Source organism: Bythopirellula superficialaquae (assembly GCF_059632245.1).
Window position 1 is genome coordinate 3,343,592 of record NZ_CP197426.1, and the last position, 230,686, is coordinate 3,574,277.

Consider the following 230,686-nt stretch of genomic DNA (forward strand, 5'->3'; position numbering starts at 1 on the left):
TCGCCAACCTGGCAAAGCTGATGAATTCGTAGAATTAGAACACGCAATGCCATGCCGGAACTGCGCGGAGCTTGTTTCCGGCCTACGCCTAAACTCAGAACTCCCCCTACCCCGTCAGCTCCGCCGCTTCGGCGATGAGCTCGGGCAGGCGCGGCAAGGAGCGCAAGTCCTCGGCGACTCGCGGATGGGCGAACACACGCACCCGTTTGACGTAATCGTCGAACTGCTCGCGGGCGAGTGTGCGGACAACCGGCGAAATATCCCCCAGTCGGCGGTAGCAATTTTCCTTGGGAAAATGGACGTCGATTTGGAACTCAACCTCAAGCTTCACAGGAGGTGCATCGAAGAGAATCTCATGACTGGCCACAATGCGCGATAACGCCGTGCTGGCGAGCCCCGCAAAGTTTTCCGCACACCGCACCAGCCACGGATAAGGTTTGCGGGCGAGCTTTTGATACAGCTGGGGTTCCTGAAACAAACTGTACTGCGTGACCCGTTTGTACAAACGGCGTGTTGGTCCGAACAACCCATCAAGCAAATCGCGGGCGGGGCCATCGCCCGCCGCTGCCATGAGCGCGTCGATCATCGGCCGTTCGGTCAGCCGAAACAGCGGGTCGATGTCGAGCGATTGGTGCAACATCGAAAAGGCCCGTTGCAGCATGGCAGTCGCGGCCCGTACGGCGTGATGCCAGTAGACTTCGCTGAACATCACATAGCGGGCAAAGACCATCATCTCGGCGGCGGTTTTGCCTTTGTCGGTGATCGCCAAGCCGTCGCCCATTTCGTTGAGGCACAAACTTTGAATCAACCGCGGCTGATCGAAATTCCGACCATAAGGCACCCCCGCGTGGAGGCTGTCGCGCACGAGGTAATCGAGCTTGTCAACATCGATCGGCCCGGAGAGCAAACTCCGCAGGATGCGGTTGCAGCGGTCCTTGGGTTTGCCGGAAAGTACTTCTACAATCTCCCGAGGCTGAATGTCCCATTCATCGCGGAGCGCATCGGCGATTTCGCCTTCCAGCAGGAAGCTGTTGGCGAAGAGCTCGTGACTCGGCACGCGCGGCAGCGACATGTTTTCAATCGGATGGCAGAACGGCCAGTGTCCCAGATCGTGCAACAGGGCTGCCACGAGAAATCGCTCGGCATCCCGTGGTGTCACGACCGCAGCAAATCGCTGATCCTCGGCCAAGCGGTCGAGGAACAACAGCGCCATCCGATACACGCCCAGCGAATGCTCGAACCGCGTGTGATTCGCCGCGGGATAAACCAGGCCGACGAGGCCCAATTGGCTGATCTGGCTCAAGCGGCGGAACTCGGGCGTGTCGATCAACTGCTTCACGCGATGCGTGAGCGGCACGTCCAACTCCGGCGGAATTCTGACCAATCCCTGCCCATTCCGCAGTGCGGCGATCTCAGGAATCTCGCGGAGGTTGCTCACGGGTTCAGTTCATCCCCGGCAGGAAAGGGAGCCCCATGACAAACCGCAGGCCCACCGTGATCAGAAAGTAGAGAGCAAAGTGAAAGAACGCCGTGATGGGATCGAGGTCAAACGACACAAACGCCGCGAACGTGCCAATCCCCGCCACGATGGCGATCAGAATGCCGATCTGGATCATTTCCAGGCCCGCTTTGAACGCATCGTCGCCGAAGACATTCCAACCCACGTAAACATATACGCCCCACATCAAGGCATAAACCAACCCACATGCGAGCGAGCGAACCACCACATCGGTCCCGGCATAAACGCCGAGTTCGTCATCGCGAAGAAAAGAATAGGCGGCATAGGCCAACGGCGGGCCAAGCAACACCGCTCCCATGGCCAGGAACCAAGAGGGCACACCTTCGGTCGCAAATTGCCGACCGACGAGCCACGACACGATGATCGCCAACAACGCGCCGCCGGCAACGATCAGAAAAATGTTCGTGTTGAACTTGGTTTCTTTGCGTTTGATCGGCTTGAGGACGTTACGCCCCTTGGCGTCCTTGGCTCCCGCTTCCATTTCGGGAGTGTGGATAACGACCTCATCGGTCTTCGCTGGAATCTGAATCGGCCCCTTGCACTTGGGACAAGCGCCCGACTTGCCGGCATGTTGATCGCCAACCGAAAACTTAGTGAGACAGCCGGGGCAAGTAACTTGAATGGGCATGAGTTTGAGCTTTTTCGTACGCCTAAAGATTCTTACTGTGTTCCGATTTCGCGTTCAGAGTGAGTATGTGCGTAAGTGAGTAGGTTTTAGGTTCAAGACATACTCACTGACTCACCTACTCACCTCCCCTAATCACTGTCTTTGAGATCATCTTCGTTGACGGTCTTGAATCCCTTGGCCGCCAAGGTCTCGAGCGCGAACTCGTTATTGTCGACCATCAAAGCCACCGCGGGGCGATCGTTCGGCCGCGCGAGCAGCGGATAGACCTGCGAGATGTTGATCTCGGCCTGCAAGAGCGCCGTGCAGACCTGCAACAACGGCTGGGGGCTGTCGGGAAGTTCCACGCCGATGAGATCGGATTCCACAATCGCCAAGCCGGCGCGTTCCAGCACCTCGCGGCCTTGCTCGGGGTCGCTCAACAGGAACCGCACGACCGCGCATTCGGCCGAATCGGAGATCGTCAGCGCCACGATACGGACGTTGCTTCCTTCAAATCGCCGCACGACTTCCAACAGCTGGCCGACGCGGTTTTCCAGGAAGACCGTAAATTGGCGGATCGAAGGATAGTCGCGGCCCCGCATGGTCGAGAAACCGATCCCCGAATTTTCGCCTGTACTCATCGAATGGCCTCCAGAAAAAACGCTATCAGAGTGCGTAAATCAAGGCGTAGTATAGGATTCTCACCGACCAAATGCAACGATCTGCTTAAGATGGGTCCCGCTCGTTGGTTGAGTTCGCTACGATACAAAATCCCGCCCCGTTGACCGTCTCCAACCCCCTCCGCCATGAAGCAACACTCAATCGAAATTGAAGTCCGTTACTACGAAACCGACGGACAAGGCATCGTTCACCATGCCAACTACTTCCAATACTTCGAGCTCGCCCGCGTGCAGATGCTCAAAGCAGCGGGGCACCACTACGCCGACTTGGAGCGCGACGGCTACCTGCTGGTCGTGCATAAGATCGGTTGCCGGTTCTTGCTGCCCGCCAAATTCGGCGACACGCTCCGGATCGTCACCACCGTCGAACGCGCCACCGCGGCTCGCATCGACCACAGCTACAAAGTCTATCGCGACGACATGCTGCTCGCCGAAGCGGAAAGCACGCTGGCCTGCATCAATCGCGCGGGCCAAATCCAACGCATGCCCAGCATGCTCTACGAAGATCCTTTAGCGGAAGAGGTCCCTCAATGAGCGGCAAACTCATCCTGATGCTGGTCGGCGATTTCGTCGAAGACTACGAAGCGATGGTCCCGCTGCAAATCCTCGAAATGATGGGCCACACGGTCGACGTCGCTTGCCCCGACAAGAAAGCCGGCGACAAAGTGGCCACGGCCATTCACGACTTTGAAGGTCACGGCACGTACAGCGAAAAACGGGGCCACAACTTTCCGATCACCATCGACTGGGACCATGTGGAGGCGAGCAAGTACGATGCGCTCGTGATCCCCGGCGGGCGTTCGCCTGAGTACTTGCAGCTCGACAAGCGGGTGCAGTCCGTCGTCCAGCACTTCTTCTCGGCCAACAAGCCAGTCGCCGCTACCTGCCACGGCCCGATGATCCTCAACACGGCCGGCGTGCTGAAAGGCCGCAAGCTACAAGCTTATCCCAGCCTGCAGCCCGACGTCGAACGCGGCGGAGCTCAGTGGGATCCACCAAGCGAAAAATTCGACAGCGTATGCGTCGATGGCAACCTCGTCACTTCCCCCGCTTGGCCTGCCAACGGCGCGTGGATGCGGGAGTTTCTGAAAGTCTTAGGCACGACCCAGCTTCCGTGAGCTGTGGGCGCCGTGCGCAGCGATAATCGACTAGCATCGCTTGACAGTATTCTTAGGCGACGAATGCAACTATACGTAGGCTAACGCCAACGGTTAAATTTTTCGCTAAGCCAAACAAAAAGACCTGACACGGGCATCCCTATCCCGTGTCAGGTCCTGGGTCGTTAACTCGCGTCCTACGAGACGAGCCCCGCGGTTCGCTTGAGCGCAACCGGGGAAAAGTTTCTCGCAGGACTACGCGACGAGTCGCATAGCGCCTTGGAATTCTGAGACACCCATCAAGAATTCTTCAAAGATACGCACGTCCAGCGCTGAAGCGGTTTCGGCTTCGGGATGGAATTGAGTTCCCATCGCGAACCAATCGCTCATCGTGCTCTCGATCGCTTCGACGATGCCATCGGGGCAGCAGGCCGAAACTTTGAAGCCGGGGGCGACTTCATCAACCGCCATGTGGTGCATACTGTTGACGCGGAGTTCGCCGTCGCCGTAGACGCGTTCCATGATCGTGCCGGGCACGAGTTCCAACGTGTGGCGATGGGCGGGGTCCAAGGGGTCTTTGTGTGGCAAGGCCGCGGGACGATCCTCGGGGATGTGCAACATGAGATTGCCACCCTGCGAGACGTTGAGCAACTGCATGCCCGCACCGATGCCGAAGACGGGCAGACGACGGTCAGCCACCTTGCGCATCATACATCGGTCAAAGGCTTCGCGACGGGGATCTTGCAACCGGACCGTGGGATGAAGCATCCAGCCATCGCGGCGTGGGTCGAGGTCGGCACCGCCGACAAACAACACGCCATCGAGATGATCGAGAATTTGCTCAACATCGGCTTCTGTTTGATAGGGGGGAAGAATAATGGGCAGGCCCCCCGCCTTGATAATGGCATCGAAATAGCCGGCAGCCAGACAGGAATAAGCCGGCGTGTCTCCTTTGGCCGAACGATAGTCTGCGTTAACACCAATCACGGGCTTGGTCATCGCTTTGCACTCCTTTTCCGGCGCATAATGCGCCTTACGGTCCTGGACTCCGCAAGAGAGCGTTTGTGGCGCAAAGCGAATAGTTAAACCGGCGGCCCCTGATGCTGCTCGGATCAATTTATAGAACGTCACCGCAAGAACTGGTCGTTGACAGGTGGCCCATTCAAACGCGAAACAAAAGTCCGCGGCTGTACCTTCCTTGGCACCTGTAGAATCCATAATATCTCGAAGCCTGACCGACCCATGACTGCTCTTAAAGCTTGCGGCTCTCGGGAGCTATTGCTAACAACCCCACTCGAGTCGTGTCGCCATGCGGAATTCCCTCCGCTTCATCAAGTTCGGGCTGACGTCCCTATCGCTTCGCCTCAGAAACACTCCTTGTGGCTGTGGCCGTTGTCACACGGCATAGGCATGAGGATGCAAGTCGTGGGGGTGAATTTAACCGAGTGTCTGATAAAGGCAAGGACTTAGCCTATGTTGGGCCCAAATTTTTCTGCTAGCACAAGATGGTGTGTTCTTGGCCGACAACCACTATGGGCAGGAAATGCCGGGAAATGTCACGATTGGAGCAACGACCCGGCAATTTCGTAGCCAATCAGAAAAATTGCCGCATCGACCAATAAATGGCTCAGCCAAGGCCCCAACAAGCTTCCCGAGCGGTCGTAGAGCCAAGCCCAGACAGCGCCGCCAATGGCCACGCAAAACGAAAACAGCCACGTCACTGGCGAGAAAAATCCGAAGTACGTGCCGATGACTAGCACGTGATGCGCCATGAAACCGAGCGATGAAACCACATTCGCCGGCCACAGCTGGGTGAGCTCGCGCATTTGTCCAAACACAAACCACCGCCAGTAGTATTCCTCCAAAAAGGAATGCACGAGGCTGTAAAACACTCCCACGGCAATGAACACCGTGGCTGATTCCAAGTCCATGCCGTCGATCTTCTCGCGCATTTCCGTCGCAGCGGCGGCAAAGAATTCCGTCGATTTCAGCCCGAAATGATACAGCGCGTACATAGCCGCGCTCACGGTAAGACCAAACAGAAGTCCTACACCGACGCCCTTAGTCGAGACTGGCCAAAGCTGGGGCCAACGGCGTTGGACAAGCACGACGAACCCAATGGGAAACAAGAATTGGAACGTCTTGGCAACGCCGTATGTCACTTGCTGAACGGTCGGCGAAAACTCCGCGGCCAAAACGAAATACGCCAGTGTCACCACGGTTGGTAACACCAGGGCGAAGATCACGGCGATCCAGTCGCGGGTTCGATGGTTGTGATCCATTCTGGTTCCAAATTCTGAGTAATTGAACGGCATCGGGACGATGCCGGCTAACGACTTTATTTCATTCGCTGATGCACGTGCGATCTTGGCGGCGGTTGCCTCGCGCCAACTTGACCTGTATTGTGAAAGTTTCACCTTGCGTGTCCATCGCAACCTTGCGGCGTCATTGATGAATTACCAACGAGTTTGCCTCGAAGCCCTGGGCTACACCCTGCCCCGCGAAGTCGTCACCACCGACGAGCTCGAGCATCGGCTCGCGCCCGTTTACGAACGGCTACGACTGCCGCACGGGCGATTGGAACTGATGACCGGCATCCGCGAACGGCGTTTTTTTCAAGCTGGCACGTTGCCCGGTCAAGTGAGCCTCACAAGCTGCGAACAAGCGATTCAAGCCGCCGAGATAGAACGGCATCACATCGGAGCCCTTGTCCACGGCTCGGTCTGCCGTGATTATCTCGAACCCGCCACGGCTTGTTCGGTCCATCATGCTTTGGACCTGACCCCCGATTGTTTGATTTATGATGTGTCGAATGCCTGTTTGGGAATTCTCTCGGGCATGATTCAAGTGGCCAACATGATCGAGCTGGGCCAAATCCGTGCTGGGTTGGTCGTTGGTACTGAATCGGGCAGGCAACTTGTCGAGAACACCATCGAACGGCTCAATGCGGATGAATCACTCAATCGCCAGAACATCAAGAATCTAATCGCCTCGCTGACCATTGGCTCGGCCAGTGTGGCGGTGCTATTGTGCGATGAAGAACTAAGCCGCACAAAGAATAAGTTCACAACGGCCACCGCGCTCGCCAACACCGAGCATCACGATCTTTGTCAAAGTGCCAGGATGGAAACATTCATGCACACCGACAGCGAACAACTCATGAAGGAAGGCGTCGCCACGGGAGCGGAGACTTTCGCCCGCTTCCTTTCGCAGTCTGGCTGGCAACGTGATGTGATTAACAAAACGATCTGCCATCAGGTTGGCGTGGCCCATCGCAAGTTGCTCTTCGAAGCTTTGGGGTTAGACACGAAGCTCGATTTCTCGACGTTTGAAACACTTGGCAACACCGGTGCCGCAGCCTTGCCCGTGACCCTTGCGCTCGCCGCCGAAGCGAAACACATTGAACGGGGCGACAAAGTGGCGCTCCTGGGAATTGGCTCGGGTATCAATTGCCAGATGCTGGGCGTGGAATGGCAAGAAACATGTATTCGCGGCGGGATCGAAGCCGCAGTGACCGAAGACGCCCGACTAATTTAAGGCGATTACCAAGACCAAACCCAACAAGGCCACAACCCCTACACCCACCACTACATACACCCAACCGGGAGTGCCGTAGCTGGGGCCTGAATAACCGGGCGGACGCAGCGGATCAAACTCACCGGGCTTGGCGCGCGGTTGGATCTTAGCGGTTTCTTTTTGCGCTTCGAGTTCAAACGCTTCTTCAACTAACGATTTCTGACGTTTGAGCGGCTGCGGATCGCTTAACGTCGCCTTGAGCGTATCTTCGGGCTTCGTTTCCGTCTTAAGAAAGGTTTCAACCGGCTTGGCGGGTTTATCTTCGTCCAACGGAGCCAGGCCGATTTCTTCCTCGTCCTCGACCGCTGTAACTGCCACCTGCGCGACGAGCTTGTTGCCTGATTTCCCCGCCTGTGATTTGCCGCCTGAGTCCCCGGAACGATTCATCGACTGAGCAAAACGGCGGAACACGTCGCTCCCGACGCCACCCGATCCGCTGAGCAAATTCTTGCCGCTGTCGCCAACTTCACGCCCACGATCGGCCAACCATTCCGCCAAGCATTCAGAGACTTCATCGGCCGTCTGGTAGCGCTCGTGGGCCTTCTTGGCCATCATTGTTTCGCAGATATGCACCAAGATCGGCGGTGCATCGGGGCGGTCCTTCAAAATGCTGGGGGCCCGCTCGACCTGATGTTTCAGCAAACGCTCGGAAATCGAACCATCTGGGAACGGTGGGTGACCCGTCAGCAAGAAATAGAACGTGCATCCCAAGCTGTAAATATCCGAGCGGGCATCGGCCTTGTGGCTGTTGAGCGCCTGCTCGGGAGCCAAATAATCGGCCGTGCCTAGCACATTCTCGTTGTTATCGAGTGTGAGGGATTCATCGTCTTCGACGATTCGCGCAAGGCCCATGTCCAAGAGCTTCACGACTTTATTCTTGTCGACCAAACAGTTGGCGGGTTTGATGTCGCGGTGAATCAGGCCCATCGCATGCGCGTGCGATAATCCCCGCGCCACTTGGGCGATGTAATCCGCCGCGACGAGATAATCGAGCGGGCCTTGCTCTTTCACCAACTGATGAAGATCTTGGCCTTCGACATACTCCATGACCAGATAGTGCTGGCCTTCGAACTCGTCGATATCGTAGGTGTGGATAATGTTTGGGTCGTCGAGCTTGGCCGCAGCGCGGGCTTCGATGCGAAACCGATCCAGGTACGTCGCATCGGCAACGCGATTCTTGGGCAGCACTTTAATCGCCCGCCGGGCCCGCATCAGGATATGCTCGGCGAGATAAACGCTGCTCATGCCTCCTTTGCCAAGCATTCGCAACAACTTGTACTTGCCGAGGATAAAACCACGGTGCTTGCCGGAGAGCAATTTGTCGGACTGCCACTCTGTCAGCAGGTCAGCTTCAACGAGCGCTTGCGCTAGGGCTTCTTGTGTCTCGGGGAGCGCCCCGCCGTTGGCGGCGCGCAGCTTCGCCAGGAAACGTTCCAACTGCTCTTCTTCAATCAGTTGGCTACGTTTGACGAGATCGACAAAACTTTGAGCCGGTTGTTTCGACATGGCGTCAGGTGGGATGGCAGGGAAGCAATACGCTATAACGTAAATTATTGGCAGGAATCAAGTTGCAGATTACAGCCACAGGCGTATGCATACCCAGACCTTTCGAACAAAGGCCGCCAAGAAAAGTTCTCTGTTACCCGCTGGAGTCTCCGCGGACCGACAATCCGTTTCGTCCCAAACCAGTAACTGCCCGATTCCTGGTGACTCCGCCTCACTTCCCAGAATATCATGCTTTTCGTGAATCTGCCATCATCCTAGCCCCTCCAACCACTGAAATTGGTGGGGATTACGCAGTATTTTTTACATCCCAGCAAATGTTCAACTTGCGGACAGTTCTGTTAAGTTTGCTGGTGCAGTTTATCAGGGTCCTTGCTTAAGAAGCCTTCAATCAAGCGATGATCGAAGTAATTCACATCCATCCCTGCATCGACCACAATCCGCTGCGTATTGATGCCACTAGACTTTGGGCTAAGTAGAAAAGCTACGGCAGCGGCGACCTCGCCAGTCTGCACCGCCCTCCCCCGCAGGGTGGCTCGCTCGGCATACAAATAAGAATCGACATAACCGGGAATACCCGCTGAAGCCGACGTTTTCAACAGTCCAGGTGCGACCGCGTTAAACCGCACCTCCGAAAAGTTGCTAAACGACTTGGCCAGAAACGCCAAGCTGGAATCAAGTGCCGCCTTCACGGGAGCCATGAAACCGTAGTTTTCGCTGGCCATCCGCGTGGTGGAAATCGAGATCGTCACCACCGATGCATCGCGGCTGAGCAAGTGCTTGAGCGCGTTGGATATCGCTACGAGTGAGAAGCAACTCACGTCGAGCGCTCGCAGGAATTGATCTTTGCTCGTTTCATGAAATGGCTTGGGACCTTCTGAGTAATCGCCGAAGGCAATCGAGTGGACGACCCCATCCAACCGGTCATAATTCGCGGTTAATTCCGTTGCGAGCCGATCGATCTGCTCCTGATGCTGCACGTCGCAAACGAATATCGGCAGTTCCGGGAGCAATTTACCGACCGAAGCCTTCCGATCTTCAGAACGAACGACCAGCACAACTTCAGCATCTGCCGTAAGCAATTCGTGCACAACATGGAACGCCACGCTCTTGCGATTGGCCACGCCAAACACAACAACGCGCTTGCCAGAAAGTTGCAGAAAATCACAGGCCATTTTTAATCCCCCTCCCAGTACTCTGGGAGGGGCTAGGGGAGGGTCTTAATTATCTTTATCACAGCCCTGAATTCATCACTCAGGCTTTGCAAGCGTACAAGCGAAATCGAACCTAACCGCGACCTTGCCGCCGACGGTAATCTTCGCATTCATGAAAAACGCGTTCGCCAGTTTCTCGACGAGTTGCGTTTCGATCAACACTGTATCGCCAGGAAGCACCATCTTTTTGAACTGTACGTTGTTGGCCCGCGTGGCCACGGGCACAGCATCGCCGTTTTGATCGATCTTGCCCGAAAGCAACACGGCCCCCGCCTGCATGGCCGCTTCGCAGAGCAACACGCCGGGGGTGATCGGATACTTCGGATAATGCCCCGCGTACCAGAATTCATCGCCGGTGAACGTCTTGCGACAGACGATGCGGTTCTCTTCCTGCTCGACAATCTCGTCGATCAAAAGAAAAGGTTCCCGATGGGGAATCGCGGCTTTAATGGTTTCAAGGCTCATAAATTCATTCCATAGGCCACGGAAGAACGTGGATTGGGCGGATCGTCGCGGATTTTTTTACAGGAGGAATTAGAGATAGCAGAGAATGGACTTGGAAATAATTGCTTGTATTCCCAACATTCATGCCATCATGCTTTCAAACAACTCTGCTGCCTCTGCTCTCTCCTGTAAAATCTTATCCGCATAAATCCGCGTTCGTCCGTGTTCTATTCCTCTCTATTCCGTAGCTGCCGCGGCAGGACGCGAACCTTTGCTTGTGAGCAAATTGTCGACGTCGCTCGCCACCATGCGGCCGTAGTTCATCGCTCCCAACCAGCCGGACATGATAATGCCCACGCTGCCCGCGTGATACAGCCCTTCGATTTGCTTGGGCACGTCGAAGCTCACCTTGAGTCCTTCGAACTTCGTGCCAAAACTCGCGCCTGCTACGTGCTGGGTGTAGTGCTTAAAAGTCCGTGGTGTAGCGGCTTCAGCGTGATCGATCCGCTCGCGGATGTTGGGCACATACTTATCGAGCGCATCGAGCGTTGTTTCAACCAGGTCACCTTTGCTCGCCTCATATTCCACATCCGACAAGTCGGCCCAATCCTCGTAGCGGGCGTTGGTGCTTGAGACGATCAGACAGCGTGGTCGACTCTGAGGACGAGTCCGTGGATAATAAAACGAATATGTGCGGCTTGTAATATCACGGCTCAAAAGCAAATCGGTGCGAAATACGGGGGCCGTCGAACTAAACAACAAGTCGCCGGTCGATTCCTCAATCGTATCGTCGGGCTTAAGGGCCATGTAAACCTGCGTGCTCGAATTGTTGAGCCGCACCGCGCGGGCTTCTTCGACAAATTGATGCTCGAAATTCTCTTCACCCACCAAGCCAAAAATCGTGTGCTTCAAGTTCGCATTGGAAATCACCGCGTTGGCCTTGATCATCCGGCCGCCGACTTCCACACCCCGAGCCTTACCCCCGTCGCAGACGATCCGCTCGACGTCGCAGCGAATCCGAATATCGACGCCATTTTTCTCGAGCTCTTTTTCCATCAGCTCGATCAGGCGGTCGGTTCCTCCTTGGAACGTAAACACGCCCTTCGACATGAAATTGGAAAACACGATGCCGTAACTGATCGCCGGATCTTCGAGCGTGCTGCCGTTGGCGTAGGTGATCGGTTCCATCAACAGCCGAATCACATCCTCGCGGCCTGGAAAGAAGCGATCAAACAATTCACGTGTCGTGAGATGCTGATCGTCCTGAAAATCCATCTTCCGCGCGGCATCGAAAAAGCCGTGAACCACTTCCGGGGTCAACTGGAAGTGCTCGATCAGGAGCTTCGTGAAATCTTCGCGGTTGAACGTCGTGGTGAGCGAGAACATGGGATTGTCGAAGCGAATCCTGTCCAACTGCACGATGCTGTCGGCAATTTCGTTCGACCAATACCGCCGGCAACTCTTGACCATGCCATAGGGAAAGCCGTGCAGCGAAATATCGAAGATATGCCCACCCGGCCGCTTGAACCAAGTGGCCATGCCACCAAGCTTATAGTGCTGTTCCAGCAGCAACACGCGATAGCCGTTGGCACCAAGCATGTTCGCCGCGGTCAGGCCGGCTAGTCCGCTGCCAATGACAATGACGTCATATTCGTCGCGTGCGTCTTTGAGAAAATCCTTGGGCATGTCGCTCTATTCAATCGAATTCGGTGATCGGTAAGACCGTCAATGATAGACAAATTCGCTGTATTTGGTAAGCGGCGGAGGGAGCTTACTGGCATCGAAATTGCGTAGTTAGAAAGGAAATCATAACCTCAATCCGGACGGAATCTCATGCAATATCACGCTCTGGCAGTCGACTACGACGGCACCCTCGCCACTGATGGCCAAGTCGACGACGCGACCGTAGATGCACTCCGCAAAGTGAAAAAATCGGGGCGCCGCTTGGTACTGGTGACTGGCCGCGTTTTGCCGACGCTGCTGGAAGTCTTTCCCCACACGGGCTTGTTCGATTTGATCGTGGCCGAAAATGGCGCGGTGATCCTTGATCCGGCCACCGAAGAAACAGTCTTGCTGGCCTCACCCCCGCCGCCGGAGTTCATGAACACCCTGAGCCATCGTGGCGTGCCCCCTTTGGAAATCGGTCACGTGATCGTCGCGACTTGGACACCCCACGAAACAGTCGTGTTTGAAACGATTCGCGATCTGACGTTGGAACTGCAAATCATTTTCAACAAAGGGGCTGTGATGGTCCTCCCCACCAACATCAACAAAGCCGTGGGACTCGCGGCGGCGCTGGAAAAACTCGGCATCTCGCCCCACAACACGGTCGGCGTCGGCGATGCGGAAAACGATCAAGCGTTTCTCGACCTCTGCGGCGTTTCGGCAGCAGTGAACAATGCGCTCGATAGCGTGAAGGAACGCGCTGATTGGATTCTCACGCAAGATCGCGGCGCGGGTGTTACGCATGTCGTCGAACAACTCTTGGAAAACGATCTCCAGCAATTTCATCTCCGCAGCGATCAAGGGGCCTTGCTCGGCCGAGACTTGGACGGCCAAGAGATTCGTGTTCCGCTGTGCGATACTCGCGTGCTCGTGACGGGCGATCCCGCGGCGGGAAAATCTCGCTTCGCACTGAGCGTGCTCGAACAATTGATGGCCGAAGGCTATCAGACCTGCATCATCGATCCCGAGGGAGATTATCAGGGTCTCGACAGCGCCATCGTACTTGGCACTCGCGAACAAGCTCCCACCGTGGAAGAAGTGATCGAAGTGCTCAGCCAACCTAAACAGAACTGCGTGGTCAGTCTGTTCGGCACGAAAACCGACAATCAGCCAAAGCTGTTCAATCAACTCTTGCGGTCATTGCTCGAGTATCGCCGCAAAACGGGCCGGCCCCATTGGATCCTTGTCGACGAAGCCCACTATCCGCTCCCCAAAACGTGGCAACATGGCGAGGACATCAATCTCGAACAAATCGGCGGCATCATGTTCATCACGGCGTTTCTGGATCGATTGCATCCCGACATTCTCGCAACTGCCAACCTTTTTCTCGCTTTGAGCGAAACGCCGGCACGTTTGATTCAAAATTATAGCTCGTTGATCGGTGTAACTCCTGGTGCCCTTGCGCCACCGCAAGATGGCGAGCCTCACCAGGCAGCCATTTGGTGGCGGGAAAAGGGACCGCCCACTTGGCTTAAGCGGATCGAGCCAAAAGGCGAACACTTGCGGCATCAACGCACGTATCTCGATGGCGAGATGGATGCCGACATGCGATTTTACTTCCGCGGCCCTGACGACAAACTCAATTTGGGCGTGCATAACCTGCGGATGTTCATGCAAGTTGCCGAGGGCTTAGACGACGACACGTGGCTGCATCATCTCAAGCAAGGAGACTACGCGAATTGGTTCCGCGAAGTGATTCACGACGATGAGCTCGCCGCGTTTGCGTGTCGGGTGCAGAAAGATCCGAATCTTTCCGCCAAAGCAAGCCGCCAAGAGTTGGCGAAATATATCACACAGAAATATGAGACCGGCGTGTAAGACTAACCGGCTTTGCGACGCAACACCACGGTATCTTCCACCGACCAGGCGTCGGTTGGCTCCAGCACCGTGTGGGGCATTGCCAACGATCCTTGGCGGCTGTGCTTGCCCTGATCCCATTGATGAGCTTCGACTTGCTGCATAATGTTTTCCGCCACGGCCAGGGCATCTCGCCCGTGAGTTCCCGTCACTTGGGGCTCGCTGCTCGTGCGAATCGCCTTGGTAAAATCGAGCTGTTCTTGCTCCATCGCGTTGCAATCGGTCACCGGTACTTCGCTTTTGGCGAGTAACGCCGTAAACAAATGCTCGCGGAGCCCGTTTTTCTGTTCGCCGCTCAACGCCTCAACGTCGAATTCGCGCGAAAGCACCTCAGCACAAGGCTCCACGAGCCGCGCCTGGCGTGCTCCAAAATCGATGGTCGCGCAGCAATCATCCGTAAAGACCTGCATCGAACGGACGGCTTCGTAGCTCACCCGCGAAGCAGTCAAATTTGCGATACAGCCAGAGGCAAAATGCAACCGGGCATCCACGATATCGGCTTCTTTGCTTAGCACCGAAATACCAACAGCTTCGATTCGTGTGATTGGCGATTGCGCCAGATTCATCACAACGTCGATATCGTGAATCATCAGGTCCAACACGACGCTGATATCAGTCGATCGGAACGTATACGTGCTTAGCCGACGGCCGGTAATGTATTTGGGATCGTGCAGGCGATTGCTCACCGCGGTAAATGCCGGATTGAAGCGTTCGATGTGGCCTACTTGCAGCACCAATTGTTGTCGCTCGGCAAGATTCACGAGCTCTTCGGCTTGGGCAACTGTCGTTGTGATCGGCTTTTCGACCAGCACGTGGAGGCCGCCGAGTAGCAGCTCGCGGACCACGTCGAAGTGCAGCGTTGTGGGGGTGGCGACAATCGCGGCATCGGCCAGGCCGATCAATTCACGATAATCCGCTAAGGGCTGAGAGTTTGTTTCCGCGGCGACTTGTTCCCGCGCGCTGGCGACGGGATCGACCACGGCCACCAAACGTGCCTCAGGCAAGTTTGCGGCCACGCGGGAATGAAACCGGCCCAAGTGACCGGCACCTACAACAGCCAATTTCAGGCGACTCACGCGGCTTTCCTCACTTCACGACCTCGACCATGTTTTCCGACTTGTTGGCCTTCGATGAAGTTGAGGAGATGAGCGACTTCTGGCGTTTCTTGGCCGTTGGAACGCAGGATTTCACGAGCGTGAGTGAGACCAACCTTCGAGCGATACAGCAGCCGATGAGCGGCTGCCAGCCCGTCGATGGCCTCGGAAGAAAAGTTACGTCGCTTCAGCGCGACGATATTGATACACCGCGGATGAGCCGCGATTCCTTCGGCGAGCATGAACGGCGGCACGTCGTGCAGCGCCCGGCTCAATCCCGCCAGAAAACTATAACTGCCAATCGTCACAAAGTGGTGAACGGCACACCCCCCCGAGATCGAGGCGTAATCGTGAACGTGGACGTGTCCCGCCAACAGCGAGCCATTAGCAATAATAATGTGGTCGCCGAGTTTGCAATCGTGGGCGATGTGAACATTACCCATCAAGAAGTTGTGATCGCCAATGCGGGTGATGCCATCTTCTTTTTCCGTGCCGCGATTGACCGAAACACCTTCACGCAAAACATTGTTGTCGCCGATTTCGACGTAGGTTTTAGCCCCTTGAAAGCTCACATCTTGGGGCTCAGCCCCGAGAACGACGTTGGGGTAAACTGTGTTGTTGCGGCCGAGCGTGACGTTGCCCATGATCGTGACATGGTTTAACAGACGCGTGCCGTATCCGATTTTTGCCCCGGGACCGACCATGCAGAAGGGACCAATTTCGACTTCTTCGTCGATTTCGGCTCGCGGGTCGATCCAGGCGTTTGCTGCTATGCTGGTTGCCATTACTCGAATCTCGTTACTCGGCCTGCCAAAGTCACCTGTAAAATCCGCCCGCTACGCACTCGCTTTGAGGGTTACGCCCGCAAAGCGTCTGAGCAATTCCTGAGCGAATGCCGCATTCAAGCGATGTCCGCTCCGATAAGCCACAATGTGGCCTTCAATTTCACAACCCGTCAGGGCCAGATCGCCGATCACGTCGAGCGCCTTGTGCCGGGCACATTCGTTGTCGAATCGTAATCGATTGCTGACTGGCCCCTTATCACCGAAAATCAACAAATCGTGCGAACGCACCCGTTTGCCCAGGCCCGCTCGCAACATTTCGTCGGCTTCGCGCTGCAAGACAAACGTCCGGCAAGGTGCAATCTCATCGCGAAACAATTCAGGAGTGACCTCCAAGCTTGCGATTTGATAACCAATCACCGGATCGTTGGGATAGTCCACCGTATATTCAAGCGTGTAGGAGTTGGTCGCACTCGGAAAGGCTTCGATCCGCATGTCGCCGCTCGTTAGCGCGACGTGCTCGGTGATCTCTAAGCGATTCACTTCCCGCTCTTGTTCGACCGCTCCCACGGATTCGACGGCAGCCACGAAAGCCATCGCCGAACCATCGCAGCCCGGCATTTCGGGTTGATCGACCGCGATTTCGCAGTTGTCGATCTGCAAACCCGCCAATGCGGCGAGGATATGCTCAACCATTTCCACATGAACTTGACCGACTTTCAAACAGGTTCGCCGAGGAACTTCGTAGCGATGCTCACACCGAACCGGAATTCGAGCATTGAGCCCGAGATCTTCACGGACGAATGTGATTCCTGCTCCCGCGGGAGCAGGACGAAATTCGACACGCACGTCTTTACCCGTGTGATAGCCGAAGCCCAGGACGGCTACCGGTCGGCGAATAGTGCGTTGTTGGCGGAGGAAAGTCATTGTCAGTCAGCAAGTCAAAAGAAAGATGGATCAATCCGTCGATTAGCGGCGTTGCGGAGCACCTGCGGCGGCACCAGCACCAGTGGCGGCATTGGCCGTACCCAGATTGCCGGCAGGAGCAGCATTGCCCGGGGCACCACCACGATTCAACAAGGCCAACACATCAGGTGTGATGTCGACGTTGTTTTGGAACACAACCGGCTTGTTGATCGCACGCAAAATGTCTTCGCGATTGTTCGGATCGATCGAGTCGCCGTTGAAACGCAACACCATGCCGATGCTGTGCTGCTGGGCGTAGTATTGAACCGCGTTGCTCACTTCCATGAACGTGCTGTAATAGACTTGAGCTTCCTTCTCCAAGAAGTCGCGGCGAATCTTGCCAGCCTTCAATTGGAACTCAGCCTTCAAGCGAGCGATTTCTTCGTCGACTTGCTTGAACTCGGGTGAGCCAGGATTGTACTGTTCACGAGCTTGCTCTTTACCGGCGACCGTATCACGATCGGCCTTGAGTTGAGCATCAGCCGATTCCATCGCGCCTTTCATGCCTTCCATCTGCTGATTGAACTTGGCGTAGTTCTTGAAGATGTAGGTGACGTCGACAACCGCGTAGCCATAGCGAGCGGCATTTGCACTCGGGCCCGACTGAGGCTGTTGTTGTTGGGCGCTGGCCACGGAACAGAATAAAGCAACACACAGGGAAACACACGCGAACAGATGGGCTCTCACGTCAGCACTCCTTGCTGGAAAAGGTCATCCTTGACCGACCGATTGTTTTGGCCGCCCGGGGCACTCATTGCCCGGCAAGCGGGGTGGGCGGTGGGTAATACTTACTCAATGCCGCGGGTTCCCCCTGGCAGCGAGCGGGGCGTATTGTGCCGAGAAGCCCTAAACACGTAAAGGGCATTTCTGGGAGTACAACAATCTTCATTTCTACCGAGAATTGTCGGCAATTTTGCATTACGCTAGCACCTCAATCGAGTCGAGTCATCGGAGCTCGGTGGCAAGAATTGAAATTATTGGGGAATTACTTGAGGCTTTTCGGTATGCACCTTACGGCGGTCGTTACTTCAACGCATCTTCGCGCAGGATCCTGAGGTAGAGATCTCCGTAGTCGATATACCGATCTCCTTTTGTGAAATGTTTTTTTGATTTGGAAACGTCAATAGACGTTGGCTGCACCGTGCCTGCGGTCGCTTCGATTTGGGTGTCCTCGTACCATTGGTTGAAGCTCGTGACCATCATCAACCGGCCGCAGGAACTGTCGAGATTGGGAAGCGCAACTTTGCGGATCATCGCGCGGAATAAGCTTCCCTCTTCCTGTTGCGGCTCGTCGATCAAGTAGCGTGCGGTCCCGGCGTGGCCATCGCGGGTGGCACGGTCGTTGTAGCCGGGAGCAATCGTGGGGATAAACGCCGTACCCACGGAGTTGGCCTTACGGCGTGCGTTACCGTAGTTGTCGGCCAAGGTTGTGATGGCTGCCTGGCTAGCCTTTTCTAAAGCGGTGGACTGGCCGTAAACATCGTAGGCCGTTACCGCATCAAAGTTCTTGGCCCATTCAGCACGATAGCGCGGCCCAAAGACATCGTCGCCCACGAGATAGACCTCGGGAAAGCGGGCACGCAACTCAGCAAGTTCTTCGTGGCCCTGGTCGCGAAAATACACGCGAGAGAGATAAATAAACACGACCGGTCGGTCGTTGATTTGCAGATAATGGGGATGATCGAAATAGTGTTGCTCGAGATACGCAAAATCCTCGAGAAGCTTGTCGTAATGTGGCTTATTGAGTTCGCCCAGCCGTCCGGTGCTTTCATAAAGCACGGCGTAACGCAATTGGTCAGCATCGGGATGCTTGAGAATGGCTTCGCGAAAAGTCTGGTCAGTCGGCGTGCTTGGTCCCCACCAACTCACAGCCCAAAAGGATAAACCTGCTTGCCGACTTTGTTTAACATGCTCGGCAATAACGTTGGCACTATCCGACCGATAAAGACCGATGCGGGGCGTCTGGGAAGGCGCAAGCTGCTGACGGAGCGCATTTCGCCAGTCATCGGCAGTGGGATTACCATTTACGCCATACCAAGGATAGTAGTAGGCGCCGATGAGAGGGGCGTGTGATGGATAATCGTTCGACTTCGCAATATTAACTTCGGCAGGTTTATCCTGAGCAGAAACTGCCGCTGAATAAAAGAGTGCGAGACAATACGTCAGAAGCTCTAGGCGAACGCATCTCTTAATCACATTCCCACCCGGTACAAATGTGTGCCTGTGCGCAAGAGCAGTGAGCCATCGACAGGCACGGGAGACGCCATCAATTGACCATCGAGTTTGTTCTCGGCCAGTTTTTCAAACTCGTCGCCGGTGGCGAATACGGTCGTCATGCCCGCGTGGTTGCCAATGTATATCCGGCCCGGGGAAAAAAGGAGGGACGATGAATAGCGGCCTGGCATCCGACCACGCCAGACGACTTCGCCCGTCTCGGCTTCAAAACAGGTGGCGACCCCGCGATCGCTAATCATGTACACGCGCTTGTCGACAACCAAGGGCGAGGGCATCGTGGGAACTTGCTTTGCGACTTCCCAGGCTATGTGAGTGGCGGTGACATCCCCCACGCCGTCGGGTTTAACCGCGATCAGCCGATCGCTCATAAAGCCGGTGCAATAGTAAAGCCGCTCGCCGTCGAACACCGGCCGCGGGACCAGCGAAAAACCATGGCCGTGATTCAGCCGCCAAATCTCCTCACCGGTCCGCGGTTTGTAAGCCACACACCACTCGGCACCCGGGATCACGACTTGTTCCGCGCCGTCGACTTCAATCACAAGCGGAGTCGAATAGGATTTGCGAAATTCACCATTGGTCTGCTGAATCGGTGGCCGGTCGGTTCGCCAGACGGTTTCACCCGTGTCTTTATTGAGCGCGACGATATACTGTACGTCGGCACCATCGCAGGGAACGATCAGCAAGTCTTCCCACAACTCGGGCGAACTCCCTGGCCCAACACGATGGTCGAGAGCAAAACGCTTTTGCCACAGAATTGCGCCGCTCTTAATGTCGAGACAAACCGTACCATAGTCACCAAAGTGACAATAAAGCCTGTCGTTCGCCAAAATCGGGGTCGGCGAGGCATAGCTGTTGAGCGAATGAATGGGCGCGGGTTCAAGGACTTCGAGCAGCTTGATCTTGCGTAGCAGGCTCCCCGATTCGAGGTCGATTTCCACGGCCCAAAGTGTGACCGTGCGGGCGGCGATCATTTGATCGGCAAGCTGTGTTCCAGCCACTTTAGCTGCCTGCTCTTCTTTGCTCAATTCAACGACGGTCGCGGTGGTGAGCCATATCTTACCGTCATCCACCACGGGGGACGACCATCCGTTGCCAGGGATATCTGTTTTCCAATGAACGTTTTCGGTTTCGCTCCAAGAGAGCGGAAGATTTTTTTCCGCAGAAACGCCCTGACCATTGGGGCCACGGAATTCCGGCCAACTGGATTCAGCCAAGCCAAAAGAGGCCTGTAAAATAAAGAAGACGCCGATCAAAAGACGCAACATGGCAGCCCTAATCATTAGGTTGGTGAAGAGTGGTTGATTATACTCCACTCAACTCACTTTCAGGGGCTCGGAAGTCAGAATTCCGAAATCACGTTGCGATTTGGCTATGAGAGCTCATGCTTTGAACATCTTTGCCTAACATTGTGATCGACAATCACGCCAATAATCAGTCCAACGAAGATAAACATAAGTAATTGGGAGACTGAATCACCGCCAGTATCTATAGAAACGCTGACAAATCCGGCGAGAAGGGGCACATATACAAAAGGCCCAAATAGCATCCGCCACCCAATCAAGGCTAGAAGAGTGATCGCCGTATAGACATACATACCGCGAAGATGTCTTGCGCAATGGATTTCTACAGTACATTCAGGATAAGCTTCTAAGCATAGCAAAAAACAGATAATTCCAAGCACAGCCAAGAAAAGCCAACTAAGAGATCCAAGTAAAACCCTGCGCGCGCTCTTCGGTGATTCACTGGTTGTACTAATGCTCTTCATACTTATCTGCTCAACAAAGCTTCTTGAACTCATCCTTGAGCGAACTGTACAAGCTCTGATAAATCGGGAAGCCACGGTCGTAGACTTTGCGTGCCGCGGCATTGGGCTTGGATTCATCGGCCGTTTTGATTGTCGCGGCGCAGGCCTCGGTAATGTCCTTAAATTCGCCTGCTCCCACGGCGGCCAGTAACGCTACGCCGTAAGCCGCTCCTTCATCGGCGACCATCGAAAAGACCGGCTTGCCAAAGACGTCGGCCTGCATCTGCCGCCAGAAAGGATTCTTTGCGCCGCCGCCGGAAGCGCGGATTTGTTTTACGGGAACGCCCAGATCGCTCATGATCGCGTAACTTTCTCGCAAAGAATAAGTGACCCCTTCCATAATCGCGCGGGTCATGTGCCCACGGGAATGGCTGAGCGTTAGCCCCACGAATGCGCCGCGGGCATTGGGATCTAAATGCGGGGTGCGCTCGCCAGTAAGATAAGGGAGAAATTGCAATCCTTCGGACCCGGCGGGAACCGCGGCCGCTTCTTTCGTCAGTTGTTCGTAGATCACCTTGCCATCGCCCGCGCACACTTTGTCATGGAACCATTGCAGCGATCCCCCGGCACACAGCGTCACGCCCATCATGTGCCACTTGCCGCGCACGGCATGGCAGAATGTGTGCAGGCGTCCTTCGGGGTCAAACTGAGGTTCGTCGCTGTAGACAAAGACAACTCCCGACGTACCAAGCGACGTGTTGAGCAAACCGCTTTTGACGATGCCATTGCCAATCGCGCCAGCGGCACAATCCCCTGCCCCGCCGACAACGACACAATCGGTGGTGAGGCCCAAAAGCTTCGCGGTGTCTGCTGTGAGCTTGCCCGTGACTTCTTCAGATTCGTAGCACGTGCCGAGCAGGCTTTCATCGAGTTCCAACTTGCTCAAAAGTTGTTTCGACCATTTACGCTTCACGACGTCGAGCAGCAACATGCCGCTGGCGTCGCTGACTTCCGTGGCGTACTCACCAGTGAGACGGCGGCGGATTTCGTCCTTAGGGAGCAAGACCTTGGCCAACTTGGCAAAGTTTTTGGGCTCGTGGTTGCGGAGCCAAAGAATTTTGGGAGCCGTGAAGCCCGTGAGCGCGGGATTGGCCACCAATTTGATCAGTTGCTTGCGTCCACCGGCTCGCTTCTCAATTTCGGCGCATTCGGCTTCGGTACGCTGATCGTTCCACAAAAGTGCCCTGCGAATCACCTTACCTTGCTTGTCGAGGAATACGCTTCCGTGCATTTGCCCAGAAAGGCCAATGGCTTTGACGTCGGCGGCTTTCAGTTTGGCTTTTTTGACGACAGCCCGCACGACTTTGATCGTGGCCTGCCACCAATCCTCGGGGTCCTGCTCGCTCCACAAGGGTTGGGGATGGTGCAAGGGGTAGCCCGCCGAGGCTTCCGCTAAAATCTTGCCTTCAGGATTGATCGCGAGAGCCTTTGTGCCCGAAGTGCCGACGTCGATACCTATGCAAATGCTCATGCCGATTCCTGTAATTGAAAATTAGTCGCCAGTGGAAGCTGGTCGTGACGTGAAAAGGGTATACCGCGGGCTGCCGTCAGCGGCTAAAAAAGAAGAACCTATTCCCTATGCTCTCCTTTTAGGCACCACAGTACACACGATGCGGCTATTGTTTCTAGTCCTGATCTGCGCATTTTCATGGGGTTGTCGCGATGCCGAGAAACCTCAAACTCCCAATGCAAAAACCACCAAGCCGCACGCTGCGGTGAAATTGACTGTCCTCGTGGTCGATGACGCGGAATTGGCTAAGGGAATCGACCTGCTTGCCGGAGAATGGAGCGAACGGAGCGGGGGCGAACTGGCGGTCATTGAGATGTCGTCTGCCGACTTGGCGAAATCAGAAAAACTGCCCGCCGACATTGTCATTTATCCATCGCGATACGTGGGAGAGCTCGTCATGCGCGAGTGGCTGCGGCCGGTTCGCGAGACGGTGCTCGACGATCCAAAATTGGGTTGGGGGGACTTTCTCACACTGATTCGCGACCAGACCGTGCGTTACGGGGGCGAAGTATTTGCGCTCTCACTGGGGGACATGCCATTGGTGCTGGCATGGCAAGGAGAAATCCCAGAGAAGCCCCCGAAGACTTGGCAGGAATTTGGTCCTCATCGAACGGGCAAAAATTTCGTTGCCGGACCGTTTCCGTTAGTCGGCGAATTCTTGGCGCGCGGGCTCGCCGCGACGCCACACGTCGATCGGGCATCGCTGCTGTTTGATCCGCAAACACTCGAAGCGAAATTGGCAACGCCCCCACTCATTCGAGCGCTCGAAGAAATGTCTGGCAAGACCGACAAAGAATCCCTTCAGGCCGAAATTGTTTTGCCCAAAGCAAACAGCCAATCACAACTTTCTCCGCTGTTGTTGTCTAACGAAGAGTATGGCGAAAGCCTCCACCAATGGGAAGCTTCGGAGGAAACAATGCCGCCGGTGGTGTGTGGCTTTGCTGGCCGTCTGGTCAGCGTGACAACAAGTTCACGGAACGCTGCCTCGGCATTCAAATTATTGCCTTGGTTGGTCAGCGGCTCCACTGGTACGCAGCTCAGCCAGCGTAGTCCCGCGACGCTGTGGTATCGTGCTTCGCAAGTGTCGCAAGGTGCGAAATGGTTTGCCGAAGCTGGTGAAGACAACCGCGTGAGTTGGCTGACAGCGGAAATGTCGCGAGGCGATGCTTACTTGCTCCCGCGCATTCCTGGGATTGACCAGTACTTGGCAGAAATGGAAACAGCATTCGAAAAAGCCATCTCTGGCGAACAAACGGCAGAAGAAGTACTCACTGTGGTGGAGGAACGCTGGAACACGCGCACCAAGCAGCTTGGCCAAGAGTCACAACGGATCGCCTTCAACCGGCATTTGGGGCTGGCGGAATAGGCTTTTTCTCGCTGAAGAGCGGCTCGTAGTTACCACTCCGCCGGGTTGTCAATTGGCGGGGCTCGGGATACCTTTAAGAGTTCTCAATTTTCCTTGCCATCCCCAGTAAAAATAGGTGCTTCCAGCAACTCCACATGATCCGTAGCGTTTTGGATGACCAGCGAATCGTGATTACCGGCGTGGGGCTTACGGCCCCCAACGGTGACAACCTCACGGACTACCGTGCCGCGTTGTTGGCGGGCAAGAGCGGTGTCGACCGCTATAACATTCGCTACGTGGGAGATACGCTGGCCGGGGAATGCCACTTCGACGAGCTGAAGTATCAAAAACGTAAAGAACTTCGCCGCGGCACACGGGCCGGCAGCGTTTCGATCTACTGTGCTAATGAGGCGGTCGCCGATTCGGGAATCGAATGGGAACAGCTCAATCGCGAGCGTGTGGGTGTCTACATCGGCGTGACCGAGCATGGCAATGTCGAGACTGAAAACGAAATCAACGAGATCAAAGCCTTCAACTACGACACGAAGGTTTGGTCGCACCATCACAATCCTCGTACCGTGGCGAACAACCCCGCTGGCGAAATTACGCTGAACATGGGTATCACGGGGCCGCATTACACGATCGGTGCGGCGTGCGCGGCGGGAAACGCCGGGTTGATTCAAGGCGCGCAGATGCTGCTCCTGGATGAATGCGATTTCGCGATTGCCGGTGGCGTGTCGGAAAGCATTCGCACATTCGGCATCTTCGCGGGCTTTGCCAGTCAGGGTGCTCTCGCAGCGCATGACGACCCCACCAAGGCGAGCCGGCCTTTCGACCGCGACCGCAATGGGATTGTGGTTTCCGAAGGGGGCTGTTTGTTCACTTTGGAGCGCTACAGCGATGCCGTCAAACGGGGCGCCAAAATTTATGGCGAGTTGGTTGGGCATGCGATGACCAGCGATGCCAGCGACTTTGTGTTGCCGAATCCCGAGCAACAGTCGCGGTGCATGAACCAAGCGTTGAAACGCGCGGGGCTCAACGCCGAGGATATCGACATCGTCAGCACACACGCCACGGCCACAGCCAGCGGCGACATCCAAGAGTGCACGGCCTTACGCATGGTGTTTGGCAATTCAAAACGGACTTATATCAACAATACTAAGAGCTTCATCGGCCACGCGATGGGCGCGGCGGGTTCGCTGGAATTGGCAGGCAATTTGCCATCGTTTGACGATAGCATTTGCCATCACACGATCAATGTGGACAATCTTGATCCGGAGTGTGCGCTGCCGGGCTTGGTGCTCGGCGAGCCGCGGGCCAAGAAAGAAGTGAACTACATCCTCAACAATTCATTTGGCATGCTGGGGATCAACTCGGCAGTAATTATCAAGAAGGTTTAATGTCGACAGGTTATGCGTGAGCAGCTCACGATTTCCTCGACTCAAAGGTAAATCGAAATATGACAAACTCAGAAATCAGAGAAGAAGTTTTGGATATCCTCGAATCAATCGCTCCCGACGAAGATTTATCGAAACTTGATGACGATAAGAACTTCCGCGAGCAGCTGGAACTCGACAGCATGGACTTCCTCGACATCGTTATGGAATTGCGCAAGCGCCATCGCGTGCAAATCCCAGAAGATGATTACATGAACCTGGCGAGCATGAATTCCACGGTGACTTATCTCACGCCATTGATGAAGGATATCCAGAAAGTCTAACGCCCGGTCTTTCTCGCAAGAGAGGGATGATTCTCCGCGACAGCCAATCATGTACGACACGATTATCATTGGCGCGGGGATGTCAGGGCTCGCGGCGGGAATTCGCCTTGCCTATTACGATCAGCGCGTCTGCATTCTCGAACGTCACACGACGATTGGCGGGTTGAATTCGTTTTATCGCTTACGCGGCCGGGACTACGACGTGGGCCTGCACGCCCTCACGAATATCACGCCCAAGGGGACCAAAAAAGGCCCCCTTGCGCGGCTACTACGGCAGCTCAAAATGTCGTGGGACGAACTGCAAATAGCGCCGCAGTTGGGCTCGGATATCGTCTTCCCCGGCGTGCGTTTGTGTTTTGATAACGATATCGATCTTTTGCGGTCGGAAGTTGCTAACGAGTTCCCCGCCGAGCGTGATAACTTCGACCGCCTGATCGCGGCGATTGTCGAATACGACGATCTCAACGAATCGCATCAAGCAATCTCTGCGCGGGCCAAGGTCGCGGAGTTTATCGGCGACCCGCTGCTGTTGGAAATGTTGTTTTGCCCTTTGATGTTCTATGGCTCGGCACGGGAGCATGACATGGATTGGGGACAATTCTCGATCATGTTTCGCAGCATCTTCCTCGAAGGCCTTGGCCGACCTCAAGCCGGCGTGCGGCTTATCCTGAAGCAACTTGTTCGCAAATTTCGCGCACTTGGTGGTGAGCTGAAACTGCGCACCGGCGTCAAAGAGATTGTCGTCGAAAACGGTCAGGTTCGCGGAGTGCTTCTTGAAAATGGTGAGTTCCTGGAAGGTCGGCGAGTGCTCTCCTCGGCGGGTTGGCACGAGACGATGCGGCTGTGCGATGATGGTGAACCCGTGACGACCCGCAGTTCAGGGCGGCTTACCTTTTGTGAAACCATCGCGACGCTCGACGTTGAACCAAGCGAACTAGGCCATGTGTCGACGATCACCTTTTTCAACGACAGCGATCAATTCCACTGGACCGTCCCTGATGAACCATGCGACGTGCGAAGCGGCGTAATTTGTAGCCCCAACAATTTTGCCTACGAAGAATCGGACGGCGGCAAGGCCGTACCGGGGACGATGCGGATCACGGCGCTCGCGAATTTCGATTTCTGGCAGGGGCTTGATGAGAAGAATTACCGCCTCGAAAAGCTGCGATGGTACGACCGCATCACAGATTCGGCGGTGAGGTTCGTTCCCGACTATCGTAGCCGTGTGCTCGATACCGATATGTTCACACCGAACACGATCGTGCGATTCACGGGTCATGATGGTGGTGCGATTTATGGTGCACCTGACAAACAACTCGATGGCCGCACACATTTGCCGAATCTCTTCGTCTGTGGAACGGATCAAGGCTTCGTCGGCATTGTGGGGAGCATCCTGAGTGGCATTTCGATGGCCAATCAGCACTGCTTGAAAGATTAATGGCGGGCTTAAACGGCATCGGGACGATGCCGGCTAACGCTGCAACACTGGCAGCAACTGATTCGGTGCCCCCAGCGCCAACAGCATCATTGCCGTCGTGTGGGTGTTTCCGAATTTGTAGTCGTTGCTGTGACGTTCCGCTTCCCATGATCCTTCGGGACGCTGATTTTTGAGAACAACGTCGACAATCCGCGGGAAAAAGTTCTCCCAGTAATGGCCACCCAATTGATAGGTAGCCTGTGTGCAGAAAAAGACGCCGTAGTGATAGCGGTCGTCAAGAAAACCGGTTTGGCCGAATGGTTCGACGACGTTGTATTTCTCGAAGCCGTTTTCAAGGATCCAATCTCCCGCGGTGCGGGCTTCTTCGGATTCGTGCATGCCGGCCAGCGCCAAGGAAACCACGCCGGCGCCTGACATCCCGCGGGTGCGGTGATCGTAGTGCGACGGCATCAGCACGAATGTGCCATAGTCGGGATGGTAACAATTTTTGATGAAGACCACGGCATCGTCGATCGACTGCTGTGGCACATCAAAACCGGCATTCTTGGCCGAGCGCAAGAACAGCATTTGCCAAACGGTGTTCGACAGATTGGAATCAACCGCTTCGCCGTCGCGATCCAATAGATCAAGATACCGCCAGCCCCCTTGATCGACTGGGCGCGCCTTCTGCCAATTCTGCATGGTCAGCGTGGCATCGATCCCCTTCTCAAGCACTTCCTTGATTTCATCAGCGGTGGTGCCCCCGGTGAGTGAATAGGCTTCCCCCAACGCCACGCCTGCGATGCCATGGTTATAGGTGACGGTCTCTCCCACGGTGCGCGAGACATTGCGAGTAATCTCGTCGCCGGTAGGAGCAATCAGCGCGATCAAGCCGTTGGGCTTCTGGCGTTCGGCGATGTAAGTGACGGCTTTTTCGACGACTTTGCCATACGGCTCGGAATCGGGCGTGTGACCGTGTGCGAGAAAGGCAAGCACGCACAGCCCAGTAACTCCAGGCTGGCCATTGGGCAATGTGGGGAAGGAACCATCAGGCTGCTGCTGACTGGCGAGCCAGTTTAAACCCTTCTCGACGGAATCATCGACCTCGGCCCAGCGCTCCTCGCTGATGACATCCATCGAGGGGCCTTCTTCGGCCCGTAGCTCAATGAAGGACGACAAGCTCGCCATCACAATGAGAATTGGAAAAATAGAGTGCCCGATTCGTTCCATGCGAGATTCTCCGTGAGCGGTTGCCGCTTTGGAGAATATAGTCGTTCCGTGGGCAAGATTCACGCGAAAAACGGAAAAATGCGTGTCCAGCTCTGTTCAAGCCTTGGAAAGCACCAGCAAGCTGATAGTTGTTCAAGCAAGATTCTTCGTTCGGTGAGCCTCCCTCAGAATGACTTGTGGGCTAAGCAAGGTCGCGGTCTTCGAAAAAGATCAGCGCTAGGAGCATTGCCGCGGCGCAATAGAGCAAACTGTACAGCCCCGTCATCAGGAGATATTCCATAGGTACGGAGGATGAGCCCGCAATGGCCCCTTCGATCTCGTAATAGTCGAGCACGGGGAGCACGTTGGAGATCAACCGCCCTATGAATTTGACATAAACGATGTCACCCACGGAGGATTTCACGATCAACGGAGCCAAATGACCCAACACATAGATCGAGCCGCAGATAATCAAGTTGGGCAGCATAGGAAGCCGGGTCGAGATCGCCACGCTGATGGCCGCCATCACGACCGCCTCAAAAAACGCGAGAATCAAGCCGGGCACGATCCGCACGACTTCGATAAAACAATCCTGCCAAATAGGAGCTTCCTTCGCCGATTCACGGGCGTCGTACACGACTTTGTACGAAACCGTGAGCAAGAAGACCGCACCCAAGATCAGGAACATCAACAGGATCGGCCAGACGATACCCAGGAACTTGCCAAAGATAAAGGAACGGCGTCCCACGGGCTTGGAAAGCACGGTCAGTGCGGTACGGCCTTCAATTTCGTCGGCGACCGACACGCTCGCGGTCCAAAGGGCGAAGATAATTGCCAAGACTTTGATTGTGGTCATGCCCGAGGTTTTGAGCATCTTTACGTCTTCGCCGAACGTGTTGTAAGGCACATAGACGTAGAGCAGCAACGCGGCGATGCCGATGCCGATCAGCAGGATAAACAGCGGCTGCGAGATGGCTTCCTTGGACGTGGCGGCGGCAATGATCGATGCTTTCGGCGCCAACAGGTTGATCAGCAGATAACCCAAGTACAATCCAATGACGCCCAGCGCGGCCGTCTTCAAATAATGCACTTCAGGCATTTCAACGTCGCTCTCGAAGATAAGGGTCACCTTGCTGTCGAGATCGCTGTCGTTGGTGAGGTAGAGCTCCTCAACATTTTCTTCAAAACCACGGGGTAGATTCTCACCCGGTGACCATTTGTAAAGCTGATCGCCTTGAACTTCGATCAAAGGCGCGATGTATTTTTTGCCCTTCTCGACGTTCACGGCGACGTCTTGCTCGCTTTCGATGAAGTAGCTTTGCAGTTCATCGGGGCGGAATGAAACGGCCAGCACCTCGTCTTGCGCGCCTGCGGGGACGGTGATCGTTTTCTCGACACGGCCCACGGAGCTGATGCGGCCGAGCGAATCAAACACCTCCGAGGGATTCATCGTCGGTGTCGCCAAGAGCGCCAAGATGCCCAAAGTGGTGAGCGTATAGGTGACCGGCAGGAGAATGCTTTCCTTGACCGTGCCCAAGACCGACAAAGCGGCTCGGCGATTGATCAAGTACAGCAGCCCCCACAAGATTACGAGAACCACTAGCCCGGCGGTTGTGCCAAGCGAAAGCAGCCAAATGGGTTTGAGCCAAACAGAAAGATTCGACATGAAAACTGGAACCGCGGAGGATTAGTGTCGGATATCAAAAGACGAAAATTCGCCGGTGGCGGCGCGGCGGTCGACAGCAGTGCTACGGATATGATTTGCCATGCGTTCGGCCACTTCCTGCAAAAATGCTGTCAATTCCTGAGGTTCCCCCTCCGCGACCAGCTCAACCCGCCCGTCGGGCAGGTTGCGAACGAACCCGGTCACCTCAAATTTCCCGGCGATACGGGAAGTGGTGTACCGAAAACCGACCCCTTGCACGTGCCCAGAATAGAAAACCTGGCAACGCTGGCAAGCGGGGCTGGCCATCTCGCTCTCTTTCATGCTGATGACGGCTAAGGGAACCAAACCAAGCTTTCATGATAACCACAAAATGCCCTGGCTTCCAGGCGGCCAAGGTCGCGACCCGTTGTGGCAATTTGCGTGATTGGCTTTGACCTACCGTGCTAGTTTTCGTAGTTTTCCCCCGCCATGATCCTCAAAACTGTACAAATCGGACTGTTAACTCTGTTAGCGCTGCTAAGCCAAGCTGCGACTGCGGACGATGCCGATCCCATTGTACCGGAAGATGGTCTGCTGGTGCTGGCCAACGGCAGCATCATGGAAGGCACAATCGCGAGGGACGGCGACTACTATCGCGTGCTCTTAAATAAGGGAACGCTTCGCGTCCGTGCCGATCAAGTCGATTTCTTTTGCCAAACGATGGCCGAGGCCTATCAGCGACGTCAAGCACGACGACTGGGACAAATGCCTTCGGCCGATGCGCACGTCGAGATGGCTCAATGGTGCCTGCAACACGATTTGATTGAATTTGCGTTTGCGGAACTTGCCGCGGCACGTGAACTTGATCCTCAGCACACCTTGCTCCCGATGATCGAGCGCAGGCTGGCACAAGCCAAAGAAATGGCGACTGCCAAAGCATTGACTCCGGCGCCAGTACCCATCGTCGATGAACAGGTTCATGAAGCCAATTCCGAGATGAGCTTCGGCGAGATTCCTCTCTGGGCACGAAGTGAATTCATTAAACGCGTGCAACCAATGATGGCCCACTCGTGTGCGAAGTCGGGTTGTCATTTGCCGAATTCACCGCAGCAAATGAAAATCGATCGCAGCGCACTCGATGGCGTTGGTAATCCTGAACTGATTCACCGCAATCTCTCGGTCATCATCGCGGAAGTGAATCTCGAAGAGCCCGAAAAAAGTCGGCTCTTAACGATGGGAGCAGCCGCCCATGGAAACACCAAGGAAGGGCAATCACGGCCGCTCACGCCGCATCAGCTAGAAATCCTACGGGCATGGGTGACCCAGTTGTCCGTGGGTGAAGCGCCCATCAAGGAAGAACGCGAAGCTCAATCTCGTAGCAATCAGATTGTTGTGGGAGTGAATAGTTCCGCGCAACAGGCGTATATGAAAGACGAACAAGCTGCCGCGGCATCAACGGATCCGTTTGATCCGTCGGAATTTAATCGCCAAAACACTCCCGAAGCGAAACCAGCCGAATCTACTTCTGAGCCTCAAGCTGTTGAGGCCCCGCCGACTGAGACGCTTCCGGTTGAAACTCCGCCGGCTGATCCTGCTTCGCACTAGGCAGCTGCGAAGTTCCTCCGGAAAGAATCGATCCCGCGCGGCCCGGCGAATTCGAATAAGGGCCATCGGGCACGACTGGCGCACAGTCGGTGTAACTCTGGCACATACGGCAACCGCTCGCGGCGAGCAAAACCAACAGCGCCCAAGCATATTTTCCACGATCCATGGCAACGAATCCCCCCGGCTGAGCCATGAGCAAACGACGCGCGAACGCACGTCGAGAAAAGTGTACCTCTTGTGCATCGGCCACCAGCCGCGTTTCAGGTGAGAGAAAACAGCATGCTAGCATTGCGACATGCCAAGTGCCGCGTAAATTCGAGGATCGGCCAGCGTGTCGGCGATGAATTTCGCCCCGGAAAATTGATGCGTATGCGAATGTCCATGAGGAACGGCCACCGTGTAGGCTTCCGCGGCAACGGCGGCGCGGCAACCGATTTGGCTGTCTTCGAGCACCATCATTTCTTGCGGTGCCACGCCATGCTTCTCGGCGGCAAGCAAATAGATATCAGGAGCTGGCTTGCCGTGTTCGATTTCGTTCCCCGCGACGGTGAAAGCAAACCGGTCCACGAGATTGGATTGAGTGAGCACACTGTCGAGAAATTCACGACCGCTGCTCGTGGCGATCGCCTTGGGGATGTTGGCTTGCTCCAACGCTGCAAGTAAGTCGAGCAATCCGGTCATAGGGGACAAGCGAGTTCCCAACAAGCCATGCATGACCTCCATCGATTCGGTGGCGAGTGCGTCCACGGTATCGGTGAGGTTGTTCCAGTCGATCATGATTTGCAACGCTTTGTGCGACTGACGACCCATCATTTCGTTGAGAAGCTCGGGCGTAAACGCACAACCCCGGCGAGCGAGCACGACGCTCCCGACTTCCTGATAAAGTTCTTCGGTGTTGAACATCAGGCCATCGAGATCAAACACGACGGCACGTAACGGGGAAACTGGAATTGGATAGTCTTTCATATTTTGCCACAGAGCACACAGAATTCGCGGAGGGAAGAGTAATTAACTACCACAGAAACAAACTCTGTGATCTCCGTGTCCTCTGTGGCTAATCTCTTTCACTTTGCGCTTCTAGGTTTCTGGCGAAGGTCGTAAATTTTGTACCAAGGATTCTCATAAGCCACTGGCAACGGCAACGGTGGGTATTCGGTCGTTAGAATATAGTCAATCTTGTTCTGCGCAGCGATTTCACGCAGCCGGTCACCCCCCAATTCTTGGAGTGACCCGTAGGGGCCAATCACGCCAAATTCATCGACGGCACCGAAGTAGACTTCCTGATAACGCCGCCACCACTCGACCATCGACGTGGCATCTTGCGGCACATCTTTCCAACTGAAATAAACAGGCCGTTCAGCAAACCAACGAAATGTTGATGCGTAGCGTGGAATCAGGAAAAGAGCGTCAGGGACTGTATGCTCTTTGGCCCACGCACAGGCATCTCGCCAAGCCAGTGCCTCGCGTGTTTCATGGCTTTCAACCGATGTGACATCGGCCCAACGCACGGTTGTCGTGAGCATCATCAAGCCAGCCGATCCCAACACGGCCAAAATGGCAACGCTTCGTGCTGTGCGGTATGTGTCGTTAGCAACGGAAGATAGGATGGCTCCTAAGCTAAGCGCCAAGGCCAGCGGCACGGCGATGTCGGACAAGCGAAACCAATAGTATTTGAGCAGACTCGCCGAAAGGGCGGGCGAATTGATCGTGGCGAATTCCCACAGGAGCCCCAGCAGGCAGATCGCGACGCTTGCCCAGGCAAAGAGCTGAATGCGGCGAAGCGGCAAGCCTTGGGGCTGATCGGTTTGCGAGGAAAATCGCGTAATGAACGCGAACAGCGCTAACAGTATTCCGAAGCGAACGAACCGCTTGATCATTTGTTCTAGCGGCAGCCGATGGAGTGCCAAATGATGGGGCAGTCGTTCAAACACGTAGATTTGATTCGCTTCGTCGCTGATTTCCGGTGCGACTTCCGCGGTGAGTAATAATCCGGGAACAATGCCCGGCAAGGCCAGCACACCCCCCAAAGTGAGCGACGGCAACATCGCGACAAACTTCGGACGATTCTCTTTCGACTCAAAGAACCAAACCGCCGCGACGCAGATCACCGACCAACCTCCGACCAACACATGAAACGCCGAGGCCAAGCCGAGTAGCGGCCAAACTCGCTGCCAACGTCCAGCGGCCAGTTCCGCGAGTCCGCAAAAGACAAACACATAGGCAAAGCATTTGCCTTCAACGCCACCGATCACCCATTCGCCGGCGAGATTGCCTTGCTCGATGAAGGTCACAAACAGAAGTGCAGTGATCACTGACAGCCAACGAGCTGGCACAAGCCGGCTGCTTAAACGCTGCCACGACCAGGCCAACGCCAGCCAACAAACAATCCGGCCGATCCAGGCCACCACCGGCAGCGAAAACCAACGGGTCAGCCAGCCGAGCGTCCAGTAGAACGTGAGATGAGCTTCGACCGATTCGAGAAACAAATCGCCAGCACACCAAGTGGGATTCCAATAGTGCTTCGCCTTGGTGAGATAATGCGTCTCGTTCACGCTCGGCACAGGAACGCCCGCCGCGACGAAGAAAACCAGAAAGATAAGTCCGATTTCCAGCCAACGCTGCCACGCGGTTTGTGTGAGGTCCGTCGAATTCTGCGCGATGGCGTTCATGTTATCAGCGTAAACGGTGCTGGGCACAAATTGCAACTGTGCGGTGCCGCGAAATGTTGAATTGTCAAGGAACACGCCTCTCAGCGAGTGAACACCATTATCGCAATTCCAAGCAGGTGTTCAACGTCGATTCTTGGCCGGGGTGAAGGTATTACACCACGGAGACACGGAGTTCTCGGAGAGGAATTTTTCCGGGTGGCATGCCCTCGTACTCGTGGGCATGTCTCGACGGTGAACAAACATGCCCACTAAGTGCCTCAGAGGGCATGCCACCCTCGGCAGTGAGCTTGGCGAGGTTTGCTAGGTTTGCTTGGTTTGCAGCCCCCCTGAGCCCGCAAACCTGAGTTTTCGCGCGAGCGCTGGGGTCCCAACTTTGGTGACGAAACTCCTGGGTTTTGTCACTTGGCGATGTTCCAAGTGCTTAAAGTTTAAGCCCTTGCGAAATTCGCACGTTCCAAAATGGGTCGAGTTTTGGTCAAAACGTGCGGCGAGCAAGTTCTAAAACCCACTCAGCTGTTTCAATTGTCAAAGAACACTCGCCTTTGCGGCGAGCGTGTATTTTAACTAATTGGAGTGGCCAAATCTTGGAAATTTTTGGTCGCGCAGGATTTCGAGGGTAGCACTGATACTTCGTCCTGAGAACGTGTTGAATACCGGCAGGCTTTGCAGGACAAGTATCAGTGTCGCTTGCGACAAGAAGTGTTTCATGTCGAACACCTCGTGTGCTGCGCACACCGACACGAATCCAGTCGAGTCTTTACGTCGTCGGTCCGATTTGCGGATGTCGTGTCGGTGCTACCCCGCTGCCACCCCGCACTCAATCCACACGCAATACGATTTTTCCCCTCACGCCGCCGCGCTCGATGCGTCGGTGTGCCTCGGCGGCCTCTTGGAGAGGTATTTCCGCGCTGATGACAGGACGGAGCTGACCTCGCTCGACCAGTGTTGCAATGGTTGCTAAACGTGCCGCGTCGGGCGATGTAAAGACAAAATGGAGAGCTGCATTCTTGTTATAGGCGTTGAGCAGGTTGTGGGGTTGATCGTGGTCGACGATGCTGACTAATCGCCCGCCGAACGCAAGACAGTCAATACTCCTCTGGAACGTATCGCCTCCGACCGTGTCGATCACCACGTCCACCCCGCGGCCAGCTGTTAACGACAGCGTTTCAGCCACAAAGTCCGTCGTCTTATAGTCGATCGTATGACTTGCTCCCAACTCTCGGACCAAGGATTCATTCGCACCCTGGCACGTGGTCAAAACCCTCGCACCGCTGATTGCCGCCATCTGGATAGCGAGTGATCCGACCCCTCCCGCTCCCGCATGGATCAGGACCGAGTCACCTGGCGAAATTCGTCCCCGTTCAAATAAGCACTGCCAGGCCGTCCCCGCGGCGAGCGGCAACGCTGCGGCCTCGGCATGCGTCAGCGTGCTTGGCTTTCTCACTACGACCGCGGCCGGAACAACATGCTGCTCCGCGTAAGTGCCGGCACCGGCCAGCAGCGGGGCCATGTAGAACACCTCGTCTCCCACACCAACATTGTCGACACCCTCACCCACGGCCTCGACCACCCCCGACGCTTCGTTGCCTAAGATCAACGGAAGTTCAACGCTGCCGGCGTAGTCGCCACGGCGGGTCTGGATATCCAGCGGATTCACACCCGAGGCATGAACGCGGACCAACACATGCATCGGTGGCAGGGTCTGCGGGGAGTCGACCGTCTGATATTGCAATTGATCCGCGCCACCGAACGCTTCCAGGACGACTGCTTTCATGGATGTTCCTTTCGACTCAGGCTTACCCTTGGGGCAATTATCTCGCCTATAGCGGCAGGCACAAGTCGAAGCTTTTTTCGGCGCACGGGGCGAAAAAGGGGGGCAGAAGAAAGGAAACCACGAATCAAACGAATGGCACGAATAAGTCGGGTAGCACCGACACGAATCCGGTCGAGTCTTCTCGTCTTCAATATGATAAGCGGATGTCGTGACGGTGGTAGCCAGTAAAGTTGACCGAGTCGCCTTCGTAGACCCGTTTTCCCAAAACAAGATCGCCATTGGACATCCTCAGTGGAAGCGTCCATAATGAAGACTCTTGACCTTGGCTCACTGGTCGTCGGAATGCGAATTCGCCATGAAATACCTAGCTGCCGCGATTATTCTGTCGGGCTTATGCTTGGTTTCGCTTCCAGCCTGCGCCATCCAGCCGGGCGACATTCTGATGCTCACAGACCTCGGCGTTGGCGTCAAACCAAAAGCTATCAACAACAACGGACTTATTGTAGGTCAAGATGCAACGGGTCTTGCCTTTCTTTGGCAAAACGGCACGATGACAAACCTCGGCACGCTTGGCGGCTCGCAGAGCTACGCAAACGATATTAACGACAACGGCATTGTCGTCGGTTGGAGTCTTGATGACAACGGCCTGCAAAAAGCCTTTCGCTATGACAATACACTGGGTGTTTTGCAAAACATTGATCCTTTGACGAATTTTTCGAGTTCGGCCGAAGCGATTAATAGCCTTGGCGACGCAGTGGGTTGGAAGAATAATGGTAGTGCGAGTCGCTCTAGTATTTGGACCCCTGCTGATCCTAACGGTCAGTTGGTGTTTGGCGGCGGCAGTCATCAAGCCCTTGGTATCAATGACCAAGGCCAGATCGCCGGCGTGGCCTTCAACGGCACCGGAAATCCTGATGAAGGATTTTATTGGGACCCTTCTGATCCGATGGATGGGATTTCGGGTGGGTTGGGGTCGGATTATTTTCCCTATGCAGGGGTAAATAATTTTGGAATGACGGCGGGAGAACGAAGTTCAGGCTTGGGCGCTTATTTGAATCTAGCGAATTCTTCTGAAATATCAATTGGCTTACTTGAAGAAAGTGATTTGGTTTCTTCAATTTTGGGTCTCAACGATGTGGGTGATTTGGTCGGATACTCTGGTAGTAGCGGTATCGCCTATGACTTAGCGACGGGCACCTTGATGGACATGAATAGTTTTCTAAAAACTGGTTTTGCAGCCGACGCGATCCTTCGCATCACCGATATCAACAATCACGGACAGTTTGTTGGCGTGGCACAGTTTAATGGTATGGAACATGGCATCCAGGGTTTTGCAGTCGCCCCCAGACCCGGTGATTTTGATACCGATGGGGATGTCGATGGCCGTGATTTATTACTCCTACAGCGCAATCCAAGCGGCGGCGATCTTGGCGATTGGCAAGCCAACTACGGCACGGCCTGGCCTCCCCTGGATGTGATCACGGCTGTTCCCGAACCGACCAGCCTATGGCTTATTGGCCTAGGAGCTTTCGGTCTGCTTGGTCGTCGGCTCTAACGTTGGTTTGCAAATACTAGGCGAGTGAGCAACCGCCCGTCGTCGCTCTGTAGGCCAGTGGTTGTCCCGCACTTGGTCGAACTTGCCCCAAAGCTGGCGTGCGATCAAAAGGGGACAAATTTGGGGGCCTAGTAGGAATTGTGGCCGTGAGTTGGTGGATAGTGGGAAGACTGTCCGCCGCGCTTAATACGCGTTTTCTTGCTTGAATACGACGAATACCGTTTGGAACAGAATCTTGAGATCCATCCACAGCGTCCACTCGCGGATGTAGCGGTGGTCGAATTCGATGCGGCGTTCCATTTTTTCGAGCGTCTCGGTTTCGCCGCGCCAGCCGTTCACTTGGGCCAGGCCCGTGATGCCGGGTTTCACTTTGTGACGGAGCATGTAGCCGTCGATCAGCGTGCGGTACTGTTCATTGTGTGCAGAGGCATGGGGCCGCGGGCCGACGAGTGACATGCTGCCACCCACGACATTGAACAATTGTGGCAGTTCGTCGAGCGATGTCTTGCGCAAGAATTTGCCGATCGGCGTGATGCGGTCATCGTCTTTGGTGGCCTGGCGGATGTCGCTGCCGTTGTCACAGGTTCGCATCGAACGAAACTTCCAAACGAGGATTTCTTCGCCCGAAAGGCCGTACCGTTTCTGGCGGAAGAAAACTGGGCCGGGGGATGTGAATTTCACGAGCGCCGCGATCACAAGAAGCGGCACAGCAAGTACCGCCAGCAGCGAGAGCGAGACCACCAGATCGAAGCCCCGCTTGAGGACGCCGTCGATGCCCGAGATGGGGGTTTCAAACACGCTCACCACGGGCAGGCCGTTGATTTGGTTCCAGCGTGCGTGCAGCATTTGGAACACAAAGAAGTCGGGCACGATGTACACCGAGGCGGTCGTATCGCTCAGTTTGCTGAGGTAGTCGCGAATTCGTTTTTCGGCGCGCATCGGGAATGTGATGAACACCATGTCGACTTCGCCACGGCGGGCTAAGTCGGCGAGTTGATTGAGCGTACCGGCGCTGGGTAAATCATGGCCCAAAGCTTCCTTGGTACGGCTGGTAGGACGATCATCGAAAAAGCCCGCCAGCTCCAAGCCCAGCTCCGGCGAAGCTTGGATATTCTGTGCAAGTTGCACCGCCAATTGATTTACGCCGCAGATCGCAAAACGCTTGGTATTGAAGCCGCGTTTTCGCATATTCTTCAGGAACATCAAAAACACCACACGGCAACTGCCCATCGCCATCGGCGTCAGAAAGAGCCAGATGATTTTCGATTCGTAACTGATGTGGGCGTTGAACTGGGTGAGCAAGCCGATCCCCAACACCAGCGGGGCCGTGTAAATCCAGTTGAGCACCATGCACCACAATTCGAGATACAAGCGCGAACCACGCCAGTTGCGGTAGAGCCCACTCATCTCGGAAGCGATCAAGTGCATCAGGAGCGTCGTCGCGCTGATGACGGCCAGGTCTGAGCTGTCTGTACCGAAGGTGTATCGCAGTGCCAAAAGTGCACTGGTAAAAATCGCCACCGAGTCGATGAGTCGATAGGCGATACCCAACATCGAGCGTTGTGTGCGTACCTGATAATCTGTCGAAGTGCCCACGGCCATGCTTCCGGGTCAAGGGGTGAAAAGGATGCGTGGCGGGAAATGAGGCACCACGGCTTGTGCAAGTTTACGTCCCCAAATTGAGGTAGGCGGCGTGATTTCGCGTAAGCGCAATTCATGTTGCGAAAAAGCAACAATCCCCAAAAACGCAGGGAACTAGCGAAGCCATCCGTGCGTCAGAATTTTTTGACATTTTGCGCGTGACACGGACTCGGGTGGACCTTGTGTGCCATCTGACGTAGAACACACATTTCGCGCCCGACGTAGTTTCCCTGACGGCAGCAGGAACTGTTCTTTGAGGCACATTCCCACGATGATTTTGCACGACTTACTTTACCGATCCAGGCTTTTCCGAATTTTGGCTTTTGCCAGTTTGTTGCTCGCTATGACGACGCCTTTGTTTGCTGCGGATTCCAGTGAGAACCACAAATTGGCGAGTAAGCTGTTTGAGGAAGGCAACTTTCAAGAAGCGGTGGAAGCCTACGCCGCCGTGCTGGAAAATAACACGGCCGACACCGCCCATCTGGTGGCTAGTGTCGAGCGCTCGCTTGAGTGCTATCAGCGCTTGAACCGCGTGCAGGAAACCGACGTCTTCTTGGAATCGACGGCCAAGACTCATGCGGACAACTGGCAGGTGCTCGCCGCCGTGGCGCAGGGGACGATGAACCAGGTTCATCACGGCACTCTGATCGGCGGCCAATTCGAGCGCGGCGTTCATCGCGGCGATACGGGCAAGGTCGTCAACGCTCAAGAGCGTGACCGCGTCCGCGCGTTGCAACTCTTTCGGCAAGCCTATCGATTGCTGGAAGCACGTCCTGAGGAACAAGGATCCTCGAAAGCCTTTTACTTCATGCAGAATTTTGCCTTGGCCGTGCTGCGGGGCAACGACATCAGCCAGTCTTGGCGATTGCAGGAGCTGACCGATCTCGAATTTCTGCCCGACTACGAAGAGGATTGGAATCCACGGTTTGCCCCGCCGATTGGCGCTCCGGTCGATGAAGCGGGTCAGCCTGTATTTTATAGTCAGGCCACCTCGTGGGAAGCGGCCAAGAACGATGGCGAGCGGTGGCGATGGTTATTGGCCCAAACTGTTGAGTGGCAACCGAAGCGTAAAGCTTATGAATTGGCCACGCGGGCCGATTTTTTGCTTTCGCAATTCGGCGTGCAAACTCTGGCTGACTATGGCTGGTGGTTTGGGCGGCAAGAAATCAGTGGCGATTCGAAAGACACCGGCACGTTTGCGCTGCACACACTGACCGATGAGGAAACAATCGCACGGCTCGCAACCGGCATTCAGCGGTTCAGCCTGCCCGACGAACAGAACTACATCAAGCTCTACGAACAAGCCGCCACAGCCGCGGCCGAGCAGGAAGGAAGTGCCTATCTCACCCGTTGGGAACAAGTGACAAGCTCGCTAGCCAGTATTTTTGAGAACCGCCGACAGTATCCCCGCGCGGCCGAGTTTTGGGCTCAACTTTCGCAGCGCGGCCTGAATCAACAAGGGGCCCGCGAGCGTTACTTGCAGATCACCGCTCCCTGGGGTCGTTTTGAACCCGTTTCGTCGCAGCCTGCCGGCACTGGGGCGACGTTTGATTTTCGTTATCGCAACGGCAAACGGGTCAGCTTCGTCGCACAGAAGATTGAAGTCAAAAAGTTGCTCGACGATGTGAAGGCTTATCTCAAGTCGAATCCCAATCATCTCGATTGGGAACAATTGCAGATCGAGAATTTCGGCTATCGGCTCGTCACAAAGGATCAGAAGAAGTATGTCGGCGCGGAAGTCGCGCGGTGGAGCTTGGACCTGCAGCCTGCGGAGAAGCACATCGACCGTCGGATTTCAGTGACGACGCCGCTGCAAGAGCCGGGGGCTTATCTCGTGACCTCGACGATGGCGGGAGGCAACAGCACAAGCATTGTGTTGTGGATCAACGACACGGCGATCGTAAAAAAACCGCTTGCTGGGGAAACGCTTTATTACGTGGCCGATGCGGTTTCCGGCCAACCGGTCGCCAAATGCAATGTTGAGTTTTTTGGCTACTGGCAACAGCATCTCGACGCGAACCGCTTCAAAATCGAAACCGCTAATTTCGCCGCGAACACCGACGCCAACGGCCTTGCGAAGATCAAAGCCGACGAGGCCAACCGACGGTATCAGTGGTTGGCCGTCGCCACGAATCCCGCGGGCCGATTCGCTTATCTGGGGTTTCGCAACATTTGGGGGGGTGACTATTACGACCAGGAATATCAGCAAGTCAAAGTCTTTACGATCACCGATCGACCTGTTTACCGACCGCAACAGGAAGTTCATTTCAAATTCTGGGTCGCCAATGCGCAGTATGACATGCCGGATGAATCGCGGTTCGCGGCCAAATCCTTTCAGGTCGAAATTCGCGATCCTAAGAACGAGAAAGTTTACAGTTCGCAGTTGATCTCCGATTTGTACGGCGGGCTGTCGGGAGATTGGGAGGTCCCCGCGGGTGCGACGCTGGGGCAGTACCAGATTAACGTGGTGAATCACGGCGGCGGGACATTCCGAGTCGAGGAATATAAGAAGCCCGAATTTGAAGTGTCGGTCGACGCGCCGAAAGAGCCTGTGCAGTTGGGCGAGACGTTCACAGCCAAGATCTCGGCCAAGTACTATTTCGGCTCGCCCGTGGTGAACGCCAAAGTTCATTACAAGGTGCTCCGCACGAACCACACCGATGATTGGTTCCCACCGTCGCCGTGGGATTGGTTGTACGGTGCCGGTTACGGTTGGTTCTCAGAAGACTACAGTTGGTATCCCGGCTGGGCACGCTGGGGATGTGTGGCCCCCTCGCCGTGGGCGTTCTGGCGAAATCCCGCGCCACCGGAAGTCGTTGCCGATCAGCAAGTCGATATCGGTCCCGATGGCACCGTGAATGTCGAAATCGACACGGCACTGGCCAAGCAGTTGCATCCCAATCAGGATCATAGTTACGAAATCCAAGCCGAGGTTGTCGACGAATCACGACGGACCATTGTTGGTACGGGCAAAGTGCTCGTTGCCCGCGAGCCGTTTAAGGTCATGATTTGGACCGACCGTGGGCATTATCTTACGGACGACACGATCACCGTGGGCGCTGCGGCACGCACGCTCAACGGCAAGCCGGTCGCTGGGAAGGGCAAGCTGCGTCTATTAAAAATTACTTACAAAGACGCCAAGCCCGTTGAAGCCGAAGTCGGGCGATGGGATTTGGAACTCGGCGAAACGGGGCGTGCGGAACTTCCGATCAAGGCGTCCGAAGAAGGGCAGTATCGCTTGGCGTTTGAGTTGACCGACGCTCAAGGTCGAACCGTCGAGGGGGGGCAAGTCTTTACGATAGCGGGTGCGAATTTCGATGGTTCGCAGTTCCGATTCAATGATATCGAGATCGTGCCGGATCGTCGCACTTATGAGCCTAGCCAAAAGGCTGTGTTGCGAATCAACACAAACAGCGTTGGTTCGGCGGTGCTACTATTCTTACGCCCGGCTAACGGAATCTATTTGCCACCGCAGATGGTGCAGCTCGTGGGCAAGAGCACACTCGTTGAAGTCGACATCGTGGCCAAGGACACACCCAATATCTACGTGGAAGCGGTCACGGTTCACGGCGGTCGGATGCACACGGTCGTGCGTGAATTGTTTGTGCCACCCGTTTCGCGCGTGCTAAATCTGGAAGTGCTGCCTTCGGCCAAAGATTACTTGCCCGGTGAGACGGCGAAGGTTTCGCTGAAACTCACCGACAGCAAAGGGAAGCCGTTTGTTGGTTCGCTTGCGCTGGCCGTTTATGACAAGGCGCTCGATTACATCGCCGGCGGCTCGAATGTTGGGGACATCCGCGAATTTTTCTGGAAGTGGCGGCGACATCATCAGCCACAAGGAGAAACCAACCTGCAAGGGATGAGCTATGAAGTCAGTCCGCCGAATAAGCCAACGATGCAAAACTTGGGGATTTTTGGTGAAACCGTGGTCGATGAATTGGCCACGAGCGACGGCCGCGAATGGTTTCAATCGCAGCGTGGTCAACAACGGATGATGCTCGGAGTGGAAATGGCGGCACCGATGGCCGCAGCTGCGCCGGAAGGCGCGATGGCCAAGGGAGGCATGGCGGTAGCGGACTCGAGCGCGACGACGTCGGATGCAGTTCTGGTGGTTCCGACGATTCGTGAAAACTTTGCCGACACGGCGTTCTGGAAAGCGGCCTTGGAAACTAATGCCGAAGGGATCGCGGAAGTCGAGTTCCCGATGCCGGATAATCTCACCACTTGGCGGATTCGCTCGTGGGGCATGGGGGCTGGCACGCGCGTGGGTGAAGGCTCGGCGGAAGTCGTTACCCGCAAGAATCTGATCGTGCGGTTGCAAGCCCCACGTTTCTTTGTCGAGCGTGATGAAGTCGTGCTTTCGGCCAACGTCCATAATTATCTGTCAACGGAAAAAGAAGTGCGCGTTCGGCTCGAACTGGAAGGCGACACGCTGGAAGGCCCCGCCGAGATGGAACAAACCGTGACCATCGCGGCGAACGGCGAGCAACGGGTCGATTGGCGCGTGAAGGCCGTGCGCGAAGGGCAAGCCACAATACGGATGTCGGCCCTCACCGACGAAGAATCCGACGCCATGCAAATGAGCTTCCCCGTGTTGGTCCACGGCATGCTCAAAACGGAATCGTACACGGGCGTGATTCGTCCCTCGGAATCGAAGCGCGATTTTACGATCACGATTCCCAGCGAACGACGAGCGGAGCAAACGCGGCTGGAAATTCGCTACACGCCCACTTTGGCGGGTGCGATGGTCGACGCCCTGCCCTACCTGATCGACTATCCCTACGGTTGCACCGAGCAAACGCTCAATCGTTTTTTGCCGGCCGTGATGACACAGCAAGTGCTGCGAGATATGGGTCTCGATCTGAAATCGATCCAAGAGAAACGGACCAATCTCAATTCCCAGGAAATCGGCGACGATGCGGAGCGAGCCAAAGGATGGAAACGATTTGACGATAACCCTGTGTTTAGTGATACGGAGTTGGCTGCGGTTGTCACGGCGGGTGTGAATCGGCTCACCGAGATGCAACTCGCAGACGGGGGTTGGGGATGGTTCAGTGGGTTGGGAGAACAAAGTACCGCCCACACCACGGCCACGGTCGTGCGTGGTTTGATTCTTGCCGAGAAAAACGGCGTGGCGTTGGTGCCGGGCGTATTGGACCGTGGGTTGGCATGGCTGGAGAATTATCAGGCCGAGCAAGTCCGCATGATCGAGAACTACGCCAACGAGCAAGCCAAACCCGCGGCGGAACGGACCGGCATTCGCACCAAGCCCAAGGCCGACAATCTCGACGCCCTGGTGTTCATGGTGCTCAGCGAGCAACCGGTCACGCCCCCGAATCCCGATACGGTCAACGTTGACACCATGGATAAGATGCGCGAATTCCTGTATCGCGATCGCACGGACTTGGCGGTTTACAGCTTGGCGACTTTCGGCGTAGGACTGCACGCGCAAGGTGAGTCTGAAAAGCTCGCGATGGTGATGCGCAATCTGAGCCAATACGTCGAACAAGATGAAGAGAATCAAACGGCCTGGTTGAATCTACCGCGTGGGTTTTGGTGGTTCTGGTATGGGAGCGAGTACGAAGCTCAGGCGTATTATCTCAAATTGCTTTCGGTGACCGATCCCAAGAGTGAAGTCGCTCCACGGATGGTGAAGTATCTGCTCAACAATCGCAAACATGCAACCTATTGGAACAGCACGCGCGACACAGCCTTAGTGATTGAAGCGTTTGCTGACTTCCTCAAAGCGAGCGGCGAGAACAAGCCGGATGTCACGATCGAAGTTTGGATCGACGGCCAGCAAAGGCAGCAGGTTTCCGTAATGCCGGAGAATTTGTTCACATTTGAGAACAAGCTCGTCATCACAGGAGAAGAACTGGCTGCGGGAGAACATACCGTCGAGATTCGCAAGCAAGGAGATTCGCCGGTTTACTTCAACGGCTACCTGACCAATTTTACGCTGGAAGACAACATCGCCGCGGCAGGTTTGGAACTCAAAGTGAACCGGCAATTCTCTAAGCTCACCCCGGTTGAAGCCTCGAAAACCGTCGCGGGGGGACAAGGACAAGTTGTCGAACAACGCGTCGAGCAATTCGACCGCGAGCCGCTGGCCAATTTGGCGGAAGTGAAAAGCGGCGATCTTGTGGAAGTGGAGCTCATCGTCGAGAGCAAGAACGATTATGAGTACATCTTGCTCGAAGACATTAAAGCCGCGGGTTTCGAGCCGGTCGAGGTGCGGAGTGGTTACAACGGCAACGAGCTGGGGGCTTACATGGAGCTTCGCGACGAGCGAGTGTGCCTGTTTATCACGCGGCTTGCTCGGGGACGGCATAGCCTCACTTACCGGCTCCGCGCGGAGATTCCGGGTCGTTTCAGTGCCTTGCCCACCAAGGCCTCGGCAATGTACGCGCCGGAATTACGGGGCAATTCTGATGAAATCAAACTGCAGATTGCTGATTGAGAAATTAAATCTGGGCGGAATTTAACCACAAAGCCACGAAGGGCACAAAGAAGAAACGAAAGAATGCCAAAGTAAATGAGTTCCTCGGATTGGCATTTGCACTTTTTAAACCACAAATCAGACGAATAACACGAATGAAGGCAGGAAACAAAACAGTTCTTTTACGCTATTAAGTTCATAATCGCTTATTAGCGAAAATGAGCGGTTAACTTTTTTGTGTGTTTCGTGTCCTTCGTGGTTACAAATCTGCAAAAACTTGTACTAAGCTTCACTCGGCAAAGGGGCTGCTTTCTTTGCCAATAGCTTTTGCGAGACGCATTGCCTCGCGAGCTTGTACGCGAAAATCGAATTCGTGGTGAGGTAGCGTTTTCCCAATCGGCGTGGTTCGCTGCACGCGCGGAACAGCCATTCGAGGCCGTTGCGCTGCATCCAAGCGGGGGCCATCTTCTTGGTTTTGGCATGAAAATCAAACGCCGCCCCCACGCATAATTGCACGCCGCGAATGCTTTCGCGATGCTCGTAGGCAAAGTGCTCTTGCTTGGGACTTCCCAATCCAATGAACACAAACTTAGCGCCGCTCGCATTGATGCGTTCGACGACCGCGCCATCTTCGGCAGGAGTCAGCGGACGAAACGGCGGTGATTCGGCTCCGGCAATCACGATCCCGGGAAAGCGGAGTTCGAGTTCGGCGATCAATTTGTCGAGGACTACCTGATTGGCACCGCCGTATAAATAGATGGGGGTGCCTTCGACTGCTGCCCGTTCGCAGACGCGGCGCATCGTTTCGGGGCCGTAAACGCGTTCCTGCATGGCCGTGTCGTAAAGCATATTCAACGCCCAACGCACGGGCTGACCGTCGGGTGCAACAATGTTGAAGGAATTCACCCGCTGCTGAAGCTCCTTGTCGGTGCTCGCGCACACGACCGCGTGCGCGGCGTGAAAGGATGCAATGGCGGGGATATCGTGGTGCGCGGCTTCAAACAGCCGGTCAACCGCTTCTTGATAGTTGGTAGCGCTGACGGCGACCCCCATCAAGTCATAACGATTGGGCCAACGTATCGATGTTGCTTCGGTCATGGATGGTGTCCTGATGGCATTGAGAAATTGAATCGGGTTGCCGAGCTAGTGCAGCTTGGGGCTGCACGACGCTCGCGTAGATGTTCATGAGCTGCTCGTAGTTAGCGGCAGCGGTGTATTTGTGTTCGAATTCGGCACGGGCTTGCTCGCGCATGGCAGCGGTGTTGGGAGCATCAGCCACAATGCGTTTGACCTGCATGGCAAAGTCATTGGCATTACGCGGTTCGAAATGCAGGCCGGTACGCTCGTGGTCGATCATTTCCGCCATGGCCCCCAGCCGCGAGACGACCGCCGGGGTGCCCGCGGCCAAGGATTCGATCAGTGTCTTGGGGCAGCACTCGTACCATTCGGAAGGCACCACCAGACACGCTGCCGCTTGCAGATGGCGAAGAACCTCGGGTCCTGATTGTCGTCCGAGCCACTCAATGCCGTTGTTTTTGGCAGCGTGCTCTTGCACCAACGGCGCGAGGGGGCCATCGCCTAAGATTTTCAGTGGCAAAGTTTCGCTTAAGCGATCCCACGCTTGGAGCAACGTGGCGATTCCTTTTTCCGGTGCGAGGCGGCCCACAAACAGGGCGTAGCGTCCGGCACCATCACCCACTCCGGGATCGGGCGAGATGAAATTTGGCTTCACCGTGATCTTGTTCGCTGGTAGCCCACCCTCGACAAACTTTCTAGCAGAAAAATGGCTGAGCGCGACAAAGCGATCCACCGTGTTTCGCCAACTGCCTAGTAGGCGATGCGCTGTGGTCATGGCAGCAACCACACCCGTGGCAAGGCGGCTGGAACGGTAACAGCCGTGTATGACACCGGGTAACGCTACTGATTTACCGAGACAATCTTCGCACGGCTTGCCATCGCGATAAAACGTGCTCGCCGGGCAAAGCAGACGATAGTTGTGCAGCGACTGAACCACGGGGATCGACTCGTGCTTCGCCGCGTAATAAGCCGCGGGAGAAATGAGTGGGAACGTATTGGTGAAATGCACAACGTCGGGACGCTCGTTGCGGAGCAACTTGGTGATCGAGCGATAGCTGTCGCGGTTCCAAAACGTTTTGGTCGCCAGGGCGAGGCGACTCATTTGCTCGACGTCGTCATTGTGAACGGTGTAGCGTACGACATCATGGCCATGCGATTCCAATAGCGCGGCCTCATCGGCAAAAACTTGGTCTTCGCCGCCGGGCTGTTGATAATGGTTGTGACAAAGAAGAATTCTCATGACTGTGATGCTCCTCGCAGCATGCCGCGCAGACGGTGCTTCATACGAGGTGCCCAGTCGTACCAGCCGTTGAGCTTACCGGCGAGCGTAAAGCTGGTGTCCCAATCGAACACGCTGATTCGCCCCCAGCCGAAGGGATCGCGACAAACATCGACAAGCGAAGATTCGGTCGTCAGGGCGCACGTTGCGCCGGAGTCTCGCGCGGCGGCAAGCAGTTCCTCACTTGCATAACCGGCCGCGGGATTCCCGAACGGCAGCGAGAACATAGGATACTCGACGCCAAATCGCAGCTTCAAGATTTCGGCAGAGATTTGCATCTCGTCGGCAAATTCGGCAACATGCTGACGAAAATCGGCGTGCGTATGGGTATGCGTTCCTAAATCGATAAGGCCCGAGTCCAACATTTCCGCGCATTGGTCCGTGCGAATCGGGCGGTAGTGATCCCCAGGAACTTGTGAAGCAAATTCTTGGCCCCAGGTATCAAAGGGAAACGGAGCATCACCATCCAAATACGCGGTGCTCAAAAACAATGAGGCAGGGATGGAAAGTTCCTGCAAAATCGGCCAAGCATGCGTGTAAACCGATTCAAAACAATCATCAAACGTGACGACGACCGACTTCTCGGGAACCGTCTCACCGCTATTGTGACTTGCCAGCATTTTGGAAAGCGAGACAAATTGAAATCCACGTGCCCGTAAGCCCGTGAGTTGCTCGCGGAAGTGCGCGGGGGTCGTGTTGAACGGCGGTGCCGGCACGCCGGGTGTCAGTGGCGCGATGCGGTGATACATCAGAATGCCAAACGTGCCGGTAGCACGTTGGCCGCAACATCGCGATAACGTACCGGCAGCCTGGCTGAGAACACGCATGGAGAGTTCGTTAGCACGTACCTTCAAAGTCGGCCGCCAGGATTCGACCGGCACTATAGGAAGAGCCACCAATGATTTGTTTTGAGCAATCATGGGCGTCTCTTGGATTTTAGTTTGTCCAGTGCATAGTCGACTGCCAGGCGGATGCGCTCGGCGACTTGATCAATCGCCATACGAGCAACGGCCTGCCGCGCCCGTTGACCCATTTGTGGCAGTTCGTGGCGTGCTTCGTAGGCCAGCACAAGCTTCTCGTGCAAATCGTCGATTTCAATCGGGTCGCAAACCCAGCCGTTCACGCCTTCCTCGACAAGCTCGGATTCGCCGCCATAAATCGAGCCAATCACGGGCAACCCCGCGGCCATCGCTTCCTCAAACGCCAGCGAGAAGCAATCTCTCAGCGTCGGAAAGACAAACACATCGGCGGCAGCGCAAACCTTCGCGAGGTCATTTCGCGGGACGAAGCCCAGCACGCGCACATTGGTCAACCCGGATTCGGCGACCTCAGATTCGAGAAACTTCCGATCGTTGCCTTCACCGGCAAAGACCAGTGTGGCATCAACATTCGATTTCCGACTAAAGTCATTCCAGGCCCGAAAGAGATTGTCGGTTCCCTTGAACTTCACGATCTGACCAACGTAGAGGTAGCAGACACCAGAAATATTGTGCTGCTGACGGAACGTTTCTCTCTCGAAATCACTCACCGGTTGATCGAACGACTCAAGATCCAGAGCTTGGCCAACCTCAAAAATGCTTTCCGCTGGAACCGTAAGACTCTCCAGATATTGGCGAGATTGCACGCCATTGCAGATATAAGCATCGGGAAAAGATCGCAGCAGTTTGCGAACCAGTCGTTGTGGCCGCCCGATAAAAGATTCGGTATGGCTGGTTCCCTCGTTGTAGACAATCAACTTGTGGCCGGTGAGTTTTGCGGTGAGAGACGCGAGCAGCGTGCGCACGCCGAATTCGTTGCTCAGCACCACGTCGGGCCGAAACTTAAACATGTCGGGAACGATACCGACGGGCAGATGCACTTCCTTGTCGACGACGCATTTTTGATCTTCGCCAAAATTTTGCCGCCGCATGTATTTGAGCGAATAACTCTGCTTCGTGTTGAAGCCGTCGGTTGCTGTTACGTCCCACAGCCGATCGAACTCGCGATCGATGCACGTGAAGACTTGAAATTCCCAACCCGGCGTGGTCGCCAATTCACGATACAACGGCACGCGGTAAGGCGTGTTTTCGTTGGTGAGCAATGCCACGCGCAGCGAACGACGCTTTGACGTTCTCACGGATGCAACGGCTGGTGGTAGTTCCAATTGAGCGGTCATAGGGTGACAAGCCTTTTGTCAGAGCGAGCAATTTCGCTCTGATGCCAGTAGAGCGCGAGCAACCACAAAACGGTGTGCGTGCGCGGCATCGGGCCGAAAAGTAGCGATTCGGTAAGGCCGGCGACGACGAGGATCACCAGCACGAGCGCGGGGAAAAGTTCGCGATAACGGATCACATTGTCGAACAAACCCAAAAACATCGCGGCGAGAAGCAAAGTTCCCACGATGCCCGTGGTGAGCATCACATTTAGAAACGTATTGTGGGCGTGATGCAGTTCGCCCATTTGATAGCTATTGCCGTTGTACTCGTAGAGGGCTTGCCGTGAGCAGCCGTAGCCATAACCCCAGAGCGGAGACTCACCAATTTGCTTAAGCACAAAGGGCCAGAATTCCGTTCGCCCGGTTACGTTGTAGATTTCTTCCTGCGTGCCGGAACGAGAGGCGAGTGTGAGAACATCTTTCCCGCGAACCGAAACCAGCCCGCAGGCAAAGACAAAAACCAACACGGTTCCACTCACAGCCCCCGCCAACGCCAGTTTCAATACTCGTTCGCGTGGTGCCTTCATTAAAATTGCGAGACCGATGATGCCGAACGCCGCAAGAAACGACGTGCGACTCTGGGCCGACGCGATCGTGACAAGACCGATCAGAATTGGCAGCAGTGATTGTTGCCAACGCATGAAACGGCAATCCACAAGCGCGAGCGTAGCCGCGATCAGCCAAACACCCTGAAAACCCAGCTGTTGGGCATCACCTCCCACACGGTATTCGATTTCGCCCCCAGCTTCATAAGCGGAGCGTCCGATGGAGGGGACCAAATAATAAAGCGACCACGCCATCACGATGAACGCCAGGGAAGAGACAAAAATCGTGATGAGGATTTGCTGCTTCTCGAGTTGGGCCAGCAATGCCGGAACAAACAGCGCCACGCACAGCAGTACGATGCAAGCCGTCGCGGCATAGGATGGCGAAATCGCGATGGGAACCGTGGCCAGCGCCCAGCCACAAAACAAGAATACCCAGGCACCAGGAAAATTTAGCAGAAAGGAATAGCTGGATCGCCAATAAACTAACCCATAGAGCCCACAGGCAAAACAAATTGCCAGCCGCATCAAAAGTTGCCAATCGAGACCAAAGGTTTCGTCGGCATCGGGGCGGAAATCATAACTGGGGATAACGAGCAATACGAACAACAGCAAGCAGCTCAGCCAAGCCGGTGCTTTTGCGGGAAGAACCTTTTCGTGCAGCGGTTGGGTCAATCGCAAGGCGGCGGAGCTCATGAATTGGCCCCTTCTGCCGGTGTTGCATTAGGCAACGAATTGGACCGCACGTTCAAAATGATGGCGGCGAATAAAAGCAATGTGCTCACTGTGTAGCCAGCCAGCGCGCCTAAGGGAATGCTCAGTTCGGCCCAGCGATCAAACGCCAAATAGACAAAAACGCACATCACTACGGCCCCCACGAGCCGCGTGTAAACTCCCAAAATGGCTTTGTTGCGACCTTGCAAAAAGGCTTCCGCCACGCGGCCGCAGCCAGCCACGGCATAAGCAGGCAGCAGCACCAAGGCGAGTGGTACAGCTCCGCGAAAATCTGGTCCAAAAACCAACACCATCAACGGTTCCAGCACGAGCGCAAACGCCACGACAGCAATCAGCTGTACCCCCGCAATCAAAGCTGCGGATTTCGCCACGTGGCCTGCCGTAGGTCGTCGTTCACGGCGTGCTCCCGCATTGAAAGCAAATAGCGACAAAGCAATCGGCACCACGAGCAGCAGATTGGCCGCGGGTACGGCAGCAGCGTAATACCCTTGAATTGTGAAACTGGTGAGCCACATGAACAGAAAAATGTCGAGCCGGTCACAAAGGTCCGAAACTAAGACATTGAGCGCATAAGGTCGGCCGCGATGCAAAATTCGCTGCACCGTAGGGCCATTGCGTGTGGCCGAAGGTTCTTCAGCAACCGATCGTGAAAGCCGTTGATAGAGCAACCCCATCAAAGGCGATGCGGCAAACAAAATCGAGGCTACAAACGCCGTATGAGCGCCGCAGGCCCAGGCGATTCCAAGCAATAGCGGAAAGGCAATGCCAGCAGCAAGGCGGCTCATGTTGTAGCGACGGAAATCTCCCCGGCCATGATCGACCGACAGCCATAACAGTCGAATATGCTCAAACGGCAGAAACAACGAACACAACAAACAGAGCGGGGCAAGATATCTTTTGTCGGGCGGTAGGGCCGTGAAGGCAAGCACGGCGACAACCAACATCGTTCCTAAGCCCGTGAGCATTCCCAAACGGCGGGTCGAGTAAATCAAGCCCACTGCATCTTTGTGCTTGCGGGCCGCCCAACGCGCGACGGCGTATTGGGTGCCCAACATACCGACGTAAATCAAAGTCTGCGTGTAAAACACGGCCGTCGCGTATTGGCCCCGTCCATCTGGGCCGAGCATGCACGCGAGGAATACGCCCTGCAGCGTCATGAAGCCAAACAGCACGAACGAAGTCACGACCGTGCCGAAAATGTCGCGCGTGATATACTTCCGGAAAGCAGCAACAAGCGATTTGCGCCCACGACCGATCATGCCGACGCCGTCGGTCATGTCAGCCTCGCCAGCGAGGGCGGCATATTGCGGCGGGTTAGATGACATGTCTTTTTACGAACGGCGAAAGTTTACCGAGCACCCTTGCAGAATAAGACGGAAGGAATCGTCAGTAACAGAAGTTTCACATCCTGAAGCAAACTTCGTTTTTTGATGTATTGAATATCCATCCGAACCCACTCGGCGAATGTCACACTGGAACGTCCAGAGACTTGCCAGATACAAGTAATTCCAGGCGTGACGTCGAGTCGATGACGATGCCACGACTCGCATTCCTCCGATTCCTCAATGGGAAGCGGGCGAGGCCCTACGAGCGACATATTTCCCTGCACCACATTGAACAGTTGGGGAAGCTCATCCATGCTGGTCGTCCGCAACAGTTGTCCAAATCGTGTCACGCGGGGATCGTGGGTGAGCTTGAACGCGGGACCGTCTTGCTCACTGAACTGGCGGAGCATCGCCTTCTCGGCATCAGCCCCAACTCGCATCGTGCGAAACTTATATATTGGAAAAGGCTTGCCTCCGAGCCCGGCGCGTTTTTGGACGAACAAAACAGGTCCGGGCGAAGACAATTTCACCAGCAGCGCCACAATCAACAGCATGGGTGTCAAAATCACAATCATGCAGAGCCCAACGGCCAAGTCGATTGCTCGTTTCCATCGCGGCGTCTTCGCGGCAAACAGCGTTTGCATCGGATGCACGGCAACCGCTGAGCCGACAGTTTCTTGCTCGTCCTCGAAAACAGGATTGCCATCGAGATCGAAATCCGCGGGGTAAACATACACTTCGTAGCTGATCGTGCCGCCAGCCCCGCGATATTTCTCGCACACGTCACGTGCCACGACATGCGCGCCGGCTTCGGGCGTATCGGGAAGAATCACGCCAATGCGGCCATCCTCGAGATACCCTTTGTCGTCGGTGATGCGCAATCGCTCGTGCAAGATGCTGGCCAGTACGTGTATACCCTGACCGTCGCAATCGTGCTTGCCGATCGTGATCGCCAGCAGGCAGAACGGAGTATCACTGCGGTTCGCTTGAAAGCGGGCACGCTCCAAAAAGTAGAGCAGCCGATTCACGGAAAGCAGGTTGTCGTGATGAATTGTTCGGCCCGGAGTCGCTCCGAACCCGCTCCTGAATCGTTCTAGGAGCATCGATAGTAGTGTCATGTTCAATCAATGTTGCAAATTCAATCGTGGGGAGTATCAAGTACCGAGCCGCCGGCAGAATTCTATTGGTGGTAGATGGCTCCCAAGATCCGGGCGCCACCGTGTTCAAGTCGCCGCGTCACTCGTCGCGCTACGCGACCATCGACTTGACCGGCCGATACCACCAAAAAGATTCCGCTGAGTGCTTCGGCATACGCAAAGCACTCACTCAACTCATCAGCCTGGGGTAAATTGAAAACAATCAAATCAAATTCACTGCTCAGCTCATCGAGCAAACTGGTAACGTCGTCGACGTCGTAGTCCGAGCCGAGTTGTTTACCGCGATCGCCAGCAGCAAGAACGCTCAAACGCTCCACCGCGGTCGGCAGCAAAGCATCGCCCAACAGCGCCGCACCGCTCAAGATGTCGGTGAGGCCGGTTGGAGCAGTCAGTTTTAATTTTTGAGCAATCGCTGGTGACTTCGTGTTCGCGTCGACCAATAACACCCGGCGATTGCCGTTGCGCGCCGCGACGATGGCCAAGTTGATGGCGACGACGCTTGTCTCTTCGCTTGCGGAACAACTGGTGATACCGACGGAAAAAGAACGTGTTTCGCGAACAGCCTGTTGCGTTTGCACGCAGCGCAGCAGCGCCGAATAGTAGTTCGCCAAATCGCTGGCTGCCGATCCGGCGACCGTGGCGGGGCGATCTTGAGCTCGCTCACTACTCATTTGGTTTGCGGTAATGCTGGAAATCATCGCCATGAAAGTTGCGCCTAGTTCATGAGGATGGTGTGACGGGAATTGGCGGGCAAGGTGACCACCACGGGAATGCCCAGTTGATCTTCCACCTCAAGCGGAGTGCGCAGGACGCGATTATTGAGTTCTGCGAGAATCGCGACGCCAAGGGCACCCACGCAGGAGAGCAAGAAGCCCGCCAAGAGCACGATGGCCTTCTTGGGACTGACTGGCTTTTCGACCAACGTGGCCGGCTGGGAAATATTGAGGTTGGAAATGTGCTCTTCATCGAGCGACTGCTGAATCCGTGCTTGTTCGAGCTTTTCGGCATAAATGCGGTAGTTGGCTTCCGCGAGCGCGGCTTCACGCCCCAAATCATTCAATTCCAACTCATGGCCGTTAAGCGCTTTCAACTCTTCTTGTGCAAGCGTGGCTTCATGGTCGAGATTCGTAAGCCGCGCTTGCCAGGAATCCGCCGCTGCTTTTTCGACCATCAGCTCAACTTGCAGCTTCTGCACCGAAGGATTCACCGCGGTCGTGGAATAGGTGCGAGAATCTTGTTGATCGTCCATGATGTCTTTGGCCTCACGGACTTTCTGACGCGCGGCAATGACCAGCGGATGTTCTTCGGTGTACTTCGAGAGTAGTTCCTTTTCCTGAATCTCGAGGGCGTAAAGTTGCTGCCGCATGTTGTCCCCCGCCGTGTTGGGCATGCCGTCGACTTCTTGCGACGTGATCCGCGAGGGTAACGCGGCAATTAACTTTTCCAAACTGGCAACACGAGCAGAACTTGCGCTCAACGAGGTATGCGCAGAAAGCTGCTCGGTCGAAATCTTTTTGACTTTATCTTCAACGAGCTGCCGTTTGCCTTCCAACGAAGCGAGCCCCATTTCATTTTTAGCCTCGGCCAACTTTTTCTGAAACTTATTCACTTCGTCAGAAAAAAGTTTGGCTTGATCGACGAAAAATCCGTAGGAGCCTGCCGTCGCATGGATACGTTGATGTTCGCTGAGATATTCATCAACGACCGCCGCCACGATCTGCTGAGCTTGTCGTGGGGACCGCGCTTTGTAAGCGATCGAGATGATGTTCGATTTCTGTTTGGCATAAATGGCCAGATTGTCCCCCAGAGCTTGAACAGCCTTCTCCCGCTCGCTGATCGGGCCGGTGGGCTCAAGCCACCCGGAAACTGTTCCCACGACGCTCGATAAGGCTTCTTTGATTGCGTTGGGGTTGGCAGGTTCGCCACCCTCCGAGGGTGGCAGCAGAATGGCTTCTGGACCCAAGCGGTCGACGACTCGCTCCATGAGCGCGCGGCTCTTGAGCACTTCCAAAATGGAATTCAGTTCGCTTTCGCGGGATTCATTGAGTGCAATGACTTGGCCCGTGGTCACCGTGGGATCGAGCGTGACGCTTTCCCGACCAACTCGCACAAATAGAAGCGATTCGGATTCGTAAGACCGCGGCAAGAAAATTAGCACGGCCACCGATAACGCCATCAGGCTGCAAAAAGTCAGGAGTGACTTCTTGGGATGACGTCTGAGAATGCGCGGTATATCGCCCAAGCCCAAAGTGGGGGCTTCTCGCACAAGGGTCATGCGTAGCTCCGAGGATGTGTATCGAGAATCTGGCCGCAATCGCGATCCAACGCGGAGTGTTTATTCAACTAGGCGAATCAATGCCCAGTTGTGGTTTGCTGGTTGTCCAACAGCCAAGCGTGATTGGTGCGGACTTCAGCCGAGGCGGGTTAATGGTGACCTTAATGTTCGGTGGGAAAATCTCCAGTCTTTGACCACTGGAATCCGATCTCTCTGAACACAAAGTCTTGTTAAACACCAATTTGCGCAATCCTTACAATATTTACCATCGCTACAAGAGTCAATGGTTGAGACTTGCAAAACAGCAGGATTCTACAGTCGAAACTAGCAGTCGAGCATGCCTCACACCCTCGGCAAGGCTGTGCCTAAGTCAGTCCGCTGAAACCAATTACTGCTTATTAAAACCAGGTTTCGAATATTCGGCGGTAAACACATAGCTGCCTGATTCAATTTCTATCGTCGCCACATGATCGGCCATTCCCAACAGCTTAGCCCCTTCAACGTCAGTCAAAGGCTTGTCCCCTTCTCGGATGGTCTTTGCATCGTCGGTGGGTAGAGTAATCGTGGCAGTCGTATTGGCGGGGATTTCGATCTTCAATAGGAACTCATCGCCCCGGCAGTCCCAGCGACAAAAGATCGGGCCACGAACCGAGTCATAGCTCGCTTCGGCAAACGTGAGATCACCCACCGGGTGCGGCGTGATCAACATATGTTTGAATCCAGGAGCCGCCGGGTCGGGATTGATCCCCACGAGCGTGCGAACATACCAATTCACACAATCGCCAAGAAAAATATGATTGTGCGATCCTCCGTCGGTCCACATTTCCCAGAGAGTCGTGGCCCCCTGCTTGATCCACCAGCCCCAGCTTGGTTGGGTTTCTTGAGTAGCCACACGGTAGGCCAATTCGACTTGCCCGTTCTTGGTAAGTGCATGCAGCAGATACTTGGAACCTAACACGCCCGTGTCGAGATGATCATCGGTCTTATGCAAACTCTCCACGAGGGCGTCCGTCACCGCGGCCACTTTACCTGGTTCCACCATATCGTGAAACAGCGCGCAACTTTGCGATGTCTGGCTGCCGTTGGAGTAGTGGTGCGTTTCAGGATTGTAAAGCTCACGGTTAAAACCCGCCTTAATGAAATCTGCTCTTTCGGCGTAATGCTGAGCTTCATCGTCGCGCCCTAACAATCGCGCGGTCACGGCCACGATATTCGCGTCGTGAAAATGATAAGCCGTGGAGGTGACGATCTCGGGGGTCGTGGTTTTGTAGGGAACATAATCGCCGAGCCCTATCGCATTGGTGCCGGTCTTGGCTTCCCGATTGAGATAATCGACGTAACGACGATGCTGATCGTACAACCGTTTTCGGGCGCGCGAGTCGCCATAGTACAAATGCAAATAGTCAGGGATGATCAGAAACGCGCTATCCCACGCCGGACCATTCCCCCATTGATAGCCCCAACCACCCGTGGGCACGATGCCGGGGAGCTTGCCATCGCCCTGCTGCTCGTCGGCCATGTCGTCGAGCCATTTTTCGTAGACGGTCGCCGCATCGTAATTCCAGAGCGCCGTTTCACACGCCAAATGCGCATCAGCCATCCAGCCGTTCTTTTCGCGGTGGGGGCAGTCGGTGGGAATGCCATGTAAGTTGCTCAAGTACGACCAACGGGCATTCTCCCAAATTTGATTCAGCAGAGGATTGGAACATTCGAAGTGCCCGACTTCGGGAACCGCGGAATGAATGAAGTGGATTTTGAGATTATCCGCGGTGAGCGGTTCGTTCGCGCCTGTGACTTCCACATACTGAAAACCGTGATAAACAAATCGCGATTGCCATGATTCTTCGCCCTCGCCTTTGAGAACATACGTGTCGGTTTGAAACTGCTGATCCTTTCCTTTATTCCAAACATGCACGGCGATCTCGTCTTGATTCACCGTGCCATCAGCGTTGAGTCGCTCGCCATACTTCATCGTGACCTTGCTGCCTGCAGGGCCGGAAATTTTGATCTCGGCGCAGCCTGCTAGGTTTTGTCCTGCATCGAAAACGTAAACCCCGGGTTTCGGTTCAGTAACTGACACGGGTTTGAGCGTCTTGTCGACCATGATTGGATGGAACGCTTGCGCCACCAACTTGCCGCCGGGCGACTTCACAACTTGGGCAGCGTCCCAGCTGCTATCGTCAAAACCCGCCCGATCCCAGCCCTGCTGCTCAAGACGCGCATCGTAGGTTTCGCCGCCGTAAATGCTGTTGTAAGTGATGGGCCCCGCGGTTGTTTTCCAATTTTCGTCGGAAACGATCCGCTCGGTGGTGCCGTCTTCAAACTCGATCACCATTTCCAACAGCATCCGTGGCGAGGCCCGCCACGGGGCCGTATCGAAATTCCAAGCCGCCAGCGTTTGCACGTTCAGCCAACCGTTGCCCAGCATCACTCCCAGCGCGTTTTCGCCCTCGCGAAGATCCGCGGTTACGTCGTAAGTCGAATAAAGCACCCGTTTGTCATAGCGCGTGTACCCAGGATCCAAACGGCGGTTGCCAATCCGCTCGCCGTTGATCGAAAGCTCATAATAACCCAAGCCGGTCACGTAGACTCGGGCTTGCTTGATCGGCTTGGAGAGCGTGAATTCCTGTCTGAGCAGCGGCAAAGGTTGTGGTTCGATCGATTCGTTGCGCGCGATCCACTTGCCATGCCAGTCGTCGGGATTGAGCAATGCCATTTCCCACGTTGCCGGTTCACTCCAAGCCGATTGTTGACCAGGGGCATCCCAAATCCTCACCTTCCACCAAACTTTTTGATCCGTAACCAACGGCTGGCCGGCATATTCAATCGCCACGGATTCGCTGGAATCAACCTTGCCCGATTCCCATAAGTCACCAATATCGTTGGCGAGTTTGTCGGGAGAACTCGCAACCAAAATTTGATATGCGGACTGACTTTGATTGCGTTTGTCGGCATCCACTTGCCAACTCAACCGCGGCTGTGTTTCGTCAAGTCCTAAGGGATCCGTCAGATATTCGCATCGCAAGTTTTCCACACGGCAAGCCGTTGATTCCGCGCGTGACTCGCTATTCAGAATTAACGCCGTGATGGTCGTGAATAAAACACAGACTGTAGTTTTCCGCCAGTGAAACATGCGTGCCTCATTCAGCAGGTAAGACTTGATGGCAATCCGAGAAGTGAGCGAGCCCTAGTATCGTAAGCAGTCACCGTCGCACAGAGCTAGACCTACGGCTGATAACAACAAACTCGAGGCCAAAATAATTCTCAATGACTTGTGAACCTTTGGCCGTTATTTCTCAATGACTGGCTCACGTAACCTGGGAATAATGAAAAGTTGATAATCAGCATTAGCACAGTTGAAAACATTGCTAGAACCGTTGACCCTTGCCCCGGTAGCGATTTTCTGCACACTGCTGTTGAGTGGCCGACGGTTCGCGCGGCATGTTTGAATCGATCTCTCCTCAGGTACTCGCTCATCATGAATCAACGATATTTCTTTGTCTTGATACTGGCATTGCTTGTGATGACTGGACGCCTATCGGCAGCTGAGCCCGCCACGACTCGTTGGACGCCTGAACAAGCCAACGCGTGGTATGCGGATCTGCCGTGGCTGGTGGGAAGCAATTTCCTGACGAGTTCGGCCATCAATCAACTTGAAATGTGGCAGGCCGACACGTTCGATCCTGAAACCATCGATCGCGAGTTGGGTTGGGCCGCGGCGATCGGTTGCAACACCATGCGGGTGTTTCTGCACGATCTTTGCTGGCGTGAAGATCGCGATGGCTTCTTCGAACGAATCGACGAATACCTGGAGATCGCCGATAAGCATAAGATTCGCACGATGTTTGTCATCTTTGATGGAGTTTGGGATCCCTCTCCTCAAGTTGGCAAGCAGCGCGAGCCGCGCGCTGGCGTGCATAACAGCGGTTGGGTGCAATCGCCTGGCCGAGCAATCCTCGAAAATCCCGTCGCAGTGGCAAAACTACAGCCCTACGTGGCTGACCTGCTCAAAACTTATGGCAAGGATCGCCGCGTGTTGGTTTGGGATTTGTTCAACGAACCAGATAACCCCAATACCAATAGCAATGGTCCCCAGGAATTAGCCAACAAAGATGAACTCGCTGAGAAGCTGGTGAATCTCTCGTTTGAATGGGCACGCGCCGTGGAACCCGAGCAGCCGCTGACCGTGGGTGTTTGGCGCGGACCAGCGTGGGATCATACCGACGAGCTCAATCTCGTACACAAAGCGGCCTTGGCACAAAGCGACGTCATATCGTTTCATGATTATGGCGATCCAAAATCCATGAATGCTCGCATTGCCCAGCTGAAGCCTTTGGGCCGGCCGTTGTTTTGCACCGAATACATGGCCCGCGGCAACGGCAGCACGTTTGAGGCGATCCTGCCGATTCTCAAGGAACAAAAAGTCGCGGCATACTGCTGGGGCTTGGTCGACGGCAGGAGCCAAACCAAGTACCCCTGGGAAACTTGGCAAACTCCGATCGACGGCGAACCCTCGCCTTGGCATCACGATATCTTCCGCGTTGACGGCACGCCGTATCAGCAGCAGGAAGTCGATTTGATTAAATCGCTGACCAAGTGATTTAGCATCAACTCACGCGGAGCATGCCACCCAACGGCACGCGCGAGGCGCGTTCCGCGGGAATCCAGGCGGCGATCACGATTGTCACCAGTCCCGCCAAAAATGCGCCGACAGTCAAATACGGATGGAATTGGAATTCGATCACGTGCCCGGTGACGCCGTAGGTGGCCAAATTGATCAGATAAGCGATCCCCAGCCCCGCTATCACGGCGGGGAGCATCGCCATCAAGGCAATGATCAGCGCTTGGGCAAAGATCACCTTGCGAATCTGACCCCGTGAAGCGGCGATCACTCTGAGGAGTCCAAACTCGAATGTTTGCTCGAGGACGCTGATCATGAGGGTATTCACAACGCCGAACGTGGCGACCAACAATCCCAGTGCCACCATGCCCCATAAGCCGGCATCGATGCCCGACATCATGCCATCGATTTGTCCTTGGAGTTCGGAGAAGGACTGCAAAATCAGTCCATGATCTTGAGTCACGTTCAGCAAGTTCGCACGCACCTTGTCGATCTGGGCGTGGTCGACTTTGACGACGAAAACATCCACGCCACCGATCTCGAGTTCTTTTTCCGCTGTCGCGCTATCCATGTACACCGTTAAACCGCCGGCTTGGTACTCGGTCACAATGGCCGCGACGCGAAATGGTTTCACGCCACTATCTGTTTCCAGGGGCACTTCATCGCCAATTTTGAGATTGGACCGTTCTGCCAAGACCGAGCCAATCACGACTTCCCCGTCCGCCAGACTTTGGCGAATCGTATCCTCGTCCCCTTGCACGATGTCAAACTGCTGGAGCGCCGAGTCTTCAAATCCACGCACGATGAGAATGATGTTCTGATCGCCAACTTTGGCATTCACAAGTCGGATCGCGTCGATCCCCTCGACGCCATCCACAGCCAAAAGCTCAGCGCCTAGTCCGTCAGGAAGATCCGCCGCGAGACCCGTAGCCATGTCAGGCATTGTGGCCCGGATAAAGAAGTCGGCGATCAGCGTTTTCCTATACCAATCGCGAATGTCTTGCACGTTGTCGAGCACAGTGTTTGCAAGGCCCAACGCCGCGCTGGCCGCGATGAATACCACACCCACGGTCAATGTTGTGCGCGAGCGATGAATCAGCAGTTGCCGACTCGCGATGCGGCCTTCCACGCGCATGCGTCGCGGCAAAAGTTTCGCCACGGCGGCCGTGATAATGGGCAGCCCCACCGGCAAGATCAACACCAGACCGACAAGACCCGCCACCCCCGACAAGACGGCCACGACCTGAGAAACTCGTCCCGTGATGCTCAAGAACAGCAGAATTCCAGAGATGATCACTGTGATAATCCCGGTCACCACAAACCATTTCGACGAGCCTTCGATTTCATCGGGCAGGACCGACCGTAACGCATCAAGCGGAGCCAGCCGCGCGGCCTTGAACGCGGGGAGCGCCGCGCCGGCCAGCGACATGCCGATTCCAAAAATGGCCGCCAAAATGAAAGGAGTTGGGGTCAATTGAATCGGCGGCAATGTTGTTTCGTAGATGGCCCCCATCGCGACGTTGAGGTAACGAGCGATGAACACGCCGAGTGCGCATCCAAGTATCGTTCCCAGCACACCCATTACCGCGGCTTCGGTCATCACCAGGGTGGCGATCTGCTGCCGCGTACCACCAATCGCGCGCATGATGCCTAATTGCCGACGGCGCTGTGTGACGCTGATCAAGAACGTGTTCGTAATGACAAACACGGCTACCAGCAAGATAAACGCCCGTGCCATGATCAATGCTTGATTCGTTGACAGCACCGTTTCTTGAGCCATCGCGCTGCGGCCAGCTGGGTTGCGCAATTCCGCGGACTCGGGCAAGACGGCTTCAATCGCTGCACGCAAGGCTACTTCATCGGCATCGGGAGTCATCACGATTTGAATCACGTCGAGCCGACGCGGCGCGCGGAACCATTGCTGACCCTTGGCGAGCGGCATGAGGAGCCCTGCCCCTTGGATCGAAATCGAAGCGGTGTTGGAAGTGAAGAGCCCCACGACATTCACACCGACGCGTCCGCTGCGGGTAAGCAAAAAGACTTCGTCGCCGACTTTAACACCTAGGTTTTCCGCTAAAAGCTTGTTGAGCAACACGCCTTCAGATTCAAGGGGCTTACCGTCGACGATTTCATAATCATGCACATCCCCATCGCGTGCTGGGTCGACCGCCGCGGCAACTAGCTGCACGCGCTCGTCACCCGCATAGAGCACGGCAGGCCGTTGCAATCGAGGCGCAACTGCTTCCACGCCGGGGACTTTGGTGATGGTGTCCACCAGCGTGGCAGGAATCGATTGACCAATCGGTGCGGCGACTTCTAACGATGCCTTGCCCGCGAGCGATTCGAAAATCTGATCGAAGGCTTTGCCGGTTGAACGAGTCGTGAAAGTCACGGCCACCACGGCGGCAACACCGATAGCAACACTGGCAAGTGTCAGAATCGCGCGGCCCGGATGTTTGCGTGCTTCTCGAATTCCTAGTTTTCGATAAAGCATATTTACTTGGCCCCCACAATCTGTGCGTTCTCTTCCGCTTCGGGTCGGGCGTCCTCGGCAATCAATCCATCACGCATGTGCAGCACTCGGTCCGCCGTCGCGGCAATTTCGCTATCGTGGGTGACCATGATGACGGTTTGCCCGTGATCGACCACCAAATCGCGAAGTAATCGCATGACTTGTTGGCCTCCCGCGCTGTCGAGATTGCCCGTCGGTTCGTCAGCGAGTAACAGAGTCGGATTGGTCACGAGCGCTCGAGCCACGGCGACGCGTTGCTGCTCGCCCCCCGATAGCATGCTGGGAAGATGATCGACACGTTTACCCAGCCCCACTTGTTCCAAACCCGCTTGAGCGCGTTCTTTGGCTTCCCGTTCGCTGATGCCGTCAAGCTCCAAGGGCAACGCGGCATTCTCAAGCGCGGTGAGCGTCGGCATCAGATTAAACGCCTGAAACACAAAACCAATTTCGCGGCGGCGAAGTAGCGTGCGATCAAAATCGGTGAGGCTCGCGATGTCGACTCCACCCACAAATACTTGGCCTGTGGTGGGGGTATCAATCGCGCCTAGCATGCTCAGCAAGCTGCTTTTGCCGCAGCCCGAAGGACCCACAATCGCGGTTAATTCTCCAGTATGAATCGCGCAATTGATGCCGCGGACGGCTTGCACGGCCACTTCCCCCGTGCTGAATGATTTGGTGACGTTGATCGTTTCCGCGGCATATTTGGATTGCTGCATGATCGCATCCCTTCCATAAGTGCAATAAAGTCCCGCATGGGTAAGCCTCAATCGTAGCAATCTCTATGCCGATTGAAACCGGGAGAAGTAACCCTAAATTCGCCGTTCTCCCGAGATTTACGGGTTAATGCGGAAGAAATCGCAATTATTACCGGAGAAATGCCACCAACTCTGGTACGTGGAGAGGCAATCGTCAGTTGCTCAGATATCAGCCGAGATTGGCACCGGCTTGGGTGGCGACCACCATTCCGAGAAGGATTGCAGCAGCAAGAAGAAAACCGGCGTGAAGAACACGGCCAGCACCGTCGACGTGATCATGCCGCCAAACACGGCCGTACCTAGCGCTTGTTGACCAGCCGCCCCCGCGCCCGTGGCCCACACCAACGGCGCGACGCCCAAGATAAACGCGAATGACGTCATGAGAATCGGTCGGAATCGAAGCCGCGCGGCTTCGACGGTCGCATCATAAATCGAATGACCTTCTTTGCGTAAATCACGAGCGAACTCGACGATCAAAATCGCATTTTTGCTGGCCAGTGCGATAATCAGCACGATGCCAATCTGCGTGTAGATATTGTTATCCATGCCGCGCAATGAAACCGCGGCGACCGAGCCCAACAATCCCAACGGCACCACCAAGATCACTGCCGCCGGGAGAATCCAGCTTTCGTACTGAGCCGCAAGGACCAAATACACGAGCAACACGGCAAAAGCAAAGACCCACATGGCCTGCCCGCTGATACGTTTTTCTTGGAACGATTCGCCGGTCCAATCGTAACCCATCGTGTCGGGCAACTCGGCTCGCGCGATCTGTTCCATGATGGTCAGTGCTTCACCAGAGCTTACACCGGGGGCGGGCTCACCCCGAATCGCAGCCGTCGGATACAAGTTATAACGTTGAATAATCTGCGGGCCGAACGAACGCTTCACTTTGATCACCGAGCCCAGCGGAATCATCTGCCCTCGCGTGTTGCGAACTTCGAGACGTTCGATATCACGCGGATCAAGTCGAAAATCCTCTTCTGCTTGCAATCGCACCTGGAAGGTCCGGCCAAACTTATTGAAGTCGTTCACATACGCCGAGCCAAGATAGGTCTGCAAAGCGCCAAACACGGCCGACAAGGGAACGTTGAGCGTTTTGACCTTCACGCGGTCAATATCGATATACAATTGTGGCACACCGGCGCGGAAGGATGAATTGACGCCAGCAAGTTGTGCTTGCCCTTCAGCATTCGTTTGTCCTGTAGCCGTCTCTACGATACGCCCCACGGCTGACTGCAATTCGCCCAAGCCAACGCCGGTACGATCTTCGACTTGCATTTGGAAACCACTACGGAACCCGAGACCGCGAATCGCGGGGGGCGGGAACGCAAAGATCTGCGCTTCCTTGATTTGGGAAAACTGCCCCATCAAATTGCCCAAGATTCCCTGCAAACTCAAACTGGGATCTTCCCGCTCATCCCAATCCTCAAATCGCATGAAGATCGTCGCCGCGTTCGACGCCGCGCTGCCGTCGACCAACGACATGCCGCCGATATTAAACCACGTGGCGATGCCCGGTGTGTTGGCCAGAATCTTATTCACCCGATCAGTCACTTCTTTGGTCCGAGACTGCGAGGCGGCATCGGGGAGCTGAATGCTCGCGATGATGTAGCCCTGATCCTCAACTGGCAAGAAGCCCGTCGGTACGCGGCCATACCACCAAGCTGTGAATCCCACCAAGCCGACAAACACCAGCATCGTGACCCATTTGACCCGCAGCAACCCGCGAACGATGGCCACATAAACGCGCTCGAACTTACTGTAGACGTAGTTGAAACCGCGATAGAACCAGTTCTTGTGTTCGGAGGGCTTACGCAAATAGGTCGCACATTGAGCCGGTTTGAGCGTCACCGCGTTGATGGCACTGATGAGTGCTGTCGCGGCAATCGTGAGCGCGAACTGTCGATACAACTGGCCCGTGATACCACCCAGAAATGCCGTCGGAAGAAACACGGCCATCAACACCAGCGTGATGCCGATGATCGGCCCCAACACTTGTTCCATCGCGCGGATCGTGGCTTCGCGCGGCTCCATGCCGCGTTCGATATGATGAGCCGCGGCTTCGACGATCACGATCGCATCGTCGACGACGATACCGATGGCGAGCACCAAGCCAAACAGCGTGAGCATGTTCACCGAAAAGCCCATGATAAACATCGCGGCGAACGCGCCGATGATGGTCACGGGAACGGTCGTGGCCGGCACAAGCACGGCCCGCCAATCTTGTAAAAAGATCAAGATCACGATGAGAACCAAAACACCCGCTTCGATGATCGTGTGATACACCGATTCAATCGAGGCTTCGACGAAGGCCGTCGTATCAAGCGGGAAGTCGACCAGCATGCCTTCGGGGAATGATTCCTGCATCCGGCCAACGGCTTCTCGAACCCCTTCGGCAACAGCCAAGGCATTGGCGCCGGGAAGTTGATAAACACCGAGGCTTGCCGAGGGAACGCCACCCTTCTCGGCGTATTGGTCGTAACTCTGCGCACCCAACTCTACCCGTGCGATGTCTTTGAGATACGTAACGCGACCATCTTCGCTCGCCTTGACGACGATGTTCTCGAATTGCTCGGGATTACTCAGACGACCCAACGCCGAAACGATGTATTGAAACTCAAGCGTGTTTGGTGAAGGCGGTTGACCGACTTGCCCTGCCGCGACTTGAACGTTCTGCTCCTGAATCGCCGCGTAAACGTCCTGCACCGTCAAATTACGCGATTTGAGCTTCTCGGGGTCCAGCCACACCCGCATCGAATAGTTGTTGCCGCCAAAGATCGTCACGCCACCCACGCCCGGCACCCGGCTCAGTTCGTCGCGCATCCGCAGGTTGGCATAGTTCGATAAAAACAACGAGCTGTAGCGATTGTTTTCCGAAGTGAGGCTCGCCACGATCACGATCGCGGTCGATTGCTTTTTGACCGTGATCCCCTGACGGCGGACTTCTTCGGGCGTTTGTGGTTCGGCGACAGCGACGAGGTTTTGCACAAGCACCTGGGCTTGATCCAAGTCGGTGCCGATTTCAAATGTGACCGTCAACGAGTAAGTGCCGTCGCTGGAACAAACCGACGACATGTAGAGCATGTTTTCCACGCCGTTGACTTGCTGCTCGATCGGCGAAGCCACGGTGTCAGACACAACCTGGGCATTCGCACCCGGGTAGACGGCGGTCACCACCACGGTCGGTGGGGTGACGTCCGGATATTGCTCGATAGGCAGACCGAAAATGGCCACGGCACCAAGAATCATCGTGACAATCGCGATGACATTGGCAAAGATCGGTCGGTCGATAAAGAAGCGGCTTAACACGGAGTTTTATTTCCCCACGGCTTTGGGGGACTTCGTGCTTGCAAGCTCTGATTCCGTGGCAGACAAGCCCGATTCTGTACCAGGCAGGCCCGCGGCGGTTGTTTTGTTCGCGTCCTTATCCGCCTTGGCGACGTTTTCTTGCTTCTCGGGATTCACCGGCGCGCCGGGACGAGCCCGCTGCAAACCGTTGACCACGACCCAATCGTCGAGGTTGAGGCCTTCATTCACCACGCGCATTTCCTTCACGCGCGTGCCGAGTTGCACGGGACGATATTCCACGACATTTTTGTCGTTCACAACCAACACGTATTCGCCCCGTTGATCGGTCGCAATCGCGCGATCAGGAACGAGCAACTTCGGTTTGGGACTTCCCACGGGCAAACGGAGCCGCACAAAAAGTCCCGGCAGCAGTTGGCCATCGGGATTCGGAAATACCGCGCGACGCATTTGCGTACCTGTTTGCGAATCGACACCCAACTCGGAAAAATCGAGACGGCCTTCGTAAGGAAAGCCACCTGCGTCGGTTAGCCCCATATAAACCTTGGGCTGAATTTGATGATTTGTAGCAGCGTTGTCGTTCTCGCCTTGCAAGAGCTTCAACACATCACTCTCACTGACTGAAAAATAAGCGTGGATCGGATCCACAACTTCCACACGGGTAAGAACCGTGGATTCCGCGGTCACGAGATTCCCGATATCGACCATGTGTCGCGAAACGCGTCCGCTGAAAGGGGACTTCACCTGCGTGTAGCCCAAGTTAAGTTCGGCCTGACGGATAGTGGCATTCGCCGACGCAACATCAGCCTTGGCGGTGGCCACGTCGGCTTTCTTAACATCGAGTTCATTCTCAGAAAGTGCACCGCGAGCCACGAGTGGCTGCGTGCGAGCAAGTTCCGCTTCGGCGAGGGCAAGCGAAGCCTCGGCTTTTTGGAGAGTCGCCTTCGCGAGGTCGAGGGCCGCTTGAAACGGCGCGGCTTCAATCACAAACAGCACATCGCCCGCTTTGACGTTCGCACCATCTTCAAAATTGATCTCTTGCAGATAACCGTTGACGCGAGCGCGAATTTCAACAGATTCAGTCGCGCGGGTCGTGCCGGTGAACTCAAGTTCTTGCACGATTTCACGTTCAATGGGCTTTTCGACACTCACAGCCGGTGGTGGCGGTGGGGCGTATGTGTTGGGTTGGCCGCAACCGACGAGCCCAAAAAGCACGAGCACGACAACCATGCCGGTGCCTACTGGCAGCGGTTTCAGAATTTCTGTGTCCAAGGAGTCTTGTTCCATGGAAGAATTGTCCATTGAGAGAATGCTATTTTCTAAGAGTAGCCCGCTAGGGGTGGGTGTTTGGGCAGCGGGATTCATTAATGAGCTAATCGTTAGCTTTTGCCTCATCTGTAGTCTAGTTTATGCTGGACGGGCGCGCCCGTCCAGCGTACTATTGTGGTGACAACTCACATTTGGGGGCGGTATTTTCCGCAATTTTGCTGGCTGTTGTCGCCAGCAGGGACCCTTGGGCTTTTCCCTTGGTTCACCACGACTTGGCCTACTAGAACGTGGTTCGCACTAACATGGCTGTTTCACAAACTCCCGCCGAATCCTCAGAACTCGCACCCACCGCGAAGCGGTCGCAGGAAATCCTCGACGCCGCGGTGCAAGCGTTTGCCTCGCAGGGGTTTGCCCAGACCGACGTCCAGGTGATTGCCGACCAAGTCGGCGTGGGAAAAGGGACCGTTTACCGTCACTTCGGTAATAAGGAAGCGTTGTTCCTGGCCACGGTGAAGCACGCGCGCGACAAATTAATAAGCGCCGTCGATGCCAGCAAGCATCCGACCATCGAACCGCTTGCTCAGCTTCGCATCTGCATGACGGCCATTTTGGAGTTCTTCGACGCGCATCCCGAAGTCGTTGAGCTGCTGATTGAAGAGCGGGCACTCTTTCGCGATCGCCGGCCGTCGTTGTTCTTTGAGCACGACGACGAACGCAAGCGCGAATGGGGGCAGCGGCTGCAAGAAATGATCGACGCGGGGACGATCCGCGACTTGCCCGTGCCGCAGATTCAAGACACGCTTTCGCGGTTTGTGTTTGGCGCGATGTTCTTCAACTACTTCGAAGGGAATCGCAAACCAATCGCCGATCAGGCTGCGGCGATGTTCGACATGTTTTTCAACGGCCTGCTCGCGCCGGAAAACTCTGCCTAAGAACTGCTTCAACTATCTCCACACGAACGGACTCTTCGTCGGTTCGCGGCAGATTCCAAAAGGTCCGCACAAAGCCCGGGGTATGCACGTGGGGCAAGGCTTCTTGCAATAGTCATCGCAACAGCAGTTGTAACAACAATCCTGGCAGGGTATTGGCTTCTGGCAGTAGTCATCGCAACAGCAGTTGTAGCAGCAGTCTTGGCAAGGCATTGGCTTGGGACAATAAGTTGGGCAAAGGCAAAGAAAATGCGGCGTAAAGCAACTACGCACGGCAGGGACTTCCTCTTCTTCAGCTCGCGCTGCTGTGGGTAGGACCAATAAGCCCAAGAGCACAATCAGCAACAGTCGACGCAAGTTTTTCATTTCAATCAACATATCTGTGCTCGTGTTCTTAAGGATTCGTGTTCATGGTTTCTTCTTCGAGCTTAAGCGTCTCAGGCAAATCGGCCGGCAGCGGTTGTGGGATTTCCGGCAACGGTTCCGGTTCGACGGCAGCCGGCACGTCCACGACATCCAGCGGCGGCAACGGTTGCAACCGCAACTGCCAACCACCACCCAAGGCCCGATAGATGTTGACCAAGCTGCGAGCCACCTCGCCCTGAGCAACGGCCAAGGCATCTTGTTGCTGCACGAGGAACAATTCAGCCACGAACACACGACCGAAGTCGGCCCGGCCACCTTCATACAAGTCGTTCACAAGATCACGTGATTCGACTGCGGCGGCAGCACCCGTTTCCAGAATCTTGACTTGCTCTTGAGCTTGCAAGAAGGCAATGATCGCATCTTCGGCTTCTCGATTCGCATCGAGCACCGTTTGCTGATACGCGGTCAACTGTTGCATGAACTGGGCTTCTTGCACGGCGATCAAACTTCGCAGTCGGCCGTAGTTGAAGATGTTCCAGTTGAAAGACGGCCCCACCGACCCACCCGTGGCATTGGAACGGAACAAGTCTTCGAATTGATTCGCACGCACAAAAATCTGACCGTTGATCGTAAAAGCGGGATACAAGTCAGTTTCGGCAATACCGATTTCCGCGCTTTGCACCGCCACGAGCCGTTCGGCACGGCGGACGTCGGGGCGACGGCGAATCAAGTCAGCAGGGATGCCCACGGCGACTTCCGCTGGGGCGGTAGGAATCTGCGACACTTGGCGAGCCAAGATCGCCGTAATGTCTTGAGGCGGCATGCCCATCAACACGCAGAGGCGGTTTTCGGCCTGACGCAGTTGTGCTTGGAATTGAGGAATCGCGGCTTCCGTTTGTGCGATATTGGTGATCGCCTGGGCCACGTCGAGGCGATTCGACACGCCTTCTTGTTCTTTGACTTCCGCGATCCGCATCGAACCAGTTTGGTTACGCACGTTCGCTTCGGCATAGCGGAGCCGTTGTTCGAGCGTGCGAATTTCAACATAAGTCGCCGCGACGTCGCTGATCAACACGACGAGCACTTCGTCGTAGCCTTCAACCGAGGCATCCAATTGGGCATCGGCGGCTTCGATCGACCGACGGAATCGGCCCCAGAAGTCGAGTTCCCAGGCGAATTGAGTCCCGAAGTTCCAAATGCTGAATTCTCGTGGCACACCCAAGCCACCGCCACCACCGCCGACGAAGCCAACTTGTTCGCTCAACAATTGGCGGCTATATCCACCCGACGCGGTTTGTGATTGAGGAAACAAATTTCCCACGGCGTAGGAACGCAGGGCCCGCGCTTCCATCACGCGAAAGCCCGCTTCACGCAGCGAGAGATTCTGCTGCGAGGCGGTTTGCACCAAGTTGTCCAGAACCGGGTCGTTGAAATTCCGCCACCAAGCCCAGTGAGCTTGCGGCGTGCTGATGACACGCCCGTCTTGATAGTCGATCCACTCGTTGGCCACAGGGGCTGCTGGTTTGCAATAGTTGGGACCAACCTTGAAACCGTTCTTGAAATATTCTTTGCAGCTCGTCACGCAGCCGCTCAGTGTGCTCAGCCCAAAGGCCAAGCAAACCACGGTGAGTAGCATACGACGAGTACGGGAAGCACTGCCTGCAAGGGGCGAGTGCGAATTCAATTGAGTCATGAGTATCCGCGCCAAAGGGTCTGGTTCTGACGGTAATACTCGAAATATCGGTCAATCCGCTGCTAGTAAGAACGATTTCAACGGTTTTGACGGTAACTCCATTTGTACTAGCACCCAATCAACCGGCAGGACCGTCAAAGTTTGCCAAGGTGGTGGCGAACTAGGCAAGAAGCGCGGACGCGCGCGTCCAGCCAACATCTGGATATTTGATTCGATAGCAATCAATGAATGGGAAAGATGTTTGTAGCACGCCGCCACACACGAGATGGAGCAACGATGTCTAGAACTACGAGCGGCTGGGATCTGCGCGGAAGAAAGTTAGTAGCAACCAGCAGATACCAAGCGTATTTGATCTTAGGCACACAAGACACACCATCCTCTATTGCCAAGCGGGGCAAATTATGAATAGATCCGTTCGTCACGAACCGTCGTTAGTTTCCAGAATTTCCATGTCTATATCAATCATCCATAAACAATCATTTGGAGGCGACGGAGAACTCTACGCGGGTCATTTCACACCGTGAAATTGGACGGGTTGGCACCCATACGCGGTTGCAGGCGAACAACGCTATATTAGAACCATGTGTCCCCTAGCCGCGGCATGGCAAAGGAATCGGGATGTCTGGAGCTCAGAATGAGAGTCAATGGGTCGGTGTCCGCACTGTCGGTCGTGTCGCCCTCTTCATGTTTCTTTGCGCCCTTGGCGTAGCATTTGCCGCGCCGATCGCCAAGCAATTTTCAGGCATACCCGCGGAGCTTGCAATCGGCCAACTTACAAGCCTTTGGACCTTCGCACTCACGATCGCGTTCGTCAGATGGGAACGATTACGGCTCGTCGATGTAGGAGCGGCGCTGACAAGTAAGAGCGTGCCTCGCGCCATTCTGGGATTTACTCTTGGCATCGCGATTCTTGGCGCCTGGGCAGTTCTTTGCGCGTTGGCCGGCCCTGTAAAGTGGAGTATGGCGAAGGATTCAACCTTTGGCGCACTGGGAGTGTTTGCTATCGCATACGTGCTTTTGGCGTGCCGAGAAGAATTGGCGTTCCATGGTTACCCGCTACGACGGCTAGATCGCTCATACGGAATGTGGGTTGCCCAGATTATGGTAGCATTAGTATTTATCGCCGAACATCGACTCGGCGGCATGTCGTGGCAGCGCGCGTTTCTAGGGCCGGGCATCGGTTGTCTACTATTCGGCATGGCAGCAATAGCGACCAGAGGTCTTGCGATTCCCATAGGCCTGCACGCAGGTTGGAATACAGGGCATTGGTCACTTGGTTTGAAGGGCGCAGGGGGATTTTGGCAAGGAGTTGTGCCTTCAGGACAGGATGATCGCGCAGAGTTTGTGGCAATGGTCGCTTATATCACTGTGATGTGTATCGGGATCGTTGGGTTTTGGCTGCGATATCGTGCGTCGCGCCCGATGGAAGAGCGGAATCAACTGTGTTGAAGTTCATAATCGTATTGGTTATGAACTCGGCTACTTTTGCCGGCCAAGCGCGAACTTAGGATGCTGGTGCTTTTTTTCGACTCCGATTAAAGCCCTCGGTGATGGGAGCGAATAGATGACAAGCACTTCGATAGCAGGCTGAGCTATCCGCAAACCTCGCGGGGATAGCAATTCGAAGTTCAATGCCCAACGTGGCGCTTACTGAGTAGCACCCAAAAAGAAAAAGCTCCCCGGGTAGGACTCGAACCTACGACCCAGCGGTTAACAGGGGATTCTGGCCAGTCTCTGCATTGCTTATTCGCTGCATTTATAGGGTATTCTAAATCGGCCTGGATACTTTATCCATCGCAAAAGTATCCAAAAGTATCCAAATCGGACCACGAAAAGTATCCATTTCCTAAGTGACAGACACGGTCAACTTTTATTGTGAAAAGCAATTGCGGCTACTTGGTTGTTTTTGCGGCCTAGTCATGTCGATCGCCGACGATTTGATTTCCTATTGCCGCTCGAACCGGACGGGCCAGGGAAAATCTCATCAAATCCGCTCGCGATTGCCGCGGTCGGACGTAGCGAGTTAAAATGAGTTCAATTCATACGGGAAATGTCGGATCAACAGATGGCAGATTCTCTGGCGGGCGGTAGGCAACTCAAATGAACTCGATAGAACATCGCGATGCTCGACAGTCGGGTCGAAGCCTATTCAATTCGGCCGTGTGGTCTTGCATCGCTCAGCGACTCTCTCTGTCCGAACGTGAACTTCAAATCGTGCAAGGCGTTTTCGACGACGCCCACCAGGATGCGATCGCCGAAGAGCTCGGAATTTCATCCCACACCGTACACACGCATCTTGAGCGACTCTATCACAAGCTGCACGTGACAAGTCGCGTCGAACTTGTCGTTCACATCGCCGAGTGCCATGTGCTTCTCTGTCAGGAACCCGACAGCCCAGTGCCGCCGCTCTGCCACCGCCGCACAACCGGTGAGTGTCCCCTAGGTAGCTGACGGCTGCGCAGCCGACTTTCTCCGCGCGTGCTTCGTGGCTAGAGTTACTGGTAGACCATTTATCTCCTCGCGACTTGACTGGATGGGAGGTGACAGCTGCTCAATTAAGCGGCTAAATCAGTAGACGCCCGTCTATCAGATACTTGAGGTAATTTCCAAAATCTCCCTCCCAGGAGTACCAGGAAGGGTCGGATTTTGGATCGCGGGTTTGATTGACCCTCGCCGAGTCTCTCCCTGCAAGGGAGGGGGATTTTGGAGTCGGCTCGAGTCACTGCAGGAGGGCAAATACCATGAAATACAAAACTTTGGCAATCGTATTGGTAGTCGGATGCGCGCTTTCTAACCAGGCCAATGCGGTCTTCATTTACAACGCGAACACGCAGATCCTCACCGACACGCAAGGTGCCCGCATGTGGCTGTTGCATGGCATTGGCTTTGCCTCCAGCTATCCTTATCCCGAGTTTGCCAACACGTGGATCGCGAACCTCAACCAACAGCAACAAGGGGGTTACGCCGATTGGCGGTTGCCGAGCGTGGCCAGCGGCGACCCGACCCCTCTCGCTTTGAGTGGTGACTTGGGCCAGCTCTTCACCGACTTGTCGGCAGCCTATCCTAACCGCGACGACTGGCCGTGGGGTTTGGGCTCCACTGTGTACGGGGGCAACCTCATTTTCACCGATCTGTATGCGGACGGCGGTCGCTACTGGGGAATGAGCTTTGGCAACGGCGGCTACCAGTCCCTCTACTGCGGCTTCGCTTACCCTTATGTCGGCGTAATGGCCGTGCATGAGTTTACAGGGTCTGGCTTGCCCGGGGACTTCGACGATGATGGCGATGTCAGCGGCTACGACTTTCTGCTGTGGCAACGCGGCGAATCACCAAATCCGCTCAGCGCGACTGATCTCGCTGACTGGCAGAATACCTATGGAGCACAACAACAGCCACCAGCCACGACCAGCGTGCCCGAACCGGCTACGGCAACGATGCTGCTCTTGGCAGCGGCAGGAATTTACCAGCAGCGAAGGCGAAGTATATAAATCTTACACCCACAATGTGCCTGGAGTCCGACGAGAACATTTCAAGCATTCGAGTAGTTGTGCGTGCGGCTTGCAAGAGTGCGGGTGACGCCGACTTGGGAGACGGCTTGCGGCGATCGGGCAGCAACGGCTTGATTTCCGTGTCCTGATCTGAACATTCCGGATGCGTACTCAACTCGGTTCACCTCATGTGGAACGACAACAGTGACTTAGGCAACTCGCTCATGAGATTGAGCGTCGGCTTGGGCTGCTGTTGTGGTTAAAGCAACCCCGTGTGGGGAAACTCGTTTTTCCTGCGTCTGATAGCCTGCAACCTCGGCGCGCGGCTCTATTGGATCGGAACTCCCGTAGAATTGGCAAACGCGCACTAGTCTCCGAGTCGTCTCACCTCAATCGATGGATTCGTCGAGAGTTCGCGGTCGCACGTCAATATTAGCCAGTCGTGGTTTGTGTTCACTAGGTTCGGTGCCGACCATTCTTGGCTCGTAGATTGCCAGGGCATGCAACGCGTGTCCCATGCCGCCACGGTGCAGGTTGTCGACGGCGCGATTGGAGAGTAATCGTTCGGGGAAATGTCACAAATACAAATACTGAGAAATATCGCTAAATCAGCATCTGCTCGAGCTCGGCGAATGCTTCATCGGTTGCTAAATCGTCCCTGCTCAATTCACTCCTCGCCTCATCATCAAGCATCCACTGATGGTCTGCGTCATCATCAGTTCCTGATGAGTTCAATGGTTCGCTAAGAGCCTCATCTATAGCGAGAAACCCCTCAGACATTGAATCATCAACGAAGTAATCCTCGGTCACGAGAAACTGCTGAGGTAAGTCGATCCAGAATGAGGAAATCGTTTCCCAAGACTCACTGACTGCTGCGTCGCTGCTCGTGGCCAAATTGGATATCATCGCGGATTCTTCTTCCAACACAGCTAGCGAAGCGACAACCAATGAGCCACTCGTGCCATATTCCGCTTGCCACTCCGACAGAGCTGCGGCAGTGGAATTGCCACGTTGCCATGCCAACCAATCACGGCCATCCACATCCGAATCACCATCTAAGTCGGCAGTGAGAAAAGATGACGAATCCAAGTAAGCGTTAGACCAAACAGTTAAGTCAGCACTGTTAACGACCCCGTCGCCGTTGCCGTCGGCGGCCATATTTTGGCTTGTCCCGACACTGCGCTGCCACATTAGGAAGTCTCGGCCACTGATGCCACCGTCACCGTTGTAATCCCCTTCAATATTTTGATTGTCAATCAACTGGGCCGCCACGGGAGGATCAAAATTCCCAATGATCGGCATTGCAAAGTCATCGCCAAACTCGGCATAACGGTCAGCGCCAAACGGCACTGGTGTGAACGGATGATTCAGCTTGTTAACCGTATTGGCCACGCCACCCACCGTGATTATATCCCCCACGCCAGGCAAGACAGGCAACGCATTCGTCAAAACAATTTGGCCGGTAGCCGCATTGAACGATTGCACCGTACGCACGACGCTTACATTGATACCGGTTGTAAACTCCAACAATTCGCCTGGTGCGATTTGCTTGCCAATCAATGAGGCCGCTGTAAACTGAGTCGTGCTTGTGACGGCTGTTAAACTCGCGCGCAGCCGATCTGAGATCAGGAAATACCATTCCGATTTCAATTGTGGAGTAGCGGCGGAATTGCGGGGGACCCACAGCCCAATATCATCGATGCCATCTTGATCCATATCTGCGGCGACAGGTTTATCCAAGACTCCCGGGAATCCCCAGACGATTTGTGTGCTGCTGTTGGGGCTGAGATTGAAACCGAAAGAAAAAACATTGTTATTGAAAACAGCAAAGTCATCCGTGCCATTGCCGTCAAAGTCACCCACGATCGGTGTGCCCAAGAGATTGCCCGTGAGAACAGTGTCGATGATGTAGTCGTGATTGGTATCGATGGCCCATCGACCGGAATGATACAAGCCGATTTCATCGCCATTGGCATTGTTATTATCGAAATTGCCTGCGATGGGAACCGCCGCCGAAATATTGAAATTGGCAATCCCGGTCTGATTGACAATCAGATCGTTGACGCCATCGGGATCTCCGTTGCCGTAGACAACTCCATCGCTATCGAAGTCGATGAGCCACTGAAAAACGCCAGCGTAATTGCCATAGGTTGCGAACTGATCGAAGAATCTTGCGTTGGGAGTGTTAGTGCCAATTGCCGTGAACCGACCGGACACGAGCAAATCATGTGGGCTTTGATTCCCGGGAATTGCACTGCCGTTCTCGAAGGCATCCATCGTGAATGAGATATCGACATTTACTGCGTCAAGGCTTGTTTCATCATTGGCTGGATCCCAGAAGGAATTGCCGTTGATATCGACCGAGATATTCTGTGACACAAACGTGCCGATTTCTGGTCGTGAATCGACGGTGAAACGAGCGACAAAATCGCCACCGGGAACATCATCGCCTGTCGGGAAAACGGGATCTTCCAAAGGTTGCACAGCATTGGTCTCACCGTCGAGCTTATTGCCGGCGGGGTCAACCAGTGCGTCGAGAATTTTGAGAGTGTAGCGATCGTCGGGGAGCGGTGCGGCGAAGGTGAGCGTGATCGATCCCGTAGCGGGTTGACCGTTAGCTGCGGGGAATGGAGCCGGTGTCCAGACAATGCTTTGAATCACGATTTGTCCGACATGATCGCCAACGACGGAGTAATTACCAAGATTCTCGGCAATGTTTTCGACCAAGGCTTGATACAAGAAATTCGGATCGACGTTGCTGCGATTTGGCAGGTCGCGGACATTGATCGTAAGCGAATTGACAAGAGGCGTAAAACCGTTTGTCGCGGGCTTAGGATCAAACAAATCGAAGCCTGGGAACCCCGGAATCTGAACACCGGTGATCTGCGGGCCCTGCGTATCGATGAAGATATTCAACAGAGCAGCGTTCGCGGCAGGTGTGATGTTGCCAGCGGTATCCTCGGCAGTTAGGAAGATCCTCCGCAAACCATCGTATCGTCCCAATGCGGTCACGATATCACTACGGTTCATATCGATATTCGACGTAAACGTCCATTGGCCGAACGGAGTTTGGTTGGTGCCATTGGGAATGGCAACGCTCATGCCCAAGAACAAGTCCGTCGCCAGATCGAGGGTATTGTTATTATTCATATCCACGTATAGACGAACCGTGGAATTGGCTTCGGCCGTTCCCCAGAATTGCGGCGTCGTATCGTTGGTCACCCGATCACTGCGCGAATTGATATTCTGATTGTCGTCGAAGTTGTTTGGTGTCTGCACGCCACCCGGCACGAAGCTGTCACTATCGGGGTGCAGGCCATCGTTCACGATCGCCGCATCGCCAAACGAAACTGGTGGTGGAACAGTATCAACGTCGATCTCGAGCGAAACGCTGCGTGGGCCCCAAGCCGTTTGGGTTGGGCTTGCAGGATCGACGATCTGAACGCGGGCGCTCAAGAAATGGCTGCCATTGCTCAAAGCAAATGAGGTCAGCGCATTCCCTGGACCGTTCAGGGCATCGACATCAAAGTCGAACACGTAGATGCCATCTGCCAATTTGCGAGCAAATCCGATGGGCACTTGAGGTAAAGAATCAGGATTTTCTGGATTAGAATCGCCGTTGTCGAAAATCGCCACACGATAGCCAGCCGTTCCGGCGGGTGGAGTGGCCAATTGGCCCGTGATAAATGGGATCGGAATCACATCATCGGGAGGCGAATCTGGTGTCGCATTGCCAGGCAGATCCTGCAGGAAGATTGCATCATCCAACCGGAAGAAGACCAGCGGTGTGTTATCGCGAGTGTAATTGTCCAGTTGCGAAGTGCCCGTGTCGTGCGATTCGATCTGGAATGAATCTCCCACGGCAGGAGTAGCGATAAGCACACCTGCTTGAACCGTGAAATTGCCATTGGCACCGACGTAATCATTGATACGCACACGACGGCCGATGTTGGCTCCACTCAAAAAGACCAAGTCTTTGCCATTGTAGAAATCATTTACCGTTGATAGTCCCGCGCCACCACTAAACTGTGTCGTGGATGTCGAACCGTCAATCGTGCTCGCGTCGATGACATCCGCAAGTTCGAGGTCATACGGCACGGGCGGAGCTTCATTCAGTATTGTCAGATCGTAGCCATTGACCACGGGGCCAGTCGCCCCGAATACTTGCAAGTAATATGACTGCCCGGCAACCGCAGGGATGCGTACACGTGCATCGGGATCACTATCGGTCACTCCGAATCCAGTAATGACAGTTCCATCAGAGTCGAGCACTTGAATGTTAATGTTCCCTCCCGCGGGCAGGAGCGCCGCATTAAACATGCGAAAGAAAACTTGGAAATCAAGGATCCCCGTTTTTTGTGCCACGACGCGGAAGTAATCCTGATCGGCAGGAACAAAGCGACCTTCACTGAATATTGCGAGGTCAGTGATGTTGATCACACTCCCCGACCCCAAATAGGCCGCATTGGCACGGGTTTCATTGCCTTCATAGCGATCGGGACCAAGTTGCAGCAGCCCAGGATTTCCCGTATTAGCGTCGGCATTGGGATCGACAATTGGGCTGACAGTTTCCAAGTCGACGTAGGAAATATCAGGCATGGCCGTCCCATTTCGGAAGACGCGTATGCGCCCTTGGTTAGGCACGAGGCTCTGATACTGCACCACAAAGTCGGTGGCAGCGTTGAATTGCGTGACATCGGAGACAGGCGAATTTGCGTTAGCACGCGTAATCGCTGACGCTACAACAAGGCTATCACTCGCACTGGGCGCGCCACCATCAACGTTAATTGCCAAGCCGTTGCCAGCTGCCGGCGCGGGAACAACCACGATGGTATCATTACCCAGACGCGACTTCACGGTCACGGTTTCAACGGTTGCCCCAAGTACGACTGGTGCGAGAACAGTGCCCGAAACATTCTCGACATCAACCCGGCGATTGGGGGCATCGACCGTCATAACGTCGTGATTGTTCGTGCCTTGAACAATCACTTCGTCGGCTGTATCGGCCAACAGATTCACAGTGAACACGCTCGTCGACAGGTCCGAGAAGTTGAAAACCGTATTCAAACCATCGAGCGTGAACGTACCAGCTTCCGCACCCGTCGGAGTATAGGTAAGAATATCGTCGGATGCCGTGCCATTCACAGTGAGTGCGGAGTTTTCGGCATCGATGTTCACAGTTTCAATGCCAGTGAAGGCAACGGCACCAGAACCGGCCTGCGCGATGGTCAAGGCTTCAAGGTTGGTCGTAATCGCCGCGCCCGATCCATTGAAATTCAAAATATCGCTTGCCGACGGATTGCCGCCATCGATTCGAATTCCAGGATCATTACCAAGATTAGCAAACGGATGATTGCCAGCGACATTGAATGTGTCGTCGCCATCCAAACCCAACAGTGTTATACCCGCCACGCCCGCCGTGTTGATTGGCAATGTACGAAACACACCGAATACGGATGTCTCAATTCGTAACTGGCCCGCGCTCGTGACACTGAAAATGTCGTTGGCACTTGTGCCATTCAGCTGCAGGTGATCGGTTCGTCCGCCACCAGCGTCGACAAACGAGATCGTGTTCGCCGTGCCACCCAGATTGGAAAACGACAGTGGCAAAAACGCCGTAAACTGGCCCGCACCACTTTGATCGGTGCCGGTAATCGTTCCCGCATCCGTCGATGTGCCTGGCGTGTAGACAACGTCATCGAGACCCGTAGGCGTGGTGTAGGTCAGGCTGTCGCCACCACCCAAGCCTACGATTTTCAAATGCTCGGTCGTCGCAACAGTCACAGGGACTGGCTGCGCGCCCGTGATTCGTGCGCCACTGGACGTGAGCTGATCGACAACGATGGCATTGGCTGCGGTGGTACCATTCACAATGACCGTGTCGCTCGCCGTGGGATCATTGCCGTTGACAGTGATCGATGCCAAGTTGGTGGGTGTGCTTGAGTTATTGAGGCTGATCTCGTCACTACCCGATCCCCCATTGAGAGTCAAATTCTGCTTTCCCGCGAACTCAATTGACTCGTGATCGTCGATAGTGACCAAACCATTTGCGGCAACGGAACCTTGAGTGTAGCCAATCGCGTTGGCAGCACCGTTTCCGTTGACAACTAGCGTAGCCGCCGGAATGAGGTCGACCACCGGCTCCAGACTGATGAAATCGATCACTTGATTCGGCAACGTTCCGACACCATCGTCGTCATGACGCAGCTGACCGTTGCCAACAATCGGTCCTGGCGTGTAGGTAACTGTTTCGACAGCCTCGGTCGGAGTTCCTTCCAGACGAATCTGGTCGAAGCCAGTGCCACCATCGAACAAGATGCGACCGTTGCGCCAAATGCGTCGACCCGCGACGTTGACCAACATTGTGTCGTCGCCGGCACCGGCAAAAACGTTTACTTGCGTGATACCCGAAGTAAAGCCCGTCGCCGCGGCAGGTGTTTGGAAGTTAAATACGTCGTTGCCAGCATCGAGATCAAAGTTCACCGTGCGAATGCCGGTAATGGTCCTCACCTGGTAAACGATCGCGTTCGTGGCATTGTCGCGAACTTCGACCAACGGATTAGCTATATCCATCGCCGCATCGAAATCCACTTCAAATCGGTCATCGCCACTTGTCTGTGGCGTATTTGGGTTAGTGCCGCGCAGCGTGATCACGTCATTGTCAGTGTTCGAACCATCATCGTCGAGAATTTGGATGGCCGTGTTGGCCGTGTAGCTGATCGCCACGATCGGCGTATTAAATGCTTGATTCGTGACACGCAGTTCGCCGTTATCGGGCCCTGACGGCTGTACGAGAATGTTTTCCGATGCGCTACCTCCACCACCCAATCCAAACGCGGTGTGATAGATCAACAGATCCTGCTCACCATCCTGACCAGCGGGATTGCCTTCGTTGAAGAACACATCGATTCCCCAACCCTGTGGTGTGTTGTCAGCATACGGCGTGATGTCGAGGGTATCGATGTCGTTACCAGCACTTGGCGTGAGCGCCTCGTCGTCGCCAAGAACATTCAAAAATTGAACGCTATTAAACTGGAGCTTGAATTTGCTAGCAAAAGGAATGTTCGCATTGTCGTTAATCACAAGATCAAAAGCGCGAAATCCTGTGCCCACGACCTCAAAGTCATCCGCTTGATCGAGCGATGCATCATTGTTATCGCCAATGAGAATGACCTTTGTGGCACTAATTGGTGCCATGTTCTCGATGGAAGAATACGAAACAGGCAAAAATCCATCGCCGAAATCCATTGAAATAACTGGCGGGGTGGTGGCAGTCCCCTTCGTGGCCCACACTTTAACCTCGGCAAAAGGTGGAACTGCGTTGAGAATCGCCAATCGATCTCCATTCGGAGGCAAGATGCTTGTCGTCGCCGGGTCGGGATTGCCGCCGTTCACTTGGAACTTGTAATTGGTGCTGAGCGTTACTGATATGTCGTCGGCAATGTCGACCCCCGCGTTGTTCGGCGGATTGCCTTCGAAGCCCGAGTTGATCACCACGGCAGAGCTAATCTCAGGATTCGCTTGTGCGAAGTCGGTCGCGTTGTAGTTCACCGCTATGAGCGAATCGACGGTGGTGCGCGCCTCGGTGACAGCAATCACATCAAAGGAACCTGGCTGAGCGACCGCCGGGAGAATCTGGCCCGCTCCAAATCCAAACGGATTAAACGTCTTGCCATCGGACAGAGCGTTCGTGTTTTCTCCATAAACGAAGAGGCGATCGTTCGCGCCCCCCGCATCACTGACAGTCAAACCAGTGAGATTGGCGACGCTGTTGAGGTCGAGATCAGGTCGCACGCTTCCACCAGAAACACCCGGAATGCGTGTCGCAAAATTCTCGGGAGGTCCGTTGAACGGGCCACTCGCGTTGGATGTTGCGTTGTTGAACACAAGCCCGCGATTGGCCGAAATTGGTGCCGCAGTAATTAGGTCGTCACCCGCTGCCGTTCCCACCACCGTAACCGCATCGTTGTTGCCCTGTCCGTTGTAACGAATGGTTTCGAGGGTATCGACCGTGAGAGTTGAGCCTAAACCGGCGACTGTCGCACCACTACCATCGCCTGCACCCGTATAAGTCACGATGACATTCGGCGTAGCAAAACCAAAGTTGTCATTGATGCGGACAACGTCACGGCCACCACTGGCAGCATTGGTCTGCGTGTTGCCATGAAGCGCGAGCGCCACGGCAAAACCAGCACCATTAGTGAGATTTGCTTCAAAGGTGTCGTTACCCGCGTTGCCTGAGAAATCGTTCGTACCTGCAAGTAATGACGCACTGATATTAAAGGTATCATCACCGCTATTACCACGAATCGTGGTCGTCGCATTCGCGACGGTCGAGGTCACATTGATCGTGTCGGTCCCGGTTCCCGCATCAAGGTTAATGGATTCTGTTGTGGTGTATTGAACGCCACCAAAACCAGTACGATTGATGGAATTAAAAGTGACTGTGTAGGTATTGTTCGTGGCATCGTTCGTGTCGAAGACCCGTAGCGTATCATTGTCCGCACCACCATCGAAAGTGACTTGCGCCAACAGATTATCGAGGTTCTGTGCCGTCGGACTGAGATTGACTTCGTCGTTGCCGGTGTTGCCATTAACACTCCAAGGTGCGGCCGTCGTGGTGGAGGCAAAGTTTACGATGTCCACGCCCGCATTGCCGTTGATCGTGTTTGTGGGCGTGTTGTAGTTCGTGGCCAACGATGTCACATTCACCGTGTTCGCGACATTCGCAAGGTTGATGGTCAGCGAGCCCGAAGGAGTAGGAAAATCGACTGACTCACTTTGATTGGAATCAATTCTCGTCGTCGTTGCATTCACATTGGTGAGCGCGATATTTGTTGATGACGCCGCCGTAAAGTTGAACACGCGGTTGGCAACAACCAAGTTGTCGATAATCGGCTCCATTCCAAAATAACGGATCGTGTCGTTCGAGGGCGTGAAATCGTTAACGACAATTGTTCCATCGCTGTTATTTATAAATGTATGCGTCAGCTGGTTGACCGTACCCCCTTGCAAGACAATGCTGTCGCTCGTCGTCTGACCTCCGCCACGAAGATCCAAATTGACAAACGGTAAGGGATCGCTGGGATTTCCACCTGCAAAATCGACGGTAAAAATATCGTTACCATTACCCCCAACGAGTTCAACAAGATCGGCAGCGACTGAGTTGTAGCGAATCGTGCCTGAGATGCCAGCTAAACCAATTCGGCCAAGATTTGCGCCTGGAGAATCGATTGTCCAATTTCGATTGGTAGCATTCCCACTATTATCCACGAACAAGTCGTAATTACTGCTGTCCAAGGTAATAATATTGCCGAGCAGGCTACTGAGATTTCCTGCACCGGGGCTAGTCGCGTTTCTGCCTACAAAAATTCGATCGTCAGCGCCTAAATTGGTATCAACTGTGGTCGTAATGCCCGTCGGAGTGGCAAGGATTTGAACGGTGTCATTACCGTCGCCCATGTTGAAATTGATATCACCGCCAGAGATTGCCGAAGTCTGGATTGTAATGGTGTTGGTTCCGTCACCGGTGATACCAGGTGCAGTGAAGTTGCTGCCTACAGGAGCACTTACCTGTAAAGTCTGATTGGCCTGCCCTTGATTCAAAATCTGCATCGTGACTGTATCAGCGGCCGCATCACTCGTAACGATGAAATCGCCACCAACCAATGCTGCCGACAATGCCAACATCCGCCGATCTTCCAGCGACTCCACACCCAGCCGGCGGCCAAAGCCAGCCTACCAGAATCACGTCTGGAGCTACGACTTCGTGGCGGATCGGACGAGCGATGGCCGAGCCATGCGGATGGTGAACCAGGGAACCGACAGCACCACCACCTCCGGGAATAACTGGTGCATCAAGCGTTCCCGAAGTGCTGCTCTCAAATTGTGTGTACGAGACAAAAACACTGGAGCATTCAGAACAACAGAAATCGGCCCCGACACGGTAGGCAGGTTCGTAGTCGGGGTCTGCCCGATCAATGATGCCGAAGGGAACGGTGCCCGCTCCTCCAATACCGTTTTGCTGTTGAGCATGGGTCACATCAGCGTCGGTCGGTTGAAGATAGAGAAACTCTCCCCACACCCCAGTGCGATGCGCCCACCAAGGAGGGCAACACGGTTCACAACAGGTATCACCTGTACAATCGCAGCCTGAATAGAAGTTACAAGATTGAGGCTCAGCGGACATCTGTCCGTAGGTTGGCTCATTGTAAATGTCTATTGGCTGATTCTCATCGCTCGCTAGGACTATGCCCTGATGCCCTGTGCTCGGACGTGGCGCCACCCGACTACTGAAAGGATTCGCAGCAGCTTGCGAAGTAGTTGGCTGTTTTGATTGGCCAGCGTTTGAGAGCCCACGGCGCTGAGCGCTGCGGCCCTGGGCGGCGTTACTGGCCGACGTGGCTGATGCCACAACGGCAGCGGTTAGCAAAATGATTGCAAACTGTCTGTTCATTTGGTTCCCCCCAAAAAACATGGGTTCTTCGGCAATCTGCGCTACTGCGCCGGCTTGCCTTAGTTGATAAGTGGATAAGATTTGCGGGCTGGTAGAATTTTTCGGGAATTACCAGTAGTGAGGGTAAATCCAGTTATATCGCCAGGCACAAACCACCCAAGTCCCCCACTTTCACGCTGGTTCTATAGCAAGTTAGTCAATATACGCAGCCATTCGTGGCTCCCTGAACAGTAGCCAATGCTTGCAACCCTTCACCGCAAAACAGTGGCTATACGAGTTTCTACTTTGTTGCCGGCCAGTCTGATCTATCAAACTTTGCAAATCGTGATCGCAACTCTATTTACACACATTTTGAGCAGAATTCGACACATGAAGTCCGTGACGAACACATTCTCACGCAGCGCGTTGTGATATGATGCAGAATAATTAATGGCGGTTAATTTGTACCATCGTCGGCAATCGCAAGAGGAAACCCTACTTCCGTCTCCAGGTAGCTCAGATACTCTAGGCGTACCCACAGGCATCTCTCGGCACGCCCCGACGGACAAACAGGTCGCTCAGTCGCTCCAGCGCATCGTCGCTCTTGAGGCTACTCGCCACGTCGATGGTCAGGCATTCACGCGTGTGCTCGTCGATCAGGGTCAGCATCCGCATGGCTCGGCCATCGCTCGTACGGTCCGCCACGAAGCCGTAGCTCCAGACATAATCTGGATACGCTGGCCGCAGCCTGACACATGAACCATCTGCCAGTCACAGCCGCTTCCGTTTGGGCTGCTTCTGGGGGACTTTTAAGCCTTCCTGACGCCACAACCGCTCGACCCGCTTGTGGTTCACAAGCCATCCTTCCCCACGCAATAATGCCGTTACCCGGCGATAGCCGCTCTCTTTTCCAGATTCATACGGAGACACTGGAGTGTACGCTGAGATGCAACAGTGGACCGAAGTCCGTCGCCGGGTGCTGACCGGCGAATTATCGAAGCGCGCCGCCTGCCGCGAGTATGAGCTCAGCTGGCCGACGCTCGAGAAGATGCTCACGCATGCTGAGCCCCCCGGCTACCGGATGCGCCAGCCTCGCAAGAAGCGGAGGTTCGATCCCTTTTTACCGATCAACGCCGAACTCGAGCGACGTTGTCGGGCTGATTTCAACCGCACCCTGTATGGCAAGTCGGCCACGAAACAAGAGTTGCTCCTGGAAGAACACGCCGCGATGCGAGAGCTTCCCAGCCAGCCATTCGATGCCCAGCACCCACGCCACTAGGGGCGAGAGCGACACGTGTTCGATCTGTTGCCCTACTTGGCCTTCTTGGAGAAGAAGCCGGGAGGATTCAATCATGCGAGACCCCGGAAGACTGGGACCTGCCCGAGTGCTTTGGTACCCTCCGGCGACGGCTGGAGATCGAGCCCAACGGCCTTGGCACACGCGAGTTCATTCGCACCCTGCCGCACCCTGCGGATGCTCGAGTCATGTAAGCTGAAGCAACTGGCCGATGCGGTAGAGTAGAAGCTTGACATTGGCATCTGCGCCAAGCTTAATCTAAGGGTATGGGCGGCGTCCTCGAGATCAACGACATTGAGGCCATAGGTCCGCTTCGCGACATTTGGACCGATCTGCATGCCCGAACATCCAGGGCGGCTTTTTTCGATACCCCCGACTGGCTGCAAATCATGTGGCCGGCGTTCCCACGCGACGGTCGCCGGCCCCGAGTGCTGGTGTTTACTGATGGAGAGAGCCCGGTCGCGATTGTCCCCTTTAGCGAGCTAACCGACCTTACCCGTCTCGGGACGCTCAGAGTGCTTAGTGACCCCCTGGAAGGCTGGGCGAGCGGATGGACGCCTCTCGGTGACACGCCGACCGACATTTTCGTAAAGAGCTTAACGCATATTGCAGCGGGCCCCCGCACCTGGGACTCGATCTCCATGCGCTGGCCACTGGGCGTCGGCCACGAGGCCATGGGGGTCCTGCGGGGAGTTGGTATCGACGCTGAGGTGACGCCGTACGAGCGGGCGTCGGTGGTCCGTTGCGACAAGTTTCGAGACTGGCCGGACTATCTCGACTCGCGCTCTAAAAAGGTGCGACACGAGTTGCTCCGAAAGAGGCGTCAGCTTGCCAGGTTGGGGGTCGTGGAACACCGTAGCCTAATTCCCACGATGGACGACCCCTGCCTCGAGGCTTATGACGCCTGCGTCGAAATCGCCAGCCGCAGCTGGCAGGCCACTTCGGGGATCGGACACACTCTCTGCACAACATTCGCTCAGGCATTCTTTCGTGAGGCCCATCTCGGCGCCTCGCGCCTCGGCATGGCTCAGATCGATTTACTGTTTTTATCGGGACGACCCGTGGCCTACTTTTACTCCTACCGTTCCCGTGGGGATGTCGTCGGTATGCGTATGGGGTTTGACCCTCAGGCTCCGTCCGGGTCGGGGTCCGTGCTAACGTCGCATGTCATCCAGTCGTGCATCGAGCGTGGCGACTGGCGGCTGGAACTCGGGCCGGGGAGCGAACGTTTCAAGCGCGAGCTTGGGACCGATCTCGAGTCGAGCTACCGCCTCGAAGCCGTAAACCCCGCCTCATGGCGGGGTCGAATCGTCCAGATGATGCGCCGTCTCAGGCGACACTGTGGCCCAAGGGCTGTTTGAGCCTAGCGTCCTCCTGCTCCAAGTCTTTCAGACGCTTCGCCTGGTCCATCCGCAGTCCACCCTACTCCTGCTTCCAGCGGTAATAAGTCTGCTCGGTCACTCCAATCTGCTTCGCAGCTTCGCAATGATCTGTTACGCTGTAAACTTCTGTCCGCGTGGCATCGTATGCACTCCTTACAATGTCGCCCAACCTCGGGATACTCGCTCCAAAGGTGGGCTCTGGTGAAGGGGCAGGTCATTTATTGCGATAGGCGATCGGCGGCTCAAACTACACCTGCTCCTCCACTTCCAAGGATAATTATAATGGCTACTTCCTCTGCTGTTTCAACTGGCGAATTTGAATTCAACGAGTCGCAAAATCAATTGATTGGCAGCTTGGCCCGAAAGATGGGCCTCGTGGGATTCGTGATGCTCTTCTTTGGACTCCTGCAGATGATCAACGGGGTGACCACATTGTTCGTGAGCCGCAATCCAGATCGCATCGTCGCGGCGGCGCAACAGGCTGGCTTACCAGAGGCCCAAGTAGGCAAGTTGAAAGAGGCGATTTCGGGTAGTTTTTGGTCGTCGCCGCTCACGGTTTCCTCGATCGCGTTTGCCCTAGCAGGTTTACTTGTATTGATGGTTGGACTGTGGACGCGACAGGCAGCGTTTGGGTTTGGCGGCATTGTGCAAACCGAGGGACACGACATCTCGCGCTTGATGGAAGCGCTAGGAGCACTTCATCGGAAGTACGAGCTCATGTATACAGTTTTGCTCGTCGCGGCGATCATCAGCTTAGTATCGTTTGTGGCCAGCCTTTGGCAGGCGTGGCGGGGCGGTGCCTGACAGTTAGAGGATGGGCAGTTTCTTTGTGGCCGATCTTAACGCCATGATTGGGATGGCTCGCTCGCTTATCGATGGGTTAGAATCCCAAGCTCTCAGCTTGTACGGATTGGTACTCCCCTCATTCATGGAATTTTTCATGAGCGCAGATGTTTCAAGACTCATCGCGTCCCTTCGGTCCGACGATTCTGCGGCACAACAATCCGCAGCAGAACAACTGGCTCACATGGAAACAGGTGCACAGGCTGCCGCCGTGGCGCTTGTCGAGGCTTCTGACTCCGACAAGGAAGAGGTACGCGAATGGGTTGTCGCGGCATTGGAAGGGATCGGACCGCCTCTGGAAAAGGACATCGCGCAATTAGCCGCGTTGCTCCAAAAAAAATCGCTGGATGTGGCGTACTGGGCCGCGACTTTATTGGGTCGATTAGGGCCTGAGGCGGCGCCTGCCGTGTCCGAACTGACCAAGGCCGTATCCACTCATGACGAGTTGGCAGTCAGGCAACGGGCGGCTTCGGCCTTGGGCGAGATTGGACCGGCAGCCAAGTCATCACTCGACTCGCTACAAGACGCCACTAAGAGTACGGATCCTCGACTGGCTAGACTTGCACGGGACGCCATCGAACAGATCAAGGATTAGCACCGATCTTAAACACTTCTGTGGCTGGCTGTTCAGGCCGGATGTTGAACGCACTCTAATTAGCGAGGATTTTCTGGCCTTGTGGCAATAGCCATGCCATTTCCCGATTCGTAGGCACTGAACTCCGCCCAGACGGGGCAATGATCCGAGACTTCCAGAGCTTCCGCCTCACTAAGTCCGAAGCTATTCATCAAATCTACAACGCCGAAGCGTCCATAATATTCGGACGTGGCCATCTGATTAAAGACGATGTTGTCGTACATCTTGTTACGTCGCGTGTTCGTTGTCACTTGCGTGATGGCGTGTGCGATATTGGGAAGCTGCCCTAGATTGCCGAGGTGGTATTCATCCACATTCAGGTCACCCAGAAGAATGACGTCGTCCTCGCCGCTCCCATTCTGCTGCACACCCACGAAGGTATGCGCCAGGGCATTCAATTCCGTTTTTGTCTCGTCTGGATCGGTGTGAATGTCGACCAATGTAAAAGTGAAGGCCCTCTCCGGAGGTACTCCGCGCACCCGAAACCGCGCTGCCAGCGGTTCTCTGTGCAACAAGTCTTGAGGATCCGGGGTCGTGTAAACAGAATTCATTCCCAGCTCGATACGCGAAGAGTCGAAGATAATCGCGTACTGTTCCTTACTATTCGTCCTCCCCAGTCGGGGACCGATCACATAACTGTATTGACCCACTCCGGCGTTGATCATGTTCACGAACGTCGGCACAACACTATCATCGGTCGAACGAACTTCCTGGATGGCTACGATGTCGAACTGCCGAATGATGTTGGTCAGCACCTGCATCGCCTTGGGATTGCCAAGCTTCGACGTGCCAAAGACTTGGATATTAAACGAGGCGATCTTGATCGATTCCGGGCCGCGGGGCGCCGTCGGTGGCAGGTAAACATTGGTAGGGGTGTAGGCAACGCCGCCAGGTTGCTGGGCCACGTTGACATCGCCCCGGTACGCTTGGGGATCCGCAACCCGCTTGCCGAACAGCTTGTCCGCCGCGGAGACGACCAACACCTGCAGGTCGTGACTGATCTTGGCTGCCTGCTGTTGGTCGACCGATATATGGGGCTTGCCTTCCGACCACTCGACCTTAACGATGCCCGAGCCCGTGACACCAAAGATTGTGGCTAACATGAGCCACAAATACTTCGATACACCCGATTTTTTCGCAGTCGGTGGCCGTCGGTTACTTTTAATGGTCTTGGCCATGCGTCGTCATCGTTCCATCGCAGCATTAATTGCGAAAGTTCGCCAGGCGTGGCGAGCTTTTCGTACAGCCCCCAAGGCGCGGCTCCCTGCAAACGCAAGTAAGAAGAAACTAGCTACTGCTGTTCGTTGCGAGTGTTCCAACGGTCAGTCAGCCATTCCTTGGCAGTGCTTTCACCATCGGCTATGTGCAGCCTTTGTTCTACGCTGTGCTCCAAGTTGTGCTGGACTTCAATCGCGCGTTCTTTGTTGACTTGCAAATGTGGCACACCTCCCGACCAATCCAAAGTAAGGACGCCAGAAGCAGCCAGAGCGCATACCAGGAGCAAGGTGACACGAGCACCCCAACGGCTGGCCACGACATCTCGGATTGGCGCGGGAAAAGCCATCGCGCCAACGCCCACGAGATGTTGCGCAGCAGTCTTCTTTTTGGATCTCGCCATGTGGAAACTCCAATTAGGTACAATGATCGGTATCTGTGCCGCCAAGAAACGGCCGCGACTTGTATCCGGTGGCCCGCTTTGCTGCAAGCCGAACTTGGTGGGAGCAATCTGCTATCAGTGCCGAAGTATCGGCCTGCAATGGCACTGTTCGACGGTGCTGTCAATCTGCAAATAGTTGAGAGAAGGCGAGTTCAATGGCTCGCTGAACGAGTTCGCAAGTCGCTAAGTCGATGCGACTCGTGATTGCTTGAGAAAAATATTTCTAAAAATCTGTGGCCTATTGATTGCTCGACAAAGTTTGAGGGAAAGGTCATAGCGGGACCTGCGTCTCGGAGGCTTTTTACTATTCTGACAACTGCAATTGGTCAGTGTTCGCGCGAAAAAAGGAAGACTTGATCCCTTGAGGCACTTTAAGAAGGTAACACTGAAAAAAACATTGCTTTTCATGCAGGTTCCAGGTGAGGTTAATCGTGGGGCCACGTTCCCTCTTCCCGGGGCCCCCCAAACTGGGCGTGGCCATGAGAAACTTCAATAAATCGGCTCGTACTTGACGTGGGGAAGACAAAGTAGGGGTAAACATTTCAAGTTTGGAGCGGTTCCATGCTCAACTCATGTGGGAAATCTCGGATAGCAGCTAGACACTGCCGCGAAGGTGTTGCTAAGATTCACGAGCGTTTGGCTTGCATCACTTCCATGCACAGCTTAACAGCTTAATCTCGTCTGTATCCTTCGAATACTTGTCAGCTTTTTTTAGTCGAGCCGCGCTGTCGGTCCTCGCGACTCTCAAACTACGTCTTTGGACCGACTCACACCATTTGAGGAGTACGCTCGTGAAGACATATCTAGTTTGGGCCCTCGGCATCGCCTTGTTGATGCCGGGAGTAAGCCCTGCTGTCGAGTTGATCACAGTCCGCAGTGGTCAGTCGGGGGGTATCCCGGGAACTTCCGGCTCTCCAGACGACACCGTGACCTATAACCCGTGGGGCAACCCGGGTGGTCTCCCGGTGCTCGGTACGGCTTTCACGGCCAGCGACTTTGCCGCCACAGCTGGTGGCTCGAGCGCTGTCGTCATCTCGCCCAGTGGTGCCTGGATGGGTGGAGCCGTGGCGCCGCTCAGCGATTCACTGGCTCGATGGATTAACTTTGGGAACTCGTTTGGCCAAGGGACTTCCGGCTCCGCGCTCTATGCCGTGCCCTTCACTATCCAATCCTCTTCCTTCTCCCAGGTGCTGCTCAGCATCGAAGGAGGCGTCGACGATTCTTTAGGAGACGCATATGGTGGCGGCCCAAACTTCGAGGGGCTCTATGTGAACGGCACCTCGGTCCCCAGCAGCCTAACTTCCATAGCCTTCGACATCGGCACTTTCAATTTTCTAGCTCCATCCAGCCACGTCGTGGATATCACTGCGTATGTGTCGCCGGGACTCAACCACTTCTACCTCTACCAACGCGATGTTGGTTTTTCCGTGGCAGGAATCATCTTTAGCGCTACAATCAGCGTAGTACCAGAGCCCACCAGCGCCGTCATGCTGGTCTTGCTCGTGACTGCCACGCTTGCCGGGCATCGCACGCACCGCTAAGCGAGCCTGACGAGGACATGGATGGGTGCCGCTGCGGGACCAACCCCGCAGCGGTGCCCGTTTTTTATCGACCGTGATCGCGAGCATCCATCGATCTTCAAGCGTCTCCACGTGCATGCGACGCCGATAAGGAAAGCGGACTGAAACCCCGACTTCGCTGAAAAAGTGCGTGCCGATAAAAATTCCCCCCGCAAACCGCGGTCTATATTTGCCACTTTGCATGCGTACACCGGATATCTCCTAACGACAAACGAAACAGGTTATCCGGTCACAGCGATTAAGTCCAACAATATACCCCCTTCCCTGGCTGATAACAGAAGGCCCATAACCGCTTATCTATCAAGCAAATTTCTGTTCGACGACTCGGGTCGGAATTCGCAAATTCGTCGTATAACACAGTCCTGACCTCTCATTGCTCTATGTCTGTCTATCGAAGAATTTGACAGCTGCTCTGATCCTCATCAAAGCAACCGTCCATAGTTTGCCTTTTATTCAAGCTAGTCAGGGGTCGACGCACGTGATTCTGATCCAACACCCCCACATGGAGAAAATTATGAGCGTTTTCGCACGCCTTGCACGATGAGCTGCAGTGTTGCACGGGCATATGATGTTGAAAATCGAGCCGTTCCAGGTGCTTGCCGTGGTTTGCTCCTCCAATTCAACACTTGGTATGCGTCTTGCAAGTTTACCCATCTAGGAAATGAGTGGGTAAAGGAAAGTAAGGTGCAGCATGTACGAGGGAACGGTCTTAGAAGACTACATGGTTACAATCCGTGAGCGCGTTTGTTCGCATTGCATTGAGCGGCCGCCCAACGGGCCGCCGTGCCTGCCGCTGGGGAAACGCTGTGGAGTCGAGGTAAACCTTCGCGAACTTGTCGAAGCCGTGCACAAGGAGCATTCCAATTGGATGGAACCGTACATCGATCGATTTCATGAAGACGTTTGTGCTCACTGCATTAATCGTCCGACGCCGCAATGCCCTTGCACCCTTGAATATTTGCTCCAGCTTGCGGTCGAAGCAATCGAAGAAGTCGACGAAATTCGAGGCAAGTCGGCCATTTAAACGCGCGAAGATAAAACTTTGAGAATGTACAGCACTGTGGCTGTTCCATGTGTGGTCGCATTTCGGCGAAACCGCTTCGGGCGGTCCGTACGGTGGGGTTCGACTACTAACTTCCAGGAGTCGGCAAAAGAATTGCTGATCTAATTTTGGAAAGAATAAAAGCCTTGTTACGTGCACAGCCTATGTCGTAAGTATCCTTAAGACGTTGAAGCGAAACCCGCGTGACAGCCCTCACAGTTGTGGCACCGCGCAGGCCGTTCGCTTGCTGATGCGACTGGCAGTCAGCACGACGGACTAGATGTATTTATTATTTTATTGCAGTTGGACAACTGACCTAGGGAAGCGAGCATGGCATGTATTCACTTACAAAAGCTTTACAAACTTTGCCAGGAGCAGGATCTGAAGCTCAGCGGGTCAGAATTGATCCGCGTGGTGTGCCATCAGTGTGGCGAACAGGAAGTGTGTCCCTCCATTTTGATGGATGAGTACGACGCTAAAGAGTCGGAGCCTGTTGCCGCCACGAAGCAGACGCAGCCGGAAAATTCCGCCTTGTGAAGTATCAACAGCGGTTGATTCGGCTGAGCCGGTTTGGACGAGTGGGCGATTTCAATATGCTGCTCGCTAAGAGCGAATAATTTCATTAAGCCATTATAAAGATACTGCCGACAGAGGGCTCTCGTTGAGAAATTAGTCTCATGGAACTATCACCACCTGAAGAAGAAATTCAAAAACTCCTGACCTTCGTCAGTGAGCATGAAGCTTCTGATTTGCATTTGAAAGTCGGATATCCTCCTTATGTGAGGATCGGAGGGCACCTCCGCAAGTTGCAGCTACCGGATCTTCCGGATGCGACCTACATCGATGGCATGTTTAAACCGATGGTCCCGAACGATCGTTGGCGGGACTTCGAGAAGAAGGGCTCGGTCGATTTCTCAACCGCTCACAGTACTGGAGACCGCTTTCGGATCAATCTCTTTCGTTCGCGAGGTGAAATTCATGCTGCGATTCGGCGCGTGCAGGCTAAGATTTCGAACTTTAATGATTTGAACCTTCCTGATGTTTACCGCAAAATGATCACTGAGACTTTTGAGGGATTAGTCTTGGTGTGCGGTGTGACGGGTAGCGGCAAAAGTTCTACCTTGGCCGCAATGCTCGAACACATCAACCAAACCCGCAGCATGCATATAATCACGATCGAAGACCCTATCGAGTTCACTTATCATGGGAAAAAGTGCATCATCTCGCAACGTGAAGTAGGACTTGACGTACCAAACTTTCAGGACGCGATGCGCGTTGTCGTACGGCAGGACCCAGACGCGATACTAATTGGCGAGATGCGAGATCGAGAAACCATGCTGGCGGCAATTCAAGCAGCAGAAACAGGGCACTTGGTGATGGGATCGTTGCATTGTGCAGATGCTCAGTTGAGTTTTTCCCGGATTCTTGAATTCTTTGATAGAAGTGAACACAGCTTTATCCGCTCGTCGCTCTCAAGTAGCCTCAAGGCCATCATGTGCCAGAGGTTGTTGCCAGCCTTGGAAGAGGGGCGTCGCTATCCAGCGACGGAGGTATTGCTGGTGAATTCAATTGTCAAAGAGAAGATTTTACACGAAGAGGACGAGGACCTACCAGCACTTTTGCATCAATGCCGAGCGGAAGGTATGCGAGAATACACCCATTCCTTGTGTGAGTTGGTGCTGTCAGAAAAAATATCGCGCGTCGTAGCGCTAGACGCTGCCCCGAATCGTGAAGCCCTACTCTCGGCGCTCAAAGGAATTGATTCTGCTTCTGGTGGAATCATCTCGCGATTAAGAAAATAGAGCTTTGGTGGCTACTTTGCTTTTCTGAAATTGCAAATCCAGTATATCTTGAGCAATACATTGATCTTATGCCCAGCGGCTGAATGTACATGCCCCTTCCCTGGTTCATAACAGAAGTCGCTTAACGGCTTATTTATCAAACAATTTTCTGCGCTAAATCTAAAAAGCCTCATTTCAATGAGACTCCCTTCTTCATATTCCTACCCGTTGCACGTTCCCACGGCGCTTCCCGTGAACTCGCTGGTCATGGAAGGTCGATGAAATTCTTAGAGCAACCGTGAAGTGAAATCGGCGCGAACGCCCACCCGCATCGCTTACAAAAAACGCTCCTGCAAACTTTAGATGGAGGGATAGGCGGCATCTCTCATCAGGAAGCCTATTATGTTTTACACTTTTACCAGACTACTGCCTGCGGTATTACTGATTTTCATTCCAGCCGCGGTCACGCTTTCAATTGGTGCCGAGCAATACGCGGACTCATCAAATCTGATAGCTCGACCAGTTCGAGGGCAATCCAATGATGCTCTGTTGAAAAAAGTTCGGCAGGTTCTCGACGAATACTACCTGCGTCCCCTTAACACACGAGATGATCCCCCATGGTCCGTGCTCCACTGGTCCATCGCTTACGGTGTCGATGCCAAGATCCGCGTCGGCCACCCTGCCGGCAAGCAGGTTACCGCCATCGGTTGGCTCTGTTCCAATTATCCTTTACGAGGCAAGCAGTTGATTGCCTGCAGCGAAGATGGCCTCTTTCTACCTATCGGTCCGGGAGTCCAAGGTCACGACGCCCAATTCCTAGCCATGCTAGCGCAGTCGCGAGTTCCCGCAAATTATTTGTTGCAGGTGGCCGAACAAGAATTGACTATTGCTGACCTCGTCGAACACGAGAAGCAGACTTGTGCCACCGGCAACGAACAAACTTTCAAGCTCATCGGCATCGGTCACTATGAAGGAACCCAAGCACGCTGGCAGAACAAAAGTCATGAGCGTTGGTCTGTCGAACGCCTGTTACAGGAAGAGCTCCAGCAGCCGATTAGTGGTCGACAGGCCACATGTGGAGGATTGCATCGACTGTTTGCCTTCCACTACGCAACGGAACTGCGCATGCGAGAAACAAGCTCACTCTCAGGACCGTGGCAAGAAGCGGTCCAACGAACAAACTACTATCAGCGGCGGGCGTTCCAGTTGCAAAATCCCGATGGTAGCTTTAGCACAGCCTGGCTTGACAAATCCGAACAGCGTCCCGATCTGGAACGACAGCTCATAACCAGCGGGCACGTCTTGGAATGGTTGGCGTTCTCCCTCCCAGAAGACGAGCTACGCGATCCGCGCTTTGAGAAAGCTGTTATGTATATTGTCCAGCTGACCTGCCCCCTTCACCCGAGACCACAGCTGAAGCGAGAATTTGGTGGTGGTCGCAAGCGAAGGAGGATCATCGATGGCACGAGGAAACAAGTTCACAGCGGAGCAGATCATCACGAAGCTGCGTGAGGCAGAGGTCCTGTTGGCTCAGGGTCAGAAGGTCCCTGAAGTTTGCCGGCGGTTAGGAATTTCCGATAAGACCTATTACCGTTGGAAGAAGGAGTACGGTGGTCTGCGGATGGACCAGGCGAAGCGTCTGAAGGATTTGGAGAAAGAGAACGCTCGTCTGAAGCGTCTGTTGGCGGACGCGGAGCTGGATAAAGCGATTCTGCGGGAGGCCGCCTCGGGAAACTTCTGAGCCCGGCGAAGCGGCGACGCGCGGTGGCGTATGTGCGTGATGCACTGGGCCGCCAGTGCGTGACCGAGCGTCGGGCATGTCGCGTGTTAGGGCAGGTTCGAAGTACGCAACGACGCTGTCGCTATGCGGCGAGCGACGAGCCGCGTCTTATGAAGCGGATTGTGGAGTTGGCCACCGAGTATGGGCGATACGGCTATCGCCGGGTGACGGCCTTATTGCGTGAGGAAGGATGGCGAGTGAACCACAAGCGGGTCGAGCGGCTGTGGCGTCAAGAGGGGCTGAAAGTCCCTCAGAAACAGCCCAAGCGGAAGCGTCTGTGGCTGGCTGATGGATCGTGCATCAGGCTTCGGCCGGCCTACCAGAATCACGTCTGGAGCTACGACTTCGTGGCGGATCGGACGAGCGATGGCCGAGCCATTCGGATGCTGACCCTGATCGACGAGCACACCCGTGAGTGCCTGGCGATCGACGTGGCGAGAAGCCTCAAGAGCGAGGACGTGCTGGAGCGACTGAGCGACCTGTTTGTGCGTCGTGGGGTGCCGGCCTACCTCCGCAGTGACAACGGTTCGGAGTTCACCGCGACGAAGGTTCGAGAGTGGCTCTCTCGCGTCGGCGTGAAGACGCTCTTTATCGAGCCAGGCAGTCCTTGGGAGAATGGTTACATCGAAAGCTTCAACGGCAAGCTGCGTGACGAACTGTTGAACCGCGAAGTCTTCGACACACTGTTGGAAGCGAAGGTGCTGATCGAGCGCTGGCGACACGTGTACAACACCGTGCGGCCACACAGCTCGCTCGGCTACCGCCCACCCGCACCCGAGGCGATCGAGCCTGCTTCGTTCGCTTCGGCTACGCCTCAGCGAACGAAGCAGGCTGGCGTTGGAACAGGTCCAACACTAACTTAAGAATTGGTTCCATTCTTGGGGGCAGGTCACACGCCCGCGCCTTGGAACGTGCCGCCGGGGCAGTCGAGCACGGTGTGGAGGTTGCAGCTTTCCAGTAGGAGTTTCCGCAAGCTCACGGAGGCGTTGTCGGTGTTCGATAAAAACGTGTTCTTGATGACGACAGCGCCCCGGCCACCTGCCTTGAGCATTTTGATGAAGTGCTGGAGGAATAAAAACGCCGTCTCGCCGGTGCGAATGGGGAAGTTTTGTTGAACTTCTTTCCGCTCCTTGCCACCAAAGGGCGGATTGGCTAGCACCACATCGAAGCGATCCTTCTCTTGGACATCGGCCAGATTCTCGGTAAGCGTGTTCGTGTGGACGATGTTGGGGGCTTCGATGCCATGCAGGATCATATTCATGATCGCGATCACATAGGCCAGCGACTTTTTTTCCTTACCATAAAAGGTGCGGTCTTGAAGCGTCTTCAAGTCTTTGGTGGTTAGCTTCTTTTGAGCCTTGAGATAATCAAACGCTTCACACAAAAAGCCTGCCGATCCACAAGCTCCATCATAAATCTGTTCACCAATCTGTGGCTTCACCACTTGCACCATGGCTCGAATGAGTGGCCGCGGGGTGTAATACTCGCCCCCATTCCGGCCAGCGTTCCCCATGTTCTTGATCTTGGCTTCGTAGAGGTGCGAGAGTTCGTGCTTCTCGGCTTGCGAGCGAAACCGCAGTTCGTCGATATGGTCGATGATCTCGCGGAGGTTGTAGCCGCTCTGGATCTTGTTTTTGATCTCCCCGAAGATTTCGCCGATCTTGTATTCGATCGTATTCGGCCCGCTGGCCTTCTGCTTGAATCCGTGGAGGTACGGAAACAGCTTCCGGTTGACGAAGTCCACGAGGTCGTCACCGGTCATCGCCTTGTTGTGGTCGAGCTGGCCAGCCTTGTCCTTCGGCGCGGCCCAACTCTCCCAGCGATACGGCTTTTCGAGAATGTAAGTGTATTTCTTCCCTTCGAGAGCCGCTTCGTCGGCCCGGTCCTGCTCCAAACCATCGAGATATTTGAGAAACAACAGCCAAGAAGACTGCTCGGTGTAGTCCAACTCCGTCGTGCAGCCGGCTTCTTGGCGCAGAGCATTATCAATATTCGTAAAAGCTTGTTCAAACATGCAGGCAATAGGGACTACAGGAGGGAAGGTTAATTTTCCCAGTATAGCTATCGATTGCCCCCAGGTGAACGCTCCGCCCCCGAATCGTACGTACACCCCACGACTTGCCCGAATAGGCAAGATTTCCGGCCGTAAGTGTGCACCACACCGGCAAAACAGGATCGCACGCGGCTTGCTTTTCACCAAGCTGCCTGTCTGCCTCGCCCTCGTTGTGGCTCGGCTAGGCGCTTACGCTGATCCAACCGAATTGCTCGGGCTCGTAAATACTCATCATTCAGCTCAAGAGAAATAAATTGCCCGCCGACAACGAGCCGGCGGGCTCCTGGAGATTCACAACGCTAATAGGAACAACTCCAGTGTTTCGTCAAACGCTATCCCAAAACGCTATCCCAAATATATTGCCGCAGTTGCTGCGCTAGTTCATCTGGCATTAAGTCTTCGAGTCCAAACGACTGTTCGGATAGATCCTCCGGATCGAAATCCCATTCAGGATCATTCCGCCATTCGTCAAAACGAGGGTCTTTCAGAATCTCATCTAGTTTTTTCAGAGACTCATCTATGTTTCGCATAACAATCTCCTATCAATTGGTTAAGAGAAATAAATTGCCCCCAAGCAACGAGCAAGGGGGCTCCTGGGGAAACTCACAACGATAGAAAAATCCCAGTGTTCGATTAGCGCAGTCGACCGGCTGCCACGTCCGCAAGGGTTTGGGCGTAATCAGCACGTTGACCAACTTTCAGCTTCTGTTTACAAGTCGCAAGCGCTCGGTCGGATGCTTGCTTGATCGTCGACGTATTCGGCGAGCACGTCGGTCACAAAATCGAACACGGCTCTTAAATCTTTTTGTCGCATTTCAATTCCCCTTCAAAAGTAGGTGATGGTAACTAGCTATGGTTTGGCTTTGAGCTTCGCAATGATTTCTTCCACTCGACATGGGCTGATGTTCAAATTTCGAGCGATTTGTAGCTCGCTCATGTTGGCTTGAATCGCCAACCGAACACGCATTGTGAGGTTGTCCACTTCGTTGCCGTCGGCTTCGACCGGTGTCACGGGCTCGGGTGTTATGTCCGGTGGTTCATCGGGCGCAATGTCGCTCGCGTGGACTCGCTCCGCGGGCTCCTGGGTCGGTTGTGATGGCATGGGTTGCCCCTCATTTTGCCAGGCTTGCACGTCACGCTCGTACGCTTCTCGCTCGGCGATCTTGCTTTGAATGTATTCGAGCATTTCCCGATCAACTTCGGCGGGATTCATGCCAGCAACACGAAATTCGTTTTCTTGCGTCCATTCGACTTTCACGTTGGGTTTGCCGAGTGCGTTTTCGATCAAAAGCCGCGCTGCTGCGACCGACCCTGATAGCGCTGCCCGTAGCATCGCGGCAACCACTAAAGCTAAGTCAGCGGGCTTCAAAGCGTTTTGAAATGCGGATTGGTAGGCAGCCTCGCGCTCTCGGCGATTTCTACCGGGGCCACCGGGATTGCCGGGCAGAAACTGCCCCTTTTCATTTCTGATTGGGTTATTGGTCATTTCGAGTTCCGTCCGTTTTCTCTGCGGTTTAATCGGTGCGTGATAGCACTTGCTTCCGCGTAGTCGAATAGCTTGCGCCCGTTTTGAGCTTCGCTTTTGTGCCTAGCAGTCGCTCGATACGCTCGGCACGGGTTTCCCTTGCCCGGTCGTAGACTTGATCGAACGGGAGTTGGCGTTGGCGGGTTGGGTTGGTGTTCATCCAAATAACTCCTGCTGTCCAGGCAGCGACTTGAGTTGACGCACCTTTGGCAAAGCGGGGTTGAATCGCAACCCTAGCCGTCGCATCGCGGAGTTGTGCTGTTTTTGCGCTTCCTCCTTGGCTATTCGGCTGAGCAACTCGTCCATTTCGGGGTCGTTCTCGAATTCGATTGTTTCCGTGGTCATGGTCGTGGTCTCCGTGGGGGTTGTTGGGGTCATGGTTTCTCTCTTCTCTTTTCTCCAAAAGGGAACGCCCGAAGGGCAGTTCCCCTTATGCCTTATGGGGAGTGTGTCTCTGGAGACACTACTTTTGGTCGCCAAAGACACCACTTCTAGTGTCTCTAGGGACACCACTTTCTATTTGCCACTAGTGTCGTGGGAGACACTACTTTCTCACGTGGCATCTAGTGTCTGTGGAGACACTACTTGGTTCCTTTCTTTGGTGTTGGCAGAATCCTATAAGTCGATGGGGTATGACCGGTAGCACTGCCTCGCTTGATGACAACGAGCAAACCAGCTTCGACCAGCTCTTGCGTGGCTCGTATGACAGCACGCCGTTTGACCCCAACCAGTTCGGCAATCTGGTTGTGGGAAATCATCGCGGTGCCATCGGGCTTGGTCTCTCGCCAGAGCACAAACCAAACAGATTGAGCCAATTGACCGACAAGCCGCATAGATTGATCTACAAACGTGTTGTACACCTGGAACCGCCCCACAGCCGCTCCCTTGGGCTTGGACGGCTTGCGGGTGGCTTGGGTGGTCTCTGGTGGTGTGCCGGGCCGACCGTTTCGCGTGGGACCGATAGGGTCATACACGACGGCGCCGTTGGTTCGTGGGTGGCCATTTGAATTGCTCATTCCGCGGGCTCCCATTCATGGTTTTTGGGCTCGTCGCGAAAACTTTGCCGTGCGGAATCGAAAATGAGTTGGAGGGATTCCAGTTTGCCAACTCGATTTTTGACGCACTTCAACTCGACAGCGTCGTTATCGGGCTCGCGTAACAATAACCAAGCGGAGTCGGCACCATATTCGAGTTCCGACGATTCGCGGAAGCTTGCCAACCCGAGGGACTTGGAGTCGTATGTGGAACCACCACTCGATTTCTGACGAGAGAGAGCACTGACCACGATGACCGCGGAACCTTGATCGGCAAGCCGACGGCAACAGTCCATCGTTGCGTTGGTCATCGCCCGAGCATCAACAATCTTATTCTCGGTCGAAAATCTTTGAGCGTAATCAAGCACCACAATGTCTGCCTCGAATTCTTGAGCACGACGGGTCAGATTTTCGAGCGTGAATGGGGGGGGCATAAACTCCACGCGCTGGGTCAAGTCGCGGAGTTCCTCGATTGCCGCCTCGATTCGTGGCTTGTCTGAGTCGTAATAATCCCGGTGCTGAAAATAGCTGTGGCTGATACCCGTGGTTCGTGCCAGCTCTCGTGTGAGCAATGCCGCGGGGCTCATCTCTACATTAGCGATCAACACCTTGAGGTGCTCCTGCCCGGCAATGCGCATCGCGTCGAAAATCACCTGCCCCACAAACGCCGTTTTCCCTGCAGCCGGTGGGGCTCCGATCATCGTCACCTGCCCTTGCCCGATCGGAAACTCGGCGAGTTGAGAGCCTTTGGGACCGCATTCGATAAGCTGTGGCTTTTCCTTGTTGATGATACCTTTAGCCCAACGGTCGAAAGCATCGCCGGCGGTTTCCAAGACAACATTGTTGTCCCGTTGGAAATCTTCCAGCTCGGCGCGTATATCAGCAATGACCTCATCGCTAGGCTTGCCCCCTGCGACTTCCTCCGTTGCACGTAACAGCATCCAGTACGATTCGCGCTGTTTGGCGGCTTGCTTAACCTTATAAGCGTAATATCGAGCGTGAGCCGATGTTACCACTATCTCACCGCATTCGCGGAGGGTGGAGCCGCCCCCGGCTTGTTCATACTGCCCGACTGAGCGGAGTCGATCAACAATTACCAACGGTTCGATTGGCAATCTCTGGCGATACAAGTAATCGATGGCGCAGTAGATTTTGGCGAGGTGGGGTTGAGCAATATCTTTCGGGCGGAGAATTGAAAGCACTTCCGCGATCGCAGCATGATCGTCGGACATGCCCATTAAAATCAGCGAACCGATTACGCACTTGGTTTCGTTCTCGGCGGTAGGCAAACTATTGGTGGTCATCTTGACACCTCCCGTGGCATCGGCGTCGTGCCGACTAGTGTTTTCCTACTTTACGCCCATTGCGTCTAGCTTGGCTTCCGCGGCTTCATGCTCGGGGGTTGCGATCGGCACACTGTCCCGCTCGGGGTTGATCGCCCGGAGAAATTCTTCGATTGCAGTTCGCGTGGTGCAGATCGTTACCCCGCTTCGGAAGCTGCGCATTCGCACGCCTTGAAACCCCTTATCAGCCCATCGTCGCAGGGTGTTTTTGTGGGGCTTATTGGGAAATAGCTTGGCGGCTTCCGCCAGGGTCAGCGGTTCTTCCGTTAAGAGTTTAGAATGTCGCATCGGTTGGGCTCCAAGTTGAGAATGTTCAACGTTGGAGCAATTAAACGCGACTGTTTTAGAAAAGAATAAATGCAACCGCGGCGCGATTATATGATTTTTTTACCCTGGATTTTTGCGGGGTCGACCGCCCTCGCGACGCCATTTATTGACCACCTGCTTTGTGATCGTTGACCGCGATTCTACCTCGAAATCAACCATCACTTGGTCTACCGCTTTTTGGAACGAAAGCCCGTCCGGTTCGCCGTAATTCATCAGGCGGTCAATCGCGGGTTGAAACTTCGGGTGCTTTTCGACGTGGGGGGCGTTTGACTTTCGATTCCGATTTTTTTGATCATTAACCGCGTGGAAACCCACAATGTCGCTGCCTTTCTTATCGAACAGTGTCAGACGCATCCCAAACTCATAGGCCGCGGCGAACAGCCTTGCAGCCGGTCCGGCACCGGCGACTTTGGCAAACTTGTTCAGCGCATTCAAAGCCGTCTCGGATCGTTCCACGAGCATGATGGCACGCTGGGCGATCGGAAGATGATTTGCTTTCGCCAACTTTTTCCTGCGAATGCGATAGACGAGAAATTCCCCATCGTCCGTTGAAAATGTGAGAAAATGTCCACGTAGCGATTGCCATTGCTCGGCGGTCATTTTCACCGGCGGTTCGCAATACTCGTCGACCAAAGCACGAGCGTCGGCAAGGGCTTGCTTGATGAACGCACGGACGCTTGCCAGAGTCTCTGCTTGCTTCTTACCCATTTTGCACCACCTATTGTAAGGCCGGGCGACTGGCCAAGTTGAAACGGTGGTGCCAATTTCAAACGTGGCCAGTCCATGGGAGCTACCCAAACCCAGCTGTTAAATTAACCGATTTTAGCGGCGACTTCCAAGCCTCTGGCCATGTTTCGCTCGGCATACAGTTGCGTCACGTTAGCTTGCGAGTGGCCAAGCAGAATCTGCGCTTCCTCCAGCCCAAACTGCGCTCGAATCTCAGTGGCGGCAGCGTGCCTTAGTCGATGAGGCGACCAAGAATGCTCGGCTCGCCACTTGGCCAATTCTTGTCCCTTCAGCCCAGCGGGGGCGGGAAATGCGAGCTCGCAAGCCCGCTTGATCGCACGGCCGTATGAATGAGTTGTATAGTGATCGCCAGGTGCCCTTTGGGGTTGCCGCTGCTTGTTACTCCCCGGTTTGTTGCCACAACTTAGCGGTGTCACTCGCGAGGCAGATCGCTCGGCGCGTCGTTTCGATTCGGCCTCGGCTGGATTGAAGCAGTAAGATTTCTCGTCACGCACAAGGTACTTTAGGAGAATCTCTTGAGAGCGCGGACCGAGCATCACGGACCGCGTATGCCCATGATGTGCAGTCTTGTGCGCTTGCGGCCGATAAATCCAAACGCTCCCGTTTCGATCAATATCGATGGGACGAATGATGCAAAGCTCCCCGGGGCGCATGGCCGAATACTTTTGCAGCTTAACCATATCCGCTATGACCGGCGGTAAGTGCTCCAGGGTCGCTTCCACGGTCTGGGGCGCCACGGGCAGGACTGGCGGCATTTCGCGGGCATCGGTACGCCCTAGACGCAAGCCCGGGACCATGCTCAACGCGAGTGGCACGCTCGGGGGAATCATTTCCTCCGCGGCTCCCCACTTGAACATTCTGCGCACGCGGTCGATATGCTTATTGATGTACTTCCGCGATAGGTCCGCATCGACCAGCATTTGCCGAACTTCTTTCAGGCGTTTCGGTCCGAAATCTTTGGCGGCGAGATTGCTGCAATTCTGACGGACGTAACCCAGCACGAGCCGGGTCATCTCATATTCGCGGCCGGGCTCACCGTTGGGTCTGCGATAGTAGCGCTCCGCGTATTCGAGATAGTCGACCATCAACATCGCCACGGTGACATTCCCGAGGGCATCGCGTCGGGGAGCATTGGGTTTGCCGATCAATTCGGCGTAACGCTCTCGACTGGCTGGGGATCCATAATCGCCGAGCCACACGGTTTGGCCGCTGATGCGGACGTAAGCACGATCGGCGCGATTCTTGTTGCGTTGGCGACAATAACGGGGCACACGAGAGATTGCTGGAGAAATTGACGTTTTGGCCATGGGTGCTCCTTGTTTGCAGAAAGTATCCATTTTGGATACTTTTCTTTCGAACAAGCTGCACCGCCGAACGTCAGCGGGTCGCCTTAATGGGCTACTCAGCAAAGACTTACAAAAAGCTCCCCGGGTAGGACTCGAACCTACGACCCAGCGGTTAACAGCCGCTTGCTCTACCAACTGAGCTACCAGGGAATGTCAACGCGATTGCGAAGAATCTCCATAATATCGGACACACCACACACGAACAAGAGCCGTGCGAACACAGAAAAGTTCGAGAAAAGCCCCTTTATGCGGGTTGTAACGCCGAGCGTTCCGGCTGGCGCTAATTGAGCACTTTTTCCATCACCACGCAGGTGCCGCGTTCGGCCAGTTCGACCCTGTTCATGTAGGCCCGCATCAGGGCCAAGCCTCGGCCGCCGGGGACTTCGAGATTTTCGTCGGCGCAGCAATCGGGCACGTGGCAAGGATCGTAGCCGGGGCCTTCGTCGCGAATCTTCACAAAGAAGCGCTTCGGCGAAAGTTCACAATCCACATAGACAAGTTTATTGGGGTCGTGCTTGTTGCCGTGGCGAACCGCATTGCTGAGCGATTCTTCGAGGGCCATGCGAACGGCAAAAACGTCCTGGTTGTTCCAACCAAAATCTTGCAAGACACTGATCATTTCTTCCATGGGCTCATGGTAGGCCGTCAGCGTACTCGGCAAGGTATGCGACATCGTGATGGGTTTAGCGGGAGCGGTCATGACCATATGCTCGGCGAAATCTTACGGGAAAGAAATTTCATCGAGGCCGTCACCGCTATTGAACCCATGCGCTATCGACCTGCCGTTATGGGTGCTCTCTGTTCCAAGAAAGCACAGTCAACCCCTGCGTTTTACGCGTTATAAAACCGCGAGAGCGTCAGCTTCATTATCCTTGATGGTAAAGAGCTTGTCCAAATTGGTGATCGCAAACACCTGAAAAATCTCAGGGGCGATGTTGGACAATATGAGCTTGGCTCCGTTCTTTTTCACTTTCTTCTCGAAAGTGATCAGCTTGCCCAGGGCCGCCGACGACAGAAACTCGACATTGGCAAAATTGAGCAGAATCTTCTGGCGGTTGTCCTTCTCGACCAGGGTGAACAGCTCGTCACCCAGCTCCTGAATCGCTTCGGGATCGATGATCTTTTGGTCCTTAAACTTCACCACGCTCACTTGAGCCGATTCAGCCACTTCCAGTCGACGCAACATAACCACGCTCTAGGGATGAAATAGAATGAATGCCAATGTTGGGAAACGAGCAAAACGAGCGGCTAATTGATGATCTGCCGCCTCAAGCGATCATATCCGGCCCGGGGGGCATGTCAAGGAAGCGGGGGCCCTCGCTGGGTGCCTTGCCGAAGCTCAATTCATGACCTGGATCTGTTCGGGTGCTGGGGGTGCCGAGGCCGATTTGTACACCGCCCGGCTAATGAGCAGGAAATTACGACCGTTGAATTCGGTGACGACGCCGGTGACGCTCCAGCGGATCGTTTCGGCTTCGTCGGATCCTTTAAGGGTGCGGACCACACGTTCGAGATTCAGATTGGGGAGGGCGACGATTTCCAGGTCATCCTCGGCGACGAAGATCGCCCCATCGCCATCCTGCCGGAAATGTCCGCCGTGGTCGGTAAGTTGTGTACCTTCGCGCAAGCGGCGTTTGGCACGCTCTTCTTTTTCTTCGCGCGAGAGCCGCTGCTCCAGCTGGCGGATCGCTTCGTCTTCGACGATTTCGTCAGCAACTTCAATGGCGCGCTCTTTGGCTTGAGTCGACCAACCTGCGCAGATCATACCAACAACAGCAAATGCGATGCTCAAGCGGAGGGCCAATGATTTCATAATGTCCATCACTTTCGCGCGTTGAAGCCCAGCGTCAATCAGAAATTGCGTCAGCCACCCGGCTTCTTCATCGCCAGACTATGCAGAATCAGCACGGCCCCCGCGGAAATCATAAACCACCCCAGCCATTCGGGCGGGCTGATCACTTTATTGGGCAGTGCGCCCAGATCGCGGGTGAACGACACCATCGTGGCAGTCGTCGACGACTTATTGGAGCGTTCCGCCAGAAATTGCGTGGCCTCATCGGTGAGGACATAAGTGCTCACGAAGCGAAATTGCAAGCCAATCAGCAGAACGATCATCCCGAGGAAAAAATATTGGTTGCGATTGAGTTCCATGGCCTTGATCCTTCATGACGTTGGTTGATGGCGGCGAACACAGCGGCCTCGACCATCACACCATTCACTGAAGCGAGAAAAACGGCTTCTCTTATTCCCTTCATCGAGAAAAGCGCGGTGAAAGCTTCAGAATGCCTCAGTTGTAACCAGTCACACAGATCGTATGGCTCTTAGCGTGTTTCACGGTTGAGCAAGCGATCGACGCCGCTGTTGAAGGTGTCGTTGACCGCGCTGTCGATCAGGTCGCGGCGGTTGGCGTTGACCAGGGCAGCCGCAATATCGGCATGTTGCGCCCAATCGGAAATTTTGTAATCACGAATATCAACAAACGTGTTGGTCAGTTGGCCATCGACCTTGGGGACCAGATGCCAGCCATCGTTAGCGTGAATGACGTGGTAGTGCATCGCCATATAGATGAGCACCCCGCCGGTCAGCACTCCCGCGAAAAAGCTGGTCAGTCGGCGTATCATGCTGGTCTCCGGAAATGGGTCAAAAGGAACGCGGATTTTACGCCGCCTGGGGGAGATTCGTTCGGGCTGGCGCGATCTTGCTCGCCAAATGACCAGTTTCAAGCCGAACCGGCCGGTTGGTGGGATTATAATGAGAACAAGTATTGGCCGTCGGGAGCGTTGAGACAAGATTGATTGACACCCCCCGTTCCCCTGTCAATTGTGAAGAATGACGGACATTTTTCGCCCCTTTTCGCTAGTGCGCGGTACGTTTGCAGGAACCCTTTCCCCGTTGCTGGCAACCACATAGCTGCCTGAGATGCCCTCTATGCGCCAAAGAACACCAAACTTCTGGCAACCGCTGTTGGCTTGCGCCGTGCTTGTGGTTGCGTGCATAGCGGGCTGCAATCAAAAGTCGAGTGGCTTGGCTCAGGGGGCAAACCAAACCCGGCCCCGTTCGATTTACGCACTCGGCCAATTGGAACCCGCCTCGGGTATTATCGCCGTCAGTGCGATTCCGGGTGAGCGACTCGTCGAACTCGACCCCGACGTGGTCGAAAACCAGCGCGTCCCCGCCAACGGCATTTTGGGTTTGCTCGCAAGTTACGACGTCGGCAAAGCCCAGCTTGCGGCGCTCGTCAAAAAAATGCAGCTCACCGAGAAAAATAGCGGCTTGCAAGTCGAAACCGCCAAAGCGCAAAAATCACAGGCCGAGGCTTCGCTGGCTCAAGCTCAGGCCAAGCTCAAAGAACTAGAACTGCAATCCATCAAGCTGCAAGCCTTGGAACGATCGGTCCAACTCGCGACCGAAGAATTCATGCGCCTCGAAGCGCTCCGTTTGGAAGACCCGGAATTGGTCACTGAACATCAGCTGAAAAAGCGCGAAAATGAAATGGCAACGGCGTTGGCCGATTTCCGAATTGCCAACGAAAGTTATGACTCGGCCAAGGAAGCGGCAGATAAAACTGTCACCGCAGCGCAAGCTCAGATTCGTGTGGCCGATCTCACCGTCCAACAACTTGGCCAGAAGTTTGAAGAACAGGCCGTGGAACAAGAGATCGACGTGGCCAAGGAAACGCTGAAGCGCTCGGTGCTGATGGCTCCCAACGTCGCACCCGACACGCTGCAAAATGTGCTTGAAGTCGAAACTGTCGAAGATCACAAACCGGGTTCGACCGAAGAGCGCAATCCGCTCACCGTGCTCAAGATTTTCTTGCGTCCCGGGGAATTCGTAACACAGATGCCTATCATGCAACTGGGCGATTTGAGCTCGATGGTTTGCGTGGCGGAGGTTTACGAGGCCGATGTCAAAGATTTGCAGGTCGGCCAAGCGGCCGTGATTCGCAGTCCTGCCTTCTCGGGTGAGTTCGCCGACGGCATCAATCCCGAAACGCACGAGCGCACGGGCGGCATGAAAGGCCAGATCGAACGCATCGGCGGCATCATCGGTTCGCCGGGGCTGGCCAATCGCAATCCGCTCGCCCCTGCCGATCGCAGCGTCGTGGAAGTGCGCGTGGCCATTGAAGACCCAGCCGCGATTGCCGAAGCCGCCCGCCGCGTCGGCTTGCAAGTGACCGTCGAGTTTGAAAAGCCTGAAACGGAAGAATCCGCCTCCGATGCGAATCCATGAAAACCCCACTCGCCTGGAAGAACCTTGTTTACAATAAGGTCCGCACGGCCATTGGCATTGCGGGGGTGGGTTTCGCCGTCATTCTGATTTTCATGCAGCTCGGATTTTTGGGTGGCATCACACGCACCGCCACGCAAATCTACGACGCGCTCGACTTCGATTTGATGCTGCGTTCGCCCGCGTACTTGCATCTCACGGAAGCCCGTTCCTTCCCGCGCTATCGCGTCCATCAAGCCGCTTCCGTGACGGAAGTCGCGAGTGCCGAACCGTTTTATCTTGGTTTGAGCGAATGGCAGGCCCCCACGTTCAACGTCGGCGAAGAAATCGATGACCGCGCGGGGCAATGGCGGGGCATTATTACGATGGGAACCGATCCCAATCACCCTGGATTTGTGCGCGAGGACATCGCCGCGGCGACTCAAGCGCTGACCGATCCGCGCTACGTGCTGGTCGACACCAAATCGACACCCGATTACGGCCCGCGCAACGGTCGCCGGTTCAGCGAAGACGATATCGGTGTGGAAACAGCGCTCGGACCAAATCTCGTGCAGATCGTGGGACTGTTCAAACTCGGCGCCGGCATGGCCAGCAACGGGGCGTGTATCACCAATGTACAAGGCTACGTGCGTGCCTGCCCCTGGCAGACGATCGAAGATGTCACCTTCGGGCTGATCAAACTCCGCGAAGGGGCGGACCCTGAAGCCGTGCGGCAAGAGCTGCAAAAGATCTACGGCATTCCCGATTCAAACTACGATCCCGCGGATTTGTCATCCAACCCCGCCGCGTTAACCAACCGCGACGTCGAGATTCTTACTCGTGCGGAAGTCAACGAACGCGAAGAATACCGCTGGGTTCATGAAACGCCCTTAGGCCAAATATTCACCCTCGGCGTGTGGGTCGCGTTGTTCGTGGGCATTGCGATCGTCTACCAAGTGCTGTCGACCGACATCGCCAACATGATGAGCGAGTACGCCACGCTCAAAGCGATGGGCTATTCAGCCATGTATCTCACCAAAGTGGTGTTGCTGCAAGCGGTGCTGCTGGCGCTTGTGGGATATATTCCATCGCTCGTGATTTCCTGGGGGCTCTACCGCTTGATCGAAGCTCTGTCGGGCATGCCACTCGAGATGACTCCGGGAATTATGATCACCGTGCTGGTACTCGCCGTGTTTATGTGTGTTGTCTCGGGACTCGCGGCCCTGCGTAAACTTTATAAAGCCGATCCCGCCGATTTGTTTTAAGCGATGAAATCTCTCACCAAAACTCCGCTAGCCTGGAAGAATCTGACGCACGACGTGCGGCGGTTGGTGGTGGCGATTTGCGGCATCGCGTTCGCCGTGCTGTTGATGTTCACGCAAGTCGGCTTCCAGAATGCTCTCTTCGATAGCCAGGTGAAACTGATCGACGACCTTGCAGGCGACATCTTTATCGTCAGCAAAGCCAAATACACGCTCGCCGCGGAAAAGCGGTTCCCAATCTCGCGGCTCAACCAAGCTCGCTCCTGCCCCGGCATCGAGGGGGCGTATCCGATTTACACCGAGCTTACGACCTCAGTTGTCCGCCGCATCAACAACGGCATGGGAAATCTCGGTTATCCCCTGCGGACAATCGGTTTCCATCTCGACGATCCAGTGTTCGAAAGCAACGAAATCAACGACCAAAGTCCCAAATTGCGCGTCAAAGGAACCGCTCTGCTCGACCGCAAGAGCAAGCAATCGAAATTTCCTTTCCCCTTGGACGATGATGCCGCGCTTGAGCAGGAATATGTGGAACTCGCCGGCAAGCGGCTCACGCTCGTTGGCACGTTTGATTTAGGGACCGATTTCGCTCACGACGGCAATTTGCTGATGAGCGCCGAGAGCTTCGCCGAGTTCTACCCCCATCGGGTGCGCTTTGGCGATCCGTTGAGCGTGATCGACATCGGCGTCGTGGATGTCGACCCCGAGGTCGACGTCGACGAAGTTCGCACGTTTCTCGAGCAAACGCTCGATAAGGACGTGTTCGTGATGACGCGCGATCAATTCCGTGCCGAGGAAATCCGCTTCTGGGATAAAAGCACGCCTATTGGCACGGTGTTTCTCGCGGGAAAAATTATCGGTTTCATCGTCGGCATGGTGATCTGCTACCAAGTGATTTACTCGGATATCGCCGATCACATGGCCGAATTCGCTACGCTCAAAGCTATGGGCTACACCACCCGATACTTTATTGTGTTGATTCTCACCGAAGCGGTGCTGCTAGCCATCGTCGGATTCATCCCGGGGACTGCCGTCAGCACGGGATTGTATTCCTGGCTCTCCGGTCGCACGGGGTTGCTGATGGTCATGACACTGCACGGCGTGTTGTTCGTGCTCGTGGCCACGATTGTCATGTGCGTTGCCTCGGGCATGCTGGCGGTGCGAAAATTGCTTGCCGCGGACCCGGCGAATTTGTTCTAAGCCTTACCCTCGAACATCATCACGACTATGACCTCTCAAACCACCATCCCGGCAACCAGCGGCGCGTTTACTGGGAGCGGCTTGCAAATGCCGAAGACCGTGCGAGTCAACGGTCTGAATCACTATTTCGGCGAAGGGGAATTGCGTAAGCAAGCGCTGTATCACAACAATCTCGACGTTCGCCGTGGCGAAATCGTCATCATGACCGGCCCATCGGGTTCGGGTAAAACCACGCTGCTCACGTTGATCGGCACGTTGCGCACCGTGCAAGAAGGGAGCCTCACCGTGCTGGGGAACGAACTCAATGGCGCGGATCGCAATCTCATCGTGCGGCTCCGCAAGGAAATGGGCTTCATCTTCCAAGCACACAATCTGTTTGAATCGCTCACCGCCTATCAAAACGTTAACATGGCGGCAGAACTCGTGGGGCTCGACCCCATGGTTGCCGAAGGACGCATTAACTCGTTGCTCACCCGGCTCGGGCTTGGGCACCGCATTCACTACAAACCCAAGTCCCTTTCCGGCGGTCAAAAGCAACGTGTGGCGATTGCCCGCGGCTTGGTCCACAAACCGAAATTGATTCTCGCCGACGAACCCACCGCCGCCTTGGATGAAAAATCGGGCCGCGAAGTGGTGACGCTGTTTCAAGAACTCGCTCGCGACGAAGGCTGCACGATCATTATGGTCACGCACGACAATCGCATTCTCGACGTGGCGGACCGCATCGTGAACATGGTCGACGGCAAGATTAAGTCCAACGTGGCGGTGAAGGAAACGGCCGTGATCTGCGACTTCTTGAAGGGCTTCCCGCTGTTCGCCGATCTCACGCCGAACACGATCGCGGAGTTGGCCGATCAGATGATGGTTCACGAAGCCGACCCGGGCGACGTCGTCATTCGCCAGGGAGACGCTGGAGATCTGTTCTATCTCATCCGTTCTGGCAGCGTCGACGTGTTCATCAACGACGGCACCCAGGAACGCAAAGTCGCCGAACTCAAAGAAGGCCAATACTTCGGCGAAGCAGCTCTTATTACTGACGAACCACGCAACGCCACGATTGTGGCCCACGAGCCCTGCATCTTCTACGCCCTCGGCAAAGACGACTTCCGCGCAGTGCTGGAAACAAGTGCCACGTTCGAGGAAGAACTACGGCAGGCGCTGTTTAGACGGCAGTAACTCGCTAAGTCATTCTGAGGGAGCCTAGGCGACAGAAGAATCTAGCCTCTATCACCCTACCCTCTGCCGCGCATGCGCGAGATACGGCCAGCATAATATTTAACTCTTGCCCGTCATTCCCGCCTCAGCGGGAATGACGGCGGAACGCTCAAAGCGCATTTTCAGAAGTGGCCAAAAATTATTGGTACACACGTACACCAATACGTTATAATCAGGCGGTCAATGAGTTTTGTGGGCCGGAACAAGCGGTGCGCAGTTCCGGCAATGTACTACCTACACCGCTACTATGCCGGAACTTCGTAAAACTCGTTTCGGTCTACATGCTTCACAACCATTACGAGGGACAGAGGCTTTACGCCCACAGTCCTGGTTATGCCGGAGGTCCAAACAGATAGCATTCACAATCAAAAAAACGAATTCATTTGGAAGTGCGCAAAAAAGTGTGCCAAGTTGACCAAGTTGACTAACTTGACCAAGTTCGAATTGGGACGTCGATTCCGCGCGCTGCACGCAACGAGAGAAGAAATGTCTCGATCATCGCCGAAAAGGCGCAAAAAAGTTGGACAAGTTCGACAAGTTGGAAGTCTTGCGAATAACATCCCCCATGCGCTGCGGTCGTTATGGCGGTTGATAGTTCCTCTGGCCAGGACCTGGCCGCGATTGTTAAAGTGTTCTTCCTCGAAAAATTTTTAGAATGTCATGAATCGGAGAAATGCCATGCAAGCGCAAGATGTGATACGCATCGCGATGAATACTTCGTCGATGGTGTTGGGACGTTATTTGGAAGATTTGAGCGATGCCGATCTCATGCTGCGTCCTGGGCCTGGCTGTAATCATATCGCCTGGCAACTGGGGCATTTGATTTCGTCGGAAAACCAATTGCTCGGATTTGTCGACACGGAGGCCGTTATTGAATTGCCTGCCGGGTTTGCTGAAAAGCATAGCAAGGCGACGGTTGGAGATGACAACCCTGAGAACTTTTGCACGAAGCAGGAGTACTTGGATCTGTTTGAGCAAGTCCATGCCGCGACGAATGCACTCTTGAGCAAACTCACGGAGGCAGACCTCGATCAGCCTGCGCCGGAGAATTTCCGTTCGATGTTCCCTACAACCGGGCACATGCTGGTGTTGATTGCGACGCACGGCTTAATGCACGCCGGGCAATTAGTCCCGATCCGTCGGGCGTTGGGTAAACCGGTGGTCATTTAGCTTGCGGGTTGGCATGGTTGGTGGAGGCCTCCCCCTACAGCGATTCAGAGTGATTTCCCCCATTCAGGTGGGTGTCGAGCTGTGGTTTGCTAGAAAAGAGTGTCTGGTAGGCAGCAAAGACCTTTCTTTGCACGTTTATTTGTCGATGACAAACTATTGCGCAATTCCATGTGGTCGCTTTGGAACCAGTCCATATGGTATTAAAGTAGTTGTTCCAGCCAGAAAAACCCTAAAAAAACCGGCCCTTAACAGCACATTTATATTGCGGCATTTGGTCATTTAATTACATTAGATAAGTAAGGGCAGCTAGCGCAGGGTCTATATCTAGTCGCCCTGATACGGAATTATCCGTCTGTTCAGAAGTCGCAAGGATGGATCGCGACAATACATCTTTTGAAGATTACGTCTGGGGAGTTAGAACTAATGAAGATCACACAACTCGTTTCACACCTTGCCCGCTGCGGAGCTGCGTGCGCTGTGGTGGCTTTATCGCTGACGGCCTCTCAGGCTGCTACGATCGAAATTCAATTCACGGGTATGAACCTCGTTTATGATGGTTCTGCGATTTATGATGGCGGCTCGACCGCGGGTGGCGTAGCCAATCCAGCCGATGCTGATGCTCTTACCTCCGTGGAAATCTATGTTGACGGCTCGTTAGTCAACACCATCACAAGTGACATATCACTGGATGCATACATTCCCGACGTCACGGGAATTTCCTCTGCTCCAGGTACGGTTGATTCTCAAACGACTCCGGGCAATCCTGGCTTTTTCGATTTGCTCATCGGCACATCCCCTTTGGCTAGCGAGTATTTGCTGGTTGATTTGGAGGATGTCTCGATTACGTATGTCGACATCCTTAACGTCGTTCAATTTACCTTCGGTGCAGCAATCTCGGATGTCTTTACCCAAAACCTGCCCGGCGGGTTGGTGATTGGCGATCCTGTAACTGTCTCATTCTCGGCTCAAGTTACACCTGGCACGAAGACATCGGCCGGTGGATTTGTGACGGGTTTCGAAGCCTCAGGTACAGGTGAGATTCGCGGCGAAGCCATTCCCGAGCCCACGACTTGTTTGCTGGGAGCACTAGGATTGATCGGCTTGGCCGTGCGTCGCAAGTAAGACTGCGTTTGCAATTCGTTCTAACTCAAAAGGCCGCCTGGAATGGGCGGCCTTTTTTCATTGGCCATTTAAGAACGCAGCACTTCTTCAATTGAGTTGATTTCCACAATGGAAAATTTACGATTAGCAAGGCAACCGAGATTCTGTTCCAGTTGGGCGACAGAACTCGCCCCGATTAACACTGTCGTGATGCGCGAATCTTTCAGCACCCACGCGAGCGCCATTTGTGCGAGTGATTGCCCACGGGCCGAAGCGATTTCGCCGAGTTTGGTGATTTGCTGAAGTCGATCGGCTGTGATTTCCTGTTGCTTGAGAAAGCCATGCGGTTTGGCAGCGCGACTATCGGCAGGAATGCCTTGCAGATAGCGGTCCGTGAGCAGCCCTTGAGCCAGCGGAGAAAATGGAATGCAGCCCACTCCTTCTCGCTCCAGCAAATCCAATAAACTTTCCTCCTCAACCCAGCGATCGAACATCGAATACCGCGGTTGATGAATCAAACAGGGCGTGCCCATGTCGCGTAACAAGCGGCAAGCCTCAGCCATCATCGTGGGTCGGTAATTGGAGATCCCCGCGTATAAGGCTTTGCCTTGCTTTACTGCCGACGCCAAGGCTCCCATCGTTTCTTCTAAAGGTGTATCCGGATCGGGGCGATGCGAATAGAAGATGTCGACGCATTCCAAACCCATCCTTTTTAGGCTTTGGTCCAAGCTGCACAACAAATACTTACGCGATCCCCACTCGCCGTAAGGCCCAGGCCACATCAAATACCCAGCCTTCGTGGAAACGATCAGTTCATCGCGATAGGGTTTTAAATCTTCACGTAGGATCTTGCCAAAATTCTCTTCGGCCGAACCGGGCGGCGGGCCGTAGTTGTTGGCTAAATCGAAATGCGTCACGCCCAAATCGAACGCTCGCAGCACGATGCTGCGCCCTATTTCGTAGGCATCGACACCACCGAAATTATGCCAAAGTCCGAGCGAAACGGCAGGCAATTTCACACCGGTGCGACCGCAACGGTTGTAGGTCATCGAATCGTAACGCTGGGTATTAGCAAGATACATGACGGGCCTCATGCAAGTGAAAATAGAGATGAGTGTGCTTCAAGTTGTAACGTGCTTACAGAAAGGGTGCTAGGATGGCCGCTATTGCGGTGATGGCAATCAGTCCAAAGGTGATCTTGCGAAACACTGTCACTGACAGAAATGCTCCCAGATGCAAACCAAGCCACAATCCGGCAAAAATTGCGGGGAGAAACAGCAACGTCGAACAGGCCGGCGTTAGGACCTTATCACCGAATTTCAGCCAAAAAAACAAGGCGGCAAAAGGTTGTCCCACGGCGGAGCAGAAAAATAGGAACGCGCGGGATTTATTTACGGGCCACGTGAGTGAATTCGCGTAAATTACCAGCGGCGCGGCCCCCATCGACGCAAAACCTAACAGGAACCCCGAACTTCCAAATGCCAATGTCTTCCAAAAAATATTCAGTTGCTCACGCGGCTTGATCTTGAAAAACCACAACAGAAATAGCACGGTCAGTAGCAGCAATCCCAAAATTTGTTTCGAGTGTACAGGAGTCAGTCGTTCGTCAACCCAACCTGCCGCATAAGTGCCCAAAGGTATCGCGAAGCAAAGTCGCACGACCGTCGGATAGACTAGTTCCTCGAAGTCCAAATAGTCCCAAAGTTTCCAAGTTCCCGTAAAATTCTGGACGCTCGTAGAAACAAGGTTGATTGTTGCGGCTTCGGGAAGAGAAAACCCACACAGTACTAAAAGTGGAACTCCCAGCAAGCCAGAGGCAAATCCGACAGCCCCCTGAATGACACTGCCGAAGGTCATCACGATCCCAATCAATAGCAGATCGTGAAATTCATAAATCATGGAGTGACCACATGACGAGCAGAATCAATCATTCCGCGATTTGAGAAACTGCTGAACTCGTTTGCGTAGGTCGTCGCTGTTCCATCCATGCTTGGCGGCCTCGGCCAGCATCCTGCGCTGCTCATTGTGATTCAAACGCGCGACCGCGGCATGAGCTGACCACGATAATTCCGAGTGTCGATTTTGTGGCGGGACACGACGGGCGACCGAGGCATAGCGGCTGACCATTTCCGTCGAGAGCGTTTCGCCGCAAACCTCGCCAAATTCCTCTCCAAAAAGATCCTCACCCCGGTTGATCATATCGCCGATCCACCAGGGACTTGCCCGTTGGCACCAAATGGCAAATTGCAGGGGGCCCTTCCAATCGGCAAGTTGTGGCCGACCGTTGACTTTCACAAAGGCCGGACGAAACTCAAACGGCCCCAGGGCCATTTTCGGTTCAGAACTGGGCATAAAACAAATTCCATGATACGACAGGGGACTTCCGCCATGGATTTTAAGGACATGGCCTTGGATAATGGAAGTCCGATAGACAAGATTCACGGACTCTCTTGGCAGGAAATCATGGCTGACGCACCGTTCAATTCCTTGGGACGCTATCCAGAAACTCGTATGCGTCGGGTGAGACGCGAAGATTGGTCACGGCGACTCGTTCAGGAAAACCACCTGTCGGTCAACGATCTCATCTGGCCCATGTTTGTGTGTGAAGGAAAATCACGACGCGAACCGATCCCTTCGATGCCGGGTGTTGAAAGGCTGTCCATAGATCTGCTGGTCGATACTGTCGGCGAAGCGATTGAGCTGGGCATTCCTGCTGTGGCACTATTTCCTGCCACACCCTCGGAAAAGAAAACGCCAGACTGCGAAGAAGCTATTAATACCGACAATCTTGTGTGCCGCGCCGTATCGGCGGTGAAAAAAGCACACGGCAATCAGATTGGCGTGATTTGCGACGTGGCGCTAGATCCCTATTCCAGCCACGGCCAAGACGGATTGGTACGAGACGGCTATGTGGTGAACGACGAAACCGTCGCGATGCTTTGCCGACAAGCGGTCGTCCAAGCCGAGGCTGGTTCCGACATTATTGCTCCGTCGGACATGATGGACGGCCGGATTGGCGCGGTTCGGAAAGCGCTCGATGCCGCCGGATTCGAGCACGTGCAGATCATGGCCTACGCCGCCAAATATGCGTCGGCATTTTATGGGCCGTTTCGCGATGCGGTCGGTTCCGCGGCTAACTTGGGGAGTGGCGACAAGCGAACCTATCAAATGGATCCTGCCAACGGCGACGAAGCGATCCGCGAAGTGGCCCTCGATATTGCCGAAGGGGCGGACAGCGTGATGGTCAAGCCGGGGATGCCTTATTTGGATATCGTGCGGCGAGTGAAGGACACCTTCGGCGTGCCTACGTTTGCATATCAAGTGAGCGGCGAATACGCGATGCTCACTGCGGCGGCAGAAAAAGGTTGGCTCAATCGCGACAAAGTCATGCTTGAAAGCTTACTCGCATTCAAGCGCGCGGGTGCCGATGGAATTCTGACTTATTTCGCGAGGGTCGCGGCTAAGTTGCTGGCCGACTAGTTGATGAACATTGCTGGCAACGGATAGAGAGCTAACAAAATTATCGACCAGATAATTAGCTTGCCGCGGGTAATATTCCCATCCAATCGTAAAAGCACAAGCGTCATCAGAACGCTGGCCAATATCGCGTGATAGACAAACTGCCCGATGACTCCCCATTGTGGGATCCAGACGATGTCCATAGCACCGCGTAAATCGGAAAGCGGCTCGCCAAAGACCGTCGCCCCGCCGCGAAACAACTCCAAATAGGCGAGCAAGAAAAATACGATCCCCATGATCGCTTCGACAATCGCATAGCGGGGCGAGATCGGCGCGCCACAGTCGCGGCAACGGCCTCGCAAGATGAGCCACCCCAACACCGGCACATTATCTCGGGCGCGAATCGGGTGGTTGCAGTGGGGACAATGCGACGGCTTCCAGACGACCGACATTCCCAGCGGTAGGCGATAAGCCACAACATTGAGAAAGCTGCCGACGCACGCCCCCAAAAAGCCCAACCACAGGGCGGTAATCAAATCAATATAAAAATCAGCACCCACAAGGAAACCACATCTGGGACTTGACTCACAATCGGCATCGCGACGATGAGTAGACTTTACAAGCTATCCAATCAACAAGGAAACTGCAAAATCTCCAATCTCACCACGAAACTCACGAACCGCCAAGGTCTCGTTGGCCAATTGCGATTGGTGCAAACAGTCGCCGCAGGCTACATTAGAGGGTCATCGGCAAATTCTCACAGGCGGCACCGTTCGATTCTCAATGGCAAGCGAAACCACGTTCAGCAATTCGCCCCCGGCTACGAATTCGGAAAAACGCGGCCTCCTTTCAGCCAGCTTTTTGGGATTGCTCGCCACCCAGTTCTTGGGGGCCACAAACGACAATATCTTGCGCTGGCTGGTGATTGGCATCGGCAAGGATTATTTCGAAGCGAGCCAGGTCAGCGGTGTGCTGACCCTGGGCCTGGCGGTGTTTGTCGCTCCCTATATCCTGCTCGCGGCACCGGCAGGCTATTTGGCCGACCGCTTCAGCAAACGCTCCGTAATCGTGGCCTGCAAGTTTGCCGAGATCATCATCATGGCCCTGGCGATTCTGTGCATCGTCTGGGGACAAGTGTGGCTGCTACTGGCCGTGTTGGGGCTCATCGGCTCTCAAGCCGCCTTGTTTGGACCAGCGAAGCTCGGCAGCATTCCGGAGATGCTCCGCGACGACAAAATCTCCGCAGCCAACGGCCTCATCGGTCTGACGACCGTCGTATCGACCACCGTGGGCGCGACAGCTGGTAGTTGGCTCGCGGACAACACGGGCGATCGTGGCCAAGCGCATTGGGAATGGTCGGCTTATGTGCTTGTCGGCGTGGCCATCGCGGGTTGGGTCACCAGCCTTGCGATCGCACACTACAAAGCCGGCGATCCATCGCGAAAGTTTCCGTGGAACGCCCCGCAACAAACCTGGGCCGATCTCAAAACGCTTTCCCACACCCCAGCGATGCTGCGCGTGGCGTTGGGTATTCTTTTCTTTTGGACCCTGGCCGCGCTCGCGCATTTAAATATCGATCAATTTGCCTTCGAAGCTGGGGGCGAAAAGCAAACCCAAGTCGCACCACTGCTCGCGGCCCTGGTCGTTGGTGTGGGTGTCGGCAGCGTGCTGGCTGGCATCTGGTCGGCTGGCCGCGTCGAACTGGGAATTCTGCCGCTGGGCGCGCTAGGTCTGGTGCTCGTGCCAGTCATGCTTTTCACCGTCGAGGGCGAGTTCTTCATCGAAGGGGGTGAGTGGACCCTCAGCTATATCGGAGCGGGAATCTTGCTATTTCTACTGGGATGCTCAGCAGGGCTGTTTGATGTGCCGCTAGCCTCGTACATGCAATTCAATAGTCCGCCCGATCGGCGTGGTTCGATTCTCGCCGCGAGCAATTTCATGACGTTCAGTGGCATGTTGCTGGCGTCGTTAGCGTTCTTCATCATGCGGTTGCCCACGGATCCCGGCACACTGGAAAATCTTCAGGCCGGCTATGTGAATCAGCCCAAAACGGCTGCTTTGGCCACCGAAATGTGGCATCGGTTAGAACAATCTCGCGAAACTGGCACCCCTCTCGATGTAATCGGACTGACGCACGAATTCCCTGAACGCGAAGGCCTCGCGCGGGAAGTCTTTCAGGAGTTTGTTGGGCCGCCACTTCTGACAGCTCGCCAGATTTTTCTCGTTTGCGGCGTGCTGACGATTCCCGTGCTGATCTACATCGTCTGCATGATTCCCCAGGCTTCGATTCGATTCTTAGCTTGGCTGCTAACTCATACCGTGTTTAAAGTGCGTGTTCACCAACGCGAAAACTTGCCTGAGGTCGGTGGTGCGCTGCTGGTACCCAATCATGTCTCTTGGCTGGATGGACTGTTACTGATTGCCATTTCGCCGCGACCGATTCGGATGATCGTGTCGGCCGATTTCATCAACAGTCGGTGGACCCGTGGCCTCGCGCAAATCATGGGGGTCATCCCCATTCTGCCCCGCGCCCCGAAGGCCACGAAGTCGGCGCTCGACACGGCTCGTGAAGCCCTTAACAACGGCGAATTGGTTTGTATCTTTCCCGAAGGGGGTATCAGCAAGTCGGGACAATTGCAGCCCTTCCGTCGGGGAACGCTGGAAATCATCAAAGGGACGTCGGCCCAAGTGATTCCGGTCTACCTTGATGAACTGTGGGGAAGTATCTTTACCTTCCGCGGTGGACCACTTACTCGCATCCGCCGCCGCGCGTTTTTCCGCCCTGTTTCCATTTGGTTTGGCAAGCCTGTGGAAAACGTGACCGACATCTGCGAACTCCGCCAAGCCGTGCAGGACCTCGGCGCCGAGGCCGTAACCGGGAGAAGACAACGTATGATGGTTTTGCCTCGCTTGATGTTGCGTAAATGCCGTAAGAGTCTGTTCAAGTTCAAACTGGCCGACTCCAGCGGTGCTGAAGCGACGGGTGGATCGCTGCTGATGCGAACACTCATATTGCGACGGCTTTTGCTACGCAATGTTTTCGAATCGGGCGAAAAATATGTCGGTGTGCTCATGCCTCCGTCGGTCGGCGCAGTGATTACCAATGCCGCGGTAACACTCTCCGGCCGTGTGGCAGCCAATCTGAATTACACCGTCACCAACGACGTGCTCAACGCCTGCATTCGCAAGGCGGGGATCCGCCATGTGCTCACCAGCAAGAAGGTGATGGAGAAGCTCGATCTGAAGATCGACGCCAAGGTGATCCTGCTAGAAGACTTCAAAGACAAAGTCACCACCGCCGACAAAATCGCCGGTGTTATTTTGGCCTATGCCACTCCACTCGCGATTCTTGAGCGAATCCTCGGCATCCATCGTATGACTAGCGATGATGAGCTCACGGTCATTTTCACTTCCGGCTCCACGGGCGATCCCAAGGGTGTTGTCCTCACAAATCACAACATTGGTTCCAATGTCGAAGCGATTGATCAGGTCATTCACCTGCGGAGCGACGATACCCTGCTCGGCATCTTGCCCTTTTTCCACTCGTTCGGCTTTATGGTGACGCTCTGGACCGTATTGGGTCTCGACGTACGGTGCGTGTATCACTTCACGCCATTGGATGCCAAGATCGTCGGGAGCTTGTGCCGCAAGTGGGGGGTCACGATCTTGTTATCCACGCCGACGTTCTTGCGTTCGTACCTGCGCCGCTGTGAGCGCGAAGACTTTGCCAAGATGGAAGTCGTAGTGGCCGGAGCTGAGAAGCTCCCGCTAGCACTTTCCGATGAGTTCGAAGCGAAGTTTGGCGTGCGGCCAATCGAAGGCTACGGTGCTACGGAACTATCGCCGCTCGTTTCCGTGAATGTGCCGCCGATGCGTTCGCAAAGTGGCGACGAAGGGCTGAAGGAAGGTACTGTGGGGCGGCCCGTTCCTGGCGTAACGGCCAAAATCGTTGATCCCGATACCGGTGCTATTTTGCCACCCGAAATGCCCGGCATGCTGTTGATAAAAGGCCCTAATGTGATGAAGGGCTATCTCGGCTCTCCCGACAAAACTGCCGAGGTGATCCGCGATGGTTGGTATGTCACCGGTGATATCGCGATCATTGACCGGCAGGGATTCATTCAAATCACGGGGCGGCTGAGCCGGTTTTCCAAGATTGGCGGAGAGATGGTGCCCCATCTCAATCTCGAAGAAGCCATTCAGCGTTTTGTGCAATCTCCCGAGGATGAAATCGTGAAGGCCGTGGTGACGGCGGTTCCCGATGAGAAACGTGGTGAGCGTTTGATTGTCGTCCACACCAAGCTCGACAAAACGCCGCGACAAATCTGCGATCATCTGGCCACACTTGGCTTACCCAATTTGTGGCTCCCCTCACCTGATAGCTTTTTGGAAGTCGAGCAAATCCCCGTGCTCGGAACTGGCAAGCTCGATCTCAAGGGTCTGAGCGATTTGGCGCTCAAGCACTTCGGAAAGTCATGAACAACCGCCGCAGATCAATTCAATCTGCGGCGGTGGTTTTGTTACTTGCTGGTTGTCACAGGCGGGCGAATCAACGTCACCGATTGCTTCAAGTACGAATCCGGCAGCGGACCAGCTTGCACAACCATCAGGTTTGCTTGGTAGTAATCAAACTTCTCCACCACGTTCGCGATACTTGGCAGCAAGGCCAATGCTTCGACAATCGGTTTGATTTCTTCGGCATTGGCATTAGCCCCAGCCATGGCCAGGAACATCGGCGCGATACCCCCCACCTTGCGAATCATATCTGCCGCGTGGTGAATACCTTTCTCCAAATCGGTGAAGGCGAGCGAATCCACAGGGCCTTCGATTGCTAAGTGAAACCGTTCAAAATGTTCGGAACTATCAATCGTGTCTGTTTTGCCTGCACGGGCATCCAGAATTTTCTGCACACATTCGGGATTCGAGCCCACCATCATCCACCCATCATGAAAACCTATGATCGGCTTCACATTGAAAGCGACCAACATCGGCACATTGAGCATTTCAAACTCCGGCAACGACTCCACCTTGGCTAGCGAAATCTGCTGAGCCTGCAACGGCGGCAGCTTGTTGAGGTTGTCGACCAACCGATGCAACAATTCGCGAATGCGAGCCGGATTGGAACATTTCAACGCGAACACGGAATCTTGCCCCTCATCGGCACGCGGCAAAGTCACTGAAACACTTTCACCGCTGAACGACTGCAAAATGTCGCGGTCGAGGTACAAATCCAGATCTGCTTGCACCTTTTCAAATTTGGCTAAGGCGTCCTTTGATTCAGGAAACTTGGTTTGCAAAATCTCCATCACATGTTCGTACACCGGATGAAGCTGCACGCCCTTGGAAAGAGAATAAGCCACCGCGTCGGCGGGGATCCATGTCTGCCAATCTTCAAACGGCTTACCACTTCCCAGCATTTTGCCGAGCAATTTCTCTTTCGCATCGGCGGTGACTTTGCCCAAGGTCGCGGCGCGATTCTCAAATCCTTCGGTGTATTCAACGGTCACTTCATAATCGATCACCGCAAGCTCGCTGATGAGCATGTCGACAGCATCAGCCACTCGCACGGCTTGGGGATCCTCTTTCGACTGTTGCCGAATAAAACCGCCGATTGACCCCAGTTGCTTGAACAACTGCTGGCCATCGAAGATGACGGTCGCATCCTCGGGAGTGGGGAGTTTGGCAAAGGCTTCGGCGAAGCGAGGGTCATCGAACTTTGACTTGCCGCTATCGCTTTTGAGCATCTCAAGGGCTTGGCTCAACATGACGTGCGAACTGCTGATCAGAAAGACATCATCCAGACGAGCAAACACCGGCTGAAACGGTGAGTTCGGTGGCAGCACCAAGCCGGTGATCTCGACGTCCCCCTGACTGATCTGAGTGACTGGGACCTTGCCCTCGCTTTTTGCTTCCAGCAATTTCAGTAAGTTCTGGCAGCTCTTTTCGACTTTTTCCGCACCGTCGCCAGGATAACGTAGTGCGATCAGATGGTGGTTCATGGGGAACTCCATCATCTGCAAATACAGCACTTCCTCAGAGCTCAGGATCGATTCTTTCAAACTGGGATCGATCGCGGCACTTATTTCGTCGATCACCTGCTGGGCCTCGTCGAGTTTGTCCTGAGGCAGCCGCGAGGTGACGATTTTCAGAATTCGCTCGGGAATCTTTTCTTCCTGAACAGTTTGCCATACTTCGGCAAGATAGTCGCGTTGGTAATCACGCTCGGGGTTGTGCTTGCCGTAGACTGCCAGATGAGCCATCGGCAGCGCTGCGTCGCGTAAATCGACATCCGCGGCTTGGCCCCACGATGTGGGTGCTAAGGCCAAACATACGCAACATAAGAATGCTTTGAACTTCATGGTCCATTCCCTCCCGCTTCACGAGTGCTGGTAAATACCGCCATGCACTCTTTGATTATTGACGAACCCGGTCAGCCGCAATGCCCCCTAATGGAGGCACATGCTGTCGGGAACGTCTTCGCGGGAGAGGAACAAACCTTGGTATATTTCTGCTGGAAAACGGCAAAATGCTTTGCGGGAGCTTATTTCACCGTTTTTGCGGGGCCAGCAGCTGTCAGTTCGAGAATCGAGTGCTCGTGGCAATCGTAGGCAATTTTTGCCAATTCGCGTTGCCGGTTCACACTCACATTCTCCAGATTCTCGCTCAGCCGCTTAATGCGTGCGGGCTCCATTTCAGCGGCTTGCGAGAAACTGCCCACGAAGGTCACGGTGTCGGAAAAATTGCGATCTGCCATTCTTCCTACGAGTGGGTGCACCACCTTCGCGAAAATCTCTAAACTGGCACGGTCGATGTGAATGAATGAATCGAGCCGCGCCGCGACATAGTTGCGACCATTGCTTTCGACGAACGAACCGCTCCGCAGCAGCAGCACGCATTGCGCCTTCACCGGTTTGTTGAACGGTTTGCCCTCGTAGCTGCCTTCGGCGTACATCACAAAGCGATTCTGTGCGCTGTCTTCGCAAGCTTGCTCGACGATGACGAGCTTGCCCGTCGTGCCAGCATTGTCGGCCATGCGGAACGAATTGGCGTCGATCCGTTCGAGAGTCACATGCGTGATCCCCAACTCGCGCCAAATCTCGACCAGCACTTCCGGGTTCTTGGCCAGAAACGAAAACATGTCGGGATCGCAATCCACAACCTGCGTCGGCAAGCGACGGAAGACGCTCGTGTCTTGGAGCACAGCTTGCACGGCCTGACGATATTCGGGAGTGATCTTTCGTAGCGGAATCGCTTCCAAAGCTTCCGAACGTGCCTGATCCGAGGTGCTGGCTTCGAGCGACTTTTCGGCCGCGCGAGAGTTTCCAACCCAGCTCAGTGTGAGACAGATAATTAACGACCACGCCGCAAAACGGCGAAGCGGTCGATGACCACGGAGCGCAACGGCGCTCGTTCTGCGCAGACAGCGATGCATTCAATTCCCCCCTACCCTTGCCCGCAACGCTTGGAAAGATTTGCGGGTCGTAGAAGTTATTCGGCACGGCGGGGGAGGCGACCCCAGCAAAAAGCTGTGGGATCGCGGGAGTGCTATCACTGTCGGCAACGGTTGATCTTGCCGCTACTGCCAGCTTGGATGAAAATCGTGGTGAACTTTCCCTCAAAAACCACCTGTGAGTTGGTGTCATGGATGTCACCAAACCGCGTTCGTTGTTAGCCCGTCTTACGATTCTCACCGGGCTCGTGGCCACGATGTTGATAGCGGCATTTACGCTTTGGCCACACGTTCGTGCTTGGCAGCAAGAGCGGCTGGCCCATGGTTTGGTTGCCAAACTCGAACGCACCGAGCACCCCAATTGTCGACCCGTACTGATACAAGTCGCGAGGTTCGGTGATACGGGAATCACGGCCTTGGTTCGTGGAGCGGCTTCCGAAAAAGCCGACGTCGCCTTGGCGGCTCGCGAGATCATCAAGGAGCAACTCGCCACGTGGAAGTTACGCCACGAAACCGACACGGCGTACGACATTGCCACGCCCACGAATCTGCTCGCCGCGGCGCTGGCGGAAAACGTCGACAAGTTCGGACCGTTCGGGCAGCAATGGGCCACCCGACTCGCCGTGGAACTCGCTGACTTGGCTGCCGACATTCCCCCCGCTGTGGCCGTTCCTTTGTTGACGAATTGCAGCACGATCCTCGACGCGATTCCGCCGGTGGGTCCACGTCTGCGAACACTTCCCAGCGAACAACCTGTGGTAGTCACCGCGGCAACACCCCCTGCCCCCGAGATTCGTCTCCCCGCGCTCCCCAGCGAGCGCGCAATCGCCAGTACCCGCCAGGAGTCAGCACCACGACCGCTTGCGGTTGATGCCGAACAAATTGTGAATTCCAAAACGGCTGAGGAAATCACCGGCTCGACGCAGCTTCCCGCGGCGACGGATTGGTTGCCGGAATGGCAAACGAAAACGCCGGTTGCTGCTGCGCCAAATCCTGAACCCTTGGCCGATGCCCAAACGCCCGTATCGACGCCCATCATGGCAGCGGCTGAAACAATCGATGTCCCCTCGCCGGAAGAGATGGAGACGCGGATCGCCCAACTCAAGTCACAAGACACGCGAACCTTACTCACGGATTTGAACGCAGCCGACAAATTCCAAGCGGGTCTCATCCGCACGGTCCTCAAGGAACGTGGGCTAACGAACGATGAGCTTGTGCTTGGTAGTAAGTTCACTTCGTCCGACTCTCAAGTGCGATTAAACCTCGTGGATGATCTGCAAGTCCTCCCCGCACGAACGGCCCGGCGGTGGCTCAAAGAATTGCTCTCCGATACCGACGCCAACGTACGACTCAAAGCCCTCACCGCGCTTGCCACCACAAACGACCCCGAACTGATCGGCATCGCCCGAGCGGTCGCCATCGAGGACGCGGACCCAAGGGTATCTGAGCTCGCGACGCGGATCATGCGCGGGACGATCAAAAGGTGATGGAAATAGGGGGCAGAGGTGAGAGGTGAGAGGCCGGGGTCAGTAGTCCTGGCCTCTGATCTCCGACATCTCGCCTCTTCGTGCTCAACTTGTCCAACTTTGCCAAGTTGATTTCCGGCGGCGACCCTCGTTTTCTTCGGAAAAAACGCCAACTCTTCTAACTTGTCCAACTTGGCAGACTTTTTTGCGCGATTCGAAAGAAGTTCGTGTTTTTTTCATCGTGTTTGGCTTATGTTTGGACCTTCGGCGTGGCCAGGAATGAGGTGTGGCCGTTCGGACCGGCAGTGGGTTAACTGACTCGGTCTTCATGACGAACTCTTCCGTGAAAAAATCAGCCATGCTGCGCCCAAAAGGCAACTCAAGCCAATGAGAACATATCCAATACGGAAATATATCGCATTCGAGACATTGAGCTCAAACGTGGCCAAATAGCCGAACAAACAGAACCCAGCAACTGCAAGACCGATAATCACAATGATCCATTTCATCATTGGCACCACACGGATTCAAACTGTGAGATCGAACGGGTTGAAAACATTCCACCACCACAAGCATGCCAAGATCTCACTTTGCGGCCGATTGATGATCTACGCCCGATAATGGTTATAACAGAGCAGACGCAAAATGGATCGGGGGCGTAAATGCCAGCTGGCCCATGTGAGCGGCGAATCACCATTCATGTCTTTTGCATCGACGCGAGCGCCGGCATCAAGCAGCATTTGAATTGTTCCTTCGTTACCAAACGCCGCTGCGCGATGAAGCGGTGTTTCCGCTCGAGTTCTGATGTCACGCATGAAGGACTCGGTTTCAACAGAGGGATTGGTCACACAGTTTGGATTCGCACCATGCTCGAGGAGTAGTTGAAGCACATGATCATGGTTCTTTCGATCTGCTGTGCACAGCGACGAATGCAAAGGTGTTTCTCCGGTGCCCAATAACGGCCTGTTCACGTCCGCCCCTTGCTCGATAAGGAACTGACAAAGTCGGGGATAACCATGAAAGACTGCGCCATTGAGATCGAAATTGTCTCCGAGCGATTCCAGGGACTCACCCTCGCGAAGCAGGAATTTGATGGCAGTTACGTCGCCGTGGTAGGCACACCACTTGATGAGCGACACACCTCCACAATGTGTTGATTTTGCAGAGTGGCCAGCCTCAACGTAATCAAACACCAAGTCTGTTTGTCCGTCAGAAATTCTCTCCAATAAGTTCTCTATCATCATGCAATACCAGTTGGTTTTACGGGAGACCGAGCGCGTTCACCAGACCACGGCCTGTGCCCTGATTTTTACACCATCAGTGGGTCATGATTCTCAACGCTATCACAAAAAGTACGACCGCAGTAGTGTTTGGTTGTGCGTCGCCGGAGCTGCCTATCCGCCTGCGACGCATTCTGGCCTCTAACATGCTAACGATAAGGCCCCATTATCGTGATTTAGAAATGCATTTCCACAATGATTATTGGCCACCCTCGGCGCGCATTTCCGCGAAGTCCTGTCCTCACAAAAGTGGGGCAGAAATCCAGAATTTTCACGCAGCGACATGGTGATCGCGGAGAAAATTGGCCACGAAACGAACCCCGACTCAAGTGATTTTATGGTACTGCCGACGATACGAGAGAAGCTCTCTTTCTAATCGTGCTAGCAGCGGCGAATTCTCTTCATATACTTCTCCGTCACGATGAAGAGTGACAATTTCCGCCTGAGGCAGTCTTCTGTTCGATTGGGGTGTTTTTGTGAGATCGAATTCTGAAGCTGTTAATGGTGAAAGTGGGGCTGAGAATCGGTTGCAGGTCGCGATTGGATTTCCCCCTACCCTGAGAGACCGCCATGCGTAAGATTTTGCCGCTCGTTGCAATAGTACTGCTTTTGGCCGCTCCGCAGGCGATCGCTCAAGAAGCCGGGGAAGAACCCATCGAGACCGATCGTGATTCATTTACTCCGGCCGTAACAACCGCCGGGGCGGGGCGATTGATTTTGGAAGCGGGTTACTCGTTTATCGACAATCGCGGCGTACCTGAAACTCATAGTTTACCTGAGTACATCGCTCGCTATGGTTTTAATGATTGGCTTGAGCTTCGCCTGGGTACAAACTATGAAGTCGGCGGGGAATCGAATGCTATTTCCGGCGGTGGGGGCGGAACCGGCGACCTCGACTCGGGAGAAATCGAGTCCGAAGCCAAGATGATATATGGATTCAAAGCAGCGATCACGGAACAAGCGGATTGGATACCACGAAGTGTGACGATCGTGCAAGCCACCACTCCCACACGTGGTCCCGAAACGGCAACGCACTTGGTGGCCGCTTATGTTTGGGGGTGGGAGCTGGCTGAAGACTGGGTTTGGGACTCAGCGATCCGCTACGGCGATGGCTCGGAAGAAGACGATCAGTTTGATCGCTGGGCGCCTTCGACGGTGCTCAAGGTCGAGGTGATCGAGCAGTGGAATGCTCATATTGAGTATTTTGGCATCTTTACCGATGGCCGCTCGGATGAACTAAGTCAGTCCTACGTCAGTCCGGGCATTCACTATTTAATTACGCCAAATTTTGAAGTCGGAGTACGCGTCGGTTGGGGGTTTGGCGGTGACGCGGCGAATTTCTTCTCCAATGTTGGCGGTGGGATGCGCTTCTAGAAATTTCTATGGTCGAGGCCAAGGACTGTAGTTGCTGTAAACTCTGACATTCAAGAGGTCAGTCCATCTTATTTCGTTCTGGTTGAAGTATCGATATTTCGGCACAAATTTGCGTTGAAAAAATATTTACAATCCATTGCCATGCACTAAACTGTGAGCAACAAAAATCGCTCGTAGTCTGCACGACGCGGACTCTCCTCACAAAGTTTTTGGAGCATTGCCATGTCTCGCCATCGTTTTTTTCGCTGGCTTGTTTTAGTCGTCGTCCTGGTTGCCGCCGCGTCGAGCGACTCTTTTGCCCAGGAAGCTAAAAAACCCAATATCCTGGTCATTTGGGGCGACGACATCGGCACGTGGAACATCAGCCACAATAGCCGGGGGATGATGGGCTATCACACGCCGAATATCGATCGAGTCGCCAAAGAGGGGGTCGCGTTCACCGATTATTATGCGCAACAAAGTTGTACGGCGGGTCGGGCCGCTTTCATTAGCGGTAGCGTGCCGGTGCGATCAGGCATGACCAAGGTCGGTATGCCGGGCGCCAAGGAAGGTTGGCAAAAGTCGGATGTGACGATGGCTACCGTGTTGAAAGGCCAAGGCTATACAACGGGCCAGTTTGGCAAGAACCACCAGGGGGATCGTGACGAACATCTCCCCACAATGCACGGTTTCGATGAATTCATCGGTAGCCTCTATCACCTCAATGCCGAGGAAGAACCTGAAAACCGCGACTATCCGCGAGACATGAAACTGCCGAGCGGCAAAACTTTCCTAGAAAAGTTCGGACCTCGCGGCGTTATCAAATCTACGGCCGACGGCAAGGGCGGGCAAACCATCGAGAATCTTGGACCTCTGACCAAGAAACGCATGGAATCTATTGATGATGAAACCCTGGCCGCTGCGAAAGACTTTATTAAACGCCAGCACGAAGCGGGTAAACCCTTCTTTTGCTGGTGGAACGGCACACGGATGCACTTCCGCACTCATGTGAAGGAAGAGCATAAGAACTTGGCTGGGCCGAATTCTGATGAGTACAGCGACGGCATGGTCGAGCACGACATGCACGTTGGTGAGCTGCTTGATCTACTGGATGAGCTTGGCATTGCCGACGAGACGATCGTCCAATACTCGACGGACAATGGACCCCACTACAACACCTGGCCAGATGCCGGCACTACGCCGTTCCGCGGCGAGAAGAATTCCAACTGGGAAGGCGCCTTTCGCGTCCCTTGCTTTGTTCGTTGGCCCAATCATTTTCCCGCCGGCACAACGCTGAACGGCATTGTGTCGCATGAAGACTGGTTGCCCACCTTTGCCGCCGCCGCCGGTGCACCGGACATGAAGGAAAAGTTGCTCAAGGGTGGCGTCGAACTTAACGGACGTACTTACAAGAATCATATCGATGGTTACAACCTGCTGGACTACTTGAGCGGCAAGACGAAAGACTCACCGCGTAAGAACTTTATTTATGTGAACGATGGCGGCGAAGTCGTTGCAATTCGAGTCGGCGACTGGAAGGCAATCTACCTGGAAAATCGTGCTCATCAGCTCGATGTCTGGCGTGAACCTTTCGTTCACCTGCGCCTGCCGTTGTTATTTAATCTTCGCCGCGATCCCTTTGAGAAATCACAGGAAAACTCCAACACTTACCACGATTGGATGATCGATCGGGCATTCGTGTTGGTGCCGCTGCAAGCGGTGGCAAGCGAGTTTCTTCTGAGCTTGAAGGAATTTCCGCCCAGCCAGGCTCCAGGCGATTGGAGTCTCGACTCGCTTGAACGTCAGATTAAGGGTATGACTGCTAGTGGCAAATAATTAATTCGCTACCGATTAAGAGTGCGTACCACGAGGACCGGCGGGCGGGTGGCATGCCATCACGGCAGCGGGACGCTGCCGGCTAACGCTGGACATTGTGTGGCATGCACACAATTGAATGCATTACCGCCGGATGCGGTCTTCGATCGGTGTGACGCGGCCGGCCGTCACGTGGGCTTTGCGGTATTCGGGCATGAACCCTCGTGAACCGTTCACGCCGATTCGCATGCCGACGTAGGGCTGCAAGTTGAGATCAGGGGTTGGGGTGACGAATGAAATCACGCCGCCGCGGTCGTCGACCAACGCATAGCGTGGCGCATCGTCTTGCTGCGAGACGACTGGCTTCAGACGCCCGACTGCATCGTAGCGAGGACTGTCGGGATCTTCAGGCTGAGTTTCCGTTGACTGGCCATCAAAAGGGTCGACATTCTTACTAGCTGACTTTCCGCCTAAATCGGTGCGAACGAGGTCGAGAACCTTGGACGTCTGTCCCGTGAATTCGCCCGAGGCGTTGGCTGATTGGATGTTGGCGAGCGTCTCGCTGGGCTGGCCGACTTGAACCTGTTGGAATTGAGCGATGCGATCCAACAAATTTCGCAAGTGATCGCGTTCGGAAACGGAATCGCTTTTTTCGAGCATGGCGGCGGCTTCGGTTTGCAGAGGTCCGAACTGCCATTCTTCCTTGGGTTTGACAATGATTTCCGAAAGCCGCAGTTGCAGTTCTTGCACACGCGCCGAACCGGGGCCAATCACCGTGGGAGAGCCATTGAACCGAACGCGTGGCGTCGTGCTGTTACGTGGCATGGGAGCGGGCAATTGTGCAGCGGGATTGGAGCTGCCGGGCAGCGGCGTGGAGTTATTCATCAACGCCGGTGGGGCGAGCGATGTGCTGTCGGCCATTTCGATCGCGGCTGGGGAACCGGTCACGAGTTGCACGGCGTCGGGATCGGTGCCCGTGGGAGTGGGGACTACGGTCGCGGTCGTTGCCGTGGGATTCGGATAATTGGGCTGCGGGCTCGGCACACTTTGTAGCAAGTGAGCGAACGAGTCGGCGGATTCTTCGGTCGATTCACCCGATGTCGGTCGGACTTCATTGTGGAAGCGTTGACGTGTCCAACCGTTAGCGAGTTGCACACCGGCCCCATCTTCGATGGGTGGCGTGCGCAACAAACTGTTGGCGGCGATCCAACGAAACTCACCCGCCGGAGGCGTAATGCGAGCCCAGCGCGGATCATCGTTCGGAGCCGCGGGAAGTAACAGCACTTTCTCGCCGCGACGAAGCATCACTTGCACGGCGCTCCGCGCGGGCGAAACGGTGCTTCCCACGCGAGCCACGGTCGTTTGCACGGAGACTTCGGCCGTCGTGTTGGAGACACGATGAATTTCGTGCGAAGGAATCCAGCAGAAACTTCCTTCTGGGGGACGCACTGCACACCAACCGTCGCTGTCGTGGCGATAGACTTCCACGGCATGGCCTTGGGCCAGTTGCTGCGTGGGATAATACTGTTGCCCGGGACCGCTGCGCGAATACGTTTGCGGCGCGGAGATATAAGCAACATACGGAAACGTGGTTTCGCTGTGCGCGACATTGCTCACAAGGCCTACCACGATCGCCACGAAAAATATTTGCAGCCGAGACATACCAATGACCTCGTCGAGCCGTTGACAATGTGTCCACGACCCACGCTAGGTGAAAATGAAAGGAGATTTGCAGTGGGCTTATAGGAAAAACAGCTTCCTGGTTCAAGGTCTGCCGCAACGCTGGCTGCTAGCTGGAGTGAACGCGGGGTGATAGGATTAAACTGACAAATTTGCCGTGATCTCGGCATCGGGACGATGCCGGCTAACTTCACTGACAAATGCGCAACTGAGGCTATTGATGAAGATTGAGAAACTCGGGCCTTACCGCATCGAGCGGCAAATCGGCAAAGGGGGCATGGGGGCCGTCTACACGGCCACCTATGAGGGAACCGGCGCCGGGGCGGGGACACGGGTTGCTATCAAGGCACTGGCCCCCCAGTTGGCCATGGAAGACGGCTTCCGCGAACGCTTCGAAGCGGAAATCGAATCGCTCAAGAAACTCCGCCATGAAGGAATCGTGCGGCTCTATGGCTACGGCGAACAGGACGGAAACCTGTTTTATTCCATGGAGCTGGTCGAGGGCACGAGCCTCGAAGAAGAAATCAACAAGGGTCGGCGATTTGGTTGGCAGGAAACGCTGCAAATTGGAATTCAAGTCTGCCGCGCGCTGAAACACGCCCACGATCATGGGATCGTGCATCGCGATATCAAACCGGCGAACCTATTGCTCACCAAAGATGGCCGGATCAAGATCGCCGACTTCGGCATCGCGCGGCTCTTTGGTGGGAGCCAGCTCACTACCGCGGGAGGCGTGCTGGGGACGGCTGATTATATGTCGCCCGAGCAAGCCGATGGCCGACCCGTCACAGAAAAGTGCGATCAATATAGCCTGGGGGGCGTAATGTATGCCCTGCTCGCGGGTCGACCGCCGTTTCGCGCGAAGTCGATGCCCGAGATGTTGCAGCTGCAGCGATTTGCCGAGCCTGATCCCGTGCGACGATACGCGCCGGAAACGCCCGAACAGGTGGGGCGATTGATCGATCAACTTTTGGCCAAAGATCCGGAAAATCGTTTTCCCAATGTGTTGGTTTTAAGTCGGCACATGGAAGCGATGGAAAAAGCGCTATCTCGGCCAGCGCCAGTACCCGTTGAGAGCGATGAAATCGAAGTCGATTGGGCAACCGAGCCGGCGAAACCGGGCGTGACGGCGGTGATGCGCAACGATGTCACGAGCGAATGTGATGGGCCGATGATGCTGCACGGTGAAGCTGCCGTGTCGGCAGACGATCTTTACGGCGCGCCGACGATTGCCCAGCCAGAAGAACCCGTCATTGCACCGGCAGCCGTGACACAGGCGAAATCACCTTCAACGACTCCGCGCATGAGCGGCACGCGGTTCACAACGGTGGACGAAGAAGCCCGGAGACACAAACGTCAAGAAGAAGAGGAAAGCCATGTAGCGCTGATCGCCCGCTGGGTAGCGCTGGTCGTTTTGTTGGGGGGGATGGCCTGGGGAGGATGGCGCCTCTTGCGACCTGCCACGGCCGACGAACTTTTTACTTCGATCACGGCCACCGTTGATCGCGAAGGGGACAGTGACCTGCGTGTAATCGAAACGGAGCTCACCGAATTCATGGAGCGGTTTCCCGACGATCCGCGGGCCGAGGAACTTACCAGCTATGTCGATCAACTCGAGTTTCAACGCCTCGAACGCAAGGCACGCGTGCAAGGTCGCGTGCCTGGAGCAAAGGACATCGGACCAATTCAGCAGCTTTACATGGAAGCGCTGGCATCGCCAAAACCCGAACAATCGGCGGCGAAGCTCAGCGATTTGATCGATCTGTACGATCCACTGGGTGTGACGGCCGATGGTGAAGTGGCGACGGGCAACGACCGGAGCGCACTCACGGCGGATGATCGCAAATGGTTGGTATTGGCAAGGCAGGAACTCGCGAAACTCAAGAATCAAACCGATGACGAAGCGAAAGAACAACTCCCTGCGGTCAAGGAACGTATGGCGGCGGCAGAAGTTGTGGCAGGCGTGCAGCCTGAACAAGCGAAGCTGATGTACCGCGCGATTATTCGCTTGTATGGCGATAAGCCTTGGGCTGCCGCAGAAGTGAAGCAGGCTCGTGGGAAACTTGAAACTTTGGAAACGGAATGAAGTTGCACCGCATCGGGACGATGCCGGCTAACATCAAAAAAATATAATGAATAATTCGGCTTCGAAGAAATTGCGTCCTAAGAGCCTTGCCGAGTTTGAACGGGCACAACAGTTGATGCCGGGGGGTGTGAATAGCCCCGCGCGGGCATTTGGTGCGGTGGGGGGCACGCCGATTTTTATTGAGCGCGCCGAGGGGGCGTATCTCTACGACATCGACGGCAACAAGTACATCGATTACATCGGCTCGTGGGGGCCGATGATTTTGGGGCATCGTCATCCCGCCGTGGTCGAGGCGCTTAACAAAGCGGTGGAGCATGGCACGAGCTATGGGGCTCCCACGGAAGCGGAGAGCGAACTTGCCGAAAAAATCATCGACGCGATTGAGTCGGTCGAAAAAGTGCGACTCGTGAATTCTGGCACCGAAGCGACAATGAGCGCGATTCGGTTGGCGCGGGGCTATACGGGCCGCGAAGTGATTATCAAATTTGCCGGCAACTATCATGGCCATGTGGATAGTTTGCTCGTCGCGGCGGGAAGTTCGGCGGCAACGCTGGGAACGCCCAATTCGCCGGGCGTAACGGTCGGCACGGCCAAAGATACGTTAATCTTGGAATACAACGACGTGGCTGGGTTGGAGACAGCGTTCCAAACTCACGGCAGCCGGATCGCGGGGGTGATCTTCGAACCGATCGTCGGCAACATGGGGGTGGTCGTCCCCAACAAAGATTTTTGCACGGCTTTGACGAAGCTTACAAAGCAACATGGCGCGCTCTTGATTTGCGACGAAGTGATGACCGGTTTTCGCATTGATTTCGGCGGGGCGCAAAAGTATTTGGGGATTCGACCCGACATCACCACGATGGGAAAAATCGTCGGCGGGGGCTTGCCCGTAGGCGCCTACGGTGGGCGGGTAGAGATCATGAATCACATTCTGCCGGCGGGCAAAGTCTTTCAAGCTGGCACGTTGAGTGGCAATCCACTCGCCACCGCGGCGGGTTGCGCGACGCTCAAACTCTTGAAAGAAGAACCACCTTACGAACGGCTAGAGCAACTTTCTGTACGCTTGGAAGCAGGACTGCGCTCCGCGGCGGAGATTGCGGGTGTGGCACACTCCCTCGCGCGTGTGGCGAGCATGATGACGCTCTTCTTTGGCAATGGCCCGATCACCGGTTGGCAAAGTGCGAGCCACTGCGATACCGGGCTGTTCGCGAAATTCTTCTGGGGGATGATGGACCGCGGCGTCTATTTGCCATGCAGCCAATATGAAGCGCTGTTTGTCTCGGCGGCGCACACCGAGGCGGATATCGATCAGACCATCAGCGCAGCGGAAGACGTGCTCGTTGAGATTTCGAAATAGCCGCGATTCAACGAATCGCTGGTCTTTACGATTTAGCCTGCAGGAATTTTTCTTCAGCGGCACTCTTGCGATAGTAGTTGGGCACGAGTTGAATCGGATCGACCGTGCAGCCTTGTTGGAAAAGCTGGTAGCCGAGTTCGCCCACCACGCTTGCTTGCGGTTGCCAAAGCTTTTCGTCTGCGGCAGTCACGCCCGTGGGCAGGTGTTCTTTTAATTGCGCGAGTGGCGGGCCCACGACGGAATCGCCCGTGCGTAATTGGGACAGCCAGGAATCGATGCTTAAAATGCGCGTGACGGGCTCACTCGTTTTTTCTTTTCCAGCGAAACTTGCCGCGAAGAGTTCCTGACGCTGGGCGTCCATGATAGCCCATAACCGGCCGCTTACTGGCGACACGCTCGCGGCCAGTGCAGCCAAGGTGTGCACGCCGACGAGCTTGGCTCCCACAGCAAACGCCAACGTCTTTGCTGCGGTCACGCCAATTCGCAGGCCAGTGAAGGAACCGGGCCCTGTAGTCACGCAGACTAAATCAAGTTCCTGGGGCTGCCAGTGGCAGGCATGCAAGAGTTCCTGAATCGTGGGTAGCAAAGTTTGCGCGGAGCGCTCGTCTGCGGGAAGCAGCAGCTCTTGTTGCAACTGAACGCCGTTGCCCTCCCCTATCAGCGCGGCCACGCTGCCTTGTCGTAAACTTGTTTCCAGGCTCAAAATTCTCAAGTGTAGTTGGCTCCGCGGTCTGTGAGTTGGCTGATTTATTGAAACTACCAGTCGCTGCGCCCCCTTCCAAGGGTGCAGGGCGGCATGACCCCACCTTGCAAAAAAATGCTCGCTTGGCGGGGAACTCGGCGACGATTCAGGGGAAGCCGCCGGTCCGCGACCCGTCGGGCGTTGTCGGGCCACCCCCAGTGGGCGTCCTTGACCCCCTTTCGAGCGGTACTTAGACTGGCGATTTGGCAATGGCATTGTGCAGCAACGTACTGTGTAGCAACGTGTTGGCACGTGCCGCCGCGTGGATAGGAGAGCGCGGGCATGAGGGGATGCTCTCAAGCTAGTCCAGCAACATCGAGTTCAGCTAGTTGATGCGAGGTCGTCTCTCCGGTGAAACGTGCGGTTATCAGCGACATCCACGGCAATTTTGAAGCCTTGCAGGCCGTGTTCGCGCATATTGCCAGCCAAGGCGTCCAAGAAGTTTTCTGTCTTGGCGATATTATCGGTTACGGACCGAATCCCTGTGAGTGCCTCGATCTGGTGATCGAGAAATCAACGGTTTGCCTGCTGGGCAATCACGACCAGGGCGCGATGTTCGACCCCGAGGGATTCAACAGCGGCGCCGAGCGGGCCATTTTCTGGACCCGCAATCAACTGGAAAACTCGACTGGTTCACGCGACCAGATCGACCGCCGCTGGGATTTCCTAGGCACCTTACCGCGTGTTTATCGCGATGAACCCTGGCTATACGTCCACGGCTCGCCCCGTAACCCGGTCAATGAATATGTCTTCCCCGAAGACATTTATAATCAGAAAAAGATGGAAAAGCTCTTCGGCTTGATCAACCGGGGCTGCTTTCAAGGCCACACCCACGTGCCGGGCGTGTTTCTTTCGAGCTTAGAGTTCATCACCCCCGAACAGACGGGCAATGTGTTTGAATTTCGTGGTGACGAAAAGTTTATGGTCAACGTCGGCTCGGTCGGCCAGCCCCGCGACGGCGATCCACGTTCTTGCTATGTCGTCCAGGAAGACAACAAATTGACGTTCCACCGCGTGGATTACGACTTTGGCAAGACGGCGGAAAAAATCTATCAAACTCCCGATTTGGATAATTTCCTGGGAGACCGCATCAAGGAAGGGCGTTGAGGCCACGGGCGTTTTCGTGTGAAAATGCCGAAAGGTTGGCCGGAACCGGGGCAATTTTCTGGGCAGGCGAGTTCTGATTTCGCCTAATCATCGAGCCCCGATGAGCATACAATGACCAATTCGTTCGGGGTCGGAGACCTCGGCCCCTACAGTCGTTAAGAGAAAGATCAGCAGTCGTGGACCAACGCCGCGTCATTTTATTTTTGGCCCTTTCGTTTGCGGTGCTGGTGCTCAACAGCTTCTTTCTAGCGCCGCCGCGCCCTCCGAAAAAGTTGGCCGATAAAGCCAAAGAACAAGCCGTCGCCGACCCGCCGGGCGAAGGTGCTGGCATCGAAGCGGCCCCCGCCGTGGATGCCGACAAGGAATCGGTGGAAGAGCTCACCGACTTCCCCGAACAGGATGAAACCGATCTCGCTTATTTGACTCTCGGTTCGGCTGATCCCGCTTCGCCTTATCGGGCGCTGTTCACGCTGACCAATCAAGGTGCCGGTGTGCGTCGCGTGGAACTTGCGAATCCGCGGTTCCGCGACCTACAAGATCGTGGTGGCTACATCGGCCACTTGGAGTTGGTGCCTGATCCTGAGGGCGGATTGCGGGTACAAGTCGTTGGCGCGGGGACACCTGCTGCTGAGGCGGGAGTCGAAGTCGGCGACCGCATCGTCTCGGTGGAAGGCGACAAGGAAGCACTCAAGGTCGAAACAGCTCAACAGTTCGCCGAAATATTGGGTAAGCGCCGTCCACGCAATAAGTTTGAGTTCAACGTCGTCCGTGGTGACGAAGCTCCCCAAAAGTTGGTGGCCACGTTGGGCCGTCGCCCGCTCGAAGTGATGCGGCCCGAAAGCGAAAACGTGCTGATGCGTACGAAGGAGCTTCCTAAAGATTTTATCGACGTGCCGTCGTTTGTGTTCACCATGCAGCACGTCGGTAAGGACCGCATACTCCCAGCGACCGAACTTCAGCCCGAGGAACTCGAAATCGAGGGCGTCGCGCTGCGTGAGACCTATTGGGAAGTCGCGGCCAGCGATGCCGAAAGCGTCACGTTCCGCAAGCTCTTACCGCAGTATCGGCTGGAATTGATCAAGCGATACAAACTCACGCCCATTCCCGAAAAAGAACAAAAAAATCAAAGCTTTCCGGCCTATGGCATCGTGCTGGAAGTCGAAGTGCGCAACTTGGGCGATAAGGCCGTCGATTTGGCTTATCGCTTGGACGGCCCCAACGGCTTGCCGATTGAGGGTTGGTGGTATGCCCGCAAGTTTGGCCGACATTGGGGAACCGCGGGTTTGCGTGACGTGGTGGGTCGCTACTTCGGCGGTAGCACCGAGGAACAAGCGCCGACGACGATTGCCAACGGCGAGGGGGAGGATTTCGAAGGGGGCTCGATGGCGTTCATGGGAGTCGACGCCCAGTATTTCGCCGCGATGATGCTCCCAATGAAGAAATCGCCCGAAGAGGTTTGGCTCGAAGTGGCCCGGCCGATTTCGTTGAGCCCCAAGCCGCGGTCGCGTTCGAGCGATGGTTTGTATGCGAATGTCACCTGCCGATTGATCAGCAAGACAAACATGCTGCAACCAGGAGAAACGCTGGCCCACTCGTACAACATTTTCACCGGCCCGAAACGACCCGAATTGTTGTCGCAATATATAGCTTCAAACGATCCGAAATATACGCTGGCCGATTTGATGTACTACGGCTGGTTTGGCCGAGTTGCGCAAGGCATGTTGTGGCTGCTCCACACGTTCTATGGCTGGGTCGGCAATTACGGCCTCGCGATCATCATGCTCACTGTGCTCGTGCGAAGCTGCATGTTCCCCATCAGCCGCAAACAAGCCCAAAGTATGGCGAAGATGCAGGAGCTCAAGCCGGAACTCGACAAGCTCAAAGAGAAATATGGCAAGGATCCTCAAAAGCAATCGCAGGCCATGCAGGAGTTGTATCGTAAGTACAACATCAATCCGCTGGCTGGTTGCTTGCCGATGTTCATTCAACTGCCGATCTTCGTGGGGTTGTACCGTGCTTTGGCGGTTGACGTGGAATTGCGTCAGGCCCCGCTGTTCAGTGATTCGATTCGCTGGTGTTCGAATCTAGCCGCGCCTGACATGTTCTGGAATTGGTCGGCGATTATGCCGGCCTTCATTACGAACGGCGAGGGGATGTTTGGCCTAGGGCCTTATCTCAATATCCTGCCTTTGGTGACTGTCGGCCTGTTTATTTTGCAGCAAAAGATGTTTATGCCGGAAGCGGCCAATGAACAGGCAGCCCTGCAACAAAAGATCATGACCTACATGATGCTCTTTATGGGCATTATGTTTTACAAAGTCGCGGCGGGGCTGTGCATTTACTTCATCGCTTCGAGCATTTGGGGCATCGCCGAACGTAAGCTTATACCGAAACCTGGGCCAGGAGCGTTAGTCCCCGCGGGCAACGTTGATGTGCCTGCTGGCCGTGGCAGCCGCAATGGTGCCACCTTACGCGATTCACGGCCGAAGAAGAAGCGGTAGATTCACGGCATCGAGACGATGCCGGCTAACCACGATGATCCCTGACCTGATCGACACGATCGCCGCGATTGGCACGGCTGCGGGTGGCGCGGCGCGAGGGATGATCCGTGTGAGCGGACCGCAAACGGTTGAGTGCCTTTCCCAATGCTTTCAGGCAACAGTGAAATGCAATCTGGGATCGATCACGCGTTCGCAAACGCTCTCTGGCGAGTTGCGATTGAAAGAAGGCCTGTCGCTGCCGTGCGATTTGCTGCTCTGGCCCAATGATCGCAGTTATACGCGGCAACCGAGCGCAGAATTGCATACGCTTGGTTCTCCGCCACTGTTGGAGTTGGCACTGGGCACGCTTTGCCGACATGGCGCACGAATGGCCGAGCCGGGGGAATTCACTTTGCGGGCGTTTCTCGCGGGCCGGCTCGATCTGACCCAGGCCGAAGCCGTGCTGGGGGTCATCGACGCCCAGAACTCTGAGTCGCTGCACACCGCGTTGGGGCAACTCGCAGGAGGATTGTCGAAACCGCTGATGGCTCTGCGCGAGCAACTCTTGCAACTGCTTGCCCATTTGGAAGCAGGACTCGATTTCGTGGAAGAAGATATTGAGTTTATCGCTGCGGCAGAAATTGAGCGGCAACTTGTCGCGGCTCAACAGTTGGTTGCTGAAACGCTCGCACAACTGGTTAGCCGGAACCAGTCGCAGTTGCTACCGAAGGTGGTACTCGTGGGGCGGCCGAACGCTGGCAAAAGCAGTTTGTTCAACGCCCTGGTTGATAAATATCGTGTGAGCGACGAACAAGATCGCGCGCTGGTTTCGGAGCTTGCGGGTACGACGCGGGATTACTTGATGGCTGCGGTTGATTTGAATGGGTTCCAATGCGCGTTGATTGATACGGCAGGCATTGATCCGCTTGTCGCTGGCGTCTCTATTCCAGGGCTGGCCCAAGAAATGACCGGCGAGCAGAAAAAACAGGCAGACTGCCAGATCCAATGCTTTGATGCTACCGCGCCCTTAGAAAATTTGCCTGAATCGGATTCGACAATCCTGGTTCAAACCAAAAGCGATTTGCTGCCCGAGCAACTTGACGCATCCCAGCAAGCGGTAATGATTCGGTGCAGCAGCCGAACGGGCGAAGGTTTGGAACTATTAGCACAAGCGATTGCAACACAACTTGGTTCGACTCACCAAGCAGGGGCCGTGGCCTCGACGACGGCACGGTGTACTGACAGTCTACGCCACGCCGCAGAATCACTTGAATCGGCGCTCGCACTTGTGCATGCCGGTGGTGGCGACGAACTCCTGGCGGCGGATCTCCGTAGTGCGCTTGCGGAACTAGGCCGCGTGGTGGGGGCTGTTTACACGGATGACGTGTTAGATCGAATTTTCAGCCAGTTTTGCATTGGGAAATAGCCACCCGTGGCGTGCGCATTTGATTCAACTGGTTAGTTGCAACTGATCGTTACCAATAAAATTCCGCTAGGGCGCTAAGCAGTTTCCAGGGTTGCTGGTCGATAAACTTTCAGAACGATGTTGTGGAGACGGCTCTCTGGCTCGCTTCGCGTGGCTTATGCCTAGGAAAAAATTAATGGTCCACGGAATGGTCTTGTCCTGTCGCCGTAAATTGCAACGATCTGTCCGTTGCTGCGTGGGGATTTGCTGCATCGGAATCTTTGCGGCATCGGCAGGATCGTTGCAGGCGGCAGAGAACGCTTGGTTTGATGTGGCGTATGCGTCAATCACCAAGCCTGAGCTTACAGGACATGTGAATTTCTTGGCCGGGGACATCCTCGAAGGACGTGAAGCCGGCTCGCGGGGCGGACATGCCGCGGGTAAATATATTGTCGACCATCTCCAGGAAATCGGTCTGCAACCCGCGGGGGTCGACGGGACCTATTTCCAAGCATTCCGCGGCAATCAGCGCAACATTCTCGCCATCCTACCGGGTAGCGATCCGCAGTTGAAAGACGAATACCTCTTGGTCGGCGCGCACTACGATCACGTGGGCTACGGCAAAAAAAGCAACAGCTACGGCCCTTTCGGCTACGTGCATAATGGTGCCGACGACAATGCCAGTGGCGTCTCGGCTGTGTTGGAATTGGTCGACGCGATGACCCGCACCGAACATCGCCCCAAGCGGTCGATCCTGTTTGCCTTTTGGGATGGCGAGGAAAAAGGCCTGCTCGGTTCCGCTCACTGGGCCAAGCAGCCAACCTTGCAGCTCGACAACATGAAGCTGGGGATCAACATCGACATGGTGGGACGGCTCACCGATGGGCGAATCGAAGTTGGCGGTTCGCGGTGTGCCCCTGGCTTGCGTCGTCAGCTCAGCACAACTCGACTGGATGATGCGTGGCTCGATTTCAGTTGGGAATATAAAGAGAACAGCGATCACTGGACCTTCTATCAGGCTCAGGTGCCATCGATTTACATCCACACCGGCTTGCATGACGACTATCATCGCCCGTCGGACGATGTTGAAAAGATCAACGTCGAAGGCATTCGGTTAATCACCGGCTATCTGTTGGAGAAAGTCGAAGAACTGGCCGATACCGAAACGCTGCCCGGATTTCGTAACGAATCGCGGATGGATACACCATTCACGCAACGGCGCGTTGAACGGCCGCTCCCTCCTTTGGCCTCACGGTTGAATTTCACGACCGAAGCAGTTCCCGGTGAGCCCAACAAACTGCAAATCAATCGCGTATTGAGTAGCGATAGTCTCGTTGCCGTGGGAGATCGAATTGTCGCAGTGAATCAATTGCCGGTTGAGAATCCCGCAATGCTGGAAACGATGGCGCTACGGAGCGGCAGCGTGTTGCCCTTGACCATCGAACGGCCCGGCGTTGAAGAGAAACTGGAAGTCGAAGTTCAACTCTCGGGCAATCCGGTCCACTTGGGGCTCTCCTGGCGGGAAGATCCTGTGGAACCACAAACCGTGTACATCACGCGCGTGGTGCCGCATTCGCCCGCCGCGCTGGCCGGTTTTCAAGTCAATGACCGTATCTACAGCGTCGAAGGCAACCAGTTTGCCGGCCGCGACGAATTGCTGAGCCGTGTGCAACAATTGCTCGCCGAGAACACACCGCGGATTCGCTTTGAAGTGGAAACGCGGGGAATTGTTCGCCAAGTCGAAGTGCCCCTGACACCGGTTCATGCCCCGGGTAGCGATGCCACGCTATAGTTTTTCGGCCAATTCACGCAGCCGTTTCCAAGTGTAGAGTCCCGAATTGTGGCCGTCGGACCATTCGAGGCGAACCGCGTAGTTGCCCACGAGGTCCATCTTCTGGATCACGATGTCGTCGGGAACGCTCGCCGGGTCGAGAATTTGCTCGCCGGTCCATTCGTTCACGCAGTGCGCACATTCGCATTGCCGGCGGAGAAACGCGAGCGGGAAATCGGCCTGGGTATCGGGCCATGTGATCCGGAGAACGCCTTGTTCGCGGAGGGCCTGCAAATTGGTGGGGAGTTCGCTCATGAAAACGCTATGAATACCGTGGAAATCGCGTGGCTACGGGCTGGCAGCTGACGCCTAGTCTCAAACGCAAGAGGCGATTATACTTTGGTGCTGCCCGCTCCGGCGTGGCAATGATTGTAATGGGGATGTGGCGGAATTGGCAGACGCGCTGGATTTAGGTTCCAGTTCCTTCGGGAGTGCAGGTTCAACTCCTGTCATCCCTACTAAAAGCCGTGAGCGCTCGAAGTTCTGCTCTCGGCTATAAAAAACGAGCCCGTAGCTCAGTCGGTAGAGCAACGGACTTTTAATCCGTGGGTCGTGGGTTCGAATCCCGCCGGGCTCAGTTTTTTTCTTTTCCCAGCTTACTCGCCGCGGCCGCCGCTAATCCACTTAGCAAGAACAAGCCCACGAGGTTGGGGAAAATCTGTAGGGCGTTGAGAATATCGCCCCAGGCCCACACGGTATCGACTTTGGCCACCGCACCGAAGGGTATCAGCACGCAGTACAGCCAGCGGTAGGGCATAATGATCCGCGGGCCGAAGAGATATTCCAAGAATTGCTCGCCGTAGAAGGCCCAGCCGATGAGTGTCGTGTAGCCGAATAAGAGCACTGAGATCGCCAGCATCCAGCCACCCACGGTCGGCATCGCCATGTTGAAGGCATCGGCCACAACAGCCGCGCTGGTTTCGCCTTTGTTCCATACACCCGTGAGCAAAATCGACAGAGCGCTGATCGTCGAGGTGACAAACGTAATGATGAAAACTTCCATCACCGCGTTGAGACCTTGCTGTTCTGGCCGAGAACTTTTGGCCACGCCATAGACGACCGCCGCGGTGCCGTAGCCCGCTTCGTTGGCGTAGGCCCCGCGTGCGAGACCGTAACGCAGTGCGGTCCAGATGCTCACGCCCCCCGCCACGCCAATGCCCGCGCGAAAGGAAAACGCTTCACGAAACACGAGCGACAAGACTTCCGGGAGAGCGGTGATATGCATGCCGATTACGATGAGTCCGCCCAGCAAGTAGAGCCCCACCTTGAGCGGAGTGAGCCACTCGGCCACGCGGCCAATCGATTTCACACCTCCCACGATCACCAACCACGTCAGTACCGCCAACACACAACCGATGGCAAAACGATTGGGATTGATATTCGCACCCCACACGATCCAGTCATTGAATTTGACGACTGAGCGATCGAGTTGGCTCCCCACGGCGACCGCTACGGAGTTCGGCTGAGTGAGCGGTGTGGTGAACAAACAGGCGAGCCCGGCGATCAGCGCGAATATCCATGCGAGGGCGGGCGACTTGATGCCATCGCGCAAGTAGTACATGGGGCCGGCCAATGTTTGTTCGCCGTTGGAGATGCGGAATTCCAAACCCAGAACAGCTTCGGCGAATTTGACTGCCATCGCAAAGAAGCCATAACACCAAATCCAAAACAATGCGCCCGGTCCGCCGGATACAATGGCCGTGGCGACCCCGGCGATATTCCCCGTGCCAATCGTTGCAGCCAGCGCCATCATGAACGCCTGAATGGGCGAGAGTGCACCGGTGGTGCTCGATTGCTGCGACCGGAGCATCGTGCGGGCGGCTTCGGGCAAACGAACAAGTTGGACAAATCCAAGCCGAAACGTGAAGAAGAGGCCGGTGAACAGTAGAATGCCGACAGTCCAGGGCATGAACATCGCATCGGCTGCGGACTGGATCATCGCGGCAAAATCGTCCATCAATCTCCCCAGGCCGCCAAGCTCTCAATTGGTTGAAATCGTGGCCGCATTCTAACGGCTACCAGCACGCTGGGGAAGTTGAATGATCTGATAGGGGCAGGTGTTAAATCTTAGTTTTTCGCCAAGTAATAACTTGAAAGCTGGGTATGGTGTGAGCAAGATAACGACATCCCTACTCACCATTCAGGCCACTCATGCGTTCGCAAATTCTGCTTAGTCTTGCAGCTTTAATCAGCTTGTCGGGCAGCAGCATTCTGAAAGCCGAAGAAACTCAAACGCTCCGGGTATTGAGCTACAACATCCACCACGGTGAGGGTCGCGATTATATTGTCGACCTGGAACGGATCGCCCGCGTGATACGCTCGGTGAAACCCGATCTCGTGGCGCTGCAAGAAGTGGATTCTGGGACGGAGCGTACCCTGGGGCTTGATCAACCGCAGGAACTTGCGCGACTGACGGAAATGAACGTCCTATTTGGCGATAACATTCCGTATCAAGGGGGACGCTACGGAAACGTGCTGCTGTCGCGGTTTCCGATATTGCGGCACGAGAATCACCCGCTAAAAAGTCTTTACCAAGGCGAGCAACGAGGCGTGTTGGAAGTCGAAATTCAACTGCAGAATGAGCAGGCACTGCTATTATTCGCTACGCATTTTGATTACCGCCGCAATAGTTGCGAACGGCTCGCTTCGGCCAAAGAAGTGAATGCCCTGATCGAGAATTCCGGTAACACCCCTGCCCTGCTGATTGGCGATCTGAATGCCTTACCGCAAAGTCGCACGTTGCGAATCCTTGGGCAACACTGGACGCGGGCGGGCTGCCGTTACGCACCGACTTATCCGGCGCTCTGCCCCTACAAGCAGATCGACTACGTGCTGTTTCGTCCTGCGAACCGTTGGCAAGTTCTGGAAACGCAGGTACTCGGCGAAACAACAGCCTCGGACCATCGCCCTACCTTCGCCGTTTTGGAACTCAGCGACTCTATCGACGAACCAAATTTCGACCAACCCAGCGCCGACTAACCCAAAAACGGTTCTTCTCCGCAGCTGGGACAGGCCAAACGGCTTTGTTGTTGCTCATATCGCTCGCGCAGCTCTTCTTGCGTGAGTTCACAAACGGGTGCGATCTGTTCGAAGGAGCGCGAATTCTCGGTGTGGTCTAGAATCTCAGTCATGGCGGATCTCCAAGTTGCTGGGCCGCCTGAATTATAACTGTTCTTATGTACACTACAAGCCAGTGCGAGCGAATTACCACGCCATCGGCTTGTTGCGGCGGTGAGCCATACCCCGGACGGGATTAGGAGCCGGTCGTTTTTTGAATGATCGCCGTTTGGCGCGGGATCGATCTGGCTCGGTCGCGCTGCGATGACGGGGAGCGCGTGAAGAGAAGTTGACAGACGATTCGTCGTCGTAATCATGCAAAAAGTGTTCAGCGTTCATTAGTCATATCCCTGTTCTAATACCTTGCCTAATCCTGCTGCGCCGGCCCGCTAACAGTTTGAACAGTGCCAGCAAAAGCAATGGTCGTGCCAAAACCACCTTCATGCCAACTGAACGAACACTTAGCCGTTTCTAAATCCAAACGGGGATAGGATTTTCTGCCGAATTGAGCAGCCTCGTTCGCCCTCAATCCGAGGAATTTTTTCTGACTTGTCACCGATCACGCTGGATCAAGGTGAGTCATCTTGCAAAAGGGTGGATGCCAAGAAAAATGTCGCAAAGTGTTTTGAAGTAAGCACTTAAAAGCAAATGACGTCCATGATCGATTTTTGACCATCAAGAAAATATAATCGCAAACCATTGCTATAAAAAGACTTACGGGCGCATCACCATATTGGGGCCATCGTTTCACCAAAATGGTGAAACTTACAATGACCCAGACGGCGAACGCCCAACCAGTGCGGCGGTGTTTTTGATTGCTCAAAACAGGCGTTTTGAGCGCTATCTTGCTACGAACAGCTAGGTGCTAACCGGAAAGGGAAAACCATGTCGCAAGCAGGAATTCAGGCAAAACGCCTGGGTAAGGGTCTCGCTAACGAGATCCAGCGACTAGCTAAGCACTGCGGATAGGGAAGAGCTTATGCCTCGAAGGAAACGCCGACCATCGAGATGATGGTCATTGGGAGAACCCAAAATCAAACTTGCGGGGGTTGGGTGATTAGCGCGTTCCTATCGTCCGAGGTGTATTGACTAATTAGAGCAAGCTCCGTGCCAGAGCCTGAAAACACCTCCTTACGCTCGAGCCAAGAAACTGTCAAAATGACACGTTTCCAGAGGCGACGCGGAAGTGATCAGTATCTTCCGGATTCGTCAAAACCTTGGGAAAACTCGGGAGTTATCGAGACTCGTCGCGGGATTGGCGGAGCTGGCACGGTGCTTGCGTTTTGAGGGACGCACGTAGCGGTACGCCTGCCAAATTGGCGAGAGTTTTAACACCCGCACGACCAAATCACACTTTAATCGCGGCTGCCGACAGGTGGCCTGACATCAAATTTCCGGCTCGGTAGAGCCAGTCAACGTATTTCTGAGGAGTAAAACGTGGCCAAGTTAATGCTATTCGAGGATGAAGCACGCAAGCCCTTGGCGGCAGGCGTCGAAAAACTCGCCCGTGCCGTTCGCAGTACCCTGGGTCCCCGCGGCCGCAATGCGGTGCTCGACAAAGGTTGGGGTTCTCCCAAGGTGACCAAAGACGGCGTCACCGTCGCCGAAGACATTGAGCTCGACGATCCGTTCGAGAATCTCGGCGCTCAGTTGGTGAAAGAAGCCGCCAGCAAGACCAACGACGTAGCCGGCGACGGCACGACCACGGCAACTGTGTTGGCCGAAGGCATTTTCCGCGAAGGTTTGAAGATGCTTGCCGCGGGCGCCGATGCGATGGCCTTGAGCCGTGGCATCGCCAAGGCCGTGGAAGCCATCTCGGCCGCGATTGGCAAGATTGCCGAGCCCGTCGATGTTTCCAACAAGAAAAGCCTCCAACAAGTGGCCACGATTGCCGGCAATAACGATCCTTCGATCGGCAACGTGTTGGCCGAAGCCTTTGCCAAAGTGGGCAAAGATGGCGTGATCACCATCGAAGAAGGCAAGAGCAACGAAACAACCGTCGAAGTTGTCGAAGGCATGCAATTCGATCGCGGTTATCTCTCGCCGCACTTCGTGAACAATGAAGACGACCTTTCAGTCGAATTTGAAAACTGCTTGGTGCTGGTTTACGAAGAGAAAATTTCCAACGCCAAGAGCTTGGTTCCCATTCTGGAAGCCGTTTCCAAGGCGTCGAAGCCACTGTTGATCATTGCCGAAGATGTCGATGGCGAAGCCCTCGCGACTTTGGTCGTCAACAAAATGCGCGGCATTGTGAACGTCTGTGCCGTGAAAGCCCCCGGTTATGGTGATCGTCGCAAAGCGATGCTGGGCGATCTGGCAACCTTGACCGGCGCGACCGCCATCTTCAAGGACCTGGGTATCAAGCTCGATGCCATCCAGTTGTCCGATTTGGGCAAGTGCCGCAAGGTGATCATCAAGGGCGATAACACCACGATGGTGGGAGGCGGCGGCAAGAAGGAAGATATTCAAGGCCGTGCTGAGCAGATTCGTCGCGAAATCGAAACGACCGACAGCGATTACGACCGCGAAAAGCTGCAAGAGCGTTTGGCGAAGTTGGCCGGCGGTGTGGCTCAAATCAATTGCGGTGCCGCGACCGAAACCGAAATGAAAGAGCGCAAAGCTCTGTTGGAAGATGCTCGTGCCGCGACTCAAGCCGCCTTGGCCGAGGGGATCGTCCCCGGCGGTGGTGTGGCTTTGCTACGGAGCGAAAAAGCTCTTTCCAAGCTAGGCCTCGAAGGCGACGAAGCCTTGGGCGTCGAGATCATCCGCAAGGTGCTCGACTATCCGCTGCGTTACATCGCCGAGAACGCCGGTGTTGATGGCGCGGTCGTGGTGAATCGCGTGCGTCAATCGAAGGGTAAGAACGACGGTTACAACGCCGACAAAGATGATTACTGCGACATGGTCGCAGCCGGCATCATTGATCCCGCCAAGGTGGTTCGCACCTCGCTGCAAAACGCCGCGAGCGTGGCCTCGTTGCTGCTCACGACTGATTCATTGATCGTGAATGCTCCCAAGGAAGAGGAAGAAGCCGCCGGTGGTCATCACGACCATGGCATGGGTGGAATGGGAGGCATGGGCGGCATGGGAATGGGTGGCATGGGCGGTATGCCCGGGATGATGTAAGAGAAGCTCTTAGCAATTAGCTGTTAGCCATTAGCTCAGAATTTTCTGGCTATTAGCTAAGAGCTAACGGCTAACAGCTCACTTAAAAATCAATAACAATCAAATCAAGTCATAAACAATAAGGAATATAAACCATGGCCAAAATCAATCTTCGTCCGCTGGACGACCGAGTTGTTGTGAAGCCTTCGGAAGCTGAAGAAGTCACCGCGGGGGGCATTGTGCTGCCCGATGCGGCTCAAGAAAAACCCCAACGTGGCAAGGTGATCGCCGTCGGCGGTGGCAAGCTGCTCGACAGTGGCAAGCGAGGTGAATTGTCGGTCGCGGTGGGCGACGAAGTCATCTACGGCAAGTACGGCGGATCGGAAGTCGAAGTCGACGGCGAGGAATACAAGATCCTCCGCGAGAGCGACATTTTGGCCAAAGTTGTATAGCTAATAGCGATCAGCCATCAGCTTTTAGCCAAACAGTTCTGGCGAAAAGCGGAATGCTAACGGCTGACAGCTTCCCAAAAATAAATAAGGAATTCCAATCGTGGCAAAACAATTGATGTTCGAAGATCACGCCCGCAGCAAATTGCTCAAAGGCGTGGATAAGCTGGCCGATGCGGTCGCGGTGACGATGGGTCCTACGGGTCGCAACGTCATTATCAACAAATCGTTTGGCGGACCGACCGTCACCAAGGACGGCGTGACCGTCAGCAAGGAAATTGAGCTCGAAGACCCGTTTGAAAACATGGGTGCCAAGCTCGTTCACGAAGTGGCCGACAAGACTTCGACGCTTGCCGGCGACGGCACGACGACGGCCACCGTCCTGGCTCGTGCAATCTTGAAGGAAGGGACCCGCAATATCGTAGCGGGCAGTAATCCCATGGCCGTGCAGCGCGGCATTCGCAAAGCCGTGGAAGCTGCCGTGGAATACTTGGATTCAATCTCCAAGAGCGTCACGAGCAAAGAGCAAATCGCTCAAGTCGGTTCGATCAGTGCGAACAACGACCGCGTGATTGGCGATCTGCTCGCCGATGCGATGGAAAAGGTTGGTAAAGATGGTGTGATTACGGTCGAAGAAGGCAAGTCGATGGAAACGACCCTCGAATTTGTCGAAGGCATGCAGTTCGACAAGGGCTTCCTGTCGCCGTACTTCATCAACCAACCGGCCGATATGGAATGCGTGCTGGAGAACGCCTGCATCCTGATTCACGAAAAGAAGATCAGCAATTTGCGCGACTTGCTGCCGATTCTCGAGCAAGTGAGCCAAAAGGGAATGCCGCTGTTGATCATTGCTGAAGACCTCGAAGGGGAAGCCCTGGCGGCCTTGGTGGTGAACAAGCTGCGTGGCATTCTCAACATCTGTGCGGTGAAGGCCCCTGGCTTTGGCGACCGTCGCAAGGCGATGCTTGGTGATATTGCCACATTGACCGGCGGAACCGTGATCAGCGAAGACCTCGGCAAGAAACTCGAGAACATCACGCTGGCCGAATTGGGCCGCGCGAAGAAGATCACCGTCTCGAAGGAAGCCACCACAATTGTGCAAGGTGCCGGTGCGAAGGCCGACGTCTCGAAGCGGATCGATCAGATTCGTAAAGCGATTGAAGCTTCCACCAGCGACTACGATCGCGAGAAGCTGCAAGAACGCTTGGCGAAGCTCACCGGCGGCGTGGCGATTGTTTCGGTTGGTGCTTCCAGCGAAGCCGACATGAAGCAAAAGAAGGCTCGCGTCGAAGACGCCTTGCATGCAACTCGCGCTGCTGTGGAAGAAGGCATTCTTCCCGGCGGCGGTGTGGCTTTGCTGCGTGCCAAAGAAGCCGTGGCAGCCGCGAAGTCGGGTTGCAAGGGCGACGAAAAGATTGGTGTCGATATCGTCCTGGGCGTGCTCGATGCTCCGCTCAAGCAAATCGCGGACAACTGTGGACTGGATGGCAGCGTGATCGCCGACGAGGTGAGCCGCAAGCCCCAGAACACCGGTTACGATGCCAACAAGGGTGAGTACGTCGACATGGTCAAGGCGGGCATTATCGACCCGACCAAGGTCGTGAAGACGGCCCTTTCGAACGCGGCCAGCATCAGCGGTTTGATGCTCACCACCGAAGCGTTGGTCACGAACTTTGATTCCAAAGACAGCGACAAGCGCGGCGTGGTTGGCAGCGTCCGCTAACGCACCGTGAGTTTGAATACGAGTGAGCCGGGCCGCTTGGTCACCACGACCAGTGGCCCGGTTGCATATAGTTAAGGTGTTGACGTCACGAATAGTTTGCTCACTCGTGCTGCAAAGCACTGCTGGGCAAGCCAGCAGTGGCACCCCGGTTTGTAAGAACGGATTGCAATACGGAAATCATGGCTACCAAGCGTTGTTATTACGAAGTGCTGGAAATCGAGCGCACTGCTACGCAGGGTGATATCGCTACGTCGTATCGCAAGCTGGCCATTAAGTATCACCCTGATAAGAATCCGGGCGATGAAGAAGCGATCGGACGATTCAAGGAAGCGTCTGAAGCGTTCGAAGTGTTGCATGATCCTGACAAGCGATCGCGCTACGACCGCTTTGGCCACGCCGGCGTGAATGGGAACGGCAGCGGGCATTTCAGCGACGTTGAGGATATCTTCTCGGCGTTCGGCGATATCTTTGGCGATCTGTTTGGTGGACGACGGGGACGCAGCCGGCTTCGCAAGGGGCGTGATGTGCGTTGCACGGTATCGCTCACGTTGCAGGAAGCGGCGGAAGGGGCGCGTAAGACCGTTGAGTTTCAACGCCATGAGCCTTGCGAAACGTGCGAAGGAAGCGGCGCGACCAAAGGAAGCAAACGGGAGACCTGCTCCTACTGCGGCGGCCATGGCCAGGTCGTACAGCAGGCGGGTATCATCCGCGTGCAAACAACCTGCCCCGCTTGCCATGGTGAAGGCACGTCGGTGTCGTCGCCGTGCAAAGCCTGTCGCGGCTCGGGACAGAAGCTGAAAAAGGTTCATGCCGACGTGCAAATCCCTGCCGGCGTCGACGAAGGCATGCAGGTGCGGATCTCGGGTCAAGGCGAGCCGAGCCCCAACGGCGGACCTCCAGGCGATTGCTACTGCTTTGTATCGATCCTGCCCCATCCGCTCTTCGAGCGTGAAGGACGGCACCTGATTTGCCGCATACCCATCACGTATCCCCAGGCCGCGTTGGGAACGAAGCTGGCAGTCCCCACTCTTGACGGCCCGACGGAAGTCGACATCCCCGCCGGAACGCAGACGGGCGATGTGTTTCGGTTGGATGGCAAAGGCATGCCCGACCCGCGCGTGGTGGGTCTTGGCGATCTGCTCGTGCAGGTGAATATCGAAGTTCCCAAAAAACTGACGGCCGAAGAAGACAAACTACTTAGGCAACTCGCCGAGCTAGAGCACAAAAACGTCGCCCCCGCGCGCAAGAGTTTTTTCGACAAAGTGAAAGAATACTTCAGTCCTGAAGATGAAGAGTGAAGTTGAGGAATAATCATGGCGGTAAATCCAACAGCAGAAAACGACGAACCCCTCGAAGGGAACACCGAAGACGCACTCGATGCGGCGATGGCCGACGTGGCGGGTCTTGATGCGGTTGCGGATGGTTCCAAGGACATGGCCTCGGAACTGGCGGCTGAGAAAGATCGCTCGCTGCGGCTGCAAGCGGAAATGGAAAACTTGCGGACTCGCACGGCGCGTGAGATTGCCGAGCAATCCCGTTATTCGACGATTTCGTTGATTCGCGATCTGCTGCCGGTGGTGGATAACATCGATCGTGCGATCGAGGCCGCAAACAAATCTCAGGACGGCGGGTCCTTGCTGGAAGGTTTCAAGCTTGTTCGTCAGCAATTGATCACCGCGCTCACGCAGCACAATTGCGTGCAGATCGAAGCACTCGGCAAACCGTTTGATCCGCAGTTTCATGCGGCCATCATGCAGCAGCCGAGTGATGAAGTCCCCGCCAATCACGTGTTGCTTGTGGCCCAAGCGGGTTACAAACTGCACGACCGCGTCGTTCGCCCCGCGCAAGTGATTATCTCCACCGGCCCGGCGGCCGGTTGATCTCAAGCTCATTCACGGATTCGAAAACTATGCCCACCTACGACTACGTTTGCGACGCCTGCGGCCACGAGTTCGAGGAGTTTCAATCGATCACCGAACCCGTGCTGCGTAAATGCCCGGAGTGCAAGAAGCTGAAACTGCGGCGATTGTTTGGGACCGGGGCGGCGGTTGTGTTCAAGGGTTCCGGCTTCTATCAAACGGACTATCGCAGCGAATCTTATAAGTCCGGCGCCGAGAAGGATAAGCCGAAGAGCGAATCGTCGGAGAAGTCTGACAAATCCGACTCCAAAGGCACGGAAACGAAGTCCCAGACCAAGAAAGATGCAAAGCCCAAGAATTCTAAGAAGGATTCGTAGTTTTTGGAGCGCTAAGCCGCGAGCGGCGAATATTGAATGCGTTGTCCTGTTTGTAAAAAAACTTTCGATCAAAACAATTCCACGACGCTGCCGTTTTGCAGTGCGCGCTGCCGTACGATCGATTTGGGTCGCTGGCTCGATGAGGGCTATGCACTTCCGGATATTCCCGATCCCGAAGATGATGAAACGTCGGAAGACGAGCCGTATTTGAATGGCAATGATACGTAATGAACGGCAGCGGGACGCTACCGGCTAACGGCCTGAGGCGCTATAATGCGACCTGACATTTTGCCCATTCCGCGCAGACCCTCGCCATGATGAACCCCTCGGGATCGATCTACGAAATTCGCTGGAACGAGCTCTGCCCGTGGCTGATTCTCGCCAAGGCGTTGCGGGTGAGCCTGCTGATCCGGGTGCTGCTCTATGCGTGGTTGGGATTGATGCTGACGCAGTGGGGTTGGTCGGCGATTGAATCCATGGCCGGCAATTCGCAGCCGCAACTTAAGCGGCTCGCGTTGCAAACTCCGTCGGACATTATGGATATCCGGGAGGCCAAGGCTGCTGAAAGAAGGTTGATTGCGAGCTCACTGTTTCAGACTCAACCTCCTGGTGACAGGATAATTATTTACACGCCGGCCAGTGAACTTGTCGGAGCTTGGAATGAGCATGTGCAGCACACCGAAGGGCCACTGATTAAAGGCTGGTCTTGGTTGAGTTCGCCGATTATTCGCGTCTTTGAACAAACGACAACACCGGTCTCGAGTTTCTTCAAGTTGCTATGTGGCCTTTGGGCGATTGCCGTGTGGGCACTATTTGGTGGAATGATCGCGCGAACATCGGCTCGCTATTGCACCCGCGATGAAATCGTTGGGCCGCTGCAATCGGGACGAGCTGCGATAACGAAATGGCCCGCGACGGCGGGTGGGCCGTTGATCGCCCTGCTCTTCGCGCTGCTGATGACGATGCCCTTGGCGATTGCGGGAATCTTTATCCGTGCCGACGTGCTGGCGATGGTGGGAGGATTGCTGTGGGTGTTCGCCCTCGTCTGGGGAATTCTGCTGGCGATCGTGCTCGTGGCCCTGTGGTTTGGCTGGCCGTTGATGTGGGCCACGATTGCCGTCGAGCGGAGCGATGCCTTTGACGCCGCCAGCCGCACGGCTGCGTACATTTATCAGCGCCCGCTGCGGCTCGTGTTTTATGTGATTGTCGCTTCGATTCTGGGAATCTTTGGCCAACTGGTCGTGTCGGGCTTCGCCGTGGCGGGGAGTCACCTGACCGATTGGGCCGTGAGTTGGGGCTCGGGTAACGAGCGGATCGTGCAACTGGCCGAGCCACCGATTCCCGGCGATGTTTCGCCCACACTTGCTGGAAGTGCGGCGATGGCAGCGCGGTCGATCTCCTTCTGGAAAGAAATGCTCGCCAGCGTCGCGGCAGCCTATCCGCTCGCTTTTTTGTTTTCGGCCAGCGTGGGAATTTATCTGTTGCTCCGTTTGCACATCGACTCCACCGAAATGGATGAGATTGTGCTGGAGACGGGTGAGGAATCAGCAGCTTCAGCAGAAATCAAAGCGAACGTCCCCGAGATATTGGATGACCACGAGGATATTAGCGGCGGCAGCTAAGCGGGAGTTTCAGCAATCAGCTGAGCAACAATCGCATCGGCATCACGATCAAATTGGCCACGTGTGGCAACGATGTCGCAAAGCGCTTCACGAGCCGCTTGCAGCGATGCCTCATGCACGTGCGGCCCACAGGCGGCGATGGTCACACTTGGCTTCGCCGTGCGGAGTTGCGAAACGGCCTCGCCGATTGTTAGCCCGGGCAAACGCAGATCGATAATGACACCGCGGCAATCGGTGTTCTCCAACGCAGCCACGGCTTGGGCTACGTCGCCGCAATTCGTCAATGTCGCGCCACACTTGTTAGCGGCACCTTGCGTGCGAGAAAGGAGCATCAGGTCACGGCTTAATAGAACGACGCCCATGCTCAGATCGCACCTGGGCCGCGCGTGTTATCGCTCACTTGAATGGCCTCTTCCATGGGCAGGACGAAAATCTTGCCGTCGCCGATGGTTCCTTCGGAACTCGTACGGCAAAGCTGCAAGAGGCAATCCACGGTGCGGTCGACGAAATCGTCGTTCACCGCGATTTCGAGTTCGACTTTCCGCAGTAGATTGGTGGCATATTCGTTGCCGCGGTAGGTTTCCGACTGCCCCCGCTGCCGCGCAAAGCCCATCGCATCGCTCACGGTGAGGCGCGTGACGCCAATCCGCTTGAGGGCTTGCTGGACAAGATCGAGTTTTGTCGGTTGAATGACCGCGATGATTAGTTTCATGGAATTGCCGGGCCGTCGTAAAATGCAGTTGTTAGCATACTCGGCCCCGCTCAGACGGCAAAGTGCAGGATGAACGACGGAATTACGAATCCGCAAAAAGAAAGCGCTCGGGCGATGCTCGCCTCGTGGTTCAACGAGTCGGAATTGCTTGAACTACGAATCACGGAAATTGCCGGGGGCCTGAGCGGTGCGCGATTTTGGAAGATCTCGCAAAGAGAGCAGTTGTTTTGCCTCCGCCGCCACAAGAGCGTCCATCTCGCAAAGCCAAAAGAACTTCGGAAAATTCATTCCCTTATCGAATTCGTAGATCGGCAAGGTTTTTCTCAGGTTCCCCTCCCGAGGCAGACTTTGGCAGGCGAAACATTTGTAGAAATGCCAGGAGCCGTTTGGGAACTCGCGCGGTGGTTACCGGGGGAAACGATTAAAAATCCTACTCGTGACCAAGCCTTAGCTGTCACGGAGGCTCTCGCCCAGTTTCACATCATCGCTGCTAAATACGAACAACATCCTCCTGCAATCGCGCCCGGGCTAAAACAACGTCTTGAGAAATTCACCGAACTACGCGCGGAGTTACTGGCCAAAATCTCTGCGGCCGTAAAGCAGACACAACCTTCTGAACTCCGTACGCTCGCTAACCTCGTATTGTCGCAAGTGGAATCGTTGTTGCCCGAAGCAATCAACTCCGTACAGGCTTCGCAACAAATAGTTCCCATACAATGGTGCTTGTGCGACTGTCATCTTGGGAATTTTCTCTTTGTCGGCAATCAGGTAAGCGGGATGCTCGATTTTCAGACAGCGGGGGTGGGCTCGGTTGCCAGAGATCTCGCGCGTCTCTTAGGGAGCATGCCGGCACAGAACGCGGGACATTGGCGAGAATGTCTCACTGCCTATCAGCAGCATCGCGTACTCTCGTCTGATGAGCTGCAACTCGTTTACACATTCCATATGAGTGGCACGGTTGGAGCTGCCGCGAATTGGCTCAGGTGGCGATTTCTGGACGATCTCCCGGTGGCGGATGCGGCAACTACCCAAACAAGGTTGAGCGAGCTGAGCGTGCGAATGGAGATGTTTGGCGACTGCAAACAGGCGATCTCTTCGCTTTTAGGCCCAATTTCGTAACTCAGAACCTCTTAGGGCATCAAAACGTACAGATGCTAGCTGCGATCTTGGTATGACAACAGGGGGATGGCCGAATGTCGGCCTTGCTGGGATTTTTCCGCGGCATATAGAATAAACGGATTCTACCCCGGGCATGGAACGCACATGGGTGGACTTCCGCCTCGCCGCAAGGAACAAATAGGGATGTTTGCAACCTACGTTTTTGCCTCTCGTCGCGTCCTTATGGGCCGCATGGCCCTTGTCTGCGGCCTGCTGCTGTTGCCTTCGCTCGTGATTGCTCAGGGATTTGAGTTTCCTGACACCTTTAACAGCCCGGGAACGTTTGGCGGTAAACGCGATGCCGAGGTCACCGTGTCGGCGGAATTCACGCCAGCTCAAGGCAAACGCCCCGCGTTGGTGTTCGTCACAGCCAAGATTGCCAATGGCTTTCATGTGTATGCGTTGGATCAAGGAACATTGCCAGACAACGGCGGTGGTCCGATGCCAACAACGATCACGCTTGATAGCAACGATCAATTGAAGTCGATCGGCAATTGGCAAGCGGTGACTCCACCTGATACGCATGTTGATAAAGAAATCTGGACTGGGCTTGAACTGCGCGAGCACTCCAACTCGGTGACTTGGTTTATCCCCGTGGACTTGGCTCCCGGTGTATCCCCGGCGAGCGTCACGGTCACCGGAAAAATTTCCGGCCAAGCTTGTAATCCCCAAACGTGTGTCCCGTTCGAAAGCACGTTCACTGCCAAAGAGGGGACTGGAATAGCCCTTCCCGAAACGGCAACGTTCGCAGCTGCGCCGGCCACATCGCCCAGCGTGCCAATTCAAACCCAAGCCGCGCCCGTCACTGGTGCTCCAGCGACAACACTTCCGTTCACTTCCTTGGCGCGTGTGGAGCCCGCCATCCCAACGGATCCCGTCGTCGTGCAGTCCGCTCCGAGTCAATCGTTTATGTATCTGCTGGGCCTCGCGTTTCTCGGCGGGTTGATTCTGAACGTGATGCCCTGCGTGTTGCCGGTGATCGGTCTCAAGGTGTTTGCCTTTATCGAACAAGCCGGGCAAAGTCGCTGGAAAATCTTCGTGCTGAACCTGTGGTACTCGTTGGGCGTGATTAGCGTGTTCCTGATTTTGGCGGTGCTGTCGATCACATTCCAACTTGGTTGGGGCCAATTGTTCCAGTATGCCGAATTCAACATCGCAATGGCCTCGGTCGTGTTTGCGATGGGATTGAGCTTCCTGGGCGTTTGGGAAATCCCCATTCCCGGCTTCATCGGCACAAGCAAAGTCACCGATTTTGGCCGCAAGGAAGGATACGAAGGTGCGTTCGCTAAGGGGACAATCACCACGCTGCTCGCCACCCCCTGCACCGGCCCTTTCATGGGTTCGGCGCTGGTGGGAGTGATGAACCGCCCGCCTTATCAGATCATGTCGGTCTTTTTTGCCATTGGACTGGGCATGGCGAGTCCCTATTTGTTGATCGGGGCGTTTCCGCAGCTGGTCCGCTTCCTGCCCAAGCCGGGCGAATGGATGAACACATTCAAGCAATTCATGGGCTTCGTGCTGATCGGCACGGTGGTCTATCTGTTAACGTTGCTAAAACCGTACTTTGTCGTGCCTACGGTCGCGTTCTTGTTCGGCATTTGGATGGTCTGCTGGTGGATTGGCCGCGTGCCGTTGACCGCTCCCGCCAACCGCCGTTGGAATGCGCTCGGCGAAGGCATTGTCATGGGAACCGTTATTGGGCTGGTTTCATTTTTCTGGCTGTCCCCCATCTTGGAAGAACGGCTTACTCGCGATGCCAATCGATTAGCCGACGCGCGTTTTGAAGAACTGATGGCAACCGGCACGGGCGTTTACACGGTGCGCAACGAAGCGTGGCAACCATACAGCGCCAAGAAGCTGGAATGGTTGCTTGCCCAAGGCAAGACCGTGGTGATCGATTTCACTGCCGATTGGTGTCCTACTTGTAAGCTCATGGAAAAGACGGTCCTCAAGACCGATGCGATGTCTGAGTATTTTGAAGACAACGAAGTCTACACCTTGGTAGCCGACTGGACGCACCAAGACTCGTCGCCTGAAGTGACCGAGAAACTCAAAGAGCTGGGCGCTCAACAGATTCCGCTCTTGGCGATTTATTCGCCGCAGAATCCGAGCGAGCCCATCGTGATCCCTGGTACCTACACAGTGGGCGGCTTAACAGCCGAACTTGACCGGGCACGTGACACCGAACGCGGCGTGGCCAAGGCAGCCCCCAGCGCGGGGGCGATGAATTCCTCGGCGGGTGGGTTGAGATAGGCAGTCCAAACGGAAAAGTCTGGTCTGGCGCCTAGATTTGGTCTATAGTTGGAATATGGACCAGACGATTCCTGCTATCTTTGATTCCGGAGTTTTCCGCCCGCTTCAGCCGGTGGACTTAGCTGACGGTACGCAGGTTCAAGTTCAAGTTAAGAAGCACGATTCTGTCGATACCGACGAAGTCGACGAAGCGACTCGCAAAGCTTGGAATGATTACCTCGACAGAATGGAAACGCTTAACGGCAAATCTCCGGAGGATGGATTAACCAACCGCGATCATGACCGCATAATCTACGGTGGCTAAGTGGCAATCTTCGTGGATACGGGAGCTTGGTTCGCGGTTAGCGTTCCTGACGATCCAGATCATGCAGCCGCCATTTCATTCATGCGTTCAAACCGTGAGCGGCTTATCTCCACGGACTACGTTTACGACGAGCTATTGACACTGTTTCGTGCGCGTGGCCACGTTGATCGCGCCAAGCACTGGATGGAACAAGTTCGCCTGGGCCGCTGTAATGTCATTCGACTCTCGGACTTGGACATTGAATTGGCAACCAATGTTTTCTTTGACTTCTCTGATAAGGAATGGAGCTTCACTGATTGCACAAGTTATGTGCTGATGGAACGGCTCGGCATCACTAAAGCTTTCTCCTTCGATGATCACTTCCGGCAATTTGGCACAGTGACAGTGGTACCGTAGGAATCTCACGCCCAGCGGCATTCGCCGCAACCGTCGATGATCTTGCCGATTTGCCAGTTCGCTAAGCCGTGGCCGGTGAGTTGCTGCTGAATGCTCTCGGCATAGTACTCGCTCACGACGAGACACATGCCGATGCCCATGTTAAAGACGCGGAACATTTCGTCGTCGTCGACTTCGCCCAGTCGCTGCAGCCATTGAAACACTGGCGGAATCGGCCAACTGTCGCGGACGATTTCGGCATCGGCATTCGCGGGAAAAACGCGGGAGAGGTTTTCGTGAAGTCCGCCGCCCGTGATGTGGGCGATGCCATGAACAACCGACTTCACCTTGTAATGATTGAGCACGTCGCGCACGGCACGGGTGTAAAGCTGCGTCGGCGTCAACAGCACGTCCGCCACGCTGCCGCCACAGCCCTCGGCTTCGTCATCCATCGAAAGTCCCGCGTGATCGAACACAATCTTACGCACGAGGCTAAAACCGTTGGAATGCACGCCTGTCGAGGCAATGCCGATCACCACGTCGCCCGGCACAATGGCTTTGCCGTCGAGCAGGCGTGAACGCTCGACGATTCCCACACAGAAGCCAGCCAGATCGTAATCGCCGCGCTGGTAGAGATCAGGCATGATGGCCGTCTCGCCACCCACCAGTGCCATGTCGCTGTCCAAGCAGCCACCGCTAATCCCCCGCACGATATCTTCGAGCAGTTGTGGATCGTCCTCGGCCATGGCCACATAATCGAGAAAAAACAGTGGCTCGGCGCCACAGCAAAGCGCGTCGTTCACACACATTGCCACCAGATCGATCCCCACGGTGTCGTGGCGACCAGCCATTTGGGCGACCTTGAGTTTGGTGCCGACGCCGTCGGTGCAGGAGACCAACACGGGCTCTTTGTAATTCCGCGAAAATAATCCGCCGGAAAAATCGAGCGAGAACAACCCGGCAAAGCCGTTATTCCACGGTAAAACCCGCGGGCAATGGGTCCGCCGCATCAAAGCGGGCAGGCGCGACATAGACTCTCGATAGGTTTCGAGGTCGACTCCTGAATCGCGGTAGGTTATTTTTGACATGGAATTGCACTATCTCTTGCGGCAAGAACGGGCAATTCTACGGTTGGCCGTTGGCGGGTGTCAACGACCGAGCGACAGATGCGCGGCGGAGTTTCCGGCTCGTGCCAGCCGCGTCGATTATGCCTACAATATCAGGCCAAATTGACCGTCGAGCATGATCGCTGTGACGGCTATCCCACGTGGCTAAGGTAGTGTTGCGATAGCACTCGCCCGACTTAATCCACTCACACGACCTCGCCGGAAGGCAAGGATGACAACAAACATAGGAAGCAACGAAGCTCTGCAGCGGGGAATCTAAATTTTGATGCGTGCTTGAAGCAAATGTCGAAAGTCAATGGTGTCGTCGGGTGCGATTTTGATCGCCACTTGTCCGTACGCCTGGAAACGGGTCGTCGTTTCGTCATTGATTTTCCGCAGAGAGCATTTAGCCCATGATCAGTCTTTGGACGCCCACGTTTACTTCCGCCGGCGCTTCGCGGTTCGTTATGCCCACTACGCACAATTACATGCAGTTTCACTACCCGTTGCCCTATGGAGCGATCCTCCAAGAAGCAGGGGTGCAGTTCGTCGTATACAGCCGCTCAGCCACAGCGATGCGGGTGCTGTTGTATCGCCGGGTCACCGATCGTGAGCCGTACCGCGTCGTCGAATTCAACCCCGCGACCGATCGCTGGGGTGACATTTGGAGCGTATTCGTCCCCGGCCTCAAAGCAGGTCAGCTTTATCACTTCCAGGCGGACGGCCCGTTCGCCCCGGAAGAAGGTTATCGCTTCGATCCACGAGCACGCTTAATCGATCCCTACGCCCGCGCCTTGGCAGGTGAGTTCATGCCCGCCACCGACGGCATAGTTCGTCCGCCACGCTGCGTGGTTGTCGATGACATGTTCGATTGGCAGGGAGATCGGCACCTTCGCCGGCCGTTCTCGGAAACCGTCATCTATGAAATGCATGTCAAAGGCTTCACCAAGGCGGGCTCAAGCGCCACCAAAAGCGGGGGCACGTATGAAGGGGTCATCGAAAAGATCCCCTACCTCAAGTCGCTCGGCGTGACGGCCGTCGAATTGATGCCGGTGCATGAGTTTCCCATCCTCGATCCGTTTGGCGCAAAGCCTGAACGGCAGAATTACTGGGGCTACGATTCCATCGCATTTTTCTCGCCTCACCGTGGTTACATGCACGGCGATAAACCGGGCGATCAAGTGCGGCAATTCAAAGAAATGGTCCGCGCGCTGCATGCCGCGGGCATTGAAGTAATTCTCGACGTGGTGTTTAACCACACGGCGGAAGGCAATCACATGGGCCCTACGTTGAGCTTCAAGGGGCTGCAAAACAATGTTTATTACATGCTCAACGATGACGGCACGTATAAGAACTACTCAGGCTGCGGCAACACGGTGAACGGCAACCATCCCATTTGCCGCGAAATGATTTTTCACTGCCTGCGCTATTGGGTTTACAACTATCACATCGACGGCTTCCGCTTTGACTTGGCATCGATTCTAAGCCGCGACCGGAACGGCGAACTGATGCCCAACACGCCGCTTGTGGAAACCATTGCCGAAGACCCGATGTTGGCCGACACGAAGATTATCGCCGAAGCGTGGGACGCCGCGGGGGCGTATCAGGTCGGTTCGTTCGCTAAGAGTCGCTGGGCGGAATGGAATGGCCACTATCGCGACGACATCCGGAAGTTCTGGCGCGGCGATGCCGCGATGACGGGCCGTTTCGCCACGCGGTTGTCGGGCTCTAGCGATCTCTACCAACACAGCGGTCGCGATCCGTACCATAGCATTAACTTTATCACCTCACACGACGGCTATACGCTCAACGATCTGGTGAGCTACGAGCAAAAGCACAATCAAGACAATCTCGAAGGAAATCGCGACGGCGAAAACAATAACTCAAGTGCCAATTACGGAGTCGAGGGCCCCACGCGGCGCAAAGCGATTGTCGATCTCCGCCTACGCCAAGCCAAGAATATGATGGTGTCGTTGCTCCTGAGCCACGGCACGCCGATGATTGTCTCGGGCGATGAAGTGCTGCGCACCCAGCGTGGGAACAATAATGCCTATTGCCAGGACAATGCGATCAGTTGGTTTGATTGGAAGCTGGTCGAGCGCAACGAAGAAATGTTGCGATTCTGTCAGGCGGTGATTGCCTTCCGCAAAGCTCAGCCCACGGTACGCCGCGAAACCTTCTTGACTGGTCACCCGCACAAAGCGGGCGAGCTGGCAGACGTCAGTTGGTATAACCCAGACGGCTTGCCGATGGACTGGAGCCGGGCTTCGCAGAGTTTCATTTGCGTGTTCGGCACAACGGGCTTGGAATCACCGGCGGCGAAGAACGTCATGTTGCTGATGCACCCCGGCCATGCCACGCAGAAATTTGTGATTCCCGCGGATTTGCGCAAGCTGCCCTGGAAGACATTTATCGACACGTCCGCCGAAACGCCGCGGGACATCTATCCGAATGCCGATGGCCCGCCGCTGCCTGCCAAGGGTGAGTTGCAGTTAATTCATCACACTTTGCAATGCTACGTGGCGTAGGGCTGGAGCGAGTTCCGCGAAAGCGTTAACCTGTATAGCGAGCCGGGTCGTTACAGACCCCGATCAATTTCGGGCTCGAGGATGAGCCGGCTCGTTTTGTAGGCAGGAGGAACTTTCGTGGACAAGAATTCGGTTTCCATCATCGGAATTGGCGACGACGGACTCGACGCAGTCCCCAATGCCGTCAAGCAACTCATTCTGTCGGCTGATCTGTTGGCCGGCAATGAACGCACGCTGGCTCTTGTGCCAGAAGCGCCCGGCAAACGGGTCATAGTGGGCGCCGATCTCGATGCTTTAGCGAAGGAAATTAGTGCCGCCGGAGACGCCAAGGTCGCCGTCCTTGTGACGGGTGATCCGCTATTCTATGGATTGGCTCGATTTCTCTGCGACCGCCTCGGCAACGAGCGTTGCGAAATCATTCCCCACGTAAGCAGCATGCAGCTCGCGTTTGCGCGGGTGAAAGAAAGTTGGGACGAAGCCTACCTCACCAATCTAGCCAACCACAATCTCGACGCCGTGGTCGAAAAAATCCGCGTGGCTTCTAAGGTTGGTTTGTTCACAACCGAACAAATCACGCCATCGCAAGTCGCCAAGAAAATGCTCGCCCGCAAGATCGATTATTTCGTGATCTATGTGTGTGAAAACCTGGGCGCCCGTAACGAGCGAGTCACGCGCGGCACAGTGGCTGAAATTGCCGATCAAGCGTTTGAACCGCTCAATGTGATGGTTCTCGTTCGCAACGCCGACGTGCCCGACCGCCCGCGGCAGTCGCGGATTCGCAGCATGTTTGGGAATCCTGACGAAGAGTTCGTGCAATCAACTCCCAAGCACGGTTTGCTCACCCCCGCCGAGGTGCGGGCCGTGGCGATGGCCCAGATGGCGTTGCACCATAACAGCATCGTATGGGATGTTGGCGCTGGCTCGGGTTCGGTGAGTGTGGAAGCCGCGCAACTTGCCCCCGGCGGTCACGTTTATGCCATCGAGCGAGATAAAGAAGACGAAGCTCTGATTCGCCAGAATGCCGACCGCTTCGGCGTGGTGAATGTCACGCCTGTTTTGGGGACCGCCCCCGAAGTGTGGGCTAACTTGCCGAATCCCGATGCGGTCTTTATCGACGGCAGCGGCAAGGAAATCGCCCGCTTGGCTGAGCTGGCGTTTGATCGCCTGAATTCGGGCGGCCGATTTGTCGCCAACGTCGTCAGCATCCAAAGTCTCGACGAAGTGACCGAAGCCTTGGGCAAAAAGACGTCGCATGTCGACGTGTGGATGGTAAACATCTCACGCGGGAAAACTCAGCTGGATCGGCTGCGATTTGAGGCTTTGCCGCCGACATTCGTGGTAGCCGCGGCGAAGCCATAATTCGATCTCAGGTATGATAATCAGCGTTCAGCCGCACGTATTCGGCGGTGAGGTCGGTCGTCCAGAAACGGGCTGATTGATCGCCTTCTTCCAAGAGCAAGAGCACCGCTGTATTGCGGTCGTCTTTCATCGATTGTGAGACGACTTCGGGATCGAACTTCACCGGGGCCCCATGCTCGTAGAGCAAAATCCCGTTGACCAACAGGCTCACCTTCGTGGGATCGAATGGCACGCCGGAATAGCCGGCTGCTGACACAATACGCCCCCAATTGGGGTCGCAACCTGCGATGGCGGTCTTCACGAGCGGGCTATCAGCAATGGTTTTGGCCACTTGCACGGCCTCTTTGCGGGTGCGGCTGCCGTGAACTTCCACGGTAATGAGATGCGTGGCCCCTTCGCCGTCGGCGGGGATCGATTGGGCTAGGTCTTCGCAGACTTCGACAAGCGTGGCTTGGAATTTGGTGAGCGAACTTCCTGACAGTTCAGGGCCACCCGCGGCACCATTAGCTAGAAACAGCACCGTGTCGTTCGTGCTCGTGTGGCCATCGACACTGATGCAATTGAATGACTCATCCGCCGCATCTTTGAGCCCTTCTTCCACCGCAGTTTGGCTGAGCTTGGCATCGGTCAATACAACTGCCAACATCGTCGCCAAGTTCGGGCCGATCATCGCTGCACCCTTGGCGATGCCGGTCACGCAAATGGGCACGCCGTCGAGTTCAATCTCGCGAGTTTTTACTTTGTGAACTGTATCGGTTGTGAGAATCCCTTGGGCCGCGTTCATCAGGGCGTCACTGTCGGCGGCAAGCTTCTGCGCGGCATCGACAATTCCCGCCGAAATCTTTTCGAGTGGCAACATCTCTCCGATAACACCGGTCGACATCACCAACACGTCCTTCTCGTCGAGATCGCAAACTTGCGCCGTCTTGGCGGCCATCGTGGCAGCGTCTTTATCGCCTTGAGTACCCGTACAAGCGTTCGCACAACCCGAGTTGGCCACGACCGCGCGAATCGTCTTGGAAGGGGTTCGCGACTGGCACAATCTCACCGGCGCGGCAACGACCAGATTCTGCGTGAAGACCCCCGCTGCCACGGCCGGGGTTTCAGAAACGATCAGCGTGAGGTCTTTTTTGTTGGGGTTTCGCTTGACGCCGGTGTATACGCCCGCCGCCTTGTAACCCTTGGGTAGCCTGTCCGTCATGTCGCGCCTCTCGCCCAGATAGGATTGCCAGTCGACGCCGGGGCTGCCCAGTCCGACGCCATCCACAATCTAACCAAATCCGCCCATAAAAGTAATGCCGCTAGAGTAACGCCGTGGTCTCGGGAAAGCCATAGACGACGTTAAAATTCTGCACCGCGGCCCCCGACGCCCCCTTGATCAAGTTGTCGATCACGCTCACGATCACCGCCTTGCCACCAACCACACGGGCCGTAACATCGCAGAAATTCGTGTGACTGACGTCCTTTGTCCCTGGGAGATGGTCAACTATCCGCACAAAGGGTTCGTTCTTGTAAGACTCACGCAAAGTTGCCAGTAAACTCTCGCCGGTCGTGCCGGCAGGAACGTCGGCATAGGCCGTCACTAACTCTCCGCGATCCATTGGGATCAAATGCGGCGTGAAGATGATATTCGTCTCGACGTTGGCCCACGTGCTCAGGATCAGATCGATCTCTGGCGTGTGCCGATGCTTGCCGATGTTGTAGGGGGTGAGGTTCTCGTTCGCTTCGGGGAAGTGCAGATTCGGCTTGGGGGAACGCCCTGCGCCGCTGATGCCGCTCTTGGCGTCGATAATGATGCCGGAAGGCGAGATCGCTTTCGCTTTCAATAACGGAGCGAGCGCAAGTATGGCGGCAGTTGGGTAACAGCCGGGATTCGCCACTAATTGGGAACCACGAATCTGTTCGCGGAACAACTCGGGCAAGCCGTAAGCAATTTTTCCCAATCGAGCGGGGTCAGGATGCTCGACCTGATACCACTTTTCGTAAACCTGCGGATCGTTCAAGCGATAGTCGGCGCTAAAGTCGATAACGCGGCAATCCGCGGCGAGCAATTCGCTAATCACCGCTGCGCTTGCTCCATGCGGCAGGCAGCCGAATACGCAATCGGCCCGTTTGGCGACTTCCGCCGGTGAAAGATTCTCTAGCCGCAAGTCCAGCCGGCTCCGCAACGACGGATGCACATCGGCGACGTGCAAGTTGTCTTCCGAGCGCGTGGCAAGCGCGGTCACCTCCACCTCGGGGTGACGCAGCAAAAGTTCCAACAACTCGCGAGCCGTGTAACCGGTCGCGCCAAGTATCGCCACGCGAATCATACAAATTCCTGTGTTATTATCGGCGCGGACATCGCCGCTAAAGTCTCGCAAGTATAACCGGCAAATAGGCTTATCGCTACGTTTGGCACGATAAGATGCTCAGGGAAGACACGGCTGAAAATTGCCGGTTCGCATGCAGAAATTCAACTACCAAAAGCAGCTAAGGTACTTAGACTGGCACTCAATCTGCTCACCCGCGTAACCGGAACATACCATCCGCACGGCCTTTCAAAACCTACTTTTTGCGGCAGCCCCTAGTCGGGGGTTCAAACTCCGCCCAGCCGGGCTACGTATCAGATCGAAACCACCCGCCGGGACGAGCTCGTTTCTACTCTTTTCGTGGCAGGTATTTCCCGCCAACTTGTTGATAATTCCCCGCATTTCATTGTATTATGAAGATCTGCAACTTTGATCGTGAGGCCGATCATTCTCTCCCCTTGTCGCAGAGAATCTCGGAACCATCGGCCCCACACCGCACCTCTGGAGGCCGCTAATGAATCTTTTGAAATTCTGCGCACTTTCTCTAGCCACACTTGGCTCGTTTTGCGCTGTCGCCCTTATTCCCACCTCGGCTTCGGCGAGTTTCGTCAATCTAGGCCCAGCTGGCGACTTTAATGTTTACGTCATCAACGACAACACCCAATCCGGCAGCGATGCCGAAGGCCGCGTGGCCGTGGGTCGCGATGCTTTGTTTGGAGCATTCTCGGTGGCCAGCAACTTGGGTTCGTCAACCGACAACCTGATCGTTGGCCGCAATCTCACAAACAGCAACAACACACTCAAAGGTGGCTTGCTGGTGAACGGCAACGTCACTTGGACCAATCCAACCATTACCGGACGCGTTTCGGTCAATGGCAATGCTAACTTCAATGGCGGTGGCGGTCAGATTGGCACACCGGTCACGGTCGGCGGGACTTACTCAGCACCGAATTACTATCCCGTTGCCACGGTGGGAACAACTCCCCTGCCCTTCAGTTTCGACGACGTCTCCAGTTATCTCACCGACTTGTCCGACTTCCTCGCCGCCCAACCGATCAACGGTTCGACGAACATCAGTTTCAACAACATCGTGATGACCGGCAGCGACTCGTCGTTCAATAATTTTTACATCACGGCCGGTCAACTTGCCGCCGGTACTGGTCTGACGATCAACGCCCCCACGGGATCGACCGTGGTGGTCAACGTCGACGGTGCCGCTGCTGATTTCGACAATCAAGGAATCTTCCTCAATGGCGTCGACAAGCAGCGTGTGCTTTACAATTTCAGCAACGCCAGCACGCTCGGCATCTCGGGTATCGGTGTGTTAGGCTCGCTCTTGGCTCCACGAGCCGACGTGAATTTCGGCTATGGCAATATTGATGGCACGCTGATGGCCTACAATTTGACCGGCCCTGGCGAATCGCATCACTTTCCATTCCTGGGTGAGCTGCCGCCGATTGTGCCCGAGCCGTCGAGCCTAGCACTCTTGTGCTTGGGAACTTTGGGATTGCTGCGACGGACTCGCTAGTTTTTTAGCAGCTAAATCTTCAAGGCCTCGAATTTTTGCGAGCTTTAACTCGCCAAGGATTCGAGGCCTTTTTCTATGGATCAAATACAATCAATCAGGGATTCCAAGCATGATGGCCCGGTAGGTCAATTCATTGCCCATAGCAGCATTGAGTAACGCTATTGCCATGAAGTATTCCGCGGCGGCATCGATGGCCAACAATTCCGCATCGAAGGCAGCGATTTCACGTAAGTTGACGGTCAAGATATCGGAATCGCCGCGAGCTAAACGCTTTCTTTCCGCATCGGCCATTTCATCTGCGAGCTGAGCGCCTCGTTTCGCTTGCTTGAGAGCTGCTAAATTCGCATCGAGTGCCGTGCGGTAGTTTTGCACCTGAGCAACGATGGTTTGCTCTAATAGTTGTCGCTTTGCTGCTAGCTGGGCTAATTTGCCTCGGGCTGTTTGTAATTTTCCCAATGCCTCACTGCGCTGCAGAGGTACGTCAAGCAAGACGCCTGCTTCCAACTCGGCAGGCGATTTATCTCGCTTGAAGCTCGTCGGTGCTCCAACGTCCTGTGACGCCGTGAAGAGCCCAGTCATCGAGGGAAGTGTCAGATTGGAAGCTTGCTCGACTTCGACTCGTTGCTTTTCTTGTTCTAAACCGATGAGAATTAGTTCCGGCCGCGAACTCAACGCGATCGCAATCTGTTCTTCCTCGATGTCTTGTGCAAGCTCTTCCTCAACGGGAAAACCCGACGGCATTTGTTCTTGGGAAGCCAGCAGCGGGATTCCACGAGGATCGCGCAAGTACAAAGAGAGTTTGATGACCGCTTGTTGAAGTTTTCTCTCTGACTCGATGAGCTTGGCTTGTCGAGAAACGATCAATCGCTCGTTATCAACGATATCAATGGCCGCGATTTCGCCTTTCGCAACGCGTTGTTCGATGCCAGCTTGCCGTTCGACGGCGAGGTCCAGGTTCTGCTTGGAAATTTTGACACGCTGTCCGGCGGCGACCCACTCCCAATAGGCGATCGATGCGGCGCGAACAGAATCGATGACTTCCAGCTGAAAAATAGGTTCCGCCGATGCATTATCCAACTGCGCTAACAGGACTGCGGCGCGGCGTTTATCAATATCTCGGTCTCTCACAAACGGGACCGCGACCCCCACCTTAAATTCGCCCCCCGCGTTGGTCTGTCGTTCCAAATACCAAGGTTCAAACGACCCACGCCCTAATCGATACTCGGCAAAAGTTTGCGTACCATTCCATTGATACTGTTTGACGCCGAGTCGATAACGATAGTTCTCATAATATCCCAGCGGCTCGGTCATGATGTCGCCAAAGAGCATCTGGTCAAACTCGCCCGCTGCGCTCAATTGCTTTCCAGCCGTAATCTGCTGTTCTCGGGCTGCGGCATCCAGCGACGGGTAGCTAGCAAACACGGCCGTAATCACGTCATCGAGTGAAATTGGTGCATCCGGGGGCGGCAGTATTTCTGGAATCGCAACTTCTGGAATCGCAGCGGAATCAATTTCGACTTCGGCGGGATTCAGCAGCAACTCCGAGGGCATCGGCAGTTCCGTCGTTTGGCTCGCTTGAACGACAGGCGACTGAACTGTCGCATTCAAATCCTCTAGGAAAGTTGCCTGCAAATCGAGCGCAGTCGCCTCTGCCTGAGTTTTGGCATCTGACGTGAGGGAATCTATTGCTAGCGGTTCCGTTTTCGCGATGGTTGGTTTCGCGATGGTTTGTTGCGCGCGGACATCATCACGGGCAGAGCGACAGCCTATCGCTGCCGCTGAAATTGCTAGCAGGATCCAGAGAAGAGTCTTCAAAACTTGACCTTGGGAACTTTACTTTTTGAATCGTCGTCTTTTGGTTCCGAAGATGACACAACCGGAGGAAATCCGTTCAATTGACGCCAGAATTCGTAGCCTAACGTTACCTGATTTAGCAAAACCCACCCGTTTGCCCGGACACCTTGGCGGAGATAGTTGTCAGATGGCCATTCCGAGGCGTCATCGGGCAATGCCAGCACACGAAACTGACCTTTGCCATTGTCCGTTGCATCGACGTTGACAATGGTTCCGCCGAAGGTACCCACGGCAACGGAAGGCCAGCCAGCAAATTGCACGGCAGGCCAACCCTCAAACTGCAAGCGCACATGCTTGCCCGGTGTGACCAAAGGGGCGTCGTTTCCAGAGAGCCAAATTTCAACGGCCCGATCCGCGGTTTCTGGTACGAGGACAAATAGCGGATCGCCCTGCTTAACAAGTTCCCCTCCCTCGTTGGCCAGAAGTCGTACGAGCGTGCCATCACGAGGAGCAGTAATGACCTGGTTACGCTGCTTGGCCAATTTCCCTTCGATCTCGCTGAGTTCTTTTTCGGCGATCGCGACATCGCCCAGGGCTTTTTGGCGTTCGGCTTGGGTGGTAGCGATATAACCCGTTGCCTCACGCTCTTTTTGGCTGAGCATGGACTTTTTGGCTTCGAGCGCGCTTTCCGCCGAAGCAAGATAAGCGCTCGCTTGCTTGAGCTTGGCATCGGCCTCGTTAAGCTTTCGCTGCGCGATTTCCACATCCTGGGGTGAGGCCAGGCGATCTGCCAACAAGCTATTTTTTCTCTCAAAATAAGCCAGAGATTGGGTGTAAGCCGCTTCCGCGGCAATGATGCCTTGATTTTCGGCAATCACTTTTTGCTCGGCCATCTCGACTTCTTGGCGAGCGCCTGCGATTGCCATTTTTTGGGCATCCGTTATTGCTTGTAATTTTTCGGCGTAAGCCGAGGCCACAACCTTTGCCGCTTCGAGCTTTTGTTTGACGGCATCACGCTGCAATTCGTACCTCTGAAGTGCTTGGGGATCGACGTCGCGTATCTCGACGATTTTTTGGCCCTTTGTTACCTTCGCCCCTTCGCGAATTCCCTCGCCCCATTGATAGACGATGCCTGAAATATTGGCCTGAACCGTTTGTTGGCGTTCCAAAGGTGCATAAGCAACCACTTTACCGGTTCCTTTTACCGATTGTTGCCAGGGGGCAAACAACAGCGCAAACATGGTCATCACCATCAGTAGCATCAGCGCCTTGGCGATTCTTCGGGGGGTTCGTGGTGATGTGACCAATCGCAGTGCCGGGATGGCCCGCTCTTGATAGTGAGCATGCATGCGCAAAGCCCTTCTATATATGATGAAGCTTATAATTCCTGAGCCGTGGGAGAGCCTAAGGGTGAGATCGTCAACGTGCCGTCCAGGGAAAGCTCCAGTTGTCGTTCAAAGTAAGCGAGGACGTCTTGCCGGCCCGTTCCAATAATGACAGTCACGTCATACCCTGGCGCAAGCAATCCTGGCATAACTTTTCTCAGCGTATGGTCAGTCAATTTGTCGAGCAGGCCGTCGACAATCAACAAGCGTGGATGACCCGCCAAACCGCGAGCGATCATCAATTGCACGACCTGATCCGAGCAAAAAGGAGCGCCGTTTGTCTGGACCGTCGAAGCCAAACCGTCAGGCAAATTGAGCATGTCATCAAGCAAACCGACCGATTGGAGCGAATTGCGCATGTCCGACTCGCTCACTTCGCTGCGCCCGATATGCAAGTTTTCAGCAATGGTTCCAGCGAAGACTTCGACATCGCGTAGCAGCACGACTTGAGCACGTAAACTATCAAGCCGCAGGCGACGAATATCGTGGCCATCCACTTCCACTTGCCCATAAATGGAAGTCTGATAGCCAGCCAATCCTTCCAGGAGTTCTGCTCGTCCTGCTAAAGACTCGGCAACGATTGCCCACTTTTGCCCGGGCTTAATTGTGATCGCTGTGGATTCCGCGGAATGATTCGTCGCGTCTGAAGCATGAGGCCCGTTGTGAATGCGCACCAAAATTCCAGACTCCGTTCTCGGTAGTTCAATGCCGTCGATACGCTCCAGGGGCATGTCGAGCAAATGACCCAATTTGTCCATCGATGCCATGACATCATAAAATCCTTCAAGATGCTTGCCTATTTTTGCAAAGGAACCCACGATCAGAGTCACAATCAATTCCGCGGCTACAAGTTGTCCCAGAGTCAGTTGTCCGTTAATGACCAGCCAACCGCCCAGGCCCAATAGCACGGTGCTGGCGAGCGCCTGCACGAACAATGCGCATACGATTTGACGGATGAGAATTCGGAAATGGCTGGCCCGAGCAATCAAATACTCGGTGACAAATCGATCAGCTCTGTCGAGTGCAAAGGCGAGCCCGCCCCGGGAGCGAAAGAGCGTTGGATGTCTCGCTAATTCCTCAAGCCAACTTGCTGTCTTGTACTTCTGTCGCGATTCATCGATGCTGGTCGCAACGGCATTACGGCCCAAGAAGAAAACGATGACCGCCATCAACAGGATTAAGAAGGCGTCGAATCCCAAAAATACCGGGTGGTAGAAGGCAATGACGCTCATGCCCACTACGGTCTGAAGGACCAGTGATGTCCCGTCGAGCAGGAGTTGTGTTGTCACCTTTTGAACCGTAACCATTTCAAAGTAACGATTCACAAGCTCGGGACCATAATGTGTTTGCCAAAAATCGGCCTGCACGCGGGGGATCCTGTACGCCAGATCAGCCGTGACGCGAACAAACAGCCGCCTTTGAATAATTTCGGCAACATAAGTCTGCACCGCACGTAGGCAGGCTGAAAATGCCATAAAAACAAACAGGATCGCTGCTAAAACAATCACCGGCTGCACGAATTGACCAAACGCAACCGTATTGACCAAGGCTTCAATCGCAATCGGTGTGGAAAGCGCGAGAACACCGACAAACAACGCAAAAACAAGGATGACTGCGATATCGCTTTTTTCGGGCGCGAGCAAAGTCATATATCGCGCGAGCGGCTTCCGTTCGTGGTGGTCCTCCGAGGCCAGGGCACTGCACGGATAGCAAGACTGTAGCGACAACCACTGGACCGCCCCTGTCGCGCTGTCAAGTAAAGAGCGAATGGCTTTACCACTTGATCGACGAAAGTCACCGTTGGCGTTCGAATCCACAAGTTGGATGTGGCCATCGCCGTGATCGACGAGCAACAGCCAGCTCAATTCTCCATCAGCATTTCTCCAGACGGCTCCTACAGGCGCTCCGTAACGCACAAGGTGACCTGCCTCCTCCGGAGATATTTTTAAATGGTCGATGCGGATTTTTAGAGACGGCCCTGTAGCGATTAACTTGGCCGTGTAATCTTCCAGATCAAAAGATTCGCCTTGTTGATCAGAGTTCAGACCTCCGATCACTCGTCTGAGTTCAGCGCGATCAATTTGAAGATCCATTTCGACCGAAGCAAGAGTCAGAAACTCCAATACTGCCTCGGTCGACTGCGACTGCTGACCTAGAATATCGCCAGGACTTTCCATAGCACCTGAATTCATGCGTGTCTCTCAGCTGGATTGCTCCACCAATGACATGCTGCCATCAGTAATCAGTTAGTTAAGCTGCTCGGCAACGCTCTCACGATTCATAAGTCTTCAGAAGGACCCCGCATTCATTGGACTTGATAAACCCGGAAGCTTTGCAAAATTAAGGCCCCAGTTTACAAGTAATTCCAAAATGTTGCGTCCCCACTGAATAAGAGGACAAATCCAGTCCTAAGTCGAGAGCAATTCGGGAAGAGCTTGCCCAGATTATCGCTGCATTGAGAGGCTTTCCGAATGCCTCCCAAGATAAAACGGCGTGCGACGTTTAATTTCTAATTCTTAGCCTCTCTGCCTCATGCAGCTAAAGAATAGTTGCTGCCGAATCTGAAACCAGAGCGGGCAATGAGGGACTCGAGCTTGCATAGATTTTCTCGATGGAAACGATAGCTTTTAGTTAGTGCACCGTAGGGCACGGACGCGTTGAGCGGAAGGGACCGGAGGCCCAAAAGTCTAAAGCCTAGTTTTTCTGCAGCATCCATCATGGTGCGTAAAACCTAGTGGGCGATGAGGGACTCGAACCCCCGACATCCACGTTGTAAGCGTGGCGCTCTAACCAACTGAGCTAATCGCCCGAACTTGTTTGACAAGCTTGGTTTCCCAAGCATAGGACAGTATCTTGTGCCAGAAGGTGACTGTCAATCCAACGGATTTTCGAGGAGTGGTCCACAGTGCTGGAATTGCTAACCTGTTTGCTACTGACCGTACATTTGCTGGCCATGAATCTCGCGAGCGCGGGGCCGCTGGTGTGTGTCTGGCTGGGCTCGCGCGATGACGAAAGAATCTGTCCTCTCGGGCGAAGGTTGGCCTGGTGGTCGGTGGGGGCATTCGTGATTGGAATGCTCACCGGCGGCGGCATGCTCCTCTCGGCCAACAGCACGGGATTGTCAGCGGCGCTGGCTCGCTTTCCCGCCAGGGCGTATTGGTTTGCCGGCGCGGAGTTGCTGTTCTCGCTCGTGGTGACGCTTTTGATCGCCGGGGCCTGGAGAAAATTGAACCGCTGGGGCCTAGCTGTTCTCGCATTCATCACAGCGACCAATCTGCTTTATCACTTTCCGCCGATGATGGCCGTCATCGGCCAACTCGCTTCCAATTCGCGCTGGGCGAGCGAAGCCGTCATCGATCGCCCTACGCTTTTGTCGCTCATGGAACGTCATGAAGTGCTGGCCTTGTCTTTTCACTTTGCACTATCCTCATTTGCTGTCGCGGGAATTGCCGTCTTGCAGTTGATTTCGCAACAGCACGAAGAACCAGCAGGCACAACAAAATCACGTGCTCGCGGAGCGGCGGGTCTGGCGCTGGCTGCAACGCTGGCTCAAATCCCCATTGGTCTTTGGCTGTTGATGAGCTTGCCCACTCCCGCGCAAACTTCACTGATGGGCGCAAGCCTGTGGGCATCACTCACTTTTATGGCCGCGCTTATCACGTCGCTGGGCTTGCTGCAAAGATTATTGATGGTTGCAATCGGCGAAACAGATCGGCAAAGCCTGAAACGAGTCGTTTCGCTATTATGCGGTGTCGTGCTGTTGATGACGCTCTCGCTGCGAACCTCACGGCCGACCCCTCGTACGGATACAGAAACAAAAACAGCCTCGACCCAACAGGCCGAAGCTGAATAGTTTTTAGAACTGATGCCAAGTCGAGATTACTTGGCGGGTTCTTTCTTGGCGTCTTCCAGGGAGCCGCCGGGGAGCTTTCCTTCGCTGATCAATTCGCCAAAGGTGGGGCTTTTGTCATCGCCCGCTACGCTGTGCATATCGGCAACTTTCTTCAGTGATTCCACGATCTTCTCGGGGTTCTTCATGTCCGCCTTTTTGTCAAGCAGCTTTGCCAGCTCTTGGCCGTAGACGTTTTGATTCTTGCGAAGTTTGCCCTGATGACAAGTAAAGCAACCGGCCTTCTTCACTTCCTTACCAAAGTCAGATTCTTTGTCGGAAGCGTAGAGCGTAATGAACTCTTTTTGAAATTGTGGTATGGCCTGCGCGGGCTTAGTTAATGTCAACAAAGCCAAAACCGCAAGACAGAGAACGGAAGCAATCTGGCGCATAGAGAAAAACCTCTTCGAATTAAGGGTTCGTGAAACAACCAGTAGAATCGCGTCGGAAAGTGATGTCAAGTTAACCAATTTTTATTCAGTGCCGCGACTCGTCGCAGCTTTATCCCATGTGCTTAACGATCGCGTCGCCGAATTCGCTGCACTTCACCAACTTCGCGCCGTCCATCAAACGTTCAAAGTCATAAGTGACCGTCTTAGCGCTGATCGCTCCGTTGAGTCCCTTAACGATAAGGTCGGCCACTTCAGTCCAACCGAGGTAACGGAACATCATCTCACCCGAAAGAATGACCGAGCCGGGGTTCACTTTGTCCTGATCCGCATACTTGGGCGCCGTGCCGTGGGTTGCTTCAAAGATCGCGTGGCCGGTGTCGTAGTTAATGTTCCCACCAGGGGCGATGCCGATACCGCCCACACAGGCCGCAAGCGCGTCGCTGATGTAGTCGCCGTTGAGATTCAACGTGGCGATAACATCGTAATCTTCGGGCCGGGTCAAAATCTGTTGCAGCATCGCGTCTGCAATGACGTCTTTGATGACGATCTTCTTGCCCGTTTTGGGTGACGTGAGCTCGCACCAGGGACCGCCGTCGAGTTCCGTCGCGCCGAATTGTTCCTTCGCGCACTGATAGCCCCAATCACGGAAGCCACCTTCGGTGAATTTCATGATGTTGCCCTTGTGAACCAGCGTCACCGAGCGGCGATCATTATCAATCGCGTATTGGATCGCTGCTTTGACAAGCCGTGTGGTCCCTTCCTGGCTGACGGGCTTGATGCCGATGCCCACCGTGTTGGGGAAACGAACTTTCTTCCAACGATCGGGAAACGCTTCGGAAAAGAGCTTGCTGAACTTCTGGCAATCTTCGCTGCCAGCTTGGAACTCGATACCCGCGTAGATGTCTTCGGTGTTCTCGCGGAAGATCACCATGTCGGTCTTTTCAGGTTCACGAACCGGCGTGGGGACGCCCGTGAAGTATTGGACCGGTCGCAAGCAGACATATAAATCAAGAATCTGTCGCAGCGCGACATTCAACGAACGAATCCCGCCGCCAACCGGCGTGGTGAGCGGCCCCTTGATACCGACCAGCAACGTGCGAAACGCATCAAGCGTTTCGTCGGGCAGCCAGTTCCCCACGGCGTTGAATGACTTTTCGCCGGCGAGGACTTCCTTCCAGACGATCTTTCGTTTGCCCCCGTAAGCCTTTTCGACCGCGGCATCGAACACACGTTGGCTAGCCCGCCAAATATCAGGTCCCGTGCCGTCACCTTCGATGAAAGGAATGAGCGGGTGGTCGGGCACCAGCAGGCGGTCCCCTTGCTTGGTGATTGGCTGGCCTGCGGCAACGTCAGTCATCGTCGTGTGCTCCAAATCTCAAAAATCGTTTCTAGATAAACTACCGACCTTGGGCCGGCGTGGGACAAGCAGCCGATTTTCGGTTGACTCCCGCAAGTGAGTCAATGGGCTCAGGCCCAGACCTGACGACGTTTTCCCGGAGTTGTCCTGTCAGAATCCCAGTCCTATACTCGCCCAAGAGGATCTCGCTCGCATCATTCTCATCCATTTGGCTTATCACAAAGGGAATCAGTTATGTCGTTTTCGTCCAATCGCCGAGATTTCTTGGCAACCATGGCCGCTACAGGGGCTGGTCTTTCGCTGGGGAGTTCGCCGATGACGCGTTTATTTGCCGTAGAGTCCAAGAGCGAGCCGTTCAAAATCTCGGTGGCTGAGTATTCGCTGCATAAAATGATCGCCAAGGGGGAACTCGATCCCCGCGATTACGGCCCATTTTGCAAGGAGAAATTCGACGTCGATGGCATCGAATACTGGATGGGACCCTACGCCGATAAGGCCAAAGATCTCGCCTATATGGATGAAATGCAGAAAAAGTCCGAGGACGCCGGGTTAAAGCAGCTGCTGATCATGGTCGACATCCCCGACGGGAAGGGCGATCTTGGAAATCCCGACGAAAAACTGCGGCAAGTTGCCGTTGAAGAGCACTATCAGTGGGTAGAGGCCGCCAAACGAATGGGCTGCCACTCGATACGGGTAAACGCCCGCTCGGCCGGTTCGAAAGAGGAGCAGGCCAAGCTAGCAGCCGACGGCCTGCGCAAGCTCAGCGAATTCTCCGCACCTTATGGTATTAACGTTATCGTTGAAAACCACGGCGGCTATTCCTCGGACGGGGCCTGGTTGGTGGGGGTCATGAAAGAAGTGGATCTTCCCAATTGCGGGACTTTGCCCGATTTCGGCAATTTTTTCGTCGATCGCGAAAAGGGTGTGGAATACGACAAATACAAGGGTGTCGAGGAACTTATGCCTTACGCCAAGGCCGTGAGCGCAAAGAGCCATGTCTTCGACGCCGAGGGGAACGAATCGGAAATCGACTATTTCCGGATGGTCAAAATCGTTCTCGATGCGGGCTACCACGGCTACCTGGGCATCGAATGGGAAGGCCAGACGCCTGAATCAGAGGTCGAAGGGGTTCTGTTGACCAAGGCTTTGCTCGAGCGGATCAGAAGTGAAATGGCTTGAGCCAAACTTAAAGAAATCAGCACTTCGAAAAAAGGCGTCCCTTGGGACGCCTTTTTTGTTGGAATCACCGAGAATTGCAGCTTCGATGAGGCGTCCCTCGGATGGGACACCAGACTGGACACCCGAGAATTCGGGAAAGACTGCCGTGCACAAAAACTAGGCACGAGCCGCAGCGCATGACCTAAGCAGTAGCTGCCCAAAAATAGGCACGAGTCGCACATCGACGTAAGTGCAAGCAGTGCAAGGGCCTACGTGATGCATTTGCCCGATAGCAAATAGTGGAAGCAAACACGGAGGCCGCAGCGGCCCTTCGGCCACAAATCCTGCTGAATGCGTAAGGAGACCATTAACATGCTAGCCCAATCTCAGGAAACCTATCGGGAAGTCCTACAAGTCGCCGACAACCTTTATCGCCAAGACCCCGACTGGGTCACTTTCTTCCGGGAAGTTGTTGGCATCGACGGCATCATCCGCAAGAAATTCCCCTCTTTTGAAGAACTGACCAAGTTCGAGCAAACCGACGAGTTCGACCGGATTCAGAAGATGCTGGTAAAACTCCGCGAAAAGCGAAATGCTTCGGATCCCGAAACCGAGCCCACGCGCGTGATTACGGTACGCCTGCCCAAGAGCATGCACGAATACCTGCGGACCGAGGCCCATGACCTGCGGACCAGCATGAATAAACTCTGCATTTCCAAGCTGCTCCAAGTGATTGGCGAGGAAATGATCCCCAACGAGCGTTCGGCCACGCCTGAATCGGCCCCGGCCCCTGCCCCGCGGCCAGTGACCAACCACAACCACTTGGGTGGCCCGGCCACGACGCCGTTCACACAGTCGACACCATCGGCTCAGGGCGGTTACCAACCCAACTTGCAAAGCACGCCGCAGCCCCAAACCGCGACGATGCCGTTCAAGCCGTCCCAGCCACGCTTTTAATTAAGCGTTGCCGTGAAATTTCGTAGATAGCAGCAGGATAGCCTCGGCCGAACTTATCGGCCGGGGCTTTTTTCGCGCGTTCAACAGGATTTTCTACAGGAGGGAGCAGAGTAAGCAGAGAAAGACGAATCCATATAAAGTCAGCAAGATGCCAGCATTGTGAATGCAATTGGATTGCATTCACAATAATGCTAGCTATTTCCTAAGGTCATTCTGAGAGGAGTTCTGCGAATCGAAGAATCTGGCTTCAATCATTTTACGTTTTCTACACGTGGAAGTGCTGCAAACTAGATCCTTCCGTCGGCAAGCCTCTCTCAGGATGACCCATGGGCAACTTTTTCTCTGCTTCCTCAGCTCACTCCTGTAAATCTCTTCCTTAAAAGAGAAAAATCCGGAGAGGACCATAAGCCGGGTTCTGTCTCGCCGAAGCGAGTGGCGACCATTCCTCTACGACCACGGTTGCCCGTGGCCTCTAGCAACCTACCCGAGAGTCATGGCGAGTCGGACCGACTCTGCTCTCTGCTTGGTCTTGCACCGGGTGGGGTTTACCGAGCCAAGCGAGTCACCTCGCCTGCTGGTGCGCTCTTACCGCACCTTTTCACCCTTACCGCGCGAACGCGGCGGTTTATTTTCTGTGGCACTTTCCCTAACCTCGCGGCCGGTGGGCGTTACCCACCACCCTGTCCTATGGTGCCCGGACTTTCCTCCCGCCCGCGCAAGCGCGAACCGGCGATCGCCCAGTCCTCTCCGGAAATAATATGATAACCGAAAACAGGGCGAGGCGTAGCTCGCTGGCTACCGGGTGATTACTAAAAAGCGCTAAACTTGCTACATGAACGCAGAACCTTTACTTCATCGCATCGCCAAAGTACTAGCCGAGCATCGTCTGGAAACGGTTATGATTGGCAATTCCGCCGCAGCTCTGCATGGTGCGCCAGCGACCACGCTCGACATCGACTTCATGTTCCGCAACCCCCCCGCCAATTTGACCAAACTCAAAAAAGTGGCGCGAAGTTTGGATGCGAGTATTCTTAAGCCCTATTATCCTGTCTCGGATTTTTATCGAGTTGTGAACGACGACAACGGCATGCAACTCGACTTTATGGCGAGCTACATGGCATTCGCTCGTTTGAGGGTCTCAAAACCCGGGCGACTCGCGTCGACTTTGGCGATAACTCGCTGCTGGTTGCGTGCCTGGCAGATATAATCAAGAGTAAGCGAGCCGTGGGACGCAACAAAGACTTGGCGGTGCTCGATATCTTGGAGCAAACTCAGCGTGAACAAGAAAACAACAACGAAAAGTAATTCGCGCAAGCCCGACGCGCTTCGTCAAGAAAGCGACCGTGCTCTCGTGGAACAAATTCGCCGGCTCTTGGCGCTCCCCATGAACAAGCGGACTCACTTCTTGCCCGTGCGACATCCTGGTGGCGGTTCACATCTATAAGTTCACGACGTTTGGAAAGTTAGCTCGTCGAGCTACTGTCAAAACATTCTTGGTGCAAAAAAAGATGTCCACCTTCTGCCTGTTCAATTCATGTACAAAAGCTTGATTTGAAGCCGCGCAAATGATTCTGGCGCGAACTGTTTCGCGACTAACAAGACTCCCCCTCTCTAGAACTGACAGGTACGTTCAAACGCTACAATACAATAAAAACTTAGTAATTGTGGGCAACTATTTTCGATCTAACATATAACCATTAGCGTATTAATGTCTGATCGATCCCTACCATGAGTGCGATTAGGGAGTATGAATTTACCGCACTTTCTAATTGTCTTGCCGAGCAAGGCCGGGCAGTTCATAATTCGTCGCATACGGATAACCGAATCAGTTTTTAATTGCGGCGAACACCCATGGCGAAATAGGGTATATTAAGAATACTGATCCATCTAGGGTACTTGCGTTAATTGATTTTCCGTTAATGGGAAATCGAGAATGCGGTTAGCAGTGAGTACATGAACGATATAGGCTGACCACAACGTTTCGTGGTCTGGTACCCGGCTGTCAGGCAGCCAGGGATGCTTTCGTTCAACAAGTAAGTTAATAGTTGAGTTACCAAACAAGAGATTATGTCAAGCATCATGAAACACAGAATTGCGGCACTGACCCCCCGTCAGCTCGAAGTCGTGCGGTTGGTCAGTCTGGGATGTATCGTCGAGGAGATCGCGAACATTCTCGATCTAGCCGTGAGCACGGTCGACAATCACAAGGCCGCGGCGATGAAGACCCTTGGAACCGACAAGGCGACTCTGTTGACCCGGTTGGCGATCAAGTACAAGATCAGCCCGATGGACGACAAGTTGACGGCTGCTGAAAAGCGGAAAAGCGGCCGCAAAAACGACGGCTGGAACTAAGTTTCCCGGCCGATCTTCTGCAGATTCTGATGCAATTTTTGCATTCCCGTATGTTGCTGCGCTGCGATTTGATATGGCGCGAAAGTGGCTGATTGTTAAGAAATCGTGTAGGGGGGATGTCGTAAATACTTCATCCCCCCTGTAAGTGTTGCAATTGGCACATGGTCTCCGCGCGACCGCTAGCGGCACTTGAGGCGGCGATTGGCAGTAAGACGTAGGGACTGGGAAATTTCTGCGTACCGGAAAAAGAATTTGCGTCAGGGACTTCCGCTAGCAAACCCCCGGCATTAGATTCGCGTAGAGACAAACTATCGGAACGGAGCGATCGTGCCTGTCGCGGGGCGGGACGGTCGCTGACCAAAGGAGTTTGAACTGGGAGGCTTTGATGCTCAGTCCAGCATTGTTGATCGCTTGCGTCGGTTTTGTCGTCTATTGCACTCTTGATATCGTGCGCTCACTGCCCGGCAGTAGCGAAAGTTAAAGCCCGGTAGAAGTGAGAGCTAAGCGTCTGCTGATTGAGCGTCGCTTTTTCTCATCAATCATCCGGCCAGCACGATCTGCGCTTCTTTCTTCACGCCTACCATGGCAGGCGCGGCAACTCCCTCTATGGTGGGGTCATCCAGGCGTTCGATCATGACCTGGGTTTCCAGCGTCGAAGTCACGCCATTGCCACGATATGTGCCACTCGTGGGAGCCGCATCCGCCGAATCACGCGCTGCAGCCACCGCTACGTGGCGGTCGGAAACGGCCAACCCAATCGTGGGATCAAATCCGCGCCAACCTGCGCCAGGTAGATACACTTCGGACCAGGCATGGAGATGCCGCTCGTCCCGAAAATCGCTGTAGCCGTATCCGCTAACAAACCGCGCGGGGAGTCCAACCAAACGGCAAATCTCGTTGAACAGGATCGCTTGATCTCGGCAGGCACCGCTGCGCTGCTGCCAAGTGGTTTCCGGATCGTAGGCGGCACCTTCCTGTCGGACGACGGTTTCGAAGTCGCGATAGATTCGCCCCGTAAGCTGTGTGAGAAACGCCAGCGTATCTCCGCCTGATTCCTGCAACACTTCCGATGCCAAGCGGCGCAATACGTCCGAGTCGGTCATGGGGGCGGCAAAGTGATTCCACAACGGATTGGATTGGTCGCAATGCCGTAGTGGCAAGGTCACCGCCTCGGGAGCCATCAAGAAATTGAACGGATTATTGAGCAGAGTTTCGACCACGCATTCGGTGGTGACGGTCAGATTGGCCGTAAAGCCTTTGAACCAGCAACGGGTGACGTCGTTGCCATGCAAATCTTGAAAGTGAGTGATGCCCGTCGGCTCGGGTTGAATTCGTAAGCGAAACCGCTCAAGTCGCTGGAAACTATCGTTGCGGGGCCGCAGGCGAATGGTCAGAGGTTCACAGTAAACAGCTTTGTCATAGCGATACGTCGTAACGTGCCGAATTTGAAGTAACACGCTGGGTTCCTTGACTGGGTGATTGGACAAAGGAATTGAAGGCGGAAACTAACTCTGCGACTGCAATTGCTTGTTGTGGTTGAGAGATTGAAACTGCTTCATGCTGTTGCTGTACGATTCAATGGGCCGCATGGCAAAAAAGGTTTCGTAGATCGCGTCGCTCAAATCATTGAGCCGCGTTTGCAAATCGTCGACGAACTCGTGCAAGCCGCGGGAAATGATTTCCGGAGCTCGGGCATAGGCAAGGCTCGCGTGGAGGTGGCCCAACTGCTGCTCGGCGGGATTGCTAAAGCCCCCCAAAGCGGCCCCCGAAATCGCGTGGAGCGATTCATTCGCTTTGGTCAGGCAATACAGCACCGCCCGGGGAAATTCCCGGTCCAAAATCAGAAAATCAACCACGCGGTCAGGCTTAATCTGTCCGTGGCGTTGGCGATACATCTCGAATGCGCTGGCCGATCGCAGAAGCGCCGTCCAGTGCAAATCGTCATAGGCCGTGCCGACGTCCTCGGGGCTGGGCAAGAGCATCAGGTATTTCACGTCCAGAATTCGCGAAGTCTTATCGGCCCGCTCGATCAGGTGAGCCATCCGGCATAAGTGCCAACCTTCGCCGTGCGTCATCGTGGCGTCGGTCACACCGACAAAATGCTGTCCGGTGTAGCGGATCTGCTCGTAGAAATCGACCAAATGCTCCAGGCTTTGGCTTTTGCCGTGCGTTTCTTGCACCATCAAGTAGAAGCGATTGATGTGCTCCCACATTTCCGACGAAATGATCTCGCGAATGCTACGGGCATTCTCCCGAGCCGCATACAGGCAAGAAATGATCGAATTGTGATTTTCGTGATCGCCTGTCAAAAAATGGAGCACATTCTGCCGGGTCGCATCGGTGTACCGTTCTTGAAACTTGTCGTAATCGCCGGTCGTCAGCACCAATGGCAACCATTGCTCACGGGCATTGCCTGGCAAGTCGAGAATCAAATTCAGATTCACCGAAATGAAACGGGCAACGTTTTCCGCCCGCTCGACATAGCGGCTCATCCAGTACAAAGATTCAGCAACACGACTGAGCATCGGACTTACTCTCCATCCAAAACCCAGGTGTCTTTGCTGCCGCCACCCTGCGATGAGTTCACCACAAGCGAACCCTTGGTAAGCGCCACACGAGTTAACCCGCCGGGCAAGACATGAATTCCACGACCGTAGATAATGTAGGGCCTCAAATCCACGTGTCGGCCTTCGAGGCCATTTTCCGTGAGGATCGGCACACGCGACAATTCCAGCGTCGGCTGAGCGATGTAATTGCGGGGATTGGCTTTGATCAAATCGGCGAATTGGGCCCGCTTTTCAGCAGTCGATTGCGTACCGATGAGCATGCCGTACCCACCCGATTCGTTGGCGGGTTTCACGACGAGCTTATCTAAATTGGCCAGAACATAGTTGCGCTGCTTCTCATCCCAACATAAGTATGTGGGAACATTCGGCAGGATTGGCTCTTCCTTGAGATAGTAACGAATGATGTCGGGAACGTAGGCGTAAACGACCTTGTCATCGGCAATACCCGTGCCCGGCGCGTTTGCCAAGGCGATGTTGCCGTTGCGGTAGACGTTAAACAGACCTGGCACGCCAAGCATCGAATCTTTGCGGAACGCCTCCGGGTCGAGGAAATCGTCATCCACCCGGCGATAAAGCACGTCGATCCGCTCGAAGCCGTAAATGGTCCGCATGAACACAAAACCGTTGTTCACAACCAAATCCCGGCCTTCAACGAGCCGCACGCCCATCTGCTGGGCGAGATAGGAATGCTCGAAATAAGCTGAGTTATAAATACCCGGCGAAAGCACCGCCACGGTCGGTTGGTTGGACTGGCCTTCCATCAAATACTGGAGCGAATCCAACAACTTGCTGCAGTAATCCACCACGGGTTTGACACGCAACTGTTCAAACAACTGCGGGAACGTCTGCTTCATCAATTGGCGATTCTGCAGAACGTACGACACACCCGAAGGGCAGCGCAAGTTGTCTTCCAGCACATAAAGCTGACCGTCACCCCCACGGACCAAGTCGGTGCCCGTGATATGGCACCAGATTTTTTTCGGTGGGTTCAAGCCCACGCATTGTTGCCGGAACGATGGGGCCGACAAAATCACATGATCGGGAATGACCCGATCTTTAAGAATTTGCTGACGATGATAAATATCGTCGATAAACATATTGAGCGCTAAGATGCGCTGTTTGAGACCACGATCGATCCACTGCCACTCTTTGCTCTCCATGATGCGGGGAACAATATCGAAGGGGATCGTTCGCTCGGTGCCGCGCTCGTCGCCGTACACATTGAACGTTATGCCCAGCCTCACCATAGCCCGATCAGCCGATTGCTGGCGAAGCCGCAGCTCTTCGACGGACATTTTCTGGAGATGATCATAGAGCAAGTCGGCCTGCTTCCGCGGCCGACCTTCCTCATCGAACATTTCGTCGTAGAACCCCTCATTAGCATACTGGGGTAACGTGTCTGACGTAGCCAACGGTCGAGATTCCAGAGTTTGAGAGGCTACAGACATGGAGTTAGGACTTCATTGCATGGTAGAAAGAGAAGGGAGCGCACTCCGAGCGCCTCGCCTGATTCTATGCATGCAAATTGTGCGCCCACATCCGCAACCTCGAAATAAGTGTCCAACAGTTAAGGAGTTAGATTGTAGCAACTTCGACGGGACTCGCAAAAGTGCCTGTTTCACTTGCAGTTCAGAGCGCGACTTTGTTGCATTGACCGATCACGATGGCCCATCCTGCACAGCTACCAATTGATGATTTACTCACCGATTGCGACATTCGGCGGACCCGTCGTTCAGGTCCAGGGGGCCAGCATCGTAATAAGGTCGAAACCGCGGTGGTGATCGAGCATCGTCCCACAGCCATCCATGCCGAGGCGAATGAACGGCGTAGCCAGGAACAAAACCGGCAAGTCGCTCTTCACCGGCTACGAATCAAACTTGCGATCACACATCGCACAAACCCAGCGTCGGTGCCCTCGGAACTCTGGCAAGCTCGCACCGCAGGGGGCAAACTCTCCGTGAATGGCGAGCACGACAACTTTCCGGGACTTTTAGCCGAGGCGCTTGATTGGACCGCCGTCGCTGAATTTGATCTGGCGGGCGCTGCGGAATCTTTAGGGGTTAGCAGCTCGCAGTTGGTCAAACTTCTGAAAATCGAGCCGGAAGCCTTGGCGCTGGTCAACCGCGAACGCCAAGCCCGCGGCCACAGTCCCTATCGCTAGCGCAGCCCCTACCGCTAACCGGTCGGCTCGTCAGCCAGGACCCACTTCCTTACAATGCCAGATTGCCTACCTCCAACGACCCGCACAGTTTTCATGACCACAATACTATTCGATATCGACGGCACGCTGATCAACACGGGTGGCGCGGGGAAGATCGCTTTTGCTGAAACGTTCCACGAGCTCTTTGGTATCAGCGAAATTTCGAGTAACGTCGGTTTCGCGGGCCGCAGCGATCGAGCGATTGCCCAAGAATTGATGCAAGTGCATGGAATTGATGCCTCGCCCGAGAATTGGCAGTTGTTCACAACCGCGTTCTTACCACGACTAGAACAAGTCTTGCCCCGGTCTGCCGGTGAAATTCTGCCGGGCGTCGTGCAGTTGCTCGATGAATTGGCCACTCTGCCACATGTGTCGATTGGATTGCTCACGGGTAATATCGCCGTAGGTGCTCGAGCGAAACTTTCGCATTACAAATTGTTCGAGCGATTTCACTTCGGCGGATACGGCGACGATTGGACCGATCGCTGCGACATCGCTGTGGCAGCACTCGACGCTGCCAAGCAACATGCCAATGGTCACGGAGCGCGAAATGGCAAGGTCGTCGTTATTGGCGACACGCCTGCCGACGTGAAATGCGCGCGGGCGATCGATGCCTATGCCGTCGCCGTGGCAACTGGCGGTGCCACGTTTGACCAACTCGCGGCTTGTGAGCCCGATCTGCTGCTCGCTGATTTGACCGACACAGAACAACTCATGGCGCATGTGAACTCAGTGATCGCCCCCTAATGGCCGCGTCAGAAGCTCCCGACAATCGCCGAAGTTGGTCCTTTGCCGAGCGCCACGGCTTGTTGATCGTCGGTGTTTCGCCGGTGATTGCCAACGTGGTCGGCAGCATCTTCAACATTCTCTACAATCAGCGGCAAATCTGGCCCATTCTTTCTGAAGCCCAGCAGCATCGGTTCGATCAATGCTGGCTGGTTTACAACGCGATTATCTATCCGCTCGCAGTGGCCTGCTGGGTTGCCCCACTGATTTGGCTGCGGCCGATTCATCGTAATCTGCTGCAAGGATTCCCCGTCGATGAATCGCGGCTCTTAACGGCTCGACGGAGCGTGATCAACTTGCCTTGGTGGATCTTGATCGTTGCCGGCTTGAGTTGGTTATCGTGTATCGCCGTCTTTCCGCTGGCGCTCGCGACCGTGCCGGGCGAGCTGAAATCCGAAGTGGTATGGCACTTGGCCGCCTCGTTCGTGACGGCTTCGCTCATTGCCGTGAACCACAGCTTTTTTGCCGTGGAGCTGATCAGCCAACGAGTTTTGTACCCCGTATTTTTTCGTAACAGCAGCCCAGCGAATGTCCCCGGTGCCGTGCCACTGAACATCATTGCCCACGGCATGATGTTCACGATCTCCGCGGTGGTGAGCCCCGTTGTTTCGCTCGTCCTGTTACTGCTCGTTCCCCAAGCCTCGAAAGACGCTCCCTTTTTCGGCGTCGCCGTGGGCGCGGTCGCGATCATCTTCGCCCTCACAACGGCCTGGATGTTGGGTCAACTCGTCGTCGGACCGGTCCGACGGCTCGGTGAAACCGCCATCAAAGTCAGCGAAGGCAACTACGATGTTCGCGTGGACTTGCTGCGAGCCGATGAGTTTGGACCTTTGATCGAACGCTTCAATGCGATGGTGCAAGGCCTGCGTGACCGCGAACGCTTGCAAGAAACTTTTGGCCGTCATGTCGGGCAAGTTGCCGCACGACAAATTCTCGCGCAAGGGGATGGGCTCGTCGGCAGCGAGCAAGTTATCACCGTGATGTTTGTCGACGTTCGCAACTTCACCGAACATTCGGCCAAACACACGCCGCAAGAAGTTGTGGCGGCATTGAATATCTTCTTTCGCGATGCCGTGGAAACCGTCGAGGCCAACGGCGGGATGGTGAATAAATTTTTGGGCGATGGTTTCATGGCGTTGTTCGGCATTGGACCACAGCAACCCGATCACGCACGGCAAGCCGTGACTGCCGCCCAGCAATTATTTCGCTGTTTGGACAACGTGAGCACAGAACTCGCCAAAGTTGGTTGGCCGGGGCTTAAGATTGGCGTCGGCATCAATTCCGGCCCCGCGATTGTCGGTAGCATCGGCTCGCCTAAACGGCAGGAATTTACCGCCATCGGCGACACGGTGAATATGGCTTCACGCGTCGAGACACTCACCAAAACCGTGGGGCAACAGCTGTTGATCACGGAACAAACCAAAGCCCTGCTGCCAGCAGAATTTCAAACGCTGCCGCTGCCACCTCAAGCAGTCAAAGGCAAAGGCGAACCACTGCAGCTCTATGCTATCGCCGAGAAATCCGCGTGATTTCATGGGGTTACACCTGCCGTCGGCACAATAGTCCTAATCGTCAAAGTTTGCCTGAGTGGTGCTTGCGGAAAAAAGCGATCAACTGTTGCGCCCGGCATAAGTGGTTTTCGATAACAAACGCAGTCGGTGGGATCAACACAACTGCAACAGTTATCATGCTTCGACGGTTTTTCGCAATTCTTGGACTCATACCGCTGATGACGTTTGGCGTGGGTTGCAAATGCCCCTGTGCCAAGTGCGGCGTCCCGCGCACCCCGTACGCACCTTGCGTTTACTCAAGTTGCGAATGTGAATCACCCCCACCTGATCTCGCCCAGGAAATTCCTTTGGAATGGGTGCCTCAACCGCTCCCCGCGCCATCGGAAACCTACGAACTCATCAACGCGGAAACAGCCCAATGCAATGCCGCGGCCAATGCGACTGTGGCGAACATGGTCGAGCTCGAACGGCATTGGGCCCAGGTCATCATCGAGTGCGATACCAAAGGCGTTGCCGAAAACTACTGCCTCGACCGCGATCTATTGTCGCTCCACGCCTGCTCTGTCAGAAACAACGCCGCCGCGTCCGCACTTACTGCCTTCTATCAACTCGGCGGGCTGGAAGCGCAAAAGCATTACCTCGAGCACGCCCTCAAGGAAGTCGAGCTCACCTACAATCGCATCGACAAGCTGCGTGAAGCCGGTATGGCAGTCCCCGACGAACTCGATCGTGCGACCGTGGGGACACAATTTCGCGATCTTGAGGACAAACTTGCGCAGCTCGATTTGCAGCGACTGCAACTCAACGGCCAACTACAAACTTTGGTCGGCTGCCCACTCAACGAACACAAATTCTTCTGGCCCCACGTCGACTGGCAGCCGGAACTCGAAACGGTCAATGTCGACATGGAGCTGACTCTCGGCCTGCAAAACCGTCACGACTTGCGTGGCCTTGGCATCGTACTCTGCAACATGGAGAAAATCACGCTGCCGGTCACGCGTGGCGTGCTTGCTTTCGCGGATTCCACGCTTGGCACGGTCGAACCACGTGAAGGTTTGATCCACACGATTCGCTGCCTGCATTGCTACGAACATGAAGTCCCAGTGCGTTGCCGGCAACTCGCCATGTTCTACGAAGACACCGAAACCAAAGCCTCGGCCGAAATCAAAAGCGCAGCTTATAAGATTGGAATGCAACAGAATCGCATCGTGTTGGCTCAAGAAACGGTGCTAGACCTGCGCAAGCGAGTGGAAGAACTGGAAAAAACTCGCGATTCCGATGACGTGCCCGTCTTCAAAATCAGCAGTGCACGCACCGACCTAGACCAAGCCGAAGCCCACTTGATCGAGCAGATCGTCGCTTTGAAAATCGCCCAAGTGGAACTCAAAAAAGCGCAAGGCATGCTCGCCAACGAATGTGGCTTCCTCCCTCAACTCTGCCTCGAAGGTTGCTGTAATGGCGCCTGTATGCGTTGCGAAGGGGGACTGATTTGCGAGGAGTGCAAATCCGGCAAATGCAAACCGTGCGCGACTTCGAAACCTGCCTGTGAACGCTGCGAATAGCAAGATTGCTATTTGCAAGGCTGCTGCTTCTCAGAGTTTTCCCACGCAGATTATAATAACGAAATGCCGTTTACACCGTCGCACATCGTTGCCGTGCTGCCGATTGCCTGGTGCAGTCGGAGTCTCCCATTTTCCGCGCTGGCAATTGGCAGCATGATCCCTGATCTGCCGCTGTTTTTCCCCATCTCCAACTATTGGCTGATGCACGACCCATCGCTCGTGCTAACGACTTGTCTGCCGTTGGGATTGGCGGCGTTTGTACTGTTTCATCTGTTTCTCAAAGCACCGCTGGAATCGCTGCTACCCCGGTTTGTCCAAGACCGAATAGCACCTTACTCTGGTGGCCGCTTGCAGATCTCCTGGTCGTATTGGCTGTGCGTGGTGGTCGCGATTGTGATTGGAGCATACACACACATCTTCTGGGATTCTTTCACGCACCATGGCCGATGGGGAACCCAAACCTTTCCAGCTCTCAACGGCTTGGTTGACATTGGCATTCGCAAGTTTCCCATCTTCAAGTTTCTCCAACATCTGAGCAGCATCGGCGGCTTGGTGATTTTGGCAGTGATGATTGTTGGTTTATTGTTTTACAACAAGCCCTCCGATCATCGCCAACCATTCAAATCTCAGGCTTGGCTTAAACTTTTAGCAGCCAGTTTGCTGGTTCTCTTTCCAGTTTCAAGTTGGTTGTATTGGTCGCAATTCAATTACACCTTGCTCGAAGTCGTTGGCCTCACGATTCGCCTGTCTGGTGCGCTGCTTGTAATGGCCCTCACGGCTTATGCCTTAGTGTTTCACGTTGTGACCAAAGCACAGTTTGTTGAGCAATAAGCAGCAGAACCTAGGAAAATTTTGACTATGCCCTTAATTATTCATGCACAATTAGATGACGATACTGCAAAGCTGCGGGACGAACTACAAAAACAACTTGGCTGGAGCGACTCGCAGATCATTTGCGAAGGCATTAAATCTTTGGCAACTTTGGTAAGAAAAAAAGGCGAGCATGCCATTGTCGGTTTGGGCCAATTTGAATCCGGGGTCAATGACTTAGGTTCCAACAAGAAGCAGTTACAAGGCTTTGGCAAGTGAAAACACAAGTTGATTCTTGCTTCGTAAACATCGCAAAAAGCTATTACAAACCTCTTTTCAGGTCACACCTATGTACGCCAAAGCGATCACGCCCATCTTGAATGTTTCCAATCTGTCGGAGAGCTTAGCGTGGTTTGAAAAACTGGGGTGGAGGAAGCTCTGGGATTGGGGCACACCCCCGGCGTTTGGTGCAGTCGGTTCGGGGGAATGCGAAATCTTCTTGTGCGTGGGAGGTCAGGGTAATCGCGGCAAGGGTCCTGGCAAAGCAACCTTTGGCCCCGACGGGGACGAGACGGCTGACAAAGGAGTCTGGATGTCAATTTGGGTGGACGACGTCGATGCCGTTCATCAGCGATGTGTGGAACAAGGTCTGGATGTGGCTTGGCCTCCGACCGACATGCCCTGGTGCGTGCGCGAGATGCATGTCCGCCATCCCGATGGCCATGTGTTTCGGGTAAGTCGCGGACTCGGCAAATAAAAGTCAAACCTTGGCACGCAATTCGCATCTCTTGGCAGTGAATTTTTTCACTCGCATGAGGAGCGACTGCCATGGACTCGATCAACAAGAACCAGCCCGAACAAAATCACGCCGACTTGAGCGGTGACAGAGCCGTCGAACAAATCAAAACGATTGTCGATAAGGCCCAAAGCTGTTTCTTTTGTAGTGCTGTCCGAGCGGAAGGCTCCACCGGCGCGCGACCGATGAATGTTCGCAAAGTTGATGACGCTGGAAATCTGTGGTTCTTGAGCCCGATAGATAGTCACAAGAATCAGGAAATTGCGCTCGACCCTCAAGTAACCCTGTATTTCCAAGGCTCCCCCCATTCGGACTTCTTGGAGATTCATGGCCGCGCGACGATCACCCAGGACAAAGCCAAGATCAAAGAACTATGGCATCCGACGATTGGCACCTGGTTCACGGAAGGAATCGACGACCCACGAATTACGGTCATCAAGGTCACGCCCAGCGAAGGCTACTATTGGGACACTAAACACGGCAACGCCGTGGCGGGGATCAAAATCATGATCGGGGCACTCATCGGCAAAACGCTCGACGATTCGATCGAGGGGAACCTGAAAGTTTGAAAATTACGGCTAACGGTCGGGCGTTATGAAGCTCCTTTTTCTGGTACCGGCTCTCGTTTATACTTTTCTCTTTCGATCAGCCGCTATTTATTCCGCCGAAGGGATTCGCCATGCCGACCGTTGCCGAGGAACGTGTTCTTGTCTTGCCGACTCGTGAGTTTCACGCCCTGGGGCACTTTCAAGGCTTCTCGGCGGACCTCGACACGTATCTGCCGGCCCTCTTGGATAGCCAAGAGCTCAGCTACCGCCCTCGCGGCGAGATGGAACAAGATCCCAGCTTCAAGCAATTGATCCCCTACATGGTGTTTCGTCATACCGACGATCAAGGGGTGGCGCGGTTGTTTCAATACACACGCGGCGGCGGGCAAGGGGAGAAGCGGCTGCACGCCAAGCGAAGCGTCGGCATTGGCGGTCACATCTCCACCGACGATTCCGAAGCCGGCAGCATCGCCGATGTTTACCGCGTGGGCATGCTGCGCGAGTTGGAAGAAGAAATCGCCCTCGATACGGCCTACACGGAAAAATGCGTCGGCTTGATCAACGACGACGAAACCCCCGTGGGTCAGGTCCACCTGGGGGTCGTGCATCTGTTCGACGTGACCGAACCCTTGGTGCAGCCACGCGAGACCGAAATCCTCGAAGCCGGTTTCCGCCCTGTGGATGAAATCCTAGCCGAACTCGACCACTTCGAATCGTGGTCACAGATCGTCGTACGGGCACTGTTCGGCCGCTAAACCACAAGTGACTGCTTGCGGCTTAGCTGGCGGGGCTGCGTGCTTCGGTATACGCTTAAAGTATGCCCGCCCCTACGCTCATTTACATGGACAATCACGCCACGACGCGGACTGATCCCCGCGTGGTCGAGGCGATGCTCCCCTATTTTTCCGAGGAGTACGGCAACGCCGGAAGCGTGAGCCATCACTTCGGAGATTTTGCACGGACGGCTGTCGAAGAAGCGACGGCTTCGATTGCATTTAATATCGGCGCTCAACCGGAAGAGATCGTTTTTACGAGCGGTGCCACCGAGAGCAACAATCTCGCCATTCGCGGCGTGGCAGAACGCAACCAGCGCCACGGCAAACATCTTATCAGCGTTCGCACGGAACATCGCGCGGTGCTGGAACCTTTGGAACGGCTTGGCCAACGCGACTTCACCGTCACCTTGCTCGACATCGAACAACACGGCTCGCCCCGCGCGGCTTGGCTCGATCCCGCGCAACTCGCCGAAGCAATCACCGACGAAACAATCTTGGTGAGCGTCATGCTCGCCAACAACGAGATCGGCGTGATTCAACCGATTGCCGAGATCGCCGCCGTGTGTCGGCATCGCGGGGTGCTGCTCCATTGCGACGCCACCCAAGCCGTCGGCAAGATTCCGCTCAATGTGCGAGATCTGGGTGTCGACCTGATGAGCTTCTCGGCGCACAAAATTTACGGCCCCAAAGGAATTGGTGCGCTGTACGTGCGGCAAGGGAGCCCGATGGTCCGCTTCACTCCGCTAATTACCGGCGGGGGACAGCAAGGGGGACGCCGTAGCGGCACACTGAATGTGCCGGGAATCGTCGGGTTCGCTAAAGCACTGGAACTTTGCGAGGCAGAAATGGCGCACGAGGAAGCACGTCTCACAGGATTGAGAAATCGACTTTTCGCTGGACTTCAGCAAAACCTCACTGGCATTCAATTGTGCGGCCCACAACTTGAATCGCCGCTTGACCATCTCTTACGCTTGCCAGGCAACTTGAATATCGCTTTTGGCGATGTCGATGGAGAAGCTTTGCTACTGGAAATGGGAAGCCTGGCCGTGAGTTCGGGGGCAACCTGCTCGTCCCACGAGCCGGGGCCAAGCCATGTTCTCACGGCGCTGGGGCTCAGCGAAGATTGGGCCCGCAGCAGCCTGCGGTTTGGGCTGGGCCGCTTCAATAGTCCCGCTGAAGTGGACAAGGCCGTGGAAATTGTCACGACAGCAGTCAAAAAGCTGCGAAAAATGGGCTAGAGCAGTTCGGGCTTTTCTCGCAGGATTTTTTGCTATAATTTGGTTGCAGGCGGAATTTGTGCTTCGCCACTGGAAATTTGCATCCGCATTGATCGAGGATTCTGAAATGAGCGTTATTTTGACCGAGAAAGCCGCCAAAGAAGTTAAGCGGATTATTGAAGATCAGAAGCTCGAAGACGGCACGCTGCTCCGAGTGGGTGTGGCTGGTGGTGGGTGCAGTGGTTTCAGCTACTCTCTCGGCTTCGACAAGACCTACGACGAGACAGCCGACTCGAAATTCGAGTTTCATGGCATTCCTGTGGTTGTCGATAAAAAGAGCGCTCTGTATCTCGATGGCACGACCGTCGATTTCTATGATGGTTTGGAACGGCGTGGCTTCACGTTCGAGAATCCCAACGCGGTGAAAACCTGCGGTTGCGGTAGCTCGTTCCAAGCCTAAGCGTCTGAGCGTTCTTATAGCCAGCTGTATAACCGGCACGACCGTTTCCATACTGCTGCGCGCTTTCGTTGTACGGCAATTTCGCCGCTACAGTCCGCGTGCCCCTCATTTTTTGAGATAAGTTTCAGGTAGGACATGGATTGGCTCCCCACCCTCGGGGGACACACCTATTTGGATGGATATCTCATGAAAACTTTTCTCAAGCGCCTTCTGATCGAGGAAGATGGTCCCACTGCCGTCGAGTACGCTGTAATGCTTGCGTTGATCGTTGCCGTTTGCATCACCTCCGTGGGTTTGTTGGCCACGGAAACCGGCAACAGCTTTGACCGTTCAGCCACGGAACTCAATTCCGTGCTTGGTTCATAGCTATAGCGTTACCGCTTACAGGCAAATTTGCTCCTCATGAAATCAGAAATCACTGATTGCCACTAAAGTCCAGTCGATGGGTGGTCGATCTTATTTTTGTTGGTTCAACCAACCCAGCGACCATGCTCCGCGCTCTGCCGCTATGTCGCACACGAGCCAAGTGTTCTGCTAACACATGGGCTCTCCTCACCACAGGGAGTTACTGCCCCAATTTCCTGGAGGAGAGCCTTTTTTATGCGCTGCGTGCCAGCTAGAGAATTAGCATGGCATCGCCGTAGCTGTAGAAACGATATTCGTCGGCGATAGCCAACTCGTAAGCACGGCGAACCAACTCCGTTCCGCCGAGGGCTTGAACCAAGAGCAGTAAGGTCGTTCGGGGAAAATGAAAGTTCGTGAGCAAGCCCTCCACGAGCTTAAAATCATACGGCGGGCGAATGAATAAGTTGGTATCGCCTTGCCACGGCTGAATCAACTGTGCCTTATCGCCGCTCAAGCCTTGCTCGCGGGCGGCAGATTCCAACACCCGGGCGACGGTCGTCCCCACAGCGATATTCCGCCCCCCTTTGCCGCGGGTGAGCATGATTTCTTTCGCGGCGACTTCGCCCAACTCGCCCCACTCGGTGTGCATCGGATGTTGCGACACGTCCTCAACGGTAATTGGGCGAAACGTTCCCATGCCAACGTGCAACGTCACGACCGATAAGCCAATACCCGATTGCTCGAGCGCTTTGAGAAGTTCCTTAGTAAAATGCAATCCCGCGGTCGGTGCCGCCACGGCACCAGGAGCGCGTGCGAACACGGTTTGATAGTCGGCAAAGTCGGAATCGACCGAATGCCCCTTGCGAATATAAGGGGGTAATGGCACGTGCCCCACCTCATTGAGAACTTCGAGCGTCGGTCGATCCCCCTCGGGGCGTGCGAGCCAAATCCCTTCCTCTTGCTGCTCCAGCAGCCAAAGTTTAATTGAAGTCTTGCCGTTGCGATCAACCAGCGTGATTTGCTCGGGCGGATGCAGGTGACCTCGCGTTTTACACACAAGCCGCCAATCCCCTTGGGAATTCGTTCCCAAATACAGTCCCTGCCAACGTCCACCAGTGCTCACACGGTTCCCACGTAACTGAGCGGGAATCACTTTGGTGTCGTTGAGAATCAACCGGTCGCCGGGCTCCAGGATTCGTGGCAGATCGCGAATATGAGCGTGGCTGATCGACTGAGCCTCTCGATCAAGAACCATCAAACGCGCATCCGCCCGATGCTCGAGCGGTTGCTGAGCTATCAATTCGGCAGGCAATTCGTAATCGATCCACGGTTCCATGTGTACTCGCAAATCCAGGCTCAAGACGAAGTGAGTAAATATTGTATGATGATGGGGAGAGGCTGGTCGCGGGTGTGGCCGGTTCCATGCGAAAGGCGGATTGTACGTGGCCGAGCCAACCTGCCATATCCCTGTTTTATTTAACGAAGTTTTGGAATGGCTCGCCCCTGCGCCGGGGAAGATTTTTGTCGATGGCACGCTCGGCGGAGGAGGACACACCGAGGCCCTCGCTCGTGCGGTTGGTCCCACGGGTCTTGTCGTGGCGGCGGATCTCGATCCCGCGGCTCTCGCTCGCTGTGAAGTTCGGCTAGCAGGCTTACCCGTGAAACTCGCGGGCACGAATTACGCGGACATCCCCGATGTACTCGACGATCTCAAGATCCAAGGAGTCGACGGCATACTCCTCGATTTGGGACTTTCGAGCGATCAATTGGCCGATGCGGAACGTGGTTTTTCTTTTCAGCTCGATGGCCCGCTCGATTTGCGTTTCGATCCAGAACAAGGCGAATCCGCGGCGGAATTATTATCACATATCGGCGAGCAGCGTTTGGCGGACATCATCTATCAGTACGGCGAAGAACGCTGCAGCCGTCGCATTGCGAAGAAAATTGTCGAAACGCGGCGAAACGCTCCCATCCGTACAGCAGGTCAGCTTGCCGAATTGGTACGGAGTTGTGTCCCCCGCACGCCAGGCCTGCGTATCGATCCGGCGACACGAACATTCCAAGCCCTGCGAATCGCGGTGAATCAAGAACTTGCATCACTGGAAAAATCGCTCGTGACGTTTCCCGATTGCTTAAAGCCGGGAGGGCGACTGGCGATTATCAGCTTTCATTCGCTTGAAGATCGCTTGGTGAAGCACGCCTTTCGCAATGACGAACGCTTGGAAGTACTCACCAAAAAGCCCATTCTGCCTTCCGAACGCGAGGAAACCGAGAATCCCCGGGCGCGCAGCGCCAAACTCCGTGTCGCCCAGCGGCGGGCCTAGAAATGTTAAGTATTCCGCCCACCTGCGGTTGAAGCCGCTAACCGTTATAATCAGCGGATCACCTTACTTTGGAGAAGTATCAATGGCTCGCCTGAAAGATTTGTTTTCGTTGGGGGCATCGCTCCTTGCACTCGCCACGGGTTGCGGCCACAGCGTGCCGGGAATTGCTCAAGAGGAGTCTGCTTTGAAATTCAACATGGAATCGCTAGACGGCGAAAAGGTTGATCTGAGCAAGTACCAAGGCAAGGTCGTGCTGATCGTCAACGTTGCCAGCAAGTGCGGACTCACTCCGCAATACGAACAACTCCAAGCCCTCCATGAAAAGTATGCCGACCAAGGGCTCGCTATCCTGGGCTTCCCCTGTAACCAGTTCCTAGGACAAGAACCCGGCACGGCCGAGCAGATCGAAGAGTTTTGCCGTGCGAACTATGGCGTCGAGTTCGACATGTTCGCTAAGGTCGACGTCAAAGGCGACAAGGCCTGCGATCTTTATAAAATGCTGACGGCTCTCGACACCAAGCCGACCGGTGCGGGCGAGATCAGTTGGAATTTTGAAAAGTTCGTTCTCGACCGCAATGGATTCGTCGTGGGCCGTTTTGGCCCGCGCACCAAGCCCGATGCCCCCGACGTGATCGAGGTGATCGAAGCAGAACTCAAGCGCGAACCCGCCGCCAAGCCAGCCGTTGCTGAGAAATCAGCCCAGTAATTCAAACCGCTTAACGAATGGCCGGCAGTGTCATGGGCTGATAACCGACAGGTACTCTCGCCGTTTGTGCCGGCACGGGAATTACTTGCGGCACACCCGTCGAAGGATACGCCGGTCCGTTGTTGACTTGCAACGGCCCACTGGGTCCGTAGGGTGTAGGCGTAATGTCGTTGGCCACCGACACATTCATCACAGGCTGTGTCGCAATCGGGGCCGTCCCGGCCATAGGAGCGCTAAACGAAATCGGCGAGCTTAGCGCCGAGGTCATCGCGCCGGAAGCCTGCTGCACCTGCGCTCCGCCTGTGATGTTTGTCAGCATGGTATGGGCTTCGGCAAATTGAGGATTCGCCGCCAACGCCTTGTGCAAGAAGGGCACCGCCTCGGCAGTTCGTCCACGTTCCTGCAAGAGCGCAGCCATGTTGTAGTTGGCAACGGCCGGGTCGTAAACTGCGGCTAGCTGGTTTGCTGCCTGATCAAGTTGATTCATTTCGATCAGCACTTTGGCAATGTTGTTGCGATAGAGCTGCTTCTCGGGAAGCATTTTGACGGCCTGACTGAGCAGCTCATAAGATTTTTGCATGTCGCCACAGCGGGCTTGGCACAGAGCCAAGTCGTTGAGCGCCCGGGCATCTTCAGGATGATTATTGACGGCTTGCTGATAAATCCTGAGTGCTTCTTGCAGATTGCCTTCCCGATCTTCGAGGCGGGCAAGCCCCAGCAACGCGTCGAGGTTCTTCTCGTCGATCTTGAGCGCTTGCTGATACATCGATCGAGCGTGCGCCGCGTTTCCACCTTGATCGCTCATCTGTGCCATGGCAACGTAGAGCGACGGGGTCGTTGGCCCAGTAGCAAAGCCCAGCGAGATCGGATCTGTCTTCGACAAATCTTCGACTTCCGACTTCTTGGGGGCGAGCGACTTGAATGGGGCGGTCACCTTTTCGGTCCAGCTCGTCTGGCTGGTCACGGGCGGCGCGGTTTCGTTCTTGCTGGAAACGCCGGGGATGGCACATCCGGTCGCGGCCACAAGCACCGTCAAATGCATTAACCTAGTTGGTCGCACGACTTCACCCTCCCTGGTGTAAGTTCGATCCGCCTCGAAAAGATTCGTAACAGAAAAAGGTTTCTGCCTTTGGGCAGTCGTTGTGTTTATCAGTTTGCCGTAGTCGTCCCGCCCGAGTCAGGTGGTAATACCGGAGCAGGTTGATTGGTTTGGAATCCGACAAATACGTGATCCACGGAAGCCGCCGTGCGGCCTTCGGAAACAATGTGAGTGTCATTCACCATGGCGGGCTCAAGCGTAGGGCTCTGATGCCCTGCCCAAGATTGCACCGCGGCAATGCGTGCCGTGGTATCCTCTTGAGTGTGTCCACGTTGAACAAATATCTGGCGGCGTTCTTCAGGGGCCTGGGTAAGAATCCACTTGGCCTTCAATTTACCTGCTGATGTCAGATTATTGGTCCCGGGTTCAAAGTGATAATCACCGAGCAAATTCTGTCGGCGCCACCCGTTGTTGATCATCGCCGTGTAGGCGCTGTTCACATAGCAACGCGACGTGGGGATGTACTGGGCAGGCCACAAATTGTTCGAATGGTAGCCGGCTTCCATTCTCCAGCAAAATCCATGATTCTGCTGGTAAGTCCCGCAGCTCTGGCAACTCATGGGGCTGCACTGCCCCGAGTTGCACGCGCACTCTTGGGCAACAACCGAACCGGCGCTGATTGCCAGCGAACATATCAACAGAGCCGACGCAATGTTCTTCATCATGGGGGTCCACCAGGTTGTGAGTCGGTAAAGACTCGCGGCGAAACTGAATTGCTCGATGCGGGTCCGAACAATTCACCGGGATCCGTCACCTCGGGGTCACGGCATCCTTCGTCGTTATCGACCTCGCCAGCGCAGTCGCTTCGCTACTTTTGGATAAACCGGCATTGTTTGCTCAGTTTACCCAAAGTCAGTGCTAGCAACGCTGTTGAAATGGCTACTTGGTGCCGTTCATCGATGGGAACAGCTCATTGATCATCGTGATAGCAGCAGGACCGACCAGCACCACGAAGATCGCCGGGAAAATGAAAATCACGAGCGGGAAGATCAGCTTCACCGCCGTCTTGGCGGCCTTTTCTTCGGCCAATTGCCGGCGACGAGTTCGCATCGAATCGCTTTGCACGCGCAGCGCTTGTGCCACGCTCGAACCAAATTTGTCGGCCTGAATTAGAATCGCCGACAAAGCTTTGAGATCATCCACACCGGTGCGGGCGCCTAAATCGTGGAGCACTTCATTGCGGGCTCGGCCCATCTGCAACTGCAAATTGCACAAGCTAAACTCCTCGGCAACGATGCGGTATGACTTTTTCATCTCTTCGGCCACTTTGCGCATCGCCTGATCCAAGCCAAGCCCCGCTTCAACGCAAACGACCATCAAGTCCAAAGCATCGGGCAAACCATAAAAAATATTGTCTTGTCGGCTCTTGGTGCAAAACCAAATGACAATCTCAGGCGCAAAAAACATGAGCAGCCCGATACCGCCGGCATAAGTAATCGAATCGATATCAAATCCGCGAGTAAGAATGACGGCTCCACCGCCGATCAAAAACCCGCCCAAGAGGCCAACCATTTTGCAGGCCCAGAAGACTTCCGGCCCCTTAGGACCACGGAAGCCTGCCTGATTGAGTTTCAACCGGGTTTTGCTCACTTCTTCATGTGTCTTTGGCTGTAACGGTTTGGAGAGTGCGGGAGACGCCATCTCCAACACTTTGCTCATCGCACTTGTTTTGCCTTTTCCGTCGCGTACCAAATCCCCTCTTCGGCCGTTGGGCTCGCGGAGTTCGGCCAAACGTTCTTCAGCGCGTGGCTTGTGGCCGGCAAAGAAGTCAAGCAACCACCACACCGCTGCGGCAGTGGCGCCGAAGATGGCCAGGTTCATGACCAATGGTGAATCCCAAATGCTTGTAGCGAATAATGGCATATCAAACTCGAATGTTGACAATTTTGCGAATGGCTAAGGCCCCGAGCAACTGCATAACGATCCCGCCGACGAGCATTCTTTTACCCAGTTCGTCGGTAAACAACAGCGACAGATATTCAGGGTTCATGCGATAAACAGTGATGAACAATAACGGCGGCAAAGCCAACAACACGATGCCCGACAAACGACCTTCACCCGTCAGAGCTTGGACTTGGCCCCAAATGGCAAACCGCTCGCGGACCAAGTGGCCAATCTTGTCGAGAATCTCAGCTAAGTCACCGCCCGTTTGACGTTGCAGTATCACTGCCGTGACAAAGAACTTCAGGTCCAAGTTGGGCACCCGCTCGCTCAAATTATTCAACGCTTCTTCAAACGGGATACCCAGGTTTTGTTCTTCAAACACGCGGCCAAATTCCGACGCGATCGGGTCAGACGATTCCTGCGAAACAAGATGAAAACCTGCGGCCAGACTATGCCCGGCACGCAGAGCACGGGCCACGAGTTCTAAAGCCTCGGGCAACTGTGCCGCAAATTTGGCGAGCCGCCGTTTGCGGCGAAATAGCAGCCAGAAAAATGGCAATGTCGCAAAGGCGATCCCAACGGGAGGGGCAATCAACACGTTCGCCCCTGACGCTCCCACCAAGACCGACGAGCCGATGCCTAAGCCAGCACAGATCGCGACAAAGGTCCCCACGGACATGTGAACTTCGGCCTGGTCAAACAGCAGCGAGAGATTGAGCCAATTCGACAAGGCAGCTTCGAGGGCGCTCTTGCCGAGCTTCTCGCGTTGCAGCATCTGGGCGATTTCAGAAAGATTCGACGGATCGCTACGGTCACCTTTAGTAAGTGACGCCAATCGACCTTCCATTTGCGATACGGATTGATCGCGGAAGAACACGGCGATCCCCACGATCAATGCAAAGACGCCGACAAACACGGCGCCAATGATGAAGACACTTGGAAGCATGACCGACTCGCAATGATTGGGTGATTGATTTGATTGACAATCAAAATGGCTCGCCGGGGCCCCCCTCTTGAGCCCCGGCAAGCATGGTTAATCTCTTAGCATGATGCGTTCGCGGAAAGCGCTCGCCGGCAACCGTACGCCGTGAGCCTCAAGCCGCGGAATAAAAGTCGGACGAATTCCCGTCGACTGGAAGTAACCGGTCGCGCGTCCGTTGCCGTCGACCCCTTCTTGCACGTAATTGAATATGTCCTGCATCACGATCGTGTCTTGTTCCATGCCGATGATCTCGGTGATCGCGGTCACCTTACGAGGACCGCCGGAAAGACGGTTCACCTGCACGATCAAATCCACGGCACTGGCAATTTGCGAACGCATGGCCTTCACGGGCATATCAAAACCGCCCATCATGATCATCGTTTCCAAACGGGCAATCGCGTCTCGCGGCGTGTTGGCGTGGCAAGTGGTCAGCGAGCCGTCGTGGCCGGTATTCATTGCTTGCAGCATGTCCAACGTCTCGGCCCCACGGCATTCGCCGATGATGATGCGGTCGGGTCGCATACGCAAACAGTTACGTACCAAGTCGGTCGCCGAGATGCGGCCTTTGCCTTCGATATTGGCTGGGCGCGTTTCGAGACGCACGATGTGGCTTTGTTGCAGTTGCAATTCCGCCGCGTCTTCAATGGTCACAATACGGTCTTCATTGGAAATAAAGCTCGACAGCGTGTTGAGCAGCGTCGTCTTACCAGAACCGGTACCACCAGAAATGATGATGTTCAAATGCGCCTTCATGGCACCTTCGAGGAGCATCACCATCTCGGGGGTCATGCTTTTATAGTTCAGCAAATCTTCGAGTTTGAGCGGATTCGAGCCGAAGCGGCGAATCGTAACGCTCGGGCCGTCGAGGGCCAACGGCGGGATGATCGCGTTCACGCGGGAACCGTCCGGCAAACGGGCGTCGACCATCGGGCAAACCTCATCGACCCGGCGGCCCACTTTCGACACGATACGGTCGATGATCTGCATCAGGTGCTTGTCGTCGCGAAAGGTGACCGACGACTTTGTTAGTTTGCCACCTTGTTCAACAAACACATTCTTAGGACCGTTGATCATGATTTCGCTGATCTTGGGTTCCTTGAGCAGCAACTCCAGTGGCCCCAAGCCGAAGGTTTCGTCAAGCACTTCATCGATCAAGCGATCGCGTTCTTGACGATTGAGAAACGTGTCTTCCGTATCGCACAGATGCTCAACCACCAGACGAATTTCGCGGCGCAGCACGTCGCCCTGCAACTCCCCAACGTGCGACAGATCAAGCTTATCCACCAACTTCGAATGAATGCTCTGCTTAAGCTTTTCAAACTCGTGCTGCTTATCTTGAGCAGCAACGGCGGGCATGGTTGTATTGAGTTTTGTCATGAGTTGAAAGTCCCAAATGCTTGATCGCGTGGAGAGGCTTTGGCCGTGAAACCACCGATGCGGCCACGTATCGTGAAAAACCAGCAGAAATTGCGTCAAGCAAAGATAGCTTACGCCCGGTCAACTCGAGGCAGACGAAGTAGCTTCCCACAAGAAGCGAGTTGACAGATGACGAAAAGACGGATTGGGACGGTTATGCCTGAGCAGCGGAAGGAAGTGCTGCGATTCAACGAATCGCAGGTCCGCACAAGTTGGTCCTAGCTCTTCGCCGGCCAGAGATTCAGCCAACGGCGGCTCTTGGAATCCTTGTCGCCAGATTCGCCGTCCTCGCGTTGCTTGCCGCAAAGCGAGTCGGCCAATTGCATGATTGAGCTTGTAATACCCGCCTTGGGAGCATGTTGAATCAACGGTACACCGTTATTGCGCACCTCGACCATCACGCGATAGTCATTGGGAATTTGCCAATAGATTTCCCGACCGATCGTTTCCTGAGCTTTCTTCAAGCTGATCTGGCCCGTGTCTTGTCCCACGCGATTGATGATGATGCGTACTTTATTACGCAGAGCTTCGTCGCCATCGAACGTCATCATCAATCGAACGACGTTCCGCAAACAGGGCAAATCCAGCTGCGTGATCAACAGAATGTCATCAGCCATATAAATGGCCTGCATATCGAGCTCTCCGAAAGATTTCGAGAGGTCGATCACAATGTGCGAGTACGAAGTTTTCAACAATCCCAACACGCGCTGCAAACTGTCCGGCGTAATCAAACGCACGTCTTCCAGCTGCACGGGGCGAGGAAGCAGATGCACGCCCGATGAGTGCTTCGTCAGTGATTTTTTCAGCAACGTTAGGTCCAAACGGGCGACATTCTGCGCCACGTCGGCCAAGCTGTATTCGGGAATCGTGTCGAGAAACACGTCGCAATCACCCAAGGCCAAGTCCAAATCGACGAGCACGACCGAGTTGTCGCGATCCGAGGCCAAGGCACAGGCCAGATTCACGGCGACGCTTGAGGTCCCCACGCCTCCGGTCGCTCCGGCGACGGCGATCACGCGGCAACCCTGCACGGCAGTTTTCTTTTCGCCGGTACTATGCCGCTTCACGCGGTTTAAGGCTGAAACAAGATCTTCTTCCTTGAGCGGTTCGGTCAGAAATTCCTTAGCCCCAGCACGCATCGATTCGAGAATCAAGCGGCCGTCGGTCGAACTGCTCGTCACGAACAAAGTGCAAGTCGGCACTTTGGCAGCGATTTCTCCGATCAGGCGAATCGCCTTCTCGGGATCGTTGTCCATGGAGACGATGCCGATTTCAGGATTTGTCTGCTCCACAACGTCGGCGAAGAACTCATAGCGCGAGCATTCCGCTTCGAGCCACACGCTCTCGAGCCCCAGCAGGATTGCTTTGAGGCTGTCACGCGTGGCGTCGTTGGGATCGACTACCGCAATGCGAAGCACGTTTGCCATGATAGAAATTCAAGTTCCCGGATCCGTCGCGGAATGGTTAGTCACAATGCCAACAGGCACATACCAGAGACACCCCTAGCGCCGACTCCTCTAATCAGTGCTAACGTAGCTTATTTTTCCATGTCGTAGCCGATGGGCCCGATTAACCCCGGCGTCGACGTGGCACTGCGAATGGGCGCCGTCAGGGTGGGAGTTTGCGGAGCTTGCTGGTTGCGCTGAACCATCGCCTGCGCATCCTGCCATGGCGAGGGGAATTTGATCGCCGACGGATCGGGCATCGTTTCCTCAGGCGTTTGCACGGGGACAGGTTGTGACGGTTGTGCTTGTGGCACATAGGGCTGACTTTGTGGCGGCAGAGCTGGAACCTCCACGGCTTGCGGCTCACCCACACTGTTGTAGGCAGGCTGGTAGTATCCCTCCGCCGGCACAGGTTCGGCACCGTAGGCTTCAGCCGGAGCAGGCATCGGCATATAGTTTGAGCCACCGTCGCTGCTCACGCTGTAGCCACTTGGTTGAGTCATATTATACGAGGTTGCACAATTCATCGGGCAACCACTAGGAGCACACGCTCCACAGGCCGGAACTTCCAAGTGACCGCCAAAATAGAGCTGGCAGTTGTTCGGCGAAACAGTTTCCATGCCAGGCCCGCAAGGTGGCACTTCGTGGGGCTCCATGCCGTCGGCGAACTCTGGAGTCACCATGATTAAGAGTTCCACTTCGTTGGTCTCTTCGCTCACATCACGGAACAAGGCCCCGAGATAAGGAATATCGCTGATGTAAGGAATACCGCGTTCCTGGGCTTCGACCCGGGTCTGCACCAAACCGGCAAGAGCCAAGGTTTGTCCCGCCTTGAGTTCCACACCGGTGTCAACTTCACGCACCTTCAGACCAGGCACGGTAAAGCCGTTCTGCTGGACGCCGATCGCGGGATCGCGTTCGCTAATCTTGGGACGTACCTCTAAGCGGATATTCCCGTTGCCAAGCACAATCGGTACGAAGTTAACCTCGGTACCGAAGGTCTTAAATTCAATCGTGCTTTGGCCCAGACCCGAGGGAACGATGATGGGAAATTCGCCGCCGACGTTAAAGTAGGCCGGGCGTCCACTCACGGTTGTGATCGTCGGATCCGCCAAAATCTTGGCGACCTTGTTTTCTTGGAGTGCTCTCAGAAAGCCAAAAAAGGCATTGTCTCCATCGATCACACCAAAGGCGACGTTCGATTGTCCAACGGTACTTTCGATGGTTCGACCACTGATTGAAAACGCCTGCAGTAGTCCAGAAAGGTCAGTGACAACACCTCCATTAGGGCTAAACGCGGCGAAATTGGCACCCAATCTGCGCAACTTGGTTCGCGAAACTTCCATCACTTTGACTTTCAGCAGAATCTGCTGCACGCCACCCACGGTGATATTATTCACGACCTTCGGAGCATAATCTTCCGCCAGACGCAAAATCGGTCCCACAACTTCAGGCCGCTCGACATAGCCTTCCAGCACTAAACTGTTCGTGAGACGCACGACTTTGACCGACGACTCAGGGAATAACTTCGCCAAAGCGAGTTCCAATTCACGTACGTCGCCGTAAATCAGCACATCGACGGTATAAACGTGGTCGTCTTCATCCCACAGATTGACCTGGGTCACGCCCGGTTTGCGCGCCGCAAGCTGAACTTGATTGGCACTAATCGGGGTGACGGTCACCAATTCCGGATTGTTCACCACCATCCGCGGAATCCGTTTATCGAGCGTGAGGATCCGACTCGAATTGACGGTCATCTCCATGCGCTCAGTGGGCTGCGTGATATTGCGAACCACTTGCGCATCTTGGCCAATGACGTTACTGCTTAAACAGCTCAAGACCGCTAGGCTCACCAGGGTGGTAAGCGATAACCAACTGAATTGAGTCTTGCGCGGGGTGGATTTAAGGTACATCCTTGTACTTCCTTCGCGTGGAGTAGGCCGGGCCTGCGAGCGTGATTAACACGTCACACACCGGCTTGGGAAAACCGTGACGTCCTTGTCCGGCTTTCGTTCCTGTCTCTTATTTGTCATCCAAATCAATGGGGAAACCCGAGTCCGGATCGGGTACAAAATCTCCCTCACTATCTCCCTCACTGCTGCCACTGGCAGTATCTTTTTCTTTGTCATCTGACTTGGTATTTGTCTCTTCGTTATTGCTGCTGACGTCTGCGTGGCTCTCTTCAGCATCCAACGGCTCACCCGTGGTCGCGTCGAAATCGACTTTGCTCACTTCGTTCGGATAGATGATTTTCATCTGGAACGGGGGCACAACTTCAGCCACGGGAATGTGCTTTAAATCTTTTTCGATCGTCGTGACGGCTGGATCTTCGTCCTTGTCAAAGGCTTCGCGTTCTTTCTCACGGCTGCTCGCGTCGCTTTTGGCAAAGATGTCGTCGAGCGATTGTTCCGCATCGTCGACGATCACATCATCCTCGGGATTCCGAGGTATCAAACTGATTTCGCCCATGTTTTCGGCGGTCGTGATCCGGCTAGCTTGTTGAGGTGTCATCACCAACGAAACCGTCTTCGCCACGCTCCGTTCCTCGGTGCCTTCCGAAGAACGCTGTACGGCTTGGTCGACTGCATAGACGCGGATATTCTGCAGAATGATCTTGGTAAACGGGTGGGTGATACCCGCTCGTTCGTTGCGCTGCACGAAAAGTTGAATATCCACGCGGTCGCCCGGACTTAACAGACCGGCCGCGCTTTTACGAGCATCCACCGATACTGTCTTAAGCCGCATTCCAGGCGGAATGCCGGCAATCGGGTCGTGAGTTTCGCCCTTGGCCAAGAACTTGCCGTCGTTGAGCGGTTCGCCCTGGAAAATGATCGCTTTAGGCCGGCGGCCTTCGATGTCTTCCCACTTCGTGACGGCGCCATTAGGAACTTTGTCCTTGGGCCATTCCTGGAGACTGACCATGCCGTCGTCGACGGGGTCACCCAAGTTGATGTTGTGCAGCGCCACATAGATGGGCACCGTTTCCACCGCAACTTGTTTCTTGTTATGGCTGTCGAGAACCTGGCTGATGCCGATCGAGGCCACCAAGCCGCAGCCGAGCGCAAGAACTAAAAGAATAAGCGATTTTGGACGCATCATACCCCCCTGGCATGAGGTCGGAATATCTTGTCCGTCAGTGGCCGTGACACGCTGTCGCGAACCAACAAAAGCTCGTCCGGGAACTCTTGTGACGTCTGCCTAATCAACACTCTGCTAAGTAACGCCAATCCGCACTCAGCAGCCTTCTCTGTAGCGCAAAGTCCGCAACCCCGTGGGTTCACCGACCGTACACTGTCAGAATTTTCGGCAGAGTCTACCTAACCAGATCAATGATTTGATAAAATTCGCGGGTTCTTTCGGTTGTGCTGGCACGCTTTCTTAAAGTTGCATGCCGTGCCACGCGAAGTAGGCAATCGAGCCAATCGCGATGGGAATCCCGTAAGGCAGCAGGAACATCCGTGGCTTACGTTCCGCGGCGATCTCGGCTAGTTTCTCGGGATCTTTCACCGTGATAATCTCGTTATAGATGCCCCAGAACTGGTCGCGATGCTTGGCCCAGCTCTTGGTCCACAGGACCATACCGATAGCAATCACGCCGCCCACCAAAGCGGAAACCGCAAAAGCATAGAACGTAACAGTCGGCCACATCCAAGCCCCGACGCCCGCTAGCAGTTTGACGTCGCCGGCCCCCATGCCACCGATCGCGTAGGGTGGCAGCAACAAGGCCAAGCCAACGGCCGTGCCGCACAGGCTGTAGCCCAAGCCTTCCCAACCAGCAAATGGCGAGAACGCAGCACTGTAAATCCAACCGCTGATAATGAACGGGTAGGTAATCCAATTGGGTACCTTGAGCTGATAACCGTCAATCACCGCAGCGACGACCAACGTGATGGTCACAACCCACACATGCCAGGTTTCAGTAAACCAAGTCAACAGCTCTTGATATTCAGACATCACACACCCATTTTTCAAGTTAAGTAAAAAATTTTGTTCGCCAGAGGGATTCGTTGGCAGATCATGCTCGTCGACGAATCGCCTTGTCTCTTAGGCTCGTGGCGTGAAGAGAAACGACACCACGAACGTCAGCATGGCCACGCAATAGCAAGCCAACTGAAACGCATTGGCAAACATTTGTTCGGGGATCAAGCTCAACATGGTGACACTCTCAATAACCAGTCCCGGGCAATAAAGCCTGCGCGTGGGCAAAGCCTCTGCTCGAAACCTAGCTCACAATTTGAAGCAAAAACAAGAATTTCATCGCGCGGACTGAACGCTTCAGCGCCTAGTCCAGCAAAACCAACACAAACGTAAAAAAACCTCTCGGGACCGTAGTCCCGAGAGGAGTTGTCAACATCGTTTTTCGTATGTTTGGCTCCCTGAAAGGCAAGCCCACATCGATCAGCTAGGAGCGGCCAAGCTGTTCGCAACACCTTCAAACGTCGTGTTGGCGTTGGTGCCGACCGAACGAATCGCTGTCAAGCAGACGATCACGATCAGGGCCAGCATCACGGCATACTCGACGGCGGTGGGGCCATCTTCCGAGACGAGGAAACGTTGTACCTTCTTAGCGAGACTCTTCATTGCATTCCTCCAATTCCCGGTGTCGTGGATCACGACACCTTTCAGGTTGTCAGGAGCTTTCGTTGCTCCCGTTAATTAGCTCTAACACCACTCTTCCAGCTTCCAAGCCTCAGAGCCTGCATCAGCGATATTAGAGCCAGACATTTAAACAAGTGCGCGTCTCATCTCGCATGGGCTGTGCTTCCGCTGCGTCGCTATTTTGCATCCTTTCGGCAGCCAGGCTAACGCCGATCTTTCAACCGTCGTCCCTCGGCTTTGCGCCCCAATCTTGCGATTGGTTTGCCTTTATCGAGGATGATGACGCAGCAGGCTCGATTCTGCTCTGCCTCTCTTGCTCCACCACTTCCGTGAAAAAACCGAACGGTTCAGGAGAAGAAAAGTTTCGCAGGTGGCGCCTGCAGCGCTCACCTTTTGTAGTCCGCTAACAACCTGTTAGTCGAACCACACTTGAAACCTATGTCAGATTCGCCGGGAGTCAAAACCTTTCAGCCCTGGGCTGCGAAAATTTCCTTTCGCCCTGCCTACAACATGACTACCCCGCAAAACCTGTCCTGTAGGCTCGTTTTCCTCGCAGAAAATCAGCCCTTTTGCTGCTTTTTTGCAACCTAGACTTGCTATGTGTCGTGTTTCGCAAACATTGAGCCGCGGTACTTTCGCCGTGCAGTGAATGAATATCAATCGCACATGCATCGAACGTCTCCGCAACATCGAACGCTGCGGTTACAGCGCGCACGGCGTGTGGGCCGCGGAACCCACGGCGCTCGCGTGCTTAGCGTTGATTCATCACGACGAACACGCTGCCGCACAACAGTTGGCTACGCAACTCGCCGACGTGCAGCAGAGCAACGGCGCTGTTCCCACTCAGGCTGAAGGTGACTCTCCTTCATGGACAACCAGCCTGGCTATCCTAGCTTGGTTAGCCAACGATGCCTTCGAGGAAAACATTGACCGCGCGATTGCCTGGACCTTACAGGCTCATGGCAAGACGATACCCAGAAATTCTGAAATTGGTCACGACACAACACTGCTCGGCTGGTCGTGGGCCGCGAATACGCATGCTTGGATGGAACCGACCTGCATGTTTGTCGTGGCCCTCAAAGCAGCCGGCCTGCGCGATCATGAACGTGCCCAAGATGGCCTGAAGCTCGTGACAGACCGCTTGCTTTCGACAGGTGGCAGTAACTTCGGCAGCACGGTCGTCCTCGGCCAAGCCACACTGCCTCAAGTTCAATCCACGGGTCTCGCGATGCTGGCCCTCGCGGGTGAAGCGAATACAGACCCCCGCGTTGAATTGTCGCTTCGCTATTTGGAAGAAAATTTGAATCCACACACAACCACCGGCTCGCTCTGCTACGGCCTGATCGGTCTCACCGCTCATAATCGCCGACCACAGAATGCGGACGCACTACTTCAAGCGGCGTTAGAACGCGAACTCACTCGCGAGCCAAGTGCCTACAAGCTCGCACTCATGGCATTGGCCAGTTCCCCCGATTTATCGTGGCTCCCCCAACGCCCAGAGGTCGCCCAAGCATGAGCGAGCCCAAACCCAATACAAACGCCCCCAGCCGCCGAGCATTCCTCGCCGCGGGTGGCCTAGCCGCTTGCGGCTTAGCGACCGCCGCATTAGCACGCCGCGCATTTCTCCCCACCGCCGAAGTCTTCATCGCCAAAAACCAGCGCTACGACGGCCCACTTGCCACTACCATCCGCGACGGCCTCACCGCTTGCGGTTTAACTCCCACCCAATTCCGCGGCAAGGGCGTGCTCCTCAAACCCAACATGGTCGAGCCCACGCGATTAATCCCGCACATGACCACGCATCCCGCGGTGATCATCGCCGCGGCCGAAGTCTTTCGCGGCTGGGGCGCCAAAGTCACCGTCGGCGAAGCGCCGGGGCACGTGCGCGACACGGAAATGGCCCTCGTGGAATCCGGCGTTGCCGAAGCACTCTCCGATGCCCGCTTGGACTTCGCGGATTTGAACTACGAAGAAGCCCGCTGGTTTGCGAACCGTGGCCGAGTGAGCCCGCTCAAGGGGATCTATTTTCCCCGTTCGATTTGCGAAGCCGATTTCGTGGTGTCGATGCCCAAGATGAAAACGCATCACTGGGTCGGTATCACTTGTTCAATGAAAAATCTCTATGGCACTTTACCAGGAATCAAATATGGCTGGCCCAAAAATGTTCTCCACCACAATGGAATCCCCGAGACGGTCGTCGATATCAATGCCACCCTGCCACGCACACTATCAATCGTCGACGGCATCGACTGCATGGAAGGCGACGGCCCCATCCTCGGAAGCGTCAAGCGTATGGGACTTGTGCTGGTGGGAACCAATCTCCCAGCCGTCGACGCCACCGCAGCACGAATCATGAGTCTGCGTCCTGAGCGCGTGAGCTACTTACAGCTCGCCGCGGATCGTTTAGGCCCAATCGCCGAGAATCGCATCACCCAACGCGGCGAGCGCTGGCAAGATTTGGTGAGCCCGTTTCAGATTCTCGACCAACCGCACCTGACGCCCTTGCGGGCGGTGGGGGAATTGGTGAGTTAAGAGTTTCTTGTCTCTAACACACCAACTGACCCTTCATCACCAGCATGGCTTGGCCACCGAGGATCACTCGATCTCCTTGCACATTTACCTGTACGGTGCCGCCACGTTTTGATGTTTGAAAACCGACAAGTTCGTTCTTGCCGAGTTTTTCTGCCCAGTAGGGACCAAGGCAACAGTGAGCTGAACCCGTCACGGGGTCTTCATCAATACCGACAGCGGGTGCGAAGAATCGCGAGATAAAATCGACACCTGGCATGTCCGACTCGGCAGTGACGATCACACCGCGGGCGGCGACTTTGGCGAGAGTGCGAAAATCGGGTTGCAGCGAGCGAACAGTCTCCGCGGAGTCCACGACCAAAAACCTATCGAACTTCGTTTTGCCCACGAATGCAGGATTGATTTCTAATGCGTCCAGAAGTTCAGTTACTGGTTCGCACTGCTCAACAGTGACTGCAGGAAAGTCAAGCAAGATGCTTCCCTGCTTGTACGACGCCGTGAGAACTCCACTGCGCGTATGAAACTCAATCTGCTTTTCGACAGAAACAATTCCCATTTCCCATAGGGTAAACGCAGACGCAAGCGTTGCGTGGCCGCAAAGGTCGACTTCCACTTTGGGTGTAAACCAGCGGAGTTCAAAGCCATCGGCAAGCGGCCGCACGAATGCCGTTTCCGAAAGATTCATCTCCGCAGCGACTGATTGCATCCACGAGGCTTTGGAGCTGTCTGAGAGCAAGCACACCGCGGCGGGATTACCGCTAAACGGCTTATCGGTAAAAGCGTCAACTTGCCAAAGCGGAATCGCGGGCATCATGAGGTCCTCCAAGTCCTGACGAATTCTTAGGTTTATTCACGGACAGTGGCCCGAACAATCTGGTTCGTATTACGCGGCCAAAAATTTCCTAACATTTGGCCGCCACGATTGGTTAAAATACACTCTCGCCACTAAGGCCTGTGTTCTTCGATAACTGAATCAGCTGAGTGAATTTTGGATCGCGCTCATCTTACGTTTCGACCAAAAGTCGACACGTTTTGTCACGTGCGATTTTCGCAATGCCTTGAACTATCTAGGCTTGTAACATTGCCACGTGACAAAACCCAAGAGTTTCGTCACCAAAGTTGGGACCCCGGCACACGCGCGAAAATTCAGGTTTGCGTGCTCAGGGGGGGCCGCAAACCACGCAAAGGTGGCAAATCTGGCCAAGCTGAGTGACGGATACCAAGAAGCCCTAAGGAGTTTAAGGCGCTTCGATGTTGATCTCGATTTCGCCGAGATTAGCCGGCCCCATCACCGCGTCGATGATCTTGCGGACTTCCTCCGATGGATCGATCAGTTCGACCTGCTCCGGAATGCCCGCCTGATCGGCTTCCTGTGTGGCCGTGGCGATCAGTTGGCGAAGCTCTTCATCGGTGGCCTTCTTCCGGAACTCCCACCTCTCTCCTTGCCTATCAGCCACATACGAAAGGACCCGCTCGACTGCCGGTTCATCAATTTTTCCGGTGATGACACCGCGCGTGAACCGTCGCAGGGCCAGGCTGCCCGCCCGTTTTTCTTCGGCGGTGAGTGTCGACTGGTTGAAATAGTGGGCTTCGATCGCTGACACACCGAGCGAGGGCATGAGTGGCGATTCAATGATGGCCACAGAAAGTTGTTGCAACTGTTCGAGCGTCAATGTCCCATCGCGCAGGGCGTTGAGTGGCCGTTCGAGTTCGCTCGAGATTTCGGTCTGCTCTTGCTCGGGGATGTTCGAGGCGTCGAGTGTTTTGTCGACGACCACCAACGACATTTCGGCTCCCCAATTACGCCAGTTCTGCGAGACCACGTAACCGAGGATCACGATCAGCACGACCATGATCAACAGGACGATAAAGCAGCCTTTGAGACAGCCACCAAAGCAGCCTCCCCCTTCCCTTTCCTCATCTTTGCGAGGCTCGGCTTCCTGTTCGATTTCGAATTTATGACTTTCCGCCATGGCCACTTACCTTCGCTAGATTTCCGCGCATGAAAAAGCCCGGCGTCTGATGATACAGCTTGACCGGGCCTAATCTAAGATGAATCTGAGGTTTAAAGGAACCTCAAATCTCAATGAATTCAGTGGAGGATAACGGGATCGAACCGATGACCTTTTGGCTGCCAGCCAAACGCTCTCCCAGCTGAGCTAATCCCCCGGGAAGTTCGTAGATTTAAGGAGATCGAGCAGATAAGCCGCTCTGGTCCCTTCGGCCACGAACTGGCAAACTAACACCCTGAAACAGGATTGTCAACGCCGCCACATTTTCTGCCGCCAACACACGCCATGAGCCACGCACGAAGTAGCCTGAAAATTGCGATCACCGCGGGCAAGGTGGTGCTGGCTCTAGGAATTGTCGGCTATTTGGTCGCAAAAATTCAGCGTGACGCGGGATTCTCGCGGCTTCTGCATGAGCCCAAGGAATGGGGATATCTGGCCGCGGCGCTGGCCATGGTGTTCGCCGCTTTCACGTTGAGTTTTGTCCGTTGGTATGTACTCGTGCAGGGGCTCGGCATGCGGTTCTCACTACGCGATGCCCTGCGATTGGGTTCGATGGGATTCACGCTCAATCAAGTGATGCCCGGCAGCGTGGGCGGGGATTTATTCAAGGCCGCGTTCCTGGCTCACGAACAACCGGGACGACGGACCGAGGCCGTGGCCTCAGTGTTTATCGATCGCTTCATCGGGCTGGTGGCGATGTTTGTGGTCGCGAGCGTCGGGCTACTGTTCGCCAACCAAACATTGGGACGCAGTCCGTGGCTGAGCAGTTTGGAGGTAACAATCTGGTCGGTGGCAATCGGCGGAGTCGTGGGAATTCTGTTGGTAACGAGTCATTTATTTTCCGGTTTGAAGACTCAAGAGCTCGCGAGTCGCGTTCCGGCGATTGGGCACATACTGAGCCGACTCGTGGCGGGCTTGAACCGCTTTAGTAGCAGACGCCGGTATTTGGCAGCGGCCTTTGCGATGGCGATCACGACACATTGTTTGTTGGTCAGCACGTTTTGGTGCATCAGCCGTGGGCTGCCAATTGTCGGCCCGACGTTCCAACAAAACACGACAATCGTGCCACTCGCCCTAGTGGCGGGTGCCTTGCCATTGACGCCAGGGGGCTTGGGGATCACGGAAACCGCGCTCGCCAAACTGTACGGAGCCATTCAACTGAACGAAGCCGACGGGGCGTTGGTGGCGCTGACCTATCGCGCTGTGACTTACGTCGTGGCGATAGTAGGGGCCTGCTATTACCTTTCCGCGAAACGTCGTTTCGAACACATTATGGAAGAGGCAGAAGAATTTGCCGAGGAAATCGAGTGAACTAGGACTCGTCCTCAGAGCAGTTCAATTCGCGCAAGACATGGATCGCGTCTTCCACTTCGGGAACGACGATTCCTCGCTTGCGGGCAGCGAGATCGAAATTCGCCAGCAGCGTGATCTCCTCAAAATTAACGTCGGCCTCTAAACGATTGCGGGCCCGCAGTCCCAAGGTCCCCTTTGTAAGGGCGTGGGCAACAGGCATGTTCTCGATCAGCCACGACGTTCGCTCGGTGACAATTCCATCAAGTGCGGACATTGTCGCGGAATGGTGATCGCGGCGGTCAATGGCTTTGCCGACATCGTGAAGCAGCGCCGCTGTGAGAAACTCTTCGTCGTAAGGAATCTGCTCAGCAGCAAGCTGGAAAACCTGCAAGCTATGGTACAGGGCATCACCTTCGGGATGAGCCTGCGGATCCTGCTTCACACTAGCGAGAGGATGCAAGAGCTCGGCATAAATCCCGAAACGATTCTCCCACTCTTGAGGCTGAAATGCCTTAGCGAGGGAACGCAGTTGCTCGCCGACTTCTGCATCCGATGGCAAATCGCGGACTCGAATTCCTTCGGGAAACATGCGCTCAATGGCGGAACGGCGGGCATCCGAATGCCGAAGTTCAGGCTGCTCGTTGATCAAACGAGCAGCCTCCCAGGCAATTTGACGGCGGGCTTTGGAAGGCTTCACGGCGGGCAAGTTGCTAGTGTCCGAGAAGATAACGCCAAGTGATCGGCACTCGGCTCATACCTTCATTTTACCTGGCAGCTGCGATAATGGCACTATCGATTCCTGCATCGAGGATGAGTTCTTTTTCAGCAGGCAGATAGGCCTCAAGAGGCAAATCCTGATTTCCGACGGAAATCCGATAGAAATCTTGCTCGCGGGCGATAAAGGCTTCGACGACCATCGGATCGAATTGTTGGCCGTAGCGGCTGACAATCCAATCGCGTGCCACTTCGTGAGAGACTGCGGCCTTGTAGGGCCGATGTGAAGTCAGGGCGTCGTAGACGTCGGCCAGCGCGACAATTCGACCTGCCAGCGGGATATCTTTCCCCTGGAGCCCCTGAGGATAGCCACTGCCATCCCAATGTTCGTGGTGGGTCGCGGCAATTTGTTCGGCAACTTCGAGGAAGTCATCTTCTTCAAGTTGCTTACGGATCGCGGCGAGGCATTCGCTGCCCAGTATGGTGTGCATTTCCATGGCTTTGCGTTCAGTCGAGTTCAACCGCGCCGGCTTGAGTAACACCGCGTCGGGTATGCCCACTTTTCCAATGTCGTGCAGCGATGAGGCCACGGCCAAATCAGCAACAAATCCGCGTTCGATTTCGGGATTCGTGCGGGCAAGTTCCGTGGCCAAGATTGAAACATAAGAACGAATTCGTTCCAAATGCTTGCCGGTATCTTTGTCCCGTGATTCGGCAAGCTTCGCCAAGCCAAAAGTCACGGCATTGCGAGTTCTCACCAGGGCTCGAGTTCGCTCGCTGACTTGATACTCCAAACGAGCATTGGCCGCCGCGAGTCCTGCTTCGTAGCGATTCAATAAGAAGCCGGTGAGCATCGCCGTCGCACCGATCACAAATGCCATCAAAATGTAACCAATTTGCATCACGGGCTGAATGGTAGACGCAATGAACGAATCGATAGCCATATCGGACTGATAAATCGCCAAAATCGCATTGAGTTTTGGCAAAGCAAATCCCGTAAATGCGTGCACTTTGCCATCGAGATCAACCTTGCCAGTAATTACCGGCGGGGTTTTGGAATCTATCTCTTCGACCAACTTGGTAATTGGTCCGGACGTCTCTTTATTGATCAACAAAGACCGTCCAGGAAAAAGTCGCAACAGCCCTGGGTCTTTTTCCAAATTGGGATGGCAAAGCATCGCGCCATTATTGAGACGCATCAGGCAAACAAAACCATCATGCGGAACGATCGTCGTCTCGCAGATATCTTGCAGCTTTTGCCAATCCGCCGTGCCAGGTTCCGCCGTAGTCAGTCCCAAAGCGCCGACTTCCAGAGCAATTTGATGGGCTTCGGCTTTGCCTTGAGCAGCAACGTAATTGTGAACCACGACTTCAAAGGTTTTCCACAACCAACCCGTTGCCCAGGCTACACCAAACCCGAGGCAGGCTGCCTGAGCGGCAATTAATAAAGCCAACAGAAAACAACGATTCTTAATTTGCATGCACGACATGAGCACAACTTCGGCGGGCAAACAGCGTTGAGGATAAGCGTTTGATAAGCGGCACCTCGTCGAGGTGGGCGATAAGTACAGTCAAACGTAGCTTGCGATTGGTAGATGCCGGAATCAGATTGCCGCATGATTCGCAACCGCCAAGACTTTGTTCCCTGTGAAGCCTATTTTCCCTACAACCGGCTTGACCGGCCGATGTCAGAGGGCACAATTGGCTGAAACGCCAAGAATGGCGACAGCTTACGTGTTTCTACCTCGGTTGGGACGATTGCATGTCACTACTAATCAAGAATGGTCGCATAATCACCGCAAGCGATGATTACGTCGCGGATATTTTGTGTGAAGGCGAAGTCATTACCAAAATCGCGCCACAGATTTCTGCGGAAGGTGCCACCGAGATCATCGACGCGGCGGGAAAATATGTTTTTCCTGGCTTCATTGATCCACACGTGCATATCTACCTGCCGTTCATGGGCACCTTCGCCAAGGACGACTACATCACGGCAAGCAAGGCCGCACTTGTTGGCGGCACAACGTCGCTGATCGAGATGTGCTGCCCGGCTCGCTCCGATGAACCGCTTAAAAGCTACGAGCTTTGGCTTTCCAAGGCGAATGAGAGTGCTTGCGACTACACATTCCACATGGGCGTTTCCCGGCTCGATGACTCAGCCGTTACCCAGCTTCGTGAGATTGTGAAACGTGGCATTGCCTCGTTCAAAATCTTCCTCGCTTACAAAGGTGCATTTGGCATCAATGACGAAGAGCTTTACGGCACGCTGAAATTGGCCAAGGAACTCGGCGTCATCGTCACGGCCCATTGTGAGAACGAAACCTTGGTTTCGCAGCTTCAAGCCCAACTGATCAGCGAAGGCAAAACGGGTCCCGAGTGGCAAGACGCTTCACGACCTCCTCGTGTGGAAGCCGAAGGCGTTCATCACCTCATGACGTTTGCCGAAATGACGGGCGCTCATGTTTACTGCGTGCATACCTCTTGCCGTGAAGCTCTGGAAGCGGTTCAGGAAGGTCAACTTCGCGGCGTACATGCTTGGGTCGAATCCGTGATTCCTCACTTCGTGCTCGACAAAAATTATACTGCTAAGCCGAATTTTGAGGGTTCCAAATATGTCATGTCTCCCCCCTTACGCGATGCGAGTCAACACGAAGCTCTGTGGGCTGGCTTACAGTCGCGTTTGATCAGCACCGTCGGCACCGATCACGCGCCGTTTGACTTCGCCGGTCAAAAAGACATGGGCAAAGACAACTTCACCAAAATCCCCAACGGCATTCCTTCGATCGAAGATCGTGTCAACATCCTCTACACTCACGGAGTTTGCCGAGGCCGGATCGACCTCAATACGTTCGTCGACGCCGCCAGCACACAAGCCGCCAAGTTATTTGGGCTTTACCCGCGCAAGGGAACCGTGGCGGTCGGGAGCGATGCCGATCTCGTGATTTATGATCCCCAGTATCGGGGCAAGCTGTCGGTCAAAACGCAAGAAATGGCGGTCGATTACAACGCCTTCGAGGGTTGGGAAATTGAAGGCCGACCGACGGAAGTCACAGTGCGCGGCAAGGTTCAAGTCCGTGGCGGCAAGTTCGTCGGTGAGCTAGGCCATGGCCAATTGCTCACCCGTAAGCCGACCCATTTTTAAGCGGCGATCTTAACCGCGCGCCAACGCGTCGGTCTGATCGACGAAGTCTTCGCCCGTCCACTGGGCATCGTCGCGGATCATCTTCTTGTCGTGCTGGGCTTTGGCTTGCTCGCGTGCGGCGGCTTGGCGTTTTACAAGATCAGCGTGGGTCGTAAAGTACTGCACGCTGTGACCTTTGAAATCAGCAATCGTTTCAAACTTGTGCTTCTCCATGAACGCCAGTAATTCTTCGCACATCTCTTTGACAATGCCGTAGCCGAATTTCATCACGCCCGTGCAAACTTGCACCGTGTCGGCACCGAGCAAAATAAACTGGGCCGCGTCTTTGCCCGTTTCCACGCCGCCGATCCCGCTCAGCGTACGGCCTGGATATTCGTCGCGAATCACGCGAGCAATTTCCATACACATCCGCAAAGCAATCGGCATCACCGCACGGCAGGAATATCCGCCCGGCGTTGTATAACCTTCGACCTGCGGTTCGGGGCGTAATGTTTCCAAATCGACGCCCAGCACGCTGCGAATCGTATTGATCGCGGCGATCCCTTCGCAGCCGGCTTTCAGCGCGGCCCGCGTGGGGTCTTCAATATGCGTGACGTTGGGGGTCATCTTCGCCCACACGGGCACCTTGGCGACCGCATTCACCCACTTCGAAACCTCGCCGAGAATGTCGGGATTCTCGCCCATCGCCGAGCCCATCTTCCGTTCGGGCAAACCGTGCGGACAGGAGAAATTCAGCTCGAACGCATCTACGCCGAGGTCCTGACAACGTTCGGTGATTTCGACCCACGCATCCTTGTTGAACTCCTCCATAATCGAGGCGATCAAGATGCGGTCGGGATACTTGTCTTTGACTCGCTTGAGCTCATCAACCCAAACATCAAAGCTGCGGTCACTGATTAGTTCAATGTTTTCCCAGCCGATGATTTCCTTCGAATCGCGGCCACGCAAGCGAGCGTAGCGGGGCTGGACGTTCGTAACCTTGCTGGCGTCGAGGCTGATCGTCTTACAGATGACGGCCCCCCAGCCTTCGTCGAACGCCTTGCCGATCACGTTGCCGTTGGTTCCCGGCGGGCCCGAACCAATCACAAAGGGGTTCGGCATCTTGAGGCCATTGACGACGGTTTCAAGCGTGGGCATGGGCATGGCTCCTGGTCAAACGAATCACCCGTCCAGTGTGTCTTATCAACAGCGCAGAGTCAATTAGTGATTACCTCGCCGCGCAGAGTTGATAAAGTATTTGCTTGACCACACTTCATAGACTTGAGGCAACTCCCCCATGATTGCTTGGCTTTATCTGTTGATCGCCGGTGCCCTGGAAGTCGGCTGGGCCCTAGGGTTGAAGTATTCGGAAGGGTTCACCAAAGTCGTGCCATCGGTACTGACGCTCGTAGGGATGGCGGCAAGCGGAGTGTTTCTCGCGCTCGCCGTACAGAAGCTTCCCTTGGGGACAGCCTATGCTATTTGGACCGGCATCGGCGCGGTGGGAACGGTCATCCTGGGAATGATCTTGTTCGGCGAACCCGTGGCCCCCATGCGAATATTCTTCATCGCACTGATCGTCTCAGGTATCGTCGGCCTGAAATTCGTGAGCTGATAGGACGTTCTCAGTGTGGCACGAGTCTCCGACTCGCAGTTCCCTGCGACGGTCCCTTTTCCTACGGTCCTCTGTCTCAGCTTTGCCAGATTGGCCAGGTTTGCGTGGTTGGCGACCCCTTAAATGTTGCCAAGCGGGGGAAAGTGTCTGTGGACTTTGGACAGTAAACTATTAAAAATTTCTTACGGTCCTACTGACTATGGTCTTCGAACTTTGTCAACTTGTCCAACTTGATCAACTTTTCAGAGTCATTTTGAAATTCAGAATTGGAAAAATCACATCGCATCGTAGCTTCAAACTGCTGCATGCGCGCTTTTCTAGCCCAGCTAGAGTTGTGCGCGAATAGCGCAGCGTCATTCCTGGTCGCTCCGAGCGCTCACGCTGACGGCTCGCCGTTGGGGATCTCAAATTATCAAAGAACACCGCATCAATGTGCGGCCTCAATTATCGCGATTTGAGACGCGCGTGCCACAAGAATATTTGGCCGGGGTGGAATGACTATCTGGATACTCGGCGAGCGACGTTAGCCGGCATCGTCCCGATGCCGTTCCGGATTTCGCTCGGCAGTGGGACACTGCCGGCTAACCCTACTTCTTCCCACCCACCACCGTCAGCACTTCATCCAAACACTCGATCATGAAGTTGGCGTCGTCCTTGGTGATGCACATCGGGGGCTTGATCCGCAGGGTGTTGCCGAAGAGGCCGCCCTTGCCGATGATCAGGCCGCGGTGTTTGCATTCTTCCATCACGGCGGCGGCTTCGGCCTTGGCGGGTTCTTTTGTCTTTCGATCGGTCACGAGTTCGATGCCCAGCATGAGGCCCATACCGCGGACTTCGCCGATCAGCGGCTGCTTTTCTTGGAGTTCGAGTAATCGTTCTTTGAGGTATCCGCCAACTTCCAAAGCATTCTGCTGGATGTTCTCTTCGTCGATCACTTCGAGCGTGGCTAGGCCTTGCGTCATGCTGACCGGGTTGCCGCCGAAGGTGTTGAAGTGAATACGGTTCTTCATCACTTCGGAAATTTTTTCTGTCGTGGTAAAAGCCCCCAGCGGGATGCCGTTGCCGATACCCTTCGCCATGGAAATACCGTCGGGCACGACGTCGTAATTCTGATGAGACCAATAATGGTGCCCCGTGCGGCCAAAGCCCCCTTGCACTTCATCGGCAATGCACAGCCCACCATGCTGGCGGACAATATCGTAAACGATTTTGAAGAATTCCTTGGGCGGCGTGACCGTGCCGCCGACCCCTTGGATTGGCTCGCCTATGAAGCAGGCGATCTCGCCCGAAGATTGATACTGGATGACGTTTTTCACATCGTAGGCGCACTTGAGTCCACACGACGGGTATTCCAATTCATAGGGGCAGCGATAGCAGTAGCCCGCATTGGAGTGCAGGATGTTGAGCTGCGGATTGGATTTGAATTTCCAGGTACCGTGGGCCGTGAGTCCCATGGGAACGGACGTGCCACCATGATAGCCGTTGCGCAAAGCAACCACAGCGTCGTTCCCCGTGTATTCGCGGGCTGACAGGATGGCAACTTCGTTGGCTTCGCTGCCGCTGTTGGTGAAGTAGCTGCGCGTGAGGCCCTCGGGCATCTTGCTCGCCAGCTTCTCAGCAAACTGCCCGATCGAAGGGTGCAAATAAATTGTAGTGGTGTGCTGGAGCTTGCCAGTTTGTTCGCGAACTTTATCGATCACCTTGGGATGGCAATGGCCCACGCTCACGGTGACGATCCCGGCGAAGGCATCAAGGTAGCGTTTCCCCGTTTCATCCCACAGGTACTGCATCTTCCCCTCGACAATCATCAGAGGGTCTTTGTAGTACGTGATCACCCCCGGCGACACGTATTGATGACGCAAGGCGATGACTTGGTCACGGCTGGGGCCATCGTAAGGCGTGGAGGTGAGGTTGGTGGGGGGGAGTTGTGCTGATGTCGACATTGTGATACTCCGCGCAGTGGCGAATGAACTTGTATGGTGCGAAATCGATTCTAACCGGTGACATTGGCCTTGCCCAGAACAATCGCTTTACGCAAATTAGGGCCACAACATACTGCGGCCAACCGTGATGTACATGCGAATTGGCCCCGTGCATACTCACGCTTGGCGGCACATCCCTTGAGCATCACTATCATCAAGTCAGGATCATGCGATGGCTGATTCTTCCGCCCAATCTCTTCCTACCGATGGCATCGTCGAACTGACGACCGACGTCTCGAGCTCCCCCTACTTCAGCCACGATATGGCCCCCGTGCCGCGCAGCGAGCGGCGTTGGTCGATGCGCGACATGGCGGTGCTGTGGATTTCGATGTCGGCCTGCGTGCCGACTTACATGCTCGCCTCGGGCATGATTGAAGAAGGGATGAATTGGTGGCAGGCGATCGCGACGATCTTTCTCGGCAATGTGATCGTGCTGGTTCCGATGGTGCTCAACGCCCACGCTGGTACGAAGTATGGGATCCCCTTCCCCGTCTATTGCCGCCCGTCGTTTGGGATTTTGGGAGCGAACGTGCCGGCGCTATTGCGTGCGCTCGTGGCCTGCGGCTGGTTTGGGATTCAATCGTGGATTGGCGGGGCAGCGATCTATCAAATCCTTGTGGTCTTTGTGCCCGCTTGGGGGAAGCTCGAAAAACTACCAGTGCTGGAAATCAATGCCGCACAGGCGGTGTGTTTCTTGCTGTTCTGGGCGATCAACATGTGGGTCATCTATAAAGGCGTGGAATCGATCCGCATCTTGCTTAACATCAAGGCGCCGCTGCTGATCGGCTTGGGTTTCGTACTCCTTGGCTGGGCGTATTACGCGGCGGATGGTTTTGGCACGATGCTCAATAAGCCTTCGGCATTTGAAGTGGGTGGACCGAAAGCGGGGCTGTTTTGGCCTTTCTTTTTTGCTTCGCTCACCGCCAACGTCGGCTTCTGGGCCACGCTGTCGCTGAATATTCCCGACTTCAGCCGCTATGCCTACTCGCAGCGTGACCAAGCACTCGGCCAAGCCTTGGGTCTGCCCACAACGATGGCCTTATTCTCGTTCATCGGAATCGCCGTCACGGGGGCCACGGCGGTGATCTATGGCGAAACGATATGGGATCCCGTGATCGTGCTGAGCAAGTTTACGAACCCCATCGTTTTAGTCGTCGCGATGGTGTCGCTTTGCATCGCGACACTCGCCACGAACATTGCCGCCAACGTGGTGAGTCCCGCCAATGATTTTGCACACCTAGCCCCCAAGTGGATTTCGTTCCGCACGGGGGGATTCATCACCGGCATCATCGGCATATTGATTAGGCCTTGGAAACTGGTCGAAGATCCCACTGGTTATATCTTCCGCTGGCTCGTGGCTTATTCGGCGTTGCTGGGTGCCGTGGGGGGCGTGTTGCTGGCCGATTATCTGGTGTGGCGTAAAACACAGCTTGATCTCGCCGGGCTATATCGCCGTGAAGGACCTTATTGGTACAAGGGCGGCTTTAATCCTTGGGCGATCATTGCCATGGTGCTCGGCATCTTGCCTTGCATCCCCGGCTTCTTGATGCAAGTGTCGAATCGTTTTTCTGAGTTGCCCAAAATTTGGGGCGATCTTTATCACTACGCGTGGTTCATCAGCTTTGGCCTGTCGTTTGTCACCTACCTCGCGTTGATGAATCTGTTTGCTCGTAAACCTGAGAATGCCAACAACTGACCAAGACTTCCGACGGCTCGGCAAGCACACCCTCGCGGCACTGATCGTGGGCGTCGTTCTGGTTGTGATTTGCTATTTTTTCGTTGATCGGCAAGTGGCCTTCTTCGTTTATAATCGCGGCATCAACAAGATCACGATCTTCAAATGGCTGACCTACCCGCCACCGATCGTGCAAACGTGGTCGCCGGTTGTTCTAGCAACGCTCGCGCTTAAACGAGTCTTTGCTCCTTGGAAGAACTGGCAACGTGTTTTGTTTGTTGCCTGTGTGAGTCTCATTGTCGCCGATCAGTTTCGGTATTCAATCGGTGACGCGGCCGGTCGCTATTGGCCCGAAACCTGGCACGATGATAATCCCTCACTCATCGGCAATGGCACATACGGATTCCATCCGTTTCATGCCGACGACGATGAAGGAAGTTTTCCCTCGGGCCACGCCGCGCGGATCGCTGGCTTTCTGGGCGTGCTCTGGCTCGCATTTCCGTGGTGGCGATGGCTGTACGTGCTTATCGCGGTGCCGATGCTCATCGCGCTCGTGGCGATGAATTACCACTTCGTCGGCGACGTGGTTGCCGGATGCATCGTGGGCGGAATTGTGGCGGCGTGGGGGGTTGCTCTCAGTAATGTGACTACTGACAATTTTAAGTTATAATTGACAAAGTATCTTTCAAATATCTTTTGCGATAAAACACATGCCAGAATACGACGGCATCTTAGCTTTAGACAGAATGGAGCGGGCCGTGTGGAAAGTCAAAGATCGACTCTTGCGCGCAACGGCCGCTCTAGAAGACGCAAAAGTTCCCTATGCCGTGGTTGGAGGGAACGCTGTCGCAGCTTGGGTCGAGCAAGTTGACGAAACCGCCGTCCGTGCTACACAAGACGTTGACCTGGCCCTGCGACGAGCGGACCTCGAGCTCGCAAAAGCAGCACTTGCTAAAGTCGGGTTCATCTACCGTCACGTTAAAAGCATCGATATGTTCCTCGACGGCCCCGAAGCCAAGCCTCGTGACGCTATCCATATTGTTTTCAGCGGTGAGAAGGTTCGCGAGAGCGATCTATTACCAGTTCCCGATGTCTCCGAAAGCGATTCATTCCGAGCCTATCGAGTCGTGAATCTGGAAAGTCTAGTGCGCATGAAGCTCACTTCCCATCGACTTAAAGACCAAGTCCATCTGCAGGACATGATTGAAGTCGGGCTGGTTGATCAGTCATGGACTTCAAAGCTTATGCCGGAACTTGCTGCACGTTTGCAAGTGATTTTGGACAATCCCGAAGGCTGATCTCAATCCGCCACAATCGCGTCGTAGCTATCGGGCCGGCGATCGCGGAAGAATTGCCACACGTTGCGCACTTCGCGAATCGAGTCCAGATCCATGTCGGCCACGACTATGGCATCGCCCGAGCGATCAGCTTGAGCGATGAACTGTCCGCGGGGATCGCAGAAGTAGCTTTGGCCGTAGAACTCTCCGATGCGCCATGGTTCTTCAAAACCGGGCCGATTGATCGCTCCGACGAAGTATTGATTCGCCACGGCATGGGCCGGTTGCTCGATCTTCCAGAGGTATTCGCTCAATCCCGCGACGGTCGCCGATGGGTTGAACACGATCTCAGCGCCGTTGAGCCCCAAGCAACGTGCCCCTTCGGGGAAGTGGCGATCGTAACAAATATAGACGCCGATTTTACCTACCTTGGTGTCGAACACGGGGTAACCCATGTTGCCGGGGCGAAAATAAAACTTCTCCCAAAAGCCGGGATTGCAGTGAGGAATATGCATCTTGCGGAACTTGCCAAGATACTCGCCCGTCGAATCAATGACCGAAGCCGTGTTGTAATAGACGCCCGTTAGGTCTTCCTCGTACATCGGCACAACGATGACCATCTTGTGCTTCTTAGCAAGCTCTTGCATGAGCTTCGTGGTGGGGCCATCGGGAACGCGTTCGGTGAGGTCGTACCACTTGGGGTCTTGCTCGGCACAAAAATAGGGGCCGTAGAATAACTCCTGCATGCAAACGACTTCGACTCCCTTGTCGGCGGCATCGGCCAAGAGTGCCACATGCTTGTCGATCATCGCTTGCTTGACTTTTTGAACTCCCGACGTGACCGGCTCACAAAGAGTGGCTTGAATCAACCCACCACGAACGATTCTCGGCATCGTATGCTCCTAAAAGCTGGGCCGCCAAAAAACTAAGGGGAACGCCGAAATGGCATCGGCACTAAATCATGCGAGCCAATCACTAAGTAGTTGGCGCACTGTGGTAAACCACGACAACTTGGCTATGATAACTGGTTGCAATTGCTATGACTACTGCCAAGTTGTTTTGCGGATAATACTTTCACAGTTCCGCGCAGAGCAAGCTCCGCCGCTAAAGTTTCAACACCATCATAAGGTTTCGCCATGGCCGCCACCGCCACTCCTGCTGTTTCGATCGTTCCGGTTCTCTCTGGTGGGCGTTGGTACAACAGTGCATCCACCGAAGGGGGCGATGTTTACAATCCCTCGAGCGGCAAAGTGATCGCCCGCGTGCCGTTTTGCAGTGTTGATGAAACGGCCGAAGTTGTGGCTGCTGCGGCGGCCGCTTTGCCCGCGTGGAGCGAAACGCCTCCTGTGGAACGTGCCCGCATCATGTTCCGCTATCGCGATCTGGTCGCCGCGCACTTTGAAGAGTTCGCGGCGCTCGTGACCCGCGAACATGGCAAAACGCTCCCCGAAGCCCGGGCCGAAGTGCAGCGTGGCATGGAAATGATCGAATTCGCGTGCAGCGTCCCCACGATGCTGATGGGCGACACGCTGCCGAACATTGCTTCGAATGTCGATGCCGAAACCAATCGCCATCCCGTCGGCGTGTGCGTCGGCATCACACCGTACAACTTTCCGTTCATGGTACCGCTGTGGATGTATCCCGTGGCCATCGCGTGTGGCAACACGTTTGTGTTGAAGCCTTCGGAAAAGGTGCCCCTGTCGTCTGTACGTC

Annotated in this window: 189 protein-coding genes, 5 tRNA genes, 1 other RNA gene, 2 pseudogenes and 1 riboswitch (1 of these 198 only partly in view); of the genes and pseudogenes, 90 read left to right on the plus strand and 107 right to left on the minus strand. The window is 55.0% G+C overall.

Going from position 1 to position 230,686, the window contains the following annotated elements:
* Positions 1-106: 106 nt before the first annotated feature.
* The 3 genes from SH678x_RS13665 to SH678x_RS13675 form a co-directional block, all read right to left on the minus strand.
* Positions 107-1,438: an HD domain-containing protein gene (locus tag SH678x_RS13665; RefSeq protein ID WP_496919014.1), complete on the minus strand. Its 1,332-nt coding sequence runs from the start codon at positions 1,436-1,438 to the stop codon at positions 107-109.
* Between the two features lie 4 nt (positions 1,439-1,442).
* Positions 1,443-2,147 (minus strand): hypothetical protein, encoded by a 705-nt coding sequence (locus SH678x_RS13670; protein WP_496919015.1) that lies wholly within the window; start codon positions 2,145-2,147, stop codon positions 1,443-1,445.
* 128 nt (positions 2,148-2,275) lie between these two features.
* The gene (locus SH678x_RS13675; RefSeq protein ID WP_496919016.1) at positions 2,276-2,767 is read right to left on the minus strand and encodes an ACT domain-containing protein; all 492 of its coding nucleotides are present in this window, start codon (positions 2,765-2,767) and stop codon (positions 2,276-2,278) included.
* 165 nt (positions 2,768-2,932) lie between these two features.
* On the opposite strand from SH678x_RS13675, the gene SH678x_RS13680 reads away from it, so the two are divergent.
* Both SH678x_RS13680 and SH678x_RS13685 read left to right on the plus strand, forming a co-directional pair.
* A complete protein-coding gene (locus SH678x_RS13680) occupies positions 2,933-3,340 on the plus strand; it encodes an acyl-CoA thioesterase (protein ID WP_496919017.1) in 408 nt (135 codons plus the stop codon).
* Positions 3,337-3,924: a DJ-1/PfpI family protein gene (locus SH678x_RS13685; protein WP_496919018.1), complete on the plus strand. Its 588-nt coding sequence runs from the start codon at positions 3,337-3,339 to the stop codon at positions 3,922-3,924. The genes SH678x_RS13680 and SH678x_RS13685 overlap by 4 nt, the downstream gene beginning before the upstream one ends.
* A gap of 234 nt (positions 3,925-4,158) precedes the next feature.
* Here the strand turns inward: SH678x_RS13685 and SH678x_RS13690 are convergent, their stop codons facing one another.
* Positions 4,159-4,902, minus strand: a complete 744-nt coding sequence (locus SH678x_RS13690) for a gamma-glutamyl-gamma-aminobutyrate hydrolase family protein (protein ID WP_496919019.1) — start codon at positions 4,900-4,902, stop codon at positions 4,159-4,161.
* Positions 4,903-5,459: 557 nt separating this feature from the next.
* Complete coding sequence (locus tag SH678x_RS13695) at positions 5,460-6,185, minus strand: CPBP family intramembrane glutamic endopeptidase (RefSeq protein ID WP_496919020.1); 726 nt, start codon at positions 6,183-6,185, stop codon at positions 5,460-5,462.
* A 40-nt stretch (positions 6,186-6,225) separates the two neighbouring features.
* On the opposite strand from SH678x_RS13695, the gene SH678x_RS13700 reads away from it, so the two are divergent.
* Entirely contained in the window at positions 6,226-7,440 is a 1,215-nt protein-coding gene (locus SH678x_RS13700; RefSeq protein WP_496919021.1) for a 3-oxoacyl-ACP synthase III, read from the plus strand.
* Here the strand turns inward: SH678x_RS13700 and SH678x_RS13705 are convergent.
* The 4 genes from SH678x_RS13705 to SH678x_RS13720 all read right to left on the minus strand — a co-directional run bounded on the left by SH678x_RS13705 (position 7,432) and on the right by SH678x_RS13720 (position 12,326).
* The gene (locus tag SH678x_RS13705; protein ID WP_496919022.1) at positions 7,432-8,985 is read right to left on the minus strand and encodes a serine/threonine-protein kinase; all 1,554 of its coding nucleotides are present in this window, start codon (positions 8,983-8,985) and stop codon (positions 7,432-7,434) included. The two genes, SH678x_RS13700 and SH678x_RS13705, sit on opposite strands and share 9 nt — an antisense overlap.
* Before the next feature lie 338 nt (positions 8,986-9,323).
* A complete protein-coding gene (locus tag SH678x_RS13710; RefSeq protein ID WP_496919023.1) occupies positions 9,324-10,157 on the minus strand; it encodes an enoyl-ACP reductase FabI in 834 nt (277 codons plus the stop codon).
* Positions 10,158-10,232: 75 nt separating this feature from the next.
* Positions 10,233-10,661, minus strand: a complete 429-nt coding sequence (locus SH678x_RS13715) for a 3-hydroxyacyl-ACP dehydratase FabZ family protein (RefSeq protein ID WP_496919024.1) — start codon at positions 10,659-10,661, stop codon at positions 10,233-10,235.
* Between the two features lie 216 nt (positions 10,662-10,877).
* Positions 10,878-12,326, minus strand: coding sequence for a phytoene desaturase family protein (locus SH678x_RS13720; RefSeq protein WP_496919025.1), 1,449 nt, complete (start codon positions 12,324-12,326; stop codon positions 10,878-10,880).
* Between the two features lie 147 nt (positions 12,327-12,473).
* Here SH678x_RS13720 and SH678x_RS13725 point away from each other — a divergent pair, with 147 nt between their 5' ends.
* Complete coding sequence (locus tag SH678x_RS13725) at positions 12,474-14,183, plus strand: HAD family hydrolase (RefSeq protein ID WP_496919026.1); 1,710 nt, start codon at positions 12,474-12,476, stop codon at positions 14,181-14,183.
* 2 nt (positions 14,184-14,185) lie between these two features.
* Here SH678x_RS13725 and SH678x_RS13730 read toward each other — a convergent pair whose 3' ends face one another.
* The 7 genes from SH678x_RS13730 to xylB form a co-directional block, all read right to left on the minus strand.
* Positions 14,186-15,298: a Gfo/Idh/MocA family protein gene (locus tag SH678x_RS13730; RefSeq protein WP_496919027.1), complete on the minus strand. Its 1,113-nt coding sequence runs from the start codon at positions 15,296-15,298 to the stop codon at positions 14,186-14,188.
* Complete coding sequence (lpxA, locus tag SH678x_RS13735) at positions 15,295-16,101, minus strand: acyl-ACP--UDP-N-acetylglucosamine O-acyltransferase (protein WP_496919028.1); 807 nt, start codon at positions 16,099-16,101, stop codon at positions 15,295-15,297. Before lpxA ends, SH678x_RS13730 begins: the two co-directional genes overlap by 4 nt.
* Positions 16,102-16,152: 51 nt before the next feature.
* Entirely contained in the window at positions 16,153-17,025 is an 873-nt protein-coding gene (gene lpxC / locus SH678x_RS13740; RefSeq protein ID WP_496919029.1) for a UDP-3-O-acyl-N-acetylglucosamine deacetylase, read from the minus strand.
* A gap of 42 nt (positions 17,026-17,067) precedes the next feature.
* Positions 17,068-17,751 carry an OmpH/Skp family outer membrane protein gene (locus SH678x_RS13745; RefSeq protein WP_496919030.1) on the minus strand — a complete coding sequence of 228 codons (684 nt, stop codon included), beginning with the start codon at positions 17,749-17,751 and terminating at the stop codon, positions 17,068-17,070.
* A gap of 336 nt (positions 17,752-18,087) precedes the next feature.
* Entirely contained in the window at positions 18,088-19,260 is a 1,173-nt protein-coding gene (locus tag SH678x_RS13750) for a glycoside hydrolase family 71/99 protein (protein WP_496919031.1), read from the minus strand.
* A complete protein-coding gene (locus tag SH678x_RS13755; RefSeq protein WP_496919032.1) occupies positions 19,257-20,564 on the minus strand; it encodes a PQQ-binding-like beta-propeller repeat protein in 1,308 nt (435 codons plus the stop codon). The genes SH678x_RS13750 and SH678x_RS13755 overlap by 4 nt, the downstream gene beginning before the upstream one ends.
* 510 nt (positions 20,565-21,074) lie before the next feature.
* Positions 21,075-22,574: a xylulokinase gene (gene xylB / locus SH678x_RS13760; protein WP_496919033.1), complete on the minus strand. Its 1,500-nt coding sequence runs from the start codon at positions 22,572-22,574 to the stop codon at positions 21,075-21,077.
* 139 nt (positions 22,575-22,713) lie between these two features.
* Between xylB and SH678x_RS13765 the strand changes: the two genes are divergently transcribed.
* The 4 genes from SH678x_RS13765 (at position 22,714) to SH678x_RS13780 (ending at position 27,116) form a co-directional block, all read left to right on the plus strand.
* Positions 22,714-23,979 carry a hypothetical protein gene (locus SH678x_RS13765; protein WP_496919034.1) on the plus strand — a complete coding sequence of 422 codons (1,266 nt, stop codon included), beginning with the start codon at positions 22,714-22,716 and terminating at the stop codon, positions 23,977-23,979.
* A 134-nt stretch (positions 23,980-24,113) separates the two neighbouring features.
* Positions 24,114-25,358 carry a beta-ketoacyl-[acyl-carrier-protein] synthase family protein gene (locus tag SH678x_RS13770; RefSeq protein WP_496919035.1) on the plus strand — a complete coding sequence of 415 codons (1,245 nt, stop codon included), beginning with the start codon at positions 24,114-24,116 and terminating at the stop codon, positions 25,356-25,358.
* Between the two features lie 59 nt (positions 25,359-25,417).
* Entirely contained in the window at positions 25,418-25,678 is a 261-nt protein-coding gene (locus SH678x_RS13775) for an acyl carrier protein (RefSeq protein WP_496919036.1), read from the plus strand.
* A gap of 49 nt (positions 25,679-25,727) precedes the next feature.
* A complete protein-coding gene (locus SH678x_RS13780) occupies positions 25,728-27,116 on the plus strand; it encodes a phytoene desaturase family protein (protein WP_496919037.1) in 1,389 nt (462 codons plus the stop codon).
* Between the two features lie 33 nt (positions 27,117-27,149).
* Here the strand turns inward: SH678x_RS13780 and SH678x_RS13785 are convergent, their stop codons facing one another.
* The 3 genes from SH678x_RS13785 to SH678x_RS13795 form a co-directional block, all read right to left on the minus strand.
* Positions 27,150-28,325, minus strand: a complete 1,176-nt coding sequence (locus SH678x_RS13785; protein WP_496919038.1) for a prenyltransferase/squalene oxidase repeat-containing protein — start codon at positions 28,323-28,325, stop codon at positions 27,150-27,152.
* Positions 28,326-28,506: 181 nt separating this feature from the next.
* Positions 28,507-29,970 carry an ABC transporter permease gene (locus SH678x_RS13790; RefSeq protein ID WP_496919039.1) on the minus strand — a complete coding sequence of 488 codons (1,464 nt, stop codon included), beginning with the start codon at positions 29,968-29,970 and terminating at the stop codon, positions 28,507-28,509.
* 21 nt (positions 29,971-29,991) lie between these two features.
* Entirely contained in the window at positions 29,992-30,276 is a 285-nt protein-coding gene (locus SH678x_RS13795) for an acylphosphatase (RefSeq protein ID WP_496919040.1), read from the minus strand.
* A 162-nt stretch (positions 30,277-30,438) separates the two neighbouring features.
* Here SH678x_RS13795 and SH678x_RS13800 point away from each other — a divergent pair, with 162 nt between their 5' ends.
* Complete coding sequence (locus SH678x_RS13800; protein WP_496919041.1) at positions 30,439-31,554, plus strand: hypothetical protein; 1,116 nt, start codon at positions 30,439-30,441, stop codon at positions 31,552-31,554.
* 282 nt (positions 31,555-31,836) lie between these two features.
* Here the strand turns inward: SH678x_RS13800 and SH678x_RS13805 are convergent, their stop codons facing one another.
* From SH678x_RS13805 to SH678x_RS13815, 3 genes are all read right to left on the minus strand, one after another.
* The gene (locus tag SH678x_RS13805; RefSeq protein ID WP_496919042.1) at positions 31,837-32,520 is read right to left on the minus strand and encodes an HAD family hydrolase; all 684 of its coding nucleotides are present in this window, start codon (positions 32,518-32,520) and stop codon (positions 31,837-31,839) included.
* Positions 32,521-32,618: 98 nt separating this feature from the next.
* A complete protein-coding gene (locus SH678x_RS13810; RefSeq protein WP_496919043.1) occupies positions 32,619-34,250 on the minus strand; it encodes a DUF6798 domain-containing protein in 1,632 nt (543 codons plus the stop codon).
* Positions 34,251-35,040: 790 nt separating this feature from the next.
* Entirely contained in the window at positions 35,041-35,997 is a 957-nt protein-coding gene (locus SH678x_RS13815; protein WP_496919044.1) for a quinone oxidoreductase family protein, read from the minus strand.
* 355 nt (positions 35,998-36,352) lie between these two features.
* On the opposite strand from SH678x_RS13815, the gene SH678x_RS13820 reads away from it, so the two are divergent.
* Complete coding sequence (locus SH678x_RS13820) at positions 36,353-37,552, plus strand: PEP-CTERM sorting domain-containing protein (RefSeq protein ID WP_496919045.1); 1,200 nt, start codon at positions 36,353-36,355, stop codon at positions 37,550-37,552.
* A 183-nt stretch (positions 37,553-37,735) separates the two neighbouring features.
* Here SH678x_RS13820 and SH678x_RS13825 read toward each other — a convergent pair whose 3' ends face one another.
* On the minus strand, positions 37,736-39,148 hold the full coding sequence (locus tag SH678x_RS13825; RefSeq protein ID WP_496919046.1) for an undecaprenyl-phosphate glucose phosphotransferase: 1,413 nt from the start codon (positions 39,146-39,148) through the stop codon (positions 37,736-37,738).
* Positions 39,149-39,536: 388 nt separating this feature from the next.
* Between SH678x_RS13825 and SH678x_RS13830 the strand changes: the two genes are divergently transcribed.
* Positions 39,537-45,653, plus strand: coding sequence for an alpha-2-macroglobulin family protein (locus SH678x_RS13830; protein ID WP_496919047.1), 6,117 nt, complete (start codon positions 39,537-39,539; stop codon positions 45,651-45,653).
* Between the two features lie 261 nt (positions 45,654-45,914).
* Here SH678x_RS13830 and SH678x_RS13835 read toward each other — a convergent pair whose 3' ends face one another.
* From SH678x_RS13835 to SH678x_RS13880, 10 genes are all read right to left on the minus strand, one after another.
* Entirely contained in the window at positions 45,915-46,730 is an 816-nt protein-coding gene (locus tag SH678x_RS13835) for a WecB/TagA/CpsF family glycosyltransferase (protein ID WP_496919048.1), read from the minus strand.
* The gene (locus SH678x_RS13840) at positions 46,690-47,949 is read right to left on the minus strand and encodes a glycosyltransferase (protein ID WP_496919049.1); all 1,260 of its coding nucleotides are present in this window, start codon (positions 47,947-47,949) and stop codon (positions 46,690-46,692) included. Before SH678x_RS13840 ends, SH678x_RS13835 begins: the two co-directional genes overlap by 41 nt.
* Positions 47,946-48,815: a polysaccharide deacetylase family protein gene (locus SH678x_RS13845; protein WP_496919050.1), complete on the minus strand. Its 870-nt coding sequence runs from the start codon at positions 48,813-48,815 to the stop codon at positions 47,946-47,948. Before SH678x_RS13845 ends, SH678x_RS13840 begins: the two co-directional genes overlap by 4 nt.
* 89 nt (positions 48,816-48,904) lie before the next feature.
* Positions 48,905-50,104, minus strand: a complete 1,200-nt coding sequence (locus tag SH678x_RS13850) for a glycosyltransferase family 4 protein (RefSeq protein ID WP_496919051.1) — start codon at positions 50,102-50,104, stop codon at positions 48,905-48,907.
* A 35-nt stretch (positions 50,105-50,139) separates the two neighbouring features.
* On the minus strand, positions 50,140-51,423 hold the full coding sequence (locus SH678x_RS13855; protein WP_496919052.1) for an O-antigen ligase family protein: 1,284 nt from the start codon (positions 51,421-51,423) through the stop codon (positions 50,140-50,142).
* A complete protein-coding gene (locus tag SH678x_RS13860) occupies positions 51,420-52,787 on the minus strand; it encodes a lipopolysaccharide biosynthesis protein (RefSeq protein ID WP_496919053.1) in 1,368 nt (455 codons plus the stop codon). The genes SH678x_RS13855 and SH678x_RS13860 overlap by 4 nt, the downstream gene beginning before the upstream one ends.
* A 23-nt stretch (positions 52,788-52,810) precedes the next feature.
* Positions 52,811-53,905 (minus strand): sugar transferase, encoded by a 1,095-nt coding sequence (locus tag SH678x_RS13865; protein WP_496919054.1) that lies wholly within the window; start codon positions 53,903-53,905, stop codon positions 52,811-52,813.
* A 62-nt stretch (positions 53,906-53,967) separates the two neighbouring features.
* Positions 53,968-54,615, minus strand: a complete 648-nt coding sequence (locus tag SH678x_RS13870) for a CpsD/CapB family tyrosine-protein kinase (protein ID WP_496919055.1) — start codon at positions 54,613-54,615, stop codon at positions 53,968-53,970.
* Between the two features lie 44 nt (positions 54,616-54,659).
* A complete protein-coding gene (locus SH678x_RS13875) occupies positions 54,660-56,219 on the minus strand; it encodes a GumC family protein (RefSeq protein WP_496919056.1) in 1,560 nt (519 codons plus the stop codon).
* 388 nt (positions 56,220-56,607) lie between these two features.
* The gene (locus SH678x_RS13880) at positions 56,608-59,352 is read right to left on the minus strand and encodes a glycoside hydrolase family 78 protein (protein WP_496919057.1); all 2,745 of its coding nucleotides are present in this window, start codon (positions 59,350-59,352) and stop codon (positions 56,608-56,610) included.
* Between the two features lie 345 nt (positions 59,353-59,697).
* On the opposite strand from SH678x_RS13880, the gene SH678x_RS13885 reads away from it, so the two are divergent.
* Positions 59,698-60,819, plus strand: coding sequence for a cellulase family glycosylhydrolase (locus SH678x_RS13885; RefSeq protein ID WP_496919058.1), 1,122 nt, complete (start codon positions 59,698-59,700; stop codon positions 60,817-60,819).
* Positions 60,820-60,826: 7 nt separating this feature from the next.
* Here SH678x_RS13885 and SH678x_RS13890 read toward each other — a convergent pair whose 3' ends face one another.
* The 4 genes from SH678x_RS13890 to SH678x_RS13905 form a co-directional block, all read right to left on the minus strand.
* Positions 60,827-63,334: an ABC transporter permease gene (locus SH678x_RS13890; protein ID WP_496919059.1), complete on the minus strand. Its 2,508-nt coding sequence runs from the start codon at positions 63,332-63,334 to the stop codon at positions 60,827-60,829.
* Between the two features lie 2 nt (positions 63,335-63,336).
* Positions 63,337-64,068: an ABC transporter ATP-binding protein gene (locus SH678x_RS13895; protein ID WP_496919060.1), complete on the minus strand. Its 732-nt coding sequence runs from the start codon at positions 64,066-64,068 to the stop codon at positions 63,337-63,339.
* A gap of 201 nt (positions 64,069-64,269) precedes the next feature.
* A complete protein-coding gene (locus tag SH678x_RS13900) occupies positions 64,270-67,419 on the minus strand; it encodes an efflux RND transporter permease subunit (protein ID WP_496919061.1) in 3,150 nt (1,049 codons plus the stop codon).
* Positions 67,420-67,425: 6 nt separating this feature from the next.
* Complete coding sequence (locus tag SH678x_RS13905; RefSeq protein ID WP_496919062.1) at positions 67,426-68,703, minus strand: efflux RND transporter periplasmic adaptor subunit; 1,278 nt, start codon at positions 68,701-68,703, stop codon at positions 67,426-67,428.
* A 284-nt stretch (positions 68,704-68,987) separates the two neighbouring features.
* Here SH678x_RS13905 and SH678x_RS13910 point away from each other — a divergent pair, with 284 nt between their 5' ends.
* Positions 68,988-69,617, plus strand: a complete 630-nt coding sequence (locus SH678x_RS13910) for a TetR/AcrR family transcriptional regulator (protein ID WP_496919063.1) — start codon at positions 68,988-68,990, stop codon at positions 69,615-69,617.
* 391 nt (positions 69,618-70,008) lie between these two features.
* Here SH678x_RS13910 and SH678x_RS13915 read toward each other — a convergent pair whose 3' ends face one another.
* The gene (locus tag SH678x_RS13915; protein WP_496919064.1) at positions 70,009-71,673 is read right to left on the minus strand and encodes an efflux transporter outer membrane subunit; all 1,665 of its coding nucleotides are present in this window, start codon (positions 71,671-71,673) and stop codon (positions 70,009-70,011) included.
* Here SH678x_RS13915 and SH678x_RS13920 point away from each other — a divergent pair.
* The 4 genes from SH678x_RS13920 to SH678x_RS13935 all read left to right on the plus strand — a co-directional run bounded on the left by SH678x_RS13920 (position 71,672) and on the right by SH678x_RS13935 (position 75,161).
* Entirely contained in the window at positions 71,672-71,920 is a 249-nt protein-coding gene (locus SH678x_RS13920; protein ID WP_496919065.1) for a hypothetical protein, read from the plus strand. The two genes, SH678x_RS13915 and SH678x_RS13920, sit on opposite strands and share 2 nt — an antisense overlap.
* A gap of 371 nt (positions 71,921-72,291) precedes the next feature.
* Positions 72,292-73,122, plus strand: coding sequence for a CPBP family intramembrane glutamic endopeptidase (locus tag SH678x_RS13925; protein WP_496919066.1), 831 nt, complete (start codon positions 72,292-72,294; stop codon positions 73,120-73,122).
* Between the two features lie 651 nt (positions 73,123-73,773).
* Positions 73,774-74,124, plus strand: a complete 351-nt coding sequence (locus SH678x_RS13930) for a helix-turn-helix domain-containing protein (RefSeq protein ID WP_496919067.1) — start codon at positions 73,774-73,776, stop codon at positions 74,122-74,124.
* Positions 74,125-74,414: 290 nt separating this feature from the next.
* Entirely contained in the window at positions 74,415-75,161 is a 747-nt protein-coding gene (locus SH678x_RS13935) for a hypothetical protein (protein WP_496919068.1), read from the plus strand.
* 603 nt (positions 75,162-75,764) lie between these two features.
* Here SH678x_RS13935 and SH678x_RS13940 read toward each other — a convergent pair.
* The 3 genes and pseudogenes from SH678x_RS13940 to SH678x_RS13950 all read right to left on the minus strand — a co-directional run.
* On the minus strand, positions 75,765-84,851 hold the full coding sequence (locus SH678x_RS13940) for a dockerin type I domain-containing protein (protein WP_496919069.1): 9,087 nt from the start codon (positions 84,849-84,851) through the stop codon (positions 75,765-75,767).
* The gene (locus tag SH678x_RS13945; RefSeq protein ID WP_496919070.1) at positions 84,799-85,617 is read right to left on the minus strand and encodes a hypothetical protein; all 819 of its coding nucleotides are present in this window, start codon (positions 85,615-85,617) and stop codon (positions 84,799-84,801) included. The genes SH678x_RS13940 and SH678x_RS13945 overlap by 53 nt, the downstream gene beginning before the upstream one ends.
* Positions 85,618-86,145: 528 nt before the next feature.
* Positions 86,146-86,496, minus strand: a pseudogene (locus SH678x_RS13950) (IS3 family transposase); the annotation flags it as partial.
* A 34-nt stretch (positions 86,497-86,530) separates the two neighbouring features.
* On the opposite strand from SH678x_RS13950, the gene SH678x_RS13955 reads away from it, so the two are divergent.
* Together SH678x_RS13955 and SH678x_RS13960 are read left to right on the plus strand one after the other, a co-directional pair.
* Positions 86,531-86,875, plus strand: coding sequence for a hypothetical protein (locus tag SH678x_RS13955; RefSeq protein ID WP_496919071.1), 345 nt, complete (start codon positions 86,531-86,533; stop codon positions 86,873-86,875).
* 692 nt (positions 86,876-87,567) lie between these two features.
* Positions 87,568-88,254: a GNAT family N-acetyltransferase gene (locus SH678x_RS13960; RefSeq protein ID WP_496923069.1), complete on the plus strand. Its 687-nt coding sequence runs from the start codon at positions 87,568-87,570 to the stop codon at positions 88,252-88,254.
* On the opposite strand, the pseudogene SH678x_RS13965 reads toward SH678x_RS13960, so the two are convergent.
* Positions 88,247-88,366 (minus strand): annotated as a pseudogene (locus SH678x_RS13965) (transposase); the annotation flags it as partial. The gene SH678x_RS13960 and the pseudogene SH678x_RS13965 overlap by 8 nt on opposite strands.
* 191 nt (positions 88,367-88,557) lie before the next feature.
* Here SH678x_RS13965 and SH678x_RS13970 point away from each other — a divergent pair.
* Together SH678x_RS13970 and SH678x_RS13975 are read left to right on the plus strand one after the other, a co-directional pair.
* Positions 88,558-89,079 carry a hypothetical protein gene (locus tag SH678x_RS13970; RefSeq protein ID WP_496919072.1) on the plus strand — a complete coding sequence of 174 codons (522 nt, stop codon included), beginning with the start codon at positions 88,558-88,560 and terminating at the stop codon, positions 89,077-89,079.
* Positions 89,080-89,089: 10 nt separating this feature from the next.
* The gene (locus tag SH678x_RS13975) at positions 89,090-89,713 is read left to right on the plus strand and encodes a HEAT repeat domain-containing protein (RefSeq protein ID WP_496919073.1); all 624 of its coding nucleotides are present in this window, start codon (positions 89,090-89,092) and stop codon (positions 89,711-89,713) included.
* A gap of 59 nt (positions 89,714-89,772) precedes the next feature.
* On the opposite strand, the gene SH678x_RS13980 is transcribed toward SH678x_RS13975, so the two are convergent.
* Together SH678x_RS13980 and SH678x_RS13985 are read right to left on the minus strand one after the other, a co-directional pair.
* On the minus strand, positions 89,773-90,930 hold the full coding sequence (locus SH678x_RS13980; protein WP_496919074.1) for an endonuclease/exonuclease/phosphatase family protein: 1,158 nt from the start codon (positions 90,928-90,930) through the stop codon (positions 89,773-89,775).
* 113 nt (positions 90,931-91,043) lie between these two features.
* Positions 91,044-91,370 carry a hypothetical protein gene (locus SH678x_RS13985; protein WP_496919075.1) on the minus strand — a complete coding sequence of 109 codons (327 nt, stop codon included), beginning with the start codon at positions 91,368-91,370 and terminating at the stop codon, positions 91,044-91,046.
* A gap of 830 nt (positions 91,371-92,200) precedes the next feature.
* Here SH678x_RS13985 and SH678x_RS13990 point away from each other — a divergent pair.
* The 6 genes from SH678x_RS13990 to SH678x_RS14015 all read left to right on the plus strand — a co-directional run bounded on the left by SH678x_RS13990 (position 92,201) and on the right by SH678x_RS14015 (position 98,455).
* Positions 92,201-92,950 (plus strand): hypothetical protein, encoded by a 750-nt coding sequence (locus tag SH678x_RS13990; RefSeq protein WP_496919076.1) that lies wholly within the window; start codon positions 92,201-92,203, stop codon positions 92,948-92,950.
* A gap of 760 nt (positions 92,951-93,710) precedes the next feature.
* Entirely contained in the window at positions 93,711-94,013 is a 303-nt protein-coding gene (locus SH678x_RS13995; RefSeq protein WP_496919077.1) for a hypothetical protein, read from the plus strand.
* A 348-nt stretch (positions 94,014-94,361) separates the two neighbouring features.
* Positions 94,362-94,568 carry a hypothetical protein gene (locus SH678x_RS14000; protein ID WP_496919078.1) on the plus strand — a complete coding sequence of 69 codons (207 nt, stop codon included), beginning with the start codon at positions 94,362-94,364 and terminating at the stop codon, positions 94,566-94,568.
* Positions 94,569-94,708: 140 nt separating this feature from the next.
* Complete coding sequence (locus SH678x_RS14005; RefSeq protein ID WP_496919079.1) at positions 94,709-95,833, plus strand: type IV pilus twitching motility protein PilT; 1,125 nt, start codon at positions 94,709-94,711, stop codon at positions 95,831-95,833.
* 381 nt (positions 95,834-96,214) lie between these two features.
* Positions 96,215-97,324, plus strand: coding sequence for a hypothetical protein (locus SH678x_RS14010; protein WP_496919080.1), 1,110 nt, complete (start codon positions 96,215-96,217; stop codon positions 97,322-97,324).
* Positions 97,272-98,455, plus strand: a protein-coding gene (locus SH678x_RS14015) for an IS3 family transposase (protein ID WP_496919081.1) whose coding sequence is annotated in 2 segments (ribosomal slippage) — positions 97,272-97,539 and positions 97,539-98,455 — 1,185 coding nt in all. Because the reading frame shifts where the segments join, the coding sequence is not laid out codon by codon here. Before SH678x_RS14010 ends, SH678x_RS14015 begins: the two co-directional genes overlap by 53 nt.
* A gap of 26 nt (positions 98,456-98,481) precedes the next feature.
* On the opposite strand, the gene SH678x_RS14020 is transcribed toward SH678x_RS14015, so the two are convergent.
* The 16 genes from SH678x_RS14020 to SH678x_RS14095 all read right to left on the minus strand — a co-directional run bounded on the left by SH678x_RS14020 (position 98,482) and on the right by SH678x_RS14095 (position 108,588).
* Positions 98,482-99,606 (minus strand): class I SAM-dependent DNA methyltransferase, encoded by a 1,125-nt coding sequence (locus SH678x_RS14020; protein WP_496919082.1) that lies wholly within the window; start codon positions 99,604-99,606, stop codon positions 98,482-98,484.
* 371 nt (positions 99,607-99,977) lie between these two features.
* Positions 99,978-100,175, minus strand: a complete 198-nt coding sequence (locus SH678x_RS14025) for a hypothetical protein (RefSeq protein ID WP_496919083.1) — start codon at positions 100,173-100,175, stop codon at positions 99,978-99,980.
* 320 nt (positions 100,176-100,495) lie between these two features.
* Entirely contained in the window at positions 100,496-101,131 is a 636-nt protein-coding gene (locus SH678x_RS14030) for a hypothetical protein (protein WP_496919084.1), read from the minus strand.
* A 28-nt stretch (positions 101,132-101,159) separates the two neighbouring features.
* A complete protein-coding gene (locus SH678x_RS14035; protein ID WP_496919085.1) occupies positions 101,160-101,330 on the minus strand; it encodes a hypothetical protein in 171 nt (56 codons plus the stop codon).
* A complete protein-coding gene (locus SH678x_RS14040; RefSeq protein ID WP_496919086.1) occupies positions 101,327-101,548 on the minus strand; it encodes a hypothetical protein in 222 nt (73 codons plus the stop codon). The genes SH678x_RS14035 and SH678x_RS14040 overlap by 4 nt, the downstream gene beginning before the upstream one ends.
* Before the next feature lie 203 nt (positions 101,549-101,751).
* Positions 101,752-102,186: a hypothetical protein gene (locus SH678x_RS14045; protein WP_496919087.1), complete on the minus strand. Its 435-nt coding sequence runs from the start codon at positions 102,184-102,186 to the stop codon at positions 101,752-101,754.
* Complete coding sequence (locus SH678x_RS14050; RefSeq protein ID WP_496919088.1) at positions 102,183-103,508, minus strand: DnaB-like helicase C-terminal domain-containing protein; 1,326 nt, start codon at positions 103,506-103,508, stop codon at positions 102,183-102,185. Before SH678x_RS14050 ends, SH678x_RS14045 begins: the two co-directional genes overlap by 4 nt.
* A 45-nt stretch (positions 103,509-103,553) precedes the next feature.
* A complete protein-coding gene (locus SH678x_RS14055) occupies positions 103,554-103,835 on the minus strand; it encodes a DUF1580 domain-containing protein (RefSeq protein WP_496919089.1) in 282 nt (93 codons plus the stop codon).
* 99 nt (positions 103,836-103,934) lie between these two features.
* Entirely contained in the window at positions 103,935-104,582 is a 648-nt protein-coding gene (locus SH678x_RS14060) for a hypothetical protein (protein WP_496919090.1), read from the minus strand.
* A 104-nt stretch (positions 104,583-104,686) separates the two neighbouring features.
* Entirely contained in the window at positions 104,687-105,928 is a 1,242-nt protein-coding gene (locus tag SH678x_RS14065; protein WP_496919091.1) for a tyrosine-type recombinase/integrase, read from the minus strand.
* Between the two features lie 116 nt (positions 105,929-106,044).
* Positions 106,045-106,117, minus strand: a tRNA-Asn gene (locus SH678x_RS14070).
* Between the two features lie 130 nt (positions 106,118-106,247).
* Positions 106,248-106,667 (minus strand): ATP-binding protein, encoded by a 420-nt coding sequence (locus tag SH678x_RS14075; protein ID WP_496919092.1) that lies wholly within the window; start codon positions 106,665-106,667, stop codon positions 106,248-106,250.
* A 138-nt stretch (positions 106,668-106,805) separates the two neighbouring features.
* A complete protein-coding gene (locus SH678x_RS14080) occupies positions 106,806-107,153 on the minus strand; it encodes an STAS domain-containing protein (RefSeq protein ID WP_496919093.1) in 348 nt (115 codons plus the stop codon).
* A gap of 153 nt (positions 107,154-107,306) precedes the next feature.
* The gene (locus tag SH678x_RS14085; RefSeq protein WP_496919094.1) at positions 107,307-107,780 is read right to left on the minus strand and encodes a hypothetical protein; all 474 of its coding nucleotides are present in this window, start codon (positions 107,778-107,780) and stop codon (positions 107,307-107,309) included.
* Between the two features lie 50 nt (positions 107,781-107,830).
* Positions 107,831-108,118, minus strand: coding sequence for a hypothetical protein (locus tag SH678x_RS14090; protein ID WP_496919095.1), 288 nt, complete (start codon positions 108,116-108,118; stop codon positions 107,831-107,833).
* A 170-nt stretch (positions 108,119-108,288) separates the two neighbouring features.
* The gene (locus SH678x_RS14095) at positions 108,289-108,588 is read right to left on the minus strand and encodes a hypothetical protein (RefSeq protein ID WP_496919096.1); all 300 of its coding nucleotides are present in this window, start codon (positions 108,586-108,588) and stop codon (positions 108,289-108,291) included.
* A gap of 307 nt (positions 108,589-108,895) precedes the next feature.
* Here SH678x_RS14095 and SH678x_RS14100 point away from each other — a divergent pair, with 307 nt between their 5' ends.
* The 6 genes from SH678x_RS14100 (at position 108,896) to SH678x_RS14125 (ending at position 116,142) form a co-directional block, all read left to right on the plus strand.
* The gene (locus SH678x_RS14100) at positions 108,896-110,197 is read left to right on the plus strand and encodes a hypothetical protein (protein WP_496919097.1); all 1,302 of its coding nucleotides are present in this window, start codon (positions 108,896-108,898) and stop codon (positions 110,195-110,197) included.
* Positions 110,194-111,438 (plus strand): FtsX-like permease family protein, encoded by a 1,245-nt coding sequence (locus SH678x_RS14105; RefSeq protein WP_496919098.1) that lies wholly within the window; start codon positions 110,194-110,196, stop codon positions 111,436-111,438. Before SH678x_RS14100 ends, SH678x_RS14105 begins: the two co-directional genes overlap by 4 nt.
* Positions 111,439-111,441: 3 nt before the next feature.
* Entirely contained in the window at positions 111,442-112,635 is a 1,194-nt protein-coding gene (gene devC / locus SH678x_RS14110) for an ABC transporter permease DevC (protein ID WP_496919099.1), read from the plus strand.
* A gap of 27 nt (positions 112,636-112,662) precedes the next feature.
* On the plus strand, positions 112,663-113,811 hold the full coding sequence (locus SH678x_RS14115; RefSeq protein ID WP_496919100.1) for an ATP-binding cassette domain-containing protein: 1,149 nt from the start codon (positions 112,663-112,665) through the stop codon (positions 113,809-113,811).
* 717 nt (positions 113,812-114,528) lie between these two features.
* The gene (locus SH678x_RS14120; RefSeq protein ID WP_496919101.1) at positions 114,529-115,020 is read left to right on the plus strand and encodes a DinB family protein; all 492 of its coding nucleotides are present in this window, start codon (positions 114,529-114,531) and stop codon (positions 115,018-115,020) included.
* Positions 115,021-115,443: 423 nt separating this feature from the next.
* Positions 115,444-116,142, plus strand: a complete 699-nt coding sequence (locus tag SH678x_RS14125; RefSeq protein WP_496919102.1) for a PEP-CTERM sorting domain-containing protein — start codon at positions 115,444-115,446, stop codon at positions 116,140-116,142.
* Between the two features lie 68 nt (positions 116,143-116,210).
* Here the strand turns inward: SH678x_RS14125 and mgrA are convergent, their stop codons facing one another.
* Genes mgrA through SH678x_RS14140 form a run of 3 tightly spaced genes read right to left on the minus strand, consistent with a single transcriptional unit; the run spans position 116,211 to position 118,473 of the window.
* A complete protein-coding gene (gene mgrA, locus SH678x_RS14130) occupies positions 116,211-117,203 on the minus strand; it encodes an L-glyceraldehyde 3-phosphate reductase (RefSeq protein WP_496919103.1) in 993 nt (330 codons plus the stop codon).
* Positions 117,204-117,258: 55 nt separating this feature from the next.
* Positions 117,259-118,020, minus strand: coding sequence for a TSUP family transporter (locus SH678x_RS14135; RefSeq protein WP_496919104.1), 762 nt, complete (start codon positions 118,018-118,020; stop codon positions 117,259-117,261).
* 24 nt (positions 118,021-118,044) lie between these two features.
* The gene (locus tag SH678x_RS14140; protein ID WP_496919105.1) at positions 118,045-118,473 is read right to left on the minus strand and encodes a hypothetical protein; all 429 of its coding nucleotides are present in this window, start codon (positions 118,471-118,473) and stop codon (positions 118,045-118,047) included.
* 159 nt (positions 118,474-118,632) lie between these two features.
* On the opposite strand from SH678x_RS14140, the gene hemB reads away from it, so the two are divergent.
* Positions 118,633-119,601 (plus strand): porphobilinogen synthase, encoded by a 969-nt coding sequence (gene hemB, locus SH678x_RS14145; protein ID WP_496923070.1) that lies wholly within the window; start codon positions 118,633-118,635, stop codon positions 119,599-119,601.
* Here hemB and SH678x_RS14150 read toward each other — a convergent pair.
* Positions 119,598-120,140: a prepilin peptidase gene (locus SH678x_RS14150; protein WP_496919106.1), complete on the minus strand. Its 543-nt coding sequence runs from the start codon at positions 120,138-120,140 to the stop codon at positions 119,598-119,600. The two genes, hemB and SH678x_RS14150, sit on opposite strands and share 4 nt — an antisense overlap.
* Positions 120,141-120,363: 223 nt before the next feature.
* Here SH678x_RS14150 and SH678x_RS14155 point away from each other — a divergent pair, with 223 nt between their 5' ends.
* A complete protein-coding gene (locus SH678x_RS14155; RefSeq protein WP_496919107.1) occupies positions 120,364-124,059 on the plus strand; it encodes an MFS transporter in 3,696 nt (1,231 codons plus the stop codon).
* A 41-nt stretch (positions 124,060-124,100) separates the two neighbouring features.
* Here the strand turns inward: SH678x_RS14155 and SH678x_RS14160 are convergent, their stop codons facing one another.
* Entirely contained in the window at positions 124,101-125,939 is a 1,839-nt protein-coding gene (locus tag SH678x_RS14160; protein WP_496919108.1) for a hypothetical protein, read from the minus strand.
* A gap of 182 nt (positions 125,940-126,121) precedes the next feature.
* On the minus strand, positions 126,122-127,012 hold the full coding sequence (locus SH678x_RS14165) for a hypothetical protein (RefSeq protein ID WP_496919109.1): 891 nt from the start codon (positions 127,010-127,012) through the stop codon (positions 126,122-126,124).
* Between the two features lie 209 nt (positions 127,013-127,221).
* On the opposite strand from SH678x_RS14165, the gene SH678x_RS14170 reads away from it, so the two are divergent.
* Complete coding sequence (locus SH678x_RS14170) at positions 127,222-128,517, plus strand: HEAT repeat domain-containing protein (protein WP_496919110.1); 1,296 nt, start codon at positions 127,222-127,224, stop codon at positions 128,515-128,517.
* Positions 128,518-129,104: 587 nt separating this feature from the next.
* Here SH678x_RS14170 and SH678x_RS14175 read toward each other — a convergent pair.
* Positions 129,105-129,740: an ankyrin repeat domain-containing protein gene (locus SH678x_RS14175; protein WP_496919111.1), complete on the minus strand. Its 636-nt coding sequence runs from the start codon at positions 129,738-129,740 to the stop codon at positions 129,105-129,107.
* Between the two features lie 606 nt (positions 129,741-130,346).
* Between SH678x_RS14175 and SH678x_RS14180 the strand changes: the two genes are divergently transcribed.
* Entirely contained in the window at positions 130,347-131,150 is an 804-nt protein-coding gene (locus SH678x_RS14180) for a transporter (protein WP_496919112.1), read from the plus strand.
* A gap of 222 nt (positions 131,151-131,372) precedes the next feature.
* On the plus strand, positions 131,373-132,965 hold the full coding sequence (locus tag SH678x_RS14185; protein ID WP_496919113.1) for an arylsulfatase: 1,593 nt from the start codon (positions 131,373-131,375) through the stop codon (positions 132,963-132,965).
* Positions 132,966-133,088: 123 nt separating this feature from the next.
* On the opposite strand, the gene SH678x_RS14190 is transcribed toward SH678x_RS14185, so the two are convergent.
* Positions 133,089-134,606 carry an SH3 domain-containing protein gene (locus tag SH678x_RS14190; RefSeq protein WP_496919114.1) on the minus strand — a complete coding sequence of 506 codons (1,518 nt, stop codon included), beginning with the start codon at positions 134,604-134,606 and terminating at the stop codon, positions 133,089-133,091.
* 238 nt (positions 134,607-134,844) lie between these two features.
* Here SH678x_RS14190 and SH678x_RS14195 point away from each other — a divergent pair, with 238 nt between their 5' ends.
* On the plus strand, positions 134,845-136,710 hold the full coding sequence (locus tag SH678x_RS14195; protein WP_496919115.1) for a serine/threonine protein kinase: 1,866 nt from the start codon (positions 134,845-134,847) through the stop codon (positions 136,708-136,710).
* 46 nt (positions 136,711-136,756) lie between these two features.
* Positions 136,757-138,067, plus strand: coding sequence for a glutamate-1-semialdehyde 2,1-aminomutase (gene hemL / locus SH678x_RS14200; protein WP_496919116.1), 1,311 nt, complete (start codon positions 136,757-136,759; stop codon positions 138,065-138,067).
* A gap of 25 nt (positions 138,068-138,092) precedes the next feature.
* Here hemL and tsaB read toward each other — a convergent pair whose 3' ends face one another.
* Positions 138,093-138,779, minus strand: a complete 687-nt coding sequence (tsaB, locus tag SH678x_RS14205; protein ID WP_496919117.1) for a tRNA (adenosine(37)-N6)-threonylcarbamoyltransferase complex dimerization subunit type 1 TsaB — start codon at positions 138,777-138,779, stop codon at positions 138,093-138,095.
* A 381-nt stretch (positions 138,780-139,160) separates the two neighbouring features.
* Here tsaB and SH678x_RS14210 point away from each other — a divergent pair, with 381 nt between their 5' ends.
* The 4 genes from SH678x_RS14210 (at position 139,161) to SH678x_RS14225 (ending at position 145,593) form a co-directional block, all read left to right on the plus strand.
* Positions 139,161-139,916, plus strand: coding sequence for a metallophosphoesterase family protein (locus SH678x_RS14210; RefSeq protein WP_496919118.1), 756 nt, complete (start codon positions 139,161-139,163; stop codon positions 139,914-139,916).
* Positions 139,917-140,092: 176 nt separating this feature from the next.
* A complete protein-coding gene (locus tag SH678x_RS14215) occupies positions 140,093-142,417 on the plus strand; it encodes a YidC/Oxa1 family insertase periplasmic-domain containing protein (protein WP_496919119.1) in 2,325 nt (774 codons plus the stop codon).
* A 34-nt stretch (positions 142,418-142,451) separates the two neighbouring features.
* A complete protein-coding gene (locus SH678x_RS14220; RefSeq protein WP_496919120.1) occupies positions 142,452-143,822 on the plus strand; it encodes a tRNA modification GTPase in 1,371 nt (456 codons plus the stop codon).
* Positions 143,823-143,997: 175 nt separating this feature from the next.
* Positions 143,998-145,593, plus strand: coding sequence for a M20/M25/M40 family metallo-hydrolase (locus SH678x_RS14225; RefSeq protein ID WP_496919121.1), 1,596 nt, complete (start codon positions 143,998-144,000; stop codon positions 145,591-145,593).
* On the opposite strand, the gene SH678x_RS14230 is transcribed toward SH678x_RS14225, so the two are convergent.
* Positions 145,588-145,887, minus strand: a complete 300-nt coding sequence (locus tag SH678x_RS14230) for a DUF971 domain-containing protein (RefSeq protein ID WP_496919122.1) — start codon at positions 145,885-145,887, stop codon at positions 145,588-145,590. The two genes, SH678x_RS14225 and SH678x_RS14230, sit on opposite strands and share 6 nt — an antisense overlap.
* A gap of 121 nt (positions 145,888-146,008) precedes the next feature.
* On the opposite strand from SH678x_RS14230, the gene SH678x_RS14235 reads away from it, so the two are divergent.
* Positions 146,009-146,090 (plus strand) — tRNA-Leu (locus SH678x_RS14235).
* A 46-nt stretch (positions 146,091-146,136) separates the two neighbouring features.
* Positions 146,137-146,209, plus strand: a tRNA-Lys gene (locus SH678x_RS14240).
* Here SH678x_RS14240 and SH678x_RS14245 read toward each other — a convergent pair.
* Positions 146,207-147,589: an alanine/glycine:cation symporter family protein gene (locus SH678x_RS14245; RefSeq protein ID WP_496919123.1), complete on the minus strand. Its 1,383-nt coding sequence runs from the start codon at positions 147,587-147,589 to the stop codon at positions 146,207-146,209. The genes SH678x_RS14240 and SH678x_RS14245 overlap by 3 nt on opposite strands.
* Positions 147,590-147,783: 194 nt before the next feature.
* Here SH678x_RS14245 and SH678x_RS14250 point away from each other — a divergent pair, with 194 nt between their 5' ends.
* Entirely contained in the window at positions 147,784-148,611 is an 828-nt protein-coding gene (locus tag SH678x_RS14250) for an endonuclease/exonuclease/phosphatase family protein (RefSeq protein ID WP_496919124.1), read from the plus strand.
* Here the strand turns inward: SH678x_RS14250 and SH678x_RS14255 are convergent.
* Complete coding sequence (locus SH678x_RS14255; protein WP_496919125.1) at positions 148,608-148,763, minus strand: hypothetical protein; 156 nt, start codon at positions 148,761-148,763, stop codon at positions 148,608-148,610. The genes SH678x_RS14250 and SH678x_RS14255 overlap by 4 nt on opposite strands.
* Before the next feature lie 73 nt (positions 148,764-148,836).
* On the minus strand, positions 148,837-149,028 hold the full coding sequence (locus SH678x_RS14260) for a hypothetical protein (protein WP_496919126.1): 192 nt from the start codon (positions 149,026-149,028) through the stop codon (positions 148,837-148,839).
* A gap of 1,110 nt (positions 149,029-150,138) precedes the next feature.
* On the opposite strand from SH678x_RS14260, the gene groL (SH678x_RS14265) reads away from it, so the two are divergent.
* From groL (SH678x_RS14265) to SH678x_RS14300, 8 genes are all read left to right on the plus strand, one after another.
* Positions 150,139-151,815 carry a chaperonin GroEL gene (gene groL, locus SH678x_RS14265; RefSeq protein WP_496923071.1) on the plus strand — a complete coding sequence of 559 codons (1,677 nt, stop codon included), beginning with the start codon at positions 150,139-150,141 and terminating at the stop codon, positions 151,813-151,815.
* A gap of 134 nt (positions 151,816-151,949) precedes the next feature.
* Positions 151,950-152,246 (plus strand): co-chaperone GroES, encoded by a 297-nt coding sequence (gene groES / locus SH678x_RS14270; protein WP_496919127.1) that lies wholly within the window; start codon positions 151,950-151,952, stop codon positions 152,244-152,246.
* A gap of 100 nt (positions 152,247-152,346) precedes the next feature.
* The gene (gene groL / locus SH678x_RS14275) at positions 152,347-153,966 is read left to right on the plus strand and encodes a chaperonin GroEL (RefSeq protein WP_496919128.1); all 1,620 of its coding nucleotides are present in this window, start codon (positions 152,347-152,349) and stop codon (positions 153,964-153,966) included.
* Between the two features lie 179 nt (positions 153,967-154,145).
* Complete coding sequence (dnaJ, locus tag SH678x_RS14280) at positions 154,146-155,264, plus strand: molecular chaperone DnaJ (RefSeq protein WP_496919129.1); 1,119 nt, start codon at positions 154,146-154,148, stop codon at positions 155,262-155,264.
* A 15-nt stretch (positions 155,265-155,279) separates the two neighbouring features.
* Positions 155,280-155,846 carry a nucleotide exchange factor GrpE gene (grpE, locus tag SH678x_RS14285; RefSeq protein WP_496919130.1) on the plus strand — a complete coding sequence of 189 codons (567 nt, stop codon included), beginning with the start codon at positions 155,280-155,282 and terminating at the stop codon, positions 155,844-155,846.
* 29 nt (positions 155,847-155,875) lie between these two features.
* Entirely contained in the window at positions 155,876-156,202 is a 327-nt protein-coding gene (locus tag SH678x_RS14290; protein WP_496919131.1) for an FmdB family zinc ribbon protein, read from the plus strand.
* 36 nt (positions 156,203-156,238) lie between these two features.
* The gene (locus SH678x_RS14295; protein WP_496919132.1) at positions 156,239-156,430 is read left to right on the plus strand and encodes a DNA gyrase inhibitor YacG; all 192 of its coding nucleotides are present in this window, start codon (positions 156,239-156,241) and stop codon (positions 156,428-156,430) included.
* Positions 156,431-156,516: 86 nt separating this feature from the next.
* Positions 156,517-157,824, plus strand: coding sequence for a hypothetical protein (locus tag SH678x_RS14300; protein WP_496919133.1), 1,308 nt, complete (start codon positions 156,517-156,519; stop codon positions 157,822-157,824).
* Here SH678x_RS14300 and SH678x_RS14305 read toward each other — a convergent pair.
* Together SH678x_RS14305 and SH678x_RS14310 are read right to left on the minus strand one after the other, a co-directional pair.
* Positions 157,821-158,186, minus strand: coding sequence for a response regulator (locus SH678x_RS14305; RefSeq protein WP_496919134.1), 366 nt, complete (start codon positions 158,184-158,186; stop codon positions 157,821-157,823). The two genes, SH678x_RS14300 and SH678x_RS14305, sit on opposite strands and share 4 nt — an antisense overlap.
* Positions 158,187-158,188: 2 nt before the next feature.
* The gene (locus SH678x_RS14310) at positions 158,189-158,536 is read right to left on the minus strand and encodes a P-II family nitrogen regulator (RefSeq protein ID WP_496919135.1); all 348 of its coding nucleotides are present in this window, start codon (positions 158,534-158,536) and stop codon (positions 158,189-158,191) included.
* 69 nt (positions 158,537-158,605) lie between these two features.
* Here SH678x_RS14310 and SH678x_RS14315 point away from each other — a divergent pair, with 69 nt between their 5' ends.
* The 4 genes from SH678x_RS14315 to SH678x_RS14330 all read left to right on the plus strand — a co-directional run bounded on the left by SH678x_RS14315 (position 158,606) and on the right by SH678x_RS14330 (position 162,647).
* Positions 158,606-159,655, plus strand: coding sequence for a phosphotransferase enzyme family protein (locus tag SH678x_RS14315; protein WP_496919136.1), 1,050 nt, complete (start codon positions 158,606-158,608; stop codon positions 159,653-159,655).
* 183 nt (positions 159,656-159,838) lie between these two features.
* Positions 159,839-161,947, plus strand: a complete 2,109-nt coding sequence (locus SH678x_RS14320) for a protein-disulfide reductase DsbD family protein (protein WP_496919137.1) — start codon at positions 159,839-159,841, stop codon at positions 161,945-161,947.
* Positions 161,948-162,002: 55 nt separating this feature from the next.
* Positions 162,003-162,251, plus strand: a complete 249-nt coding sequence (locus tag SH678x_RS14325) for an antitoxin family protein (RefSeq protein WP_496919138.1) — start codon at positions 162,003-162,005, stop codon at positions 162,249-162,251.
* Entirely contained in the window at positions 162,252-162,647 is a 396-nt protein-coding gene (locus tag SH678x_RS14330) for a type II toxin-antitoxin system VapC family toxin (RefSeq protein ID WP_496919139.1), read from the plus strand.
* A gap of 5 nt (positions 162,648-162,652) precedes the next feature.
* Here the strand turns inward: SH678x_RS14330 and purM are convergent, their stop codons facing one another.
* On the minus strand, positions 162,653-163,714 hold the full coding sequence (gene purM, locus SH678x_RS14335) for a phosphoribosylformylglycinamidine cyclo-ligase (RefSeq protein ID WP_496919140.1): 1,062 nt from the start codon (positions 163,712-163,714) through the stop codon (positions 162,653-162,655).
* Between the two features lie 485 nt (positions 163,715-164,199).
* Here purM and glgX point away from each other — a divergent pair, with 485 nt between their 5' ends.
* Entirely contained in the window at positions 164,200-166,260 is a 2,061-nt protein-coding gene (gene glgX, locus SH678x_RS14340) for a glycogen debranching protein GlgX (RefSeq protein WP_496923072.1), read from the plus strand.
* A gap of 117 nt (positions 166,261-166,377) precedes the next feature.
* On the plus strand, positions 166,378-167,619 hold the full coding sequence (gene cbiE, locus SH678x_RS14345; protein ID WP_496919141.1) for a precorrin-6y C5,15-methyltransferase (decarboxylating) subunit CbiE: 1,242 nt from the start codon (positions 166,378-166,380) through the stop codon (positions 167,617-167,619).
* Between the two features lie 7 nt (positions 167,620-167,626).
* Here cbiE and argJ read toward each other — a convergent pair whose 3' ends face one another.
* Entirely contained in the window at positions 167,627-168,820 is a 1,194-nt protein-coding gene (argJ, locus tag SH678x_RS14350; protein ID WP_496919142.1) for a bifunctional glutamate N-acetyltransferase/amino-acid acetyltransferase ArgJ, read from the minus strand.
* 100 nt (positions 168,821-168,920) lie between these two features.
* Entirely contained in the window at positions 168,921-169,931 is a 1,011-nt protein-coding gene (gene argC, locus SH678x_RS14355; RefSeq protein WP_496919143.1) for an N-acetyl-gamma-glutamyl-phosphate reductase, read from the minus strand.
* Between the two features lie 493 nt (positions 169,932-170,424).
* Between argC and SH678x_RS14360 the strand changes: the two genes are divergently transcribed.
* Complete coding sequence (locus SH678x_RS14360) at positions 170,425-171,438, plus strand: choice-of-anchor A family protein (protein WP_496919144.1); 1,014 nt, start codon at positions 170,425-170,427, stop codon at positions 171,436-171,438.
* Positions 171,439-171,528: 90 nt separating this feature from the next.
* Here SH678x_RS14360 and SH678x_RS14365 read toward each other — a convergent pair whose 3' ends face one another.
* The 4 genes from SH678x_RS14365 to SH678x_RS14380 all read right to left on the minus strand — a co-directional run bounded on the left by SH678x_RS14365 (position 171,529) and on the right by SH678x_RS14380 (position 177,426).
* On the minus strand, positions 171,529-173,253 hold the full coding sequence (locus SH678x_RS14365; protein WP_496919145.1) for a TolC family protein: 1,725 nt from the start codon (positions 173,251-173,253) through the stop codon (positions 171,529-171,531).
* The gene (locus SH678x_RS14370) at positions 173,250-174,581 is read right to left on the minus strand and encodes an HlyD family secretion protein (RefSeq protein WP_496919146.1); all 1,332 of its coding nucleotides are present in this window, start codon (positions 174,579-174,581) and stop codon (positions 173,250-173,252) included. The genes SH678x_RS14365 and SH678x_RS14370 overlap by 4 nt, the downstream gene beginning before the upstream one ends.
* Positions 174,582-174,610: 29 nt before the next feature.
* A complete protein-coding gene (locus tag SH678x_RS14375; protein WP_496919147.1) occupies positions 174,611-176,809 on the minus strand; it encodes a peptidase domain-containing ABC transporter in 2,199 nt (732 codons plus the stop codon).
* Between the two features lie 543 nt (positions 176,810-177,352).
* A tRNA-Val gene (locus SH678x_RS14380) sits at positions 177,353-177,426 on the minus strand.
* 96 nt (positions 177,427-177,522) lie between these two features.
* On the opposite strand from SH678x_RS14380, the gene SH678x_RS14385 reads away from it, so the two are divergent.
* Positions 177,523-178,470 carry a hypothetical protein gene (locus SH678x_RS14385; RefSeq protein ID WP_496919148.1) on the plus strand — a complete coding sequence of 316 codons (948 nt, stop codon included), beginning with the start codon at positions 177,523-177,525 and terminating at the stop codon, positions 178,468-178,470.
* 26 nt (positions 178,471-178,496) lie between these two features.
* Here the strand turns inward: SH678x_RS14385 and SH678x_RS14390 are convergent, their stop codons facing one another.
* A complete protein-coding gene (locus SH678x_RS14390; RefSeq protein ID WP_496919149.1) occupies positions 178,497-178,898 on the minus strand; it encodes a hypothetical protein in 402 nt (133 codons plus the stop codon).
* A 109-nt stretch (positions 178,899-179,007) separates the two neighbouring features.
* Positions 179,008-180,255 carry an NADP-dependent isocitrate dehydrogenase gene (gene icd, locus SH678x_RS14395; RefSeq protein WP_496919150.1) on the minus strand — a complete coding sequence of 416 codons (1,248 nt, stop codon included), beginning with the start codon at positions 180,253-180,255 and terminating at the stop codon, positions 179,008-179,010.
* Between the two features lie 315 nt (positions 180,256-180,570).
* Between icd and SH678x_RS14400 the strand changes: the two genes are divergently transcribed.
* Both SH678x_RS14400 and SH678x_RS14405 read left to right on the plus strand, forming a co-directional pair.
* Positions 180,571-181,434 carry a sugar phosphate isomerase/epimerase family protein gene (locus SH678x_RS14400; protein ID WP_496919151.1) on the plus strand — a complete coding sequence of 288 codons (864 nt, stop codon included), beginning with the start codon at positions 180,571-180,573 and terminating at the stop codon, positions 181,432-181,434.
* A gap of 330 nt (positions 181,435-181,764) precedes the next feature.
* The gene (locus SH678x_RS14405; protein WP_496919152.1) at positions 181,765-182,370 is read left to right on the plus strand and encodes a hypothetical protein; all 606 of its coding nucleotides are present in this window, start codon (positions 181,765-181,767) and stop codon (positions 182,368-182,370) included.
* 389 nt (positions 182,371-182,759) lie between these two features.
* On the opposite strand, the gene rnpB is transcribed toward SH678x_RS14405, so the two are convergent.
* Positions 182,760-183,119: RNase P RNA component class A (gene rnpB, locus SH678x_RS14410), an RNA gene on the minus strand.
* An 83-nt stretch (positions 183,120-183,202) separates the two neighbouring features.
* Between rnpB and SH678x_RS14415 the strand changes: the two genes are divergently transcribed.
* Together SH678x_RS14415 and SH678x_RS14420 are read left to right on the plus strand one after the other, a co-directional pair.
* Entirely contained in the window at positions 183,203-183,577 is a 375-nt protein-coding gene (locus tag SH678x_RS14415) for a hypothetical protein (protein ID WP_496919153.1), read from the plus strand.
* 872 nt (positions 183,578-184,449) lie between these two features.
* A complete protein-coding gene (locus SH678x_RS14420; RefSeq protein ID WP_496919154.1) occupies positions 184,450-184,722 on the plus strand; it encodes a response regulator transcription factor in 273 nt (90 codons plus the stop codon).
* 539 nt (positions 184,723-185,261) lie between these two features.
* Here SH678x_RS14420 and SH678x_RS14425 read toward each other — a convergent pair.
* From SH678x_RS14425 to SH678x_RS14435, 3 genes are read right to left on the minus strand one after another with little or no spacing between them, the layout of a single operon-like run.
* Positions 185,262-186,179, minus strand: a complete 918-nt coding sequence (locus SH678x_RS14425; RefSeq protein ID WP_496919155.1) for a transglutaminase family protein — start codon at positions 186,177-186,179, stop codon at positions 185,262-185,264.
* Between the two features lie 48 nt (positions 186,180-186,227).
* The gene (locus SH678x_RS14430) at positions 186,228-187,247 is read right to left on the minus strand and encodes an alpha-E domain-containing protein (protein ID WP_496919156.1); all 1,020 of its coding nucleotides are present in this window, start codon (positions 187,245-187,247) and stop codon (positions 186,228-186,230) included.
* Between the two features lie 5 nt (positions 187,248-187,252).
* On the minus strand, positions 187,253-188,737 hold the full coding sequence (locus SH678x_RS14435; RefSeq protein WP_496919157.1) for a circularly permuted type 2 ATP-grasp protein: 1,485 nt from the start codon (positions 188,735-188,737) through the stop codon (positions 187,253-187,255).
* Between the two features lie 215 nt (positions 188,738-188,952).
* On the opposite strand from SH678x_RS14435, the gene SH678x_RS14440 reads away from it, so the two are divergent.
* From SH678x_RS14440 to SH678x_RS14495, 12 genes are all read left to right on the plus strand, one after another.
* Positions 188,953-189,450: a peptide chain release factor family protein gene (locus tag SH678x_RS14440; RefSeq protein WP_496919158.1), complete on the plus strand. Its 498-nt coding sequence runs from the start codon at positions 188,953-188,955 to the stop codon at positions 189,448-189,450.
* Between the two features lie 93 nt (positions 189,451-189,543).
* Positions 189,544-190,236, plus strand: coding sequence for an HAD family hydrolase (locus SH678x_RS14445; RefSeq protein WP_496919159.1), 693 nt, complete (start codon positions 189,544-189,546; stop codon positions 190,234-190,236).
* Complete coding sequence (locus SH678x_RS14450) at positions 190,236-191,804, plus strand: adenylate/guanylate cyclase domain-containing protein (protein WP_496919160.1); 1,569 nt, start codon at positions 190,236-190,238, stop codon at positions 191,802-191,804. Before SH678x_RS14445 ends, SH678x_RS14450 begins: the two co-directional genes overlap by 1 nt.
* Positions 191,805-191,962: 158 nt before the next feature.
* Positions 191,963-193,348, plus strand: coding sequence for a TolC family protein (locus SH678x_RS14455; protein ID WP_496919161.1), 1,386 nt, complete (start codon positions 191,963-191,965; stop codon positions 193,346-193,348).
* A 63-nt stretch (positions 193,349-193,411) separates the two neighbouring features.
* The gene (locus SH678x_RS14460) at positions 193,412-194,179 is read left to right on the plus strand and encodes a DUF4184 family protein (RefSeq protein ID WP_496919162.1); all 768 of its coding nucleotides are present in this window, start codon (positions 193,412-193,414) and stop codon (positions 194,177-194,179) included.
* Between the two features lie 27 nt (positions 194,180-194,206).
* The gene (locus tag SH678x_RS14465; protein ID WP_496919163.1) at positions 194,207-194,437 is read left to right on the plus strand and encodes a ribbon-helix-helix domain-containing protein; all 231 of its coding nucleotides are present in this window, start codon (positions 194,207-194,209) and stop codon (positions 194,435-194,437) included.
* A gap of 16 nt (positions 194,438-194,453) precedes the next feature.
* The gene (locus SH678x_RS14470; protein WP_496919164.1) at positions 194,454-194,915 is read left to right on the plus strand and encodes a bleomycin resistance family protein; all 462 of its coding nucleotides are present in this window, start codon (positions 194,454-194,456) and stop codon (positions 194,913-194,915) included.
* A gap of 71 nt (positions 194,916-194,986) precedes the next feature.
* A complete protein-coding gene (locus SH678x_RS14475) occupies positions 194,987-195,523 on the plus strand; it encodes a pyridoxamine 5'-phosphate oxidase family protein (RefSeq protein ID WP_496919165.1) in 537 nt (178 codons plus the stop codon).
* Positions 195,524-195,633: 110 nt separating this feature from the next.
* Complete coding sequence (locus SH678x_RS14480) at positions 195,634-196,257, plus strand: phosphoesterase (RefSeq protein ID WP_496919166.1); 624 nt, start codon at positions 195,634-195,636, stop codon at positions 196,255-196,257.
* Positions 196,258-196,319: 62 nt separating this feature from the next.
* Positions 196,320-197,516: a cysteine desulfurase family protein gene (locus SH678x_RS14485; protein WP_496919167.1), complete on the plus strand. Its 1,197-nt coding sequence runs from the start codon at positions 196,320-196,322 to the stop codon at positions 197,514-197,516.
* Between the two features lie 106 nt (positions 197,517-197,622).
* Entirely contained in the window at positions 197,623-197,955 is a 333-nt protein-coding gene (locus SH678x_RS14490; protein WP_496919168.1) for a HesB/IscA family protein, read from the plus strand.
* A 186-nt stretch (positions 197,956-198,141) separates the two neighbouring features.
* On the plus strand, positions 198,142-198,321 hold the full coding sequence (locus tag SH678x_RS14495; RefSeq protein ID WP_496923073.1) for a Flp family type IVb pilin: 180 nt from the start codon (positions 198,142-198,144) through the stop codon (positions 198,319-198,321).
* A 250-nt stretch (positions 198,322-198,571) separates the two neighbouring features.
* Here the strand turns inward: SH678x_RS14495 and queA are convergent, their stop codons facing one another.
* Entirely contained in the window at positions 198,572-199,636 is a 1,065-nt protein-coding gene (gene queA, locus SH678x_RS14500; protein WP_496919169.1) for a tRNA preQ1(34) S-adenosylmethionine ribosyltransferase-isomerase QueA, read from the minus strand.
* Between the two features lie 106 nt (positions 199,637-199,742).
* On the opposite strand from queA, the gene rsmH reads away from it, so the two are divergent.
* Positions 199,743-200,624, plus strand: a complete 882-nt coding sequence (gene rsmH, locus SH678x_RS14505) for a 16S rRNA (cytosine(1402)-N(4))-methyltransferase RsmH (RefSeq protein ID WP_496919170.1) — start codon at positions 199,743-199,745, stop codon at positions 200,622-200,624.
* 82 nt (positions 200,625-200,706) lie between these two features.
* The gene (locus SH678x_RS14510; protein ID WP_496919171.1) at positions 200,707-201,330 is read left to right on the plus strand and encodes a glutathione peroxidase; all 624 of its coding nucleotides are present in this window, start codon (positions 200,707-200,709) and stop codon (positions 201,328-201,330) included.
* A gap of 10 nt (positions 201,331-201,340) precedes the next feature.
* On the opposite strand, the gene SH678x_RS14515 is transcribed toward SH678x_RS14510, so the two are convergent.
* The 10 genes from SH678x_RS14515 to SH678x_RS14560 form a co-directional block, all read right to left on the minus strand.
* A complete protein-coding gene (locus SH678x_RS14515; protein WP_496919172.1) occupies positions 201,341-202,390 on the minus strand; it encodes a tetratricopeptide repeat protein in 1,050 nt (349 codons plus the stop codon).
* Between the two features lie 89 nt (positions 202,391-202,479).
* Entirely contained in the window at positions 202,480-202,935 is a 456-nt protein-coding gene (locus SH678x_RS14520) for a hypothetical protein (RefSeq protein WP_496919173.1), read from the minus strand.
* Between the two features lie 373 nt (positions 202,936-203,308).
* Positions 203,309-204,292: a type II secretion system F family protein gene (locus SH678x_RS14525; RefSeq protein WP_496919174.1), complete on the minus strand. Its 984-nt coding sequence runs from the start codon at positions 204,290-204,292 to the stop codon at positions 203,309-203,311.
* A gap of 1 nt (position 204,293) precedes the next feature.
* Positions 204,294-205,259 carry a type II secretion system F family protein gene (locus SH678x_RS14530; RefSeq protein ID WP_496919175.1) on the minus strand — a complete coding sequence of 322 codons (966 nt, stop codon included), beginning with the start codon at positions 205,257-205,259 and terminating at the stop codon, positions 204,294-204,296.
* Positions 205,260-205,346: 87 nt separating this feature from the next.
* On the minus strand, positions 205,347-206,672 hold the full coding sequence (locus tag SH678x_RS14535) for a TadA family conjugal transfer-associated ATPase (protein WP_496919176.1): 1,326 nt from the start codon (positions 206,670-206,672) through the stop codon (positions 205,347-205,349).
* A gap of 257 nt (positions 206,673-206,929) precedes the next feature.
* Positions 206,930-208,138: an AAA family ATPase gene (locus SH678x_RS14540; protein WP_496919177.1), complete on the minus strand. Its 1,209-nt coding sequence runs from the start codon at positions 208,136-208,138 to the stop codon at positions 206,930-206,932.
* Between the two features lie 110 nt (positions 208,139-208,248).
* Positions 208,249-210,069, minus strand: coding sequence for a secretin GspD/PilQ domain-containing protein (locus SH678x_RS14545; RefSeq protein ID WP_496919178.1), 1,821 nt, complete (start codon positions 210,067-210,069; stop codon positions 208,249-208,251).
* Between the two features lie 109 nt (positions 210,070-210,178).
* The gene (cpaB, locus tag SH678x_RS14550) at positions 210,179-211,255 is read right to left on the minus strand and encodes a Flp pilus assembly protein CpaB (RefSeq protein WP_496919179.1); all 1,077 of its coding nucleotides are present in this window, start codon (positions 211,253-211,255) and stop codon (positions 210,179-210,181) included.
* 279 nt (positions 211,256-211,534) lie between these two features.
* The gene (locus SH678x_RS14555; RefSeq protein ID WP_496919180.1) at positions 211,535-212,110 is read right to left on the minus strand and encodes an A24 family peptidase; all 576 of its coding nucleotides are present in this window, start codon (positions 212,108-212,110) and stop codon (positions 211,535-211,537) included.
* A gap of 444 nt (positions 212,111-212,554) precedes the next feature.
* On the minus strand, positions 212,555-212,737 hold the full coding sequence (locus tag SH678x_RS14560) for a Flp family type IVb pilin (protein WP_496919181.1): 183 nt from the start codon (positions 212,735-212,737) through the stop codon (positions 212,555-212,557).
* A gap of 208 nt (positions 212,738-212,945) precedes the next feature.
* A riboswitch (cyclic di-GMP riboswitch) is annotated at positions 212,946-213,031 on the minus strand.
* Positions 213,032-213,404: 373 nt separating this feature from the next.
* Between SH678x_RS14560 and SH678x_RS14565 the strand changes: the two genes are divergently transcribed.
* Positions 213,405-214,271 carry a hypothetical protein gene (locus tag SH678x_RS14565; protein ID WP_496919182.1) on the plus strand — a complete coding sequence of 289 codons (867 nt, stop codon included), beginning with the start codon at positions 213,405-213,407 and terminating at the stop codon, positions 214,269-214,271.
* The gene (locus SH678x_RS14570) at positions 214,268-215,287 is read left to right on the plus strand and encodes a DUF362 domain-containing protein (RefSeq protein ID WP_496919183.1); all 1,020 of its coding nucleotides are present in this window, start codon (positions 214,268-214,270) and stop codon (positions 215,285-215,287) included. The genes SH678x_RS14565 and SH678x_RS14570 overlap by 4 nt, the downstream gene beginning before the upstream one ends.
* A 13-nt stretch (positions 215,288-215,300) precedes the next feature.
* On the opposite strand, the gene SH678x_RS14575 is transcribed toward SH678x_RS14570, so the two are convergent.
* The 3 genes from SH678x_RS14575 to SH678x_RS14585 form a co-directional block, all read right to left on the minus strand.
* Complete coding sequence (locus SH678x_RS14575) at positions 215,301-216,098, minus strand: PhzF family phenazine biosynthesis protein (protein WP_496919184.1); 798 nt, start codon at positions 216,096-216,098, stop codon at positions 215,301-215,303.
* 424 nt (positions 216,099-216,522) lie between these two features.
* Positions 216,523-217,257 (minus strand): hypothetical protein, encoded by a 735-nt coding sequence (locus tag SH678x_RS14580; RefSeq protein ID WP_496919185.1) that lies wholly within the window; start codon positions 217,255-217,257, stop codon positions 216,523-216,525.
* A 123-nt stretch (positions 217,258-217,380) separates the two neighbouring features.
* Positions 217,381-217,453 (minus strand) — tRNA-Ala (locus tag SH678x_RS14585).
* A gap of 128 nt (positions 217,454-217,581) precedes the next feature.
* Between SH678x_RS14585 and SH678x_RS14590 the strand changes: the two genes are divergently transcribed.
* The gene (locus SH678x_RS14590) at positions 217,582-218,607 is read left to right on the plus strand and encodes a lysylphosphatidylglycerol synthase transmembrane domain-containing protein (RefSeq protein WP_496919186.1); all 1,026 of its coding nucleotides are present in this window, start codon (positions 217,582-217,584) and stop codon (positions 218,605-218,607) included.
* Position 218,608: 1 nt separating this feature from the next.
* On the opposite strand, the gene SH678x_RS14595 is transcribed toward SH678x_RS14590, so the two are convergent.
* Both SH678x_RS14595 and SH678x_RS14600 read right to left on the minus strand, forming a co-directional pair.
* Positions 218,609-219,286 carry an HD domain-containing protein gene (locus tag SH678x_RS14595; protein ID WP_496919187.1) on the minus strand — a complete coding sequence of 226 codons (678 nt, stop codon included), beginning with the start codon at positions 219,284-219,286 and terminating at the stop codon, positions 218,609-218,611.
* A 67-nt stretch (positions 219,287-219,353) separates the two neighbouring features.
* Complete coding sequence (locus tag SH678x_RS14600; protein ID WP_496919188.1) at positions 219,354-220,793, minus strand: HD-GYP domain-containing protein; 1,440 nt, start codon at positions 220,791-220,793, stop codon at positions 219,354-219,356.
* Between the two features lie 272 nt (positions 220,794-221,065).
* Here SH678x_RS14600 and hydA point away from each other — a divergent pair, with 272 nt between their 5' ends.
* Positions 221,066-222,445, plus strand: coding sequence for a dihydropyrimidinase (hydA, locus tag SH678x_RS14605; RefSeq protein ID WP_496919189.1), 1,380 nt, complete (start codon positions 221,066-221,068; stop codon positions 222,443-222,445).
* A gap of 9 nt (positions 222,446-222,454) precedes the next feature.
* Here the strand turns inward: hydA and preA are convergent, their stop codons facing one another.
* A complete protein-coding gene (gene preA / locus SH678x_RS14610) occupies positions 222,455-223,582 on the minus strand; it encodes an NAD-dependent dihydropyrimidine dehydrogenase subunit PreA (protein WP_496919190.1) in 1,128 nt (375 codons plus the stop codon).
* Positions 223,583-223,721: 139 nt separating this feature from the next.
* Between preA and SH678x_RS14615 the strand changes: the two genes are divergently transcribed.
* On the plus strand, positions 223,722-224,039 hold the full coding sequence (locus SH678x_RS14615; protein ID WP_496919191.1) for a DMT family transporter: 318 nt from the start codon (positions 223,722-223,724) through the stop codon (positions 224,037-224,039).
* 587 nt (positions 224,040-224,626) lie between these two features.
* Here the strand turns inward: SH678x_RS14615 and SH678x_RS14620 are convergent.
* Positions 224,627-225,982, minus strand: coding sequence for an aspartate aminotransferase family protein (locus SH678x_RS14620; protein WP_496919192.1), 1,356 nt, complete (start codon positions 225,980-225,982; stop codon positions 224,627-224,629).
* 211 nt (positions 225,983-226,193) lie between these two features.
* Between SH678x_RS14620 and SH678x_RS14625 the strand changes: the two genes are divergently transcribed.
* From SH678x_RS14625 to SH678x_RS14635, 3 genes are read left to right on the plus strand one after another with little or no spacing between them, the layout of a single operon-like run.
* Complete coding sequence (locus tag SH678x_RS14625) at positions 226,194-227,717, plus strand: NCS1 family nucleobase:cation symporter-1 (protein WP_496919193.1); 1,524 nt, start codon at positions 226,194-226,196, stop codon at positions 227,715-227,717.
* Complete coding sequence (locus SH678x_RS14630) at positions 227,704-228,366, plus strand: phosphatase PAP2 family protein (RefSeq protein ID WP_496919194.1); 663 nt, start codon at positions 227,704-227,706, stop codon at positions 228,364-228,366. The genes SH678x_RS14625 and SH678x_RS14630 overlap by 14 nt, the downstream gene beginning before the upstream one ends.
* 40 nt (positions 228,367-228,406) lie before the next feature.
* Complete coding sequence (locus SH678x_RS14635; protein ID WP_496919195.1) at positions 228,407-228,994, plus strand: hypothetical protein; 588 nt, start codon at positions 228,407-228,409, stop codon at positions 228,992-228,994.
* Positions 228,995-228,996: 2 nt separating this feature from the next.
* Here SH678x_RS14635 and SH678x_RS14640 read toward each other — a convergent pair whose 3' ends face one another.
* A complete protein-coding gene (locus SH678x_RS14640) occupies positions 228,997-229,866 on the minus strand; it encodes a nitrilase-related carbon-nitrogen hydrolase (RefSeq protein ID WP_496919196.1) in 870 nt (289 codons plus the stop codon).
* Positions 229,867-230,109: 243 nt separating this feature from the next.
* Here SH678x_RS14640 and SH678x_RS14645 point away from each other — a divergent pair, with 243 nt between their 5' ends.
* Positions 230,110-230,686: the beginning of a CoA-acylating methylmalonate-semialdehyde dehydrogenase gene (locus tag SH678x_RS14645; protein WP_496919197.1), read on the plus strand. It continues 938 nt past the right edge of the window; 577 of the gene's 1,515 nt are visible here — the first part of the coding sequence; it begins with the start codon at positions 230,110-230,112; its stop codon lies off the right edge, out of view.

Coding starts and splice junctions, on each gene's coding strand:
- groL (WP_496923071.1), top strand. CDS start 150,139: ATGCTATTCGAGGATGAAGCACGCAAGCCCTTGGCGGCAGGCGTCGAA.
- SH678x_RS14160 (WP_496919108.1), bottom strand. CDS start 125,939: ATGAAGTTCAAAGCATTCTTATGTTGCGTATGTTTGGCCTTAGCACCC.
- argJ (WP_496919142.1), bottom strand. CDS start 168,820: ATGACGGACAGGCTACCCAAGGGTTACAAGGCGGCGGGCGTATACACC.
- hydA (WP_496919189.1), top strand. CDS start 221,066: ATGTCACTACTAATCAAGAATGGTCGCATAATCACCGCAAGCGATGAT.
- SH678x_RS14525 (WP_496919174.1), bottom strand. CDS start 204,292: ATGCCATTATTCGCTACAAGCATTTGGGATTCACCATTGGTCATGAAC.
- SH678x_RS14415 (WP_496919153.1), top strand. CDS start 183,203: ATGAACGCAGAACCTTTACTTCATCGCATCGCCAAAGTACTAGCCGAG.
- SH678x_RS13815 (WP_496919044.1), bottom strand. CDS start 35,997: ATGAAAGCAGTCGTCCTGGAAGCGTTCGGTGGCGCGGATCAATTGCAA.
- SH678x_RS14545 (WP_496919178.1), bottom strand. CDS start 210,069: ATGTACCTTAAATCCACCCCGCGCAAGACTCAATTCAGTTGGTTATCG.
- mgrA (WP_496919103.1), bottom strand. CDS start 117,203: ATGTATCTTGCTAATACCCAGCGTTACGATTCGATGACCTACAACCGT.
- SH678x_RS13725 (WP_496919026.1), top strand. CDS start 12,474: ATGCAATATCACGCTCTGGCAGTCGACTACGACGGCACCCTCGCCACT.
- SH678x_RS14450 (WP_496919160.1), top strand. CDS start 190,236: ATGGCCGCGTCAGAAGCTCCCGACAATCGCCGAAGTTGGTCCTTTGCC.
- SH678x_RS13995 (WP_496919077.1), top strand. CDS start 93,711: ATGGTTACAATCCGTGAGCGCGTTTGTTCGCATTGCATTGAGCGGCCG.
- SH678x_RS14580 (WP_496919185.1), bottom strand. CDS start 217,257: ATGGCGGAAAGTCATAAATTCGAAATCGAACAGGAAGCCGAGCCTCGC.
- SH678x_RS13910 (WP_496919063.1), top strand. CDS start 68,988: ATGGCTGTTTCACAAACTCCCGCCGAATCCTCAGAACTCGCACCCACC.
- SH678x_RS13840 (WP_496919049.1), bottom strand. CDS start 47,949: ATGAGAATTCTTCTTTGTCACAACCATTATCAACAGCCCGGCGGCGAA.
- SH678x_RS13805 (WP_496919042.1), bottom strand. CDS start 32,520: ATGAAAGACTATCCAATTCCAGTTTCCCCGTTACGTGCCGTCGTGTTT.
- SH678x_RS14175 (WP_496919111.1), bottom strand. CDS start 129,740: ATGATGATAGAGAACTTATTGGAGAGAATTTCTGACGGACAAACAGAC.
- SH678x_RS13980 (WP_496919074.1), bottom strand. CDS start 90,930: ATGGCCAAGACCATTAAAAGTAACCGACGGCCACCGACTGCGAAAAAA.
- SH678x_RS14570 (WP_496919183.1), top strand. CDS start 214,268: ATGAGCGAGCCCAAACCCAATACAAACGCCCCCAGCCGCCGAGCATTC.
- SH678x_RS14195 (WP_496919115.1), top strand. CDS start 134,845: ATGAAGATTGAGAAACTCGGGCCTTACCGCATCGAGCGGCAAATCGGC.
- SH678x_RS13845 (WP_496919050.1), bottom strand. CDS start 48,815: ATGCGTGTTCTCAGCCAGGCTGCCGGTACGTTATCGCGATGTTGCGGC.
- SH678x_RS14260 (WP_496919126.1), bottom strand. CDS start 149,028: ATGAACGCTGAACACTTTTTGCATGATTACGACGACGAATCGTCTGTC.
- SH678x_RS14140 (WP_496919105.1), bottom strand. CDS start 118,473: ATGCCCAGTTCTGAACCGAAAATGGCCCTGGGGCCGTTTGAGTTTCGT.
- argC (WP_496919143.1), bottom strand. CDS start 169,931: ATGATTCGCGTGGCGATACTTGGCGCGACCGGTTACACGGCTCGCGAG.
- SH678x_RS14480 (WP_496919166.1), top strand. CDS start 195,634: ATGCCGACCGTTGCCGAGGAACGTGTTCTTGTCTTGCCGACTCGTGAG.
- SH678x_RS14575 (WP_496919184.1), bottom strand. CDS start 216,098: ATGATGCCCGCGATTCCGCTTTGGCAAGTTGACGCTTTTACCGATAAG.
- SH678x_RS14100 (WP_496919097.1), top strand. CDS start 108,896: ATGCGCCAAAGAACACCAAACTTCTGGCAACCGCTGTTGGCTTGCGCC.
- SH678x_RS14405 (WP_496919152.1), top strand. CDS start 181,765: ATGCGTAAGGAGACCATTAACATGCTAGCCCAATCTCAGGAAACCTAT.
- SH678x_RS13715 (WP_496919024.1), bottom strand. CDS start 10,661: ATGAGCCTTGAAACCATTAAAGCCGCGATTCCCCATCGGGAACCTTTT.
- SH678x_RS14125 (WP_496919102.1), top strand. CDS start 115,444: ATGAAGATCACACAACTCGTTTCACACCTTGCCCGCTGCGGAGCTGCG.
- SH678x_RS13785 (WP_496919038.1), bottom strand. CDS start 28,325: ATGGAACGAATCGGGCACTCTATTTTTCCAATTCTCATTGTGATGGCG.
- SH678x_RS14190 (WP_496919114.1), bottom strand. CDS start 134,606: ATGTCTCGGCTGCAAATATTTTTCGTGGCGATCGTGGTAGGCCTTGTG.
- SH678x_RS14220 (WP_496919120.1), top strand. CDS start 142,452: ATGATCCCTGACCTGATCGACACGATCGCCGCGATTGGCACGGCTGCG.
- SH678x_RS14050 (WP_496919088.1), bottom strand. CDS start 103,508: ATGACCACCAATAGTTTGCCTACCGCCGAGAACGAAACCAAGTGCGTA.
- SH678x_RS14630 (WP_496919194.1), top strand. CDS start 227,704: ATGCCAACAACTGACCAAGACTTCCGACGGCTCGGCAAGCACACCCTC.
- xylB (WP_496919033.1), bottom strand. CDS start 22,574: ATGAGCATTTGCATAGGTATCGACGTCGGCACTTCGGGCACAAAGGCT.
- SH678x_RS13940 (WP_496919069.1), bottom strand. CDS start 84,851: ATGTTGGCATTGTCGGCAGCATTGGTTGGTGGCGATTTCATCGTTACG.
- SH678x_RS14030 (WP_496919084.1), bottom strand. CDS start 101,131: ATGACCAATAACCCAATCAGAAATGAAAAGGGGCAGTTTCTGCCCGGC.
- SH678x_RS14590 (WP_496919186.1), top strand. CDS start 217,582: ATGAGCCACGCACGAAGTAGCCTGAAAATTGCGATCACCGCGGGCAAG.
- SH678x_RS14320 (WP_496919137.1), top strand. CDS start 159,839: ATGTTTGCAACCTACGTTTTTGCCTCTCGTCGCGTCCTTATGGGCCGC.
- SH678x_RS13800 (WP_496919041.1), top strand. CDS start 30,439: ATGATCCTCAAAACTGTACAAATCGGACTGTTAACTCTGTTAGCGCTG.
- SH678x_RS13870 (WP_496919055.1), bottom strand. CDS start 54,615: ATGAGTAGTGAGCGAGCTCAAGATCGCCCCGCCACGGTCGCCGGATCG.
- SH678x_RS14390 (WP_496919149.1), bottom strand. CDS start 178,898: ATGCGCCAGATTGCTTCCGTTCTCTGTCTTGCGGTTTTGGCTTTGTTG.
- preA (WP_496919190.1), bottom strand. CDS start 223,582: ATGCCCACGCTTGAAACCGTCGTCAATGGCCTCAAGATGCCGAACCCC.
- SH678x_RS13865 (WP_496919054.1), bottom strand. CDS start 53,905: ATGACACTACTATCGATGCTCCTAGAACGATTCAGGAGCGGGTTCGGA.
- SH678x_RS14075 (WP_496919092.1), bottom strand. CDS start 106,667: ATGACCGCTCCCGCTAAACCCATCACGATGTCGCATACCTTGCCGAGT.
- lpxC (WP_496919029.1), bottom strand. CDS start 17,025: ATGACTTTCCTCCGCCAACAACGCACTATTCGCCGACCGGTAGCCGTC.
- hemB (WP_496923070.1), top strand. CDS start 118,633: ATGCGTCGGGTGAGACGCGAAGATTGGTCACGGCGACTCGTTCAGGAA.
- SH678x_RS14435 (WP_496919157.1), bottom strand. CDS start 188,737: ATGTCTGTAGCCTCTCAAACTCTGGAATCTCGACCGTTGGCTACGTCA.
- SH678x_RS14360 (WP_496919144.1), top strand. CDS start 170,425: ATGAATCTTTTGAAATTCTGCGCACTTTCTCTAGCCACACTTGGCTCG.
- SH678x_RS13685 (WP_496919018.1), top strand. CDS start 3,337: ATGAGCGGCAAACTCATCCTGATGCTGGTCGGCGATTTCGTCGAAGAC.
- glgX (WP_496923072.1), top strand. CDS start 164,200: ATGCCCACTACGCACAATTACATGCAGTTTCACTACCCGTTGCCCTAT.
- SH678x_RS14060 (WP_496919090.1), bottom strand. CDS start 104,582: ATGGGTAAGAAGCAAGCAGAGACTCTGGCAAGCGTCCGTGCGTTCATC.
- SH678x_RS14295 (WP_496919132.1), top strand. CDS start 156,239: ATGCGTTGTCCTGTTTGTAAAAAAACTTTCGATCAAAACAATTCCACG.
- SH678x_RS13820 (WP_496919045.1), top strand. CDS start 36,353: ATGAAATACCTAGCTGCCGCGATTATTCTGTCGGGCTTATGCTTGGTT.
- SH678x_RS14600 (WP_496919188.1), bottom strand. CDS start 220,793: ATGTCGTGCATGCAAATTAAGAATCGTTGTTTTCTGTTGGCTTTATTA.
- SH678x_RS14225 (WP_496919121.1), top strand. CDS start 143,998: ATGGTCCACGGAATGGTCTTGTCCTGTCGCCGTAAATTGCAACGATCT.
- SH678x_RS13695 (WP_496919020.1), bottom strand. CDS start 6,185: ATGGATCACAACCATCGAACCCGCGACTGGATCGCCGTGATCTTCGCC.
- SH678x_RS14065 (WP_496919091.1), bottom strand. CDS start 105,928: ATGGCCAAAACGTCAATTTCTCCAGCAATCTCTCGTGTGCCCCGTTAT.
- SH678x_RS14455 (WP_496919161.1), top strand. CDS start 191,963: ATGCTTCGACGGTTTTTCGCAATTCTTGGACTCATACCGCTGATGACG.
- SH678x_RS14560 (WP_496919181.1), bottom strand. CDS start 212,737: ATGAAGAGTCTCGCTAAGAAGGTACAACGTTTCCTCGTCTCGGAAGAT.
- SH678x_RS14530 (WP_496919175.1), bottom strand. CDS start 205,259: ATGCTTCCAAGTGTCTTCATCATTGGCGCCGTGTTTGTCGGCGTCTTT.
- SH678x_RS14625 (WP_496919193.1), top strand. CDS start 226,194: ATGGCTGATTCTTCCGCCCAATCTCTTCCTACCGATGGCATCGTCGAA.
- SH678x_RS14620 (WP_496919192.1), bottom strand. CDS start 225,982: ATGTCGACATCAGCACAACTCCCCCCCACCAACCTCACCTCCACGCCT.
- SH678x_RS14170 (WP_496919110.1), top strand. CDS start 127,222: ATGGATGTCACCAAACCGCGTTCGTTGTTAGCCCGTCTTACGATTCTC.
- SH678x_RS14440 (WP_496919158.1), top strand. CDS start 188,953: ATGGCCCATCCTGCACAGCTACCAATTGATGATTTACTCACCGATTGC.
- SH678x_RS14495 (WP_496923073.1), top strand. CDS start 198,142: ATGAAAACTTTTCTCAAGCGCCTTCTGATCGAGGAAGATGGTCCCACT.
- SH678x_RS14305 (WP_496919134.1), bottom strand. CDS start 158,186: ATGGGCGTCGTTCTATTAAGCCGTGACCTGATGCTCCTTTCTCGCACG.
- SH678x_RS14510 (WP_496919171.1), top strand. CDS start 200,707: ATGGCTCGCCTGAAAGATTTGTTTTCGTTGGGGGCATCGCTCCTTGCA.
- SH678x_RS14180 (WP_496919112.1), top strand. CDS start 130,347: ATGCGTAAGATTTTGCCGCTCGTTGCAATAGTACTGCTTTTGGCCGCT.
- SH678x_RS14115 (WP_496919100.1), top strand. CDS start 112,663: ATGACCTCTCAAACCACCATCCCGGCAACCAGCGGCGCGTTTACTGGG.
- SH678x_RS14055 (WP_496919089.1), bottom strand. CDS start 103,835: ATGCGACATTCTAAACTCTTAACGGAAGAACCGCTGACCCTGGCGGAA.
- SH678x_RS14640 (WP_496919196.1), bottom strand. CDS start 229,866: ATGCCGAGAATCGTTCGTGGTGGGTTGATTCAAGCCACTCTTTGTGAG.
- SH678x_RS14445 (WP_496919159.1), top strand. CDS start 189,544: ATGACCACAATACTATTCGATATCGACGGCACGCTGATCAACACGGGT.
- SH678x_RS14090 (WP_496919095.1), bottom strand. CDS start 108,118: ATGGAACTCAATCGCAACCAATATTTTTTCCTCGGGATGATCGTTCTG.
- SH678x_RS14045 (WP_496919087.1), bottom strand. CDS start 102,186: ATGAGCAATTCAAATGGCCACCCACGAACCAACGGCGCCGTCGTGTAT.
- SH678x_RS13770 (WP_496919035.1), top strand. CDS start 24,114: ATGATCCGTAGCGTTTTGGATGACCAGCGAATCGTGATTACCGGCGTG.
- SH678x_RS14155 (WP_496919107.1), top strand. CDS start 120,364: ATGGCAAGCGAAACCACGTTCAGCAATTCGCCCCCGGCTACGAATTCG.
- SH678x_RS14475 (WP_496919165.1), top strand. CDS start 194,987: ATGGACTCGATCAACAAGAACCAGCCCGAACAAAATCACGCCGACTTG.
- SH678x_RS14490 (WP_496919168.1), top strand. CDS start 197,623: ATGAGCGTTATTTTGACCGAGAAAGCCGCCAAAGAAGTTAAGCGGATT.
- SH678x_RS14615 (WP_496919191.1), top strand. CDS start 223,722: ATGATTGCTTGGCTTTATCTGTTGATCGCCGGTGCCCTGGAAGTCGGC.
- SH678x_RS13920 (WP_496919065.1), top strand. CDS start 71,672: ATGAGTATCCGCGCCAAAGGGTCTGGTTCTGACGGTAATACTCGAAAT.
- SH678x_RS14005 (WP_496919079.1), top strand. CDS start 94,709: ATGGAACTATCACCACCTGAAGAAGAAATTCAAAAACTCCTGACCTTC.
- SH678x_RS14230 (WP_496919122.1), bottom strand. CDS start 145,887: ATGAGCGAACTCCCCACCAATTTGCAGGCCCTCCGCGAACAAGGCGTT.
- SH678x_RS14085 (WP_496919094.1), bottom strand. CDS start 107,780: ATGAAATCATTGGCCCTCCGCTTGAGCATCGCATTTGCTGTTGTTGGT.
- dnaJ (WP_496919129.1), top strand. CDS start 154,146: ATGGCTACCAAGCGTTGTTATTACGAAGTGCTGGAAATCGAGCGCACT.
- SH678x_RS13680 (WP_496919017.1), top strand. CDS start 2,933: ATGAAGCAACACTCAATCGAAATTGAAGTCCGTTACTACGAAACCGAC.
- SH678x_RS14035 (WP_496919085.1), bottom strand. CDS start 101,330: ATGAACACCAACCCAACCCGCCAACGCCAACTCCCGTTCGATCAAGTC.
- SH678x_RS13925 (WP_496919066.1), top strand. CDS start 72,292: ATGTCTGGAGCTCAGAATGAGAGTCAATGGGTCGGTGTCCGCACTGTC.
- SH678x_RS13875 (WP_496919056.1), bottom strand. CDS start 56,219: ATGACCCTTGTGCGAGAAGCCCCCACTTTGGGCTTGGGCGATATACCG.
- SH678x_RS13945 (WP_496919070.1), bottom strand. CDS start 85,617: ATGAACAGACAGTTTGCAATCATTTTGCTAACCGCTGCCGTTGTGGCA.
- SH678x_RS13905 (WP_496919062.1), bottom strand. CDS start 68,703: ATGGAACAAGACTCCTTGGACACAGAAATTCTGAAACCGCTGCCAGTA.
- SH678x_RS14465 (WP_496919163.1), top strand. CDS start 194,207: ATGCCCTTAATTATTCATGCACAATTAGATGACGATACTGCAAAGCTG.
- SH678x_RS13960 (WP_496923069.1), top strand. CDS start 87,568: ATGGGGGTCCTGCGGGGAGTTGGTATCGACGCTGAGGTGACGCCGTAC.
- SH678x_RS14185 (WP_496919113.1), top strand. CDS start 131,373: ATGTCTCGCCATCGTTTTTTTCGCTGGCTTGTTTTAGTCGTCGTCCTG.
- SH678x_RS13975 (WP_496919073.1), top strand. CDS start 89,090: ATGGGCAGTTTCTTTGTGGCCGATCTTAACGCCATGATTGGGATGGCT.
- SH678x_RS14165 (WP_496919109.1), bottom strand. CDS start 127,012: ATGCATCGCTGTCTGCGCAGAACGAGCGCCGTTGCGCTCCGTGGTCAT.
- SH678x_RS13775 (WP_496919036.1), top strand. CDS start 25,418: ATGACAAACTCAGAAATCAGAGAAGAAGTTTTGGATATCCTCGAATCA.
- SH678x_RS14105 (WP_496919098.1), top strand. CDS start 110,194: ATGAAAACCCCACTCGCCTGGAAGAACCTTGTTTACAATAAGGTCCGC.
- devC (WP_496919099.1), top strand. CDS start 111,442: ATGAAATCTCTCACCAAAACTCCGCTAGCCTGGAAGAATCTGACGCAC.
- icd (WP_496919150.1), bottom strand. CDS start 180,255: ATGACTGACGTTGCCGCAGGCCAGCCAATCACCAAGCAAGGGGACCGC.
- SH678x_RS14370 (WP_496919146.1), bottom strand. CDS start 174,581: ATGCATGCTCACTATCAAGAGCGGGCCATCCCGGCACTGCGATTGGTC.
- SH678x_RS13970 (WP_496919072.1), top strand. CDS start 88,558: ATGGCTACTTCCTCTGCTGTTTCAACTGGCGAATTTGAATTCAACGAG.
- SH678x_RS14535 (WP_496919176.1), bottom strand. CDS start 206,672: ATGACAAAACTCAATACAACCATGCCCGCCGTTGCTGCTCAAGATAAG.
- SH678x_RS14310 (WP_496919135.1), bottom strand. CDS start 158,536: ATGAAACTAATCATCGCGGTCATTCAACCGACAAAACTCGATCTTGTC.
- SH678x_RS14120 (WP_496919101.1), top strand. CDS start 114,529: ATGCAAGCGCAAGATGTGATACGCATCGCGATGAATACTTCGTCGATG.
- SH678x_RS14460 (WP_496919162.1), top strand. CDS start 193,412: ATGCCGTTTACACCGTCGCACATCGTTGCCGTGCTGCCGATTGCCTGG.
- SH678x_RS13675 (WP_496919016.1), bottom strand. CDS start 2,767: ATGAGTACAGGCGAAAATTCGGGGATCGGTTTCTCGACCATGCGGGGC.
- SH678x_RS13795 (WP_496919040.1), bottom strand. CDS start 30,276: ATGGCCAGCCCCGCTTGCCAGCGTTGCCAGGTTTTCTATTCTGGGCAC.
- SH678x_RS14375 (WP_496919147.1), bottom strand. CDS start 176,809: ATGAATTCAGGTGCTATGGAAAGTCCTGGCGATATTCTAGGTCAGCAG.
- SH678x_RS14635 (WP_496919195.1), top strand. CDS start 228,407: ATGCCAGAATACGACGGCATCTTAGCTTTAGACAGAATGGAGCGGGCC.
- SH678x_RS13705 (WP_496919022.1), bottom strand. CDS start 8,985: ATGTCGAAACAACCGGCTCAAAGTTTTGTCGATCTCGTCAAACGTAGC.
- SH678x_RS13860 (WP_496919053.1), bottom strand. CDS start 52,787: ATGTCATCTAACCCGCCGCAATATGCCGCCCTCGCTGGCGAGGCTGAC.
- purM (WP_496919140.1), bottom strand. CDS start 163,714: ATGTCAAAAATAACCTACCGCGATTCAGGAGTCGACCTCGAAACCTAT.
- SH678x_RS13710 (WP_496919023.1), bottom strand. CDS start 10,157: ATGGCCTGTGATTTTCTGCAACTTTCTGGCAAGCGCGTTGTTGTGTTT.
- SH678x_RS14485 (WP_496919167.1), top strand. CDS start 196,320: ATGCCCGCCCCTACGCTCATTTACATGGACAATCACGCCACGACGCGG.
- SH678x_RS14250 (WP_496919124.1), top strand. CDS start 147,784: ATGCGTTCGCAAATTCTGCTTAGTCTTGCAGCTTTAATCAGCTTGTCG.
- SH678x_RS14245 (WP_496919123.1), bottom strand. CDS start 147,589: ATGGACGATTTTGCCGCGATGATCCAGTCCGCAGCCGATGCGATGTTC.
- lpxA (WP_496919028.1), bottom strand. CDS start 16,101: ATGGCAACCAGCATAGCAGCAAACGCCTGGATCGACCCGCGAGCCGAA.
- SH678x_RS13755 (WP_496919032.1), bottom strand. CDS start 20,564: ATGTTGCGTCTTTTGATCGGCGTCTTCTTTATTTTACAGGCCTCTTTT.
- SH678x_RS13670 (WP_496919015.1), bottom strand. CDS start 2,147: ATGCCCATTCAAGTTACTTGCCCCGGCTGTCTCACTAAGTTTTCGGTT.
- SH678x_RS13855 (WP_496919052.1), bottom strand. CDS start 51,423: ATGAGCTCCGCCGCCTTGCGATTGACCCAACCGCTGCACGAAAAGGTT.
- SH678x_RS13790 (WP_496919039.1), bottom strand. CDS start 29,970: ATGTCGAATCTTTCTGTTTGGCTCAAACCCATTTGGCTGCTTTCGCTT.
- SH678x_RS14040 (WP_496919086.1), bottom strand. CDS start 101,548: ATGACCCCAACAACCCCCACGGAGACCACGACCATGACCACGGAAACA.
- SH678x_RS13780 (WP_496919037.1), top strand. CDS start 25,728: ATGTACGACACGATTATCATTGGCGCGGGGATGTCAGGGCTCGCGGCG.
- SH678x_RS13930 (WP_496919067.1), top strand. CDS start 73,774: ATGAACTCGATAGAACATCGCGATGCTCGACAGTCGGGTCGAAGCCTA.
- SH678x_RS14540 (WP_496919177.1), bottom strand. CDS start 208,138: ATGGCAAACGTGCTTCGCATTGCGGTAGTCGATCCCAACGACGCCACG.
- SH678x_RS14025 (WP_496919083.1), bottom strand. CDS start 100,175: ATGCGAAACATAGATGAGTCTCTGAAAAAACTAGATGAGATTCTGAAA.
- SH678x_RS14420 (WP_496919154.1), top strand. CDS start 184,450: ATGAAACACAGAATTGCGGCACTGACCCCCCGTCAGCTCGAAGTCGTG.
- SH678x_RS13700 (WP_496919021.1), top strand. CDS start 6,226: ATGCCGGCTAACGACTTTATTTCATTCGCTGATGCACGTGCGATCTTG.
- SH678x_RS14000 (WP_496919078.1), top strand. CDS start 94,362: ATGGCATGTATTCACTTACAAAAGCTTTACAAACTTTGCCAGGAGCAG.
- SH678x_RS13885 (WP_496919058.1), top strand. CDS start 59,698: ATGAATCAACGATATTTCTTTGTCTTGATACTGGCATTGCTTGTGATG.
- grpE (WP_496919130.1), top strand. CDS start 155,280: ATGGCGGTAAATCCAACAGCAGAAAACGACGAACCCCTCGAAGGGAAC.
- cpaB (WP_496919179.1), bottom strand. CDS start 211,255: ATGATGCGTCCAAAATCGCTTATTCTTTTAGTTCTTGCGCTCGGCTGC.
- SH678x_RS14255 (WP_496919125.1), bottom strand. CDS start 148,763: ATGACTGAGATTCTAGACCACACCGAGAATTCGCGCTCCTTCGAACAG.
- queA (WP_496919169.1), bottom strand. CDS start 199,636: ATGGAACCGTGGATCGATTACGAATTGCCTGCCGAATTGATAGCTCAG.
- SH678x_RS14400 (WP_496919151.1), top strand. CDS start 180,571: ATGACGCGTTTATTTGCCGTAGAGTCCAAGAGCGAGCCGTTCAAAATC.
- SH678x_RS13935 (WP_496919068.1), top strand. CDS start 74,415: ATGAAATACAAAACTTTGGCAATCGTATTGGTAGTCGGATGCGCGCTT.
- SH678x_RS13720 (WP_496919025.1), bottom strand. CDS start 12,326: ATGCCCAAGGATTTTCTCAAAGACGCACGCGACGAATATGACGTCATT.
- SH678x_RS14325 (WP_496919138.1), top strand. CDS start 162,003: ATGGACCAGACGATTCCTGCTATCTTTGATTCCGGAGTTTTCCGCCCG.
- SH678x_RS13880 (WP_496919057.1), bottom strand. CDS start 59,352: ATGTTTCACTGGCGGAAAACTACAGTCTGTGTTTTATTCACGACCATC.
- SH678x_RS14080 (WP_496919093.1), bottom strand. CDS start 107,153: ATGTTGCGTCGACTGGAAGTGGCTGAATCGGCTCAAGTGAGCGTGGTG.
- SH678x_RS13895 (WP_496919060.1), bottom strand. CDS start 64,068: ATGCAGCAATCCAAATATGCCGCGGAAACGATCAACGTCACCAAATCA.
- SH678x_RS14290 (WP_496919131.1), top strand. CDS start 155,876: ATGCCCACCTACGACTACGTTTGCGACGCCTGCGGCCACGAGTTCGAG.
- SH678x_RS13985 (WP_496919075.1), bottom strand. CDS start 91,370: ATGGCGAGATCCAAAAAGAAGACTGCTGCGCAACATCTCGTGGGCGTT.
- SH678x_RS14430 (WP_496919156.1), bottom strand. CDS start 187,247: ATGCTCAGTCGTGTTGCTGAATCTTTGTACTGGATGAGCCGCTATGTC.
- SH678x_RS13830 (WP_496919047.1), top strand. CDS start 39,537: ATGACGACGCCTTTGTTTGCTGCGGATTCCAGTGAGAACCACAAATTG.
- SH678x_RS13915 (WP_496919064.1), bottom strand. CDS start 71,673: ATGACTCAATTGAATTCGCACTCGCCCCTTGCAGGCAGTGCTTCCCGT.
- SH678x_RS14565 (WP_496919182.1), top strand. CDS start 213,405: ATGAATATCAATCGCACATGCATCGAACGTCTCCGCAACATCGAACGC.
- SH678x_RS14315 (WP_496919136.1), top strand. CDS start 158,606: ATGAACGACGGAATTACGAATCCGCAAAAAGAAAGCGCTCGGGCGATG.
- SH678x_RS13765 (WP_496919034.1), top strand. CDS start 22,714: ATGCGGCTATTGTTTCTAGTCCTGATCTGCGCATTTTCATGGGGTTGT.
- SH678x_RS13890 (WP_496919059.1), bottom strand. CDS start 63,334: ATGCTTTATCGAAAACTAGGAATTCGAGAAGCACGCAAACATCCGGGC.
- groES (WP_496919127.1), top strand. CDS start 151,950: ATGGCCAAAATCAATCTTCGTCCGCTGGACGACCGAGTTGTTGTGAAG.
- hemL (WP_496919116.1), top strand. CDS start 136,757: ATGAATAATTCGGCTTCGAAGAAATTGCGTCCTAAGAGCCTTGCCGAG.
- SH678x_RS13835 (WP_496919048.1), bottom strand. CDS start 46,730: ATGACCGAAGCAACATCGATACGTTGGCCCAATCGTTATGACTTGATG.
- SH678x_RS14095 (WP_496919096.1), bottom strand. CDS start 108,588: ATGATACGCCGACTGACCAGCTTTTTCGCGGGAGTGCTGACCGGCGGG.
- SH678x_RS13690 (WP_496919019.1), bottom strand. CDS start 4,902: ATGACCAAGCCCGTGATTGGTGTTAACGCAGACTATCGTTCGGCCAAA.
- SH678x_RS14010 (WP_496919080.1), top strand. CDS start 96,215: ATGTTTTACACTTTTACCAGACTACTGCCTGCGGTATTACTGATTTTC.
- SH678x_RS14555 (WP_496919180.1), bottom strand. CDS start 212,110: ATGTCTGAATATCAAGAGCTGTTGACTTGGTTTACTGAAACCTGGCAT.
- SH678x_RS14135 (WP_496919104.1), bottom strand. CDS start 118,020: ATGATTTATGAATTTCACGATCTGCTATTGATTGGGATCGTGATGACC.
- SH678x_RS14520 (WP_496919173.1), bottom strand. CDS start 202,935: ATGGAAGCCGGCTACCATTCGAACAATTTGTGGCCTGCCCAGTACATC.
- SH678x_RS14020 (WP_496919082.1), bottom strand. CDS start 99,606: ATGTTTGAACAAGCTTTTACGAATATTGATAATGCTCTGCGCCAAGAA.
- SH678x_RS14300 (WP_496919133.1), top strand. CDS start 156,517: ATGATGAACCCCTCGGGATCGATCTACGAAATTCGCTGGAACGAGCTC.